214 protein-coding genes, 2 tRNA genes, 1 other RNA gene and 1 pseudogene are annotated in these 224,118 nt (G+C 67.2%); 99 read left to right on the top strand and 119 right to left on the bottom strand.

The genetic code is table 11. From position 1 onward, the window contains the following. Positions 1-36 precede the first annotated feature (36 nt). The 6 genes from N8I71_RS08115 to N8I71_RS08090 all read left to right on the top strand — a co-directional run bounded on the left by N8I71_RS08115 (position 37) and on the right by N8I71_RS08090 (position 6,802). Positions 37-1,077: an ABC transporter substrate-binding protein gene (locus tag N8I71_RS08115; protein WP_262877453.1), complete on the top strand. Its 1,041-nt coding sequence runs from the start codon at positions 37-39 to the stop codon at positions 1,075-1,077. An 85-nt stretch (positions 1,078-1,162) separates the two neighbouring features. Beyond that, positions 1,163-2,677, top strand: coding sequence for a sugar ABC transporter ATP-binding protein (locus N8I71_RS08110; protein WP_262877452.1), 1,515 nt, complete (start codon positions 1,163-1,165; stop codon positions 2,675-2,677). Further along, positions 2,674-3,615, top strand: a complete 942-nt coding sequence (locus N8I71_RS08105) for an ABC transporter permease (RefSeq protein WP_262877451.1) — start codon at positions 2,674-2,676, stop codon at positions 3,613-3,615. The genes N8I71_RS08110 and N8I71_RS08105 overlap by 4 nt, the downstream gene beginning before the upstream one ends. After that, entirely contained in the window at positions 3,612-4,601 is a 990-nt protein-coding gene (locus N8I71_RS08100; protein WP_262877450.1) for an ABC transporter permease, read from the top strand. The genes N8I71_RS08105 and N8I71_RS08100 overlap by 4 nt, the downstream gene beginning before the upstream one ends. Before the next feature lie 12 nt (positions 4,602-4,613). Continuing rightward, positions 4,614-5,690, top strand: coding sequence for a Gfo/Idh/MocA family protein (locus N8I71_RS08095; protein WP_262877449.1), 1,077 nt, complete (start codon positions 4,614-4,616; stop codon positions 5,688-5,690). Beyond that, entirely contained in the window at positions 5,687-6,802 is a 1,116-nt protein-coding gene (locus tag N8I71_RS08090; protein WP_262877448.1) for a Gfo/Idh/MocA family protein, read from the top strand. Before N8I71_RS08095 ends, N8I71_RS08090 begins: the two co-directional genes overlap by 4 nt. Positions 6,803-6,821: 19 nt before the next feature. On the opposite strand, the gene N8I71_RS08085 is transcribed toward N8I71_RS08090, so the two are convergent. After that, positions 6,822-7,850: an SIS domain-containing protein gene (locus tag N8I71_RS08085; protein WP_262877447.1), complete on the bottom strand. Its 1,029-nt coding sequence runs from the start codon at positions 7,848-7,850 to the stop codon at positions 6,822-6,824. A 64-nt stretch (positions 7,851-7,914) separates the two neighbouring features. Between N8I71_RS08085 and N8I71_RS08080 the strand changes: the two genes are divergently transcribed. Then, entirely contained in the window at positions 7,915-8,931 is a 1,017-nt protein-coding gene (locus N8I71_RS08080) for a Gfo/Idh/MocA family protein (RefSeq protein WP_262877446.1), read from the top strand. A gap of 31 nt (positions 8,932-8,962) precedes the next feature. Here N8I71_RS08080 and N8I71_RS08075 read toward each other — a convergent pair whose 3' ends face one another. Next, the gene (locus N8I71_RS08075) at positions 8,963-9,373 is read right to left on the bottom strand and encodes a RidA family protein (protein WP_262877445.1); all 411 of its coding nucleotides are present in this window, start codon (positions 9,371-9,373) and stop codon (positions 8,963-8,965) included. A 189-nt stretch (positions 9,374-9,562) separates the two neighbouring features. On the opposite strand from N8I71_RS08075, the gene N8I71_RS08070 reads away from it, so the two are divergent. Then, complete coding sequence (locus N8I71_RS08070) at positions 9,563-10,282, top strand: helix-turn-helix transcriptional regulator (protein ID WP_262877444.1); 720 nt, start codon at positions 9,563-9,565, stop codon at positions 10,280-10,282. A 6-nt stretch (positions 10,283-10,288) separates the two neighbouring features. Here N8I71_RS08070 and msrB read toward each other — a convergent pair whose 3' ends face one another. Then, on the bottom strand, positions 10,289-10,774 hold the full coding sequence (gene msrB / locus N8I71_RS08065) for a peptide-methionine (R)-S-oxide reductase MsrB (protein WP_262877443.1): 486 nt from the start codon (positions 10,772-10,774) through the stop codon (positions 10,289-10,291). A gap of 294 nt (positions 10,775-11,068) precedes the next feature. Between msrB and N8I71_RS08060 the strand changes: the two genes are divergently transcribed. Further along, complete coding sequence (locus N8I71_RS08060; RefSeq protein ID WP_262877442.1) at positions 11,069-11,509, top strand: hypothetical protein; 441 nt, start codon at positions 11,069-11,071, stop codon at positions 11,507-11,509. Positions 11,510-11,677: 168 nt separating this feature from the next. Here N8I71_RS08060 and katG read toward each other — a convergent pair whose 3' ends face one another. Then, on the bottom strand, positions 11,678-13,837 hold the full coding sequence (gene katG, locus N8I71_RS08055) for a catalase/peroxidase HPI (RefSeq protein WP_262877581.1): 2,160 nt from the start codon (positions 13,835-13,837) through the stop codon (positions 11,678-11,680). 190 nt (positions 13,838-14,027) lie between these two features. On the opposite strand from katG, the gene N8I71_RS08050 reads away from it, so the two are divergent. Then, entirely contained in the window at positions 14,028-14,930 is a 903-nt protein-coding gene (locus tag N8I71_RS08050) for a hydrogen peroxide-inducible genes activator (protein ID WP_262877441.1), read from the top strand. Here the strand turns inward: N8I71_RS08050 and N8I71_RS08045 are convergent. The 8 genes from N8I71_RS08045 to N8I71_RS08010 all read right to left on the bottom strand — a co-directional run bounded on the left by N8I71_RS08045 (position 14,924) and on the right by N8I71_RS08010 (position 23,842). After that, positions 14,924-15,733 (bottom strand): hypothetical protein, encoded by an 810-nt coding sequence (locus N8I71_RS08045; protein WP_262877440.1) that lies wholly within the window; start codon positions 15,731-15,733, stop codon positions 14,924-14,926. The genes N8I71_RS08050 and N8I71_RS08045 overlap by 7 nt on opposite strands. Further along, entirely contained in the window at positions 15,730-16,125 is a 396-nt protein-coding gene (locus tag N8I71_RS08040) for a hypothetical protein (protein ID WP_262877439.1), read from the bottom strand. Before N8I71_RS08040 ends, N8I71_RS08045 begins: the two co-directional genes overlap by 4 nt. 46 nt (positions 16,126-16,171) lie before the next feature. After that, a complete protein-coding gene (locus tag N8I71_RS08035) occupies positions 16,172-17,038 on the bottom strand; it encodes a dynamin family protein (protein ID WP_262877438.1) in 867 nt (288 codons plus the stop codon). Then, positions 17,028-19,121 (bottom strand): dynamin family protein, encoded by a 2,094-nt coding sequence (locus N8I71_RS08030; protein ID WP_262877437.1) that lies wholly within the window; start codon positions 19,119-19,121, stop codon positions 17,028-17,030. Before N8I71_RS08030 ends, N8I71_RS08035 begins: the two co-directional genes overlap by 11 nt. A 29-nt stretch (positions 19,122-19,150) precedes the next feature. After that, the gene (locus N8I71_RS08025; protein WP_262877436.1) at positions 19,151-20,479 is read right to left on the bottom strand and encodes a hypothetical protein; all 1,329 of its coding nucleotides are present in this window, start codon (positions 20,477-20,479) and stop codon (positions 19,151-19,153) included. A 3-nt stretch (positions 20,480-20,482) separates the two neighbouring features. Next, a complete protein-coding gene (locus tag N8I71_RS08020; RefSeq protein WP_262877435.1) occupies positions 20,483-21,391 on the bottom strand; it encodes a PP2C family protein-serine/threonine phosphatase in 909 nt (302 codons plus the stop codon). Next, entirely contained in the window at positions 21,384-22,193 is an 810-nt protein-coding gene (locus tag N8I71_RS08015) for an FHA domain-containing protein (RefSeq protein WP_262877434.1), read from the bottom strand. The genes N8I71_RS08020 and N8I71_RS08015 overlap by 8 nt, the downstream gene beginning before the upstream one ends. A 146-nt stretch (positions 22,194-22,339) precedes the next feature. After that, entirely contained in the window at positions 22,340-23,842 is a 1,503-nt protein-coding gene (locus N8I71_RS08010) for a serine/threonine-protein kinase (protein ID WP_262877433.1), read from the bottom strand. A gap of 315 nt (positions 23,843-24,157) precedes the next feature. Here N8I71_RS08010 and N8I71_RS08005 point away from each other — a divergent pair, with 315 nt between their 5' ends. The 5 genes from N8I71_RS08005 (at position 24,158) to N8I71_RS07985 (ending at position 27,406) form a co-directional block, all read left to right on the top strand. Continuing rightward, the gene (locus N8I71_RS08005; RefSeq protein WP_262877432.1) at positions 24,158-25,177 is read left to right on the top strand and encodes an AraC family transcriptional regulator; all 1,020 of its coding nucleotides are present in this window, start codon (positions 24,158-24,160) and stop codon (positions 25,175-25,177) included. Between the two features lie 110 nt (positions 25,178-25,287). Then, on the top strand, positions 25,288-25,650 hold the full coding sequence (locus tag N8I71_RS08000; protein WP_262877431.1) for a glycine zipper family protein: 363 nt from the start codon (positions 25,288-25,290) through the stop codon (positions 25,648-25,650). An 11-nt stretch (positions 25,651-25,661) separates the two neighbouring features. Further along, a complete protein-coding gene (locus tag N8I71_RS07995; RefSeq protein ID WP_262877430.1) occupies positions 25,662-25,862 on the top strand; it encodes a hypothetical protein in 201 nt (66 codons plus the stop codon). A 46-nt stretch (positions 25,863-25,908) separates the two neighbouring features. Next, the gene (locus N8I71_RS07990) at positions 25,909-26,757 is read left to right on the top strand and encodes an SDR family oxidoreductase (protein ID WP_262877429.1); all 849 of its coding nucleotides are present in this window, start codon (positions 25,909-25,911) and stop codon (positions 26,755-26,757) included. A gap of 4 nt (positions 26,758-26,761) precedes the next feature. Then, positions 26,762-27,406: a hypothetical protein gene (locus tag N8I71_RS07985; protein ID WP_262877428.1), complete on the top strand. Its 645-nt coding sequence runs from the start codon at positions 26,762-26,764 to the stop codon at positions 27,404-27,406. Here the strand turns inward: N8I71_RS07985 and glnT are convergent. The 6 genes from glnT to N8I71_RS07955 all read right to left on the bottom strand — a co-directional run bounded on the left by glnT (position 27,403) and on the right by N8I71_RS07955 (position 32,927). Further along, on the bottom strand, positions 27,403-28,698 hold the full coding sequence (gene glnT, locus N8I71_RS07980) for a type III glutamate--ammonia ligase (protein ID WP_262877427.1): 1,296 nt from the start codon (positions 28,696-28,698) through the stop codon (positions 27,403-27,405). The genes N8I71_RS07985 and glnT overlap by 4 nt on opposite strands. Positions 28,699-28,739: 41 nt before the next feature. After that, positions 28,740-30,068, bottom strand: a complete 1,329-nt coding sequence (locus N8I71_RS07975; RefSeq protein WP_262877426.1) for an FMN-binding glutamate synthase family protein — start codon at positions 30,066-30,068, stop codon at positions 28,740-28,742. Between the two features lie 9 nt (positions 30,069-30,077). Further along, a complete protein-coding gene (locus N8I71_RS07970) occupies positions 30,078-30,776 on the bottom strand; it encodes a GltB/FmdC/FwdC-like GXGXG domain-containing protein (protein ID WP_406676083.1) in 699 nt (232 codons plus the stop codon). Then, on the bottom strand, positions 30,773-31,681 hold the full coding sequence (locus N8I71_RS07965; protein WP_262877425.1) for a class II glutamine amidotransferase: 909 nt from the start codon (positions 31,679-31,681) through the stop codon (positions 30,773-30,775). The genes N8I71_RS07970 and N8I71_RS07965 overlap by 4 nt, the downstream gene beginning before the upstream one ends. A gap of 85 nt (positions 31,682-31,766) precedes the next feature. Further along, positions 31,767-32,372 carry a helix-turn-helix domain-containing protein gene (locus tag N8I71_RS07960; RefSeq protein WP_262877424.1) on the bottom strand — a complete coding sequence of 202 codons (606 nt, stop codon included), beginning with the start codon at positions 32,370-32,372 and terminating at the stop codon, positions 31,767-31,769. Positions 32,373-32,465: 93 nt separating this feature from the next. Continuing rightward, positions 32,466-32,927, bottom strand: a complete 462-nt coding sequence (locus N8I71_RS07955) for an Lrp/AsnC family transcriptional regulator (RefSeq protein ID WP_262877423.1) — start codon at positions 32,925-32,927, stop codon at positions 32,466-32,468. Between the two features lie 154 nt (positions 32,928-33,081). On the opposite strand from N8I71_RS07955, the gene N8I71_RS07950 reads away from it, so the two are divergent. Together N8I71_RS07950 and N8I71_RS07945 are read left to right on the top strand one after the other, a co-directional pair. Further along, entirely contained in the window at positions 33,082-34,101 is a 1,020-nt protein-coding gene (locus tag N8I71_RS07950; RefSeq protein ID WP_262877422.1) for a 1-aminocyclopropane-1-carboxylate deaminase, read from the top strand. 27 nt (positions 34,102-34,128) lie between these two features. Further along, a complete protein-coding gene (locus N8I71_RS07945) occupies positions 34,129-36,492 on the top strand; it encodes a transketolase (protein ID WP_262877421.1) in 2,364 nt (787 codons plus the stop codon). A 2-nt stretch (positions 36,493-36,494) separates the two neighbouring features. On the opposite strand, the gene N8I71_RS07940 is transcribed toward N8I71_RS07945, so the two are convergent. Next, positions 36,495-37,325, bottom strand: a complete 831-nt coding sequence (locus N8I71_RS07940) for a fructosamine kinase family protein (RefSeq protein ID WP_262877420.1) — start codon at positions 37,323-37,325, stop codon at positions 36,495-36,497. A gap of 157 nt (positions 37,326-37,482) precedes the next feature. Here N8I71_RS07940 and N8I71_RS07935 point away from each other — a divergent pair, with 157 nt between their 5' ends. Genes N8I71_RS07935 through N8I71_RS07925 form a run of 3 tightly spaced genes read left to right on the top strand, consistent with a single transcriptional unit; the run spans position 37,483 to position 40,422 of the window. Next, positions 37,483-38,538, top strand: coding sequence for a pyridoxal-phosphate dependent enzyme (locus N8I71_RS07935; RefSeq protein ID WP_262877419.1), 1,056 nt, complete (start codon positions 37,483-37,485; stop codon positions 38,536-38,538). Continuing rightward, on the top strand, positions 38,531-39,697 hold the full coding sequence (locus N8I71_RS07930; RefSeq protein WP_262877418.1) for a M24 family metallopeptidase: 1,167 nt from the start codon (positions 38,531-38,533) through the stop codon (positions 39,695-39,697). The genes N8I71_RS07935 and N8I71_RS07930 overlap by 8 nt, the downstream gene beginning before the upstream one ends. Beyond that, positions 39,694-40,422, top strand: a complete 729-nt coding sequence (locus tag N8I71_RS07925; protein WP_262877417.1) for a maleate cis-trans isomerase family protein — start codon at positions 39,694-39,696, stop codon at positions 40,420-40,422. The genes N8I71_RS07930 and N8I71_RS07925 overlap by 4 nt, the downstream gene beginning before the upstream one ends. Before the next feature lie 8 nt (positions 40,423-40,430). On the opposite strand, the gene N8I71_RS07920 is transcribed toward N8I71_RS07925, so the two are convergent. Continuing rightward, complete coding sequence (locus N8I71_RS07920) at positions 40,431-41,369, bottom strand: LysR substrate-binding domain-containing protein (RefSeq protein WP_262877416.1); 939 nt, start codon at positions 41,367-41,369, stop codon at positions 40,431-40,433. Positions 41,370-41,559: 190 nt separating this feature from the next. Between N8I71_RS07920 and N8I71_RS07915 the strand changes: the two genes are divergently transcribed. From N8I71_RS07915 to N8I71_RS07905, 3 genes are all read left to right on the top strand, one after another. Further along, the gene (locus tag N8I71_RS07915; RefSeq protein WP_262877415.1) at positions 41,560-42,549 is read left to right on the top strand and encodes a TRAP transporter substrate-binding protein; all 990 of its coding nucleotides are present in this window, start codon (positions 41,560-41,562) and stop codon (positions 42,547-42,549) included. A gap of 127 nt (positions 42,550-42,676) precedes the next feature. Next, positions 42,677-43,243 (top strand): TRAP transporter small permease, encoded by a 567-nt coding sequence (locus N8I71_RS07910; RefSeq protein WP_262877414.1) that lies wholly within the window; start codon positions 42,677-42,679, stop codon positions 43,241-43,243. Next, positions 43,240-44,499 (top strand): TRAP transporter large permease, encoded by a 1,260-nt coding sequence (locus tag N8I71_RS07905; protein ID WP_262877413.1) that lies wholly within the window; start codon positions 43,240-43,242, stop codon positions 44,497-44,499. The genes N8I71_RS07910 and N8I71_RS07905 overlap by 4 nt, the downstream gene beginning before the upstream one ends. Here N8I71_RS07905 and N8I71_RS07900 read toward each other — a convergent pair. The 4 genes from N8I71_RS07900 to N8I71_RS07885 are packed head-to-tail and all read right to left on the bottom strand — an operon-like array spanning position 44,496 to position 48,832. Beyond that, a complete protein-coding gene (locus N8I71_RS07900) occupies positions 44,496-44,822 on the bottom strand; it encodes a thioredoxin family protein (protein WP_262877412.1) in 327 nt (108 codons plus the stop codon). The two genes, N8I71_RS07905 and N8I71_RS07900, sit on opposite strands and share 4 nt — an antisense overlap. Positions 44,823-44,839: 17 nt before the next feature. After that, positions 44,840-45,649, bottom strand: a complete 810-nt coding sequence (locus N8I71_RS07895) for an aspartate dehydrogenase (RefSeq protein WP_262877411.1) — start codon at positions 45,647-45,649, stop codon at positions 44,840-44,842. Further along, complete coding sequence (locus N8I71_RS07890; RefSeq protein WP_262877410.1) at positions 45,642-46,634, bottom strand: dihydrodipicolinate synthase family protein; 993 nt, start codon at positions 46,632-46,634, stop codon at positions 45,642-45,644. The genes N8I71_RS07895 and N8I71_RS07890 overlap by 8 nt, the downstream gene beginning before the upstream one ends. Beyond that, positions 46,631-48,832, bottom strand: a complete 2,202-nt coding sequence (locus tag N8I71_RS07885; RefSeq protein WP_262877409.1) for a xanthine dehydrogenase family protein molybdopterin-binding subunit — start codon at positions 48,830-48,832, stop codon at positions 46,631-46,633. Before N8I71_RS07885 ends, N8I71_RS07890 begins: the two co-directional genes overlap by 4 nt. A gap of 91 nt (positions 48,833-48,923) precedes the next feature. On the opposite strand from N8I71_RS07885, the gene N8I71_RS07880 reads away from it, so the two are divergent. The 4 genes from N8I71_RS07880 to N8I71_RS07865 all read left to right on the top strand — a co-directional run bounded on the left by N8I71_RS07880 (position 48,924) and on the right by N8I71_RS07865 (position 51,800). Continuing rightward, the gene (locus tag N8I71_RS07880) at positions 48,924-49,835 is read left to right on the top strand and encodes a LysR family transcriptional regulator (protein ID WP_262877408.1); all 912 of its coding nucleotides are present in this window, start codon (positions 48,924-48,926) and stop codon (positions 49,833-49,835) included. A 143-nt stretch (positions 49,836-49,978) separates the two neighbouring features. Further along, positions 49,979-50,614 carry a carboxymuconolactone decarboxylase family protein gene (locus tag N8I71_RS07875; RefSeq protein ID WP_262877407.1) on the top strand — a complete coding sequence of 212 codons (636 nt, stop codon included), beginning with the start codon at positions 49,979-49,981 and terminating at the stop codon, positions 50,612-50,614. A gap of 34 nt (positions 50,615-50,648) precedes the next feature. Continuing rightward, positions 50,649-51,200 carry a 3-hydroxyanthranilate 3,4-dioxygenase gene (locus tag N8I71_RS07870; protein WP_262877406.1) on the top strand — a complete coding sequence of 184 codons (552 nt, stop codon included), beginning with the start codon at positions 50,649-50,651 and terminating at the stop codon, positions 51,198-51,200. A gap of 3 nt (positions 51,201-51,203) precedes the next feature. Beyond that, positions 51,204-51,800: a flavin reductase family protein gene (locus N8I71_RS07865; RefSeq protein ID WP_262877405.1), complete on the top strand. Its 597-nt coding sequence runs from the start codon at positions 51,204-51,206 to the stop codon at positions 51,798-51,800. A gap of 44 nt (positions 51,801-51,844) precedes the next feature. Here the strand turns inward: N8I71_RS07865 and N8I71_RS07860 are convergent, their stop codons facing one another. Further along, positions 51,845-53,320: a 4-hydroxyphenylacetate 3-hydroxylase family protein gene (locus N8I71_RS07860; RefSeq protein ID WP_262877404.1), complete on the bottom strand. Its 1,476-nt coding sequence runs from the start codon at positions 53,318-53,320 to the stop codon at positions 51,845-51,847. A 316-nt stretch (positions 53,321-53,636) separates the two neighbouring features. Here N8I71_RS07860 and N8I71_RS07855 point away from each other — a divergent pair, with 316 nt between their 5' ends. The 7 genes from N8I71_RS07855 (at position 53,637) to N8I71_RS07825 (ending at position 61,185) form a co-directional block, all read left to right on the top strand. After that, the gene (locus N8I71_RS07855) at positions 53,637-54,668 is read left to right on the top strand and encodes a LacI family DNA-binding transcriptional regulator (protein WP_262877403.1); all 1,032 of its coding nucleotides are present in this window, start codon (positions 53,637-53,639) and stop codon (positions 54,666-54,668) included. A gap of 92 nt (positions 54,669-54,760) precedes the next feature. Further along, entirely contained in the window at positions 54,761-56,074 is a 1,314-nt protein-coding gene (locus N8I71_RS07850; RefSeq protein WP_262877402.1) for an ABC transporter substrate-binding protein, read from the top strand. Positions 56,075-56,194: 120 nt separating this feature from the next. Next, on the top strand, positions 56,195-57,061 hold the full coding sequence (locus N8I71_RS07845; protein WP_262877401.1) for a carbohydrate ABC transporter permease: 867 nt from the start codon (positions 56,195-56,197) through the stop codon (positions 57,059-57,061). A 13-nt stretch (positions 57,062-57,074) separates the two neighbouring features. After that, complete coding sequence (locus N8I71_RS07840; RefSeq protein ID WP_262877400.1) at positions 57,075-57,905, top strand: carbohydrate ABC transporter permease; 831 nt, start codon at positions 57,075-57,077, stop codon at positions 57,903-57,905. 12 nt (positions 57,906-57,917) lie between these two features. Continuing rightward, the gene (locus N8I71_RS07835) at positions 57,918-58,922 is read left to right on the top strand and encodes an ABC transporter ATP-binding protein (protein WP_262877399.1); all 1,005 of its coding nucleotides are present in this window, start codon (positions 57,918-57,920) and stop codon (positions 58,920-58,922) included. Further along, positions 58,919-59,692 (top strand): L-iditol 2-dehydrogenase, encoded by a 774-nt coding sequence (locus tag N8I71_RS07830; protein WP_262877398.1) that lies wholly within the window; start codon positions 58,919-58,921, stop codon positions 59,690-59,692. The genes N8I71_RS07835 and N8I71_RS07830 overlap by 4 nt, the downstream gene beginning before the upstream one ends. After that, positions 59,692-61,185, top strand: coding sequence for a mannitol dehydrogenase family protein (locus N8I71_RS07825; RefSeq protein WP_262877397.1), 1,494 nt, complete (start codon positions 59,692-59,694; stop codon positions 61,183-61,185). Before N8I71_RS07830 ends, N8I71_RS07825 begins: the two co-directional genes overlap by 1 nt. Positions 61,186-61,213: 28 nt before the next feature. Here the strand turns inward: N8I71_RS07825 and N8I71_RS07820 are convergent, their stop codons facing one another. The 4 genes from N8I71_RS07820 to N8I71_RS07805 are packed head-to-tail and all read right to left on the bottom strand — an operon-like array spanning position 61,214 to position 63,539. Beyond that, positions 61,214-61,951, bottom strand: coding sequence for a type 1 glutamine amidotransferase domain-containing protein (locus N8I71_RS07820; RefSeq protein WP_262877396.1), 738 nt, complete (start codon positions 61,949-61,951; stop codon positions 61,214-61,216). Between the two features lie 13 nt (positions 61,952-61,964). Further along, complete coding sequence (locus N8I71_RS07815; protein WP_262877395.1) at positions 61,965-62,519, bottom strand: antibiotic biosynthesis monooxygenase; 555 nt, start codon at positions 62,517-62,519, stop codon at positions 61,965-61,967. After that, positions 62,516-62,893, bottom strand: a complete 378-nt coding sequence (locus tag N8I71_RS07810; RefSeq protein ID WP_262877394.1) for a GFA family protein — start codon at positions 62,891-62,893, stop codon at positions 62,516-62,518. Before N8I71_RS07810 ends, N8I71_RS07815 begins: the two co-directional genes overlap by 4 nt. A 19-nt stretch (positions 62,894-62,912) precedes the next feature. After that, positions 62,913-63,539: an NADPH-dependent F420 reductase gene (locus N8I71_RS07805; protein WP_262877393.1), complete on the bottom strand. Its 627-nt coding sequence runs from the start codon at positions 63,537-63,539 to the stop codon at positions 62,913-62,915. A gap of 72 nt (positions 63,540-63,611) precedes the next feature. Here N8I71_RS07805 and N8I71_RS07800 point away from each other — a divergent pair, with 72 nt between their 5' ends. Then, positions 63,612-64,532 (top strand): LysR family transcriptional regulator, encoded by a 921-nt coding sequence (locus N8I71_RS07800; protein ID WP_262877392.1) that lies wholly within the window; start codon positions 63,612-63,614, stop codon positions 64,530-64,532. Between the two features lie 12 nt (positions 64,533-64,544). Here the strand turns inward: N8I71_RS07800 and N8I71_RS07795 are convergent, their stop codons facing one another. Genes N8I71_RS07795 through N8I71_RS07785 form a run of 3 tightly spaced genes read right to left on the bottom strand, consistent with a single transcriptional unit; the run spans position 64,545 to position 66,690 of the window. Continuing rightward, positions 64,545-65,705, bottom strand: coding sequence for an MFS transporter (locus tag N8I71_RS07795; protein ID WP_262877391.1), 1,161 nt, complete (start codon positions 65,703-65,705; stop codon positions 64,545-64,547). Beyond that, positions 65,705-66,277 carry a GNAT family N-acetyltransferase gene (locus N8I71_RS07790; protein ID WP_262877390.1) on the bottom strand — a complete coding sequence of 191 codons (573 nt, stop codon included), beginning with the start codon at positions 66,275-66,277 and terminating at the stop codon, positions 65,705-65,707. Before N8I71_RS07790 ends, N8I71_RS07795 begins: the two co-directional genes overlap by 1 nt. Continuing rightward, positions 66,274-66,690 (bottom strand): nuclear transport factor 2 family protein, encoded by a 417-nt coding sequence (locus N8I71_RS07785; protein WP_262877389.1) that lies wholly within the window; start codon positions 66,688-66,690, stop codon positions 66,274-66,276. Before N8I71_RS07785 ends, N8I71_RS07790 begins: the two co-directional genes overlap by 4 nt. A 168-nt stretch (positions 66,691-66,858) precedes the next feature. Here N8I71_RS07785 and N8I71_RS07780 point away from each other — a divergent pair, with 168 nt between their 5' ends. Both N8I71_RS07780 and N8I71_RS07775 read left to right on the top strand, forming a co-directional pair. Then, positions 66,859-67,683, top strand: coding sequence for a LuxR C-terminal-related transcriptional regulator (locus N8I71_RS07780; protein ID WP_262877388.1), 825 nt, complete (start codon positions 66,859-66,861; stop codon positions 67,681-67,683). Beyond that, a complete protein-coding gene (locus N8I71_RS07775; RefSeq protein WP_262877387.1) occupies positions 67,680-69,116 on the top strand; it encodes a LuxR C-terminal-related transcriptional regulator in 1,437 nt (478 codons plus the stop codon). Before N8I71_RS07780 ends, N8I71_RS07775 begins: the two co-directional genes overlap by 4 nt. 20 nt (positions 69,117-69,136) lie before the next feature. On the opposite strand, the gene N8I71_RS07770 is transcribed toward N8I71_RS07775, so the two are convergent. From N8I71_RS07770 to N8I71_RS07760, 3 genes are read right to left on the bottom strand one after another with little or no spacing between them, the layout of a single operon-like run. Further along, the gene (locus tag N8I71_RS07770; protein WP_262877386.1) at positions 69,137-70,348 is read right to left on the bottom strand and encodes an RNA polymerase sigma factor; all 1,212 of its coding nucleotides are present in this window, start codon (positions 70,346-70,348) and stop codon (positions 69,137-69,139) included. Beyond that, the gene (locus N8I71_RS07765) at positions 70,345-70,698 is read right to left on the bottom strand and encodes a YciI family protein (protein WP_262877385.1); all 354 of its coding nucleotides are present in this window, start codon (positions 70,696-70,698) and stop codon (positions 70,345-70,347) included. Before N8I71_RS07765 ends, N8I71_RS07770 begins: the two co-directional genes overlap by 4 nt. A 24-nt stretch (positions 70,699-70,722) precedes the next feature. Further along, the gene (locus tag N8I71_RS07760; RefSeq protein ID WP_262877384.1) at positions 70,723-71,232 is read right to left on the bottom strand and encodes an SRPBCC family protein; all 510 of its coding nucleotides are present in this window, start codon (positions 71,230-71,232) and stop codon (positions 70,723-70,725) included. A 341-nt stretch (positions 71,233-71,573) separates the two neighbouring features. On the opposite strand from N8I71_RS07760, the gene N8I71_RS07755 reads away from it, so the two are divergent. The 5 genes from N8I71_RS07755 to N8I71_RS07735 all read left to right on the top strand — a co-directional run bounded on the left by N8I71_RS07755 (position 71,574) and on the right by N8I71_RS07735 (position 75,499). Further along, on the top strand, positions 71,574-71,966 hold the full coding sequence (locus N8I71_RS07755) for a hypothetical protein (RefSeq protein ID WP_262877383.1): 393 nt from the start codon (positions 71,574-71,576) through the stop codon (positions 71,964-71,966). A gap of 43 nt (positions 71,967-72,009) precedes the next feature. Beyond that, the gene (locus tag N8I71_RS07750; RefSeq protein WP_262877382.1) at positions 72,010-72,324 is read left to right on the top strand and encodes a DUF883 family protein; all 315 of its coding nucleotides are present in this window, start codon (positions 72,010-72,012) and stop codon (positions 72,322-72,324) included. Positions 72,325-72,332: 8 nt separating this feature from the next. Continuing rightward, complete coding sequence (locus N8I71_RS07745) at positions 72,333-72,752, top strand: phage holin family protein (protein ID WP_262877381.1); 420 nt, start codon at positions 72,333-72,335, stop codon at positions 72,750-72,752. A 23-nt stretch (positions 72,753-72,775) separates the two neighbouring features. Then, on the top strand, positions 72,776-73,630 hold the full coding sequence (locus N8I71_RS07740; RefSeq protein ID WP_262877380.1) for an alpha/beta fold hydrolase: 855 nt from the start codon (positions 72,776-72,778) through the stop codon (positions 73,628-73,630). A gap of 210 nt (positions 73,631-73,840) precedes the next feature. Then, entirely contained in the window at positions 73,841-75,499 is a 1,659-nt protein-coding gene (locus N8I71_RS07735; protein ID WP_406676088.1) for an ABC transporter substrate-binding protein, read from the top strand. A 48-nt stretch (positions 75,500-75,547) separates the two neighbouring features. Here N8I71_RS07735 and N8I71_RS07730 read toward each other — a convergent pair whose 3' ends face one another. From N8I71_RS07730 to N8I71_RS07710, 5 genes are all read right to left on the bottom strand, one after another. Continuing rightward, entirely contained in the window at positions 75,548-76,027 is a 480-nt protein-coding gene (locus N8I71_RS07730) for a DUF2165 domain-containing protein (RefSeq protein WP_262877378.1), read from the bottom strand. A 20-nt stretch (positions 76,028-76,047) separates the two neighbouring features. Beyond that, positions 76,048-76,941 carry a TauD/TfdA dioxygenase family protein gene (locus N8I71_RS07725; RefSeq protein ID WP_262877377.1) on the bottom strand — a complete coding sequence of 298 codons (894 nt, stop codon included), beginning with the start codon at positions 76,939-76,941 and terminating at the stop codon, positions 76,048-76,050. A gap of 13 nt (positions 76,942-76,954) precedes the next feature. Continuing rightward, positions 76,955-78,385 carry an FAD-binding oxidoreductase gene (locus N8I71_RS07720; protein ID WP_262877376.1) on the bottom strand — a complete coding sequence of 477 codons (1,431 nt, stop codon included), beginning with the start codon at positions 78,383-78,385 and terminating at the stop codon, positions 76,955-76,957. Then, entirely contained in the window at positions 78,378-79,628 is a 1,251-nt protein-coding gene (locus tag N8I71_RS07715) for an amidohydrolase family protein (RefSeq protein WP_262877375.1), read from the bottom strand. The genes N8I71_RS07720 and N8I71_RS07715 overlap by 8 nt, the downstream gene beginning before the upstream one ends. Before the next feature lie 414 nt (positions 79,629-80,042). Next, positions 80,043-81,335, bottom strand: coding sequence for an MFS transporter (locus N8I71_RS07710; RefSeq protein ID WP_262877374.1), 1,293 nt, complete (start codon positions 81,333-81,335; stop codon positions 80,043-80,045). 275 nt (positions 81,336-81,610) lie between these two features. Here N8I71_RS07710 and N8I71_RS07705 point away from each other — a divergent pair, with 275 nt between their 5' ends. From N8I71_RS07705 to N8I71_RS07680, 6 genes are read left to right on the top strand one after another with little or no spacing between them, the layout of a single operon-like run. Continuing rightward, the gene (locus N8I71_RS07705; RefSeq protein WP_262877373.1) at positions 81,611-84,475 is read left to right on the top strand and encodes a monovalent cation/H+ antiporter subunit A; all 2,865 of its coding nucleotides are present in this window, start codon (positions 81,611-81,613) and stop codon (positions 84,473-84,475) included. Position 84,476: 1 nt separating this feature from the next. Continuing rightward, positions 84,477-84,842: a Na+/H+ antiporter subunit C gene (locus N8I71_RS07700; RefSeq protein ID WP_262877372.1), complete on the top strand. Its 366-nt coding sequence runs from the start codon at positions 84,477-84,479 to the stop codon at positions 84,840-84,842. Then, complete coding sequence (locus N8I71_RS07695; protein ID WP_262877371.1) at positions 84,839-86,395, top strand: monovalent cation/H+ antiporter subunit D; 1,557 nt, start codon at positions 84,839-84,841, stop codon at positions 86,393-86,395. Before N8I71_RS07700 ends, N8I71_RS07695 begins: the two co-directional genes overlap by 4 nt. Before the next feature lie 3 nt (positions 86,396-86,398). Further along, complete coding sequence (locus N8I71_RS07690) at positions 86,399-86,890, top strand: Na+/H+ antiporter subunit E (protein ID WP_262877370.1); 492 nt, start codon at positions 86,399-86,401, stop codon at positions 86,888-86,890. After that, a complete protein-coding gene (locus N8I71_RS07685; RefSeq protein ID WP_262877369.1) occupies positions 86,887-87,156 on the top strand; it encodes a K+/H+ antiporter subunit F in 270 nt (89 codons plus the stop codon). Before N8I71_RS07690 ends, N8I71_RS07685 begins: the two co-directional genes overlap by 4 nt. 10 nt (positions 87,157-87,166) lie before the next feature. Beyond that, positions 87,167-87,559 carry a Na+/H+ antiporter subunit G gene (locus N8I71_RS07680; protein WP_262877368.1) on the top strand — a complete coding sequence of 131 codons (393 nt, stop codon included), beginning with the start codon at positions 87,167-87,169 and terminating at the stop codon, positions 87,557-87,559. Here the strand turns inward: N8I71_RS07680 and N8I71_RS07675 are convergent. The 6 genes from N8I71_RS07675 to N8I71_RS07650 form a co-directional block, all read right to left on the bottom strand. After that, positions 87,556-87,972, bottom strand: coding sequence for a DUF934 domain-containing protein (locus N8I71_RS07675; protein ID WP_262877367.1), 417 nt, complete (start codon positions 87,970-87,972; stop codon positions 87,556-87,558). The two genes, N8I71_RS07680 and N8I71_RS07675, sit on opposite strands and share 4 nt — an antisense overlap. Further along, the gene (locus tag N8I71_RS07670) at positions 87,969-88,721 is read right to left on the bottom strand and encodes a phosphoadenylyl-sulfate reductase (protein ID WP_406676082.1); all 753 of its coding nucleotides are present in this window, start codon (positions 88,719-88,721) and stop codon (positions 87,969-87,971) included. Before N8I71_RS07670 ends, N8I71_RS07675 begins: the two co-directional genes overlap by 4 nt. Before the next feature lie 5 nt (positions 88,722-88,726). Beyond that, positions 88,727-90,391 carry a nitrite/sulfite reductase gene (locus tag N8I71_RS07665; protein WP_262877366.1) on the bottom strand — a complete coding sequence of 555 codons (1,665 nt, stop codon included), beginning with the start codon at positions 90,389-90,391 and terminating at the stop codon, positions 88,727-88,729. Next, positions 90,384-90,692: a DUF2849 domain-containing protein gene (locus N8I71_RS07660; protein WP_262877365.1), complete on the bottom strand. Its 309-nt coding sequence runs from the start codon at positions 90,690-90,692 to the stop codon at positions 90,384-90,386. Before N8I71_RS07660 ends, N8I71_RS07665 begins: the two co-directional genes overlap by 8 nt. Then, a complete protein-coding gene (cysG, locus tag N8I71_RS07655; protein ID WP_262877364.1) occupies positions 90,692-92,098 on the bottom strand; it encodes a siroheme synthase CysG in 1,407 nt (468 codons plus the stop codon). The genes N8I71_RS07660 and cysG overlap by 1 nt, the downstream gene beginning before the upstream one ends. A 354-nt stretch (positions 92,099-92,452) precedes the next feature. Beyond that, positions 92,453-92,854, bottom strand: a complete 402-nt coding sequence (locus N8I71_RS07650; RefSeq protein ID WP_262877363.1) for a c-type cytochrome — start codon at positions 92,852-92,854, stop codon at positions 92,453-92,455. A gap of 329 nt (positions 92,855-93,183) precedes the next feature. Between N8I71_RS07650 and N8I71_RS07645 the strand changes: the two genes are divergently transcribed. The 3 genes from N8I71_RS07645 to N8I71_RS07635 are packed head-to-tail and all read left to right on the top strand — an operon-like array spanning position 93,184 to position 96,115. After that, positions 93,184-94,164 (top strand): Bug family tripartite tricarboxylate transporter substrate binding protein, encoded by a 981-nt coding sequence (locus tag N8I71_RS07645; RefSeq protein ID WP_262877362.1) that lies wholly within the window; start codon positions 93,184-93,186, stop codon positions 94,162-94,164. Positions 94,165-94,175: 11 nt separating this feature from the next. Beyond that, positions 94,176-94,622, top strand: coding sequence for a tripartite tricarboxylate transporter TctB family protein (locus N8I71_RS07640; RefSeq protein WP_262877361.1), 447 nt, complete (start codon positions 94,176-94,178; stop codon positions 94,620-94,622). After that, positions 94,619-96,115, top strand: coding sequence for a tripartite tricarboxylate transporter permease (locus tag N8I71_RS07635; protein WP_262877360.1), 1,497 nt, complete (start codon positions 94,619-94,621; stop codon positions 96,113-96,115). The genes N8I71_RS07640 and N8I71_RS07635 overlap by 4 nt, the downstream gene beginning before the upstream one ends. Before the next feature lie 14 nt (positions 96,116-96,129). On the opposite strand, the gene N8I71_RS07630 is transcribed toward N8I71_RS07635, so the two are convergent. Both N8I71_RS07630 and N8I71_RS07625 read right to left on the bottom strand, forming a co-directional pair. Then, positions 96,130-96,300, bottom strand: a complete 171-nt coding sequence (locus N8I71_RS07630; RefSeq protein ID WP_262877359.1) for a hypothetical protein — start codon at positions 96,298-96,300, stop codon at positions 96,130-96,132. A gap of 38 nt (positions 96,301-96,338) precedes the next feature. Continuing rightward, a complete protein-coding gene (locus N8I71_RS07625; protein WP_262877358.1) occupies positions 96,339-96,773 on the bottom strand; it encodes a universal stress protein in 435 nt (144 codons plus the stop codon). 763 nt (positions 96,774-97,536) lie between these two features. Here N8I71_RS07625 and N8I71_RS07620 point away from each other — a divergent pair. The 3 genes from N8I71_RS07620 to N8I71_RS07610 are packed head-to-tail and all read left to right on the top strand — an operon-like array spanning position 97,537 to position 99,723. Further along, positions 97,537-98,121: a hypothetical protein gene (locus tag N8I71_RS07620; RefSeq protein WP_262877357.1), complete on the top strand. Its 585-nt coding sequence runs from the start codon at positions 97,537-97,539 to the stop codon at positions 98,119-98,121. Between the two features lie 22 nt (positions 98,122-98,143). Further along, on the top strand, positions 98,144-98,497 hold the full coding sequence (locus N8I71_RS07615; RefSeq protein ID WP_262877356.1) for a YciI family protein: 354 nt from the start codon (positions 98,144-98,146) through the stop codon (positions 98,495-98,497). Then, positions 98,494-99,723, top strand: a complete 1,230-nt coding sequence (locus N8I71_RS07610) for an RNA polymerase sigma factor (protein WP_262877355.1) — start codon at positions 98,494-98,496, stop codon at positions 99,721-99,723. Before N8I71_RS07615 ends, N8I71_RS07610 begins: the two co-directional genes overlap by 4 nt. Before the next feature lie 140 nt (positions 99,724-99,863). Here N8I71_RS07610 and N8I71_RS07605 read toward each other — a convergent pair whose 3' ends face one another. Then, entirely contained in the window at positions 99,864-100,781 is a 918-nt protein-coding gene (locus N8I71_RS07605) for a LysR family transcriptional regulator (protein ID WP_262877354.1), read from the bottom strand. Positions 100,782-101,181: 400 nt separating this feature from the next. Here N8I71_RS07605 and N8I71_RS07600 point away from each other — a divergent pair, with 400 nt between their 5' ends. The 4 genes from N8I71_RS07600 (at position 101,182) to N8I71_RS07585 (ending at position 105,344) form a co-directional block, all read left to right on the top strand. Continuing rightward, positions 101,182-103,263: an FAD-dependent oxidoreductase gene (locus N8I71_RS07600; RefSeq protein ID WP_262877353.1), complete on the top strand. Its 2,082-nt coding sequence runs from the start codon at positions 101,182-101,184 to the stop codon at positions 103,261-103,263. A gap of 70 nt (positions 103,264-103,333) precedes the next feature. Then, a complete protein-coding gene (locus N8I71_RS07595) occupies positions 103,334-104,266 on the top strand; it encodes a hypothetical protein (protein WP_262877352.1) in 933 nt (310 codons plus the stop codon). After that, positions 104,257-105,015, top strand: coding sequence for a cytochrome c (locus N8I71_RS07590; protein WP_262877351.1), 759 nt, complete (start codon positions 104,257-104,259; stop codon positions 105,013-105,015). The genes N8I71_RS07595 and N8I71_RS07590 overlap by 10 nt, the downstream gene beginning before the upstream one ends. Then, the gene (locus N8I71_RS07585; RefSeq protein WP_262877350.1) at positions 105,012-105,344 is read left to right on the top strand and encodes a hypothetical protein; all 333 of its coding nucleotides are present in this window, start codon (positions 105,012-105,014) and stop codon (positions 105,342-105,344) included. The genes N8I71_RS07590 and N8I71_RS07585 overlap by 4 nt, the downstream gene beginning before the upstream one ends. A gap of 103 nt (positions 105,345-105,447) precedes the next feature. Here N8I71_RS07585 and N8I71_RS07580 read toward each other — a convergent pair whose 3' ends face one another. The 12 genes from N8I71_RS07580 to N8I71_RS07525 all read right to left on the bottom strand — a co-directional run bounded on the left by N8I71_RS07580 (position 105,448) and on the right by N8I71_RS07525 (position 118,921). Continuing rightward, a complete protein-coding gene (locus N8I71_RS07580) occupies positions 105,448-106,773 on the bottom strand; it encodes a sigma-54-dependent transcriptional regulator (RefSeq protein ID WP_262877349.1) in 1,326 nt (441 codons plus the stop codon). Beyond that, positions 106,770-108,506, bottom strand: coding sequence for a sensor histidine kinase (locus N8I71_RS07575; protein ID WP_262877348.1), 1,737 nt, complete (start codon positions 108,504-108,506; stop codon positions 106,770-106,772). The genes N8I71_RS07580 and N8I71_RS07575 overlap by 4 nt, the downstream gene beginning before the upstream one ends. Before the next feature lie 55 nt (positions 108,507-108,561). Next, positions 108,562-110,580: a TRAP transporter permease gene (locus N8I71_RS07570; protein ID WP_262877347.1), complete on the bottom strand. Its 2,019-nt coding sequence runs from the start codon at positions 110,578-110,580 to the stop codon at positions 108,562-108,564. A gap of 4 nt (positions 110,581-110,584) precedes the next feature. Further along, on the bottom strand, positions 110,585-110,986 hold the full coding sequence (locus N8I71_RS07565) for a DUF1850 domain-containing protein (RefSeq protein WP_262877346.1): 402 nt from the start codon (positions 110,984-110,986) through the stop codon (positions 110,585-110,587). 56 nt (positions 110,987-111,042) lie between these two features. Next, positions 111,043-112,029 (bottom strand): TAXI family TRAP transporter solute-binding subunit, encoded by a 987-nt coding sequence (locus tag N8I71_RS07560; RefSeq protein WP_262877345.1) that lies wholly within the window; start codon positions 112,027-112,029, stop codon positions 111,043-111,045. A 296-nt stretch (positions 112,030-112,325) separates the two neighbouring features. After that, complete coding sequence (locus N8I71_RS07555) at positions 112,326-113,645, bottom strand: MFS transporter (protein ID WP_262877344.1); 1,320 nt, start codon at positions 113,643-113,645, stop codon at positions 112,326-112,328. Positions 113,646-113,653: 8 nt separating this feature from the next. After that, a complete protein-coding gene (locus N8I71_RS07550; protein WP_262877343.1) occupies positions 113,654-113,914 on the bottom strand; it encodes a metal-sensing transcriptional repressor in 261 nt (86 codons plus the stop codon). 541 nt (positions 113,915-114,455) lie between these two features. Further along, positions 114,456-114,752 carry a hypothetical protein gene (locus N8I71_RS07545; RefSeq protein WP_262877342.1) on the bottom strand — a complete coding sequence of 99 codons (297 nt, stop codon included), beginning with the start codon at positions 114,750-114,752 and terminating at the stop codon, positions 114,456-114,458. A 35-nt stretch (positions 114,753-114,787) separates the two neighbouring features. Then, positions 114,788-115,489: a VIT1/CCC1 transporter family protein gene (locus tag N8I71_RS07540; RefSeq protein ID WP_262877341.1), complete on the bottom strand. Its 702-nt coding sequence runs from the start codon at positions 115,487-115,489 to the stop codon at positions 114,788-114,790. Then, the gene (locus tag N8I71_RS07535; RefSeq protein ID WP_262877340.1) at positions 115,486-117,393 is read right to left on the bottom strand and encodes a heavy metal translocating P-type ATPase; all 1,908 of its coding nucleotides are present in this window, start codon (positions 117,391-117,393) and stop codon (positions 115,486-115,488) included. Before N8I71_RS07535 ends, N8I71_RS07540 begins: the two co-directional genes overlap by 4 nt. Positions 117,394-117,650: 257 nt before the next feature. After that, on the bottom strand, positions 117,651-117,980 hold the full coding sequence (locus tag N8I71_RS07530; protein ID WP_262877339.1) for a chaperone modulator CbpM: 330 nt from the start codon (positions 117,978-117,980) through the stop codon (positions 117,651-117,653). Further along, the gene (locus tag N8I71_RS07525; RefSeq protein ID WP_262877338.1) at positions 117,977-118,921 is read right to left on the bottom strand and encodes a DnaJ C-terminal domain-containing protein; all 945 of its coding nucleotides are present in this window, start codon (positions 118,919-118,921) and stop codon (positions 117,977-117,979) included. The genes N8I71_RS07530 and N8I71_RS07525 overlap by 4 nt, the downstream gene beginning before the upstream one ends. Before the next feature lie 405 nt (positions 118,922-119,326). Between N8I71_RS07525 and N8I71_RS07520 the strand changes: the two genes are divergently transcribed. The 3 genes from N8I71_RS07520 to N8I71_RS07510 are packed head-to-tail and all read left to right on the top strand — an operon-like array spanning position 119,327 to position 122,180. Continuing rightward, the gene (locus N8I71_RS07520) at positions 119,327-120,301 is read left to right on the top strand and encodes an efflux RND transporter periplasmic adaptor subunit (protein WP_262877337.1); all 975 of its coding nucleotides are present in this window, start codon (positions 119,327-119,329) and stop codon (positions 120,299-120,301) included. Further along, the gene (locus N8I71_RS07515) at positions 120,301-121,506 is read left to right on the top strand and encodes an ABC transporter permease (RefSeq protein ID WP_262877336.1); all 1,206 of its coding nucleotides are present in this window, start codon (positions 120,301-120,303) and stop codon (positions 121,504-121,506) included. The genes N8I71_RS07520 and N8I71_RS07515 overlap by 1 nt, the downstream gene beginning before the upstream one ends. Continuing rightward, positions 121,503-122,180: an ABC transporter ATP-binding protein gene (locus N8I71_RS07510; RefSeq protein ID WP_262877335.1), complete on the top strand. Its 678-nt coding sequence runs from the start codon at positions 121,503-121,505 to the stop codon at positions 122,178-122,180. The genes N8I71_RS07515 and N8I71_RS07510 overlap by 4 nt, the downstream gene beginning before the upstream one ends. A 211-nt stretch (positions 122,181-122,391) precedes the next feature. Here N8I71_RS07510 and N8I71_RS07505 read toward each other — a convergent pair whose 3' ends face one another. The 5 genes from N8I71_RS07505 to N8I71_RS07485 form a co-directional block, all read right to left on the bottom strand. After that, positions 122,392-124,212: a PHA/PHB synthase family protein gene (locus tag N8I71_RS07505; RefSeq protein WP_262877334.1), complete on the bottom strand. Its 1,821-nt coding sequence runs from the start codon at positions 124,210-124,212 to the stop codon at positions 122,392-122,394. Between the two features lie 227 nt (positions 124,213-124,439). Continuing rightward, positions 124,440-125,462, bottom strand: coding sequence for an alpha/beta hydrolase (locus tag N8I71_RS07500; protein ID WP_262877578.1), 1,023 nt, complete (start codon positions 125,460-125,462; stop codon positions 124,440-124,442). Positions 125,463-125,836: 374 nt separating this feature from the next. Continuing rightward, a complete protein-coding gene (locus tag N8I71_RS07495) occupies positions 125,837-126,118 on the bottom strand; it encodes an SDR family oxidoreductase (RefSeq protein WP_262877333.1) in 282 nt (93 codons plus the stop codon). Then, the gene (locus tag N8I71_RS07490; RefSeq protein ID WP_262877332.1) at positions 126,115-126,966 is read right to left on the bottom strand and encodes a fumarylacetoacetate hydrolase family protein; all 852 of its coding nucleotides are present in this window, start codon (positions 126,964-126,966) and stop codon (positions 126,115-126,117) included. Before N8I71_RS07490 ends, N8I71_RS07495 begins: the two co-directional genes overlap by 4 nt. 76 nt (positions 126,967-127,042) lie before the next feature. Further along, the gene (locus tag N8I71_RS07485; RefSeq protein WP_262877331.1) at positions 127,043-127,933 is read right to left on the bottom strand and encodes an AraC family transcriptional regulator; all 891 of its coding nucleotides are present in this window, start codon (positions 127,931-127,933) and stop codon (positions 127,043-127,045) included. Between the two features lie 157 nt (positions 127,934-128,090). Between N8I71_RS07485 and N8I71_RS07480 the strand changes: the two genes are divergently transcribed. Further along, positions 128,091-128,960, top strand: coding sequence for an SDR family NAD(P)-dependent oxidoreductase (locus N8I71_RS07480; protein WP_262877330.1), 870 nt, complete (start codon positions 128,091-128,093; stop codon positions 128,958-128,960). A gap of 10 nt (positions 128,961-128,970) precedes the next feature. Next, entirely contained in the window at positions 128,971-129,783 is an 813-nt protein-coding gene (locus N8I71_RS07475; RefSeq protein ID WP_262877329.1) for an SDR family oxidoreductase, read from the top strand. Positions 129,784-130,136: 353 nt separating this feature from the next. On the opposite strand, the gene N8I71_RS07470 is transcribed toward N8I71_RS07475, so the two are convergent. The 8 genes from N8I71_RS07470 to N8I71_RS07435 all read right to left on the bottom strand — a co-directional run bounded on the left by N8I71_RS07470 (position 130,137) and on the right by N8I71_RS07435 (position 137,927). Then, positions 130,137-131,393 carry a TRAP transporter large permease gene (locus tag N8I71_RS07470; RefSeq protein ID WP_316249183.1) on the bottom strand — a complete coding sequence of 419 codons (1,257 nt, stop codon included), beginning with the start codon at positions 131,391-131,393 and terminating at the stop codon, positions 130,137-130,139. Then, on the bottom strand, positions 131,390-131,941 hold the full coding sequence (locus N8I71_RS07465) for a TRAP transporter small permease (protein ID WP_262877328.1): 552 nt from the start codon (positions 131,939-131,941) through the stop codon (positions 131,390-131,392). The genes N8I71_RS07470 and N8I71_RS07465 overlap by 4 nt, the downstream gene beginning before the upstream one ends. Positions 131,942-132,013: 72 nt before the next feature. Then, positions 132,014-132,988 carry a TRAP transporter substrate-binding protein gene (locus N8I71_RS07460; protein ID WP_262877327.1) on the bottom strand — a complete coding sequence of 325 codons (975 nt, stop codon included), beginning with the start codon at positions 132,986-132,988 and terminating at the stop codon, positions 132,014-132,016. A gap of 31 nt (positions 132,989-133,019) precedes the next feature. Further along, positions 133,020-133,772 (bottom strand): SDR family NAD(P)-dependent oxidoreductase, encoded by a 753-nt coding sequence (locus tag N8I71_RS07455; RefSeq protein WP_262877326.1) that lies wholly within the window; start codon positions 133,770-133,772, stop codon positions 133,020-133,022. A 30-nt stretch (positions 133,773-133,802) separates the two neighbouring features. Next, positions 133,803-135,476 (bottom strand): thiamine pyrophosphate-binding protein, encoded by a 1,674-nt coding sequence (locus tag N8I71_RS07450; protein WP_262877325.1) that lies wholly within the window; start codon positions 135,474-135,476, stop codon positions 133,803-133,805. Between the two features lie 17 nt (positions 135,477-135,493). Beyond that, a complete protein-coding gene (locus N8I71_RS07445; protein WP_262877324.1) occupies positions 135,494-136,123 on the bottom strand; it encodes a hypothetical protein in 630 nt (209 codons plus the stop codon). Between the two features lie 14 nt (positions 136,124-136,137). Beyond that, positions 136,138-136,461 carry an NIPSNAP family protein gene (locus tag N8I71_RS07440; protein WP_262877323.1) on the bottom strand — a complete coding sequence of 108 codons (324 nt, stop codon included), beginning with the start codon at positions 136,459-136,461 and terminating at the stop codon, positions 136,138-136,140. Further along, the gene (locus N8I71_RS07435; RefSeq protein ID WP_262877322.1) at positions 136,458-137,927 is read right to left on the bottom strand and encodes an NAD-dependent succinate-semialdehyde dehydrogenase; all 1,470 of its coding nucleotides are present in this window, start codon (positions 137,925-137,927) and stop codon (positions 136,458-136,460) included. The genes N8I71_RS07440 and N8I71_RS07435 overlap by 4 nt, the downstream gene beginning before the upstream one ends. A 144-nt stretch (positions 137,928-138,071) precedes the next feature. Between N8I71_RS07435 and N8I71_RS07430 the strand changes: the two genes are divergently transcribed. After that, positions 138,072-138,920: a helix-turn-helix domain-containing protein gene (locus N8I71_RS07430; RefSeq protein WP_262877321.1), complete on the top strand. Its 849-nt coding sequence runs from the start codon at positions 138,072-138,074 to the stop codon at positions 138,918-138,920. Between the two features lie 258 nt (positions 138,921-139,178). On the opposite strand, the gene N8I71_RS07425 is transcribed toward N8I71_RS07430, so the two are convergent. Beyond that, a complete protein-coding gene (locus tag N8I71_RS07425; protein WP_262877320.1) occupies positions 139,179-140,471 on the bottom strand; it encodes a phospholipase D-like domain-containing protein in 1,293 nt (430 codons plus the stop codon). A gap of 678 nt (positions 140,472-141,149) precedes the next feature. Beyond that, entirely contained in the window at positions 141,150-142,736 is a 1,587-nt protein-coding gene (locus N8I71_RS07420; RefSeq protein WP_262877576.1) for an oleate hydratase, read from the bottom strand. Positions 142,737-142,967: 231 nt separating this feature from the next. Here N8I71_RS07420 and N8I71_RS07415 point away from each other — a divergent pair, with 231 nt between their 5' ends. Then, positions 142,968-143,993 (top strand): hypothetical protein, encoded by a 1,026-nt coding sequence (locus N8I71_RS07415; protein WP_262877319.1) that lies wholly within the window; start codon positions 142,968-142,970, stop codon positions 143,991-143,993. A gap of 107 nt (positions 143,994-144,100) precedes the next feature. Here the strand turns inward: N8I71_RS07415 and N8I71_RS07410 are convergent, their stop codons facing one another. The 3 genes from N8I71_RS07410 to N8I71_RS07400 all read right to left on the bottom strand — a co-directional run bounded on the left by N8I71_RS07410 (position 144,101) and on the right by N8I71_RS07400 (position 147,702). After that, on the bottom strand, positions 144,101-144,394 hold the full coding sequence (locus N8I71_RS07410) for a hypothetical protein (protein ID WP_262877318.1): 294 nt from the start codon (positions 144,392-144,394) through the stop codon (positions 144,101-144,103). Next, complete coding sequence (locus N8I71_RS07405; RefSeq protein WP_262877317.1) at positions 144,391-146,088, bottom strand: glycoside hydrolase family 13 protein; 1,698 nt, start codon at positions 146,086-146,088, stop codon at positions 144,391-144,393. The genes N8I71_RS07410 and N8I71_RS07405 overlap by 4 nt, the downstream gene beginning before the upstream one ends. A 261-nt stretch (positions 146,089-146,349) precedes the next feature. Next, entirely contained in the window at positions 146,350-147,702 is a 1,353-nt protein-coding gene (locus N8I71_RS07400; RefSeq protein ID WP_262877316.1) for an ABC transporter substrate-binding protein, read from the bottom strand. Positions 147,703-147,827: 125 nt separating this feature from the next. On the opposite strand from N8I71_RS07400, the gene N8I71_RS07395 reads away from it, so the two are divergent. Next, entirely contained in the window at positions 147,828-148,742 is a 915-nt protein-coding gene (locus N8I71_RS07395; RefSeq protein ID WP_262877315.1) for a LysR family transcriptional regulator, read from the top strand. Positions 148,743-149,081: 339 nt separating this feature from the next. Here N8I71_RS07395 and N8I71_RS07390 read toward each other — a convergent pair whose 3' ends face one another. From N8I71_RS07390 to N8I71_RS07380, 3 genes are all read right to left on the bottom strand, one after another. Continuing rightward, positions 149,082-150,122: a quaternary amine ABC transporter ATP-binding protein gene (locus N8I71_RS07390; RefSeq protein WP_262877314.1), complete on the bottom strand. Its 1,041-nt coding sequence runs from the start codon at positions 150,120-150,122 to the stop codon at positions 149,082-149,084. A 3-nt stretch (positions 150,123-150,125) separates the two neighbouring features. Beyond that, positions 150,126-151,163: an ABC transporter permease gene (locus tag N8I71_RS07385; RefSeq protein ID WP_262877313.1), complete on the bottom strand. Its 1,038-nt coding sequence runs from the start codon at positions 151,161-151,163 to the stop codon at positions 150,126-150,128. A 69-nt stretch (positions 151,164-151,232) separates the two neighbouring features. After that, a complete protein-coding gene (locus N8I71_RS07380) occupies positions 151,233-152,192 on the bottom strand; it encodes a glycine betaine ABC transporter substrate-binding protein (RefSeq protein WP_262877312.1) in 960 nt (319 codons plus the stop codon). A 578-nt stretch (positions 152,193-152,770) separates the two neighbouring features. Between N8I71_RS07380 and N8I71_RS07375 the strand changes: the two genes are divergently transcribed. Both N8I71_RS07375 and N8I71_RS07370 read left to right on the top strand, forming a co-directional pair. Beyond that, complete coding sequence (locus N8I71_RS07375) at positions 152,771-154,825, top strand: oxidoreductase (RefSeq protein WP_262877311.1); 2,055 nt, start codon at positions 152,771-152,773, stop codon at positions 154,823-154,825. Positions 154,826-154,877: 52 nt separating this feature from the next. Continuing rightward, positions 154,878-156,122 carry a M24 family metallopeptidase gene (locus N8I71_RS07370; protein WP_262877310.1) on the top strand — a complete coding sequence of 415 codons (1,245 nt, stop codon included), beginning with the start codon at positions 154,878-154,880 and terminating at the stop codon, positions 156,120-156,122. Positions 156,123-156,144: 22 nt separating this feature from the next. Here N8I71_RS07370 and N8I71_RS07365 read toward each other — a convergent pair whose 3' ends face one another. Together N8I71_RS07365 and N8I71_RS07360 are read right to left on the bottom strand one after the other, a co-directional pair. Then, positions 156,145-157,614, bottom strand: a complete 1,470-nt coding sequence (locus N8I71_RS07365) for an aminotransferase-like domain-containing protein (RefSeq protein ID WP_262877309.1) — start codon at positions 157,612-157,614, stop codon at positions 156,145-156,147. Between the two features lie 59 nt (positions 157,615-157,673). Continuing rightward, positions 157,674-158,213, bottom strand: coding sequence for an amino acid synthesis family protein (locus N8I71_RS07360; RefSeq protein ID WP_262877308.1), 540 nt, complete (start codon positions 158,211-158,213; stop codon positions 157,674-157,676). A 345-nt stretch (positions 158,214-158,558) separates the two neighbouring features. On the opposite strand from N8I71_RS07360, the gene N8I71_RS07355 reads away from it, so the two are divergent. After that, positions 158,559-159,869 (top strand): aminotransferase family protein, encoded by a 1,311-nt coding sequence (locus N8I71_RS07355; protein ID WP_262877575.1) that lies wholly within the window; start codon positions 158,559-158,561, stop codon positions 159,867-159,869. Positions 159,870-159,926: 57 nt separating this feature from the next. Here N8I71_RS07355 and N8I71_RS07350 read toward each other — a convergent pair whose 3' ends face one another. The 6 genes from N8I71_RS07350 to N8I71_RS07325 all read right to left on the bottom strand — a co-directional run bounded on the left by N8I71_RS07350 (position 159,927) and on the right by N8I71_RS07325 (position 170,607). After that, positions 159,927-161,411: an aldehyde dehydrogenase family protein gene (locus N8I71_RS07350; RefSeq protein ID WP_262877307.1), complete on the bottom strand. Its 1,485-nt coding sequence runs from the start codon at positions 161,409-161,411 to the stop codon at positions 159,927-159,929. A 47-nt stretch (positions 161,412-161,458) separates the two neighbouring features. Then, complete coding sequence (locus N8I71_RS07345; protein ID WP_262877306.1) at positions 161,459-162,529, bottom strand: histone deacetylase family protein; 1,071 nt, start codon at positions 162,527-162,529, stop codon at positions 161,459-161,461. 709 nt (positions 162,530-163,238) lie between these two features. Next, positions 163,239-164,750 (bottom strand): hypothetical protein, encoded by a 1,512-nt coding sequence (locus N8I71_RS07340; RefSeq protein WP_262877305.1) that lies wholly within the window; start codon positions 164,748-164,750, stop codon positions 163,239-163,241. Beyond that, complete coding sequence (locus tag N8I71_RS07335) at positions 164,747-168,982, bottom strand: P-loop NTPase family protein (RefSeq protein WP_262877304.1); 4,236 nt, start codon at positions 168,980-168,982, stop codon at positions 164,747-164,749. Before N8I71_RS07335 ends, N8I71_RS07340 begins: the two co-directional genes overlap by 4 nt. Before the next feature lie 714 nt (positions 168,983-169,696). Further along, complete coding sequence (locus tag N8I71_RS07330; protein ID WP_262877303.1) at positions 169,697-170,401, bottom strand: IS6 family transposase; 705 nt, start codon at positions 170,399-170,401, stop codon at positions 169,697-169,699. Between the two features lie 116 nt (positions 170,402-170,517). After that, a tRNA-Ser gene (locus N8I71_RS07325) sits at positions 170,518-170,607 on the bottom strand. A gap of 215 nt (positions 170,608-170,822) precedes the next feature. Here N8I71_RS07325 and N8I71_RS07320 point away from each other — a divergent pair. The 7 genes from N8I71_RS07320 (at position 170,823) to N8I71_RS07290 (ending at position 177,633) form a co-directional block, all read left to right on the top strand. Then, a complete protein-coding gene (locus N8I71_RS07320) occupies positions 170,823-171,944 on the top strand; it encodes an SPOR domain-containing protein (protein WP_262877302.1) in 1,122 nt (373 codons plus the stop codon). A gap of 18 nt (positions 171,945-171,962) precedes the next feature. Further along, a complete protein-coding gene (locus N8I71_RS07315; protein ID WP_262877301.1) occupies positions 171,963-173,174 on the top strand; it encodes a D-alanyl-D-alanine carboxypeptidase family protein in 1,212 nt (403 codons plus the stop codon). Continuing rightward, on the top strand, positions 173,171-173,797 hold the full coding sequence (gene tmk, locus N8I71_RS07310) for a dTMP kinase (protein ID WP_262877300.1): 627 nt from the start codon (positions 173,171-173,173) through the stop codon (positions 173,795-173,797). The genes N8I71_RS07315 and tmk overlap by 4 nt, the downstream gene beginning before the upstream one ends. 112 nt (positions 173,798-173,909) lie before the next feature. Continuing rightward, positions 173,910-175,049: a DNA polymerase III subunit delta' gene (locus N8I71_RS07305; RefSeq protein WP_262877299.1), complete on the top strand. Its 1,140-nt coding sequence runs from the start codon at positions 173,910-173,912 to the stop codon at positions 175,047-175,049. A gap of 32 nt (positions 175,050-175,081) precedes the next feature. Then, the gene (locus N8I71_RS07300) at positions 175,082-175,891 is read left to right on the top strand and encodes a TatD family hydrolase (RefSeq protein ID WP_262877298.1); all 810 of its coding nucleotides are present in this window, start codon (positions 175,082-175,084) and stop codon (positions 175,889-175,891) included. Positions 175,892-175,893: 2 nt separating this feature from the next. Then, the gene (locus N8I71_RS07295; protein WP_262877574.1) at positions 175,894-176,691 is read left to right on the top strand and encodes an MBL fold metallo-hydrolase; all 798 of its coding nucleotides are present in this window, start codon (positions 175,894-175,896) and stop codon (positions 176,689-176,691) included. A gap of 9 nt (positions 176,692-176,700) precedes the next feature. Then, positions 176,701-177,633, top strand: a complete 933-nt coding sequence (locus N8I71_RS07290; RefSeq protein WP_262877297.1) for an AEC family transporter — start codon at positions 176,701-176,703, stop codon at positions 177,631-177,633. Positions 177,634-177,647: 14 nt separating this feature from the next. On the opposite strand, the gene N8I71_RS07285 is transcribed toward N8I71_RS07290, so the two are convergent. The 10 genes and pseudogenes from N8I71_RS07285 to N8I71_RS07240 form a co-directional block, all read right to left on the bottom strand. Beyond that, positions 177,648-178,280, bottom strand: a complete 633-nt coding sequence (locus N8I71_RS07285) for a hypothetical protein (RefSeq protein WP_262877296.1) — start codon at positions 178,278-178,280, stop codon at positions 177,648-177,650. A gap of 71 nt (positions 178,281-178,351) precedes the next feature. Beyond that, complete coding sequence (locus tag N8I71_RS07280; RefSeq protein WP_262877295.1) at positions 178,352-179,359, bottom strand: Hint domain-containing protein; 1,008 nt, start codon at positions 179,357-179,359, stop codon at positions 178,352-178,354. A gap of 106 nt (positions 179,360-179,465) precedes the next feature. Then, positions 179,466-180,290 (bottom strand): annotated as a pseudogene (locus tag N8I71_RS07275) (ABC transporter permease); the annotation flags it as partial. Between the two features lie 37 nt (positions 180,291-180,327). Then, the gene (locus N8I71_RS07270; RefSeq protein WP_406676080.1) at positions 180,328-182,028 is read right to left on the bottom strand and encodes an ABC transporter permease; all 1,701 of its coding nucleotides are present in this window, start codon (positions 182,026-182,028) and stop codon (positions 180,328-180,330) included. Then, on the bottom strand, positions 182,029-182,316 hold the full coding sequence (locus N8I71_RS07265; RefSeq protein WP_262877293.1) for a DUF1330 domain-containing protein: 288 nt from the start codon (positions 182,314-182,316) through the stop codon (positions 182,029-182,031). 122 nt (positions 182,317-182,438) lie between these two features. Beyond that, complete coding sequence (locus N8I71_RS07260) at positions 182,439-183,551, bottom strand: extracellular solute-binding protein (RefSeq protein ID WP_262877292.1); 1,113 nt, start codon at positions 183,549-183,551, stop codon at positions 182,439-182,441. Positions 183,552-183,658: 107 nt separating this feature from the next. Continuing rightward, a complete protein-coding gene (locus N8I71_RS07255; RefSeq protein WP_262877291.1) occupies positions 183,659-184,756 on the bottom strand; it encodes an ABC transporter ATP-binding protein in 1,098 nt (365 codons plus the stop codon). 347 nt (positions 184,757-185,103) lie between these two features. Further along, positions 185,104-185,190: transfer RNA gene (locus N8I71_RS07250), tRNA-Leu, on the bottom strand. Between the two features lie 148 nt (positions 185,191-185,338). After that, on the bottom strand, positions 185,339-186,670 hold the full coding sequence (locus N8I71_RS07245) for a peptidoglycan-binding domain-containing protein (RefSeq protein ID WP_262877290.1): 1,332 nt from the start codon (positions 186,668-186,670) through the stop codon (positions 185,339-185,341). A gap of 98 nt (positions 186,671-186,768) precedes the next feature. After that, a complete protein-coding gene (locus N8I71_RS07240; RefSeq protein WP_262877289.1) occupies positions 186,769-187,275 on the bottom strand; it encodes a DUF2306 domain-containing protein in 507 nt (168 codons plus the stop codon). A 139-nt stretch (positions 187,276-187,414) separates the two neighbouring features. Between N8I71_RS07240 and N8I71_RS07235 the strand changes: the two genes are divergently transcribed. The 4 genes from N8I71_RS07235 to N8I71_RS07220 all read left to right on the top strand — a co-directional run bounded on the left by N8I71_RS07235 (position 187,415) and on the right by N8I71_RS07220 (position 191,521). Continuing rightward, positions 187,415-188,179, top strand: coding sequence for a LytTR family DNA-binding domain-containing protein (locus N8I71_RS07235; protein WP_262877288.1), 765 nt, complete (start codon positions 187,415-187,417; stop codon positions 188,177-188,179). After that, positions 188,176-188,850: a lipoyl(octanoyl) transferase LipB gene (gene lipB, locus N8I71_RS07230; protein ID WP_262877572.1), complete on the top strand. Its 675-nt coding sequence runs from the start codon at positions 188,176-188,178 to the stop codon at positions 188,848-188,850. Before N8I71_RS07235 ends, lipB begins: the two co-directional genes overlap by 4 nt. A gap of 231 nt (positions 188,851-189,081) precedes the next feature. Continuing rightward, positions 189,082-190,980 carry a cytochrome c oxidase subunit I gene (locus N8I71_RS07225; protein WP_262877287.1) on the top strand — a complete coding sequence of 633 codons (1,899 nt, stop codon included), beginning with the start codon at positions 189,082-189,084 and terminating at the stop codon, positions 190,978-190,980. 7 nt (positions 190,981-190,987) lie between these two features. Then, positions 190,988-191,521 (top strand): DUF2244 domain-containing protein, encoded by a 534-nt coding sequence (locus N8I71_RS07220; protein WP_262877286.1) that lies wholly within the window; start codon positions 190,988-190,990, stop codon positions 191,519-191,521. Positions 191,522-191,538: 17 nt separating this feature from the next. On the opposite strand, the gene N8I71_RS07215 is transcribed toward N8I71_RS07220, so the two are convergent. Together N8I71_RS07215 and N8I71_RS07210 are read right to left on the bottom strand one after the other, a co-directional pair. Next, positions 191,539-191,985, bottom strand: a complete 447-nt coding sequence (locus N8I71_RS07215; RefSeq protein ID WP_262877285.1) for a c-type cytochrome — start codon at positions 191,983-191,985, stop codon at positions 191,539-191,541. A gap of 117 nt (positions 191,986-192,102) precedes the next feature. Next, a complete protein-coding gene (locus tag N8I71_RS07210) occupies positions 192,103-192,561 on the bottom strand; it encodes a GatB/YqeY domain-containing protein (protein ID WP_262877284.1) in 459 nt (152 codons plus the stop codon). Between the two features lie 231 nt (positions 192,562-192,792). Between N8I71_RS07210 and carA the strand changes: the two genes are divergently transcribed. Together carA and N8I71_RS07200 are read left to right on the top strand one after the other, a co-directional pair. After that, complete coding sequence (gene carA / locus N8I71_RS07205; RefSeq protein ID WP_262877283.1) at positions 192,793-193,953, top strand: glutamine-hydrolyzing carbamoyl-phosphate synthase small subunit; 1,161 nt, start codon at positions 192,793-192,795, stop codon at positions 193,951-193,953. 79 nt (positions 193,954-194,032) lie between these two features. Continuing rightward, positions 194,033-196,057: a glycosyltransferase family 2 protein gene (locus N8I71_RS07200; RefSeq protein ID WP_262877282.1), complete on the top strand. Its 2,025-nt coding sequence runs from the start codon at positions 194,033-194,035 to the stop codon at positions 196,055-196,057. Between the two features lie 3 nt (positions 196,058-196,060). Here N8I71_RS07200 and N8I71_RS07195 read toward each other — a convergent pair whose 3' ends face one another. Continuing rightward, positions 196,061-196,708 carry a GntR family transcriptional regulator gene (locus tag N8I71_RS07195; protein ID WP_262877281.1) on the bottom strand — a complete coding sequence of 216 codons (648 nt, stop codon included), beginning with the start codon at positions 196,706-196,708 and terminating at the stop codon, positions 196,061-196,063. A gap of 94 nt (positions 196,709-196,802) precedes the next feature. On the opposite strand from N8I71_RS07195, the gene N8I71_RS07190 reads away from it, so the two are divergent. Then, positions 196,803-197,450: a pyrimidine 5'-nucleotidase gene (locus N8I71_RS07190; protein WP_262877280.1), complete on the top strand. Its 648-nt coding sequence runs from the start codon at positions 196,803-196,805 to the stop codon at positions 197,448-197,450. 61 nt (positions 197,451-197,511) lie between these two features. Then, positions 197,512-198,732 carry a UbiH/UbiF family hydroxylase gene (locus N8I71_RS07185; protein WP_262877279.1) on the top strand — a complete coding sequence of 407 codons (1,221 nt, stop codon included), beginning with the start codon at positions 197,512-197,514 and terminating at the stop codon, positions 198,730-198,732. A 6-nt stretch (positions 198,733-198,738) separates the two neighbouring features. Here N8I71_RS07185 and N8I71_RS07180 read toward each other — a convergent pair whose 3' ends face one another. From N8I71_RS07180 to N8I71_RS07170, 3 genes are read right to left on the bottom strand one after another with little or no spacing between them, the layout of a single operon-like run. Beyond that, the gene (locus N8I71_RS07180; RefSeq protein WP_262877278.1) at positions 198,739-199,527 is read right to left on the bottom strand and encodes a hypothetical protein; all 789 of its coding nucleotides are present in this window, start codon (positions 199,525-199,527) and stop codon (positions 198,739-198,741) included. Positions 199,528-199,574: 47 nt separating this feature from the next. Then, positions 199,575-200,036 carry an Lrp/AsnC family transcriptional regulator gene (locus N8I71_RS07175; protein ID WP_262877277.1) on the bottom strand — a complete coding sequence of 154 codons (462 nt, stop codon included), beginning with the start codon at positions 200,034-200,036 and terminating at the stop codon, positions 199,575-199,577. Then, complete coding sequence (locus tag N8I71_RS07170; protein ID WP_262877276.1) at positions 200,033-200,488, bottom strand: Lrp/AsnC family transcriptional regulator; 456 nt, start codon at positions 200,486-200,488, stop codon at positions 200,033-200,035. The genes N8I71_RS07175 and N8I71_RS07170 overlap by 4 nt, the downstream gene beginning before the upstream one ends. Before the next feature lie 139 nt (positions 200,489-200,627). On the opposite strand from N8I71_RS07170, the gene ilvC reads away from it, so the two are divergent. Further along, entirely contained in the window at positions 200,628-201,650 is a 1,023-nt protein-coding gene (ilvC, locus tag N8I71_RS07165; protein ID WP_262877275.1) for a ketol-acid reductoisomerase, read from the top strand. Between the two features lie 63 nt (positions 201,651-201,713). Here the strand turns inward: ilvC and N8I71_RS07160 are convergent, their stop codons facing one another. From N8I71_RS07160 to N8I71_RS07145, 4 genes are all read right to left on the bottom strand, one after another. Continuing rightward, entirely contained in the window at positions 201,714-202,178 is a 465-nt protein-coding gene (locus tag N8I71_RS07160) for a CAP domain-containing protein (protein ID WP_262877274.1), read from the bottom strand. Between the two features lie 208 nt (positions 202,179-202,386). Then, positions 202,387-203,727, bottom strand: a complete 1,341-nt coding sequence (locus N8I71_RS07155; RefSeq protein ID WP_262877273.1) for an 8-oxoguanine deaminase — start codon at positions 203,725-203,727, stop codon at positions 202,387-202,389. Continuing rightward, entirely contained in the window at positions 203,724-204,569 is an 846-nt protein-coding gene (locus N8I71_RS07150) for an inositol monophosphatase family protein (RefSeq protein ID WP_262877272.1), read from the bottom strand. Before N8I71_RS07150 ends, N8I71_RS07155 begins: the two co-directional genes overlap by 4 nt. Positions 204,570-204,666: 97 nt before the next feature. Then, positions 204,667-205,053: a helix-turn-helix domain-containing protein gene (locus N8I71_RS07145; protein WP_262877271.1), complete on the bottom strand. Its 387-nt coding sequence runs from the start codon at positions 205,051-205,053 to the stop codon at positions 204,667-204,669. A 294-nt stretch (positions 205,054-205,347) separates the two neighbouring features. Between N8I71_RS07145 and N8I71_RS07140 the strand changes: the two genes are divergently transcribed. Then, complete coding sequence (locus tag N8I71_RS07140) at positions 205,348-206,313, top strand: NADPH:quinone oxidoreductase family protein (RefSeq protein WP_262877270.1); 966 nt, start codon at positions 205,348-205,350, stop codon at positions 206,311-206,313. A 12-nt stretch (positions 206,314-206,325) separates the two neighbouring features. On the opposite strand, the gene N8I71_RS07135 is transcribed toward N8I71_RS07140, so the two are convergent. Next, positions 206,326-207,180 carry a LysR family transcriptional regulator gene (locus N8I71_RS07135; RefSeq protein WP_262877269.1) on the bottom strand — a complete coding sequence of 285 codons (855 nt, stop codon included), beginning with the start codon at positions 207,178-207,180 and terminating at the stop codon, positions 206,326-206,328. Between the two features lie 120 nt (positions 207,181-207,300). On the opposite strand from N8I71_RS07135, the gene N8I71_RS07130 reads away from it, so the two are divergent. The 5 genes from N8I71_RS07130 (at position 207,301) to N8I71_RS07110 (ending at position 210,810) form a co-directional block, all read left to right on the top strand. Next, on the top strand, positions 207,301-207,522 hold the full coding sequence (locus N8I71_RS07130; RefSeq protein WP_262877268.1) for a DUF1127 domain-containing protein: 222 nt from the start codon (positions 207,301-207,303) through the stop codon (positions 207,520-207,522). 187 nt (positions 207,523-207,709) lie between these two features. Further along, positions 207,710-208,489: a Bax inhibitor-1/YccA family protein gene (locus N8I71_RS07125; protein WP_262877267.1), complete on the top strand. Its 780-nt coding sequence runs from the start codon at positions 207,710-207,712 to the stop codon at positions 208,487-208,489. Between the two features lie 152 nt (positions 208,490-208,641). Next, positions 208,642-209,937: a chromate efflux transporter gene (gene chrA / locus N8I71_RS07120; protein ID WP_262877266.1), complete on the top strand. Its 1,296-nt coding sequence runs from the start codon at positions 208,642-208,644 to the stop codon at positions 209,935-209,937. Between the two features lie 115 nt (positions 209,938-210,052). Next, a complete protein-coding gene (rpmG, locus tag N8I71_RS07115) occupies positions 210,053-210,220 on the top strand; it encodes a 50S ribosomal protein L33 (RefSeq protein WP_005630270.1) in 168 nt (55 codons plus the stop codon). A gap of 83 nt (positions 210,221-210,303) precedes the next feature. Then, complete coding sequence (locus N8I71_RS07110) at positions 210,304-210,810, top strand: GNAT family N-acetyltransferase (protein ID WP_262877265.1); 507 nt, start codon at positions 210,304-210,306, stop codon at positions 210,808-210,810. Between the two features lie 82 nt (positions 210,811-210,892). Here N8I71_RS07110 and N8I71_RS07105 read toward each other — a convergent pair whose 3' ends face one another. Both N8I71_RS07105 and N8I71_RS07100 read right to left on the bottom strand, forming a co-directional pair. Next, positions 210,893-211,588 carry a metal-dependent hydrolase gene (locus N8I71_RS07105; RefSeq protein ID WP_262877264.1) on the bottom strand — a complete coding sequence of 232 codons (696 nt, stop codon included), beginning with the start codon at positions 211,586-211,588 and terminating at the stop codon, positions 210,893-210,895. A 96-nt stretch (positions 211,589-211,684) separates the two neighbouring features. Beyond that, entirely contained in the window at positions 211,685-211,945 is a 261-nt protein-coding gene (locus tag N8I71_RS07100; protein ID WP_262877263.1) for a hypothetical protein, read from the bottom strand. A 73-nt stretch (positions 211,946-212,018) separates the two neighbouring features. Here N8I71_RS07100 and N8I71_RS07095 point away from each other — a divergent pair, with 73 nt between their 5' ends. From N8I71_RS07095 to rnpB, 6 genes are all read left to right on the top strand, one after another. Further along, entirely contained in the window at positions 212,019-212,699 is a 681-nt protein-coding gene (locus N8I71_RS07095; protein WP_262877262.1) for a hypothetical protein, read from the top strand. Positions 212,700-212,743: 44 nt separating this feature from the next. Next, positions 212,744-213,031, top strand: a complete 288-nt coding sequence (gene gatC / locus N8I71_RS07090; protein ID WP_262877261.1) for an Asp-tRNA(Asn)/Glu-tRNA(Gln) amidotransferase subunit GatC — start codon at positions 212,744-212,746, stop codon at positions 213,029-213,031. Between the two features lie 35 nt (positions 213,032-213,066). Beyond that, the gene (gatA, locus tag N8I71_RS07085) at positions 213,067-214,551 is read left to right on the top strand and encodes an Asp-tRNA(Asn)/Glu-tRNA(Gln) amidotransferase subunit GatA (protein ID WP_262877260.1); all 1,485 of its coding nucleotides are present in this window, start codon (positions 213,067-213,069) and stop codon (positions 214,549-214,551) included. A 34-nt stretch (positions 214,552-214,585) separates the two neighbouring features. After that, a complete protein-coding gene (locus N8I71_RS07080) occupies positions 214,586-215,308 on the top strand; it encodes a hypothetical protein (RefSeq protein ID WP_262877259.1) in 723 nt (240 codons plus the stop codon). Next, positions 215,305-215,949 (top strand): N-acetylmuramoyl-L-alanine amidase, encoded by a 645-nt coding sequence (locus N8I71_RS07075; protein WP_262877258.1) that lies wholly within the window; start codon positions 215,305-215,307, stop codon positions 215,947-215,949. Before N8I71_RS07080 ends, N8I71_RS07075 begins: the two co-directional genes overlap by 4 nt. A 33-nt stretch (positions 215,950-215,982) precedes the next feature. Next, positions 215,983-216,342: RNase P RNA component class A (rnpB, locus tag N8I71_RS07070), an RNA gene on the top strand. 360 nt (positions 216,343-216,702) lie between these two features. On the opposite strand, the gene N8I71_RS07065 is transcribed toward rnpB, so the two are convergent. After that, positions 216,703-217,155 (bottom strand): nucleoside deaminase, encoded by a 453-nt coding sequence (locus tag N8I71_RS07065; RefSeq protein WP_262877257.1) that lies wholly within the window; start codon positions 217,153-217,155, stop codon positions 216,703-216,705. 52 nt (positions 217,156-217,207) lie between these two features. Here N8I71_RS07065 and N8I71_RS07060 point away from each other — a divergent pair, with 52 nt between their 5' ends. Beyond that, a complete protein-coding gene (locus N8I71_RS07060; protein ID WP_262877256.1) occupies positions 217,208-218,080 on the top strand; it encodes a pseudouridine synthase in 873 nt (290 codons plus the stop codon). Here the strand turns inward: N8I71_RS07060 and N8I71_RS07055 are convergent. Genes N8I71_RS07055 through ftsY form a run of 3 tightly spaced genes read right to left on the bottom strand, consistent with a single transcriptional unit; the run spans position 218,037 to position 220,893 of the window. Beyond that, a complete protein-coding gene (locus N8I71_RS07055; RefSeq protein WP_262877255.1) occupies positions 218,037-218,663 on the bottom strand; it encodes an inner membrane-spanning protein YciB in 627 nt (208 codons plus the stop codon). The two genes, N8I71_RS07060 and N8I71_RS07055, sit on opposite strands and share 44 nt — an antisense overlap. Before the next feature lie 9 nt (positions 218,664-218,672). Next, the gene (locus N8I71_RS07050; protein ID WP_262877254.1) at positions 218,673-219,575 is read right to left on the bottom strand and encodes a DMT family transporter; all 903 of its coding nucleotides are present in this window, start codon (positions 219,573-219,575) and stop codon (positions 218,673-218,675) included. A gap of 25 nt (positions 219,576-219,600) precedes the next feature. Beyond that, positions 219,601-220,893, bottom strand: a complete 1,293-nt coding sequence (ftsY, locus tag N8I71_RS07045) for a signal recognition particle-docking protein FtsY (RefSeq protein ID WP_262877253.1) — start codon at positions 220,891-220,893, stop codon at positions 219,601-219,603. 157 nt (positions 220,894-221,050) lie between these two features. On the opposite strand from ftsY, the gene N8I71_RS07040 reads away from it, so the two are divergent. Beyond that, on the top strand, positions 221,051-222,277 hold the full coding sequence (locus tag N8I71_RS07040) for an alkane 1-monooxygenase (RefSeq protein WP_262877252.1): 1,227 nt from the start codon (positions 221,051-221,053) through the stop codon (positions 222,275-222,277). 55 nt (positions 222,278-222,332) lie between these two features. Here the strand turns inward: N8I71_RS07040 and N8I71_RS07035 are convergent, their stop codons facing one another. Continuing rightward, positions 222,333-223,172: an ATP-binding protein gene (locus N8I71_RS07035; RefSeq protein WP_262877251.1), complete on the bottom strand. Its 840-nt coding sequence runs from the start codon at positions 223,170-223,172 to the stop codon at positions 222,333-222,335. 8 nt (positions 223,173-223,180) lie between these two features. Beyond that, entirely contained in the window at positions 223,181-224,047 is an 867-nt protein-coding gene (gene tatC / locus N8I71_RS07030; RefSeq protein ID WP_262877250.1) for a twin-arginine translocase subunit TatC, read from the bottom strand. Positions 224,048-224,118: the final 71 nt, after the last annotated feature.

The following is a 224,118-nucleotide window of genomic DNA, read 5'->3' as shown; positions in this document are numbered from 1 at the left end:
CGACTTCATGAACCAATCCAACTGGGAGGACCAGAAATGACCAGAAGACTGATGATGGGAGCGGCCGTCGCCGCACTCTCCGTCACCGTGGCGCCCGCCGCCTTCGCCGATGCACATGGCGGCTACACGATCGGCGTCTCCAACACCGTGCAGGGCAACGGCTGGCGCGAGGAAATGATCTGCGCCATGCGGGCGCAGGCGCTGGTGGAACCGGATGTCACCGGCCTGATCGTGGCCCACCGCAACACCGACAGCGCGGGCCAGCTGGAAGACATCAACAACCTCATCGAGGCGGGCGTCGATGCCATCGTCCTCAACCCCTCGAACCCCGACGCGCTGAACTCCGCGCTCGAGGCCGCGATGGCAGCGGGCATCGTGGTCGTGGCGGTGGACGCGGGCGTGACGGCGGAAGGCGCCTACATCCTGTCCAACAACCAGGAGGAATATGCCTATCTCGGCGCGCGCTGGCTGTTCGAGCAGCTCGGCGGCGAGGGTGACGTGGTCTACATGCGCGGCATCGCCGGCGTCTCGGCCGACACCGACCGCGACAACGGCTTCCGCCGCGCGCTGGCCGAGTTCCCGGGCATCGAGGTGGTGCACGAGGTCTTCACCGGCTGGCAGCAGGACCAGGGCAAGCAGCAGATGTTCGACTTCCTGGCCACCGGCATCCCGTTCGACGGCGTCTGGACGTCGGGCATCGACAACGTGATCGTGGACGCCTTCGTGGAAAGCGGCGCGCCGCTGGTGCCGATCGTGGGCGCCGACAACGCGGGCTTCGTGCAGTACCTGACCACGGTCGAGGGGCTGCAGGGCGCGGCCGTGACGAACCCCGGCTCCGTCGGCGGCGCGGGCATCGCGCTTGCGGTGGACATCCTCAACGGCGAGGCGCCCGACAGCACCACGGTGCTGGTCGATCCCGTCCTGTGGGAGAACACCACCGACGAGGGCCGCGCCACGATCATGGCGGCGCAGAACCCCAACCTCGACCCCGAATGGCCGGTCTCCGTCTCGATCCCCGGATGGACCGACTACACGATGGAGCAGATCATCGCCTGCGAAGGCCCCGGCGAAGGCTGATCGGTATCCTCCCCGCGGCTCCCGGACCCCTGCGCGGGTTCGGGGGCCGCACCCTCGAGCAGCATAACCCACGGGCAGCGACCGCATGACCTCCCATCCCGATCCCCTGCCCGCCTCGACGGCGGACGCGCTTCTGGACGCGCGCAACGTCGCCAAGAGTTTCGGGGCCGTGCGCGCGCTGACGGACGCAAGCCTGACCGTCCGGCGTGGCGAGGTCGTCGCGCTGATGGGCGCCAACGGCGCCGGCAAGTCCACCTTCGTGAAGATCCTCACGGGCGCGATCCGGCCCGATGCCGGCCGCGTCACGATCCGGGGCGCCGAGGCCCGCGTCGGCTCGCCCGCCGAGGCGCGGCGCTCGGGCCTCGTGCCGGTCTACCAGGAACCCTCGTTGATCCCCGATCTCGATGTGTCCGACAACCTGCGTCTCGGCGATACCGATGCCGAGGCCTTCCGCCACTGGGCGGCCGAGCTTGGCCACCCGGAACTGCGGCTCGACGCGATGATCCGCGATCTGCCGCTTGCGACGCTCCGCATCATCGACCTCGCCCGAGCGCTGGCGAGCACGCCCGATGTCCTGCTGCTCGACGAACTCACCGCCGCCTTGCCCACCGACCTCGTGGAGCGCGTGCTTCGCGTCGCGAGGGCCCAGGCCGATGACGGGCGCGGCGTCATCTACATCTCCCACCGCTTCGCCGAGATCGCGGAACTCTGCGACCGCGCCACCGTCCTGCGGGACGGGCGAAGCGTCGGCGACGTGGAGATCACCGAAGGCGTCGAGGACCGTGTGGTCGAGATGATGCTGGGCACGCGGATCGACCTGGGCAAGCGCGCGGCCGAAACCGCACGGCCGAGGCCGGAGGGCCGCCCGCGCCTCCGGGTGCAGAACCTTGCCGCCGCGCCGAAGCTGACCGATGCCAGCTTCGAGCTGCACCCCGGCGAGGTGCTGGGCGTCGTCGCCCTCGAAGGCCAGGGGCAGGACGAACTCTTCGAGGTGCTGGCGGGCTTCCGCAAGCCCGCCGGGGGCACCATCGAGATCGACGGCGCGCCCGCCCGCTTCCGCCATCCCGCCGACGCCATCGCCGCGGGGCTCAGCTTCGTCCCCGGGAACCGGGCCGAGGCGCTGTTCCGCGAGCGCTCGGTCCGCGAGAACATCGCGATGCCGTTTTCCGCCCGCGCCCGCACCTGGGGTCCGCTGCGCCTCCGCCACGAGAAGACGCGCGTGGCCGAGGCGGTGGAGCGGCTCCAGATCGACACCCGCGCGCAGGGCGAGGTTCAGCGGCTTTCGGGCGGGAACCAGCAGAAGGTCACCATCGGCCGCTGGCTGGCCCATGGGGTGAAGACGCTGCTCCTGTTCGACCCGACGCGCGGGATCGACGTGAGGACCAAGCGGCAGATCTACCCCCTTGTCCGCGAACTGGCCGAACAGGGCGCGGCGATCCTCTATTTCACCTCCGAACTGGGGGAAGTGCCGCTGGCCTGCGACCGGGCGGTGGTCATCTTCAACGGCCGCGTCGTCGACCTCGTCGAGGCCACCGAGGCCACCGAGGAACGGCTGATGCGCGCGGCCTACGGGCTCGGCACGGCGGAGGGCGCGGCATGAGCTTCGTGCGCAAGAACGCCTGGACGCTCGGCCTGATCGCGCTTTTCTTCGTGCTGCTCGGCGTGACGCGGCTGATCCAGCCGAGCTTCGGGGTCTCGGGACTGGAAAGCCTCGCCCGCGCCGCGCTTCCCTTCGCCTTCGCCACGGCGGCCATGGCCGTCGTCGTCATCGTCGGGGGTATCGATCTGTCCGTGGCCTCGATGATGGCCGTGTGTTCGGTCACCGCGGCGGTCCTGATGCAGACCATGGGGGGCGTGCCCGCGATCCTCATCACGCTGGCGGTCGGCGCGCTGATGGGCCTCATCAACGGGGTGCTGATCGTGGTGACGCGGGTGCCCGACATCGTGGTGACGCTTGCCATGCTGTTCGTATGGGAAGGCACCGCGCTTCTGATCCTGAACTCGCCGGGCGGCGCGGCGGCGCCCTTCCTGCGCGAGGCGATCGTGGGATCGGTCCTGATCGACGGGCTGCCACAGGCGCTGATCGTGATGGCGGTGATCGTCGCCCTGATCTGGGTGCCGCTGAAACGCTCGAAGCTCGGGCTCGCGATCTACGCCACCGGATCGGACGAGAACGCGGCCTTCCGCTCGGGCGTCGCTGTGGGCCGCACCAAGGCCGCGGCCTACGCGTTCTGCGGCCTGTTCTCGGCTTTCGGAGGCCTGAGCCTTCTGGCGCTGACCGGCATCGGAGAGCCCGTGCCAGGCCCATACCTGCTGGCCGCCGTCGCCGCCGTCGTGCTGGGCGGCGTGACACTGGGCGGGGGGATCGGCGGACTGCTGGGGCCGATCATCGCGGTCTTCATCCTCAGGATCATCCGCACGATCCTGACGCTCGCGGCGGTGGACCCGAACGTGACGACCATCGTGGAAGGCACCATCATGGTCGGCGTCGTGATGTTCGGCGCCTTCCTGATGATGCGCGGGAGGGGACCGACATGAGCGACATCCACCCGCAGGCCGAGACGGAAACCCGCGCGCTGGTGCGGCTCGGCCGGTTCCTGAAGGACAACCCGGTCATCCCGCTGATCGGCCTCCTGTTCCTCCTGATCGGGGCGCTGGAGCTGATGCGGCCCGGCATCATCTCGCCCTTCTGGGCCGGGAACACGATCAAGTTCGCCATCCCCCTCGCCATGCTCGCTGCCTGCCAGGTGCTGACCATGCTGACGGGGGGGATCGACCTGTCCGCCGGGATCGTGGCCACCTGCGCGGCCTTCGTCGCCGCAACGCTGACGCCTCTGATCGGGCCCGTTCCGGCCATGCTGACCGCCATGGTCGTGGGCGCGATCGTGGGTCTTGTGAACGGCTTCGGGGTGGGGATCGCGCGGGTCCATCCACTGATCATGACGCTGGGGACGGGGTTGATCGCCACGGGCTGCCTGCAGGTCTACCAGCGCTACGTCATCGCCACGGGCACCGACATTCCCGACATCCTCGAATGGCTCGGCACGGGCCGCACGGCGGGGCTGCCCAATGGCCTTTTCCTCTTCGTGCCCTTCGCGGTCTTCATCCTGTGGCTCATGCGGTATACCGGCTTCGGCCGGCTCCTCTTCGCGCTCGGCTCGAACGAGAAGGCGGCGAAGCTTTCGGGCGTGCGCAGCTGGCAGGTGCTGATGGCGCTTTACGTGCTGTCGGGCCTGATCGCGGCGCTGACGGGTCTCCTCTATCTCGGCATGATCCGCGCGCCGTCCCTCAGCCTCGCCAATCCGCTGATGCTGCCTTCCGTTGCGGCCGCCGTGATCGGCGGCACCTCGATCTTCGGCGGGCGGGGCAGTTTCGCGGGCGCCATCGTCGGCGCGCTGATCCTGCGCGTGATCGAGACCATGCTGACGCTCGCGCGGATGCCCGAGGGCGCACGGATCGCGCTCTTCGGGCTCATCATCCTCGCCGTCACGGCGCTCTACGTCCGCTTCACCGAACAACGCTGAGGGAAGAAAGACATGTCGAAGTTCCGTATCGTCGGCATCAGTTTCGACCACATGCACATGGGCGACCTCCTGCGCCTCGTGCATGAGCATCCCGAGGCGGAGATCGCGGGGCTCTACGACCCCGACCTTGCGAAGATGCAAGGCGTGGCGGGCAAGTTCGGCGTGGCCGAGGACCGCTATTTCACCGATTTCGACGCCTGCATGGCGTCCGGCCCCTACGACATGGCGATCCTCTGCGCCGCCACCGCCGAGCACGCGGATTACGTCGAACGCCTCGCGCCCCATGGCGTCCACGTCTTCGTCGAGAAGCCCTTCGCCGCCTCCACCGCCGACGCGCGCCGGATGATCGCGGCGATGGAGGGCACGGGCAGGCAAATGGCCATCAACTGGCCGCTGCGCTGGGTCGAAAGCCACGTGACCGCGAAACGGCTGATCGACGAGGGGATGATCGGGGAGTTGCGCGAGGTGCATTTCTACGACGGCAACCGCGGGCCGCTGTGGCATCTCGCCGACAAGGTGGAGGTCAGCCCCGAGGAAGTGGAGCGCCAGAAGCCCGACAGCTGGTGGTACAAGAAGGCCAGCGGAGGCGGGTCGTTGCTCGACTACATGGGCTATGGGGCGACGCTGGGAACCTGGTACATGAACGGGCGCGCACCGCTCGAGGTGACCTGCACGGTGGACGAGACGCCAGGGATCGAGGTCGACCAGCACGCCGTCGCCGTCTGCCGCTATGCCACCGGGCTTTCCCGGATGGAGACGCGCTGGGGCACCTTCACCGACCCCTGGACACATCAGCCGCAGCCCACGTGCGGCTTCACCTTCGTGGGCAGCGACGGGACCATCGCCTCCCCCGATTACGCAAGCCACGTGACCGTCCAGACCCGCGCGCGGCCCGAGCGGCACGAGATCCCCGTCGACCCCCTGAAGGAGGGAGAGCGCAACGCGATCGAATACGTGCTGGGCTGTCTCGCGCGCGGCGAGAAGGTGGGCGGCCCGCTCGACCCCGCGCTCTGCCTGACGGCGCAACGCATCGTGGACACCGCCGCCCGTTCGGCCGCCGAGAAGCGCACGCTGGAGTTGATCCCATGACCGAAGACGCAGGCGATACCGACACCTACGCGCTCAAGTCTGCGGCCCTGCCCGAGATCGCGGCGCCCGACCTGCCCTACAAGCCGCCGATGCCGAAGTCCTACCGCCCCCGGATCGGGATGATCGGGACCGGCGGGATCTCGGCAAGCCATCTCGACGCCTACAGGACGGCGGGCTGGGAGGTCGCGGCGCTGTGGAACCGGACGCGGTCGAAGGCCGAGGCGAAGGCCGCCGAATACTGCCCAGCCGCGCGGATCGAGGACGATTGGCAGGCGATGCTCTCCGACAGCGAGATCGACGTGATCGACGTCACCCTCCACCCAGAGCACCGCGCGCCGATCATCGAAGCCGCGCTGAAGGCGGGCAAGCATGTGCTGAGCCAGAAGCCTTTCGTCACCGACCTCGGTGTCGGCGAGGACCTCGTGAAACTCGCCGAGGACAAGGGATGCAGGCTTGCCGTCAACCAGAACGGCCGCTGGGCGCCGCACAAGGCCTGGATGCGCGAGGCCGTGAAGGGCGGACTGATCGGCGAGGTCCTCTCGGCGCATGTCTCGCTGCACTGGAACCACGGCTGGACGGCCGGAACCCCGTTCGACGAGATCGAGGATCTCGTCCTCTACGATTTCGGCGTCCATTGGTTCGACTTCGTGGCCTCGCTTACGGGACGCCGCGCGCGCTCGGTCTTTGCGACCTCGGCCCGTGGGGCCGGACAGGCCAACAAGGTGCCGCTTCTTGCGCAGGCGCTGGTGCGGTTGGATGGCGGGCAGGCGAGCCTCGTTTTCGACGGCGGCACGCCCCACGGGCCACGCGACACGACCTATGTCGGGGGCACGGAGGGCAGCCTCGTGTCGGATGGCCCGGACCTCGGCGCGCAGACGGTCACGCTGACGACGGCGCAGGGGATCGCGCGGCCCGTGCTGGAGGGCCAGTGGTTCAACGACGGGTTCCGCGGTACGATGGGCGAGCTTCTTTGCGCGATCGAGGAGGGGCGCGAGCCCGAGAACTCGGCGCGCGAGAACCTCTTCAGCCTCGCCCTCGCCTTCGCGGCGGTCCGGAGCAGGATCACCGGGCGGGAAGTCGAGGTCGGCGCAGCCCGGCGACTGGAAAGCTAGCGCAGGGCGACATCGCCCCTCACGTCGTCTCGGTCACCTTGCGCAGATGGCGCGGCATGTCGGGGTCGAGACCGCGCGACACGGCCACCCGTTCGATCATCGCGTAGAAGCTGACGATCAGCGACAGCGGATCGGTGAGCGGATGGCCGGTGCGCACCGTCGGCAGGGCATGCGCCACGCGCACCCTGTCGGTCGTGGCGAAAACCAGGGCCCCTTTCCCGGCCAGCGCATCGGCGACCTCCGCCAGCGGCCCTTCCGCCGCATCGGCGGCCGAGAAGGCCAGCACGGGAAAGCCGCGCTCGACGATCGAGACCGGCCCATGCAGCACCTCGGCGGAGGAATAGCTTTCGGCGTGGAGTTGGCAGACCTCCTTGAACTTCAGCGCCGCCTCGTTCGAGATCGCCCAGGACGGCCCCCGGCCCAGCGTGTAGAGCGACCCCTCGCCCACGACGCCCGCCACCGCGCTCCAGTCGGCCTCGACGGCTTCGGCGAGCCGGCCGGGCAAGGCCTGGATCGCGGCGAGAAGATCGGTGTCTCCCGTCATCTCCGCCAGCACCCAGAGACAGGCGAGCGCGGAGGTCACGAAGGTCTTGGTCGCCGCCACGCTCAGTTCGGGGCCCGCGTGGATGTCGAGGGTCGCGTCCGCAGCCCCTGCCAGCGGCGAGGCCGCATCGTTCGTCACCGCAACCGTGTAGGCCCCGCCCGTCCGCGCCGCCCGCGTCAGGTCCACGATGTCGGGGCTCCGGCCCGATTGCGAGACAGACAGGCAGACCGCGCCCGCCATCTTCAGCTTCGCCCCGTAGATCGAGGCGACCGAGGGGCCGACCGAGGCCACGGGAAGGCCGGCCAGCAGCTCGGCCGCATACTTGAAATAGGTGCAGGCGTGGTCGGAGGACCCGCGCGCGACGGTGACGAAGAAGGCCGGATCGCGGTGTGCGATTTCAGCCGCCGCGGCACGCACCGCCGCCGCGCCGTCCGTCAGCAGCCGCTCGACCGCCTGCGGGATCTCGGCCACCTCGCGGCGCATCCGCGTGTCCTGCCCTGTCATGTCCTGCTGCCCTTGCCGTTGCCGCCCCTGGCGTCCATCCTGACGCAAACGGGAGGCGGCTGAAATGACGAAAACGCTGGTGGTGGGCCTTGGAAACATGGGGGTGAGCCACGCGCTCGCCCATCATCGGCTGGAAGGCTCCGAGATCGTCGGCCTCGTGAACCGATCGCCCCGCGACCTGCCCGACGCGCTCGCCCCCTATCCCCGGTTCGACAGCTTCGAGGCCGGAATGGAGACCCGTCCCGACCTCGTCGTGATCGCCACCTATTCCGACAGCCACGCCGACCTCGCCATCGCCGCGATGGAGGCGGGCGCCCATGTCTTCGTGGAAAAGCCGCTGGCCACGACCGTCGCCGATGCCGAGCGCGTGGTGGAGACGGCAACGCGGCTGAACCGCAAGCTCGTGGTGGGCTACATCCTACGCCATCACCCGTCCTGGGTGCGGATGATCGACGAGGCGCGGCGCCTGGGCGGGCCCTACGTCTTCCGCATGAACCTGAACCAGCAGTCGACAGGCGCCGAATGGGCGACGCACAAGGCGCTGATGGCGACGACCTCGCCCATCGTCGACTGCGGCGTCCACTATGTCGACGTGATGTGCCAGGTGACCGATGCCGCCCCCGTCCGCGTGCAGGGGATCGGCCTGCGCCTGTCGGACGAGATCGCGCCGGACATGTACAATTACGGCCAGTTGCAGGTCGTGTTCGAGGACGGATCGGTCGGCTGGTACGAGGCGGGATGGGGCCCGATGATGTCCGAGACGGCGTTTTTCGTGAAGGACATCATCAGCCCGAACGGCGCGGTGTCGATCACGGACGCCGACAAGGGGGCATCCTCGGACATCGACGGGCACACGAAGGTCGGCGGGCTGCTCGTGCACCGGCCGACGGGCGACGAGATGATCGCGCTTGCGGACGAGCCCGGACACCAGGACCTGTGCGACGCGGAACAGGCCTACGTGCTGCGGGCCATCGCCGAGGACATCGACCTGACCCGTCACATGGCGGACGCGGTGCGGTCGCTCGCCATCTGCCTCGCGGCGGACGAGAGCATCCGGACGGGGCGCGTGGTGGAGATGTGAGAGGGGCGGCGGGTCGCGCCGCCCCGTCCAGTCACCCGAGCAGCGCCACGGCGTCGACCTCGAAGAGCATCGGGTCGAGAGCGAGCTTCGGCACGGCCAGCAGCGTCTGCGCGGGCAGGTGATCGCCGAACATGGAGGTCACGGCCTGTGTGAGAACGCCGAGCTTCGACATGTCGTGATCGACGACGTAGACGGTGAGCTTCACGACCTGCCCGGGCCCGGCGCCGAGCGCCTCCAGCACCGCGCCGAGGTTCGCATAGGCCTGCGTGACCTGCGTCGCGAAGTCGGGCGAGAGCCCCCCCGTCGCGTCCTGCCCTCCTTGCCCGGAGATGAAGGCGAGCCGCCCGGTGGCGGGGGCGAGGACGGCGGTGCTGTAGCCGTAGGGACGCGGATCGGGCAGGTTGGGCGGGTTCACGGCCAGCGGGCGTGCGTCATGTGTCATCTTCGGTCTCCTGTGCTGAACTGACAGGGACGGGCCTAGAAGGAAAAGGTGCCACGATCTGGCACCGAAAGTGCTAGGCTGCTTCCATGGCAAACCGCCTCCCACATGACGACAACAGCGCGCCTTCGGCAGGACTCACGCCCGCGCGCCTTCGGCACGACCCATGACCGCGCGCCTTCGGCACGACCCATGACCGCGCGCCTTCGGCACGACGCAATCCTCCGCATCCTCCGCCGCAGCGGCGCCTCCACCGTGGGGGCGCTGGCGGGCGAAGTCGGGGTATCGCGGCGCACGATCCTTCGCGACATCGGTGCGCTGCGCGAGCAGGGCTTTCTCATCCATTCCGAGAGCGGGCGCGGCGGCGGGCTACAGCTCGACCCCAGCTCCATGCAGACGACCGCACGGCTGACCGTGACGGAGGTGTTCGCGCTCCTCGTCAGCGTGGCCGCCATGCGCGCGGCCCGCTCCCTGCCCTTCGCCGACCTCGCCGATGCGGGCCTCGCCAAGATCGAGCGGGCGCTTCCGCGCGAGAAGGTACAGGATCTCCGGCGGATGCTCGACTGCCTCTACGTCGGGCGGCTTTCCCCGAAGCAGGACATCTCGGACATGGGAGCGATGGACGCGGCGCTGCTGCCCGCCTTCGAGGCGGCCTTCCTCGGGCAGCGGTGCCTGCGCTTCGCCTACCGCGATGCGAAGGGTGCCGGGACACGGCGCGAAGTGGAACCTCAGGCCGTCCTGATCCTGCCGCCGCTCTGGTACCTCGTGGCCTGGGACCCGGCGCGAGAGGACTTCCGCCATTTCCGCATGGACCGGATCGCCGCGCCCGAGGTGGTGGAGGACAGGCCCTTCCGGAAACGGCACGTCCCCTTCGACGACGACGTGTGCCCCTATGGCGAACGGGTGAGTTGAGACGCGTCAGGCCGGCCGGAACACCAGCGACACGCCGTTAATGCAATGTCGCTTGCCCGTGGGCCGCGGGCCGTCGTTGAAGACGTGGCCGAGGTGGCTGCCGCAGCGGCGGCAATGGCACTCGGTCCGCACCTGAAAGAACAGCGAGCGGTCCTCCATCGTGCCGATGGCATTCGGCAACGCGTCGTAGAAGCTCGGCCAGCCCGTACCACTGTCATACTTCGTCTCGGAGGAATACAGAGCGAGGTCACAGCCCCGGCAGTGAAAGATGCCCTGCCGGTGTTCGTCGTTGAGCGGGCTCGTGAAGGCACGCTCCGTCGCGGCCTCGCGCATCACGGCGTATTGCAGGTCGCTCAGCATCGCGCGCCATTCGGCCTCGGTGCGGGTGACTTCGAAGGGGCCCTCGGCAATGGCTGCGGCGGCGCGCCGGGACAGCGCGGCCCATGCGGCGCCGAGGCTCGCGGTCCAGCCCAGGAATGATCTGCGGTTCATGGAACACCTCCAGTCCTGCGGTGAGTGTAGCGCGCCCTGCGCCATCCCGCGACCTGTCCGACCTGTTCCGCGTGTCATTCCCGGACAAATGACCGTGAAGAAAGCCCTCTGGCAGGTGCCCCCCGCACCCCCCGAGCGTCGGTTTCGCGCGAGGCGGGGTGCGCGACGTCACATCGCCCGGGCGCCTGCCCGTAGCCCCCCTGCCCGGCGGACAACCACCGTCCATTGATGCAGGTCAATTATTGCGTCCGGAGTAATGGCTACCCTGCCAGCGGGATGGACGGGGGGGCAAGGATGACCAGGACATCGCGACTGCGAACCGGCAACGGCCGGATCGCCCTGAAATACACGTCGCTCTTCCTGTTCGGCGTCATGATGACCGCGATCGTCTACAACACCGTTCTTGGGCTGGTCGCCGTCATCGTGATGGCGACGAGCGGGTCGATCGCATGGTCGGAGCTGCCGGCGCGGTATTGGAACGACTGGATAGGGGTGTTCTTCGTCGGGAGAGAAGAAGTTAACGGCTGGTATACATCCGGCTGGGAATACTTCGTCTGGATGACCACATTCATGGCATCCATGATGATGCCGGTCCTGATCTTCTCGGTCGTGGCCTGGCCTCTGATCTATTGGGCGAAGGACCCCGATCGTCGGGCCCGACGGCTCGTCATACCCTACCTTGTGCTATACGCGGCCAACGTGGCTCTGATCGCCGTCGGCATCTCCCATATCTGAAGCCGCCCCTCGTGTTCCGGAATGCGCATGGCCGGGCGAAAAGGATCTCCCAAAACCCCCGCTGGCAAGCGCCAGTACGAAACTGGCCCGGAGGTTTCCCCCCGGGCCGTGCCGTTCCACCGTTTCCTCGCCGGAGCCTCGCGGCCCCGGCGTCCTGTTCGGAAACGTTCAGAACAGGTCGTTCTCCATGACCTTCGTCCAGGCAGCCACGAAGTCGTTCACGAACTTCTCCGATGCGTCGTCCTGGGCGTAGACCTCGGCATAGGCGCGCAGGATCGAGTTGGAACCGAACACGAGGTCCGCGCGCGTCGCCGTCCACTTCGTCTCGCCGGTCTTCCGATCGGCGATCTCGTAGAGGTTCGACGCCTTCGGGAGCCACTTCCACGACATGTCCGTGAGGTTCACGAAGAAATCCGTGGTCAGCGCGCCGGGACGGTCGGTGAAGACGCCATGCGCCGCGCCGCCGTGGTTGGCGCCCATGGCCCGCATGCCGCCGACAAGGACGGTCATCTCGGGACCCGTCAGGCCCAGAAGCTGCGCACGGTCGAGCATCAGCTCCTCCGCCGCGACGGCGTAGTCCTTCTTCATCCAGTTGCGGAACCCGTCGGCCAGCGGCTCCAGCACCGAGAAGCTCTCGGCGTCGGTATGCTCGGCCGTCGCGTCGCCGCGGCCCGGGGTGAAGGGAACCGTCACGTCGATGCCCGCGGCCTTCGCCGCCTGCTCGACGCCGACGTTACCCGCCAGCACGATCGTGTCCGCGACGGAGGCGCCGTGCTTGGCCGCCAGCGGCTCCAGCACCGCCAGGACAGAGGCCAGCCGCGCCGGCTCGTTGCCTTCCCAGTCCTTCTGCGGGGCGAGACGGATGCGGGCACCGTTGGCCCCGCCGCGCAGGTCCGACTGGCGGAAGGTCCGCGCGCTGTCCCATGCGGTGGACACCATGTCGGCGACCGAAAGGCCGGAGGCCGCGATATCGGCCTTGAGCGCCGCCACGTCGTAGGCGGTCGAACCGGCCGGGATCGGGTCCTGCCAGATCAGGTCTTCCTTCGGGGCATCCGGACCGATGTAGCGGGTCCGGGGGCCGAGGTCGCGGTGGGTCAGCTTGAACCAGGCCCGGGCGAAGCAGTCGTCGAAATAGGCCGGGTCGGCCATGAACTTCTGACAGATCGCGTTGTAGGTCGGGTCCATCTTCATCGCCATGTCGGCGTCGGTCATCATCGGCATGACACGCTTGGAGGGGTCGGACGGATCGACCGGCATGTCCTCTTCCTTGATGTCGATGGGCCGCCACTGGTTCGCGCCGGCGGGCGATTTCGTGAGCTCCCACTCGTAGCCGAACAGGAGGTCGAAATAGCCCATGTCCCACTTGGTCGGATGGGTCGTCCAGGCGCCTTCCAGACCCGAGGTCACGGCATTCGACGCGACCCCGTGCATGTGCGGATTCATCCAGCCGAAACCCTGGTCCTCGATCGGCGCGCCTTCCGGCTCGGCGCCGAGTGCGGCCGCATCGCCGTTGCCGTGGGCCTTGCCGACGGTGTGGCCGCCACAGGTCAGCGCCGCGGTCTCCTCGTCGTCCATCGCCATCCGCGCGAAGGTCTCACGCACCTGTGCCGCGGTCTTGATGGGGTCCGGCTTGCCGTTCACGCCCTCGGGATTGACGTAGATGAGGCCCATGTGGACCGCCGCCAGCGGGTTCTCCAGCGTCGAGGGATCGTCGAGGTTCTCGTAGCGGTTTTCGGACGGCGCGAGCCATTCCTGCTCGGCGCCCCAGTAGACGTCCTTCTCGGGGTGCCAGATGTCCTCGCGGCCGAAGGAGAAGCCGTAGGTCTTCAGGCCCATCGACTCGTAGGCCATGTTGCCGGCGAGCAGGATGAGGTCGGCCCAGCTGAGCTTGTTGCCGTACTTCTTCTTGACCGGCCACAGCAGACGCCGCGCCTTGTCGAGGTTGCCGTTGTCGGGCCAGGAGTTCAGCGGCGCGAAGCGGATGTTGCCATGCCCGCCGCCGCCGCGGCCATCGGCCAGGCGATAGGAGCCGGCGGAATGCCACGCAAGCCGGATCATCAGGCCGCCGTAATGGCCGTAGTCGGCCGGCCACCAGTCCTGGCTCTCGGTCATCAGCGCCTTCACGTCGGCCTTCACGGCCTCGAAGTCCAGGTCCTTCACCGCCTCGCGGTAGTCGAAATCGCCAAGCGGGCTGACCTTGGTGTCGTGCTGATGCAGAATGTCGAGGTTCAGCGTCTTGGGCCACCAATGCGTGACTTCCGTCTCCGCCGTGGTGAGCGCGCCGTGCATCACCGGGCATTTGCCGGCCGGTCTGTCGTCGCCGTCCATCATCTCGTCTCTCCGATCTCCACTAAGTGCCTTGCGTTGTCCGCCCGGGCATATCGTCCGCGTCCCCTGCCCGGAGACGCCGCCCCGGATGCGGGGAACCTGATCGATTCCCTGTTTCCCGGCGCGAACGTATCACCCCATCGCAATCAGTTTAAGTTGAATTGCCTGATTGGTTTGATAATCTCAGCTTATGAATGGAGTCACGCTGAAACAGATGCGGTATTTCGATGCCTTGGCGCGCCAGGGGCATTTCGGACGCGCCGCGGATATCTGCGCGATCTCCCAGCCCGCCCTCTCGATGCAGATCCGCGAGATGGAGCGGACGCTCGGCACCGCACTTTTCGAACGCGGACCGCGTTCCGTGGCTCTGACCGGGTTCGGCGAGGACCTCCTGGTGCGCGTGCGCGAGATCCTGCGCCGGGTGGACGAGGTGGAGGACATGGCGCGTGCCGTCCGCGACCGGCTGGCTGGCCGCGTGCGGATCGGCGTGATCCCGACCGTCGCCCCCTATCTCCTGCCCCGCGTCGTGGGCGCCATCGCGGCGCAGCACCCGGGCCTCGACTTGCAACTGCGCGAAACGCTGACCTCGCGGCTGTTGGGGGAACTCTCCGACGGCGCCCTCGACACCGCCATCGTCGCGCTGCCGATCTCCGAGCCCGCCTTCGAGGAGGCGCCGCTCTTCACCGAGGATTTCGTGCTGGTGCGACCCGGCGCGGATGCGGGAAAACCGGTCCCCTCCCCCGAAAGGCTGCGCGAGATGCGGCTTCTCCTGTTGGAGGAAGGCCATTGCTTCCGCGATCAGGCCTTGTCCTTCTGCAACATGACCGCCAGCGCGCCGCGGGAGATGATGGACGGCTCGTCGCTGTCCACGCTGGTGCAGATGGTGGGCGCCGGCCTTGGCGTGACGCTCATCCCGGAGATGGCGGTCGCGGTCGAGACACGCTCGGCCGACGTCTCGATCGCGCGGTTCGAGGCGCCGGGGCCGCAGCGGACGATCGGCATGATCTGGCGCCGCTCGACGCCGCTGGCGGGCCAGTTGCGCGATCTCGGCGCGATCGTGAAGGAAGCCGCCCTCGGCGCGCCGCCTCAGTGAACGGAGATGAGGCCGTCCACCTCGCGGTCGGCCACGCCCTGCCAGGCCGAGAGCGTCGTGGCGCTGTCGGGCCCTGATACCGACGCGAGGAGGAACTGCCCGCGCAGGCCCGCCAGCAGGACATGGCAGCCGTTCTGCTGCGGCGCGAAGGTCACCGCGCCCTTGGTCTCCAGCTCGGGCGCGAGCGGAAAGCTCTCGGCGAGGAACACGTCCAGCATTTCAACCGCCCAGTCGGCCAGCGCCTCCGCCTCGTCCTTGGAGCCCTTGACCACATGCGCTTCGTCCACGTCGATCAGGACGGCGGACAAGACGTCGATCCTCTCGTGCTCGACCAGGGCCTCGATCCATGTCGAGGTCCCGGGCTTGCGGGGCTCGGGACCCGGAACCCCGGCAGCAAGACGCAACGCGGCCGTCGAAATGCCGCCCGCCGCGGCATCGGCCTCGTCGGCGGGATGGCTCGTGATCCGGACCGAGCCCGCGCGGCGGCACACATCGACGAGAAGGTCGGCCAATGCACCGGCATCGTCCGAGCCGAGCGCGCCGGGCGGAAGACCGGAGGCGGCACCGGGCGGAAGCTCGGCCGAACACAGGCGCAGGACCTGACGCTCGGCCACCTCCAGCGCGATCCGCGCGCCACCGTCGAAGCCGAGCTCGACACGCCGGGGCAGAACACAATCCTCCAGCTGCCGCAGGATCACGGAAATCCCCTGCACATGGGAGGAATAGGCCCGAGCAGCCGTGAGCGAGGCGCCCTCGGCACCGGCCCGGTACAGGATATCACGGACGGAATTTCGGTCGGTCATTTCGACATCGCCTCGCGGAAGGCCACCACGTTCGAACCGTTGTCGGGCGCGGCCTCGGCCAGCGCCTCGCGCATGGCGTCAAGCACGGCGGCAAGGTCCGTCTTGGGCCCGCAGACACACACGAGCGCCTCGCAGGGATCGCCGTAGGCGCGCATGAACACGCGGGTCGCCGTGGGCGTTCGGAACACCGCCTCGCCCGTCGTGTCGTGCGAGGCAAGCCGCGGCGCGGTCAGGAAGCCGCGCGCGCAGACGCACAGCGTGTCGAGGTTTTCCTGCGGGTAGACGAGGCGCGAATCCGATGCCAGTACCGTGCCCGACACGATGTCGGCGTAAAGCACCAGCTCGCAATCGGGGAGCCGCTTCCGCATCTGTGCCAGGGTGCCGGGGGTCATCGGGGTTCGGGTCTCGCGTCTTTCTTGCGTGTTTCGGAATAGCGGATCAAAGCGCCGAGCCGGCGCTTCCGGTGGTTCGGCGCGGGCGGCGCGCGGCGGTGACGCCGCCCATGGTCACCCGGCGCGGCACGATCGAGACGCCGCGGGCGGCCGGCGCATGATCCTCGAGCCTCAGAACGGTGGCCTCGCCCGAGCGGCGATCGTCGGATGGATCTGGCTCGTCCGCGGGCGCCGCCCCGGAAAGCCCCGTGCGCAGTGTCTCGAGCGCCGCGCGCACGGCCTCGATCCCGTTCTGCGCCTCCGTCCCGTTCTGCGCCGACAGCAGATCGACGGTGAAGATGTCGCGGAACAGGCCCGAGGTCTCGCGCCGCACCCGCTTCAGCAGGCGCGCGCGGTCGTGCTCGGACAGGACCTTGTCAATGCGCGTGACCAGCAGGATGCTGCGCGCCTGGATCTCGGGGTCGATGCCGTCCCAGATGGCGGCCTCGGACTGGCGCCAGGCCTGGGTCGCGGGCGTGCACCAGATGACGGCGTCCGCCTCGGGCAGGACGGCGTTCCAGATATCGGCGGACATGTTGGGGTCCGAGCTTCCGGGCATGTCGATCAGGTCGACGCCCGCAAGGATGTCGGCGGGCAGGAACACCCGGACATAGCGGGTGCCCGCGATCGGGACCGAGGCGATGGCCTCGGCATCAATCTCGGTTTCCTCGCCCTCGCTGTCCACGACGACCGGGTCGCTGTCGCCCTGGCAATACCAGATCGGCGGCACCTGCGTCGCGGTCACGCGGACCGGCGAGGACACGTGTCCAAGCAGCACGTTGGTCAGCGTGCTCTTGCCCGAGGAAAACTCGCCCAGGATCGCGATCCGGGGACGGCGGCCGCCATCCATGGCGGGAAAGGCGTCATGCATCATGGCGTTCTTGTTCCTTCTGCTCGGTCCGGATCAGCCCCGCAAGCAGCGCGGTGGCGTTTTCCAGGCTCTTTTCACGGGCCTCGGCGTCCTGCGCCATCTTCTCCCGCAATTCGTCCAGCCGTTCTTCCGTCTGGGCCGCCATGGCCAGAAGACTGCGGCGCTGTCCCGCGATGAAGCTCTGCAAGCCATCGTGGGCGGCCTTTCGGAAGACCTCGGCATGTTCGTCCTTGAGCGCGGCCACCATGGGGGCGATCTCGGCGTCGATCATGCCCGAGAATTCCTCGGCGAAAGCGGCGTAGCTGCGGCGGCGGCGCCACCAGCGGGTCCACCAGTTGCCCTTGATGTCGAGCGCGATGGTCTGGCCCAGCGTCACGGGCGGCGGCGCGTCGGGAACCGGGGGCGGCTCCAGCGCGAAGGCGGTATCGGACAGTTCGAACGTGCCGCGGAACAGCGCCTCGAGCGCGGTCGCGGTCTTGTCGTAGACGACGGAAGTCGCCTTGGCGGACTTGGCCGCGAAGACCTGGTAGCCCGACCGCAGCAGCACCCGAAGACCCGTGGGGTCATAGGTCCAGACCTTGTCGTCCCCGTTTTCCTCCAGGTGCTTCACGAGCGCCGCGGTGGCCCGGGTCAGGAACGTGCGCCGCGCCCCGTCGAGCCGCGCATCGAGCGCATCGACGAGCCGGCCGAGTTCGGCCTCGAGCTCTTCCTCGGCGCCGATCAGGATCTTGTCGATTTCGCTGCCCAGCGCCCCCTTGGCGACGGCCCGGGTCCCGACGCCCGCCACCCTTTCGGCCGCGAGACTGCGCGAGGCGGTAAGGCCACGGGCGATGTTGCGGGCCGCGCGGGCGGCCTGTTCGACCATGTCGCGCCCCTCGCCCTGGAGGATGCGCTCGGAAATCGCGCGGCCCAGCGCCGGCAGGCCCGACAGGTTCCAGATGACTTCCTCGGCGTTCGGCTCCGACAGGCCGCCACGCACCTCGTGCTCGGCCAGGTTGACGAGCGCGTCGGCGCTGGCCTTGCCGAGCGTGTTCAACTCTCCCGCCAGCGCGTTGGTCGCCCAATGCGCGCTGCCAAAGAGGATCGCGGCGTCCGTAGGCCCGTTCTGCGCCTTGAGCGTCGCGCGGATACTCTCGCGGATTTCGGGGATCTCACGCGCGGGATCGGCCAGTTCGTCGACGCGGTTCACGAAGATGATGACGTCGCGGGCGCGGATGTTGGCGATCATCCGGATCAGCGCCATGTCGACCGTGGACAGCGCCTGATGCGCCGAAAGAACGACGACGCAGACCCGGCTCGACCGGATCGCGTTCACGGTGATCTGTTCACGCACGAGGAAAGTATCGTTGACGCCCGGCGTGTCGCGCACGCAGATCGGCCAGACGAGGCCACGCTGACTGAGGTAGAGCTCGGCCGACTTGGTGATGTCCGCGAAACGGCCCTGCCCGCTGTCGAGGCCGTCCTCCCCCTCGCCTTCGTCACCGAGGCAGACGTAGCGCTCCACCAGTTCCGCATCGACATAGCCGTAGTCGTGTTCCTGCCCGAGGAGCATCTCGAAGCTGCGGCCAAGGCGCTGGCGCGATTTCTCGCGCATCGCCTCGAGCTGTTCGCGCACGGTCTCGAGTTCCTTGTCGGCCCCCGCGCGGCGCGCAAGCTCGCCCACCCGGCCACCGCGACTGAGCAGGTTCGACCACTCCTCCTCGCTGAAGAAACGGAACCGGGCGTGCTGGGCCGACTCGCGGATGCGCGGCGAGACATGGAGCGACGTGATGACCGAGGTCCATGGGTTGATGTCGGCGGGCAAAAGGCCCGGCCGCCCCACCATGGCGTTCACCAGCGAGGTCTTGCCCGCCTTGACCTGCCCGATCATCGTCACGCTGGGCTCGAAGGCCCGGATCTGGCGGCGCAGGTCCCTGATCGCGTGCTCGGCCTCGGCATCGCCGACCTTGAGGAGCGCCTCGAGCGCCTCGTCGACAGTCCGCAGCTCCTGCACGAGTGGCGAAAGCCCACGGTAGGCAGCCGCCATCAGGCGGTCGTTGGCCGGCATCTGTGCGGCGGGTGCTGTCAGGCTTCGATCCTGCTTCATCTCTTCTTCCTCAACGTGGCTGATGAAATTCATGCAGCCATTGCCTGCTCGAAATCGGTCCTCAACTGATAAAGAACTCGCGCCGCGTCCTCGGCCTGCCCCGGCCCGGACTCGACCTGGAGCAGGATCACGGTGTCGCACGCCTGGTCGATCGCATCCCTCAGGCGCGCGGCCAGCGGATCATCGTCTGGCCAGGCGGAGACAAGTTCGCGAAGCGCCTCGGCGGTCTCGGCGCAGTGTTCCAGCACTTCCTCGGACCAGCCGTCGGTTTCCTCGCGCCATTCCAACAGCTCGGCCAGCGCACGCGACCGGCGCTTGAGATGCAGGATCGGCCCCGACACGAGCGCGCGTGCCGCTGCCAGCGCCTTGTCGGAGGGCTTGTCGGAGGCCCTGTCGGACGCTTTGTCGGACGCCTTGTCCGACGGGCCCGGCGTGACCTGCGTTTCAGGCGCCCGCGTGGTCGGCTTCTCGTGGTCCTGACGCGCGGCGGCCCCGGGCGCTGCGCCACTCCGCGGCGGCTCTGCCGGTGTGCGTGGACCGCGCGGCGGAAGGGGGTGATCCTCGGGCTCGACCTGCGGCAGGCGATCGGCCTCGACGGCGCCGGCATCGAGCTCGGCCCGGCGGAACCGGTGCAGGAACAGTTCGGCGGCATCCACGTCCTCGGCCCGCGCCGCAGCGATATCGGCCGTCAGCCGATGCTTGAGCGCGCTCAGCGTCGCGGCGGCCTCCGACGGTGCGGGCGCGTGAATCACCGCGTCGAAAAGGCCGCGGGCCCGCGCCGAGGCCGCGTCGCGGTCGCCGGTGATGACGAGGTAGCAATGGTTTTTGAGCCGGTCCGGCGCCGCAGCCCAGACCGCGGCCTCCGCTGAATCGAAATCGGCGGCGCAATAGATCGCGATCTCGGACCGCTTCGCCGCCCAGGCGAGCGCGGGCGCACAGGCCTCGGGGCCGGCGTCGAGTTCCAGGGCGAGGAACGACATCGCGTCCAGCACGCGGATCGGAGCCTCGATCTGCACGAACAGCGGGCCATAGCTCATCAGGTCCCCGGCCGGATAGCCGTCCTGGTCGAGCGAGCTTCCGTCCTCGAAGGTCGCGACGTGGCGCGGAGCGGGCCCGAAGCTCAGTTCCACCGCAGGACCGCCCGGCACGACGCCGGCGACGGCCTCGCCCAGCATCGCGCGCAGGACGCCTGTCACGTCTTTCGCGGCCCGACCGAGGATCGCCACCCGCGCAGGCCGGCGCAGCGCGTCGGCAAGCCCGGCGCAGCTGACCGCCTCGGCCTGCGTCAGAACGCCCGACGCCAGAAGCGCCTCGAGCCGTCCGAGCGTGGCCTGGGTATCGCGGATGGTGTCCCTCATGCGTCAGCCCCGCGTCTTCGCGGCCGCGTTGGCGGCGGTTGCGGGGACCATCGGGCGGCCGATCGCATTGGCGACGGCCGACCAGAGCGAGGGTGCCGGAAGCGTTTGCGCAGCGCTTGCGGCAGGTTCGAGCACGCGGATCACGACGACCGACGTGTTGTCCTGTTCGGGATCGCCATGGGCATTGACCGCCTCGATCAGGGCTTCGGCGATCTCGCGGCTTTCGGCGAACGGCGCACCAGCTGCGATATGTGCGATCTGCGCCTCGCTCAGCGCCTGAAGCCCGTCGCTCGCCATGAGCAGTACGTCGCCGTCCCTGAGCTCCATCCGGCGCGGCGGGCAATCCACTTCCGGAATGCGCTGGCCGGTCAGTGCCGAGGTCAGGCAATTGCGCTGCGGATGGCTGCGGGCGGCTTCCTCGTCGATCATGCCGCGGGCGACCATGAGGTCGATCTCGGGCGCCATGGAGTGGTCGTCGTTGAGCCGGATCAGTCCGCCATCGCGCAGGAGGTAGAGAAGCGAGTCGCCCACCGAGACCCATTGCAGGCCGCCCTCGACGAGCGCCGCCGCGACGACAGTGCCCCCCATGCCCGCCTGTTCCGGGCAGGCCTCGATCTGCGCGCGCAGGCTGGCGTTCGCGGTCTCGACCGCATCCGACAGGAGCGCCGAAAGCTCGTCGGGCGCATCGAAGGGATCGCGGCTCCGCAAGATCAGCTCGGCGAAGATCTCGGCCACGATGATCCGGCTCGCAAGGTCGCCCGCCGCGTGCCCGCCCATTCCGTCGGAAACCACGGCAAAGCCGAAGGCCGCGCCCTGCGGGCAGGAGACGGCAAGGGCGTCCTCCTGCCGTTCGCGGCGGCCCTGCGCCTGCGCCGAGGCGACATCGAAACGGATGGCGGCGGGGTCAGTCATCGGCCAGTCCATCCTCGCCGCCATCCGGCCCCCATGTGAAACCCTCGCCGCACAGCGCGACGAAACGCAGGCTGGTCTTGCCGATGCGGATCACGTCGCCGTCGAAAAGCTCTTCGGTGGCGAGCACCGGCATCCCGTTCCTGCGGACGATGTTCGACTTGTTGCCATGACCGAGGAAAAAGCGGTTCTGCTCGGCGTCATAGGCGATGGCGGCGTGGTTCTGTCGCGAGATGCTGGGATCGCCGAAGTTGAGGCGGATCGCCTGGTCGTCGCCGCGCCCGATCGAGGACACGCTCATCGTGACCGCGAAGAAGGCGCCGCGGCCGGGGCCGTCCACGACGACGATCCAGCCTGCGGGAAACCGGACCTCCGGCGACGATCGATGCGCGACGGCCGAGATCGGGTCCATCTCCAGTTCGGGCGCATGGAACCCCAGGACCCTGGTCTTGCCGCTGTCCGGCATGGCGGGCGACGCGCCGGCATCCGGCATTCCCGCGCCCCGCTGGGCGGCCTGACGCTCTGCGGCGGCGAGCGCGCGGCGGGCGCGGCTGGCCATGTCCTCGCCCTCGGGGGGCTGGACGGCGTCGATACGCGGCTCGATCGGCGCGAAGCGGCGCGGTGGCAGGGCGTCGGACACGGGGGCCGCGGGGACATGGGGGCGCGAAGGGGCGGGCGCGGCGGCCGCGGCTTCGTCAGACGGGTCGAGATCCCAGATCTGGCGGCGCGGCTGGGAAACGGGCGGCGCCTCTGCCGCCGCGCGGCGCGGCGCTTCGCCGGAGGCAAGATCGCGCGAAGATGGCATGAAGGGTGTCCTCCCGGGTAGGGGCATGTCGGGGGTGGAGGCAGGTGCGGACGCGGCGGGCGCCTGATCTCCGGCCGTGGCCGACCCTTGTCCGGGCGACCGGGGCGCCAGCGGGCGCATGCGAACGGCGACATCGCGCAGACGTTTCATGGCTTCGATCCTTTCGCATCGAACGTGAGAGAGCGCCGGCCGCCGAACAGCGCGCGGCGGACCGGTCCGTGACGGGGCGCAGGCGACGCGCCGCCATTGGCGGCCTGCGGGGCGACCTGCACCCGGCGCGGCAGGACCGACGACACGGCCTGCGTGGCGGCGCTTTCCTTGGGGTTCGTTCCGGTTTCGGCGGCGGCCGACCTGCCGACACCGTCGATCTCGTCGAATTCCTCGAGCAGCGGCCGGGACAATGCCTTCATCGCCTCGTGGAACTGGCGCGCCTCCTCGGCCTCGATGGCGGCGCGGCGCGCGGACTGGGCGGCACGCTCGGCGGCGATGGCGGCCTGAACCTCCTCGGCCTCGCGCTGCGCCTGGGCGGCGGCATCGGCGCGGGCGCGCTCCTCCTCCTCGGCGCGCGCGCGGGCCTCGGCCTCCATGGCGGCGCGCTCCTCGTCCGTCATCTGATGCTGGGCTTCGAGCACCTCGCGCTGACGGCGCTCGCGCTCTTCCCACTCGCGCTCGAACTCGCGCACGAGCTCGGCCACGCGGCGCTCCAGCTCCTCGTCCTCGTCGGCCTGCTGCAGAAGGCGCTCCTGCCGGCGGGCCTCGTCGATCATGTCGCGCCAGGCGGCAGCGCTCTGCAGACGGTCCTTCGGAAAGACGCTCAGGCAGCGGTTGATCGCGTCGAGGAAATAGGGGTCGTAGCCGTCGATCTCACCCAGGGGATCCAGCGGGTCGCGCTTTTCCCGCGCGGTCGCGGCGAGGCGCGAATGGCTGGAGGGCGGGGCCGTGCGGCTGACGACGTGATAGAAGGTGGCGGCGAGCGCGTAGAGATCGCTCGAATAGGCGTGATCGGATCCCGCCAGGTAGAATTCCTGCGGGCTGTAGCCGTCCTTGACCGTCAGCACCTTCGACAGAACGCGCGACACGCGCGTGGCGCTTTCGCGGGCGGCGCCGAAATCGATCAGCACCGGCAGGTTGTCGGCATCGATCAGGATGTTGTCCGGCGAGATGTCGCGGTGCAGGATGTCATGCCCGTGGATGTAGCTCAGCGCCTCCAGGATCTGGATCAGGAGCGCCTTCACGTCCTCGGGCGCGAGGCGGTCGGGGTCGTTCTCGATAACGTCGAGAAGGGTTTTCCCGTCCACGAAATCCATCGCCATGTAGGCGGTGCCATTGTCGCGGAAATACTGGTGCACGCCGACGATGTAGGGATGCTGGAGCGCGGCCAGTGCGCGCGCTTCCTTCTCGAACAGTTCGAGAATCGCGCCGAACTCGGTCTCGTTCCCCGAGGACCGCAGCCGCACCGTCTCGTCCACGCGGCAGCACATGGCGGAGGGGAAGCATTCCTTGATGACGACACTGCGCCCGAGGCTGTCGCGGGCCAGGTAGGTGACGCCGAAGCCACCGGAGTTCAGGTAACGTTCGATCGTGTACTGCCCGCCGCACAGCCGTGCGCCGGGGGGTAGCTCGTCGCCATATGAACCAGAGCGTTGCATGATCAGGGCGCGTTCCGGGTTCCCACACTTCTCGACGCGCCAAGCGCGCGCCAAGCCTCTTGATAAGCTACTGAATGGACCATTTTCGCGCTCAGAAAGTGACGAAAGCGTGGCGTGGCAAAGGGACGGAAACGACCCTTCCCGAGAATGCGAAACTGTCCCCGGAGAGAGGGGACCAAACCCGCCCCGCAGCCCCATCCAGCAGGCGGTTCCGCCCCTGTGACAAAGGGATGGAACGGGGGCCGAAGCGAAAGTGGCCGGAAATCGGGCAGTGGGTTTGACCTGTGCCACAATCCGGCCCTAGGGTCCGTCTCCATGAGCACGCCGACCATGGCAGCGGGGTTCGCCGCGGCCCTCCTTGACTTCGCCGTCCTGCGCGGGGCGGATCGCGCCGGTCTTCTCGCCGCCTGCGGCCTGACCGAGGGCGCGCTGGCCGAACAGGACGGGCGCATTCCGCTCGCGGCCTACCAGGCCCTGATCGGGGCCGCGATCGCGGCCACGGGCGACAGCGCGCTCCTGCTGCGCCACACGCTCGAAAGCCGGCTCGAGACCATGTCGATCGTCGGCCAGATCGTGCATTCCTCGGGATCGATGGTGCACTCGATGGCGCAACTCAATCGCTATGCACGGCTGATGGCGGACGTCGACACGCTGAACGGGCGCGACCGGTTCGAGGTGCTCGACCGCGCGGGCGAGGTCTGGATCGTCGACCACCTGCCGGTGCCGGACAGTCAGTACATCGGGATCGAGGCCTCTTTCGCCCGCTTCATCAGCGAATTCCGCCGTTCCTTCCCCGAGCGCGTCTTCGCCATCGAGATGGAGGTGACCTACCCGCCACCGCCCCATGCCGCTGAATACCCCGAACTGTTCCGGATCCCCGTCCGTTTCGGCGCCGCGCGCAATGCGCTCCGGATCGACCGGTCGTGGCTGGATACCGAATTCGAGCCCGGCAACGCCTACGTCTTCGGCATCTTCACCCGGCACGCCGATGCGCTGCTGGAGGAGATGGAGCGCGCGGCCTCGGTGCGGGCGCGGGTCGAGGGGCGCATCCTGCCGCGGCTTCACGAGGGCACGCTGTCGATGGACGCCATCGCGCGCGACCTCGGCATGAGCCGCCAGACGCTTTACCGCCGCCTGCAGGACGAGGGCGTGACCTTCGCCCAGGTGCATGACGACCTGCGCAGCCGCATGGCGCGCGACTATCTCTCGGCGCGCAAGGTCACGGTGGGCGAGGCCGCGTATCTTCTCGGCTTCTCCGAGGCGTCGAGTTTCGTGAGGGCCTTCCGGCGCTGGACGGGCATGAGCCCGGGCGAGTTCCGCGACGGAGGCGGCTGAAACGATCATCTGGAACCGGCGGTCAATCGTTTGAAACCTCCGGTCATGGCGCGGGGCCAGGGCCTCCCGTAGCCAGCGGTCCAACGCAACCACGGACCGGAGACACTGCTGTGAAAGCCCTTCCTCCCCTTCTCGCCGCCGCCTTCGTGCTCGGCGCCTGCGCCGACAGCGGCGCGAACTATACGCCTGTTCTCGACGGCCCGCCGGGGCCTGCCTTCCAGGATGACCTCGCCGCCTGCCAGGCCCTCGCCCGCGATCAGCGGCAGTTCGACCAGGAGACGATGGGCGCCGCGGTCCTCGGGGCCGGCGCCGGCGCGCTCTTCGGTCATTTCGACGACGGCGCGGACGTGGCCGGCGGCGCGATTGCCGGGGCGCTCGCAGGCGGCACGGCGGCGGCGGTCGAGAGCTCCGAACGGCGCGAGGCCATCGTCGTCCAATGCCTGCGCGGGCGCGGCCACCGGGTCGTGGGCTGAGGGGCGCAAAGATGTCCGATCTCATCAAGACCCGCCTCTGCCGCTTCGTCGCGCTGCGCGAACTTCTGACCGGTGCAAGCAGGCCCGAGGGCCCCCGCCGCCTGCCAGGATCCCCGCGGCTCAGGCGCGACATCGGCCTGCCCGAGGACCTGCCGCCACGGCCTCCCCAGGTGTTCCACCCGCACCCGCCACTGCCTGTCGGGCGCATCTGAACACATCAACGTCGCCCCGCAATGTTTTGAAAGAAATGGAAATGTCATGAAATCCGTCTTCGTCGCAGGCGCCACCGGCTATCTTGGCCGGCACCTTTGCCGGGAATTCAGCCGCCGCGGCTGGTATGTCACCGCGCTCGTCCGGAATGCAGCCCGCGCCGGTGACCTCGACGCCGACACGCTGGTGGAGGCCGAGGCGACGCGGGCCGAAACGCTCAGGGGCGCGATGGAGGGGGCCGATCTCGTCGTCTCCGCCCTCGGGATCACGCGGCAGGCCGACGGGCTCGGCTACCGCGACGTGGACTACGGCGCGAACCTGAACCTGCTGGCCGAGGCCCGGCGCGCTGGCGTGGGCCGCTTCGCCTATGTCCATGTCCTGAACGCGAGCCGCATGCCCGGGGTGCCGCTCGTCGCGGCCAAGGCCGACTTCGTCGTGGCGCTTCAGGCCTCGGACATCGCCTCGACCATCGTCGCGCCATCTGGTTTCTTTTCCGACATGCAGGCCTTCTTCGACATGGCCCGGGCCGGGCGTGCCTGGCTTTTCGGGTCGGGAACAGCGCGGATCAACCCGATCCACGGCGCGGACCTGGCCCGGGCGCTCGTCGATGCGGTCGAAGCCGGACGCGGCTGGATCGACGTGGGCGGCCCCGAGACCTTCACCCAGTCCGAGATCGCCGCGCTTGCTTTCGCCGCCCTGGGCAAGCCGGTCCGCATCACCCGCCTGCCCGACATGGTGCGCCGAACCGCGCTTCGGCTTCTGCCATTCGTGACACCGCGCAAGGTCCACGGGCCCGCGCAGTTCTTCCTCACCGCGATGGCGATGGACATGGTGGGCGCGCCCACCGGGTCCAGAAGCCTCGCACGCCACTTCTCCGACCTTGCCGCGAAAGGATGACCAGATGACACTCCAACGCACCGGCGGTCTCGCCGCACTGACCTGCGCCGCGACCTACCTCGTGGGTTTCGCCCTTCTCGTGACGGTGCTGGCGCCGCTCGGCTATGGCACGAACGCCATCGACGCGGAGGCCGTCGTGGCCTTCATCGGCGAACGCGCGAGCCTTCTGATCGGGTGGAACAGCACGATCTACATCGTCAACGCGCTGGCGCTCGCGGTGCTGGTCGTCGCGCTTCATGACAGGCTGAAGACCGACGCGCCCGCATGGGCCGAAGTCACACGGGCCTTCGGGCTGATCTGGGCGGCGCTCGTCCTCGGCGCGGGCATGATCGCGAACGTGGCGGTGGAACGCGCGGCGACCCTCGGCGCCACCGACCCCGCGGGCGCAGCGGAGCTGTGGGAGGTGCTGCACGCGGTCGAGCTGGGCCTCGGCGGCGGCAACGAGATCGCGGGCGGCGTCTGGATCCTCTGTGTCAGCATCGCGGGCCGCACGCTCGGTCACCTCGCCCGGGGCATCGGCATCGTGGCGGGCGCCGCCGGCCTCGCGACGCTTGTGCCCGCGCTTGGCGACACTGCGGGCGCGGTCTTCGGCCTCGGCGCGATCGCGTGGTTCGTGGCGTCGGCGGTCGCGCTCCTGCGGGCGCGCTAGCAGTCCAGCGTCGTCCGGCGCTCCCACTCCGTCAGATGGCGGGCGTAGTCCGTCCACTCGGCGTGTTTGTACTTGGCGAAGGCCGCGGCGGCGCTGGTCCCGATGGCCTCGCCGAGCGCGGTGTCCGCCTCGAAGGCACGCACGGCATCGAGCAGGTTCAGGGGCAGCTTCGGCGCGTCGACGGTGTGGCCATCGACATACATGTCGATATCCAGCCGCTTGCCCGGATCGGCCTTGGTCGCGATCCCGTCGAGACCCGCGGCGAGGATCGCGGCGGGCAGGAGATAGGGGTTCGCCGCCCCGTCTGCGAGGCGGAGCTCGATCCGCCCCGGCCCCGGAATGCGCACCATGTGGGTCCGGTTGTTGCCGCCATAGCTGATCGTGTTGGGCGACCACGTCGCGCCCGAGGTCGTGACGGGCGCGTTCAGTCGTTTGTATGAATTGACCGTCGGGTTCAGCACCGCCGCCAGCGCCGGCGCATGGCCGATGAGACCGCCGAGGAAAGCATAGGCCGTCTCGGACAGCCCAAGCTCGGCCTCGCCTGCGAAAAGGTTCTCGCCCGCCTTGTTCCACATCGACAGGTGCGCGTGGCAGCCGTTGCCGGTGAGGTTGGCGAAGGGCTTGGGCATGAAGGTCGCGCGCAGCCCGTGCTTCTCGGCCACGGCGCGGGCCATGAACTTGAAGAAGGCGTGACGGTCGGCGGTGACAAGGGCGTCGTCGAAGTCCCAGTTCATCTCGAACTGGCCGTTCGCGTCCTCGTGGTCGTTCTGGTAGGGGTTCCAGCCGAGCTCCAGCATGTAGGTGCAGATTTCGGCGATCACGTCGTAGCGCCGCATCAGCGCGTCCTGGTCGTAGCAGGGTTTTTCCTGGATATCCGCGGGGTCAGAGATGGCGGTGCCGTCCGGGGTGGTGAGGAAGAATTCGCACTCCACCCCGTGCTTGAGGTACATGTCCTGCGCTGCCGCCCGCGCCATGACGTTCTTCAGCACGACGCGCGGGGCGTTTGCGAAGGGTGCGCCCTTGTAATGCACATCGGCGGCGAGCCAGCCGACCTCGGGCTTCCACGGCAGCTGGATCAGGCTGTCGGGGTCGGGAATGGCGAGGATGTCGGCATCCGCGGGCGACATGTCGAGCCAGGCGGCGAAACCCGCGAAACCCGCGCCGTCCTTCGCCATGCCGGTGATGGCCTCGGCCGGCGCGAGCTTGGCGCGCTGCACGCCCAGAAGGTCGGTGAAGGAAATCAGGAAGAACTTGATGCCCTTCTCTTTCGCGATCGCCGCAAGGTCGGTCATGTCGGTCCCCCGTTTCTTTTTCCGCGTCTCCGGGCCGGGTCTCAGCCCTGCCCCGGTATCCAGTTGGTCCCCGCCAGCGGCACGCCCGCCATCGCCGCCGATTCCACCGTCAGCGCCACGAGGTCCTCGGGTTCGAGGTTGAGCACATGGCTTTTTCCGCAGGCCCGCGCGATGGTCTGAAGCTCCAGCGTCATGACGTTGAGATAATTGGCCAATCTGCGCCCTGCCGCCACGGGGTCGAGCCGCGCGGCAAGCCTCGGGTCCTGCGTGGTGATGCCCGCGGGGTCGTTGCCCTCGTGCCAGTCGTCGTAGGCGCCGGCGGTGGTGCCGAGCTTCTGATACTCCGCCTCCAGCGCCGGGTCGTTGTCGCCCAGCGCCACCAGCGCCGCCGTCCCGATCGAAACCGCGTCGGCGCCGAGCGCCAGCGCCTTGGCCACGTCCGCGCCGTTGCGGATGCCGCCCGAGACGATCAGCTGCACCTTGCGGTGCATGTCGAGATCCTTCAGCGCCTGCACCGCGGGCCGGATCGCGGCGAGCGTGGGGATGCCCACATGCTCGATGAAGACGTGCTGCGTCGCCGCCGTGCCGCCCTGCATCCCGTCGAGGACCACGGCATCGGCCCCCGCTTTCACGGCGAGCGCCACGTCGTAGTAGGGCCGCGAGGCGCCGACCTTGATGTAGATCGGCACGCGCCAGCCGGTGATCTCGCGCAGTTCCTGGATCTTGATCTCCAGGTCGTCGGGGCCGGTCCAGTCGGGATGCCGGCAGGCCGAGCGCTGGTCGATTCCCTGCGGCAGGGTGCGCATCTCGGCCACCCGCTCGGTGATCTTCTGGCCCAGAAGCATGCCGCCCCCGCCAGGCTTCGCCCCCTGCCCCACGACGACCTCGATCGCGTCGGCCATGCGCAGGTGATCGGGGTTCATCCCGTAGCGTGACGGCAGAAGCTGGTAGACGAGCGTGTTGGAGCTTTCCCGCTCCTCCGGCGTCATGCCGCCGTCGCCCGTCGTCGTGGACGTTCCGGCAGCATTGGCCCCGCGCCCGAGCGCCTCCTTCGCCTGCGCCGAGAGCGAGCCGAAGGACATGCCGGCGATGGTGATGGGGGTCCTGAGCGTGATGGGGTTCTTCGCGTTCCGCGCGCCGATCACGACCTCGGTCCCGCATTTCTCGCGGTAGCCTTCCAGCGGATAGCGCGACATCGACGCGCCGAGGAACAGGAGGTCGTCGAAATGCGGCAGGTGCCGCTTCGCGCCGCCGCCCCGGATGTCGTAGAGGCCCGTGGCGGCCGCGCGACGGATCTCGGACAAGGTGTAGTCGTCGAAGGTCGCCGACTTCACCGGAACGGTGCGCGGGATGCGGGGTTGCTCGGTCATCGCATCACCTCAATAGGAGCCGACATTGTCGATCTTGAAGTTGTAAAGCCGCCGGGCCGAGCCGTAGCGGCGGAACTCGGACGGGTCGGCAAAAAGGCCCGCGCGGTCCAGAAGCCCCGCGACGATGGCCACATGTTCGGGACGCATCTCTTTCTCGATGCAGTCGGTGCCGAGGCGCTTCACGCTGCCGCGCACGAAGAGCCGCGCCTCGTAGATCGAGTCGCCCAGATCCTCGCCCGCGTCGCCAAGGACCACGAGATTGCCCGCCTGCGCCATGAAGGCCGACATGTGGCCGACATTGCCGCCGACGACGATATCGACGCCCTTCATGGAGATGCCGCAGCGCGCCGAGGCATTGCCCTCGATCACCACGAGGCCGCCATGTCCGGTGGCCCCCGCCGACTGGCTGGCGTCGCCCGTGACGCGGACGATCCCGGACATGATGTTCTCGGCGACGCCCGTGCCCGCATTGCCGCGGATCGTGATCTCGGCCTCCTTGTTCATGCCGCCGCAATAGTAGCCCGCGTGCCCCTCGACCGTGACCGAGACGGGGTGCATCAGCCCGCAGGCCAGCGCGTGCCGCCCGCCGGGGTTGCGCAGCGTGAAGGCCCCTTCGGTCGCTGCCTGCAGCGTGGCGTTCGCATCGCGCACCGACATCTCGGCGAGGTCGAGGACGCCCGCGTTGGTAATCGCTTCCGCCGTCATCATGCCGCCGCCCTCATGCCTTCGCCGCCCCAGCTGTAGACCACGCCCGGCTCCGGCTCCCAGATGCGGGCGTGCTCCACGCCGGGAAGCTGGGCGATGGCACGGAACTCGCTGGCCATGGCCACCCACTGGTCGGTCTCGGCCAGCACGGCGGGCTTGCAGGCGATGGGGTCGCGCAGAACGGCGAAGCCGTCGCGGGTCCCGATTGTCAGGGTATAGAAGCCGTCGAGGCGTTTCAGCGCGGCTTCAAGCGCCTCCTTCAGCGTGTCGCCCTCGCGCATCCGCCAGGACAGGAAGGCGGCCGCCACCTCGCTGTCGTTCTCGGTCTGCAGTTTCTCGCCACGGGCTTCGAGGAAACCGCGAAGAAGGAAGTGGTTGGAGAGCGATCCATTGTGGACGAGGCAGGTATCGGGACCGGTGGAGAACGGGTGCGAGCCCGCGATGGTCACCGCGCTTTCGGTGGCCATGCGGGTGTGGGCGATCCCGTGGGTGCCCGAGCGACCCTCGAGGCCGAAGACGCGCGCGACTTCCATGGGGTCGCCGACGCCCTTGAAGATTTCGATGGCCTCGCCGGTGGCCAGCACGTCGATGGCGGGGAAGGCGTCGATCAGGTGCGCCCGCGCGGCGCGCAGGTCGCCCGCGACGCGGAGAAGCGCGTGATCGGCGATGCGCTCGACATCCACCGTGGTCCCCGTGGCCGAGGCGAGCGAGGCCGCGGCCGCGTCCCAGTCGAAGCCGACGGGGCCGAGACAGGACAGCGTGGGCACAGGCGGCCCGTCGCGGTAGACGGCGAATCCCGCGCTGTCGGGCCCGCGTTCCGTCATCTCGGCGAGCATTTTCGCCATCAGCGCGCCGAGCCGCGGCTGCAGCGCCTCGTCCTTCAGGTAAAGGCCGACGATTCCGCACATGGGGATTCCCTCCGGAGTTCGGGCGAACCATGTCGCGGCCCGCCAGAACTGTCAACGGGAGTGAAATAATTTTCCTGACAGGAAACTAGTCGGGCGGCGGCGTCACGATGATGGAGAGATAGCGCGCCGGAAGGTCCGGCATTTCCTCGGGCCCGTGCGGCGCGAGCGCGTCGAAGAACAACGCGTCGCCCGGACCAAGCGGATAGCGCCGGTCGCCGTGGCGATACACGATCCGGCCCGAGAGCATGTAGATGAACTCGTGCCCCGGGTGCTGGAAGGTCGCGTGCGGCGCGCCGCCCTCGTCGATGGTGATCAGGAAGGGCTCGATCTTGGTCGCCGAGCGCAGCGAATGGCCCAGAAGCTCGTAGACATGCCCCGCCTTCGTGCCGCGCCGGTCGATCCGCACCCCCTGCCCGGCGGGGACGAAGCTGCAATCGCTGCGTTCCTCGAAGTCCTGGAAGAACATCGAGATCGGCACGTTCAGCGCCTGGGCCAGCGCCTTCAGCGTCGAGAGCGAGGGCGAGGTCTGGCCGTTCTCGATCTTCGACAGCATGCCGACCGACAATTCCGCCGAGCGCGCAAGATCGGCGAGCGTCACGTCGAGCCCCTGCCGGAGCGCGCGCACCTTCCGGCCGATCGCCGTCTCGAGGCTTTCGGGCGGAACGCCCTGGGTCTTGCCTTGCGCGGTCATCGGCGTCTCCCGTGGGAAAGGTAGAGGCAGTCTAGGGCGGTGACGGCCCCGGAAGGAAGGGGGCGAACGTCCGCGCGCTCCGTGACGCGCCGATCAGAACGGCAGGGGCGCGTTCTCCTTCACCTCCTTGAGGACGAAGAAGGTCCGGATCTGCCGCACCCCCGGCAGCGCGATCAGCATCCGCCCGTGCAACATGTTGAAGTCGCCCATGTCTCGCACGCGGATCTTCAGCAGATAGTCGAAGTCGCCCGCGACGAGGTGGCAGTCCAGAAGCTCCTTCAGGCCGCCCACCGCCTCCTCGAACTCCGCGAAGCTTTCGGGCGTCGAGCGGTCGAGCACCACGCCCACCATGACGAGCGTGCCAAGCCCCACCGAGGCCGGCGCGATCCGCGCGTGCGTGCCGGTGATGTGTCCCTCCTCGACCAGCCGCTGGATCCGCCTGTGGCAGGTCGCGGGGCTGATGTTCGCGGCCCGCGCCACATCGGCGTTCGAAAGCCGCCCGTCGCGCTGAAGGTGGCGCAGGATGCCGCGGTCGATTCGGTCGAGGGCAGCCATGGAAGATCCTTTCATCAGGTGACGAAAATATGCGCCGTATCGATCTTATTGGGTCAAATACCGGAAGAACATAGCAACCCGAGAACGAACTTCGGAAGCACCTTCATGCACCGCGCCGCTAGTCTGGATGCGTATCGTTCAAGGAGGCTTCCTGATGTCACTGCTCGACAAGTTCGACCGTTACCCCCTCACGTTCGGCCCGACCCCCATCGAGCCCCTGCCCCGCCTCTCGGAAGCCATCGGCGCCGGGGTCGAGGTCTGGGCCAAGCGCGACGACTGCAACTCGGGGCTCGCCATGGGCGGCAACAAGCTGCGCAAGCTCGAATACATCGTGCCCGACGCCATCGCCTCGGGCGCGGATACGCTCGTGTCCATCGGGGGCGTGCAGTCGAACCACACCCGCATGGTCGCCGCGACCGCCGCCAAGATCGGCATGAAATGCGTCGTGATCCAGGAAAAGTGGGTGCCGCACTACGACGCCGTCTACGACCGGGTCGGCAACATCCTGATGACCCGCCTGATGGGCGCGGACAGCCGCCTCGTGGACGCGGGTTTCGACATCGGCATCCGCGAGAGCTGGGAGGCCGCGATCGCCTCGGTCGAGGAGGCGGGCGGCAAGCCCTACCCGATCCCGGCGGGCGCCTCCGTCCACAAGTACGGCGCGCTGGGTTACGTGGGCTTCGCCGAGGAAGTGGCGCGGCAGGAGGAAGAGCTGGGCTTCCGCTTCGACTACGTGATCGTCTGCGTCGTCACGGGCTCCACCCAGGGCGGCATGATCGTGGGCTTCGCGGCGCAGGATCGCGCCGACCGCGTGATCGGCATCGACGCCTCCGGCACGCTCGACCAGACCCGCGCTCAGGTCCGCTCGATCGTCGACAACACGGCGGACCTCGTGGGCCTCGGCCGCGCGATCCGCGAGGACGAGATCGTCATCAACCCCGACTACGCCTACCCCGCCTACGGGGTGCCGTCGGAGGAAACGAACGACGCGATCCGCCTCGCCGCGCGCACGGAAGGCATGATCACGGACCCCGTCTACGAGGGGAAATCCATGCAAGGCATGATCGACCTCGCGAAAAAGGGCTTCTTCCCGAAGGGATCGCGCGTCCTTTACGCGCATCTGGGTGGCGCTCCGGCGCTGAACGGCTACAGCTACTACTACAAGGACGGCTGAGACGGCCGCAGCGGGGAGAAAAGGTGCATGTCCCATCTCAAGACGATCGAGCAGAGGCTTCTGTGGCTGTCGCACTGGATGATCCATAACGCCAACCACGTCCGGCCCAACCCCGACGGGATCAAGGTGGGTGGGCACCAGGCCTCCTCCGCCTCGATGGTCTCGATCATGACCGCGCTCTACTTCTCCGCGCTGCGCCCGGAGGACCGGGTCGCGGTCAAGCCGCACGCCTCGCCCGTGTTCCACGCGATGCAATACCTGATGGGCAACCTCCCGCGCGAGAAGATGGAGGCTTTCCGGGGGTTTGGCGGCGCGCAGAGCTATCCGTCGCGCACCAAGGACGTGGACGATGTGGATTTCTCCACGGGCTCCGTGGGCCTCGGCGTGGGGATCACCGCGCTCGCCTCGATGGTGCAGGACTTCATCGCGGCGAAGGACTGGGGAAGCGACGTGGCCACCGGGCGGATGGTGGCACTGGTGGGCGATGCCGAGATGGACGAGGGCAACGTCTACGAGGTCCTGCAGGAGGGCTGGAAGAACGGCCTGCGCAACACCTGGTGGATCATCGACTACAACCGCCAGTCGCTCGACGGGATCGTGCGCGAGGGGCTTTTCGGCCGGATCGAGAAGATTTTCGACGCCTTCGGCTGGGACGTGGTGCGGGTGAAATACGGCGCGCTGCAGCGCGCGGCCTTCGCCGAGCCCGGCGGCGACCGTCTGAGGGAATGGATCGACGCCTGCCCGAACGCGGAATACGCGGCCCTGACCTACATGGGCGGCGCGGTCTGGCGAAAGCGCCTGATGGACGATCTCGGCGACCAGGGCGATGTCACCGCGCTGATCGACCGGCGGTCGGACGCGGAACTGGCCGCGCTGATGGAGAACCTCGGTGGCAACTGCGTGGAGACGATGGCCGAAACCTTCGCGCGGATCGACCATGACCGGCCGACGTGTTTCCTGGCCTACACGATCAAGGGCTGGGGCACGCCCATCGCGGGGCACAAGGACAACCACGGCGGGCTGATGACGAAGGCGCAGATGGCCGAGTGGCAGCGCCATATGGGGGTGCCGGAGAACCAGGAATGGGAGCCCTTCGCGGGCGTCGCGGACGTGGACGGCCTGAAGGCCTTCCTCGCATCGGTCCCCTTCTTCGCCAAGGGCGCGCGGCGCTATGCCGATGCCCGCCTGCCCGTGCCGGGGATCGAGGCGCCGAAGGACCGCGAGATCTCCACGCAGACCGCCTTCGGCAAGATCCTCGACGAACTGGCGCGCGGAGACAGCTCGCTTGCCTCGCGCATCCTCACGACCTCGCCCGACGTGACCGGAACGACGTCGCTCGGCCCATGGGTGAACCGCCGCAGGCTCTTCGCCCGCGAGGCGCTGCCGGACGCCTTCATCGAGCATCGCATCCCCTCGACCGCGAAATGGAACTTCGCCCCCGAGGGCCAGCATATCGAGCTCGGCATCGCCGAGATGAACCTGTTCCTCCTGCTGGGGGCCGCCGGACTTGCCCATAGTCTGTGGGGCAAGCGCGTGATCCCCGTGGGCACCGTCTACGACCCCTTCGTCCATCGCGGCCTCGATGCACTGAACTACGCCTGCTACCAGGACGCGCGTTTCATCATCGCGGGCACGCCCTCCGGCGTGACGCTCGCGCCGGAGGGCGGCGCGCACCAGTCGATCGGCACGCCCCTGACGGGCATCGCGCAGGACGGCCTCGCCGCCTTCGAGCCGGCCTTCGCCGACGAGCTGGCGGTCATCATGGAATGGGCTTTCGACTACCTGCAGCGCGACGGCGAGGGCGACCCGGACGAGCGCACGTGGCTTCGCGACGAGACCGGCGGCTCGGTCTACCTGCGGCTCACGACGAAGCCGCTGGAACAACCCGGAAAACGCGCCGACGACGCCTTCCGTCAGGGCACCATCGATGGCGCCTACTGGCTGCGCCCGCCGGGGCCGAACTGCTCGGTCGTGATCGCCTACCAGGGCGCGGTCGCCGACGAGGCCATCGCGGCTGCCGGCATGATCGCAGAGCACAGGCGCGACATCGCGGTGCTCGCCGTGACCTCCGCCGACCGGCTGAACGCGGGCTGGACGGCCGCGCAGCGCGAGCGGGCGCGCGGCAACCGCTCCGCCCGCGCCCATGTCGAGCGCCTGCTCGACCCCCTGCCCCGGCATTGCGCGATCCTGACCGTGATCGACGGGCATCCCGCGACGCTCTCGTGGCTGGGTGCCGTGGCGGGCCACCGGACGATCCCGCACGGGGTCGAACACTTCGGCCAGACCGGAACCATCGGCGACCTCGCCCGGCATTTCGGGATCGACCGGCAGACCATCGTGAACGCGGTGAACGAGCTGACCGTGGGCGCGCCGTCGCGGATCGCAGGCTAAGGCTAGGCGGCGATCCGGTCCAGGAGCCGCTCGACCATCGCCCGGTATCCCGCGCCGAACAGGCGCAGGTGCACGAGCGCGGGCCAGAGCTGGTAGACCGCGCGGCGAAGCGCCGTTTCCGATGTGTCCGGATCGGTTCCGTATGCGTCGCGGAAAGCGGGCGGCGGGTCACCGAAAAGGCCGAGCATGGCGAGGTCCACCTCCGCATGGCCATGGTAGCTCGCCGGGTCGATCAGCCAGGCCGCGCCGGCCTCGTCGAAATGCACGTTCCCGGTCCAGAGATCGCCGTGCAGCAGACTCGGCCGGGGACGCTCCGGCAGGATCGCGGCGATCCGGGGCGACAGGGCCTCGATCCGGCCGGCGAGGTCGGGCGGCAGGTCCGAGGCATCGGCCAGCAGCCGCCGTTCGATCCAGAAGCGCGGCCAGCTTCCATGCCGGCCGTTCCGGATGACGACGGGGCCGAAGGCATAATCTCGGTCCCAGCCAAAGCCGTCGCCCGCCCCCCCGCCGTCGTGAAGGAGGCGAAGCGTCTCGCCCAGGCTCTTCCAGTGGTCCGGCCCGGGCGCCGACGCCGCCGGTCCCGCATCCTCCAGGACAAGGACCCCCGGCCCCACCGTCAGCGGTTCGGGCGCGCGCGCGCCCGTGGCCCGGATCGCGGCCAGCATCGCGCCCTCGGCCTCCGGGTCAGGCCCGGACTTGGCGACGATGTTCCGTCCCGAGGTGGTGATGAGGCGCACGACCTCGGACAGATCCCCGCCATGGAGCGGTGTCCAGGACACGGCCTCGTCGCCCAGTAGGTGGCCCGCGGCGCGCGCGAGCGGATGGAGCGTCATGTACCTGTCCCCGCGGTCGGCCGCTGCGTCTGGCGACCCTATCCCGCCTACCCCGTGGAAGGACACCCCCCGCGTGCCGCCGCCCTTTTTCGCGCGACGGCAAAGGTGGCGCCCCCGGCCAGCCCTGTTAGGATGACCGAGGGAGGGGCCGAACTGCATGGTTGAAGACTACCGAAATCCTCATCGGGGGAAGGGACTGCCCGGCCTCGCCCCGCTGCCGCTCGACGACGCCACGGCGGTGGGCGCACTTCTTTCGCTGTGCCCCGCCCATGCGGCCACGCAGCTCTTGTCGCTGCCCGGCCTCGCGCGGGAGATCGGCGTTGGCACCCTGCAACTGAAGGACGAACGCGACCGGATGGGACTGGGCAGTTTCAAGGCGCTGGGGGCCGCCCATGCCATCGCCCGCGAGGCAAACAAGGCGCGCGCGGCGCGTGGTTCGAACTGGTCCGAGGCGTTGCACGGGCGCGTCTACGCCACGGCGAGCGCCGGAAACCACGGCCTGTCCGTGGCCGCGGGCGCGCGGCTCTTCGGGGCGCGCGCGGTCGTCTTTCTCTCCGACACCGTGCCCGAGGCCTTCGCCGCGCGGCTGGCCGCCAAGGGGGCCGAGGTGCGGCGCGCAGGCGCCACCTACGAGGACAGCATGGAAGCCGCCGAGGCCGAGGCCGCGCGGCAGGGCTGGACGCTGCTGTCCGACAGTTCCTGGCCGGGCTACACGGAAATGCCCCTCCGCGTGATGGAGGGCTACCTGCAGATCGGCGCCGAGATCGTCGACCAGATCGACGCACCGCCCACCCATATCTTCCTGCAGGCGGGCGTAGGCGGCATGGCGGCGGCGCTTGCCGCGCTTTTCCGGCGGGCCTGGGGTGAGGCCCCCGTCATCGTCGTGGTCGAGCCCGAGGCGGCGCCCGCGATCCTGGAAAGCCTGCGTGCGGGCGCAATTAAGACAACAGCGGGGCCGGTTTCGTCCATGGGGCGGCTCGACTGCAAGACGCCCTCGATGATCGCGCTTGCCGGTCTCGCGCGGGATGCCGACCAGGTGGTGACGGTCACCGAGGCCGAAGCCGCTACGGCCGTCGCGAGGCTGTCGACGGAGGGATTGGAGACCACGCCCTCGGGGGCGGCCGGGATCGCAGCGATGCTGGCCGGGCGCCCTCCGCTGCCGCCCGACGCGCGCGTGCTGGCCATCCTCAGCGAAGGCCCCGAGGATGCCTGAGCGCTCGCTCGTCTTCCCGCCGGAGGAGTTCCGCGACCGCACCCGCCGGCTTCAGGCGGCGATGGCGGAATCCGGGCTCGACGCGCTTCTCCTGACGACGCCGGCGGACATCTTCTACGTCACCGGCTTCCTGACCCGGTTCTGGGAAAGCCCGACGCGGCCCTGGTTCGTGGTCGTGCCCGCCTCCGGCGACCCCATCGCCGTGATCCCCGCCATCGGCGCGGACCTGATGGGCCGGACATGGCTCGGAGATATCCGGACCTGGGTGTCGCCCGCCCCCGAGGACGACGGCGTGAGCCTTCTGGCCGGAACGCTGCGCGACACGGTGGCGGAGGGCGGACGGATCGGTCTGCCGATGGGGCGCGAGACGCACTTGCGCATGCCGCTGGCCGACCATGCCCGCGTCGCGGCGGCGATCGGCGCGCGCTGCTTCGTCGAGGGGACCGCGCCGCTCCACCGCGTGCGCGAGGTGAAGTCCGCGCGCGAGGTGGCCGCGATCCGCGAGGCCTGCGCCATCGCGGGCCGTGCCTTCGACCGCGTGCCCGAGATCGCGGCGGCGGGCGTTCCGCTCGACGCCGTATTCCGGCGGTTCCAGGCGGTTTTGCTGGAGGAAGGCGCCGACTGGGTGTCCTACCTTGCAGGGGGCGCGGGGCCCGGCGGCTACGGCGACGTGATCTCGCCCGCAGAGCCGCGAGCGCTGTCTCAGGGCGATGTCCTGATGCTCGATACCGGCGCCGTACGGCAGGGCTATTTCTGCGATTTCGACCGCAACTATTCCATCGGGCGGGCCGATGACGCGAGCCGCCGGGCTCACGCGGCGCTGTTCGAGGCGACGGAGGCCGCGCTCGACGCGCTCCGCCCGGGGATGGAGGCGCGCGAGGCCCATGACGTGATGCACCGAAGCCTTCTGTCGGCGGGTCAGACCCCGCTCGGCGGGCGGCTGGGCCACGGGCTGGGGATCGCGCTGACGGAATGGCCCTCGCTGACGGATTGGGACGCCACGCCGCTTCGAGAGGGGATGGTCCTGACGCTGGAGCCGGGCGTTGAGATCGCGCCGGGCCGGATCATGGTGCACGAGGAGAACCTCGTCCTGCGCGCCGATGGCGCCGAGCTCCTGTCACCACGCGCACCGGCCGAACTTCCGGTGGTCGGGCAATGACCGGCACCTTCCCCTACCGGCTGTGCGAGGATCCGCGCCCGCGCTTCGGGGCGGTCGTCCTGCAGGTGGACGAAACCGTGGAGGAGGACCTGCGCCACGCCTTCCCGCCGGATGCAGCGCGCCTTCATGTCAGCCGGGTGCCGTCCGGCGCGGAACTGACCGCCGGGACCATCGCGGAGATGGAGGGGCACCTGACCCGCGCCGCCGCCCTCCTGCCCGCCGTGCCTCATGACGCGGTCGCCTATGCCTGCACCTCGGGCACCAGCCTGATCGGCGCGGTCCGGGTCGCCGACCTGATCCGCGCGGGCTGCGACTGCGCCCATGTGACGAACCCGCTGACAGCCGCGCTCGCCGCCTTCTCCGAGATCGGGGCGGCACGCATCGCGCTCGTCTCGCCCTATATCGCGGAGGTCGCCGAGCCGATCCGCGCGGCCTTCGTTGCCGCGGGCCACGAGGTGCCCTCCGCCGTCTCCTTCGGCGAACGCGTGGAGGCGCGCGTGGCGCGGATCGACCCGGCCTCGATCCGGGAGGCGGCGCTCCGTGCGCTCGACGGGTCAGGGGCCGATTGCGTGTTCCTGTCCTGCACCAACCTGCGGACGCGCGAGATCCTCCCCGCGCTTTCGGCCGAGACGGGACGGCCGGTCCTAAGCAGCAACCATGTCCTCGCCTGGCACATGGCGCGGCTGGCCGGCATCGAGGCTCCACGGCTGCACGCGACCTCTTAGCCGCCCTGTCAGCCGAGCTCGGCCGCCACCTCCTCGACCGCGGCGATGAAATGGCGCGCGGCAGGGGTCAGGTCGGCTTCGGCCCGCGTGACGATGCCGATCTGGCTTTTCGGGAATTCCGGCCCGCCCTCGACCATGGCGAGCGTGCCCATCGCGGCGTAGGTCCGCGCCAGCGTGAGCGGCATCGCACTGAGGACATCCGCGCTCTGGACGAGACGCAGATTGACCATGACGGCCGAGGATTCCGCGACGACGCGGGGCGCGCCCAGGCCCGCGGCGATCAGCGTCTGCTCGGTCTCCACCCGCGTCATCGTCGTCACCGGCGGCAGGACCCAGTTCTGGTCGCTGAGACGGCGCGCGAGGTCCCCGCCACTGGAAAAGATCGGGTGGTCGGGGCGGGCCACGATGCAGAACTCCTCCCGGTAGAGCAGCCGCATCCGGAATTTCGGGTCGCGCCGCGCGGGCAGACGACCGAGCACCACGTCGAGATCCCCCACCGCCAGCGCGGGCAGGAGCACGTCCTCCGTCGTCTCGGAAATCGAGGCGGTGATCCGGGGAAACCGCTCCGCGAGCCGTCCCAGCGACAGCGGCAGAAGCGTCGTCGAGGCCGAGATGAGCGAGCCGATCTTGACCCGCCCCGTCTCGCCACCCGAGAGCGCCTTCAGCTCCTCGCCGAGCTGGCGCACCTCCGACAGGATGCGCCGCGCGGTGTTGAGCGCGATCTGCCCCGACGCGGTCGGCGCGACGTGGTAGCGCGAGCGCTCGAACAGGCGCGCGCCCACGAGGTCCTCTATCTCGCGCAGAAGTTTCGTCGCGGCGGGCTGGGAGATGGCGAAACGCTCGGCCGCGCGCGAGATGCTGCGCTCCTCGTCGACGCTGACGAGGAAGGCGAGGTAACGGAGCTTCAGCCGGTTGTTGAGCTGCGCCGCCGAGACGGGTGGTTTCATGGACAGGGCCCCGCGCGACGCCACCGAGGCAACGGCGACCATCCGCTTCCTTCCGGTAGCTTTTGCATATGTCACAGGTTATACGAATTACCGAAGATTGCCATTGGTTCCGGCGATTTTCGGGGGAAAACTCGATGCAACCGCTGGAAAAGCGGGGAAAACGTAAAACGGACCGTCAGGGAGACGAGACATGACCATCAGGACTTCCATCGCCGCCGCGGCGGTGGTCTTTGCGGGCACCGCAACCATCGCCGGCACGGCCGCGGCCGAAGACTTCCGCCTCGGCTTGCTCACGCCGCCGCAACACATGTGGACGCTGGCCGCCAACAGCTTCGCGGAGCAACTGGCCGAAGCCTCGGGCGGCGCGCATTCGGTGGAGGTCTTCCCTGCCCGCCAACTCGGCAACGAAGCCGAGATGCTGCAGCTGATGCAGACCGGCGCGCTCGACATGGCGATCATCACGGTCGCGGAAATCTCCAACCGCGCGCCCGAGTTCGGCGCCTTCTACGCGCCGTTCCTCGCCGACGACATCGCCCATGCGGGCCGCATCCTGCGCACCGACGAGACGCGCGCCCTCCTCGACAGCCTGCCGGGCACGGTGGGTGTCGTGGGCATCGGCTACGGCATGGCGGGTCTGCGCCAGATCGTCGGCCGCGGCCCGCTGGAGAGCGCGGCCGACCTCGACGGCCTGAAGGTCCGGATCACCCCGTTCGAGCCGATCCGCGACTTCTACGTGGCGCTCGGCATGGCGCCGACGCCGATGCCGCTTCCCGATGTCTACGACGCGCTGGCCAACGGACAGGTCGACGCGGTGGACATGGACGCCGAGATCATCTGGCTTCAGCGCTATTCCGACCATGCGCAGACGATGCTGGAGACCAACCACATGATGTTCCCGGCGGTGGCGCTTGTCTCGGCACGGATCTGGGCGGGCCTTTCGGAGGAGGACCGGGCGATGATCTCCGAGCTTCTGGGCGCGGCCATCGACAGCACGATCGACAGCTACGTCGCGCAGGATCCTGTCTGGCTGGCGGATATCGCGGGCACCGGGATCACCTACACGGCGGTCGATGCCGATTTCTTCGCGGATGCGACCGCGGCGTGGGATGCGATCTGGAGCGAGCGCGCCGGCGATACGCTGACCACGCTTCGCGCCGTGGCCGACGCCACCCGCGAGTGATCCTCAGCCCGGCAGCCGTGGCCCAGGCTCGCGGCTGCCGAACGACGGGGGGTGCCACGGCACCCCCGGCCGCACCGGTCCCGTGGACGGAGTTTCGCGGGGCCCGCGGTCCGAGAGAGTGCCGCCCATGTTTCTGAAACGCATCTCCCGGGCCTGGGCCCGGGCCGAGCTTGCCGCAGCGGCCGCACTGGCCGTGGCGATCACCGGCCTGATCCTGACCAATGTCGTGACCCGGGCGATGAACAACTCGATCTTCTGGATCGACGAGTTGGCCATTTACGCGATGATCTGGATGGCGTTCCTCGCCGCCTCGGCCTCGCTTGCGCATCGCGACGCGATCTCGGTCACGTTCCTGAAGGAGGTGCTGCCCGCCCCCGCGGCACGCTGGATCGATATCTTCGTGGATGTGGTCGTGCTGGGCTTCGCGCTGGCGATGGTCCATTTCTGCTGGCGCTGGTTCGATCCGATCGACTTCGCCCGCGCGGGCTTCGACGTCATCGCCTTCCAGGGCGCGACCTTCAACTTCATCTATTCCGAGCCGACGATGACCATATCCGTGTCCAAGGTCTGGGTCTGGATGGTCATGCCGCTTTTCGCACTCGGCGCGACGTTGCATGCCGTGGCCAACCTCGTCGCGCGGCTTTCGGGCGCCGAGACCGCGGAGGCCATTCCTCTTCCCGGAGACCGCCCATGACCGCCGCCGTCTTCGGCCTGCTGCTGTTCGGGGCCGTGCCCATCGCGCTTGTCCTCGTGATCAGCGCGATCTGGTACATCCAGTCGAGCGGCAACGAGGTCCTGTTCGACAGTTTCGCCCAGCAGCTTTTCGCGGGGGTCGAGAGCTACGGGCTCATGGCGATCCCGCTCTTCATGCTGACGGGCGAGCTGATGAACGAGGGCGGCCTGACCAAGCGGCTGATCAACGCCGCGCGGGTGTTCGTCGGCGGCTTCCGCGGCGGCCTCGCCTACATCAACCTGCTGGCCAACATGTTCATGGCCGCGATCATCGGCTCGGCGGCGAGCCAGATCGCGGTGATGTCGCGCGCCATGGTCCCGGAGATGGAGCGCGAGGGGTATGACCGCAGCTTTGCCGCGGCGACGACGGCGGCGGGCGGCCTGCTGTCCCCGATCATCCCGCCCTCGATGCTGTTCGTCATTTACGGCGTGCTGGCCCAGGTGCCGATCGGCGACATGTTCCTCGCGGGGATCCTGCCCGGCCTGATCCTCGGCGCCGCCTTCTGCGCGGTCATCACGGCCATCGGCCTTGCGCGCGGTTTTCCCAAGGGCGGGTGGATGTCGCGGCCCGAGGCGTTGCGCGCGCTGCGCGACTGCGCGCCCGCGGCACTGATCCCGGTGGCGATCGTGGGCGGCATCCTTCTGGGCATCGCGACGCCCACGGAATCGGCGGCGGTCGCCTCTCTCATCGCGTTTCTGATCGGCTGGCTGCTCTATGGCGAAATAAAGCTCTCCCACCTCGCCGAGGTCTTCGTGCGCACCGCGAAGAACGCGAGCCTCGTGATCTTCCTCGTCGCCGCCGCCAATGTCTTCGGCCTCGTGATCGTCTACGAGGCGATCCCGCAGCAACTGGCCGAGCGGCTGTCGGCGCTGACGTCGAACCCTTTCGTGTTCCTGCTGATCCTCAATGTCGGCCTGCTGCTGATCGGGATGGTCCTCGACGGGATCTCGGCGCTGATCCTGATCGGGCCGATCCTGCTGCCCATCGCCACGGGGATCTACGACATCGATCCATACCAGCTTGGCGTCATCATGTGCCTCAACCTCGTGCTCGGCCTGCTGACGCCGCCCGTGGGCGCGGGCCTCTACATCGCCGCCGCCATGTCGCAGGCGAAGCCCACCGACATCTTCCGCGAGCTTCTGCCCTTCATCCTCGTGGTGATGGTGGTTCTCGTGATGCTCAGCTACTGGCCCGCGATCACGACCGCTCTGATCTAGGTGCGCGCGATCGTCTCGTGCACCCATTGCGCCAGCGCCGTAGCGGGCAGGCCACCGACCCGGCGGCCGATCTCTGCTCCCCGGTGGAGCAGGAGGAAGGTCGGCGTCGCCTTCACGTTCCAGGCCTCGGCCAATGGCTCCTCGGTGGAGATATCGACCTTGAAGACGGCGAGATCCTCGCCCAGCGCCGCCTCGATCCGCGCAAGCGCGGGGTCCAGCATGCGGCAGGGCCCGCACCACGGCGCCCAGAAATCGACGAGCGCGGGCGTCTGCCCCAGCGCGGCGAGGGTCGTGGCGAAATCGGCCGTCGTGAGGTCCTTCAAGGGCGGTCTCCTTGTGCTCAGAGGCAGAGCGGCAGGACGGCGTTCTCCACCGCGCGAACGAGGCTGAGCGCCGTCAGTTCCGACGACTTGGGGTTGCTGGCCGATGGCGCGTTCTCCAGGTCCACGCGCATCCGGCCCGCCGCCCCGTCGATCTCGATGACATGGCGGTTGCGGCTCAGCGCGGGGTCCGAGACGATCTCGACTTCCGTCCGGTCGAGGCCGATCCCTGCAAGCGCCGTCGTGGCGGTGGCGTTCGCGTTCTGCGGGTAGAGCCGCGCGGCCTCGCGCGCGCTGCCCCGAAACAGCGTGACGGCACCCGGAGGGGCATCGGCGAGGATCGCCTCGCCGGGCGTCCCGGCCCAGGCGGTCGGCGGCTTGGCGATGGTGTGGCGCACGCTCTCCACCGGCAGGACGGAGGCCGCGCGCAGCGCGTCGATCCCGCCGATGGCGCCGGGCGTGATCTCGATCCGGGACCTCGCGCGGACGGCATGGGCGATGAGCGCCTCGCGGAAGGCGTCGTCGGCCAGCGCGCTGGTGGAGGCCACGACGAGGCGCGGCGCGGCGTCGAGCGCGGCTCCCGCCCATTGGCGGAGCGCCTCACGCCCCGCGGCCTCCAGCACGAGGTCGGGGGAGAGGTCGGACAGGGCGGCGGGATCGTCGATCAGGACCGCCCCCGGCGGCAGCGGCGTGCGTGGCACCGACCCATTGCGAAGGGCGACCGCGACCACCCGCGCCGGCGTGCCGCGTTCGGACAGGAGCGCGGCGACACGTGTCGCGATGGCACCCCAGCCGATCAGGACCAGCCGTAGCGGCCGCGCCTCAGCCATGGCGCATCGCCCCGCTGTCGATGCCGCCAAGCCCGCAGCCCTCGAAAGCCGACAGGATCGCGACCTTCTCGGCCTCGGTGAGGTCCAGGAGCGGGCGGCGCACCGGCCCGCCGGCCTGGCCCAGAAGCTCCTGCCAGTACTTCGCGTGCGCCTGCGGCTTCTCGGGCGGGCGCGTCGCCTCGAAGGCCTCGCGCACCGGCTCCAGCGTCTTCCAGATCGCCCGTGCGCCCGCCGCGTCGCCCGCGAAGGCACGCTCGGTGTAGTCGTTCATCCGCCGGTCGGCCGCGGTCTGGAACAGGTAGGGCGGGTTCGAGCAGAGGTAGCACTGCCACCCAAGCTCCAGCACGTTGTCGAGCCATTCGCGCTCGGACGCGGTCGAGACGATGATCCGGTCCCCGGCCAGTTCGGTCAGGCGGACATACATCTCGCGCGGGACGGAATACTTGATCGCGACGATGTTGGGGATGTCCGCGATCCGGGCGCAAAGCTCGGGCGACATCAGGTAGCCCGCGTCGGGATGGCTCCACATGGCGATGCCGATATCCACCTGCTCTGCGATGTGGCGGTAATATTCGTAGACCGTCTCGTCCTGGCTGCGGAAGAAGGACAGGACGGGGGCGTGGATGACCACGAAATCGGCGCCGATCGCCTCGGCATGGCGGGCCAGCTCGATCACCGTGTCGAGGTTCTGGTCGGAACAGGACAGGATCGTGCCGCCCCCGCCCGTGGAGGCGGACCCCAGTTCGTCCACAGCGATCTCGAAGACCGCCTTCCGCTCCTCCAGCGACATGGAGAAATATTCGCCCTGCTTGCCCCCGACGAAGATGCCGTCGATGCCGAGATCGTCGGTCCAGTGCCGGAGGTTGCGGCGGAACCCTGCCTCGTCGAGCGAGAGATCGGGCGCGAAGGGCTGCGTCGCCGCCGCCCAGATGCCGCGCAGATGCGCGCGGGCGTAGTCCTTGGCCTCGGATTTGCGGTATCTCACCTTTCGCCTCCCGTGCTGACGTCGTGGATCGCCTCCCAGATGCGGGCGGCGGTGAAGGGTGGGTCGATGCGCGTCACGCCGAGCGGGCGGAGCGCGTCGTGAATGGCGTTCGCGATGGCGGCGGGCACACCGATGTTGCCAGCCTCCCCCACCCCCTTCGCGCCCAGCGCGTTCGCGGCGGAGGGAACCGGCGCGCTTGTCAGGCGGACGGGCGGAATGTCGGAGGCACGCGGCACCTGGTAATCCATGAGCGAGCCGGTCAGAAGCTGGCCGCCCTCGTAGACGATCCGCTCCATCAGCGCCTCGCCGACGCCTTGCGCGAGGCCGCCGACGAGTTGCCCCTCGACCAGGCGGGGGTTCAGGACGCGGCCCGCATCGTCGACCCAGTGGATCGGCCCGAGCGTTGGCATTCCGGTCTCGACGTCGATCTCCACCGTCGCGGCGACGGCGCCCGAGGCCCAGGCCTCGGCCGGTGCGGTATACCGGTGGTCGATCTCCAGTGTCTCCCCGCGCTCGGTCGCGGCGGCGGCGAGGCCGGACCAGGACAAACCGGCACCGGCCGATGAAACGAAGCCACCGGGGGCGAGGCCCACCTCGTCCGGGCCGCATTGCAGCGCCTCGGCGGCGCGGGCGCGGGCAAGCCCGAGAAAGAGGTCGCAGGCCTCGGCCATCGCCGTCGCCCCGATCGCCGTGGATCGGCTGGCCAGCGCCCCGATCGCCTCGGGCAGAAGGCCGGTGTCGCCGGCGCGGACCTCGATGGCGTCCGGGGCGAGGTGCAGACGACCCGCAAGCAGCCTCGCCGTGGCCGAGAGCCGCCCCTGCCCCTGCGCCGTCGATCCGGTGACCGCGGCGATGCGTCCATCGGGCCGCAACGCGATGCGCGCCGTCTCGAAGCCCGCGCCACAGGGCTCGGCGTAGAGGGCGAGGCCAAGGCCCGCAATCCGGCCATCGGCGCGGGCGGCGTCTCGGGCGGCGCGCAAGGCCGCGAGGTCGGCCGTGGCGTCGAGCCGGTCAAGGAGCCCCGGAAAATCCGAGGCATCCAGCCATTCGCCCGTCGGCGTCCTGGCGGGCAAGGCCGCGCGCGGAATGGCGTTGCGGCGGCGCAGGTCCAGCGCATCGATGCCGGTCGCGGCGGCGACCTCCTCCACCAGCCGCTCCATCAGCATGGCGGCCTCGGGCCGTCCCGCCCCTCGATAGATGTTCATCGCGGCCCCGCCGCCCATGCGGGCCCGGGCCTTGATGTCGATGGCGGCGATGCCGTAGGGGCCCGGCAGGATGCGCGCCGCGTTGCGCGTGGGGACCGCCGCCGAGAACGGCATCCAGGAGCCGAGGGGAAAGTCGACATCGGCGCAGAGGCCGATGAAGCGCCCCTCCGCGTCGACGGCAAGCCTGCCCGAAAGCGTCCCGCCGCGCCCGTGGCTGGCCGCGAGGAAATCCTCGCTGCGGCGGGCCGTCCAGCGAACGGCGCGCCCGGTACGCAGCGCGGCCAGCGCCACGAGCACGTCCTCGGGATAGATCGAGGCCTTGCCGCCGAAGGCCCCGCCGACGTCGGGGGCGATAACGCGCAGTCGGTCGGGGGACAGGCCGAGGATGCGCGCGAGATCGTCGCGCGCCCGGTGCGGCGTCTGGGTCGAAAGCCAGACCCTCAGCTCCCCATTGGCCTGTGGCACGGCCAGCGCGGCGCGGGGTTCGAGGGTGAAAGGACTGACGCGAGGATGCGCGATCCGGGCGGAGACCACGTGCACCGCGGCGGCGAAGGCCGCGTCCACGTCACCCGCCGCATAGTCGAATGACAGCGCATCGGCGCCTTCCCCGGCCTCCTCCTCGATCTCCAGCACGATCGCCTCGGCCAGGTCGGCGGCCCGCTCTCGGTCGGGATGCAGGATCGCGGCGACGGGCTCCCCCGCCGCGGCGACCCGGCCCGCCGCCAGGATGGGCGACGGATGGGGCACCATGCCGGGAACGAGCGGGTTCACACCGGCGCGTCCCAGCCCCTCGAGATCGGCCGCCGTCAGGATCAGCGTCGCGCCCGACGCCGCCGAAACGTCGAGCGAGACGATCCGCCCCGGCCCCGCATCGGCCCTGAGCACGTGCAGAAACAGCGCCTCCGGACCGCCGAGATCGTCCACGAACCGGCCTGCGCCGCGCAGAAGCGGCGCATCCTCGCGGCGGGTCTCTGGGGCGATGGGGTCCGGCATGACGCTCGCAATCGGGGTCGTTTTCCCTTTCTAGCCGGCCATGATTGATATGATAATCACAGAAAGTCAGATCAATTCATTTGGAAAATCTATGGCCGAAACCCTCAAGCAACTGCGCAGCTTCCGCAGCGTGGCCGAAACCGGAAGCTTCACCGAGGCCGCACAGGGCCTGGGCCTGTCGCAGCCGGTGGTCTCGGGCCATGTCCGCGACCTGGAGACGACGCTCGGTCTGCCGCTCCTCACCCGGACGACGCGGAAGATCGCGCTGACGGAGGAAGGGCGCGCCTATCTCGCGGAGGTCTGCGTGGTGCTGGACCGGCTGGAGCAGGCGCGCGCGCGGGTGCGCCTGCTCGCCGAGACGCGCGCCGCGCGCCTCGTCATCGCCGCGCCACCGGTTCTGGCCGCCACGCTCCTGCCGCCGGTGATGGCGCGCTTCGCCGGGATCCGGCCGGAAGTGCGGTTGAGCCTGCTCGACGTGCCGACCGGGGCGATGCGCGAGGCGCTGGCGGCGGGCCGGGTTGATGCCGCGGTCGGCACCTTCGACCCGGGCATTCCCACAGCGACCCGGTTGCAGGTGCTCCGCGACCGGCTGATGGCCTTCGTCCCCGCCGACAATCCGCTGTCCCGCCGCGGCGCGCTCGGCTGGGCGGACCTCGCGGAGGCCGATCTGATCCTGTTGCGCCCGCCGAGCGGGATCCGCGGTCTCGTCGATGCGCAGGCGGCCCGCGAGGGGGTCACGCTCCAGCCGCGCCACGAGGTGGTCAACGTCATGACCGTGCTGGCCATGGTGGAGGCCGGCCTCGGTGCCGCGATCCTGCCGAGCTATGCCGCGACGGGCCTCGGCGCACGGGCGATCCGGGCGGTGGACCTTGCAGGCTCGCCCGCCCCGCGCGAAATCGCCTTCGTCACGCCCGCCGGACGTCCGGCACCGCCGGCCGCGACCGAGTTCGCCCGGCTTCTGCGGCGCGAGGCCCGGCGCCTGACAGCGGGCAAGGCGGAATGACACCGATCGGACCATCGCCGCCCTAGAAGGCCTCGCATAACCGAAACAACATGCGACGCGGGGCGATCCTGATTGGAAATCGCGAGTGCGATTTGCCAGTCTCGGGGGAGGAACGGGACAAGACGCCCAAGGAGGAAACGCACGTGTCACGGCTGCCAACCGCAGATCTCGACGATCTTTCCGAGGAATACCGAGCGCCGCTCGACGTGATCCGCGCCTCCAACGGCTACATTCCCAACAGTTACCGCATCCTCGCGCACCGTCCCGAGATCCTGATGGCCTTCATGGCGCTGTCCAAGGCCGTGATCCGCGACGAGGGCACGCTCGACCGCGGCTTCCGGTTCCTGGTGGCCTACATCTCCTCCTCCACCGCGGGCTGCCAGTTCTGCCAGGCGCACAACATCCAGTCGGCGGCGAGATGGGGCGTTCCGGAGGAAAAGCTCAACGCGATCTGGGACTACGAGGAAAGCCCCCTCTTCACCGAGGCCGAGCGCGCGGCCTTCGACCTCGCCCGCGGCGCCTCGCTCACGCCGAACGCCACGACCGACGCCGACATCGAGCGTCTGAAGGCGCATTTCACCACGCCGCAGATCGTCGAGATCCTGTCCGTGATTTCGCTCTTCGGATGGCTGAACCGGTTCAACGACACCCTGCGCACCGCGCTGGAAGAGCACAATCTGGACTGGGCGGAAGCCTTCGGGTTACACGAGAAATCCGCCTGGGACCCGGCCGAACACCTGCCCGAGGGGGTCGATCCCACCCGCTTCGCCAAGGCCTGAGACCCGCACCGCCCCAAAGAAGGAGGATGGCACCATGAACGATCAGTCAGGAACGCCGAAATTCGCGCCGGCGCTGCAGAGCTTCAACCTGATGAAGTGGATCGACGAGAACCGCGACAAGCTGAAGCCGCCGACCGCCGCGAAGACCATCTTCGCGCAGGACGATTTCATGGTCACGGTCGTGGGCGGCCCCAACAGCCGCACCGACTACCACATCAACCAGACCGAGGAATTCTTCTTCCAGCTCAAGGGCGAGATGACGCTGGGTCTGCAAGTGGACGGCAAGGCCGAGGCCGTGAAGATCGGCGAGGGCTGCGTCTATCTTCTGCCCGCGCACGTCCCCCACGCGCCGATGCGGGGCCCGGACACCGTGGGCATCATCGTCGAGCGCATCCGCAAGGGCGGCATGACCGACAAGCACCGCTGGTACTGCCAGAACTGCAATGCGGTCCTGTGGGAAAAGACGGCCTTCATCGAGAACCTCGAACGCGACATGCCGCCGATCTTCGAGGAATACTATTCCGACCCGCAGAACCAGGTCTGCGACAATTGCGGGCATGTGAACCCGGGCCGTCCCGGAGGCTGATCCATGGAAGACAGTCGTCCGAAGCGGAAGGCGCAGGGCGCCGGGCCGGACGAAGAGGCGCATCTGCCCTTCTCTCATTCCGTGACACGCAATGCGGCCGCTGATTGCGTGGAGGCCGACGACTTCCGCGCGGGCATGCGCCACATGGCCGGCGGGGTGAACGTACTGACCACCTGCACCGGAGGCGAGCGCTACGGGCTGACGGCGACATCGGTCTGCGCGCTCTCGGCCGAGCCGCCCCGCCTTCTGGCCTGCGTGAACCAGCGCGGGACGACCTTCGACGCACTCCGCCGGAGCCGGGCGCTCGCCATCAACGTCCTGACCGACGACCAGGCCGAGACGGCGATGCGCTTTGCCGGCATGGACGGCGGTGGGGGCGACCGGTTCGACGGCGGCGGCTGGGAGGCGGGCATCGGCGGGTTGCCCATCCTGCGCGCCGCCGCCTGCCGCTTCGAATGCGATGTCGCCGAGATCGTCGACGCCGCCAGCCACGCGATCCTGATCTGTGACGTCGTTGCCGTCTCGTTCGGGCGCGCGGGTGCGGGCGCGCTGATCTACCGGCATGGCGCCTTCTTCCGGCTGGGCGGCGCGGGCGCCTGACGCGTCTCCCGGACCTCGACCGCGCCCAGTCGGAGCGGGCGGGCCTACTCGGCGGCTTCGGGAACGCCCGCCACGGGGCCAGGCAATTCCATCCGGTCGAGGATACCGTCGACCATGGCGTGGAACCTGTCCCACGGCGCCTCGCGGAAGCTGTGGCCGCGCACGATGAAGGAGGCGCCGGGGAAGAACTTCTCGTATTGCTGGTGCCGCCCCGCGAATTCCGAGCCGACGAGGTCCCAGGCCAGCTTGAAGAGCTTCATCCGGTCGAGCGCCGAGCCGTTTGGCGAGTGCCAGTAGGTGCGGAATTTCTCGAAGAGCTCCGGGTTCTGCGCGATCGTGCCGTCGGCGGGCATCTGCAACACGCCCCCGCCGCAGAGCGTGCGCACCGTGTCGATGATCGCAGAATAGCTCTCCACGCCCCAGTTCAGCCCGGCATACATCATGCGCCGGTTGTAGGTGACGTAGCCCGGCACCGGCCATTCCTCGCAGGCCTGGATCTGCCCGGCGATCACCGCGTCGATCAGCGCCTCCATCGCGGCGAGGCGGCCCAGCGTCTCGGCCACGGCGGGCACCTTGTGGGCGCCGTTGGCCTGCGCGACCCGGCTGGCCAGCCCCACCAGAAGCTGCAGCTTGACCGCGAAGCGGACGTTGGAGTGGTGGTTGCCGTAGCTGTGCGCCGGCGTCTGGATATAGAGCCCGCGCGAACGCATGGGATCGTTGTGGACGAAGACGCGCTCCCAGGGGACGAGGACATTCTCGAACAGGACCATCGCGTCGGTCTCGTCGAAGCGCGCGGCCATCGGCGCCTCGAACTCCGAAACCGCCTCGCGCTCGTAGGATTTCCGCGACCAGAGCGACAGGCCCGGCGTCGCGACAGGCATCGAGAAGGTGATCGATTCCGCCTGGGCCTCGGGCGAGAGGGGCAGGATATTGCCGACCCAGATCTCGTCGGCCAGCACACCGCCGGTGGCCAGCATCTTCATGCCCGACACGATCACGCCCTCGTCGGTCTCGGCCACCACCCGACAGGACGGGTTCTCGTAATTCGCCTGCTGGTAGGCGCTGGCGTCGCGCGAGCCCTGCGGCGAGACGATGGCGTGGGCGGCGTACATGTCGGTCTTGCGCATGTGCTCGTAGAAGGCGGTCAGGTTCTCCGCCCGCTCCTCGAAGAAGCCGGGCAGGATCGACATGCCGGTGACGAAACTTGCGATGTAGTCCGGAGAGCGTCCGAGAAAGCCGTAGCTGAGTTCGGCCAGTTCCCGGTGGCAGCGCGTGCGCGCGGCGAGGTCCCCCGCCGATGTCGCGCGCTTGTAGTACATCGAGAAGAGCTCACCATCCTCCTCGTAGGCCATCACGTCCCGGCGGGCGGGATCTGCCTTGGCGTCGTAGAACTCGGCGATGGTGCGGGCGGCGTTGCGGAAGGCGGGATGGGTGGTCACGTCCTCGATCCGCTCGCCCCCGAGATAGACGACCCGCCCGTCCCTCAGGCTTTCCAGGTACTCCGTGCCGGTCCTCAACATGCCCTGTCCTTTCGACGCCTGCGACGCTGTTCGCAGGGGGAGGTTAGTCCGCACCGGACGGCAGAAAAACGTCCGGTAATGCGCGATCGGATAACCTCGGGATTATGCCAGGCGCGTCGCTCCCTCGCAGGGCCAGCGGCCGGGCCCGGGGCGCGTCGCAGCCCGTTTGCAGGGCGAAACGGTGTCACGGCCGCTGGCGTTTCGGACACCCCGAGCCTATTTGAACTTTACTCGCGCAATCTAATGCAGGTTTTATCGCGTGAGGGCGGAGCGGACCCCGCGCCTCGTTGGCGACGAACGATCCAGAAGCGGCACGATGAGTGAGCAGAAGATACGCAACATGGAGGAATTCGCGGCGGTAAGCGGCCTGTCCCGGCCGACCGTCTCGAAATACTTCAACGACCCCGACAGCGTCCGGTCCACAACCCGGGCGCGGATCGAGGCCGCGCTCGAACGTTACGATTTCCGGCCGAACATCTACGCCGTCAACCAGAACCGGCGCCTGACAAAGAACATCGGCATCGTGGTGCCCTACCTGGCCGACCCGGTTTTCGCCGAGCACGCCCGCAGCATCGAGAAATTGTGCAACGATGCCGGGTTCCGCTCGATCCTGCTCAGCTCCCACGGCGGCAGCGACCAGGAGCGCGAGAACCTCGACAGCCTTCGTGCTCTGAAACCGGCGGGCGTTCTGCTGGCGCCGCTCGGGCGGGCCTCGGACAGAAGCGAGATCGAGCGCTTCTGCCGGGACGTGCCGACCGTCCTTTTCGACAGCAATATCGAGGGGATGGGCGAGGCCTTCATCGGTTCGGACAATGCCAGCTTCGTCAATCAGACGGTGGATTACCTGTGCCGCAGCGGCGAGACGCCGTGCTTCTTCGAGATGCGCACGCCCGCCAACCCGAACGCCAACAAGCGCCGCATCGCCTATATCCAGGCCATGGAGCGCCACGGACAGGAGCCCGTCGTCGTCAGCGTCGAGGGCGACGGCTGGGGCTTCGAGGAAATCGGCAGACAGGGCGCGCATTCGGCCATCGCGGCCGGCGATTTCAAGACCGACACGATCCTGTGCAGCAACGATCGCCTCGCCATCGGCGTGCTGGCGGCCTGCTACGAGCGCGGCCTCCGCGTCGGGCGCGGTCCGGGCTGCGCGTTCCGGGTCGCCTCGCATGACGACCACCCGTTTTCCCGCTTCACCTGCCCCGCCCTGACCACGGCCGCACACAATTATTCCGCAGTGGCCGAGCGCAGCGTGAAGACCCTGTTCGAAGTGATCGAGAACGGCGGGCATCTGCGCAACCGGACCGAGACCCTCCTGCCTGCTCAACTCGTCGTTCGGGCTTCGGCGTGATCGCATATTTTTTACGCGAGTAAAAATTTTATTGACGCGCGCATGATTCGGGCACAGTCTGCCTCCACAACATCCAACCAGGGAGGATACGGATGTCCCCGAAGACCGTGCTTCGCGCGTCGACCGCGCTTGCGCTCTGCATTTCCACCTCTGCCGCCATGGCACAGGACACCACGATCACCATCGCCACCGTGAACAACGGCGACATGATCCGGATGCAGGGCTACACCGACCGTTTCACCGAAGAGACCGGAATCAACGTCGAATGGGTGACGCTGGAGGAGAACGTCCTGCGCCAGCGCGTGACGACGGACATCACCACCAACGGCGGCCAGTTCGACATCATGACGATCGGCATGTACGAAGCGCCGATCTGGGGTGCGAACGGCTGGCTCGTCCCGCTCGACAACCTGTCGGAAGACTACAACGTCGATGATATCCTGCCCGCAATGCGCGGCGGCCTTTCCCATGACGGCACGCTCTACGCGGCTCCGTTCTACGGCGAATCGTCGATGGTGATGTACCGCACCGACCTGATGGAAGCCGCCGGCCTCGAAATGCCCGCCGCCCCCACCTGGGACTTCATCCGTGAAGCGGCAGCGGCCATGACCGACCGTGAGAACGACATCAACGGCATCTGCCTGCGCGGCAAGCCGGGCTGGGGTGAAGGCGGCGCCTTCATCAACGCGATGGCCAACTCCTTCGGTGCACGCGTCGTCGACGAAAACTGGCAGGCACAGCTTGACAGCGAAGCTTGGGCCAACACGCTCAACTTCTTCAACGGCATGATGCAGGAAAGCGGCCCCGCCGCCTTCGCGACCAATGGCTTCAACGAGAACCTCTCGCTGTTCAACCAGGGTCTGTGCGGCATGTGGATCGACGCAACGGTGGCAGCATCGTTCGTGACCAACCCCAACGACTCGGAAGTGGCCGACAGCGTTGGCTTTGCTCTTGCTCCCGACAACGGCCTCGGCCCGCGGTCGAACTGGCTCTGGGCCTGGGCCCTGGCGATCCCCGCCGGCACGCAGCAGTCCGACGCGGCGCTTCAGTTCATCGAGTGGGCCACGTCGGCCGACTACATCGAGCTGGTCGCCGAAAACGAAGGCTGGGCCAACGTGCCCCCGGGCGCGCGTCAGTCGCTTTATGACAACCCAAACTACGCGGCTGTTCCCTTCGCTCAGATGACGCTGGACTCGATCCTGTCTGCCAACCCGAGCGAACCGACCGTTGATCCGGTTCCGTACACGGGCATCCAGTTCATGGCGATCCCCGAATTCGCTGGCTTCTGGACTGAAGTGAGCCAGGAATTCTCCAACGCCTACGCTGGTCAGCAGACCGTCGAAGAGGCGCTGGCCCGTGCCCAGGACATCGTCAACGAAGCCCTGGAAGCGGCCGGCTACCAGTAAGCCGCAGGCCAAGGCACGGAAGGCGGCGCGCGCCGCCGCCTTCCACCCCCCTCGTTTTTGCTTCAGCGTCACAGTGTCGGTTCACCGGGCCCGCGCGCCTGAACGAAGAGGAATTGCGTCATGGCAACCCAGTCTTCCCGATCAGCGGCAAGGATCATGATGGCCCCCGCGGTCTTCCTGCTTCTCGTTTGGATGCTGGTGCCGCTGTGCATGACGCTCTGGTTCTCGCTCCGCGACTACCGCCCGCTGCGCGGCGGTGACCTGGGCTTCGTGGGGCTCGAGAATTTCGTCCGCTTCGTGTCCTCCTCCTCGTTCTGGCCCGCCGTCTTCACCACGATGCTGATCGTGGGCGGGGTGCTTCTGGTCTCGATCATCTTCGGCGTGTTGCTGGCGATGCTTCTGGACCAGCCAATGTGGGGCCAGGGCGTTGTCCGCATCCTCGTGATCGCGCCCTTCTTCGTGATGCCGACCGTTTCGGCGCTCGTGTGGAAGAACATGTTCATGGACCCCACGAACGGCGTCTTCGCCCATATATGGCGCGCCTTCGGGGCTGACCCCGTGGTCTGGCTGACGGATGTTCCGATCCTGTCGCTGATCATGATCGTCTCCTGGCAGTGGCTGCCCTTCGCCACGCTCATCCTTCTGACCGCGTTCCAGTCGCTCGACAGCGAGCAGCTGGAAGCCGCCGAGATGGACGGCGCAGGCCCGCTGGCCCGCTTCTTCTTCATCGCGCTGCCGCACCTGAGCCGCGCCATCACCATCGTGATCCTGATCCAGACGATCTTCCTGCTGGCCGTCTTCGCCGAGATCTTCGTCACCACCGGCGGCGCCTTCGGGACACGGACGCTCACCTACCTGATCTACCAGCGGGTGCTGGAAAGCCAGAACGTCGGCCTCGGCTCGGCGGGCGGTGTCTACGCCATCATCCTTGCCAATATCGTCGCGCTCTTCCTGATGCGCATCGTCGGCAAGAACCTGGATCGCTGAGGAGGGACTGACCATGGCACGCGCCGTCACGACACAACGCAAGGCCCTCAACACCGCCCTCGCTTGGCTGGTCGGCCTCGTGATTTTCTTCCCGATCCTCTGGACGATCCTGACCTCCTTCAAGACCGAGGCCGAGGCGATCGCCAACCCGCCCATCATCCTGTTCTTCGACTGGACGCTGGAAAACTACGGCGTGGTGCAGGAACGCTCGAACTACGTACGCTTCTTGTGGAACTCGGTCATCATCGCGGGCGGCTCCACCCTTCTGGGCATCCTCATCGCCATTCCCGCCGCCTGGTCGATGGCCTTCGTGCCCTCCAGGCGGACCAAGGACATCCTTCTGTGGATGCTCTCGACCAAGATGCTTCCGGCCGTCGGCGTGCTTTACCCGATCTACCTGCTGTGCATCCAGCTGGGCGTCCTGGACAACCGCATCGCGCTGGTCGTGATCCTGATGCTGATCAACCTGCCGATCATCGTCTGGATGCTCTACACCTACTTCAAGGAAATCCCCGGCGAGATCCTCGAGGCCGCACGGATGGACGGTGCGGGCCTGAAGGAAGAGCTTCTCTACGTCCTGACGCCGATGGCCGTGCCCGGCATCGCCTCGACCATCCTTCTGAACTTCATCCTCGCCTGGAACGAGGCGTTCTGGACGCTGAACCTCACATCGGTCGACGCGGCCCCTCTGACGGCCTTCATCGCCAGCTACTCCAGCCCCGAGGGCCTCTTCTTCGCCAAGCTGTCGGCGGCCTCGACCATGGCCATCGCTCCGATCCTTATCCTTGGCTGGTTCAGCCAGAAACAACTCGTCCGCGGCCTGACCTTCGGCGCGGTGAAATAGGGAAGCAAGACCATGGGACGCATCACGCTCGACAAGGTTCGCAAGGCTTTCGGCGAAGTCGAAGTCATTCCGCCGCTGGACCTGACCATCGAGGACGGGGAATTCGTGGTCTTCGTCGGCCCGTCGGGCTGCGGCAAGTCCACGCTCCTGCGGCTGATCGCGGGGCTGGAGGACGTGTCGGGCGGCGAGATCCGGATCGACGGCCAGGACGCCACCATGGTGCCGCCCGCCAAGCGGGGCCTGGCGATGGTGTTCCAGTCTTACGCCCTCTACCCGCACATGTCGGTCAGGAAGAACATCGCCTTCCCGCTGCGGATGGCCGGGATGGATGCCGCCGAGCAGGAGCGCCGCGTGAAGTCGGCCGCCGATGTGCTGAACCTGACGGACTATCTCGACCGGCGGCCCGGGCAGCTTTCCGGGGGCCAGCGTCAGCGCGTCGCCATCGGGCGGGCCATCGTGCGGGAGCCCGCGGCCTTCCTCTTCGACGAGCCGCTCTCGAACCTCGACGCGGCGCTGCGCGTGGGGATGCGGCTCGAGATCTCGGAACTGCACAAGCGCCTCAACACCACGATGATCTACGTCACCCACGACCAGGTCGAGGCGATGACGATGGCCGACAAGATCGTCGTGCTGCGCGCGGGCCATATCGAGCAGGTCGGCAGCCCGCTGGAACTCTACCGCACGCCGCGCAACCTCTTCGTGGCGGGCTTCATCGGCAGCCCGAAGATGAACCTGATCGGCGGCGCGGTCGCCTCCGCCCATGATGCCGCGACCATCGGCATCCGCCCTGAACATATCCGCGTCTCGGACGAGGCCGGCGATTGGACAGGGACGGTCGGGGTGTCGGAACACCTCGGATCCGACACGTTCTTTCACGTCAACTGCGAGGGCATCCCCGATCCGCTGACGGTGCGCGTGGGCGGCGAGGTCGACCTGCATTACGGCGACAGGATCCACCTCAGCCCCGATCCCGAGCACCTGCACCGGTTCGACGCCGAGGGGCTGCGCCTTCCATGAGACGGCTCGGCGGCAAATCCGCCCTCATCACGGGCGCCGCGCGCGGGATCGGCCGCGCCTTCGCCGAGGCCTACGTGCGCGAGGGCGCGCGCGTGGCCATCGCGGACATCGACATTGCCCGGGCGCGGGAAACGGCGGCGGAGATCGGGGACGCCGCCATCGCGGTGGAGCTTGACGTGACCCGGCAGGACAGCATCGACGCCGCCGTGGCCGAGACCGTCGCCGCCCTCGGTCAGATCGACATCCTCATCAACAACGCCGCGATCTTCACCGCAGCGCCCATCGTCGAGATCGACCGCGCCGACTATGCGCGTACCTTCGACATCAACGTGGCGGGCACACTCTTCACCCTGCAGGCGGTGGCCCGCCACATGATCGAACGCGGCATCAAGGGCCGCATCATCAACATGGCCAGCCAGGCGGGGCGCCGGGGCGAGCCGCTCGTCGCGGTCTACTGCGCGACGAAGGCCGCGGTGATCAGCCTGACGCAATCGGCCGGCCTGAACCTCATCGCGCATGGCATCAACGTGAACGCGATCGCGCCGGGCGTGGTGGATGGCGAACATTGGGACGGCGTCGACGCCTTTTTCGCGAAATACGAGGGCAAGGCGCCGGGACAGAAGAAGCGCGAGGTGGGCGAGGCCGTCCCCTACGGCCGCATGGGCCGGGCCGAGGACCTGACCGGGATGGCGGTGTTCCTCGCCTCCGACGAGGCCGAGTACATCGTCGCGCAATGCTACAATGTCGATGGCGGGCAATGGATGAGCTGATGGGGAATATGTTTCAGGGCCCTGTGCCCCTGTCGAACGCCACGCTCGGCCGCCTGCCGAAGGGCGTCGCCCGGCCGATCTACGACCGCGCCGCGCTGACGCCCGGCATCGTCCATATCGGTCTTGGCAACTTCCATCGGGCGCACCAGGCCTGGTACCTGCACCGCCTGATGCAGGCGGGCCACGCGATGGACTGGGCGATCATCGGAGCCGGCGTCCGACCCTATGATGCGGCCATGCGCGAGAAACTCATCGCACAGGACTGCCTGACCACGCTGATCGAACTGGCCCCCGGGCACAGGTCGGCCGAGGTGATCGGCCCGATGATCGACTACCTGCCCATCGAGGAGGGCAACGGACCCCTGATCCGCGCGATGGCGGACCCCGCGATCCGCATCGTCGCCCTGACGGTGACGGAAGGCGGCTATTACACCGACCCCACGACCGGCGGGCTCGATACAGCGCACCCGGACATCGCCCATGACGCCGCCCATCCCGACAAGCCGAAGACGGCCTTCGGCGCGATGGTCGCGGCACTCGCGCGGCGCAAGGCCGAAGGACTCGGGCCGTTCACGGGGCTCTGCTGCGACAATCTCCGGGGCAACGGCACGATCCTGCGGCAGGCGGTGGTGGGGCTCGCCCGCCTCTCCGATCCGGCCCTGGCGGACTGGATCGACACCGAGGGCGCCTTCCCGAATTCCATGGTCGATTGCATCGTTCCGGCCACCGGGCCCGCCGAACTGGCGCTGGCGCGGGGCTTCGGCATCGCGGACCCGGCCCCCGTCAGTCACGAGGCCTTCCGCCAATGGGTGCTCGAGGACGACTTCTGCGCGGGACGCCCCGACTGGGACGAGGTCGGCGCGATCTTCACCGACGACGTGCACTCCTACGAGATGATGAAGATCCGGGTCCTGAACGCGGGCCACCAGGTGCTGGCCAATGCGGGCGAGCTGCTGTCGCTGGCCACGATCTCGGATTGTATGGCGGACCCGACCATCGCCGCCTTCTTCCGCAGGGTGCAGACCGAGGAGATCCTGCCCCACGTCCACGCAGTGCCGGGGATGACGCCCGAGGCCTACCTCGAGCTCATCGAAGGCCGCTTCGCCAATCCCGAGATCCGGGACACCACGCGGCGCGTCGCCTTCGACGGGCATTCTCGCCACCCGGGGTTCGTCCTTCCGATCGTTCGCAGCGCGCAGGCCTCCGGCACCAGCCTGTCAGGTCTCGCGCTGGTCGAGGCGCTCTGGGCCCGGATGTGCGAGGGCACGCGCGAGGACGGCACGAAGATCGAGCCGAACGACCCCGAATGGGAGGCGCTGACAAAAGTGGCGCGCGCGGCGCGCGAGCGCCCGGCCGCGTGGCTGGAGCAGGCCGCGATCTACGGCGACCTGGCCCGCGACCCCGCCTTCCGCTCGGCCTTCGAGGGCTGGCTCTCGCGGATATGGCGGGACGGGACGGCGCCCACGCTCGCGGCCTACACCGCCGGCGCGTAAGACCCGCGCACGCGCCCCGCCCTGCCCTTCAGCGGCCCAGCGTCTCCACCACCAGCTCGGCGGCGGCACCGCCGGAATATTGCTGCTGACCGGTGATGAGGTTGCCGTCGCGCACGGCGAAACGCTTGAACAGGCCCGCCACGACGAAGTTCGTGTCGGGCAGCTTGCGCGCCTCCTCCTCGATCCAGAAGGGCTGGATCTTCATGCCCGCGAAGGCATCGGCGAAGGCCTCCTCGCTGTCCGCGAACCCGGTCCAGGTCTTGCCCTTCACCAAAAGCTCGCCGTCGGACAGCCGCGTCTTCAGCAGGACGCAGGTGCCGTGGCAGACGATCGCCACGATCTTCCCGCCCTCGTAGGCGCGGGCGACGAAGGCGTGAAGGTCGGTGTCGTCGATCATCGTGGTCATGGGCGACTGTCCACCCGCAAGGAAGATCGCGTCATAGAGGTCGAGATCGACCTCGGCGATGGACGTCGTGCCCTTGAGAAGTCCGGCGTGGCTTTCGGACTTCTTGAAGCCGAGCGAGATGAGGTCGTGTGCCGAATAGCCCGAGGCATCCTCGGGGTCGGAATAGCCGTCGGCCTGCAGATCCCCACCCTTGGGGCTGACGATGTCGACCTCGTAGCCGGCCTCTTTGAAGACCCAGTAGGGATGGGTCAACTCGGCCCACCAGAAGCCCACGGGCCAGCCGGTGGTCGGTGACGTCGCCGGGTTTCCTGCGATCAGGAGAACACGTTTCTTCGAATGGATGTCGATCGAGGCGGTCATGAAATGCTCCGTTTCAGAGGGTTCGGGATGTGGGGTAGACGAAGCGCGCGATCCGGGGCGTGAGCCACGGCATGACGACGTAGGTCATCAGCGCGATCTGGATGACGACGGTGACAAGCACCCTGAGCGCCAGCGGCCAGCCCTCCATGAGCGGGCCGAGGGCAAGGTTGAGGGCCAGGACGAGGACGAAAACGACGGCCACGAGAACCAGCGCCATCCGGTGCGGCGAAGGCTGCGGCACGCGGGTGCCCGGCGGCGGGTCGAACCAGACCTCGAGACCGGTAAGCCGTTCCCATGCGGCGTCGCCGTCGAAGAACTTCGCCCCCTCCGCCAGCATCCGTGCCCGGAAGTCCGATCGCTCGAACGCGTCGAGATGCGCGAGGCTGTCGAAGCGGAAGACCGAGACATAGGCCGCGCCCGGCACACCGGGGCGGTGAAGCTCGGCGCCGAGATAGCCCGGCGCCTCGCGCGCCGCGGCACTGGTGAGGCGCCCGAGCCAAGCCTCGTAGTCGGCCTCGCGCCCTGCCCTCACGCGCCGGCGCACCACGACGGTGACGGGATCGCTCACCGCGCCACCTCGGGCAGGTCGTACCAGTCGGGTTTCGACTGTTCCCAGAGGTTCCTGACGATGCGCTTGCCCGTCGGCCCGTCGATCAGGCCCGCCGAGATCAGCCAGCGGCCCGCGTCCGTCACCTCCTTCAGCACCCGCGCGCCGCAGGTGCCGCAGAAGGCACGGCGCGCGGTCTCGGAAGACTGGTACCAGATCAGCGCATCGCCGCCGGACAACGCGATGGCGGCGACCGGTGCGGCGAGGAAGGCGTTGAAATTGCCGTGCATCTTCTGGCAGTCGCCGCAATGGCAGGCAAGAATGCCGGCCGCCTCGGCAGGCAGGTCGATATGCACGGCGCCGCAGTGGCAGGAGGCATGAAGGGTGCGCGTCATGAACGTGTTCTCCGGGTTGTCAGACGATTGCGAAGGCCCAGTCCCGGCCCTTGCCACGGGCAAGCGCCTGGTTGATCCAGACAAGGGCGAAGGGTTCGAGAAGCCGTGATTTCGTGATGTCACCGGCGTCGAGCGGGTCGAAGCCGAGATCGCGGAGCAGCTCCGCGACCGTCGCCTTCGCCGCCGGATCGTCGCCCGCCATGAGCATCGCGGGGCGACGCGCGAAGTGGGCGTTCCGCGCCATGACTTCCGCACCGACCTGGTTCAGCGTCTTGACGACGCGGGCCTGTGGCAACCGGCGCTGCACCATCTCGCCACCCGACGACGTGTGACCAACCGCGAGGCCCAGCGCCCCGTCGACCATGCCCAGCGGATTGGTGCAGTCGACGACGATCTTTCCGTCCAGGCCGCCGAGATCCTCCAACACGGCGTCGACTGCGGCCCAGGGCAGCGCAAGGATGACGAGATCGGCGGATGCGGCGGCGGCGGAGGGGCTCGTGACCGCGCTGCCGGTTTCCGCCGCCAGCGCGCTTGCCGCGTCCGAGCCGGGGTTTCTCGCGCCCAGGGTGACGGCGTGCCCCTTGCCGCTCAGTCCGCGCGCCAATGCCGCGCCGACATGTCCGGTTCCGACGATCGCGATCCGCATCCGCTTTCCCTTGCTTCGGTGTCCGCAGCCCGGATATGCCGGGCCCGACAGAAGGAAAAACGAATAAGCATCATGTCTGAGTTAAGAGATTCGGAAATCAGGCGTCTCGACCTTACGCTTTTGCTGGTGTTCCTGGGGCTGCTTCGCCATCGCAAGGCGGCCTCCGTCGCCGCCGAACTGGGCCTGACGCAATCGGCGATCAGCCAGGCGCTCAAGCGGCTGCGCGACATCTTCGGAGACGAACTGTTCCTGCGCCGCCCGCACGGGATGGAACCGACGGCGACCGCGCTTGCCCTCGAGGCGCCGATTGCCCGGGCCGTCGAGGCGTTGCGGGGCGCGCTCGGCGCCGCGCGGCGCTTCGACCCGGCGGACGCAAGCGGGATCGTGCGCATCGCCGCGCTCGACGCGGAACAGGCGGTGCTGATCCCGGGCCTCGCCGCAAGGCTGCGCGAGGCGGCGCCGGGGCTGCGCCTGTCGGTCCAGCCGCTTGGACGAGCCGAGGCCGTGGACGCCCTGGCCGCGGGACGCGCGGACCTGTCGCTTGGATTTCTCTGGGACACGCCCGACTGGATTTCGGGCGAGCGGCTGTTCGACGAGGGTTTCCTCGTCGCCGGGCGTCCGGAGGTGCTTCCGGCGGCGCCGCGGATCAGCCTCGACGCCTATTGCGCGGCCGACCACGTCCTCGTCTCACCCGGCGCGGATCTGCGCGGGATCGTCGATCGGCGGCTTGCCGAAATGGGTCTCGAACGGCGCGTCGTGCTGGGTCTGCCGGCTTTCCTTCCGGCCCTCGCCGCCGTGGCGGCCGCGCCGGCGATCGTGACACTGCCCGCCCGCGTTGCCCGCGCCTTCGCCCCCGGTTTCGGCCTCGCCCTCGCCGAGCCTCCGCTCGAGATCCGGCGCTTTCCCGTCTCGGTCTTCTGGCACCGCAGGAACGACGCCGACCCGCAGACCGAATGGCTCAGATCGCAGGCAAGGCTGGCCGCCGGCGACTGAGGGCACCGGACTTCAAGGCATGCCGAAGGCCCGTTGCCGCGTCGCCCTGAACAGGAGCGTCGCCGGAACCACCAGGACGAAGAGGACGGCACCGAACAGGATCGCGGCGCCCGGTTCGCCAGCCCGGTCGACGACCCAGCCTGCCATGGGCGGCGCCGCGGTCAGCGCGGCATAGTACACGGTGAAAAAGACGCCCATCCCGAAGGCACGCCGCTCGGGCGCCACGGCCTGGCCGGCCAGCGCCATGATGACACCGGCCGGGGCCATGCCTATGAGGCCGAAGATCAGACTGGCGGCCAGGCCCGCATCCGGAATGCGCAGGAGCAGAAGGGCCACCGCCGCGCTCGCCATGCAGATCAGAAGGACCAGGTCGCGCCGGCCGAACCGGTCCACGATCAGGCCGCAGGCCGCCCCCGACCCCATCATCACCCAGCTGCCGAGGCTGATGACCGAGGCGGCGGCGAGGCTGCCCATGCCTTGCGCCTCCAGCGTGGCGGGGCCGAAGCTGAGATAGACGATGTAGCCCGCGTTGAAGACACCCCAGGCGAAGCCCGCGAGGATCACCAGGCTCCACTCCACCGGCAGGAGGCCCTTCGCGCGGGCCGCGCCATGAGACGGCAGGTCATGCGGCGGGCGGTAGAAGGCCAGGATGACCAGTGCCGCCAGCGCGCAATAGAGCGACGCCACCATGAAGGGCGCGCGCCAGCCGATCATCTCGAGGAGGAAGGCATGGCCCACTTGGCCCATCGCGATGCCGAGCGGCCAGCTCGTAACGAAGATGCTCATCGCCGTCGCGATCTCGCGGCCGTCGAACCAGTCCACGACCATCTTCGACAGGTAGAGCATCGCCATTACCGACCCCGCGCCGGCAAGCATGCGCCCGATCCCGATGATCTCGGCCGACGGCGCGAGCGCCGAGACGAGCCCGCCGAGCGCGAGGCCGCCAAAGCCCAGCCCGGTCAGGATGCGGTCGGGGGCGAACCGCCCCAGAACGCCGGCAGGCAGCACAAGAACCAGTCCGGGCGCCATGAACAGCCCGATCATCAGGCCGATCCGGGCGTTGTCGAGACCGAAGATCCCCGAGATCTCCGCGCTGACCGATCCCATGGTCTGGAACTGGAAACCCAGCCCCACTCGGGCAAGGAAAAGAAGCGCCAGGATGCGCCAGCGCATCATCCGAGCTCGTACTGCATGTAAACGAACCAGGGGTCCACTTCGATCGGGTCCGAGCATTCCGGGTAACGCGGGACATAGCGGAAGCCGATACTCTCGTAAATCCGGGTCATGTCGGTGTTGCCACGGATCGCGTTCACCAGAAGCGTGCGCCAGCCCATGTCGCGCGCCGCCTCGATCCGGGCATCGACGATGGCGCGCCCCAGCCGGTGTCCCTTGGCCTCGGGACGGACGTAGAGCCGTTTAAGTTCGCCCGCGTCGGGACGGACCTGATGCAGGGTCCCGCACCCGACCAGCCGGTCGGCCGCATCATGCACCAGGACAAGACGCCCGGTCGGCGGCAGGAACCGGTGCAGGTTGGGCCAGAACGACGCTTTCAGATCATGCGCCGTGTAGCTGTGGGGCACTCCGGCAAAGGCGAGCTTTTTCAGGATGACCCCGTAGTATTCGAGCAGAAGATCATCGAGCGCGGCCCGGTCCGTCACCTCCGTCACGCAGGTGACCCGGTAGGCGGAGACGGTGCCCGCCGAGGGCGAGACGCGCCCTGCCGGCTGATCGTGAAGCGCGGTCATGACGCCCACCCCAGTTGACGGAGCGCCTGCCCGTCGTTCCAGATCTTCGTCATGTGCGAGATGCGGTCACCGTCGAAGACCATGACGTAGGCGTAGTCCGAGGCCACGGTCCGTCCGGTCGGATCGCCCGGCCCGCCCTGTCCGGTCTGGGTGCCGTGAAACACCGCCGCCGCGGCGACGGTTCCGCGCGGCTCGTCCGCCGCGAACGCCGTCAGCTCGTACGACCCGTCGGGGATCGGCACGAGGAGGCCCTTCATCCATTCGGCATACTCCGCCAGCGTGGTTGTCCCGGCCAGCGCGTCGGCCTGACAGGCGAAACTGGCGCCTTCGTGGCAATAGGCCTTGCAGGCGTCCCATCCACCCCCGGTTTCGCAGGCCTCGAAAAAGGCGCGTGCCGTGTGTACCATGTTCATCCGCCGGTCCTACGTGCTGCTGTGTCCCGAGAATGCGGGGGATGCCGGACGCGCGAAATCGGGCAGCTGCAGTATTCTGCTCCGGATCGTGCAGTATTCGGCTAATGCATTTGCAGGATTGCCCGATCCGCCCCGGTGCGGGAGGGTGCAAGGACCACTGCAAGGGACATGACCGGACCCGTGAAGCCCGACGAACTCCTCAGCCCGCGCGAGATCGAGATCGCAAGCGCATACGCGCAGGGAGACACGTATCAGGCAATCGCCGAACGGCTCTGCATTGCGCCGTCCACGGTGCGCACGCATCTCTCGACGATCTACCGGAAGCTGGAAGTGTCCTCCAAGCTGGACCTTCACGCGCGGCTGAGCGGTGCGTCCCCTGCGACCGAGATCGCGACGGACCACGCCGCGGTCATCTCGGAACTGGCCCTCAGCCTCGAGGAATCCCTGCGTCGCGAACAGGTCTTTGCCGAGGTCCTGCGCATCATCAGCCGGTCGCGCGGGGATATCGACGCGGTCATGTCCGCGATCCTGGGCTTCGCGCTCGAGCTGTGCGAGGCGGAGTTCGGCATACTCTTCGAACATCATGGAGGCGGCCGTTTCGCGGCAAGTCACTGCCTGGGCATCCCGCAGCGGTTCCGGCAGTGGTTCGAGGCGCAGGGTATCTTCGCGGTCGGCCCGCGCACCGGGCTCGGACGCGTCGCGGCCGGCCATGGCATCGTCAACATCTACGACGTCCGGGCGGAAGAAGTCTTTCACGGCGACGACCCGTTGCGGCAGGCGACCGCGACCCTCGGCGGCGCGCGGTCCTTCGTGGCCATCCCGATGATGTCGGGTGACGTGCTGGCCGGCGCGTTCACGATCTACCGCCAGAGCGTGCGTCCCTTCGGTGCGCAGGCGACCGCGCTGGCGCAGACCTTTGCCGACCAGAGCGTCATCGCGCTGGAAAACGCCCGCATGATTGGCGCCCTTCGCGACCGCGCGACCTCGCCATGATCGTCGATCCCGAAGCGCTGAGCCCGCGGGAGCTTCAGATCGCCGAGGCCTTCTCCGAGGGAGAGACGTATCAGCAGATCGCCGAGCGGCTGAACCTCGCGCCGTCCACGGTGCGCACGCACCTCGCGACGATCTACCGGAAGCTCGGGGTGTCCTCGAAGCTGGACCTGCGCAAACGCATCGTGGGCGCGCCGCATCCCGAACCGCCCGAGGGTCTTCCGCCGCGCCCCGACAAACCGTCCATCGCCGTGCTCGCCTTCGAGAACATGTCCGGCGATCCCGAGCAGGAGTTCTTTTCGGACGGGATCACGGACGAGATCATCACCGCGCTGTCGCGGTCGCCGTGGCTGTTCATCATCGCCCGGAACACCACCTTCACCTACAAGGGCCAGAGCGTCGACGTGCGGCGCGTCTCGGCGGAGCTGGGCGTGCGCTTCGTGCTGGAGGGCAGTGTGCGGCGGGCCGGCGACAGGGTCCGCGTGACGGCGCAGCTGATCGACGGCGTGACCGGCGGACATGTATGGTCCGACCGCTATGACGGCGAGACGCGGGACGTCTTCGACCTGCAGGACGCGATCACGCGGCAGGTCGTCGCCTCGATCCAGACCATCGTGCATCGCAGCACCATCGAGGAACCGGTCGAGCGTCTCAGCCGCCCGGACCTCACGGTGTGGGAACTGACCATGCGGGCGTGGCACCTGCTCTACGATTTCACGCCGGAGGCCTTTGCGGCGGCCAAGACGTTGCTGGAGCGGGCCCTCGCGCTCGACCCCGCAAGCGCCGAGGCCAACATGGTCCTTTCCCTGGTGAACCACCACGTCGCCATGATGGGCAATCTGTCCGATCCACGTCCGGCGATGGAAGCCGCCTACGCGCTCGGACGCCGCGCGACGCAGCTCGACGACCGGAACGAATACGCGCACTGGGCCTTCGGGATCAGTTGCTGGGGCCTGCTCCGGCACGAGGAAGGGATCGCCGCGCTGGAGCGCGCCGTCGAGCTGAACCCGAATTGCTCGGTCGCGCGCGGCAGCCTCGGCACCGCCCTCGGGCTGGTGGGCCGGACGGAGGAGGCCATCGCGAACCAGGAAATCGCGATCCGGATGAACCCCCGGGACCCCAGCATCTTCTTCCGGTTCTCGGGCCTCGCGCTGGCCAACTACATGGCCGGTCGCTTCGACACGGCGATCGAATGGTCGGAACGCGCGATCCACCGGATGCCGCGCTGGTTTCTTGCCCATTTCATCCGCGCCGCGAGCCTCGTCGCAATGGGAAGAAACGGGGAGGCGCGCGATGCGGTGGCCGCCTGCCGCGCCGTCTTTCCCGATTTCGCGGTGTCCGACACCGACCGCGTGCCGCTCAAGGACATGGCGAAGATGGAGGAGTTCCGGAGCCGCCTGAAGATGGCCGGATTTCCGGAACGTCCGGATGCGTGACACTCCGCGGCGCGCGCCAGTCAGGGCGACGACGCAAGCTCCCGCAGTCTCGCCTCGAGGTATCTGCGCAACGGCGGTTCGGTCGTGAGCGAAATCGCCTTGCCATAGGCCTCCCGCGCGGGGAGGGCCTGTCCGAGACGCGCGAGCAGACGGGCCCGCGCCGCCCAGTAGGGCTGGAAACCTCGGGTGGCCTTGCCGTCGAGACGCGACAATGCCTCGAGCCCCGTGGCCGGGCCATGCCGTTCGCCCTGCACGACCGCGCGCGCGACTGCGGCCCCGAGCGAGGGCGCGAGACGCTCCAGCGCGAAATAGAGCTGGTCCAGCGCGAGCCAGTCGATGCGCCCCGTCTTGGCGCGGTCGAGATGCAACCCGTCGATGGCGGCCTCGATCTGGAACCGGCCCGGACTGGACAGGGACTGCGCCCGCGACAGGGCACGCTGGCCGAAGTTGATGAGACGGGCATCCCAGAGCCGGGGGTCCTGCTCGTCGAGCGGCACGAGCACGCCGTCGCGCACGCGCGCGTGCCGGCGCGCCTGGCCGAAAGCGATCAGCGCGGCGAGGCCATGCGCCTCCGCGTCCCGGGGCAGGAGGTGGCACAGGAGATCCGCAAGGTAGAGCGCCTCCTGACCCAGCGCGTCGCTCGGCGCGAGCCAGTCGAGCGCGTGGGCCGCGTAGACGGCCTCGCGCAATGCGTCCAGCCTTTCGGACAGGTCGGACCCGCCCGGAAGGGTGAAGGGAATGGCCGCGTCCCGGATCTTGCGCTTGGCCCGGACCAGCCGTTGCGCCATGGCCGAGGGCGCCGTCGCGAAGGCGCGGGCGATGTCGATCGCCTCGACCCCGAGCACCGTCTGCAAGATGAGCGGCGCATGGATGTCCGAGGGCAGCGCGGGGTGCGCGCAGACCATCATCAGCGCCAGGCGGTCATCGGGGAAATCGAGATCGGCGGCGGCATCGGAAATGGGCATGTCGGGGACCGCGTCGGTTTGGGGGAACCGCGTCAGGCGGCGCTGCGCGTCCGTGACGCGATTGCGGGCCGTCGTCATCAGCCAGGCGTCGGGGTTCTTCGGCACGCCGCTGCGTGGCCAGGTTTCCAACGCCTTGGCGAAAGCCTCGGCAAGCGCGTCCTCGGCCGCGGAAATGTCGCCGGTGCGCCGGGCCAGGATCGCCAGCAGCTTGCCGTAGGAGGTCCGCGCCGCCGCTTCCGCGGCGCGGGCCGTCGTCGTCTCGGTCACATCCCGCCCATCGCCGAGGCGCGGATCTCGACCTTGCCGGTGCGTGCGGCCGGGCATTTCTCGGCCCAGGCCATCGCGGCGTCCAGGTCGGGGACGTCGATCACGAAGAAGCCGCCGAGCGTCTCCTTGGTATCGGCGAAGGGCCCGTCCTGGACCGTCTTCGTCCCGCCCTTCAGGCTGAGCGTCGTCGCGGTCCCGACGGGCTGCAGCCAGTCGGTATCGACGAAGACCCCCGCCTCCCGCAGCGCGCCGATATAGGCGCCGTAGACCTGCTGCATGGCGGCCCAGTCGTCCTGGGTCATGTCGGCGAAATCGGCGGGATCGGAGTAGAGAAGGAAGGTATAGCGCATTGATCTGTCTCCTTGGTTCGAGGGTTAGGCAGCGGCTTCGAGGTTGGCAAGGCCGCGTTCGAAGGTCGGCCCCACCCTGCGGTCCATGAAGAGACCGATGATCCGGGCGACGGGGTTGAAACCCATGTCGGCCTCCATCGACCAGGTCACGCGTGCGCCGCCGTCATGCGGTTCGGCGCGGATTGTCTGGGCGGGCGTGCCCATGGCTCCGAGGTCGATCCGGTAATGCACCGCGTCGCCGGCAAGCCCGGTCACGGTCTGAGTTCCGCGCCCCTCCCGGCCCTCGAAACGGAACCCCGAGCCGATGCCGGTTTCGGGACCGAAGAGCGTGATCGCCAGTTCGGGGTCGGTGTCACGATAGGGGTTGAAGCGCTGGTAGCCCTGTCCGGAGGCGGCAAGGCTCAGGACAAGTCCGGGATCGGCGTCGATGACCGCCGCGCGCTGGACATGCACGTGCCGCGGCAGAAGCAGCGTGCCGGCCCCCAGCACAACGAAGAAGGCGGCGCCCGCGCCGAGGAATTGGATCAGGGTCACGTCGAGGTCCTTTCTATCTGACCGAGGGCAGAAGCGCCCTCGTATCCCTGACGAACGGGCCTCTCTCCAATCGACACGCGGGCGGATTTTTCTTGAGGGGTGGCGCGGCGGGTCGGACCGCCTCCCTCGCCCTCGGATCGGGGGACCGGGCCGCGAAGGGCGCCGGACCCTGCCCCATTCCGATGGATCGGAGAGAAGATTTGCACTAACAATCTTCTTGTCGGCGTGGATCGGCGCGGGGCTCCCCGGCATCGCGAGGCGGATTTCAAACCCTCGCAGGCGGCCCGAGGCGCCGGCGGGACCAAAGGGCCGACGAGCGGCGGACGCCGCCGGAGACCGACATGCATTCGTGCGCGAAAGACATCTCGGAAAAGGCGCTGCCCGTCGGCGTGATCGTCACGGTCTTCCTGTTCAGCGCGCCCGCCCTCGGCCCCTTCGCGGCTGCCCTTCCCTGTTCAATCCTCGTCTTGGTGGCCCTGCTGACCTTCCATGCCCGTCTGGCCGAAGGTTGCGGCAGATGGCGTGGCCTCGCCACGGCGCTGACCGCGGATGGCGGGCCCGAGCGGATCGGCCTGAACCTGGCCGCGATCCTCGTCCTCCTCGGCGCGGCCGCCGGATTGCGTGTCCGGGGCCTCGCCGGCATCTGCGCGCAGGGCCTCGTCCGGACCCTTTCCTGGCCGGGTGAAGAAGGACGCCGTCACCGCGCTCTGGATGCGCCGCAACCCGATCCGTAACATTCCGACCAGAGTATCGAACCCAAGTCGAAAGGACCCCGACATGACCGACACGTCTTCTCACGGCTCCGGCAGCGAAGACCTCGAGCGCCAGTTCCAGGTCATCCGCGACGACATCACGAAACTGACCGGCCTCCTGCGGGAGATTGGCGAGGCGAAGGCCGGCGAGGCGCGGGACGCGGCGCTGGCCGAGGCTGCCGAACTCCTCGAGCGTTCGCGCGCCACCCTCGACGAGGGACGTCTCAAGGCCCGGCAGGCCACGGCTTCGGTCGAAGGCTACATCAGGGAAAAGCCGGTGCAGTCCGCCCTCATCGCGCTGGGGGTCGGCTTCTTCGTCGGCCTCATGTCGCGTCGCTGAGGTCCGGCATGCTGGAGGATCTCATCGGCGCCTTCGTCCGGTCGCAGTTCGGCGATGTCCGGCGGCGGACGACAGGGGCGATGCTCGAACTTGCCGCCTTCGGCATGATCGGGCTGGCGATCTTGTTTGTCTTCGTGGCGATGTACCTGTGGCTGTCGGCCCGGCTGGACATGTGGCTCGCCGCGCTGATCGTGGCGGCGGTTGCGCTGGCGGTCGCCGCCGTCCTGTTGCTGGTGGGCCGGTCGCTTCTGCGGCGCAAGGCCCGCAGGAGGCAGGACGACGCGCTCTCCAGCCTGCAGGCGCTGGGACTGCTGTCGCGGCAGCCGGACGCCTCGGACGAGAAGGATCGCACCGAGGAACCGGGCGCGATCATCGTCGGCGCGGCGCTTGCGGCCGGCGTCCTTCTGGGACGGTCCTTCGGGCGCTAGCGGCCTTCGCGCGGAGTGGTTGCATGGCACGGGTCGAGGCCAACGGGATCATGCTGGAGGTGGAGTGTCACGGCGACCCGCACGCCGTGCCGATCGTCCTGATCCGAGGTCTCGGTTCGCAGCTGATCCAGTGGCCGGACCGCCTGATCGGGGATCTTCTGGCCGCCGGGCTCCAGGTCGTCACCTTCGACAACCGCGACGCGGGCCTGTCGCAGAAATTCGAAGGCGCTCCCGCCTACACCCTGACGGACATGGCGGCCGACACGGTGGGCGTGATGGATGCCCTCGGCATCGGGCGGGCGCATGTGCTCGGCATGTCGATGGGGGGCACGATCCTGCAGATCATGGCGCTGGAGCATCCCGCACGTCTTCTGAGCGGCATCGCCGTGATGTCGTCAAGCCGCGCGCCCTACCTGCCGAAGGCGCGCCCCGAGGTGCAGGCGGCCCTTCTGTCCTCGGCACCAAGCGGACGGCGGGAGGACGTTGTCGCCCACGGGCTATCCACCGGCAGGCTGTGGCAAAGCCCCCGCTGGCCCTTCGACACGGCCGGGCGCGCGGCGTTGATCGGGCGGCTCTGGGACCGGTGCTACTGCCCCGAGGGCGTGTCGCGGCAATACGGCGCCATGGTGGCCTCCGAGCCCGACCTTGCGCGGATCGATGCCATCAGGACACCGCTCCTCGTCATTCACGGGACCGAGGACACCCTCCTGCCGCCCGAGCATGGCCGCGACATCGCCCGAAGGGTGCCCGGCGCCCGCCTGGTCGAGATCGAGGGAATGGGCCACGACCTTGAGGGCGATCTGCCCGGATTGGTCGCGGACCACGCGGTCCGGTTCATCGAAACGGTCTCGCGGGGCGGGAAAACGCACAACGAATAGTCATTTCGCGGCTGGCAGGGGGGCCTGCGCCCCGCCCGGCCCCCTTCCTGTTGCCAGGCGTGGCCGCACTGGACTAGCCTTTCCCTGACTCTGGCACAGTCAAAAGGGCCAAGCGGACCCCGCGATCGAGATGATCCGGGCGTTGCGCAGTTTCTTTTGACACATCGCGCCGCGACACGGCGCACATGCCAGGGAGGGCCAACCATGCCCATGACCTATCGCTCCGCCGGCGAGTTGCCGGATCATCTCCATGCCGCAGCCAGGGCCGCCCGAACGTCGGATTGCGCGATGACGCGGCGCGAATTCCTCGCCACGGCGAGCATCTACGGGGCCTCGGCGGCAACCGCCTACGGGATGCTGGGCATGGCCGCCCCCGCCTTGGCGCAAGGAACGCCGCGGATGGGCGGCACCGCGCGGATGCAGGGCGTCCTCAGGGCGATGAAGGATCCTGTGACCTTCGATTTCAACATGCTCGCGAACTTCGCGCGCGGCTGGCTAGAATATCTCGTCACCTACAATTCGGACGGCACCTTCACGCCGCAATTGCTGGAGGGTTGGGACGTCGCCGACGACGCGTCGCAGTATACCCTGCACGTCCGTCCGGGCGTGACCTGGAACAATGGCGACGCGTTCACGGCCCGGGACGTGGCCTTCAACCTGCGCCGCTTCTGCGACACCTCGATCGAGGGCAACGCCCTCGCCCCGAGGCTGGCGGCACTCATGGCCGATGGCCAGGCGCGGGAGGACGCGATCGAGGTGGTGGACGATCTGACCGTCGTCCTGACCCTGTCCGAGCCCGACATCGCGCTCATCGCCAACCTTTCCGACTACCAGGCGGCGATCGTGCACCCGAGTTTCGAAGCCTCCACGATGCTCGACGATCCCATCGGAACCGGCCCCTACATCCCCACCGCCTACGAAGTCGGTGTGCGCGCCGTGCTGGAAAAGAACACCGGCCACAGCTGGTGGAACGAGGGCAACGGCGCCTGGCTGGACCGGATCGTCTTCGCCGATTACGGCGAGGATCCGGTGACCTGGGTCGCGGCGGCCGAGGCCGACGAGATCGACCATATCTATGCGCTCGAAGGGGATTTCGTGGACGTCTTCGGCGCCTTCCCGGACTGGCGGGTCGAAGAGATCGCCACCTCGGGAACCATCGTCATCCGTCCCAACCAGCTGACGGAGGTGGACGGCATCCGCCCCTACGAGGATGCCCGTGTCCGCAGGGCGCTGGCGCTCGCCGTCGACAACCAGGTGATCCTCGATCTCGGCACGGCGGGCCAGGGCATCATGGCCGAGAACCACCACGTCGCGCCGGTCCATCCCGAGTACACGCCCATGCCCATGCCCCGGCGCGATCCCGAGGCGGCCATGGCGCTTCTGGCCGAGGCGGGCATGGCCGATTACGAACATGAACTGATCTCGCTCGATGCGGGCTTCATGAAGGACAGCGCGGATGCCTGCGCGGCACAGTTGCGCGATGCCGGTATCTCGGTCCGGCGCACGGTCATCCCGTCCTCTTCCTTCTGGAACGACTGGGACGGCTATGCCTTCTCGACCACGATCTGGAACCACCGCCCGCTCGCGGTGCAGACCTTTGCCGTCGCCTATGTCTCGGGCGCGGTCTGGAACGAAACCGGGGTCCACAACGAGGAACTGGACGGCATTGTCGCCGAGGCGCTGACGACGCCCGACGTGGAGGCACGGCGCGCGCTCATGTTCCGGGCGCAGCAGATCATGCAGGAAGAAGGCGTCACGATTCAGCCCTACTGGCGGTCGATCTTCAACGCGCAGAAGACGGGGCTTCGCGGCGGCGAGATCCACCTGTCGCAGGTCATCGATCCGCGCGCCCTCTACTGGGAGGCGTGAGACCCGCACGGACCAGGGGCCGCCATTGCGCGGCCCCGCTTCTCTGCTTCAGATCATCAGCACGATCAGAACGAAGAAGCCCCAGAACATCAGCATGAAGTGGTTGGACTGCGCCCATTGGTGGCAATACCAGTAGGCGAAGTAGTTTCCCCCGATGATGAAGCCGCCCCAGATCAGGGTGAAGAAGGCCGAGGCGACGATCGCCGTGCCCGTGGCCAACGGCGCCGGCACCGCACCACCGGCGGCAAGCACCAGCAGGATGGCGCCGGCGAAAAGCGCCACCGCGGCAAGCGTCTCGGCGGCGCGCATCGCGTGGAAGAGGCGGCGGATGCTCACCGGATCGTCGATCCGCCGATGGGCGATGAGCCGGTAGTCCTCGGGGTATTCCTGCGCCATGAGGTCGAGGCGGACGACCATGGCCACGGCCTCCTCGTTCATGCGGGGGTGACGCCAGTTGTCCGCCACCGCGACCACCATCCAGGTTCCGAGACCGGCGACGAGGGCGGCCTCGACAAGAAGCAGGATCACCTCCATCCCCCGCGTCCCCGTCAGGCCGGTTCGGCGGCGACGCGCAGGCCGGTCAGACCGTCGCTTTCGCGCGCGCTGGAACAGATGCTGGCAAGCTTCCTCGGCTGCTCGTAGGGCCAGGGCGTGCCGCGATGCATCACCGCCCGCTGATCCCAGAGCAGGACGTCGCCCACCGCCCAGCGATGCGAGTAGACATATCGGTCCTGGGTGCAGAAATCGGTCAGCTCCGCCAAGAGCGCCTCGCCCTCGGCTGCGTCGTAGCCGTCAACCGCGAAGGCGTGGCTCGCGAGATACAGCGCCTCGCGGCCGTTCACCGGATTGGTCCAGACCGCGCTCCAGTGCTGATCGGGCCACTTGTTGAACATCGGCAGGCGCGAAAGCTCCTCGGAGATCTTCTTGCGCGAGTGGCTGTAGCGGTGCCAGATGCCACGCCCCGCGATGCGCGCCCTGAGCGCTTCGGGCATCTCCGCCCAGGCGGCGCGGGTCGAGGCGAGTTCGGTGGCACCGCCCGACGTGGTGACGATCCGCGCCACGAGGATGTTGGTCAGCGCAGGCACCGGCAGGAAGGTGCTGTCGGAATGCCAGAGAAAATTCGTTTTCAGGTTCAGGGTCTTGAGGTCCATCTCGCCGCTCGTGGTGCCGTCCTCCAGCACGTTGGATACCTCCGGGATCCTGAAGACTTCGCCCGGCTTGCGCTCGTCCGCCTCGCGGTCCTCGATCGGCCCGAAGAGACCGGCCAGGTCGAGATGCTTCTCGGGGCTCAGATCCTGCCCCCGGAAGAGCAGCGCGGAATGCTCCTCGAACAGCGCGCGGATCTCAGGGAAAAGGTTGTCCGCGGTCACCGTCATCAGGTCGAGGCCCTTCACCTCGACGCCGAAGGCGGGGTTGAGCGGGATCAGTTCGAAATGTGCCATGCCGCGTGCCTCCTCAGGTTTCAGTGGCGTTGGGTCCGGACGGGCCGAGCCGTTCGATCTCGTCGGCGGAGAGGTGGCGCACCTTCTCCCATTCCAGCGACTTGCCGGGGTTCAGAAGGCCCCTGGGATCGAGCCGCTTCTTCCAGGCGAGGTGCCGGTAGTCCGGTTGCATGTGATTGCCCTCGATCACGTGGACATGGGCATCGTAGACGGTGAATCCGTCGGCCTCGTAGGTCGCGTTGATCTCGGCGAGGCGCTCGGGCGTGGAAAACCAGACGATCGGCAGGTCGGCGCAGTAGATCGTGCCGCCGCCCCGGGTGAACTCGTGATGCGGCCAGACATCCTCGCCCTGACGGGCACGCATCCGCGCGACACGGTCCGCATCGGCGGGATCGGGCACCCCGATCTGCTGATAGGTGGCGGAACGGTCGGACTTCAGCACCTGCAGCGTGGTGTGGTTGTAGGCGAACTCGAAGACGTGGGGCAGTTTCGCCGCCTGGCGTTCCGCCTCGTCCATGGCGAGGTGCAGGACACCGTCGTGCCCGCCGACCAGTGCGCGCAGCGCCTCGAGATGCTCGCGCGGGACGAGTGTTACCAACAGGTTGCGGCCCTTGGGCACATGGGCGTCGAGACGGGGAAAGAAGTCGGCGATGCGCGCGTCCACGACCGAGCAGAGCTTGCGCGCGATCTCGGCGTCCGGGACGGCGGCGAGGGCGTAGCCGGCCGAGTAGGCGTCGCGGTAGCTGTCGAAACCCGCGATGCAGCCGACCCAGTCCCGCGTCGGCACGGTGCGCAGCGTCACCTCGGTGATCGCTCCGTTCAGTCCCCAGGCGTGGTGAACGCGCAGCGCCTCTTCCCCGTCGAAGACATGCTCGACCGGCGCGGCCTCCACCGACAGGACCTTGAGCCGGATGATGTTGCCCTTCTCGCGCAGGGGGCCATTCGCGACCGACCCGATGCCGGCCGAACCGCCCGCGACGAAGCCCCCGATCGTGGCGATATCCTGGGTCGAGGGAAACATGGCCATTTCCCAACCCTTCGGGATGAGCGCGGCGTTTATGTCGGCCATCAGCGCGCCGGCCTCGACCCGCACGAAACCCTCGCCGATCTCGAGGATGCGGTTCATCGCGGTGGTCTCGACGATCAGCCCGCCTTGCAGCGGCACCGCCTGCCCGTAATTGCCGGTGCCGCCGCCCCGGAGCGTGACGGGGATGCCGTGGGCATGGGCCACGGCCAGAACGTGGGCCAATTCCTGCCGGGTTTTCGGGCGCACGACGAGATCGCCGAAGGACCGGCGCAACTCCGCGTTCAGGATCGGGGAATACCAGAAGAAGTCCCGGCTCCGCTTCTTCACGGTCACGGGATCGTCGATCACCTCGACGGGGGCGAGGGCGTCGGCGATGCGGGACCAGTCGACGTCGGTGCGTGGGGCGGTATCAGGCATGGGACGCTCCGATGGTCTGGTCCAGGGAGAGCGGCGGCGCGGCGCCGGCGATGAGGCCGGACAGGCTCGGCACCTCGAAACAGAGGAGATCGGCGACCTCCGCGCCATCCACGTGCAGCGGCGCGAGCCCCATCGCCCGGCGCGCCGTCGTCGTGATCGCGGGCAGGTGTCGCCCGAACGGCGGATCGAGATGCGCCGCCAGAACCGCGAGCGAAAGCGAGTGGAGCGGATCGTGCCGTCCGACCGGGCAGAAGGCGTCGCGGACATTGTCGGTTCCGATGACGATCCCGACACCGCGCGCAGCCAGTTCATGCAACCGCGTGATCCCGCGCCGGTCCGGCGTCCCGTCGCGGCGCCCCTGCAGGTAGAGGTTGGTCGCGGGCAAGGCCACGACCGCGATCCCGGCGGCCGCCAGCTTGTCGCCGATGCGCGCCACGTCCGCCTCCTCGCGCGAGGCGAGGCTGCAGGCATGGCCGCACAGGACCGGCCCCTCGAACCGGGTTTCGGCGGCGACGTCCGCGATCAGTTCGATCCCGTCCAGCGCCGGGTCCAGCCCCTCGTCGACATGGAAATCGAGCGCGAGCCCGTATCGGTCCGCCAGCGCGAAGAGGTTGCGGAGCCCCTCGCGTCGGTCGGAATGCTGCAGCAGGAAACTGCCCAGGACGCCGTCGGTCTGGGCGACCGTCCGCGCCACGGCTTCGGCGCGGGCGCGGTCGGCCATCTCGTCGATACCCGTCAGGGCGGCGCGCTGGAGCGTAACGCCGCGCGGGGCCACCTGCTCCGCCAACTCGCCCAGCACGTCCCACGCAAGCGGACGTTCGGGATAGCCGTGTCCCGTGGCCCAGTCGACATGCGTGCGCACCACGCCGCAGCCCGAGGCGATGAGCTCGGCAAGCCCGCGCCCCGCGCGCTGCCGCAGATCCTCCCTGGTCCAGAGGGCCTTGTCCCGCAACTGCGCCGCGATGCCGGCCGCGAGATCGCCGCCCACCTCGGTGCAGCGCTCCACGCTGTGACACTTGTCCAGATGCACATGAGCTTCGGCGAGCCGGGGGATCACGATGCGCGTGGGGCGCCCGAGGTCGGGATCGGGGTCGAGCCGCTCGACCCGCCCGGCCCGGATCACCAATGTGCCGCAGCGCAGATCGCCCTGCCCGATGCCGCCGAACACATCGGGACGCGACAGGAGGCTTGCCGGAACCCCGACACCGGGAAGGCGGATGGTCTGCGCCAGTTCGTCCATCATCTCGCCGCCCCGTGAAACCGGAAGATCGGATAGCCGGCGCCGACCGCGCGCCGCCCCGCCGACAGAAGGCGCGGGCCGCCCGATGGCGCCCGGTTCCAGTGCTCGCAATACCGAAGACGTCCTTGCACGATCAGCCGCCCTTCCCGTTCCCGGGTGGTTTCGCGGCCCTTGTTCATCCGTGCCAGAGACATGTCAGCTATGCCAGACCGCGAAGCCTGCCGCAACACCGACGATACCCACGCCGCCCGGTATCCCGGCTGGCGCCGCAAATGCGCTGATCGACGAAGGGTCGGCCCAAGCACGCGGGCGGTTCAGGACAAGCGTTTCGCGGCGTCACTGCGGGGGAATGGCCGGGACGGCCGAGATCGTAATTCCCGCTGGAGGGCGCGGCGGCTTTCGCCCCATGCCATCGCCTCAGGCCGAACCGGCACGTTCCGCGGCCAGTTCGCCCTCCCGGAATTTCCCGGTCTCGGACGAGGCCGGGATCGCGGGGAAACCCTGGATGGCGATGCGTGCGGCCCCGAGCCTGGGATGCAGCTTGCCTGCGAGAACCCAGGCCGACAGCAATCCCACTCCGCCCGCGACAAAGACCCCGGACACGGGCGCCACGAGAAGCACAAGCCAGGCCACGCCGGGCGTCAGGATGCCCGAGACATCGCGATAGCTGGCATAGATCGCGGACATTTCCGTGCGCTCGGCGGGTTTGACCGCCAGCAGGAACGGCAGCCCGGCCGAGACATCCAGCAAGATCAGGAAGAACGACCCCGCCATGAGGCAAAGAACGGCGATCTGCGGGATGCCCGGCTGAAGCCCGGCCAAAAGGAACAGCATCCCCGACAGGACGAACCCGGTCCGCACCGCCGTCCGAACGGACCTGCGCTGCATGTACCTGAGCATCAGGGGCGTCACGAAGAGAGTGGCATTCGAGATCGACAGGGCGATGCCCCCCATGTGCTCGCCCAGGCCGTTCTGGACCGAGAAGATCGGCAGGTAGACGACGTAGACCCACCAGCCGCATGACCGCAGAACGGCGAAGATCCAGCCGGCCACGAGACGCGGCTGCGCAAGGAACCGGCGGAAGTAGGCGAAGGGATTGGCCGGCGCTGCGCGGCTCTTCGTGATGAGCTTGCCGTTGCCCAGCCGCATGACGAGGAAGATGACGAGCATGGCCAAGGCCGCGAGCGCCGCGATCAGGAATGGCGCGGGCTGCCACCAGCCGTAGAGGAACACCCCGAGCGCCGGGCCGACCGTCCAGCCCAGCGCGCTGTAGAACAGGCGCGAGGTCTCCAGCCGCCCGAGGTCGACCCTGGCGATGTAGTCGAGCACATAGGCGTTGAAACACACGAAGGTGGTAACCACCGCGAAGGTCACGAGGGCCAGCCCTGCGATCGCACCCGCAGGGGTCGGCACCGTCGCCAGCAACGCCCCCACGACGAACATGATGTTGCCGGTCACGTAGACCCATCGCCGGGGCACGAACCGCACGAGGAAGGGCACCAGCAACCCGATGACGAGCGACGCGACACCGACGCCGAAATAGACCTCGGAGACGACCGCCGCATCCTGCAACGCCCGGTACATGACGAGCGGGAAGACCGAGATCAGGATGCCCCGGGCGATGGCCTCCGTTCCCGCCAGCACCGCGAATCCGCGAACGCCCGGCGCGGGTGCATGGCGAAGCCATTCAGGAATTCGGCGTTCGTGCATCTGCGCTGCTCGGCCTGGGACAGAGTTCACCAACCAGAACCGGGGGCGGCCTGCATTGCCAGTTGCGACGCGATGTCGTTTTTTTTGCGGTCCGGTTCGACCTCGAAGCGGCCGAGGTCTGCGGCGCCCGACCAGGGCCGGAAGGCCAGGCGGCAGGGGCCTGGCCGGCGCCGGGCCGCGACAACCGGACTTTCGCGCGGCAAAACGTTTCGTTGTATCGACTTTGCGCCCCCGATAGGCATTGGGCGAACAACAAGTCACGATAAGGCCAGACTATGAGCCACGGGGGACACCTCCTTCTGCTGATCGCGCTGCTGCCCTTCGTCGGGGCGCTGCTTCCGGGCCTCATGATCCGGGCCGGGCGGACCGTTTGCGCGTTCTCGACAGCCGTGCCCACGGCGCTGGCGTTGATCATGCTGCTGATCCTCGCGCCCGCGGTCCTGAGGGGCGAGGTGATCCAGGCGGAAATCGAGTGGTTGCCGCAGTTGGGGTTGTCGGCCTCGTTCTTCCTCGACGGCCTCGGCCTGCTGTTCGCCGGGATGATCCTCGGCGTCGGGCTCCTGATCACGCTCTATGCGCGGTTCTACCTGTCGGCCGAGGACCCGATGGGGCAGTTCTACACCTATCTCCTGCTGTTCCAGGGCGCGATGCTGGGCATTGTCCTGTCCGACAACATCCTGCTTCTGCTGATCTTCTGGGAGCTCACGTCGCTCAGCTCCTTCCTGCTGATCGGATACTGGAAGCACCTGCCCGAGGGACGCCAGGGCGCGCGCATGGCGCTGGCCGTCACCGGCGCTGGCGGCCTCGCCATGATCGGCGGCATGCTGATCCTCGGCAACATCGTCGGCAGCTACAACCTGACCGACATCCTGCAGGCGGGCGACCAGATCCGCGCCTCCGAGTGGTACATGCCCGCGCTGATCCTGATCCTGCTCGGTGCCTTCACCAAGTCGGCGCAGTTCCCGTTCCACTTCTGGCTGCCGCACGCGATGGCCGCGCCCACGCCTGTCTCGGCCTACCTGCACTCGGCCACGATGGTGAAGGCGGGCGTGTTCCTGATGGCGCGGATGTGGCCCGTCCTCGCGGGGACCGACGCATGGTTCTACATCGTCACCACCACGGGCCTCGTGACGATGGTGCTGGGCGCGCTCATCGCGCTCTTCAAGGATGACCTGAAGGCGCTGCTGGCGTTTTCCACGGTCAGCCACCTCGGGCTTCTGACGATGCTGCTCGGCTTCGGGACGCAGGCCGCTGCGGTCGCGGCCGTCTTCCACATCATCAACCACCTGACCTTCAAGGCCGCGCTCTTCATGACCGCGGGGATCATCGACCACGAGACGCATACCCGCGACATCAAGAGGCTCGGCGGCCTCAGGCACCTCATGCCGATCACGTTCCTGATCGGGACGGTCGCGGCCCTGTCGATGGCGGGCATCCCGCTTTTCAACGGGTTCCTGTCCAAAGAAATGATGCTGGAGGAGGCCTCGCACACCTATTGGGCGGGCAGCGAATGGGCGGTGCCGGTGCTGGCAACGCTGGGCGCGCTTCTGTCGGTCGCCTATTCGTTCCGCTTCGCGGTGCATGTCTTCCTCGGCCCGGTGCGCGACGACTACCCGCACAAGCCCCACGACCCGCCCTTCGGCATGTGGGCCGCGCCCGCGCTCCTGGCTGTCCTCGTCGTCATCATCGGCGTCGCGCCGTTCCTCGCCGAAGGCGTCGTGACGGCCGCCGCGAACGCGGTCACGGGCGCCGATCTGCACCCCCACCTGAAGATCTGGCACGGCGTCACGCCCGCGCTCTGGATGTCGGGCATCGCGGTTCTGGGCGGCGCAGTCCTGCTGATACTTCACCGCCCGCTCGACCGCGCCTGGATCGCGGCCCCCCGGCCCGAAGCCAAGGCGATCTTCGACCGGCTTGTGTCGGCTTCCGTCGCCCTGAGCCGGGGCATCACGGAATGGTCGCACAACGGGGCGATCAGCCGGTATCTCGCCATCTTCACCGTGACCGCCGTCGCGCTCGGCTGGATCGCGCATTCCGGCGGCGGCCTGTCGGCGCCCACGCGTGGGCTGCTGCCCGTGCCGCCGGTCATCGCGGTGGGCTGGATCATGCTGATCGTGGCGACGTTCCTAGTGGTGGCCCGCCATCGACAGCGCTTCCAGGCGCTGACGGTTCTGGGCATCATCGGCCTCTCGATCTCGGCGGGCTTCGCCTATCTCTCGGCGCCCGACCTGGCGCTGACGCAGATCTCGGTCGAGACGGTGACGATCATGCTCCTGCTGCTCGCGCTGCACTTCCTGCCCAAGACGACGCCGGCAGAAAGCCCGCTCGGCCTGCGGCTCCGCGACGGTGCCATCGCGCTTGTCGCGGGCGGCGGCGTCGGCGCGCTTGCCTACGCCTTCATGCTGCGCGACATCGAGACGATCTCGGACTACCACATCGCCAACAGCTACGAGGGCGGCGGCGGCACCAACGTCGTCAACGTGATCCTCGTCGACTTCCGTGGCTACGACACCTACGGCGAGATCATCGTGCTGGGGATCGCGGGCTTCTTGATCTACGCGCTGATGCATGCCCTGCTCGACGGCCCGGCGGCACGGCGGCTGAAGAACACCGACTATGCGCAGGATCGGTCGCGCGACCGCCACCCGCTGATGATGGTCGTGGTGACGCGCGTCCTGATGCCCATCGCGATCGTCGTCGGCCTCTATATCTTCCTGCGCGGCCACAACGAGCCGGGCGGCGGCTTCGTCGCCGGCCTCGTCATCGCCATCGCGCTGCTGATGCAGTACATGGCTTCGGGCTTCGCCTGGACGCAGGAACGCAAGCGGATCGAGTATCACACCATGATCGGCCTCGGCGTGGTGATCGCTGGGCTGACGGGGGCCGGCGCCTGGCTGGCCGGAATGCCCTTCCTCACCAGCGCCTACACCTATGTTCACCTCCCGCCGATCGAGGAATTCGAGCTGGCGACCGCGATGCTGTTCGACCTCGGCGTGTTCCTGACGGTGCTCGGCGCGGTCATGCTGATGCTCTACAGCCTGAGCCGCATCGCGCGCTTCGCCGGGGAAACGGTGAACGTGGACCCCATGGATTACGACCCCGGCGAACAACGCATCGCCGAAGCCGAGGCGGAGCGCTGACATGGAGATCATCGTCGCAAGCACGATCGGCGTTCTGACGGCGGGCGGTGTCTACCTGCTCCTGCGGCTCAGGACCTTCCCGGTCATCCTCGGCCTCGCGCTGCTGTCCTACGCGGTCAACGTCTTCCTGTTCGCAAGCGGGGGCCTCGCGATCGACCAGTCCCCGATCCTCGCGCGCTACGGCGAGGCGAGCTACACCGACCCGCTGCCCCAGGCGCTGGTCCTCACGGCGATCGTGATCTCCTTCGGCATGACGGCCGTCCTCGTGATGGTCGGTCTCGGCGCGTACCTGGAGGCGGACAGCGACCGTATCGACATCGATCCGGAGGATGAGGACGAAAACGCCGGAAAGGATGCCCAAGCATGATGCACTGGATCATCCTGCCCGTCGTCCTGCCGGCGCTGCTTGCGCCGCTGATCGGCTTCGTGATGCGCCACGACATCGTGCTGGCACGGACGGCGTCCGTCGTGGGCACGGCGCTGCTGCTGGCCATCGCGCTGGGGCTCACGGGCCTTGCGGCCGACGGGACCACGCATGTCTACCGCCTCGGCGACTGGCCCGCGCCCTTCGGGATCGTGCTGGTGCTCGACCGGCTCTCGGCGCTGATGGTTCTTCTGACGTCGAGCCTCGCGCTCATCGTGCTGATCCATGCCATCGCCACGGGCTGGGACGCGCGCGGGCGGCATTTCCACGCGCTCTTCCAGTTCCAGCTCATGGGCATCTGCGGCGCGTTCCTGACCGGCGACATCTTCAACCTCTTCGTCTTCTTCGAGATCCTGCTGATCGCCTCCTATGGTCTGATGATCCATTCCGGCGGCCGGGAGCGTATCCGCGCGGGATTGCAATACGTCGTCATGAACCTCGCTGGCTCGACGCTGTTCCTGTTCGCGCTCGGCACGCTCTATGCCTCGACGGGCACCCTCAACATCGCCGACCTCGCCGTGCGCATCCCCCAGATCCCTGTCGAGGAGGCGTCGCTGGTCCGCGTCGCGGCGATCCTGCTGATGATCGTCTTCGCGGTGAAGGCCGCGCTCTTCCCGGTGCAATTCTGGCTGCCGGCGACCTATGCGAATGCGCCCGCCCCTGTCGCGGCGCTTTTCGCCATCATGACCAAGGTGGGTGCCTACGCGATCCTGCGGGTCCACACGACGGCCTTCGGGCCGGGGATGCCCGGCACCGAGGGCATGGCCGGCACCTGGCTGTTCGCGGCGGCCATCGCGACCATTGCCGTCGGCGCGCTGGGTGTGCTGGGCGCGCGCCGCCTGATGCCCCTCATCGCGTTCTCGGTGGTGGGATCGATGGGCACCCTGCTCATGGCGGTGGCGGCCTTCTCGCCGACGGCGACCTCTGCCGCGCTCTACTACATGGTGCACTCCACCTTCGCGGCCGCCTGCCTGTTTCTCGTCGCCGATCTCGTCGTCACGCGTCGGAATGGCGACACGCTGAACCCGGCCCCCGCGACGGTGCAGAATGGCCTTTTCGCGGCGCTCTTCTTCGCGGCCGCCATCGGCATGGCGGGCATGCCGCCGCTCAGCGGGTTTCTCGGCAAGCTGCTGGTGCTCGACGCCCTGCGCGCGCCGGGGATGATCGGCTGGGCCTGGTCGGCGATCCTGGTGGGATCGCTCCTGACCATCGTCGGCTTCGCGCGGGCGGGCAGCGCGCTGTTCTGGAAATCGACGGCAATCGCCGGACCCGGGGCAGAGACAGCCCCCGCGGCCCTCGCCGCGCCGCCGCCCGTGCCCGCGCCCGTGCCCGCGACCGTGGCCGAGGTCGCGCCGACGATGGCCGCCATCGCGGCGCTTGCGGTCCTGTCGGTCTTCGCCGGACCCGTCTCGGCCTATCTCGACGACACCTCGGCGCAGCTGTTCGATCGCGGGGGCTACATCACCGCCGTCCTCGGCCCCGGCGAGGAGGACTGAGCCATGCTGACACGCCTGATCCCCCACCCGCTCCTGAGCCTGACGCTCGTCCTCGTCTGGCTGGGGCTCGTGAACACCTTCACGCTCGGCAACCTGATCCTCGGCACGGCCTTCGGCCTCGTCATCCCGATGCTGACCGCCGCCTACTGGCCGAACCGCCCGAGGATCGCCCGACCGCTGAAGATCGCCGAGTACATGGTCATCGTCCTGTGGGACATCGTCGTGGCGAACGTTCAGGTGGCCATGATCATCCTGTTCCGGCGCGAGCCCAATATCCGGTCGCACTGGATCCCCATCCCGCTGGAACTGACCTCGGCCGAGGCGATCACGGTCCTGGCGGGCACGATCACGATGACGCCCGGCACCGTCTCGGCGACGCTGTCTGCCGATGGCAGGTGCATCCTGGTGCATTGCCTGCACACCGACGACCCCGACGCCGTCCGCGACGAAATCAAGACCCGCTACGAACGCCGCCTTCTGGAGATCTTCCCATGATCGAACTCGCCCTTCTCTTCGCGGCCGGTTGCTACGGCGTGGCCCTGCTCATGGACCTCTGGCGCATCGCAGCCGGTCCGGATGCCGCCGACCGGATCCTTGCGCTCGACACCATGGTAATCAACGTCATCGCGCTCCTGGTGCTCTACGGCGTCTGGCGGGGCACGGCGATCTACTTCGAGGCCGCGATGCTGATCGCCATGGTCGGCTTCGTGTCGACGGTCGCCTATTGCCGCTTTCTCCTGCGCGGCGACATCATCGAATAAGGCTGACACCATGAGCATGTTTTCAGAAATCCTCATCTCCTTCGCCCTCGTCGTCAGCGGCATCTTCGGCTTCGTCGGCTCCTACGGGCTGGTCAAGCTGAAGAACACGCTTCAGCGTCTGCACGCACCGACCAAGGCCACCACGCTTGGCGTTGGCGGCGTCCTGATCGCTTCGATGATCTTCTTCTACGCCGAGACAGGGCACATTTCCGTGCATGAGCTTCTCATCACGCTTTTCCTGTTCCTGACGGCGCCGATCACGGCAAACTTCATCGCCAAGACCTACATGGCGCAGAACCTCCGCAAGACCGATCTGCCCGAGAGCGGTGGCGACTACGGATGGTCCATCTACGACAACGCCCCGGAAGAGCGCGAAATCTCCGAGGGTACGCCGCGGGCCTAGAGCGCGCGCGCGCGCAGACGGGACTGGTAGTCGTGCGCCCGCCAGGCGGCGCGGGCGAGCCAGTGTTCCTCGGGCTGCCGGCGGGCCAGGTCGTCGCCGATCTCGACCTCGTCGAAGCCGGCGCGCCGCGCCATCGCGTACTGATCGGCGATAACGTGCCCCTGCGCGCGCAACAGCCCCGCGAAGCCGAGCAGCCGCAATCGCCGCGCCAGCGTGAAGCCACGCCCGTCCGCAAAGGAGGGAAAGCCGATCCGCAAGGCCTCGGCGCGCGCGGCTATCGCGGGCAAATGCGCCGGATCGGTATCCGGGGACAGATGCAAGGCAGTGTCGCCCGCCTTCGAAAGCTCGAAGGGGACGAACACTCCGCCGGAAAGGTCGGGGCCGAACCCGCCATCGGTGACGATGACACTCATGACGGTGCTCCCGCCCGGACGGCCTTGCCATTGACGAAGTGGATGCCGCATTCCTCCTTGTCCCGGTCGCGCCAGCGCCCGGCGCGCGGCGCCTCGCCCTCGGCGACGGGTGAAGTGCAGGGGGCGCAACCGATGGACGGATACCCCTTTGCCACCAGCGGATGCCGCGGCAGGTCGTGCCCGGACATGTAGGCCTGCACGTCGCGTGACGTCCAATGCGCAAGCGGGTTCACCTTGATCCGACCCGTGCCCGGTTCGGCCTCGAATGGCTCCAGGTTCGCGCGGCTGCCGGACTGAAACCGCTTGCGCCCGGTGATCCAGGCATCGAAGGGGGCGAGCGCCCGGTCCAGTGGCCGTGCCTTGCGCAGCGCGCAGCACGCGTCGGGATCGCGCCGGTGCAGCAGCCCGTCCGGATCGCCGTCGGCGATGCCCTCGCTCCGCACCACGCGCAGGTTTCCCAGTCCGAGCCGCGCGCTCACCTCGCGCTGATAGGCAAGCGTTTCGGGAAAGAGCATCTCGGTGTCGACGAAGATCACCGGGCGCGCGGGATCGCAGACCGCCAGCATATGCAGCAGCACGACCGACTCCGCCCCGAAGCTGGAGACAAGGGCAACGCGGCCCGTGTCGCGCAGGGCGCCGCGAAGCACCTCCGTGGCCGGCTGGCCGACGTAGCGGGCGTTGAGCGCGGCGACCCGTTCGTCGAGATCCGTCACCCCCGGGGCGGGCGAGGCCGGGTTCATGTACCCCATGCGCCCTACTCCGCCGCGACCGACTGCGCCGGGTAGAGCGCTGCCCGGAACGGAGCGAGGCCCAGCCTGCGATAGGCTTCGAGGAAGGTCTCCGAAGGCCCTCGCCGGAGATCGAGATAGGCGCGCAGGATCCGCTCGATGGCCGGGACGATCTCGTCGGCGGAGAAGCCGGGGCCTGCGCGTTCGCCCAGCGCCGCATCCTCGGTGCCGTCGCCGCCCAGCGTGATCTGGTAGTTCTCGACCCCGGCCCGGTCGAGGCCGAGAATGCCGATATGGCCCACATGGTGATGGCCGCAGGCATTGATGCAGCCGGAGATCTTGATCTTCAGCGGCCCGATGTCGTGTTCCAGCTTCAGCGCATGGAAATGCGTCGCGATCTCCCGGGCGACGGGGATCGACCGCGCGGTGGCGAGCGCGCAGTAATCCATCCCCGGGCAGGCGATGATGTCCGAAATCAGGCCGATATTCGCGGTCGCAAGACCGTGCGCCAGCAACACTTCATGAACGGCCGGCAGGTCGGCCAAGTGGACATGGGGCAGGATCACGTTCTGCTCGTGGCTGATGCGCAACTCGTCATGGCCGTAGCGCTCCGCGAGATCGGCAAGCGCCCGCATCTGGTCGGAGGTGGCATCGCCCGGTGTCGCCCCGTGCGCCTTGAGCGACACCGAGACGATGGCGTAGCCCTCGGCGCGATGCGGGTAGAGGTTGGTGTCGGTCCAGCTGCGGAACACCGGATCGGAGTCACGGGCGGCATGGAACCCGTCGCTGTCGGCCTTGCGGAACGCAGGCGGCGCGATAGCGGCGCGAAGCTCCGCCAGGAGGGCCTGATCGGCGCCCGCGAAGTGCGGACGGCGGCGCGCGAATTCCTCCTCGGTCAGCGCGCGGACCCTGTCGATACCGGTCTCGTGTACGGTGATCTTGATGCGCGCCTTGTACTTGTTGTCGCGCCGCCCGAGCAGGTTGTAGACCGCCACGACGGCCTCGAGATAGGGCAGCAGGTCGGCATCGGGCAGGAAGTCGCGGATCACCTGCCCGATCATCGGCGTCCGACCGAGACCGCCCCCGACAAGCACGCGGAAGCCCGGCGCGCCATCGCGCATCACCGCCTGCAGCCCGATGTCGTGGGCACGCGTCACGGCCCGGTCGGCGACGGCCCCGGTGACCGCGATCTTGAACTTGCGGCCGAGAAACTGGAACTCGGGGTGATCGGTGGACCATTGCCGGATCAGCTCGGCATGGGGCCGCGGGTCGAACAACTCGTCGGCCGCGGCGCCGGCGAAATGGTCGGCAGTCACGTTGCGGATCGTGTTCCCGCTGGTCTGGATGGCGTGCAGCCCGACCTCGGCCAGCGCGTCGAGCATGTCGGGCACGTCGCGCAGGCGGGGCCAGTTGAACTGGATGTTCTGGCGCGTGGTGAAATGGCCATAGCCCTTGTCCCAGCGCTCGGCGATCAGGGCGAGGCGGCGCATCCGGGCGGCGTCGAGCGTGCCATAGGGGATCGCAACGCGCAGCATGTAGGCGTGCAGCTGCAGGTAAAGCCCGTTCATCAGCCTCAGCGGCTTGAACTCGTCCTCGGTCAGGGCGCCCGACAGCCGGCGCTCGACCTGCGCGCGGAACTGGGCGTTGCGCTCGGCCAGGAAGGCTTCGTCGAATTCGGAATACCTATACATGCCGGCGCTCCGCGCGTTTCCCGTGGGCGTGGTTCGAAGGTCCCGTCGCCCGGAAGGCCTCGCGAAAATGGACGGGTTCGGGCCCGTTCCGTCCCGGGTGCACGTCGGCCAGATAGGCGCCCACCACGTGCCCGGTCTGGCGGGCCGCCGAGATCAGGCGGTCCTGGGCCACCACCTTGTCGGTGAGGATCTCGGCCTCCGACAGGTCGCGGACCCAGGTGTCGTCCGCGGCGAGGTAGATCACGTCGCCGGCAAGAAGGTCCTGCGCGGTGACGACCTGGGAAAAGGCTTCGCGGGGCATCAGGCGAGCTCCTGTTTTTCGGCGTTGTCCTGGAATGCCTCGAGCGCCCGCAGTGCCGTGCGCGGCGCGAGGCCGTAGATGGTGAGGACCGGCCCGCTCATCCGTGCATCGGCGAGCTCGGCGGGAAAACGGTCGAGCGCGGTCGCGAGGATCCTCTGATCCGGGCGCGAGGCGTTCTCGACAACGCTCACCGGCGTCCCGCGGTCGGCGCCATGCATCAGAAGACGTCCCTGGATGAAGCGGGCGGCCTTGCGTCCCATGTAGATCGCGGCGACCTCGCCCGGCCGGGCCAGCGCGGCCCAGTCATGGTCGGCGAACCCCTTCATGTCGTGGCCGGTCAGGAACCGGACCGAGGCATTGCGCCCCCTGCGCGTCAGGCTCTGGCCGAGTGCGGCGACGGCGGCGGAGGCCGCGGTGATGCCGGGCAGGACCTGGAAACCGACGCCCGCCGCGTCGCAGGCGTCCATCTCCTCGTCGAGGCGTCCGAAGACCGTGGCGTCGCCCGACTTGAGGCGCACGACCTGCCCGCCCGCCCGCGCGTGTTCGACGATCAGAGCGTTGATGTCCTGCTGCGGCATGGAGGCCCCGAACCCCTCCTTGCCGGCATCGATCACGATGGCTTCGCGCCGGGCCAGTTCGAGGATCTCGGGCGCGATCAGGCGGTCGTGGATCACCACATCCGCTTCGTCCAGCACCCGGCGCGCCTTGAGCGTGAGGAGTTCGGGGTCCCCGGGGCCAGCGCCGACGAAGAACACGTAGCCGGGACGGGCCTTGCGGCCAAGGTGCCGTCCGAGAAGGTCGTGCAGCGCGGCGTGGGGTCCGCCCTCTCCGGCGGCAAGGGCGCGGGGGCCGTCCGAGAAATAGTAGTCTCGCCAGAACTCGCGCCGGGCGCGCCCCGTTGGAAGGTCCTCGGCCTTTTTCCGGAACATCTTGCCGATGCGTGCGAGCGGGCCGAGCGCGGCAGGCAGCCGCGCCTCGAGGTCGGCCTTGATCGCCCGCGCGAGGACCGGCGCCGCGCCCTCCGTGCCGATGGCCACGACGACCGGGTCACGGTCGACGATCGCCGGGGTGATGAAGGCGCTGCCTTCGAGGTTGTCGACGATATTGACCAGGGCCCCTTCGGCGCGCGCGATCGCGGCGGTGCGGGCATCCTCGGCTGCGTCCTCGTTCGCGGCATAGAACAGCGCGGCGCAGAGTACGTCGCCCGGTTCAAGCGCGCGCCGCGTCAACGTCAAACGGCCCTCGGCCGCCCAGCGCTCGATCTCGGGGGCGGGATCGGCCGCAAGGACGGTCAGGCGCGCTTCGGTCTTGAGCAGCAGCCGGAGCTTCGCGATCGCGGCGCCGCCGCCGCCCGACACCACGATCCGGCGGCCTGCGACGGCGATGAAGACTGGAAAATGCTGCATGTTCCTTAAGTCCGGATGGCGGTTCAAGTCTCCCCAATTTAGACATACGTTCTTCCAATCCGCCATATTCAGCGGGATATAAGGACGTATGTTCCGGGCAACACCTCCCGGCGTCAGATCTGTTCGCAATACACCCGACGACAAGAAAGACGACCCATGAAGACGGGCCTCGCGGAAAACCCGTCCGCCCGCGTCGTCCGGTCATTCGCAGGAAAGTACATGGATCGGGTCGGTTCATGGCGCCCGCAAAGGCCTCGCGGCGCGGGCCTCCGGGCTCCGATTCCGCGTGCCCGGGGCTTTGCGTCCCTGTCGCCTTGCGATGCGCCGGAACCCTGATCGGCGCCTCGTGCGCGCCTAGCGCTGCAGGCTTTCCACGTAGCGCGCCAAGGCGATCAGCCGTGGCGGCGTCGGGGTCATGATGCCCGGAGCGGTCTCGAACGGCACGAGTTCATCCGCGAAAAGCTGCCCGAATTCCGGCATGGCGCCCGGCGCGGCGGTGTAGCCGTCAACCCGAGCCATCACCAGGAGAACCGGGAACTCCCCTCCGTTCTCGGCGGCGAGCCGCGTCAGGTCGGCGGGGCGCGGGTCGAGGCCCGCGGCGGACGGACCATCCCCCATCCCGGAGGCGCCATGACAGCCCGAGCAGAGAGCGAGGTAGTCGGCCTGACCGGTGTCCCGGGTCGCGGCGTCGAATTCGGACGTGCGGCACCCCGCCAGCACGACGATCGCGGCGAGGAGCCCAATGGCGATGCGCATGATCCGATCCTTCTTCCTGTCCTGTCGTCCCTTTTGAGTGCGCCCGTCCCCCGGCCGCGACGCTGGGAACCGGGCCGCCACAAACACCCTAACCCGAACGGGGACGGGAATGGCAACGGGCCATCGACGGCGGGCGAAATCCCGCGGGTCCCGGCCGAGACATGGGTGCGAAGGGGATCAATCCCGCCCGCTACGGGTTTGCGCCGCGGGGAACGGGGGAACCCCGTGGTCGCGGACGGTTCCCCGGTGACCGGGCCGGGCGTCAAGACAGTTGAAACGGCAGCGCGCATGGTGTCCTGTCGCTGCAAACGAAAAGGGAGGAGAACCACATGTCCATCAACCTCATACGGTCCGTCGCGCTCGGCCTGGCCGTGGCGTCCGTCGCCATTCCGGCCAGCGCACAGGACACCTGGCCCACGGGCCCCGTGCATGTCTATGTCGGGTTCCCGGCCGGATCCTCGCCGGACACGCTGGCGCGGATCATCACCGACCCGCTCGCCCAGCGGCTCGGTCAGCCCATCGTGGTCGAGAACCGTCCCGGTGCGGGCGGCGTGATCGGCATCCAGCAAATGCTGGCCGCGGCCGGAGACGGGCACACCTTCGGCACGACGATCAACGGGCCGATGACGACCGCGCAAAGGATGATGGACGACACCGGCTACGATGTATCGACCGACATCCTGCCCGTGACGCTCATCGCCACCTCGCCGCTGGTCCTCGCCGTCTCGTCGGCATCGGAGATCACCGATGTCGCGGGCTTCATCGCAGCCGCAGGCGCAGAGCCCCAGGCCATCGCCTACGGTTCGGTCGGCCAGGGCTCGGGCGCGCACCTGACGGCGGAGCTCTTCGCCGCGGAGGCCGGCGTCGAGATGCTGCACGTTCCCTTCACGAGCTATGCCGAGGTAACGACCTCGATCATGGGCGGCGAGATCGACGCGGGCTTCATGGCGCCTTCGGCGGCCCTGCCCCATGTCCAGGGCGGCAACATGCGGATGCTCGGCATCACCTCGTCCGAGCCGTTCCCGCAGGCGCCCGACGTGCCGGTTCTGGCCGGTCAGGCCGGGCTGCCCGCAGACTTCCGGGCCGAGTTGTGGAACGCCTTCATCGCACCGGCGGGCACGGACCCCGCGGTGGTCGAGCGGCTGAACACCGAGATCAACGACATCCTGTCGGACCCGGCAGTGCAGGAGCAGCTTCTGGCCATCGGCTGGAACGCGGCACCCGGCACGCCCGGCGACCTCGCCGAGCGGATCGTCGTGGACACGGCGATGTGGGGCGCGGTGATCGACCGGGTCCAGGCGCAGCAGTAACGCGCGCGCCCGTGAACCGCGACTGGCCCGACGTCCTGGGCGGGCTGGCGCTCGCCGGCATCGGGGGCCTGGCCTTGGGCTGGGCCCTCGTCCACTACGACCTCGGCACCCTCAGGCAGATGGGGCCGGGCTTTTTCCCGGCCGTGCTCGGCGCGCTTCTCATAGGGCTCGGCCTCATCGTCGCGCTGCCGGCGCTCGCCCGGAGCGGAGATACCCCGAGATTCGAGCTGGGTTCGGCGGCGGCGGTCCTTGCCGCGATCCTGATCTTCGGCTTCGGCCTGCGCCTTCTTGGCCTCGCGGGCGCCACGGCGGCATCCGTCCTCGTGGCGAGCCTCGCCGCGCCGCATGGGGGCTGGACGTGGCGCATCCTGCTTGCGCTGACCGTCACGGCCCTGACGGTCGTCGTCTTCAGCTATGGTCTCAGGATGACCCTTCCCCTCTGGCCGCGCCTGCCGTGACGACCTGGGAAGGCCTTCTCTACGGCATCGGCTTCGCGCTCCAGCCCGAGGTCCTGGTCTACTGCCTGCTCGGCGTGGTCCTCGGCACCTTCGTGGGCGTCCTGCCGGGCATCGGCGCGATGGCGGCGATCTCGCTTCTGCTGCCGGTCACCTACTACATCACGCCCGAGGCCGCGCTCATCATGCTGGCCGGCGTCTACTATGGCGCGCAGTACGGGGGCGCGGTCGCCTCGATCCTGATGCGCCTGCCGGGCACGCCGCAATCCGCCGTCACCACGCTCGATGGCTACCCGATGGCGCAGCAGGGCCGCGCGGGCGTGGCGCTTTTTGCGGCGATGGCGTCCTCCTTCGCGGGCTCGGTCATCGGCATCGTCGTTCTCGTGGTCCTCGCGGGATGGCTGTCGCGCGCGGCGGTCGCCTTCGGCGCGGCGGACTACGCGGCGATGATGATTCTCGGCCTCGTCGCGGCCTCGACCATCGGCACGGCGCGGCCCGCGAAAGGCTTCGCCATGGTGGTGCTCGGCCTTCTCCTGGGTTGCGTGGGCACGGACGTGAACTCGGGCGTGCAGCGGTTTACCTTCGGGCAGACCGAGCTTCTGGACGGCATCAACCTCGTGGCGCTCGCCATGGGTCTTTTCGGAGTGGCGGAGGTCATCGCCAATGTCCGCGACCCCGAGCGGCAGAGCCTGTCCGAGCGTATCGGCCTCCGCCGCCTGATGCCGACGCGTGACGACCTGCGCCGCATGGGCTGGCCGACGCTTCGCGGTAGCGCGCTCGGCGCCTTCTTCGGCGCCTTGCCCGGCACCGGGTCCACGCTGTCCTCCTTCCTCAGCTACGCGATGGAGCGGCGTGTCGCACGCCAGCCCGAACGCTTCGGCAACGGCGCTATCGAGGGGATCGCCGGGCCGGAAGCGGCGAACAACTCCGCCTCGATCACCGCCTTCGTGCCCACGCTTACGCTCGGCATCCCCGGCGACCCGATCATGGCGCTGATGCTGGGCGCACTGGTTATCCACGGCATCCAGCCGGGCCCCCTGATGCTCGAGGCGCGGCCCGAGATGTTCTGGGGCCTCGTGGCGAGCTTCGGGATCGGCAACCTGATCCTGCTGGTGCTGAACCTGCCCCTCATCGGCATCTGGGTCGCGATGCTGCGCATCCCCTTCCGCTGGCTCTATCCCGCGATCCTCGTCTTCCTCTGCCTCGGCGTCTACTCGGTGCGGGGGCTCAGCTACGACATCGCCGCCGTCGCGCTGATCGGGCTTGCCGGCTACCTTCTGGCGCTCGCCCGGTTCAGTCCCGCGCTCCTGCTTCTGGGCTTCGTGCTGGGGCCGCTCATCGAGACGAACCTGCGCCGGGCGCTCCTGATCTCGCGGGGGGACCCGATGGTTTTCCTCGAACGGCCCATCGCGGCGGGCTTCGTGCTGGCGACGGCCGCGCTCCTGCTTCTGTCGCTGTGGCAGGCGTGGCATCGACGGGCGAGCAGACGCGGCTGACCCTCGTCGGTCGGTCACACGCAGGCTCGATGCGCGAACACGGTCGCGCGCGCGCGGGTCAGCTTGTCGATCAGGTCTTCGATCTGGCCATCCTCGATGATGGAGGGCGGCGCGATGAGGACGTGGCCGCCATCACGGCCGTCCACTTCGCGGACACCCGCGCCGGAGTGCCCGAGGCAGCTCATGACCGCCCCGCCCGAGCCGCCGAGTTAGGCCATGCCCCCTAGTCGCCCCGGACGACGAAGACCGACTGGTTGGCGTGTCGCACGACCCGCGCGGCGTTCGGGCCGAGCAGGTAGTCGGTCAGTTCCGGCCGGTGCGAGCCCATGACGATGGCATCGACGTTCAGCCTGTCCGCCGCCCGGATGATCTCGTCGTAGACCCGGCCCTGGGTCACGTGGCGATGCACCTCGGTGCCCTCGGGCACGTTTTCCGCCACCCACTGGCCGAGCGTTTCGCCGACCTGATTCATCGCGCGTTCCTCGAACTCGGCACCGAAGTAGGTGCCGACGACCGACATTCCGAAATCCGGCACGACCGTCATCACGTGGAGCACCCCGCCATCCTCGGGCTGGCACAGCCTCAGCGCAGCGGGCAGCGCCTTTTCCCAACTGCTGGACTCCGCCAGGTCGATGGGCAAGAGAACGGTCTTGAACATGGGATTTTCCCTCCCTTTGTGGCCTCGGAAGGCCGGTTTCGTCTGCCGGTCGCGCTGCGGCAGGACCACGATGCCCGGAAGCGGGACCGCCGGAAAGTGGAATACCCGCCCGGGCAGCGCGACCAGCGCAATCCGTACCGCGGCACGCATCGCAAGGTCGCCGGCGCAAGGGTCGAAGTCTACCGATGCCTCGGCTGTTTCGGTTCCGAACCTGCACGCGTCAAGGCGCATGACGTCGCCCTTGGGCGGAAGACGCAGACAGGTATTGGCATGCCCCCGCCCCTGCTCGCGCATCGCGCGCCCAAGACAAGCGTCGTTCCCGCCATTTCCCGGACGCCGAAGTCATGCCCGCGGATCGGCCTGCGCGGCAGGATGGAAAGGTCTTCCGCCTCTTCCTGGCGGCGTGACGCCTCATGCCCCTGTGGTGCGGGGTCCGAGCTGGTGAAGGGCACAACAGGATGATGGCGGCAAGCGATGATGGCCCCAAAGCATATCATAATTCGGATTTGAATAGGCCGTTTCTGGAGAAAATCCTATCTAGGATTACAATTTTACAATATTTCTCCACAGTTCTTCAGCATGCCACGCAATACTCGCGAATTCGCCGCCGGACCCGGGTCTGACAACCCCGGCGCGACCCCGACGCAGGATGCCGTCGTCCGAAGAGGCGCGAAAATTTCACGCCGTCATGTAGAAATGCCGGACCCGTCATTCGTCTCCCTTGTGAAGCCACCCCGGCTTCCCGAACAGTGAGGAGAAGACCATGACACTCAGAACGACCATCCTTGCCGCGACCGCGCTCCTGTGCGCGGCACCGGCGATCGCACAGGACTTCGCGCCGCGCGAAGACCTGCAATCGGTGCACGGCACCTTCCGCAGCGCGGAGGCCGAGCCATGGTACGGCGGCTTCGGCACCCGCGAATTCACCTTCGCCGACGGGCGCTGGCAGCTGATCTTCACCCATGCGCTGGATCCGGACATGATCATGCGCACCTTCCAGTTCCGCACCGGCGGCCCGTTCGAGATCGGCGCCCCCTCCGAGGCGGTCGCGGGCGCGTTCAACGGCGTCTTCCACGAGGACTGGAAGCATGTGACGCTTCTGATCGACAACCCCGAGATCGTGGCCGCCATGGGCATGGCCGAGTGCGGCCTGACCTTCAACCTGGAGACCGACGTCTCCGAGACGGGTTGTGCCGCCTGGGCTCCGGTGGCGGATTGCGGCCAGGATCACGACCTCTTCGCGATGGACGAGACAGGGGTCTATTTCGGCGTCCGCCCCGCCGACAACGACATGTGCACGCCCGACCGCACGCCCACGGCACTTCTGCCCGTGGTCGCACGCTTCTAATCTGGGACCCGGAGGATCCGACATGCAATTCATCATCATGAACTACACCCCGCCCGCCGATCACCCCGATGCCGATGCCGTGCGCGCGGCCGCGGACGGCGAGCTCTGGGGCGCCTATACCCGCGCCCTCATCGACGCCGGCATCATGGTCGGCGGCGAGGCGCTGCACCCGCCGCACACGGCAACCACGATCCGCATGGCCAACGGCGCCCGCGAGGTGCAGGACGGCCCCTATGCCGCGACGAAGGAGCAGCTCGGCGGCTTCTACGTGATCGACGTGCCCGACCTCGACACGGCACTGGAATGGGCCGCGCGGAACCCCGCGGCCACGAGCGGCGCCGTCGAGGTCCGCCCCGTCATCATGCGGACCCCATGAGCGACGCGGTCCGCGCGGTCGAACGGGTGGCCCGCCTGTCCTATGGCAGGCTGGTCGCCCGGCTGGCCGCGCGGGCCGGATCGCTGGCCGACGCCGAGGACGCCCTGTCCGACGCGCTGGCCCGCGCACTCGAGACCTGGCCGAGGACGGGCGTTCCCGACAACCCGGAGGCCTGGCTGACCAGAACCGCACGTAACCGCGCCATCGATCGCGCCCGGAGCGGCCTTTTGCCGGTCGCCTACGAACAGGACCTGACCCGCATGGCGGAAGAGCGTTCCCAGACCCCTGCCCCGACGATGGACCCGCGATTGCCGCTCATGTTCGTCTGCGCCCATCCCGCGATCGACCCGTCCTTGCGCGCGCCGCTGATGCTGCAGGCGGTCCTCGGCCTCGATGCCCGCCGCATGGCGTCGGTCTTCCTTATGCCGCCCGGCACGCTCGGCCAGCGGCTGACCCGCGTGAAAGCCAAGATCGAAAGCACGGCGATCCCGTTCGAGCTTCCCGAGGGGCGCGATTTCGAGGCCCGGATGACCGATGTCCTGAACGCGATCTACGGCGCCTATGTCGTGGGCTACAACGGAATGCCCGCGGGCGACCCCAAGGCAGCCACCCTTGCGCAGGAGGCGCTGTGGCTCGTGAGCCTGCTGGCCGATGGCTTTCCGCAGGCGGCCGAGGCGCATGGTCTGTTCGCGCTGATGCTCTTCGCCGAGGCCCGCCGCCCTGCACGCACCGACGCCTCGACCGGCGCCCTCGTCCCGCTAGAGGAGCAGGACACCACCCTCTGGGATGGCGGAATGCTTGGCGATGCGGAGACGGCGCTGCGCAACGCGGCGCGCCGGCCAAGCCTCGGGCGCTACCAGCTCGAGGCCTCGATCCAGGCGGTGCACGCCGCGCGGGCGCGGACGGGTGCGACCGATTGGGACGCGCTGGCGCTTCTCTATGCCGGGCTGGTGGAGATCGCGCCGACGGTCGGCGCCTTCACCGGGCACGCCGCGGTTCTGTGCGAAACCGAAGGTCCGGCGGCCGCGCTCACCGCGCTCGACGCGATCCCGGAAGCGGCGAGGGCCAGCTATCAGCCGTGGTGGGCGACGCGCGCCCATGTTCTAGCGCGGCACGGCGACATCGCGGCGGCGCTCGAGGCCTTTGACCGGGCCATCGGCCTTTCGGACGACCCGGCCGCGCGGATCTATCTCTCGGGACGGAAGGCGCGGCTTCTGCAAAGCTGAGGATGCCCGGTGAAAGACAGGCGGCGCATCGTGTCGGGCCGTTCAGCGCCCCCCTGCAAGGGTTGGCGTCGGCAAGGGGCGAACGCTCCTCTGGCCACGGCCCGGCCATAGCCGTGTATTCCCGGGCAGGACCCTTGGACCTAGTCCGCCAAGCCTTCCGCGATGCTGAAGGCCGGTTTGATCTTTTCCATCAGGTCCGAAATCAGGTCGACGAAGCCGATCTCGCGGCCAAGGGCGAGCGTCTCGTGGTGTGCCGCCATGCAGATGCTCCGGCAAATCGGGGCATCGACCAGTCGATGCGCGGCCAGTTCGCCGCGAAGGACCTCGTTGCGCACCGAAGCGAAGGGCGCAATCGTCGTCCCGAGGCCCCGGCACAGCAGGCCGCGCCAGACCGCGATCGACTGCACCTCCATGTATCCGGGAAGTGGTATTGCCTGGGCGGTCGTCGTGTCTTGAACCGCCCGCCAGCTCACGCTGTTCCTGCCGTAGAAGACCAGATCCGACGCCATGGCTTCCGACAGCTTCAGGGGCTGGCCGGCAGGATATCGGGCGGGATGACAGATGAACATGAACTCGTCATCGAAGAAGGTCACCACATCAATGTCGTTGTCGGGCTTCAGATCGTAGGCGATCACGAAATCGAGGGTGCGCGCGGCCAGTTGCTCCAGCAATTCGAAGCTCCATCCCTCCGAAAGCAGCAAGGTGGTGCCCTTGAGGGTCTGGGCCGCGGCGGAAATCGCTTCGATCCCCAGCATTCTGGTTACCGCTGGAACCGCGCCAACCCGCAACGTCTTCGGTGCCGCCAGTCCGCCATCGACGATCATGCGTTCGAGATCGGCAACCCGCTGAAGGATGTCTTGCGCGTGTTCGAAAAAGACCGCGCCCTTGTCCGTCGCCGTCACGCCGCGCGAATGCCGCAGGAAAAGTCGCGCGCCGACGCTGTCCTCGAGCTGCTTCATCTGCAGGCTCAGCGAGGCGGGCGTGATGTTCAGGCATTCGGCCGCACGGGTCATGCTGCCAGCGTCCACGATGGCAACAAGGTACTGCAGCTGGCGCAATGAAATACGAATCTACCAACCTCCCTTGGCAGCTTCAGATGCACCTGTCCTTTGGTTTTTCCTAAAGGAGACATTGGATCATCGCAATGGACAAGAAACTCGGCAGGCCAATAGCCTGAGAGTCGGCAGAAATGCCGCCCCACATCGAAGCCCGGGAGCAATCACGCCGATACGCATGGTGCGGAGGACCACCGTATCGCGTTTGCAGGCTCCGATCCTTGCGTTCGCAAGACCGCCCCACCGACGCGAAGCGCAGGCTTCGCGGCGCAGGCCCGCGGCTTGCGCCACGCATCAATGCGGGGCGATCGCGGTTGGCGGGTCAGTGCCTGTTCCGGGAACCGCGCGACGGAAGGAGACGGCCGAGGCGACAGCGCCAATGCCATTTTTTGGGAGGATGAACATGACCAAGCACACCAAAAGACCCGGCGAAACCGGCGTCCACGAAGACGAGGGCGGCCTGAGTCGCCGCGATTTCTTCACCGCGGCCGGTGCGGCCGGCGTAGGGGCGGCACTTGCCGGCGGGGGCGCCGCTTCCGCCCAAACCATGCCGATGGCATCGGCCTCGCAAGAGTGGGACTACGAGGCGGATGTGGTCATCGCGGGCGGCGGCTGCGCGGGCATCACCGCGGCGATCCGGGCGCGCGATGCCGGTGTCTCGGTCCTTGTGGTCGACCAGAACTTCGACCTTGGCGGGCGCATGCTGCACTCGGGCTCGTTCCTGTCGCTCGGCGGCGGCGATGAAATCCAGCGACGCGACATGGCCGGAGAGGCCGACGCAGAGGGCTTCATCACCGTTCCTCCGGTGGAGGACCCCGAAGAGCTGGATGACAATATCGACCTTCTGTTCACCGATGTGACCGACTGGTCGATCGTCGATCCCAAGGCGCAGAGCCCCTACCGCTACAACGAGCGCGAATTGATGCGGGCCTGGGCGGAGAATTGCCCCGCGACCCGCGAATTCCTGATGGCGAACTACGTGCGCTTCACCCGGATCAACGGCACCCATGGCGGCGGCGGTCTGAGCCGGGCGCGGGCGCCCTATTGCTTCCTGATGCTGGGCGACAGGACCGACATCCGGGCCGGCACCATCACGCCGGAGGATGCCGGCGTGGCGCATCCGGAACGCACCAGCGCCTTCGCGCCGGTCCAGATGCAGGACGCCACCACCTTCGTCGGCCCCGGCGCGGTGCGCAACGGCGTCGCGCTGTCCCGCCCGTTGGAGTTCTCGGCCCGTGAAAAGGGCGTGCACTTCATGCTGAACCGCCGCTTCGACGACCTGATCCGCGAGGAACCCTTCGAAGGACGGATCCTGGGCATCCGGGCCAGCTATTCGCCCCGCATCCACCCCGAGTCCGGCCAGCGGCTCGAAAGCTTCTGGCAGAACGGTAACATCGACGAGCGTCGGGAGACCATCACGATCCGGGCACGCAAGGCGGTCATCCTCGCCAGCGGCGGCCATGCCGGCAACCCGGAGGTGCGCAGCATGTTCTATCCCGCCATGCGTGAACCCGCCTTCCCGACCTCGGGGAGTGCGCTTCAGGGTCCCGGCGGCCAGGATGCCAGCGCGCTGATCGCCGGTCTACGGGTCGGGGCGAACCTGGCGGGCATGCAGCAGAACCTGTCCTACCCGACGACCTTCCACATCTCGTCCCGGCTCGGGACGCGGGACGCCTATACCGACATGATGCCGGGTCACCCGACCTTCGCGTTCCGGGGCTCGGCCGGTCTCTCGGTCGGCAATGCCGGGTTCGAGGAGTTCATCGCGGTCAACCAGGTCGGCAAACGCTTCTTCAACGAAGTGCGGCTGCCCAAGCGTCCGGGCGCGAACCGGTATCCCGGCGATGGTGGCGCACCGAACCGCGGTCTGGATCACAAGCCCCTCGATTGGCGGAATTGCCGGCATGAATGGGTCCGTGAGATGTACAGCTACGACCACGGCGTCGACGCGGCGCTCGCGATGAACGAGGGGTCGGCGGCGCCCGATTACTTCTCGGGGCCGATCTGGGCGATCTTCGATGAGGAGACGATCCAGAGAACCGGGTGGGAATTGCGCTTCCCCTTCGTGAACGAGGAAAACGGCTACTACTTCAAGGCGGACACGCTCGAAGAGCTGGCGCACAAGATGTACCGTGACCACCCGTTCCAGCGGGTTCCGCTCACCTACCTCCCGGAGACGGTCGCAACCTGGAACGGCTATGTCGCCGACGGGGCCGATCCGGACTTCGAGCGGGAAGCCGATGCGCCGATGTACGCCATCTCCCGCCCGCCGTTCTATGCCCTGTCGATCATGGTCATCTGGCACGACAGCTATGGCGGGTTGCGGGTGAACGGGCGCCAGCAGGTGATCGACATGAAGGGTCAGCCGATCCCGGGCCTCTATGCCGGAGGCGAGGCTGTCGGCGGCTTCAACAAGCACGGTCTGGGCAAGGGCCACGTTCACGGCTTCATCGCCGGAACCCACGCCGCAGCCGAGCTCGGCTGAGCCAATCACGCGAGTGCGGGCGGCGATCCAGCCGCCCGCATGAGGCAACTGCAAGAGAGCAAGACCTGACATGACTGAAGAATTTCTGGTGGAACCGACGACGAGCCTGGACATCGGCATCGATCCCCCAACGCCGGATGCCGGCGCATCGCTCGCAATCAAGATGAGCACGAAAGACGGCACGCCATTGCCCGCGGAGGGGCTGGAGGCCGTATTGCTGGATGCACGGATGCAGACGTTGGCCACTGCCACGGTCGACATCGATGAAACCGATGGAACAGGCCGCGCGTCGCTGAACGTGACCGCGCCGGCCTCGGTCGGGGAATGCCGCTGGAGCCTGGCCCTGCGCGCGGGCGAGGAGACGCTGGCACAGGCGGACGTGACGTTCGAAGTCCGTGCGCATGCGATCGCGCCGATCGTCTGGAACGTGCCCTCGGCCATATCCGCAGGCGAGATGTTTCGCTTCCACGTCGGGCTCAGATGCTCATCGGCCTGCGTTTCCGAGAACTGGGGGTTCGTCGTGGAAGACGCGGACGGACAAGAGCTTCATTCCGGCGTCATGGGGTCCACGCCAGCCCCCGGAACCGATGCGCTGCACTTTGCCGAGGTCGAACTTCGCGCGCCCGATCATGACGGAAGATACGTCTGGCGCGTCCGACCGGTCGATCCCGGACTGGATCTGCCCCATGCGCCTGCCGCGGCGGATCTGCACCTCAATGTCGTCCGCAAGCCCGATCACGTGATCCGCGTGCTGGCGCTCGACGCGCTCAGCCGTGAACCCGTGGCACGCGCCAAGGTCGTCGCGCATCCGTTTCGGACGATGACCGATGCCGAGGGCCGCGCCGAGATCGCCGTTCCGGCGGGCGCATACACCGTCTTCGTATCGGGCCATCAATACTTCGCGTTCCGGCAAACCGCAGACCTGGCGCAGCAGGGCGATGTCGAGATCGTCGCCGAGATGCATGTGGACCGCGCTTATGACGAGGTAGACGAATGGGCCTGAAATTGATGCGGCTTGCAGCCACGGCGGCCCTGTTGGGCAGCGGGGCTGCCCACGCCCAGAGCACTGAAAATGCGTCCGCGATCCTTGAAGCGGGCCAGGTCCTCTACGAAGCCAATTGCGCGATGTGCCATCAGGCGAGCGGTGCCGGACGGCCGCCGACCTTCCCGGACCTGCGCGGCAACGACCTGCTGGCCGATCCGTACCTGGTGGTCTCCAAGATATCCCAGGGGTTGGGAAACATGCCGCCCTTTCCAACCCTGTCGGCGGAAGAGATCACCGCGATCACGAACTATATCGGCACCGCCTGGGGCAACAGCTTTGGCGGACCCGGCCAGGGTGAGGTCGAGGAAATCCTCGCCGAGTTCGATCCCCCGATGGACGTGCGCACGATCTGGGACGGTGTCTACACGCAGGAGCAGGCCCAGCATGGCCAGGACGTCTACAGGGCGCCCTGTGGCTTGTGCCATGGCAGAAGGCTGAACGGGGCGCCGGACGACAGCGACATGGTGCCCGCCCCGGTGCTGGCGCGGCAGAACTTCCTGCGCAACTGGGACGGACGGTCGCTGGGGATGCTGTTCACCTACACGATGTCCACCATGCCCCAGTCCAATCCGGGCTTCATGCCGCCCGAAGACTACGCGGCGATCATCGCGCATATGCTGTCGGTCACGGGCGCTCCGCCGGGGGAGGAGGAGTTGTCGGCGGATGCCTGGGAACTTGGGCATATCGTGATCTCGCCCGAGCCATGAGGGGGGCGCGGCCACCATCCGTCGGAGCCCTCGCCCTGATCCTGTCGTCGGCGGTTCTTGCCGACGACACGGCGCCCGGCGTGATCTGCAGGGTGGAGGGATATGACGTCGCGCTGATTAACCTCGGTGAAGTGCCGCTGGCTGAGGGCACGACGATCCATTGGTCGGTGCCCTTTGCGCGGATGGAGGGCAGCCACGTCCTGTTGCGTCCCCTGGAACCGGGGCGGCTCGAGATGATCGGTGGCGCGCTGGAATCGAGCTACCTCGGCCCAGAGACGGAATGCAACGCGAGCCTTGGCGAAGCACCGCCCGAGGTGCCGGCGGACTAATCCGACGCAGTCCCGTCCCGGGCCGGGACATCGCCACAAATGCCGCGCGGCGCGCGCGCCCCCAGGGATCTGCCAACTCACGGCAACGGGCGTTCACCGGGGTTCAGGTCCGGTCCCACCTTGCCCCCGGATCCGAGGACAGGCCGTAGCGGCGCATCTTGTCGTTGAGCGTGCGGCGCGGGATCCCCAGCGTTTCGGCGGCGCGCAGGGTGTTTCCTGAATGGGCATCCAGCACCGCCGCGATCTCGCGCGCCTCGAATTCGGCGACACGATCGGCCAGCGTCACCGGGCCGGCCACCGGCGTGGTGCCGGATATCTCGAACAGTCCGAGGGCGTAGGCCTCCGCGCTGGCCTTAAGTTCGCGGACATTTCCGGGCCAGGCCAGGCGTTTGAGCCTCTGCTGCAGCGACCAGGGCAGTTCGGGGTCGGGGCGGCCGTATCTGCGCGCGGCAAGCTGGGCGTAATGCGCGAAGATCAGCGGGATGTCCTCACCGGCCTCCCGCAGGGTCGGCGTGGCAAGGTCGGTCCCTGCCAACCTGAAATAGAGGTCCGCACGGAACCCTTCGAGCAGTCGCAGCGGCGTCTTGGTGGTCGCGATCACACGGATATCGAGCGGCCTGGGCGTGGTCTCCCCGATCCGCTCGACCATGCGTTCCTGCAGGACGCGCAGGAGCTTTGGCTGGATGGAGGCGGGCATCGTCTCGACCTCGTCCAGCATCAGCGTGCCACCATCGGCGGCTTCGAGCTTGCCCGCGCGCCCCTCCGCGTCATGGGCGAAGACGCCCGCCGCGTGACCGAACAGGATGGTCTCGGCCATCGCCTCGGGCAGAGCCGCGCAATTGAGCGCGACGAAGGGCCCATCTGCACGGGCGCTGCCGGCATGGATCGCCCGCGCGGCCAGTTCCTTGCCGGTGCCGGTCTCGCCGGTGATGACGACGTCGAGATCGACGGAGGCCAAAGCGGCGATGCGGTCGCGGAAACCGCGCATGGCGCGCGATTTGCCAAGGATGCCGACCTTGTCCCGCTCGGCGAGAACCTGTTGCAGGCGCGCGACCTCGTTCCGGGCGGCCTGAGCGTCCAGCGTTCGCCGAATGACCGAGAGCAGATGCCCGGACTCGTAGGGTTTTTCCAGGAAATCCTCGGCCCCTGCCCGGATCGCCTCGACCGCATGGGCGACGTCGCCATGGCCCGTAAGCAATACGACGGGCACCGAAATCGTCCGCTCGCGGAGCGCGCCGAGCAGGCCGAAGCCATCCATGTCCGGCATGCGCAGATCGCTGATCACCATGTCGGGCCGGTCCGGAAGGGCGGCCAGCAGGTCAGCGGCCGAGCTGAAGGCGCGGGCGTCATAGCCCGCGGTCTCCACCAGGTCGCACAATGCCGACAGGTGATCCGCGTCGTCGTCCACGATGTGAATGCGGGCGGTCATCGTGCCCGATCCTCCGTCTCTGCCAGCGGCAGGGTCACGGTCACATGGGTGCCCTGCCCTGCCTCCGACCGGATATCGAGCCTTCCGCGGAAATCGGCAAGGATCGCCTTGCAGATGGCAAGGCCGAGGCCAAGGCCCTCGCCGGTCAGCTTGGTGGAGAAGAACGGCTCGGTCACGCGCGGCAGATCGCCTTCCGCGATACCGGCCCCGTTGTCGTGCACGTCGATACGAGCCTCTCCGTCGACGACCGTCAGCGTCACACCGACCCGGGCATCCGGAACCCCCTCGACCGCATCGAGAGCGTTCAGCAGGAGGTTGGCGACCACCTGTTCGATCCGCACCGCGCCGGCCATGACCTGTACCGCGGTCCCGGGCATGTCGAGAGACGGTGTCACGCCGACCACCTTCGCGCGGGGCAAAACGAGCTCGAGCGCCGACTGCAGGGATGCGCGCAGGTCGATCAGGGTCAGTTCGACCGCTTCCTTCCGCGCAAAGCTCTTCAGGTGCCTGGTCGTCCGCTGCATCCGCCGGATCATGTCACGGGCCTTGCCGATCCGGCCGGCTGTGCCGGTATCGCCGGGCTGCATCCCCAGTTCCGCCGCCGACAACGTCGCCTCCATCGCGGCGAGCGGCTGGCTGATCTCGTGGACGATGGCGGCGGACATGCGGCCCATGGCGGCCATCTTCTCGGTGTGGATCAGGGCTTCCTGCGTGGCGCGCAGATCGGCCTCGGCCTGAGCGCGGGCCTCGACCTCGCGCGCGAGGTCGGCGGTTCGGGCGATGACCATGGCTTCGAGCTTTTCGGACTGGGACAGGCGCAGGGCGACGATCTGGCGGCGCTGCTCAAATGTCTTGGCGGCGGCGGCAATGGCAAGCGTGGTCAGCGCCGCGAGCACCGCCCATCCCAGCGCCATCAGCTGCAAGCCGCGCGTCGGGCGGACGGCGATGACCTGCCCGCCGGTTGCCGGCACCGGGCCCAGCCGCGCGATCCAGCCGGCGCCCGCCGCGTCGACCCCGCTGGGCAGCCCTGACAGAAGCGGCGCGGTCCGGCCGAGGCCGACGCCCTCGTAGGCGCGGGTGGCCGCCAGGTGATCCAGCGTTTCCGGCGAAAGCTCCAAGAGCGGGCGATACTGCCAGTCGGGACGCGCGGAAAGGAACACGACCCCATGCTCGTCGGCCAGCGCGACATCCGCCTCGGCGGCGCGCCATGTATCTTGCAGCGGGCGCAGGTCCAGCTTGACCACCATGACGCCGAGCGTGTCCCCGACCGCGACACGGACCGACAGGAAATAGCCCGGCACGCCCGTGGTCACGCCGATGGCATAGAACTGGCCGCGACCCGTGGCGAGCGCATCCTGGAAATACGGGCGAAAGGCGTAGTTCTCGCCCACGAAACTCCCCGGGCTGTTCCAGTTCGACGCCGCGATGGTCTCGCCCTGCGCATCGATCAGGAACAGTTCATCCGCCCCGGCATGGGCGGCGACCGTCTCGAGATAGATGTTGGCATCCTGCAGGGGGCCGGTGCCCGCAAGCGCGGCCCGGATGCGGGCGTCTTCAGCCGCGACGGCGGGCAAGGCGCGCAGGCGGTCCACTTCGGCCTCCACCGCGCGGGTGGTCAGCAGCAGGGTCTGGTCCAGCGCGTTCCGGGCCGCGCCGAGTGCCAGTGACTGCGCAAGGAGCCAGACGAGCAGGGCCGAAAGACAAGCGAGCAGAAAGGGACGCGCGAACGTCATCGCCTCCCCCGCACAGGGCACGGGCGACAAGTGCGCGCTCCGGTGCCGAGCCGTGTCATGACGCCGTGGGCGGGCCGGGATCGAAGCGGGGTGCAGGCGCGCCCGGGCGGTCGCCATCGCGCTTGGCCTGCACCCAGTTGAGCAAGAACACGGCGACAAGCACGATCACTCCCGCGATTTCCAACCACAGGTCCGGCCAGAAGCAGGCGATGACCGCGGGCACGATCAGGGCCCGCTGCCAGAGCGACATCGGGCGGAACAGGAACCCTTCCAGCGCGGCGGCGAACCCAATCAGCGCGACGATGGCGATGGCTCCGCTCCAGAGCACCAGCGGCAGGGGGCCGCCGAGGATGATCTCCTCGTTGAAGACCATGAAAAGCGGGATCAGGTAGAGGCCCTTGGCATATTTCCATGCCTGAATGCTCGTCTCCATCGGTTTCGACCCCGCGATGGCCGCGCCCGCGAACCCCGCAAGCGCAACGGGTGGGGTCACGTTGCTGTCTTGCGAATACCAGAAGACCAGCAGGTGGGCGATCAGGATCGGGATGCCGAACTCCTCCGTCAGGGCGGGGCCGACGAGGATTATGAGCACGATGTAGGCCGCCGTCACCGGCAGGCCCATGCCCAGGATAAGGCTCGCGATCGCCACCAGAAGCAGCGCGAGGATCAGGTTGCCGCCCGAGAAGGCGATCATCATGGCCGAGAATTTCAGGCCGAGCCCGGTGAGGCCCACGACACCCACGATTATGCCCGCCACCGCGCAGGCCATGGAGACGGCGACCGCGTTGCGCGCGCCCAGTTCCAGCGCCTGGAGCGTCAGGTCGATCCCCCGGCGGCACAGCGCCGCGAAGCCCGCGGCCGTCGGGCCATTTGCGAAGAACACCCAGAGCGCGCGGGCCGAGGCCGCGGCGACGATCGACAGGATGGCATAGAAGCCCACGCGCATCGGCGAATAGCCCGCCACCAGAAGCGCCACCAGCGCCACCAGCGGCAGAAGGAAATGCCAGCCCTCGGCCAGCACGCCGCGCACGCTCGGCAGTTCGGCGGCGCTCAAACCGGTCATGCCCTGCTTTACGGCGGCGATATGGACCAGCAGGTAGACCGCGCCGAAATAGAGGATGGCCGGGAAGATCGAGACCAGCACGATGTCGACGTAGGGAACCCGGGTGAATTCGGACATGAGGAACGCGCCCGCGCCCATGAGCGGCGGCATGATCTGCCCGCCGGTCGAGGCCGCGGCCTCGATGCCCCCGGCCTGCGCGGGCCGGTAGCCCAGTTTCTTCATCAGCGGGATGGTGAAGGCCCCCGTGGTCACCACGTTGGCGATGGCCGACCCCGAGATCGAGCCCATGCCGGCCGAGGCGATGACGGCCGCCTTCGCCGGGCCGCCGCGCTGCCGGCCGGTGGCGGCATAGGCGAGATCGATGAAGAATTTCCCCGCGCCGGTTACCTCGAGGAAGGCGCCGAAGAGGACGAAGATGAAGACGAAGGTCGCCGCGACGCCCAGGGGAATGCCGAAAATGCCTTCTGCCCCCAGCGTCATCTGGCTGGCCAGCCGGTCCAGCGAATAGCCGCGATGATTGAGGATGCCGGGCATCCAGTCGGCGAGAAAGGGCAGCTCTCCCCGGCTGCCCGCGAAGGCATAGGCGATGAAGATCGCACCGATGATCGTCATGCCGAGGCCCACGGCGCGGCGTGCGCCCTCCAGCACCACGAGGATGGTCAGCACGCCCACCCAGACGTCGATCTGGCGGGGGAAGATCTGGTTGGCGATGGTGTCGATATTGACCGGCAGCCAGGCCCCCACGAGGACCGATGCCGCGATCAGCGGGCCGTCGATGGCCCAGCCCAGCGCGCCGCGCGGGCGGCTGCGGCCCCAGACCGGGTAGATCAGGAAACACAGCACGAGGATGAAGCCGAGGTGAATGGGCCGCTGGTAGAACAGGCCCAGCGGCTGAACGCCCGCCGCCCAGAGCTGGAACAGCGACAGCGCGATGCCGACAACGGCGATCACGCGCAGCACGATCCAGGGTTGCGGATGTTCCTGCCGCGGCACCTCGGTGTCCATCACCATCGCGTCACTCTCCCGTCAGTTCGATGCGCACCCGCTGGCGCGCGGCGACCGCGGAGAGGGACACGACCGTGTCACCCACCTGCAGCCGATGATCGACCGGCCCTGCCCCGGGGCGCAGCACGTAGGCATTGCCCGGCACGGGTTCGTCGATGTCGAGAATCCAGTATCCGCCCGCCCCGTCCGAGACCTGCCGCCCGCGGCCCGGGATATGCCCGAGGCCCGCGGCGAAATCGGGCTGGTGCGAGCGCACCAGTACCATTTGCCCGCCGCGGTTCTCGTAGCAATCCGTTACCGGAAAGCCCTCGACCGAGTGGTTCCAGAGCACGCACCAGCCGCTGCCTTCCGGCATGTCGAAACGCGCGATCGTCTGGTCATCCGCCCGCATGGCGACAAGCGTGTCCGCCATGACGGACGTGGAACCGGACAGGAGGAGGGCGGCAAGCCCTCCTCGCATCCAGCGGTTCACGGACGCAACGCATCCGGCACGGTCGCGCCGATTTCCTCGTAGTACCGGATTGCACCGGGGTGCAGCGGAACCGGCGTGGCATCGAGCGTGAATTCGACCGTGGTCTGGTTGGCCGCCGGGTGGACCGCCCGCAGCTCGGCGATATTCTCGAACATCGCGCTGGTGATGGCATAGGCCAGGTCGTCGGACATTTCCGAAGACACGGTCAGCACGTTGGGGATACCGAGGACCGTGATGTCTTCGTCGACGCCGTTGTAGGTCCCCGCGGGCAGGGTGGTCGTCGCGAAGGTGCTGTCGGCGGCCATGGCTGCGGCCAGTTGCTCTTCGGTGAGGGCGATGATGACGATGTCCTGCGTCGTCGCGAGGTTCAGGATCGACGACGTGGGCGCGCCCACGCTCCAGAAACCCGCATCGATGTCGCCGTTGGCCAGCGCATCCGCGGTTTCGTTGAAGTTCAGGCGCTGTTCCTCGATATCGTCATAGGTGATGCCGTTCGCCTCGAGGATGGCGGCGGTATTGACCTCGGTCCCCGAGCCGGGCGCCCCGATCGAAACGCGCATGCCGCGCAGGTCATCCAGCGAGGTGATCCCGCTGCTTTCGAGCGCCACAATATGCACCATGTTGGCATAGAGCGACGCCAGCCCGCGCACCATCGGCAACTGCTGACCTTCGAAACGGCCCGTGCCGCCATAGGCCTGCGCCACTGTGTCGGCCAGACCGATGGCAAGGTCCGCATCGCCGGTGGCGATCAGGCCCATGTTCTCGACCGATGCGCCGGTCACCTCGGCCGTGGCGGAATAGCCGTCCACGTGGGTATTGATGATCTCCGCCAGACCGCCGCCCATGGGGAAGTAGACCCCGCCGGTGCCGCCAGTGGCGATGGAAAGCTGGTCCTGTGCCAGCGCCGGAGCGCCGAGACCGAGCGCGATCAGCGCAGCCGTTCCGATCAGGCCTTTCGGCCCGCGAAGAAGAGTATCTCGCATGCTGTCCTCCCAAGACAGAACTGTCATCATGTCGTCACGCGTTCCTCCCGCGACGACCACAGGCTTTCAGACTTGCCGGTGCAGGGGGATGATTATCTGCTTTGGGAAGCGAATTCCATGGCAAGCGATCGCCATGTCGAACGCAAGACTTCGCCATGTGCCGGACCGCCGACGCCTGGACGGTGGTGCCGGACCAATTCGAACGGTCCGCGACAGACCCTTGAGGCTGTCGCATGTGCCGCCCCGAGGCCGCGCCCCTCGGGCGCGCGGCGGCACGATCGGCCCAGGGCGGCCGGTCAGAGGTGTGACGACCATCGTGGATGCTCGTCGTCCACGACGAAGGGATGCGCGTGGCGGCGCTCGCCCCTGAGGTGGGGATGGTCGAGCGGCAGGTTGTCGTGGGTGTGCTCGAGGATCTCGGGGTCTTCCCTCGGCCAGAGGCGAAGGGCGAAGAGTGCACCCGCTCCCGCCAGCGCCGCCAGTAGCCCCAGCGCGACGACCGGCCCGTGCTGCGTCATCAGCCAGCCCGACAGCGGGTAGGTCACCAGCCAACAGGCGTGACTGAGGGCAAACTGGCCCGCGAAGAGCGTGGGCCGATCCTCGGCATGGGCAGAGCGACGCAGGAGACGGCCTGCGGGCGTGAGCACGGCCGAATACCCCAAGCCCACCAGCAGCCATGCGCCGAGAAGGAAGGGCCATTCGAGGCCGAGGGTGGCGACCTCCCCGGCCAGCGCCAGCAGCGTCAGCACCATGAGCGCGGCGCCCCCGACCATCAAGTTGCGGTCCGCCACCCGGTCCAGCAGCCGCGGCAGCGCCAGCGCCGCCAGCATCGAGCCCGCGCCGAAGGCGAACATCGTCCAGGCCAGCGCGCTTTCAGGCAGGCCCAGCGTCCCGCGCACCAGCACCACCGAATTCACCAGCACCATCGCGCCTGCCGCCGCGGCGGCGAGGTTCAACGCCAGAAGCCCGCGCAGCCGCGGCGTGGCGAGGTAGATGCGGATGCCGCGCGTCGTCCGGTCGTAGATCCCGCGCGGCTGGGAGGCCTTCGGGCTGGGCAGGAGCACGGAGACCACCAGAAGCGCCGACGCGACGAAGCCCGCCACAGTGCCGAGGAACAGCGAATTGTAGCTCATGACCGCCAGCAGCAGCGCGGCGAGCGTGGGGCTCACGATGTTCTCCAGATCGTAGGCCAGCCGCGACAGCGACAGCGCGCGGGTATAGCGCGCCTCTTCGGGCAGGACGTCCGGGATCGTCGCCTGGAAGGTCGGCGTGAAGGCCGCGGACGCCGATTGCAGCAGGAAGATCAGGACGTAGACCTGCCACACCTCGGTGACGAAGGGCAGGCAGAGCGCCGCAAAGGCGCGTACCAGGTCCAGCCCCACCAGCAAGGCGCGCCGGTTCACCCTGTCCGCGAAGGCGCCCGCGATCGGTGCGATGCCGACATAGGCGACCATCTTGATGGTGAAGACCGTGCCCAGCACCATGGACGCGCCGTCCCCCGCGAGATCGTAGGCCAGCAGTCCGAGCGCCACCGTGGCAAGGCCCGTGCCGAGAAGCGCGACGACCTGTGCCGCGAACAGGTGGCGGTAGGTGCGGTCGGCAAGGATCTCCAGCATGGTCGATCTCAAAGGTAGCGGGCGATGGCCTTGAGCTCATTGCGGTCGGCGGGCGAGTGATCCGCGTCCAGGCAATGGTCCACGTGATCGTGGATCAGCGCCCGCTTGGCATTCGACACGGCCTTTTCGACCGCCTGAAGCTGCTGCGCGATCTCAAGGCAGGGCCTGCCTTCCTCGATCATGCCGATCACCGCCCGCAGATGGCCGTCGGCGCGTTTCAGCCGGGCGATCACGGCGGGGTGGGTTACGTGGACGTCGGGCTTTGCCATGGAAAGACGCTATCCTCCCCGGGGGGATAAAACAAGATGGCCCGACAACGGGCTGCAGACACGAACGGGCAGACAGGCGGCACCGATGCGAACCTAGGCGACATCCGGGAGACAAGCCTTCGCGGCGCTTCTCTGCCTGTCGTTGCTGATCTGGTCCATCATGCCCGCTGCGACCCATGCGCCTGAGATCTTCGAGACGATCCCGGGCCACATGGGGATGATGGCCGACCACGGGCATTCGCACAGGCTCAACGAGGACCTCGACCGGGCCATGCACGGACACGGCCACGACGCGGCCGACCACGATCATGGCCATGCGTTTCTGGCGCGCGGCGACCAAAGCCATCCCAAATCCGCCTACAGGGATGCCTGGCGGCTGAGGGCCTCGCCCGGCGGTCCGCACCGCGCCGCGCGACAGCCCTCATGCTCACGGTCCTGGCCCTCTACGCGTCCAGTGCCGCGCAGGCGCTCGCCCATGACGTCACGCCCGGTGACGCGGGATACGTCCAAAAATCTGTGGGGTGGACGTCATCCCCTTCATCTATCTCGGCGCCAAGCACATGGTGAACCAGCACTTCTTCCGACGCCGAGGCAATTGCGGCGCTCGACAATTGCCGGAGTGATCGGCGCGGCCTTCATCGGGGTCGGCGTCTACCTGCCGGCGGAATACGGGATCGACCCAACGGACATGGGCTCGGTGCTCGGCCTCACCGAAATGGGCGAAATCAGGCAGCTGCTCGCCCGGGAAGCGGCCGAGGACGAACTCCTCCACGGCAGACGCGACCAGTCGTCGAGCCTCGTGGACGACCTCCTCGGCCTCTTCGTCGGGGCGGCGCACGCTCCTGCGGGGTCCGCTTCCCATGCAGGTTCACCCTACCCCACGGTGACCCCGAACAGCGCCCCGACCGCCGCGGTCGCGCCCATCGCAAGCGCTCCCCAGAGGGTGACCCTCGCGGCGCCACGAACCACGCCTGCGCCCCCGGCGGACGCGCCCAGTCCACCGAGAACCGCGAGGCCAAGGATCGTCGATGCCGCCACCAGCAGAGCGATCCGCGCCTCCGGGACAAGCAGCGCCACGATCAGTGGAAGCACCGCGCCCAAGGCGAAGGTCAGCGCGGACACCAGCGCCGCCTGGATCGGACGGGCCGTCACGGTTTCCGAGATGCCGAGTTCGTCGCGCGCATGCGACCCCAGCGCGTCGCGTTCCGTCAATTGGATGGCCACCTGCTCCGCCAGATCGCGGTCCAGCCCTCGCTCCACATAGATCCCGGTCAATTCCTCGAGTTCGGCCTCGGGTGTTTCCTCCAGCTCCTTCGTCTCGCGGGCGAGGTCGGCCTGTTCGGCGTCGGTCTGGGAACTGACGGAAACGTATTCCCCCGCCGCCATGGACATCGCACCGGCCACGAGCCCGGCCAGCCCCGCGATCAGGACCTCGGGCTTGCCGGACCCCGCCGCGGCGACGCCGACCACGAGGCTCGCGGTCGAGACGAGACCGTCGTTGGCCCCGAGGACGGCGGCGCGGAGCCACCCGATGCGGTGGACCATGTGGATTTCGGAATGCGAAAGGCGGCTCATGGCGTGGCTCCTTGGGAGATGTCGGCCGGCCCCGACGTAACAGCCCGCGGGTTCGGCAATGCGGGCTCATGTGGCGCGATGCGCAGGGCGCGGAGCGCGTTCAGGATCACGGCGACGTCGATCACCTCCTGCAACAGGGCACCCTGCACCGGCGTGAGGTAGCCGAAGGCGGCGGCGATCATGCCCATTGCGGACAGGCCGATCCCTGCGACGACACTTTCGACGGCGATCCGGCGCGAGGCCCGCGCGATCTCGATACCCGGACCCAGCCGGTCGATCCGGTCGACCAGCAGCACCACGTCGGCGGCCTCGGCGGAGGCGGCCGCCCCCCGTGCGCCCATCGCGACGCCCACGTCGGCCGCGGCCAGCGCAGGCGCGTCGTTCACGCCGTCACCCACCATCATGACCGGCCCGTGCTTGCGCTCGGTCAGGACCAGCAGGACCTTCTGATCCGGCGTCAGCCCGGCCCGCAACCCGTCGAGGCCAAGCCCCTCGGTCACCCGCTCGGCCACGTCCGCGCGGTCGCCGGTGGCCAGAAGGATGCGCGCGATCCCCTCTCGCCGCAGCCCCTCCAGCATCGCGCCCGCGCCCTCGCGCAGCGGGTCGGACATGACGAGGTGCCCCGCCATGTGTCCATCGACCGCCACGGCAACGAGGACCGACCCCGCGACCGTGGCGGGATGATCGCCCGCCATCCGCCCCACCCGGGCCGCGACGAAGCCGTCGCCGCCCACGATCACGCGCCGGCCCTCGACATGCCCCACGACCCCTTCGCCCGGGATCTCGGCCACGTCCGACGGAACGGGCAGCGTGAAACCGCGCGCTTTCGCGGCCTCGACGATGGCTTGCGCCACGGGATGCTTCGAGGCCTGGTCGAGGGCCGCGGCAAGACGCAGGATGTCGTCCTCGGCCAAGTCGCCGGCGCTGTCGACCGACATGATCTGCGGGCGGCCATCCGTCAGGGTGCCGGTCTTGTCGAGGATCAGCGTGCGGATGCGCGCCATCGTCTCCAGTGGACCCGCGCCCTTGATCAGCACCCCGAAATGCGCCGCGCGCGACAGGCCCGCCACCAGCGCGACGGGCACGGCCAGGATCAGCGGACAGGGCGTGGCGACCACGAGCACCGCGACGGCCCGGATCGGATCGCCGGTGAACCACCAGGCCGCGAAGGCCAGGGCGACGGTGACGGCCAGAAAGCCCAGCGACCAGCGGTCCGCCAGCCGGGACATCGGCGCCTTGGACGCCTGCGCCGCCTCCACCAGGCGCACGATCCCGGCATAGGTGCTGTCTCTGGCCTCCCGGGTCGCGATCAGGTCGAAGGCCTCGGCCGCGTTGGTCGAGCCGCTCATGGCATCGGCCCCGGGCGACAGCCGCACCGGCAGCGACTCGCCCGTCAGCGCCGACGTGTCGAGGAAGGCCGTGCCGGAGGCGACCGTGCCGTCCACCGGCACCACGTCGCCCTGCCGGATCAGCAAGCGGTCGCCGGGCGCGATCTCGTCGAGAGGCACCTCCTCCAGCCCGCCGTCGCGGTGCCGGGTCGCGGTCCGGGGCACGCGGGACAGGAGGTCCTGCATCGAGCGCCGGGCGCGGCCCTCGGCGAAGGCTTCGAGGAAGGTGCCGCCCGAATACATCACCGCGACGACCGCCGCGGCGAGGGTCTCGCCGAAGACAAGCGCCGCCGACATGGACAGCGCTGCGACGATATCGAGACCGACCTCGCCGCGCCCGATGCTCCGAAGGATCTCGACCACGAGGGCGGCGAGCGCGGGAACGACGCCGGCGGCCCAGACGATTGACGCGATATCGGCCCGCCCCGCGAACCAGGCCGCCAGTCCGACGACCAGGCCCGTCACCGCCAACAGAAGGATCGCGGTCTTCAGGCGATCGGTTTGGGGTTTTTCCATCCCGTTCATCTTCCCCCGGCCCGGGCGCTTGTCCCGGGCGCCAGGGAATGCAGGCTAGCGACACCCGCGAACCCTGCCATCGCGTCATCATCACGCAGAAGAAACGGCGCGTCGAGACCGCGCGGCGACGCCAGCGCCGCGCCCCGACGACACCACCCGCCCGAGATCGCCAGCCCGGCATCGGGCCGCGCCGAGGTCAGGCCGGCCCTTCCCCGGCCAAGGGCCCTGTCATCAACCTGGAGACTGGAAAGGGCCATTCACTCTCGCCTTGGCTCGGCCCTGAGCCGGGCCTGCAGATCGGTCGGAAGGGCATCTATCGCCTGGGCAACGGCCGCGAGTTCCTGGCGTGCGGCGTGCAACTGGTCGATGAGCGAGATCACGACCCCAAGGGCCGTCTCGTCCAGGTCGAGGTCCTGGGACAGGTCGCACAGCAGCTCCAGCCGCGCGATGTCGACGTGGCGGAAGACATAGCGGCCGGCGTCTCGCTGCGGCCGGACGAGGTCGCTGTCGACGAACTGGTAAAGCTGGGTGCGCGTCAGCCGTGTGACCGTGGCAACGACGTCTTCCTCGGTAAACAGGTCTGTCATGTCCCGGCCCTCTTCATCAGGTCGACCCGAGGGTCGTAGGCATGCGTTTTGCGCCATTCCGCAAGAAAATCGCGCAGGTCGGAATCGGTCTCGCGCGGGGCGACGATCCGCAATTCGACCTTCTGATCGCCTTTCGTCTTGCTCCCCTTACGCGCGACGCCGCGTCCGCGCAGCCTGAGAACCTGGCCGGAACTTGCGCCCGGTGGGACCGTCAGGCTCACGGGCCCATCGATGGTGGGAACCGTCACCTTGCCGCCGAGGACGGCCTCGTCGATGGTGATCGGCAGCGTCAGGAGGATATCGTCGCCCTCGCGCCGGAACACCGGGTGAGGTCGCACGAAGACGGTGATGAGCGCATCCCCGGCAGGCCCGCCGCCGTAGCCCGGCATCCCCTTGCCACGCAATCGCAAGGTCTGCCCGTCCTCGGTGCCGTGGGGGATCTTGACCGCGAGGCCCTGTCCATCGGGCAGCGTGATCCGGGTTTCGGCACCGCGCACCGCGTCCAGAAACGGCACCTCCAGCGTGTAACGCGCATCCGGGCCCGCAGCCGAAAACCCGCCGTCGCCGAAATCGCGTCCGGACGACCGCCCCCGATTGCGGAGGATTTCCGCGAAGATATCCGCCGGGTCGGCATCGGGCCCGAAGCCACGCCCTTGCCGATACGTGTTGTCCGTCGCATCGGCGAAGTCCCGGTAATACCGGCGCTGCGGACGCTCGGCGCCGAGGCCGTCGATCTCCCCGGCATCGAAGCGTGCACGCGTCTCGGGATCTTTCAGGATGTCGTAGGCGGCGGAGATCGCCTTGAACCGTGCCTCGGCGCCCGCGTCGTCCGGATGCAGGTCGGGGTGGCTGGTCCGCACCAGCTTGCGATATGCCTTCTTTATGTCGTCTGCCGTGGCTGTCTTCTCGAGGCCGAGGACTTCGTATGGATCGTTGAGCATCCAGGCTCCTTCCCGTCCGCGCCCGCGCGCGACGGAGGAATGGCACGCAGGCGACGTCAATGTCAGGGACCTACAACGGCGGCGCGGGTTGCGTCGCTGATCCACATCAACGCGGGCATGCCGCCCGCCCATATGCTGCCCAAGCGGTGGTCCGGCCGGAGACGACGGTCCGTGCCGGTCGCGCCGCCGAATTCGAAAGGATGCCCCTTCTTGTCGATCCCTGAGCAACCGACTGCTCAAGCGAACCGTGATCGATCTCAACAAGAGACGGTCGCGGAGGATGCACGCGTTCCGGCCCTGCGACCGGTCCCGCCAACGCCCTCGCGCAAGCGGCGTTGGTGGCTGTGGGGGCTGGCCGGATTGCTTGGGCTCGCACTCGCCGCCGTTGCCTGGTCCCAATTCTGGATGCCGCGGCCGACGCCGGTTGCGGTGGAGGTCGCCACGTCCGCCCCGGTGACCCGTGTCCTCGCGGTCAACGGCCGGATCGCCGCCTTGCATTCGGTGGACGTGCGCCCGGCGGTCGGCGGCGCTCTCGTGGCACTGCCCGTGGCCGAGGGCGATCTGGTCGAGGAAGGACAGGTTCTCGCCCGGATCGACGCCGAGGCCCAGAACGCCGTCGTCCGGCAGGCGATGGCGGCGCTCGATGCCGCGCTCATCGCGCGGGACGAAGCGCGCGAGACCTATGACCGCTCGCTTGCCCTCGGCGCCAACGTCGCGCGCAGCGTGCTCGAGACCCAGGCACGCGCGGTGCAATCCGCCGAGCAGGAAGTCGCGCGCCTGACCGCCGTTCTGGAACAGGCGCAGGTCGCGTTGCGCGATCACACGATCCGTGCCCCGATGCGTGGCACCGTCCTGGTCCTGGAGAGCGAGATCGGGCAGATCGTCGACACGGCCACGCAGCTGCTGACCCTCGCCGACCTGAGCGCACTCGTGGTCGAGGCCGATGTCGACGAGGCCTATGCGACGCAGATCGCACCGGGTCAGCGCGCCGTGCTGCGGCTTGCGGGCGAGACGGACACCCGGGACGGCCATGTCAGTTTCGTTTCGCGGTTGGTGGACGTGACGACCGGCGGGCTTGCCGCCAGGATCGGCTTCGACGATCCAGTCACCGCCCCGGTGGGACTGACCGTGGCCGCCAACATCATCGTGGACGCGCGCGACGCGGCGCTGACCGTACCCCGGACCGCCCTCGATTCCGCCGGGGACGGGACCGGCGTTTTCGTCGTCCGGGAGGGCGCGGCGCGCTTCCTGCACGTGACGGTCGTCGACTGGCCTGCCGCACGCCTGATCGTCACATCGGGCCTGACCGAAGGCGACGTGGTGATCACCGATGCGGCGGGCATCGTCGAAGGACAGACCGTCACCGTGGATCGGCCCTGATGCTCTATGCGCTCAAGATCGCGACCCGCTACCTGACGACGAACAAGGCGCAGACGGCGCTTCTGATCACGGGCGTCGCGGTGGGCGTATTCATCTTCATCTTCATGTCGGCCCTGATCGGCGGGCTGGCCGAGTTCATCCTGTCGCGCACCGTGGGCGACCTCAGCCATGTCACGATCGAGGCCGAGGACCCCGATCCGCCCTTGCTGATCGCTCCTGCGGGTCACGTTCTGACGGTGACGGAACGGGGGCGCACGCGAAACGCGACACTGGCCGAAGCCGAGACTTGGCTTCCACTGATCGAGGCGGTGCCCGGCGTCCGGGCCGTGTCGCCGCAGATCGCTGGCGCGGGCTTTCTCACCCGCGGGGCGCAGGTATCGCAGGTCAGCGTCACGGGCGTCATGCCGGGGCGGGAATCCGCGATCCTCGACCTCGACGGCTACATCGTCGAAGGCTCCGCCCGGCTCGGATCCGGCCTGATCGTTCTGGGCCGCGACCTCGCCGACGACCTGTCCCTATCGCTGGGCCAGACGGTACGCCTCCAGAGCTCGGGCGGCGTCACCGCGCTTCTGACGTTGTCTGGCATCTTCGAGACCGGGAACGGCGCGATGGACGGGGCCCGCGCCTTCGTCAGCCTGCCTGTGGCCCGGACGCTCTTCGCCATGCCGCAGGGTGTCACCCGGATCGAGATCAAGCTCGACGACCTGAACGCCGCGGACGCAACGGCCCTGCGCATCCGCGCCCTGACCGGCCTCGATGCCGTGCCGTGGACAGACGGGGCGGAACAGCTGAGGGAGGCGCTGAACGCGCAGGCGCAGACAGGGTATTTCCTGAAGACTTTCGCGCTCATCACCATCGTCATCGGCGTTGCCTCGGCACTCATGCTGTCCACCTATCGGCGGCGGCCGGAGATCGGGATCATGCGGGCGATGGGCGCGGGGCGGAATTTCGTCGTTTTCGTCTTCGTCGCGCAAGGGGCGCTGATCGGGCTGATGGGGGGCGTCATGGGCGCCGCGCTGGGATACGTTGCCCTGCTGCCCTTTCCCTCCCGCGATGCCTTCGAGCCGGGCACCCTGCCGATGGACATCACACAAGGTTCCTACGGGCTTGCCATCACACTGACGGTGATCGGCGCCGTCCTCGCCTCGATCCTTCCCGCGCGCGCCGCCTCCCGGGTCGATCCGGTCACGGCGATCGGCCAATGAGCACGCTTCTGCAAGTCCGCGACCTGGTCATGACCTACGGCACGGGCGAGGCCGCGACCCGCGTGCTGCGTGGCCTTTCGCTGCGCCTCGAGGCGGGCGAGATGGCCGCCCTTCTGGGGCCTTCGGGCGCGGGGAAAAGCACGTTGCTGACGATCCTCGGCACGTTGATGAAACCCACTTCGGGCAGCTACGAGATGTTGGGCCAGGACATGATCTCGGCCGACGACCGCGCGCTCACGGACTTTCGCAACGCCCACATCGGCTTCGTGTTCCAGTTCCACAACCTCCTGCCCGATTTCACTGCGCTGGAGAACGTGATCTTTCCCACCGCCGTGCGCGAGGGGCGCGAGACGCCCGCCGCCCGCAGGCGGGGCCGCGATCTGCTGGTGCGCATGGGATTGGCGGACCGGATCGATTTCCCGACCGCCAACCTGTCCGGCGGGCAGAAACAGCGCGTCGCCGTCGCCCGCGCCCTCATGAACGGACCGGAGCTTGTGCTTGCGGATGAACCCACCGGAAACCTCGACCGCGCCTCGGCCATGCAGGTGATGGACCTGATCGGAGAGATCAACCGCGAAGAAGGCACAACGTTCCTGATCTCGACCCATGACGAAAAAATCGCGGCGGCGTGCCGGCGGCAGATCGAGGTGGGCGACGGCGTGGTGACGGGATGACCCGTTTGCCTCGCTGCGCCGGAAAGCGGTTCGGTGGCGAGGACCTCGCCGGCCACATCGGGGATTTGGTTCGGGAGGCGTGCGCGGCAAAGCTAGCGTCGCCAGACTGACCCGTGTTGCCCCGGCAAGGCCGGTCGACGCTGCGCGGTTCGCCCGGTCATCGACCGGCGCTGTCGCAGGACCGCTTCACGAGGCCCATCGGCGGCACCGATCAGGTCTGGTGAACGTAGGAGCCTGGCGCCGCCATGATCGGGGCCAGGCCCTTCTCAGGGGCACCCATGCCGGGGGGCGGCACGACGCCGGAGCTTTTTTCCTTCAGCCAGGTCGTCCAGGCGGGCCACCACGACCCTGGTTGGGGTGCATTTTTTGCAAGCCAGGCATCTGGACCGACATACAGCGCGCCGGCCGGCCGATGTGCGATCCGGTGATGACCTCGCTCCAGCCCCGGCTCGTTGACGATCCCGCTGTTGTGGCCGCCGCTTGTAAGGACAAAGGTCATATCGCCATCGGTGAACAGTTGCGTCTTGTAGACGGACTTCCACGGCGCGATGTGATCGGTTTCGGTTCCAACCGCGAAAATCGGGACTGCGATGTCCTTGAGCGCGATGACCCGGCCCGCGACGGCGAACCGGCCGGCCGACAGCCGGTTTTCAAGGAACAGGCCGCGCAGGTACTCCGAGTGCATTCGGGCAGGCATCCGGGTGGTATCCGAGACCCAGACCCCCATGTCGGTCGGCAGATCCTCCTTTCCGAGCCAGTAGCGCCGCACGCCACGGGAGTAGATCAAGTCCTCCGACCTGATGGCGGAAAAGGCGCGGGCCATCTGCGGGCGGTCAAGGTATCCCTTTTCCCACATCATGTCCTCGAGGAAGGCGACCTGGCTTTCATCCAGGAACAACAGCAACTCGCCCGCTTCCGCGAAGTCGACCTGGGCCGCCATCAGCGAGATCGACGCAAGCCGTTCGTCCTTGTCGCGCGCCATCGTGGCCGCCGCGATGGACAGGATCGTGCCGCCAAGGCAATAGCCGACCGCGTGGACCTTGCGCTCCGGCAAAATGGCGTTCACCGCATCGAGGGCCGCGATCACGCCATGTTCGCGGTAGTCCTCCAAAGACAGCTCCGCTTGCTCTGCGGTCGGGTTGCACCACGAGATCATGAACACGGTAAAGCCCTGCTCCACCAGGTACCTGACCATCGAATTGTGCGGCGAGAGGTCGAGGATATAGTATTTCATGATCCAGGCCGGAACGATCAGGACCGGCTCGGCCTGCACCTCCGCGGTCGCAGGCGCATACTGGATCAACTCGAAAAGATCGTTGCGGAACACCACCTCGCCGGGCGTGCAGGCCAGGTCCTTGCCGATCTGAAAGCCCTCCGGGGCGGGTTCGTGGATCTGGGCGAAGGTGTTGACGAAATCATGCACGAAGTTGCGCGCGCCCTCGCCCAGGTTCTTGCCCTGGCTCTTGCGCGTCGCCTCGATGATCTCCGGGTTGAGGGCGGGAAAATTGGACGGCGACCACAGATCCAGTATCTGGCGGGCCATGAACCGGGTCCTGTCGGCATCATCGGGACGCAATCCACGCAGATGGTCGGTTGCATAATCCCACCAGTCCTGCACCGCGAGGAACCCCTGTTGCAGGTTGCGGAAAGGCGGCTTCTCCCATCCCGGATGCCGGAAGCGATGATCGTAGGGTTTCGGCTCGAAGGCCGGTGCGCCTTCGGTGCTCGGCAGGAGGGACTGCGCCATCAGTTTGGCCATGTTTTCCTGTGCGCGCTCGGCCAGTTCAAGCTGACGTCCCGGCGCCCGGGCCAGGTGCAGGGCCCAATCGCTCCAGGCCTGGATGAACGCGTTTGGCGATACGCCGGCCGACAGGTAGGCGACCGCTGCCCGTGACGCGCGATCGAGGTTTTCGTGCGGATGCGCCGAGCGCGGCTCGGCCTTGGGCTGCGACGCGGCGGTGGTCCGGGCGGGAAGCCGGACATTCTGCACGTCCTTCACGGGTGTCCTGGGTTTCGGCGGGCGCTTGGTCATCTCGGCCTGTCCAATGCAGATGCGACGGTCTCTCCGATGCCGCCATCCCGACCGGTTTGAATCAGCCGGCGGGAATCGCAGCGGGATTACGCCTCGTCTGGCAAGACTTTCGGATGATCGCCTTGATCCAGGTTACCGTTGCCGCAAAAAATGGAATGACGGCATGAGCCGAAATAGATCGCTTTCCCCGGACGGGATGGCGCCGTCAGGGCGGCAGCTGTCTGCCGTCAGTCGGTACCGTCGCCTGTCCCCTGCTGCAGCCTCCAGGCATTCGGGCCGAACCGGATGAGGTTCCGCCGCGCCTCGGCGCCGAGCCCCTCGTTCAGAAGCTGGCTCAGGTCGCCCCCGACCTCCTCGCTGTAGATATGGTAGAGATGGCCCGTCGGGCTTTCGCTCGGAAGGTCGCTCAGGTCGACCACTTCGACACCCTCCAGCGCGGACACGTCGTTACCGGCCTCCCCGAGCCTCGGGTATCCGTGAAGCTGGGCCGAAAGGGCCAGCGGGCGGTCGCCCGTCGTGACGTAGACCGTGACGTTCCGCACGATCGGCAAGATGCGCGGGAGGATGCGCTGGAAGATCGCGAAGTCCATGTCGGGCGCGAGCAGCGCGACCTGGTCGAGGCGGATGTCCGGGTGACGGTTCGCAACCTCGTAGAGCGCGAGCACCACGCCGCGCGCGCCCAGGCTGTGCCCCACGACATCCACGGCGCCGCTGCCGAACCGGCGTTCGAGATCGATGATCGTGTCGGCCAGGTCGGGCACGCTCCAGTAGAGATCCGCCTCGTCCTGCACATAGGACGCGAGCGCGCCGTCGGAGGGCCAGCTGAACCACAGAAAGCGGCCGGCAAGCCCTGCGTTCTGCTGCAGAAGGGCGGCACGGCGGCAGCCTTTCTCGAAGCCGATGTAGTAGCCGTGGACGTAGATCGCCGGCGCCTGCCCGCCGGCCGTCTCCCTCAGGCCCTCGAGGACCGCATCCGGCTCCATGCGGGTGACCGCTTCGACGCGCAGGAATTCCTCGCGAATGAAGGTCGGAGCTGCGTCCGCCAACGGCGCCAGCCCACGGAAATCGAGATTTCGGACCTCGCAGCGCCCGGCGGTAAGACCGTTGCGCTCGTCTCCGTAGATCTGGCCGGGATCGTCCGAGCCGGTCAGGTTTCTCAGCGTCACGAACGGAACCTCGCCATCCGCGACGCCGGAAAGCGTATCGGCCGGAGACTGCGCCCCGGCGGGCAGCGAAGCGACCAGCGACACCGCGCTCAAGACGACGCTCGCGGCGATCCTGCGCGATGAACCTAAGGCGGATGACGGCATGGGGCGCCCCATTGAAAACTGATGCACGATCGTCGGTGAAAATGACGCCGCCGCGCAAGGCCCGCGACCGGTCATTCGAGAAGGTTACGTGACCGCCCTGCCCAGCCCAAGGCCAGGGTTGTCTGACAGTGCCGACGCCACGGCCAGGCCGATTACCTTGGCAGAGGGCAAATCACCGTAAAATCTTCTACGTCACGCGCCAACGCGAGCCAGCGACCTACTGAGCCCTACGCCGAGTTCCATGATGACTACCCGGGGACCGTGCGGCGCGGCGTGCGGCCGCCTCAAATTCGATCCGCGCCAGCGGAACCGGATCAAATCGTGATGCCTCCATCGACATTGACCGTCTGTCCGGTGATTACGGCGGCATCCTCGCCGGAGAGGTATGCGACCTCCCCGGCGGTTCCAAGGCGGCCGGTGGCCTGCCGGCTGAGAAAAACCTTTTCGGCCTCCTCGCGGCTGCCGAACGCCTCGCTCAACTCGGCAATCCGTTCACGACGCGAAGGGCAGTCGACCGTGCCGGGGCAGACGGCATTGGCCCGTATGCCATGTGACAGATAAACGGCGGTCTTTCCTTCCAGCCGACCGCCGATCATGCCCCACCCGAGGCGACGACCTGCTGCCGCTGTTCGCCCAATCCCGTCACCGACAAGACGACCTCATCGCCGATCTCGAGGTATTGCTGCGGGTTTTGCCCCATGCCGACACCAGATGGTGTTCCGGTGCAGATCAGATCACCCGGTTCCAACAGGCAGAACTGGCTCAGGTAGTGCACGATCTCGCCGACCGAGAAGATCATCGTCCGCGTCGAGCCGTCCTGATAGCGGCGCCCATTGACGCTTAGCCATATCGCCAGGTCGCCCGGATCGGCGACTTCATCGCGCGTCACCAGCAAGGGACCGGTTGGACAGAAGTTCGGATATCCCTTGCCCTTGGACCACTGGCCGCCCCGATCCAGTTGCCAGGCGCGCTCGGACACGTCGTTGACCACCGTGTAGCCGAACACGTGATCCATCGCGGCTTCTGCCCCGATCTCGAGCGCGGATGCACCGATGACCACACCCAGTTCGACCTCCCAATCCAGCCGCGTCATGGACTTGGACTTGAAGATCGGATCGTTGGGGCCGCATACTGTGCTGGAAGGCTTGGTGAACAGGATCGGCTCTTTCGGGATCGGCATTCCGGCCTCTTCGGCATGTTCGGAATAGTTGAGCCCGATGCACCAGACGTTGCGCGGCCGGGCGATGGGCGCCCCGATCCGCATCCCCTCCGTGGGCAGGACCGGGAGGGCGCCCAGATCGACGTCGGCCAATGCCGTAAGGAGCCCCTCGATGGTGCCGGGGTCAATGTCGGGCACGATATCCGAAATATCCCGCGCCGTGCCGTCCGCGGCCAGAACCGCAGGCCGCTCCGCGCCGGTCTCCCCGATCCGAATGAATTTCATGTGCTGCTGTCCTTTGTTGTTGTGGGTCTTGGTGGCCAGGTGGGGAAATCGTCGGTTTCCTCAGGGTTCCGCTCGGCTACTCCGCCGCATGGACCGATCGGTCCTGTCTTGGGGGCACACCGAATTTGCGGGCGTATTCCCGCGAAAACTGGGCCGAGCTTTCGTATCCAACCCCGAACGCAATCTCGGAGACCTTTTCGTTCGTGCTGCGCAACGCCTCGCGGGCGCGCAGGAGACGCAAATCCTTCTGGTATTGCAGCGGCGACGTCCCCGTGACCGCCTTGAAGTGCTCGAAGAAGGCCGAACTGCTCATGCCGACCCGGTCCGCAAGATCGCCGACCACGAGCGGTCGCGCCAGGTCCGACTGGATCTCTCGCGTGGCCTCGAAGATGCGGCTGCCCCGCGTCTCGTGCCAAAGCAGCTTTCGTAGCGGTTCGCCATGTGGACCCAACAGGAGCCGGGCATGGATTTCGCGCGCAGTGATCGAGGCGAGCAGGCGGCGGGAGTCTTCGTGATCGCATTGCCCGAGATATCGCAGAAGCGCACCCTCCAACTCAAGGTCGGTCTGGCAGAGCGAGATCGAGAAGGGGTCATGCTGGCTGGCGGCACGGGCGGGCGCCACGTCGGCGGCCATCGAGCGCAGCAGATCGAGGTCGATCGGGAAGACAAGCGCCACGTAAGGACGGCCCGGCGCGGCCTCGGTGATGCGCGAGACGACCGGAAGGGCGTGGCTCACCACGAGCGATTGTCCGTCGGCCACCCGCAGGGTCCTCCTGCTTGTGGCGACCTCCTTGGCGCCTTGCAGAACAAGGCAGAGAAGCGGCCGATAGACGGTCGCGTCCTGCCCGGTCGGAGCCGTGAACCGCAGGAAATGCAGACCGCTTGGCGAGTGCGCGAGCGCGCCTTGCGCAGGCCCTTCCCGGTCGAGCAACGCTGACAAATGATCCAGAAGCGCTCCGTGGGCCATGCTTTCCTCCTTGCGCCCCGTCTACCACAGGGACCTCCCGACTTTGCATGAAATTTCGCAATCGCGGAGGATCAGACAAGAAATTCAGTCAATCGGGAAAGAATAGACACCACCGCCGCACTAGGGTCGATCTGACCAGAACACGGAGAGGACGACCATGGCAAAGGTTCTGATTACCGGAATTGCGGGTGGCTTTGGCAAGCCCACGGCCCTTGCGCTGCTAGACCGCGGGCACGAGGTGGCAGGCAGCGTGCGTAGCCGCGCCGGGCGGAATGCCGCGGCGGTCGCCGAACTCGAGGCCGCCGGTGCGCGAATCGTCGAGATGGACGTGACCGACACGGCCAGCTCCGACGCCGGCGTGTCCGCCGCGATCGCCGCGCTCGGCGGACTGGACGTGCTGTTCAACAATGCCGGGATCGGCTCCTACGGCATCCAGGAACTGATGTCGCCCGAGGACATGACCCGCGTCTTCGACGTGAACGTCACGGGCGTTCAGCGGGTGATGCGCGCGTCCCTGCCCCATCTGCGCGCGCAGGGGCACGGCACCGTCCTCTACACGTCCAGTCTGATCGGCCGGATCGCCACGCCCTTCTACGGCACCTATTCGGCTTCGAAATGGGCGCTGGAAGCCATCGTGGAATGCTACCGCACGGAGCTGTCGGGCTTCGGCATCGAATCCTGCATCATCGAGCCCGGCGCGATGCCGACGGCCTTCTTCGACGGCATGGTGGCGCCCGACGATCCCGGGCGGGAGGCCGGTTACGGCGAGTTCGCGCAGGTGCCGGGGATGTCGGCGGCGGGCCTTGCCCAGATGCTCGACGCGACGCCCGCCCAGCGGCCCGAACGCATCGCCGAGGCGGTGGTCGCCCTGCTGGAGCTGCCCCACGGCCGCAAGCCGTTCCGCACCGTCGTCGACCATACCGGCGTCGGTCCCGAGATCGAGCGCTACAACGACGTGCTGCACGACGTGACCCGCACCGTCCTGACGAATTTCGGCATCGAGCGGATGCTCGACCTGAACGCCTGAGGAGCGCCCCATGAAAACAATTCTGATCACCGGCGCTTCCTCCGGAATCGGCAAGGCCACCGCGCTACGCTTTCAGTCCGAGGGATGGAACGTCATCGCCACCATGCGGGACCCGTCCGCCGGTTCAGACCTCGCCGAACTGGACAATGTCCTTGTCACCCCGCTGGACGTGACCGATGCGGGCACCGTCGCAGCCGCGGTGGCTGACGGGCTGTCCCGGTTCGGCCGGATCGACTCGCTCCTGAACAACGCAGGCTATGGCGCCTACGGCCCGCTCGAGGCCTTTTCGACGGAGCGCATCCGTCGTCAGTTCGACACCAACGTGATCGGTCTTCTGGAGGTGACGAAGGCGGTATTGCCGCATATGCGGGCGAACCGCTCGGGCACCATCGTCAACATCTCGTCCATCGGCGGGCAGATCACGTTCCCGCTCGGTACGCTCTACCACGGCACCAAGTTCGCCGTCGAAGGCCTGTCGGAGGCGCTGCATTATGAACTCGAACCGCTCGGCATCCGGGTACGCATCGTCGAGCCGGGCATGATCAAGACAGACTTCGGCGGCCGGTCCTTCGATTTCGCGATGGACGAAACGCTGTCGGACTACGCTCCGACCGCCGAGGCCATGGGGCGGTTGTTCGGCAAGCTGGCCGCGAACCCGTCGGCCCCCGAGGTCGTCGCCGAGGTCATCTGGCAGGCCGTCAACGAAACCGGGGACCGCCTCCGCTTCCGCGCCGGCCAGGATGCCCATGCCTTGCTCGAAGACCGAAAGGCAAAGGACGACGCGACGTTCATAGGCGAGATCAAGGACTTGATGCGGAGCTGACGTCAGTCTGCCGGACAATCGCCAGGCAGAACTTGCGAGCCGCAGGGATCAGAGCCGCGCCGGGAAAAGACGTCTTGGATCGCAGTCGCGACAGGTAGTGGAGAGGACGGGGCCAAGATGCAAAGGTCTCCGGTCCTCGTGGACGTCGAAGTGGCGAGAGGGCGTTGTCGGACGGATTGAAAACGCACGCAAATCATCCCTGAAAGGCGGAAGATCTCGAAGCTCGTCTCGAACCGCGTGAAAGGTTTGAGTTTCGTCGTTCTCCGGAGCCGGCCAGCCCCCCGCCCCGCCTGAAGCCAGGTTTCTCTGACAGGACCCCTGTCAGAACATCGTTCCGGGTCGTTCGAAAGGCCTCAACGGATCACCAGCCCGGGAAAGACACTGAGCAAGATGACGACCATCGCCGTGACGCCGAGAAAGGGCATGGCGGCCTTGAATATTGCCCCCGCTTTGACGTTCGAGACCGTTGCCGCGACATAGAGAGCGACGCCGACAGGCGGCGTGACCAGGCCAAGCGTCAGGTTCAGGCACAGGACGACACCCAGGTGATAGGGGTCGATGCCGTAAACCGCCGTGGCGACCGGCAGGATGATGGGCACGACCATGATGAGCGCCGGAATCCCGTCGATGATCATTCCGACCGCAAGCATGATCAGGTTGACGAGCAGCAGGAACAGGATGGGATTGTCGGACACAAGCACGACCCATTCCGCAAGATTCTGGGGCACCTGGCCATAGATCAGCACCCAGCTGAATACGTTGGCCGTGGCCACCATGAACAGGACGAGAGCGGCATTCGACCCCGCCGTCAGCAGCATCTTGGGGATGTCCCGATCCGACAACTCGCGGGTCACGAACTTGCCGATGAGATAGGCCATGACTGCGGCAATCGCCGCGGATTCGGTCGGGGTGGCAAAGCCGAGCAGGATGCTCCCGATGATGGACGCGGGGATGACCAGCGTCAGGATGCCATCGCGCAACAATCCGATACGCTCCCCCCGTGTCAGGGGCGGCGCGACCGGAAAGGGATTGAACAGGCCGATTACGAAGATCACGCCCATGAATCCTGCGGCCATCATCAACCCCGGCACGATGCCCGCGATGAAGAGATCACCGATGGAGATCTGGGCCAGAACCCCGTAGACGACGAACATCATCGAGGGTGGTATGATCGGCGACAGCAGGCCGCCCGCGGTCGTGGTCGCGACGGCAAATGTCTTTTGGTAGCCGGCACGCTCCATCTCGGGGACCATCACCTTCGACATCACCGAAATCTGGGCCGTGGCGGAACCGAGGATCGAGGCCATCATCATGTTGGCGAGGATGTTCACATAGACCAGCCCGCCCTTCATCGTGCCGACGACCGCCCGAGCCATCCCGATCAATCGGCTCGTGATGCCGCTGCCGTTCATCATCTCGCCGACCACCATGAACAGGGGGATCGCCAGCAGACCGTACTTGCCGATGCCCGACTGCAATTGCAGCGCGAATGATCCGATGAGGGCGGTATTGCCGCTGTCAATCACGAAGACGGCCGCAGCGATCGCAAGCACGATCCCGATCGGCGCACCGAGGAACAGCAGGACGGCAAAGACAATGGCGGTCATCATGGCTGTGTTCCCGGTTCCGGTATCCGGCGGATGTCGCGGAGAAGGCAGGCCGCGCTGTGCACCGTCAGCGTGAAAGCGAACCACGGCATCACCAGGAAGAACCACAGACGGCGTATCCCGATCGTGTCGGTCACTTCCTGGTAAACACTGTTGAAAGTATTCTCGAAGAACTGCCGCAGGTCGAACCCGTAGCCCGCCAGGCTCAGCGGATCGAACCAGGCCCAGCACGCATAGGCCAGGAAAAGCGCGAAACCGAGATTCACGCTTTGCACCCCGATGGACATCCAGCGGCGGGTTGCGTCGGACACGGCATCCGACACCAGCGTCACGCAGAAGTTGCGCCTTTGGGCGAACATGAGGCTGGAACCGACGAAGGCGAAGACCACCATCAGGTTCACGGCCAGCTCGTCCACCCAGTACAGGGACCAGTTGATCGCGCGCGTGATCACGTTGAGGATCAGAAGCAACGTCACCGCTGCCATCAGCGCCTTCAGAAGGACCGCTTCGATCTTCGCGATCCAGTCCGAGGCTGTCAGGATTAAGGTCATTGTGCCCGGCCCCATGGCGATGCGGAGGCCGCCCGCGGCTCTGCGCGGGCGGCTCGGTGTCTTGGGCCGGGCCTAGGCCTCGGCGCGCAGCGCGGCGATGGAGGGCGCCCGCGCGTCCCAGATCTCGTGCCACCTGTTCAGGGTCTCGCCGAAGAAATCTGGGCTTGCCTCGGTCACGGTCATGCCGGAGCCCCTGAGGTTGTCCAGCCAGGTCGGCTCGAACTCCATGTATCGCGCGAAAAGCCAGTCGATCTCGCCGGATACCGTGCTCGACAGCATCTCCTTTTCACTGTCGTCCAGCCCGGCCCAATAGCTGCCCGACACCACCGCGACCACGGGGAACATCATCTGGTTGGTGACGGTCAGGTGCGGCGCCTGGTTGTAGAGATTGAGGTTCCAGGCCAGTTCGAGGTCGATGTCCGCACCGTCGACCTGGCCATTGGCCAGCGCATCGAAGAGACCGGGCAACGGAATGGGCGTCGGTGCGACATCCATCAACTCGTAGAAATCCCGGAGCGGGGCAAACGGCGTGATGCGGTATTTCCGTCCGGCCAGATCGGCCGAGGATGTGACCGGATCGCGGGAAATCAGGTGCCGCATCCCGCCGAGGCCGAAGCCGAGGCCCTTCATGCCGAGGCTCGTGAACTGGTCCAGCATCGCCGTGGCCGTCGGCCCGGTCAGCAGTTGCGAGGCCCGAGCGACATCGGGCACGAGGTATGGCGTGAACAACGCGGCCATGTCGTCCAGTCGGTTGGAGAACTCGGCCACGGTCAGAAAACCCATGTCCAGACCGCCGGTCTGAAGCTGCTGGATCATCGCCGCCTCGTTGCCCAACTGGCCCGACGGAAAGATCTGCGTCTCGAAGGCGCCACCGCTGCGCTCGGCCAACGAGACGCCGACCCGTTCCATGGTCTGCGTCCAGAAATGGCTGGCCGGGGTGATCGTGCCGATGCGCAGCGTCCTGTCGGTCGCGGCACGGAGCAGGCCCGGCGCGGCCAGGGCGGCCGCGGCAAGGCAAGTCGTTTTCAGAAAACCACGTCGTTTCATTGTCTTCCTCCCGTTTTCAGTTCTTCTTGGGTCAGTGAAAATAGGCTCCGCCATCCACCACCAGCGTCTGGCCGGTCATGAATGCCGCGTCCTGCGATGCCAGGAAGGCCACGGCGCCAACCACATCTTCGGGAAGCTGGTCGCGTGCGATGACCCGGGCCTTTTGCGAGATGTCCCGCAGTTTCTCGAGCTGATGCGGGTTCGCCTTGACCCCGTCCGACAGGGTGAAGCCCGGCGCGACGGCGTTGACACGAATGCCGGACCCGCCGAGTTCCTTGGCGAGAGCCTTCGTCATGGCGTTGACCGCCCCCTTGCTGGCCACGTAGTGCAGCAGGTACGGCACCCCCTTGAACGGGGTTCCCGAAGACATGTTGACGATCGAGCCGCCCCCCTGGGCCCGCATCACCGGCACCACCGCCGCCGTGGCGAAGGCCTGCCCCATCACGTTGACGTTCAGGACACGCTGCCACTCTTCGGCGGTGATCTCGGAGAATTCGGTCAGGTGCAGCGTCGAATAAAGCCCGGCGTTGTTCACCAGCGTGTCGATCCGTCCGAACGCCTGAACCGCCCTGGCCGCCATGTGCTTGCAGGACTCCGGGTCCGAGATATCGCAGACCACGCCGAGGACGGCCGCCCCGGTCGCCGCGAGCATCGCGGCCGCCTCGTCGGCGCCCTGGACATCGGCGATGACAACCGCCGCGCCGTCCGCGGCAAAACGCTCGGCGATTGCGCGGCCGATACCCATCGCGCCGCCGGTAACGATAACGACTTTTTTCTCTTCCACCTTGTATATCCTCAATAGTCGCCGAGGCCCTCAATCGCGTTGCGAGACGCGACGCAGGTCTGCGATCGTTTGTGTCGGGGTGATCAGATCGGGGTCGACCTGAAGCTCGATCAGGCTGGGCCCGGCACAGGCAAGGGCACGGTCCCAGGCGGCCACGAACTGATCTGTACGGGTCACGGTTTCACCGTGGCAACCATAGGCGCGCGCCAGCATCGCGAAATCGGGATTCGTGAGATCCGTCGCGCTGACCCGCCCCGGATAGCTCCGTTCCTGGTGCATCCTGATCGTGCCGTACATGCCGTTGTTCACCACGATCACGGTCAGGTTGACCTTGTATTTCGCGGCCGTCGCCAGTTCCTGCCCATGCATCAGAAAACACCCGTCTCCCGCGAAGCAAACCACCTCGCGGTCGGGATACATGCGCGCCGCCGCCACCGCAGCCGGAAGGCCATACCCCATCGACCCCGAGATCGGAGCCAACTGGGTACGGTGACGGCGATAGGTCAGGAACCGGTGCACCCAGACGGTGTAGTTGCCCGCCCCGTTGGTCACGATCGCGTCAGCGCGCAAAGTCTTCTTCACATGGCCCATAACCTCGGCCATGGCCAATGCACCCCTGCCCTCGGGCAAGCTCGACCACGCCCGATAGTCGGCATTGCACGCCGCGACATGGGCCAGCCGCGCCTGCGGGATCTGCCGTGGCGCGTCACACCTTGCCAATGCAGCGACGGTTTCCGCAGCCGGCGCCGCGATGCCGAGATCAGGCATGTAGACCCGACCGATCTCTTCAGGGTCGGGATAGACGTGAACGAGGGTTTCTGCAGGCTTGGGGATGTCGATCAGGCTATAGCCGCTCGATTCCATCTCGCTGAACCGCGTGCCCAGCAAGACCAGCACATCGGCCGACCTGATCCGGGCCGCCAGCTTCGGGTTGATCCCGATCCCGACATCGCCCGCATAGTTGGGATGCGTGTTGTCGAAGAAATCCTGACAGCGGAACGAGGCAGCGACCGGCACCGCCCAGCGCTCGGCGACGGCCTGCAGCTCTTGCCGCGCCGCGTCCGACCACGCGCCGCCGCCCACGACGATCATCGGTGCCGTTGCGTTTGCCAGAAGGTTCTGCAGCCGCCGCAAATCGTGATCCGTCGGCCCCGCGATCGCCGGACGCGCGAGTGGCAAGGACGGCGAGACCCTGCTGCTGGCTTCCACGAGCATATCCTCGGGCAGCGCGAGAACGACGGGCCCGGGGCGTCCCGACATCGCGACGTGAAAGGCCCGCGAGACCATTTCCGGCACACGGTCCGCGCTGTCCACCTCGGCCACCCACTTGGCGACCTGCCCGAACATGCGGCGATAGTCGACTTCCTGGAAGGCTTCGCGTTCGCGCATGTGCCGCGCGACCTGTCCGACGAACAGGATCATCGGCGTCGCGTCCTGACGGGCCACGTGCAACCCGGCCGACGCGTTGGTCGCCCCCGGGCCACGCGTCACCATGCAGATGCCGGGACGGCCCGTCAGCTTGCCATAGGCGTCGGCCATCATCGCCGCGCCGCCTTCCTGTCGGCAGACCGTGACGGCGACCTCGGGCGCATCGGTCAGCGCATCCAGTACCGCGAGGTAGCTTTCGCCCGGCACCAGGAAGCAGTGGTCGACCCCCTGTTGCCTCAGGCATGCGACGAGGCTCTGCGCACCGGTCAGGGGCACGTCGTGAAAAGGCGCGTTCAAAGCGACAACCCGATCTCGCCGAAGCTGCGGTAGCTCTGGGACTTGGGCTTCGCGCGGTCCTCTTCGTTCTCGTAGTTGATCGAGGACTTGCCCCGCAGCGCGTCCGGCAGAACCATCGCTCGGATGAACCGGCTGTGCAGCACGAGATCCGCCTGGGCGAAAACAGGGATCGGACCATCTTCGAACCATGCGCCGCCGGGACCGTAGGATGTCGAATGACCGTCCGTGTCGATCCGGATGCCGCCTTCGCGCAGGCAGCGGATACCCGGCCCCTGGTGGGTGTGCAGCATCGCGGTTCCGCCGGGTGGAAAGCTGACGCTGTCAAGCCGCAGGAAACTGCCCGGACCGGCCAGATGCGCTGGCACCGGCCCCGCCAGTTTCGCAACCGTCCGTTCGGGCGGCATGGGCGGCAGATCGCCCGACAGATCCCAGCGCCATAGCGACGCGCCGGCCGCGCCCGCCCGCAGGGTCACCGGTCCGTCGGTCATGAAGCCGTCATCGGTGGAATGAACCGTGCCGTCGACCGTGACATCCCCCCCGGTGACAAAGATCGCGCGGGCGACCGTGTCGCCGAAGCGGACCTCCTGCCCATCCAGGAGAGTGTCTTCGAACAGATGCAAATTCATGGCCAGTGCCTCCGTCACCGTGATCCCTGCTCGCGCATGAAGGGCGCGGGCAGCAGCAGCTTGTTTTCCTGGTACCGGACAAGGGGCCTGATCTTCGGAACGTAGGCCTGCCATTCGGGATCGCGCAGCAGGTCTTGCCGGCGCGCTTGTCGATCGGCCAGGTCAGTGTAGGACCAAAGATGAACGACCTGGTTCTGGGGGCCGAACTCGACCTGGTAGTAACCGACAAGCCCGCCAAGGATCCGTGTCTGCACCGCGAGCCCCTCGGCCTCGTAAAGCCTCAGGTATTCGGGAACCTTTCCGATATGCAGGGTGTAGATCCGCTCTTCGACGATCATGCGACTGCCCCCAGACCGGCCAGGCAGATGTACTTCAGCTCGGTCCAGTCCTCGATTCCGTACTTCGAACCCTCGCGGCCGATACCGCTTTCCTTTACCCCGCCGAAGGGGGCGACCTCGGTGGAAATCAGTCCCGTGTTCACGCCGACGATGCCGGTCTTGAGCGCGTCGGCGACCCGGAAGATCCGCCCGACATCGCGGCTGTAGAAGTAGCCGGCGAGCCCATAGGGGGTGTCGTTGGCCATGGCGATGGCCTCCGCCTCGTCCCGGAAACTGCCGATCGCGGCGACCGGGCCAAAGACCTCCTGATGGGAGATATCCATCGCCGATGTCACGCCGGTCAGGATCGTGGGCTGGTAATAGGTGCCACCGGCCGCGTGCCTTGCGCCGCCGGTGTGGATCGTGGCCCCTTTTTCCAGGGCATCCGCGACAAGGAGCTCGACCTTCTCCAGCCCGCGGGTGTCGATCAAGGGGCCCTGGGAGACACCCGCATCCAGCCCGTGACCGACCCTGATCTGTTCCGCCTTGGCCGTCAGCGCTGCAACAAAGGAGTCGTGGATGCTTTCTTGTACAAGAATGCGGTTGGCGGCGATGCAGGTCTGACCGGCATTGCGGAACTTGCAGATCTGCACGCCTTCCAGCGCGGCGTCGAAATCGGCATCCTCGAAAACGATGAAGGCCGCATTGCCGCCGAGTTCGAGGCTCACCTTTGTCAGGTCGCCTGCACAGTCACGCATCAACTGCTTGCCCACGGCAGTCGAGCCGGTGAAGCCGATCTTGCGCACCAGCGGACTGTCGATCATGGCCTTGCCGATCACCGGGGCGTCCTCACGCCCGCCGGTGACCACGTTGAAGACCCCCGGCGGCACGCCCACCATGTCCGCGAGGGACGCAATGGCCAGCGCGGACAGGGGTGTCGCCTCGGCCGGTTTCAGAACCATGCAATTGCCCGCCGCCAGCGCCGGGGCGGCCTTGCGCGTCACCATCGCAGACGGGAAGTTCCAGGGCGTGATGCCCCCGACGACCCCCAGGGAGTTGCGCGTCACCAGAATGCGCGCATCCTGGCGGTGGGACGGGATGATGTCGCCGTAAAGCCTGCGCCCTTCCTCGGCGAACCAGCTGAAGAAACTGGCAGCGTATTCCACTTCGACCCGCGCCTCGGACAGGGGTTTTCCCTGCTCGAGCGTCATCAGTTGCGCGAGGTCCTCGGCGTGGTCGCGCATGGCCGAAGCCCAGGCGTTCAGAACGCGGGCACGGTCCCCGGCTGTCCGACCGCTCCAGTCCTCATGGGCGGCCTGTGCAGCGGCAATCGCGGCTTGCGTGTCGCTTGCGCCCATCCGCGGCACCGAGCCGAGGCTCTCCCCCGTGGCAGGGTCGACGACATCGAGACGTTCGGCCGAGCCCGCCGCGACCCAGGCGCCGCCGACATAGCAGTCCATCTTCAGAAATTCCGGCAGTTTCGCCACGGTAGGGCCTCTTCCTGATCTGCGCGTCGTCCACGCCTTGGTGTTCGGGCAGGTTCACATGGACGCGGCGCTCAGTCTTTGCCCAGACGTCTTGCTATTTACCTATTTGTCCGATTAAGTCGTGGGCGTTTGGAGAAAGGCACGATGGCCGAGGCACTTGGAATCGCCGTGGGAACCTTCGGGCGTGTCGCTCTGCTCTCGGCGACGCAACCTGTGATGGACCACGCGCATTCCAAGGTGCATGCCCTGATCAAGCTGTCCGGCCCCGACACGGTCTACGAGGTCGACGGGCGCAGTGCGAAGCTCAGCGACACCCAGATGGTGTTGGTCAATCCGTGGGTCGTGCATTCCAACGCACGTGCGGCCGGCAACGAGCCGACGGTGCTTCTGGCGCTTTACCTCGACACCCTTTGGTTCGGTGACCTGGGCTCGCAGGTCCTCATGGGCTCAAACGACCTGCCCTTTGCCGAGACCACCGCGACGGTCAGCCCGCAGCTGCGCGATCAGGCCATTCAACTCGCCGATCAGATGACGTCCATGCAAAGCGACGAAGAACATTTCGACACGTCCCTGCGCGACCTGTTCGGGATGGTTCTGCATTCGTCGAAAACCAACGCCAGGTCGCTGCAAAGTACCGAACGGTCCTTCGTCAGCGACTATCGTATTCGAAAGGCCATCAAGCTCTTCCACGAGCAACCCGCCAAGGATCTCGACCTGAACGATGTCGCCCGGACCATAGGGTTGTCCCGTTCACAATTCTACGAACGCTTCCGACTGTGCACGGGTCTATCTCCGGGCACGTATCTGGATACGTTGTGCTGTGAACGTGCCGCGCTTCTGCTCAGCGACCCGAGCGTCACGATCGCGGAGATCTCGGATCGGATCGGGTTTTCGGCCCAGGGGCATTTCACAAGGTTTTTCAAGGCGAAGACCGGGGTGCCCCCGAAAAGCTTTCGCATGGGACATATTGAAGCCGGGCGCATTCTGAAATGAAGGGTCGTCCGGATCGGGGCGAAGGCGCAGACGCGGAAGTGCTGGCAGAAACAGAAGGATCGGCAGGGCAGTGACACCGGAGCAGAGCGCGGTGCGGGACCATGCCGACCCGGCGAGCGCGGCGAAGGGCCCGCCGAACGCCGCCGCCCCCGCTTCCAGTCGTCGAGCCGGGCACAGATCTTCAGGCCAAGCGCATCGATCGACGGCTCCGACCACAAGTCGCCCCCCCTCAATCGAGGGCCCTTCAAGGCCCATGGCCTAGAACCAGCCCAGGACCCATGGCAAACGCTCGATCAGTTGCCCAAGACGCGGCGTCGGTTGGCCGGGAGGAATTGGCTCGCTCGACGCAATGAGGTCATCGGCGAGGTCCATCACTTGCCGCGCGAACCGCCGGTCGAGTACCGCCAGGACGTTCTCGCTGTCGTGGAGATAGCTTCTCTGGTTGAAGTTGGAACTGCCGAGCACGGACAGCGCGCCGTCGATGACCAGGATCTTGACGTGCAGCAACTGGGCCGGCCCCCGATACGCGAAGAACTCGAACCGGTCGCCCCAGCGCGACACCGAAAGACTGTTCAGGGGACGGACCACGACATCGGACGGCTCGGGCGAGCCCAGCTGAAACAGGATGCGCACCCGAACGCCCCGCGCCTCCGCCCTCAGGAGCGCGTCGAGAATGCGGTCGGGGGGATAGAAGAACTCCGACACGATCGTGATGTCCTGCCGCGCCGCGTCGATCATGGCCGCGACCCAGCGTTCGAGGCCCCTGCCATCCTCCCATGGCAGCGAGATCGCGTGCCGCATTTGTGCCCCGGCACCGGCAATCGACGGCTCGGGCCCGATCCGTGCCGGGCCCAGAGGCGCGAGCGACTGCGCGTCTCGGTGCCAGTATGCGACCGCTTGCGCCGCGATGGACCGCGCCATCGCGGGATCACGGATCTCGACGTCGAGGTCTTCGAAGATCGAGAAATAGCCGCGCTGCCAGAGCCTCTCCTCGATATGGTCGCGCAGGGCCGGCCATCGGGTCAGGTCGAAGGGGCGGTCGAAGAAGTATCCGTCGTGCAGGTTGCGACCGCCGAGGATGACGCGGGTCGCGCCCGGGTCCGGTGAAAGCGTCAGAAAGAATTTGGTGTGCTGGGCCCTTTGAAGCCGGTCGACCGCGCGGCCCGGCCTGTCTTGCCTCCAGACATAGAACTGCAGTTGCACGGAGGGATAGCGCGCCGCGAACTCCGTCAGGAACGCGCGGTCGCGTCCGCGCACCAGCGTTGCCGATACGAGGATGCGGACGGGCGTCCCTCGCTGCGCATGATAGGCCAGCGCCCGCGTCAGAAGCGCGCTCTGGAAATCCGCGCGGAAGTTGAGGGACGAGATCACGACGAGGTCGAGGTCGGGAGCATCGGAGAAGTCGAGCGGAAGGTTCGGATCGCCCGACAGGAGCGCGGCGCGCGGCAGGGGGCGCCCGAGCAGGGCCGCCATTCGCGCATTGAGCGCATCGACACCGTCGCTGAGGAGTCGTGGCGGCGTGGTCGCCGAAAAGGCGCACGTCGTCATCATGCCGGTTTCGGCAAGGAATACGGCGGCCAAGGGATCGCCGTCCGCACTTCGCGATGGCGGACAGGGATCGTCTCGGAGGGCGGGCGAAGACAACGACGGGGAGAGTGCGGTCTCGGAGACGAGACTTAGACTGTGGCCTGTTCCCCAGCTCAGCTCGCAATCACCGCTTTCGGGCTGCCAATCGAGGTCTGCCGCCACCTCTCGCGAGAGCAGCACCGTCCGCGGGGCCCGCGGTGCCAGGGGCACGCGCTGCTCCGGCGTCCGAACGAAGGCGCGCCCGTCGCATGCGATGCGAACCGGCCGCGGCCCGCTCCAGTCGGGCGCGATGCGAACCGCGATCCTCCGGGCCAGTGGGTCGGGCAGAATGAACCGGGCCGCGGACCGCTCGGGGCCCTCCATCGTTATCGGGATCAAGGCCTCGCCTTCACGGCCCGATGCGCCGGTCCTTCCCGGGGCCGCGCAGCCGGAAAGAAGAAGAACAGACAGGAGCAGCGGCAGGACTGCAGCCGGCACGAAACGATGGTGTCCCGCTTCGATCCCGGTTTCCCGAACGGTCTCGGGTTTCTCGATGCCCTGGCAAATGGCTGACGCTGCTGCCGGGATCGGCGCCATTGAGGGCAATGAGGCCATTCGACCTCCCCGCCGTCCGATGCGCAAACGGTGTCCCATCGCGCCCGCTCAGCCTTTGCCGCTCGACGGCGCAGGCCGAAGCGCATATCGCAACGCGCGCGCGATCAGCGCGAGGTCGCGATCCGGGTGCACAACCCCCGGCGGCTCCGGGCCGCCCTTGTTCAGGCTCGCGACGGCATGCCATGCGCTGCGAACAGAGTATTCGACCGTGAAGACGGTGTCGTCGGGGAGTTCGACGAACTGGCCGATACAGGCGTAGTTGAGCGCGCCTTCCGGGTGCACGGCCGGTCTGTCCCCGCGCCTGCGCGGAAGGAACTGGCTGGTGATCATGGGCATGCGGCAGCCGATGACGGTCGCGTCGCCAAAGACGCGACTGCGTTCGCCGCCATCGAGCCGAAGGAAACCGGCGATTTCGTCCAGGATCTGGCGGCCCGTTGCCTCGGTCATGGGCACGCCGCAGAAGCGCCCGGGGAGATCCGGACGCAAGCCATAGCCCCAGATCACCTCCGTGCCGGCAGCCTGATCGCGGAAATGGGGTTGCTCGACTTGCAGGATCGAAAGCCGCCACGGCGAGCCCGCCAGCGCGACAAGAGCACTCGGATGGGCCCCGGCCGGGCGCAAACCGGCCAGGTGGGCGCCGAGGTTGCCGTCATGAAGCGTGATCGTGAAGGACTGCCATTCCGTCCGCCGCCGGTCGGCGCGGAAAGCGTCCGGGCGTCCGAAACCGGGGGCACGGCGCGACACCTGTTCCCAGAACTCCCACGCTGGAAGCGTGCCAGGCGGAGCGGGTGGTGGCTCATTGGGCGCCCCGATCGCCGCCCCGTCGATCATCGACCCAAGCGTGAGGTATGCGCGGTCATCCCCGCCCAGTGTGAACGGCCCTGCCTCGGTCAGGATCTCGACGATGCGCCGGCCGGAACCTTCCTGCTCGAACCTGGCGTCGGTCGCACGGGAAGCGGTCCGGATTTCGACCCCTGAACGCAGCAGCCAGTCATGAAGGGGCGCGATGATCGAGTCCCTCTGGTTGTACCGGGTCGAAAACACGGGCGTTCGCACCTCGGGCGGCATGACGAAATGGAGGAAGCGGCGCATGTAACGGCGAAACTCGGCCGCTGAATGCCAGGGCTGGAAAGCGAAGACTGTCGATGCCGCCAGCCAGTGCTCGCTGTCGAAATAACTTCGTGGCAGGCACTGCGATATCTTCAGTCCATCAAGACGGCCTTCGGGCGCCACCATCATGCGGAGGAAAGCGGCCAACTGACCCGATCTGAGGCCGCCGCTGTGCCTGCCCAGGATCCGGCCGTCGACGAGCTGGTCGAAGGCATAGGGCACCCGGTGCTCCTCGTTGAAGGCGATCAGGTCGTCCCTCAGGCTGTTGCCGCTGCCGTCCGGCGAAGGAATTGCCCCCAGGAGGTCCAGCATGCAGACGTAATGCGCCTCGAACATGCGGGCGCCACGCATCAAATAGAGATCGTTGGCATAAGGCGTGGCATCGAGGCTGCCGCCGATCTGGGGCGAGGCCTCGAGAATGACGATGTCCGTCCCGCGCACACCGTGGTCCCGCAACAGCAGGGCCGCCCCGGCAAGCGACGCGATCCCGCCGCCGACGAAGACATGCCGTCCTCCCCCCAACACGTCTTTCAAATCGGACCACCCGTCTCCATGATGCTATTCATCGTCATTATTCAGCTCCGTCAAGATAATGGTGTCCCCCTTGGAGTATGCGCTGCGGATGGGCTTTCCCGGATTGACGTTTTCCGGGAACGGTCCGGGCGAATACGCCTGTCCGGCCTCGGATCCTGCGACAGAGCATGCGATTGACGCGACCAAACCCATGCCGGAGCGTGGACCGGAACGAGGGGATGCATGGACTACCTTGTTCGATGGGCGACGGGATGTGGGGACGGGACCGTGTCGAGGAAAGTTTCCCGTCAGCCGCCGAACGGGAGACGAAACTTGAAGGCATTTGTCCTCCGAAGCATCGGCAGAAATGGCAAGCATCGCCCTTTGGTCGCCGGTTTCGCGTTCATGGCAGATGTTCGAGCGCTCTTCTTGGGAGTTATTCTCGCCATGCCGCTTCTTCTGGCCGGATGCGGCGGCCTTCCCCCGCTTGTCGATCCGCCCGACCCCGAGGCGGGCCCGGCAGAGATCGTGTCGGGCTGCTGCGAAGGCGGGCTGGAGCCGCTTCCCGACTGGGCCCTCGACGTTCTCGAGGCCAACGCCGGAATCGTCCGGCCTTTCGCACTTATTCGTTTCCGCCCCGGCCGACTGACAGGGTCCCCCGAGGCGATGGCGCTTTTCACCGGTGCCTTGCAGCCATTCGACCTCGTGTTGATCAACTCCAACAACCGGGCGACCGGCCTCATGTTTGCCGGACACTTCAGCCATTCCGCGACCTATCTCGGCACCGAGGAGCAACTGCGGGCATCCGGCCTATGGGATCATCCGGCGCTGGCGCCACATCGCGCGGCAATTTCCGCGGGCTCCACGTTCCTCGAAGCCCATGATGGCGGCGTCCAGCTCAAGCGCCCGGAGATCGTGCTCGACGGCGATGCTGCCCTCATCCTGCGTCCGCAAGGCATGGACCACCGTCGTCTTCTGGCACGCAGCATGCCCTTGATCGGCACGCCATTCGACACCGCCTTCGATGCATCGGACCCCTCGCGCCTCTTCTGCGCAGAGTTGATAGACGCGATCTATCCGCATGCCCGGGTGCCCACGGTCGAGGTCTACGGCCGGCAGACGATCCTGATCGATGCGGTGGCGGCCGCGGCGCTTTCTGGCAGGATGCCTTTCTCCTTCGTCGGCTACGTGGAGGGCGGGCCCCGGGTAGGTGTTCGCGCTCTATCCGAGCGGGACTTTGCGCGCCGCCTCAGGACGGCCTGGGATTGAAGATCACCGTCGGAAGGTCCTGTTCGGGAACACGGCCTCCCACGGGTGCTGTCGCACGTGTGCGGGTCGCCAAATGACGAAAGGCGCGGTGTTGTTCCGGGCAAGGCTCACGTCATGCCAAGTCCGGATAACTGTGGGCTGAGCCAGAACGCTGTGAGACCGGCCAGCGCCAGGAGCATCACTCCCGCCTGTCCAAGGGGCAGCGGCGTCAATCGCGTTGCCGAGAGGGCTGGCACGTAAGACCAGGCCGCACCCCATGCCAGCACGCAAACGGGCAAAAGCAGAATGACGGGCGACACCGACGATCTGCCAAAGGCTCGCCGCAGGACCCACAGGATATGCCCTGCCATGAGCACCGTGAGGACATCCTGCAGCAGTATCAGGCGCGCGAGGTCATTCATGACGGCAACGCAGACTCGGCGGCCTGCCGGGTGGGGGTGGTTTTCCTCGCTGACACGTCCAGCCATACCCCGGCGAAGAAGGGCGGCAACGACGTGGGTATCGCGACATGGGCAATGTCGCCCACGTTGGTCAGCAGCAGATCCCAGTTGCCCTCGGGCAGGGCCGCGGGTGGAAGCGTCACCGGATCTGCGCTGTAGCTTCCGAGAACGAGCAATCGCGTCGGCCCAAGGGTACGGACATAGCACAGAACGGAGGGGTGCTCTGGCAGCAACATCTCGAACGTGCCCTCGACGACGACTGGAAGCGCCCTGCGAAGCCTGACAAGCTTGCGATACCACGCGAAAACCCCATCCGGGTCCGCCCTGTCGGCGGCGACGTTGATCTCACGATAGTTCGGGTTCAGGGCCATCCACGGTTCGCTGGTCGAAAACCCTGCCCATGTATCCGCGGTCCATTGAACAGGCGTGCGCGCGTGATCTCGCGCATTGGCGTTCGCGCCCGCGAGGAATTCCTCCACACTGCCGCCGGCAGCCATCACTTCCCGGAATTGTCCGAGGGTCTCGATATCCTGAAACTGGTCGAGCCGCTCGAACCGGGCGTTCGTCATGCCGATCTCTTCGCCCTGGAAAATGAAGGGCGTGCCCTTCATCAAGTAGGTGACAGCAGCGAGCATCTTTGCAGATCGGACACGATGGACCCCGTCGTCGGCGTAGTGCGAGACCGGTCGCGGCAGGTCATGGTTCGACAGGTAGAGCGAATTCCACCCATCCTCGGCGAGTGCGCTCTGCCAGTCTGCCAAGATCTTCTTGTGCGTTGGCAGATCGAACAGGTTGGGGCCGAAGCGGCCCTTGGCGGGATCCCACGCCGCCTGGATATGGTTGAAGCTGAACACCATGTTCAGTTCGCCCCGGTCGCGCCCGCAATAGTCGAGCGCCGTGCCGGGCGTGACGGACCAGCTTTCGCCGATGGTGACGATATCGCGCCCGGCGAGGCATTCGCGGTGCATTTCCTGAATGAACCGGTGCATGTCCGGGCCTTCATAGTAGTGCCGGGCGTCGATATCCTTGCCGACAAGCTCGATCACATCCATGCGGAACCCGCCGATGCCCCGGTCGAGCCACCAGTTCATCATGTTGTAGATCTCGGTGCGCAGCGCGGGATTGTGCCAGTTCAGATCCGGCTGCTGCGGGCCGAAATGGCAGTAGCAGTAACGGCCAATGGCAGGCACCCAGTGCCAGGCGGAGCCGCCGAAACAGGCACGCTGATCGTCCGGGGGGGAACCATCGGGGCGGGGATCGCGCCAGTAGAAATACTCGTGCTCGGGACAATCGCGCGACTCGCAAGCCTTGCGAAACCACGTATGATCCGAAGAGCAGTGGTTGACGACGAGGTCCATGACGATCCGGATCTGGCGCGCCGCGGCCTCGGCCACAAGCGCGTCGAAATCGTCGAGCGTCCCGAATTCCGGTGCGATCGCGTAGTAGTCCGCGATGTCATATCCGTTGTCCCGCATGGGCGAGGCATAGACCGGCGAAAGCCAGACGAACCCGATCCCGAGATCGGCAAGGTGGTCGAGCCTGGAAACGATCCCGGGAATGTCGCCGATCCCATCGCCATTGCTGTCGCAGAAACTGCGGGGGTAGATCTGATAGCCCGTCGCGGTCTTCCACCATGGGGTGTTGCTGTCTGTCATCTGGTCGTTGGTCCTGGGCTATGTGGCTGGCGTGGTCGTCGGCTGTGCCGTTGGGGATGTCGCGGCACTGACGTGCAAGCGGACTGGTCATTACGACGGGACAAGCCGCCCGCGAACGAGCGCACGCGGCATGGTAGCGGTCATCGCGAGCGGCTGGGCGAGATTGGTTCACCGGATGGCTCTACCTTCGCGCCGGCCTCAAACGACCCCGAGAAAACCTCGGCCCGGCCGGGAGGAAGGCCGGGCCGACGCCGGGCTTGCTCAGTTGAGCGCATCCCAGCTTTGCGCGATCGACCGGGCGACGGATGCGGCATCGGCGCCGCCGGTATAGTCCACCATGCCGGTCCAGAAGCTGCCCGCGCCGATCGCACCGGGCATCAGGTCGGATCCGTCGAAGCGGAAGGTGGTCGCCTCTTGCAGGATCCGGCCTTGCCGCAGAAGACTGTCATTGTGATACGCCTCGAGCGCGACACCGGTATGAGGGGTCAGAAAGCCCTGCGTCTCGATGGCCATCCAAAGCTCATGAGCCATCGGCGTCTTCAGGAACTCGATCAGGCCACGGGCTGCGGGCGTGTCATCTGTGATCGACACCAGCGTCCCCGCGCCGAGGACAGGATTGCCCAGATCGGCTTGGGCATAGGCCGGGAAGTAGAAGAAATCGACATCCTCGCCGACGACCGTACCCTCGGGGAAAAAGGCGGGAATGAAAGAGGCCTGACGGTGCATCATGCATTGCGGCGGGGCGGAAAACAGGCCGAGGGGGCTGTCGCGAAAATCGGTAGAGGAGACAGCGCTTGCGCCACCGCTGACGAAGGCGTCATTGCGGGCAAACCAACCGAATTCCTCGATCGCGGCCACGATACGCGGATCGTCGAAGGGGATCTCTCCCACGACCCACGCGTCGTATACCTCGGGCGGCTGGGTTCGCAGCAGCATGTCCTCGACCCAGTCGGTCGCAGGCCAACCTGTCGCGGCGCCCGACCCCAGCCCGATACACCAGGGCGTGACACCGTCCTCGACCATCCGCTCGGTCAAGGCGCGCAAGTCCTCCATCGAGGTTGGCACGACATAGCCCTGATCCGCGAAGTTTTCGGGGTTGTACCAGACCAGGGACTTCACGTTCACATTGTAGGAAAACCCGAAAAAACCCTCCAGGCCGGCGCAACTTCCCAGTGCGGTCCAGGAAGGTCCGGCGGCATAAGTCTCGGTCATCCAAGCCGCTGTATCTTCGCCCAGATCGGCCAACCGCCCCCGGCGTGCAAGGTCGCACATCAGGCCCGGTTGGGGGAAAACGGCGATGTTCGGCGGCGAGCCAGCCTCGACGTCGATGACGATCTGCTGCTCGAACGCGTCCGAGCCATTGACGCGCACGGTGGCGCCGGTGGCCTGCTCGAAATAGCGCAGGACGAGCACGGCGGCATCCGCATCCGGGCCAAGCCAGGGCGCGGCGATTGTGACTTGCTCGCCGGTATAGTCGTGCGCAGCAGCGAATTCGGCGAGGCTTTCCCAGGAAAACGGACCTTCGCCGGGCGTGAACGGCAGTTGGTCCTGCGCGAAAGCCGGAGCGGCCAGCGTTGCGGCGAGGATGGCGAATGTTGATGTCGTCGAAGTCATCTGGGTCTTTCCTCCCTTGATCCGGCGTCGTTGCGCCCGTCCAGGTTGGGGTATTGGATAAATTGTCATTATTGAAATACGAACTTCGGCCCGTAATATAGACGAAAGCTATGATCGGAGATCCGATGGAACGCCGCCTTCGTCAGTTCCTAGCGGTTGCGGAAACCGGGAATGTCTCACTCGCCGCCGAGGCCATGAACGTCTCGCAGCCGACGGTGTCAGTGAACCTCCGCAAGTTGGAGGAAGCCCATGGCGTCGCGTTGTTTCGGCGAAGTTCGCGCGGCGTGGTTCTGACCGATTACGGCCGGATCCTCTACGAATACGCGCGCGTCATGGCCCGCCTCGATGCCCACGCGGCGGCGGAGATCCAGGCGCGAAAACTCCTCGATCGACCGTCGTTGAAGATCGGCTGCGGCCATGCCTGGTGGCCGCTTTTCGTCCGGCAGACGGTGGGCGAGTTCCGCCGCGAGAACCCCGATACACTTCTGCATGTCGAAATCTGCAGCAGCTTCGACGGCCTTAGACATCTCATGTCGGGCGATGTGCATTGCTTCATCGGCTCGCGCGTTGGCGCGATCAGCGAAGGGCTTGCGTTTTCGTTCGAGCAGCTCTTCCAAGTCGAGGATGCATATTTCGTGAGGTCGGGGCATCCTCTCGCGGGCAAGACCGTGTTGCGGCAGGACCTCGCGGCATTCCCAAGGCTTGACGTTGCCCCTTTGGTGAACCGCCATCTCGGCATTGTTGAAGCACCGGCCGGCCTAAAGGATCCCGACTGGAGTCATCCCTCGCGTACGCCCTTGTCCAGCAACTCGGTCGCCGCGGGCCTCGATCTGCTGAAGGACTGCGACGCGTATCTCGTGTATCCCGTTTCAGTGAAACCGGAATTCGAGCGAGCCGGCGTCACGGTGCTCGATGTGAAAGACCGCCCAAGGGAAAAAGTCGAGATTGGCGTCTACACACTCGACGACGTCAAGGAGAGGGAGACCGTGCGAGCGTTTCTCAACGTTCTCTCGGTTATCCGAGAGACGGTGTCGAAGTAGAATTGACGGATAGTGAGCGATCTGTCCGTCGTCAGATGATTTGGAACATGCGGGCCGTTTGATGAGCGGAGGCTCTGGCTCGTTGCTGTTGCAGTTCATGCCGCTGTCTGGCGATGCAGCAAGCGGCGCCTCGCGATGGTCTGTTCTTTAATCTCCTTTCGCTTTCTGATCCCGGTCCCGTCCCCTCCATCAAATGGCCGCTCTACCGTGGCGAGCCGTCAAAGGACCCACGCAATTCCATGGCTGTAAAGTCCGCATGTGATACGTCAGGCGGGTGCGCAGCGAACGGCCTGTTCCGATTTGGTTTATCCAGCATGGTTCGAACGACCGCTTTGCTTATCACTTCTCGCCCTTTTCGGTCCGTACGCTCGGCACCAAAGCCTTGACGAGGTCTTTCATGTCCACTTGGCCAATGATCTCGCCGTTGTCTCTCACCCTGTAGATACGCGCCGTGTCGCCATCTGACGTAGCGATCAGGCTCTCGAGATTAGCATCAGCCTCGACCTCGCCATCGAACCGCGCGGCCTGCACGGGCGTGGCGATGGAGCGCACACGCAACACACGCGCCCGATTGATGTCGCTCACGAAGTCCTCGATGTAGGGATCGGCGGGGTTGAGCAGGATATGTTGCGGGTCGCCCTGCTGCACAACTGCGCCGTCGTTCAGTATCACCAGATGATCGGCGAGTTTCAGCGCCTCGTCGAGGTCGTGGGTGATGAAGACGATGGTCTTGTGTAGTTCTCGCTGCAACTCCAGCAGTAGGTCCTGCATGTCCGTGCGAATGAGCGGGTCGAGCGCTGAGAACGCCTCGTCCATCAGCATGATATCGGTATTGGCCGCGAGCGCCCTCGCGATGCCAACCCGTTGCTGCATCCCGCCGGACAATTGCGACGGATAGCGGTCGCCATAGCCGCCAAGGCCGACCCGTTGCAGCCATTTCTCGGCTTCCCGGACCCGCATGCCCTCCGGCGCCCCCTGCACAAAAAGCGGCATCGCAGCATTCTGTGCGACCGTGCGGTGCGGCAACAGTGCGAACTTCTGGAAGACCATAGACATCGTCTTCCGGCGCAGTTTCTGGAGTTCGGCCGGCCCCAGTTTCAGAACGTCTTGCCCATCGACCAGAACCTCGCCCGCGCTCGGTTCGATGAGGCGATTGAGATGTCGAATGAGCGTCGACTTCCCCGAGCCAGACAGCCCCATGATGACGGTTATTTCGCCCGGCTGCATGTCGACGTTGATGTCCTGCAGACCCAGCACGTGGGCATGGTTTTCAAGCAGGTCGCGCTTGCCCGTTCCGCCTTTAACGCGGGCTACCATCTCCCGATCGCGAGGGCCGAAGATTTTGTAGAGGTTTCGAATTGCGATCTTGGCACCGGGCATCGGTCAGCGTGCCTTGCCCTGCTTGTCGACGCGGCTCAGCGCGGCCTTCGAGACACGGTCGAGGATCACGGCAAGCAACACGATGCCGATCCCCGCGACGATGCCCACACCAAGCTCAAGATTGCGAATCCCGCGCAGCACAAGCACGCCGAGGCCAGGCGCCGACACGAGCGAGGCGATCACGACCATCGCAAGGCTCATCATGATCGTCTGATTGACGCCCGCCATGATATTGGGAAGTGCCAGCGGCAACTGCACCTGCCACAGCTTCTGCCGTTTTGTCATGCCAAAGGCGTCGGCGGCTTCGATGACATCGCGATCGACAAGCCGGATGCCGAGATCGGTCAGGCGGATCACCGGCACGATTGCATAGAGAATGATGGCAATTCCGTAGAGCTTCGACTCGGTGACCGAGAACAGAAAGATCAGTGGGATCAGATAGACGAAAGTCGGCAGTGTCTGAAGCAGATCCAGGATGGGAACGATGAGCCGCTGCGCGAGGTCCGACCGCGACATGCCGATCCCGATCGGCACGCCGATTGCAACCGACAGGCTGGTGCAGACAAACACGATAGCTAAGGTTTGCATCGCCACATCGTAGTGATCGATGGCCGCGAAGAAGATCAGGACTGCCGCTACGAATGCAGTCACCGGGCGGGACCGGCTCGCGAACCAAGCGGCGAAAAGCAGGATCGGAATCATGAGCCACCAAGGCGTGGCCTGAAACAGGGCCAACGCGCCATCGAGCATCCAGCTCAGCGGCTGCGTGATCGGGTCCAACACGATCCTCAGCTCGTCTCGGGCGGCGAGAAAACCCTCCTCCAGAAAGGCAGTCAGATCACGGGTCTGGCCGATGGCAGGACATGCACCGTGCAAGACGTCCAAAGAGGGAAAGAGGAAGCCGCCCTCTTCGGCATTGGCGGCATCGCCGCCCCGGGTTGTTGCCAGCAACTCCGCCATCGACATTGGCGTATCGACTGCGTCTGCGTCGCACCAGGCGCGCAGGCCAACGGCATCGAAGAACCAGTCATAAGCCGCCATGCAAAGATCCCCCGGGGCCGTCCTGCCCCGCCCCGGCCTCTTCGCCGGCACGGGGCAGTCGGACAGTCCTTACTGAAGAAGCGCCGAGAGATTCTCACGCGCGCTGTCATTCAGCCAGCCGCCCCAAACATCCGGAAAGTTCGTCAGGAAGTAAACAGCAGCTTCTTCGGCCGATGCGCCATTGGCTTCCTGCCAAGCCAATACAGCACCGAGTTCCTGATTTGTGAAGGCCATCCGCGAGAGCATTGCCGTCGCTTCCGGTTCGCGCTCGGTCAGCGCCGTTGTGACGATGGTCCAGACCTCGTCCCGAGGATAAGACGTTGGGCCAGGCGTTTGGCAGTCTTCCGATGCGTTGCAGGAAAACGCCTCTGGATCGTAGGGGCCCAGATCCACCAGAACCATAGGATTTTCGCCGAGCAGTGGTGAGGGCGCCCAGTAGTAGCCTAGCCACGGTTGGCGGTCAGCATAGGCCGACGCCAACGACGTGGCGAGGACTTCGCCACTGCCAGGTACGAAAACCTCGATACCCGCGCCCTCGAGATCATAGGCCTCCGCTATGTGTCCGTTGGTGAAGTTGCAGGTCCAGCCATCCGGACAGGAATAGAAACGACCGCCGACCAGATCGGGATTTGCCAGAATGCCCTCAATCGTCGCCAGCTCGGGATGTTCGTCAACAAGGTACTGCGGCACCCACCAGCCTTGTTGGCCGCCTTCACTCAACACATTCTGGAGGAAGGTTACCTCGCCGTTACCCTGCATCTCTCGCAGGACGCCCGCGGCATTTTCCCAAATCTCCGTTAGGACGTCCGGACTTCCGGTGGCGGAGATCGACGCGATCGCAGATGTCGTGCTGGACGGTACCAAAGCGACGTCGCAGCCGTAACCCTGTTCCAGAATGAACTTCGCGATCTCCGCATTCACTTGCGCGGACGAGAAATCGAATTCGGTAATCTCGATCTCGCCGCAATCGGCGAACGCCGCAGTGCCGGTAAGACCAACGAGGACCGTGCATACAGAAAGAGCCTTCATCTTTTCTCCTTTCTAGGTCGACTACGTCGCTTTGAGACTTTGGCCCGACCGCGTCTTTCGCGCCGTACCGGCGAACTGTTTCGCAGCGGCGGACGCCTTGAAACGTGCAGTTTACCCAATCGATGCATACAGCCATCATGTCGACGGGCGTTCCTATATTGCCGATCCGCGGCCGCCCAATTCTTAGGCGTTGCTGTTGCACGGGAAGGCCGGACGCACTCGGGCACTAATCCTGCGCGCCCGCGGGCACCCTCCCCACGCACTGTCTCGACGGTTTCCGTCCGGCCGCCTCGGGCGGTGCGAGAAGCTGGCCGTCTTCACCTGTACAGATCACTTATGGGCGCTGTGCGTATTCCAGAGCCTGTCCCGGCGGATAGTCTTCCGGAGCAGGCTTTTCAGGTCAGATGCCGAAGGGAATTGGCATGCGAGGCGAATTGACAGGAACCGGTTCCCGGCCGGGAACACCCCGTAAGCCATCTGGGACGGCCGGGCGATGCGCTTCAAGGACTCAACAGAAATTCATCCAGTCAGAACGCGCCCACGCCACTCCATTCGCCCGCAAGGCCCGGTAACGACCGATGGTACGGGACGCGAGGTACGACATCCTGTTCGAGCCGATCAGAATTGGCCCGCATGTCGCAAAGAACCGGTTCTACCAGGTGCCGCACTGCAACGGCATGGGCGTGCGCTACCCCGAAAGCATGGCGGCGATGCGCGCGATGAAGGCCAAGGGCGGCTGGGCGGTGGTGAGCACCGAGGAAACCGAGATCCACCGCAACTCGGACTTTCGCCCCTTGAACGAAGGGAGTATCTGGACGGACGGCGACCGCCGCGCGTTCGAACGGATGACGGACGCCGTGCATGCCGAAGGCGCGCTAGCCGCAGTCCAACTGTCGCATTCCGGGCATCGCGATGCCGGGCTTTACAGCCGCGAAGCGCCGTTTTCGGTCACGTCCCATCCAGTCAACGCTTTCAACTATCCGCTTCAGTCCCGGCAAATGGACAAGCAGGACATACGGGACTACCGCCGGTGGCACCGCGAGGCCGCGCTGCGGGCCGCTGATGCCGGGTTCGACATCGTCTATGTCTATTGCCGCGCGCATTCCAACCTGAACGGGATGTTCCTGTCGCGGCAGTTGAACGACAGAAGCGACGAGTACGGCGGGGCCCTCGAGAACCGCGTGCGGCTGCTGCGCGAAGTACTGGAGGATACGAAATCAGCCGTGGGGGACCGCTGCGCCATCGCTGTCCGCTTCACCGCGGACGATGCGCGCGATCGCGAAGGCAACCATGATCTCGCCGAAAGCGAAGATACAGTCGGCCTCCTGTCGCATGTGCCGGACCTCTGGGATGTGAACGTCCGCGAGTGGAGGCTCGACTCGCTCACCTCCCGCTTCGGACCCGAAGGGCACCAGGAGGATCGGATCGGTTATGTGAAACGACTCGTGGAGGTTCCCGTCGTCGGGGTCGGGCGGTTCACATCACCCGACATGATGGCCTCGCAGATCCGGCGGGGCGTGCTTGATCTGATTGGCGCCGCACGACCCTCGATCGCCGACCCCTTCCTTCCCAAGAAGGTCGAAGCGGGCGCGATCGACAGCATTCGCGAGTGCATCGGCTGCAACATCTGCGCGTCCGCCGACGAAACTATGGTGCCTCTGCGGTGCACGCAAAACCCGACGATGGGCGAGGAATTCCGCAAGGGCTGGCATCCCGAGATCGTTCCGGACAAGGGCGCCAGCGCATCCGTACTTGTCATTGGAAGCGGTCCGGCCGGCCTCGAATGCGCTACGACGCTCATGAAGCGAGGATATGATGTCATACTGAGTGAGCGAGCGTCGGAATTCGGCGGCCGCGTAGCACGCGAGTCGAGGCTGCCGGGGCTGGCTACATGGAAACGCGTCCTCGATTACAGGCTTTACCAACTGCAACAGAGCGGCTCGGTTTCGCTCTTCGAGCAAAGCGAGCTTTCGGCGGATGAGACGCTGGTGGTCGGGTGCGATCATATCGTCATCGCAACCGGTTCGGCCTGGCGCGCTGACGGACTGGGCCGGACCCATCGAACCCACCTGCCCGTTGACAACAGCATCTCCATCCTGACACCCGATGACATCATGGGCGGCGGGCGGCCCGACGGCCCTGTCGTGATCTTCGACGACGACCATTACTACATGGGTTCGGTGATTGCCGAAAAGCTGGCCTTGGACGGCCTTGAGGTGACGCTCGTGACGCCGGAAAGCGTCGTGAGCGCTTTCTCGGAACTCACCCTGGACCGGTCCCTGATCGAAACACGGCTTCTCGAGTGCGGCGTGAGCCTGATCGAGCGCCATGCCTGTGTGCGAGGCGAGGACGGCGCGGTGCACCTTGCACATGTCCTCGACAGGTCGCGATCTCCGAGGATTCCATGCCGGAGCTTCGTGCCGGTAACCTCGCGCGCGCCGCGCACCGCCCTTTTCGACGCGATCGTCGCGATGCAATCGCGATGGGCTGACCACGGCATCCGGTCAGTGTCTCGCATCGGTGACTGCGTGGCGCCGTCGACAATCGCTGCGGCCGTGTACGAGGGGCACAGATGGGCGCGTGAACTCGACGTGCCGGCTGCCGATCTGATCTTTCGAACCGAAGCGTCTTAGAGGCCCCGGACCAAGTTGGTATTGCTGTGTATAGAGATCGAGGAACGCCCTGATGATGAATAACGCCGACATCGCCCTGGACATCGCTCGGCAGCACAACCATCCACCCTTCCCGCCCGAGGAGTATGCCCGCCGCCTTTCAGCTCTTCGGACAGCGATGGAAGCGGCCGGCGTACCGCTGGTGTTCTTTAGTTCACCCGAGATGATCTGCTACATTACCGGGTTTTCCTGCGAATACTACCAAGGTCAGAGTCCCGCCCACTCGCCACCGGCCAGCGGCGTGGCGGTCCACGTCGACCATGACAGGTTTATCTTCTTCGAAACCCCGCGCGAGGCGATCCTAGCCACTCTGGAATGCGTTCCGGGGGCCGACATGCGCTTCTACCCGAACGCAGCTGTCCGCGACGGGCAGAGTTTCATCCTGTCCGAATTGCAGGCAGAGGGCTGGCTCGCGGGGCCTGTGGGGCTGGAATTGCGCAACTACCGGCCAAATCCAGTCGTATCAGCGCAATTTCAGGCCAAGATAGCGGCGCACGGCCTGGAAGTCGTGGATATCACCGACCGGATGGCGGCCGTTCGGCGGAAAAAGTCGCCGGCCGAACTCGAGGCACACAGACAAGCCGGCATTCTCGCTGATATTGGGCTCAATGCCGCGCGCGAGGCCATATCGCCGGGGGTTACCGAACTCGAGGTCTTCGGCGCCATGATCCATGCAATGGCGCTTGCCGGAGGCGAGTTCCCCGGCATCCTGCCGCCCGTGGCATCCGGCATTCGGAGCAACTGCCTCCACCCTCTCTCAAGCCGGAAGGAAATCCGCAAGGGCGAGCGGGTCTGGGTAGATTGCAGCGGTGTATTCAAGCGATACCACACCAACACAGCGCGAACGTTCTGGGTCGGCGATCCACCTGACGATGTCACGGAATTTCACAACAAGACAATTGGCGCCTTCGAAATCATAGCCGAGATGCTCAGGCCTGGCATGGAAATCCGCCCGATGCTCGAAGCCATCGACGACTACTACAAGTCCGTAGGGGTCAAGCAGGATATCTACTGGTCCGGAGGATACGAGACGGGCATCGCGTTTCCGCCTGACTGGGTCGGATCGCTCCTATATGATCTACATTTCACGAAACCCGGCGATGTTTTCGAGCCGATGACCGTCATCAATCACGAGTGCAATTTCTACGGACCAAGGGGAACGGGACAGTCCTCCACGATCGAGGCAATCATCTTCGACACGGAAGCGGCCGAATTCTGTAGCCGCATCGGACGCGAAATCCAGGTCATCAGATGTTGAGTACTAGACCGGACGCAGTGACTCACATCATCTCTCGAAGCGTCCTTGCGATCTTCTCGATGCCGGGCCGTATCTTGTTGACCTCGATCGCCGTGAAGCCAAGCCGTATGAAGTTGTCGCGGCTCGATTCTTCGAGGAAGCAATCCGCGCCGGTTTCGACGTAGATCCCCTGGGCAAGCAACCTCTGCTGCAAGCCAAAAGAGGAGACAGCCTCCGGCAAGCGAAGCCACAGCGACGTTCCTCCCGTGGCAGGGGCTTCCGGAAGGCTTGGAAAGAAGTCTTCGAGCGCCTCGAGCGCGATATCGGACCGTAGACGGAACGCCTTGTTGAGCGTGACCTGCAGGCGGGAAAGGTATCCTCGCTGGATGAAGAGCGCGAGGCTGCGTTGGTTCGCCACGGGTGGGTGGCGCAGGATGAACTGCCGAAGTCCACGCGCACGCCTGATGATCTCGCGATCTGCTACCATGTAACCGATCCTCAGCCCAGCAACGAGCATGTCGCTCGGAGACCCGAGATAGACCACGTTTCCTGACGGTCCGAGACTACGGATCGCCTGTGGCAAGGGGGCGCGGAAGGCGACATCCCAGCCGTAGTCATCTTCTATGAGGAACTGACCGTGCTCGGCGGCGGCGGCCACCAACGCCTTCCGGGCGTCCAAAGACAAGGTCCGGTTTGTCGGGACCTGATGGCTCGGGGTCACGTAAAGGCAGTTGCAGGTCGCGATACGCTCGTCGTAGGCGAAGCTCTCCTTTCCGTATCTTAAAGCCACCAGATCGACGCCCTCGATCCGCGCCATGTTCATCGCATCGGTGTAACCGGGATCCTCGATCGCAAGCCGGTCTCCCGGCTGGAGAAGCAGCTTGATCGAGAGATAGGCCGCGTTCTGGCTGCCTGCGGTGACGAGTATCTGATCGGGGCGCGCGAAGATTCCCCGATCGGGCAGCACTACCTGGATCAACTGCTCGATCAGCAGCGGGTCATCGTGAAGCGTGAAATCACCCGTCCAGCTCTGCAGCTCCAAGGTGCTGGCCGCATCGAGCGCGCATTCGCGCCATTGCGCTGTCGGAAACAGCTTGGGATCCATCGCCCCTGGGACAAAGGGATACTCGTACCGCCCAAGGCTTCCGGGCGGATCGACCCTTACCGAGATGTCGAACCGCTTGTTACTGAATACCTTCGTGAAATCGATCCGCGATGGCTCCTCCGCGAGGGGCGTTTCGTCGCTGTTAAGAAGTGCGGGCGTTGCGTCAGGGTCGACATAAAATCCGGATCTGTTGCGGCTCGTGATGAAGCCGTCCATCTGCAACAGTTCGTAGGCCAGAACGACCGTCGTCGTGCTGACGCCGAGGCCTCGCGCGAGCGCCCTTATGGACGGCAACCTTTGATTGGGAGCGATACGGCGACTGACCACTGCGTAGGCGATCTGACGCCGGATCTGTTTCTGCAGGCTCTCCGGCGCGTCTCGGTCGATCGTTATCTGATCAGCCAGCATGGCGGACTAGCCCCTGAGACCGCAGCGTCCGTGATCGGCGTCCGATGGGCATCGTGCCGCTACGATGGTCCCGACCCGGAACGGGCGCGCGGCCGACCTCCGTTGGCGAGACCGAGGTACACGGCGATCTCGTTGGATCTGGGCGCATCCGGCAAACCGATGGTTATGGTGTCAATGTAATCAAACAACCACGGATCGTCCTTGTGTCCAATCGGCAAATCCAGGACCGCTCCGATGCCGCCGACCTTCACGTTCGATGGCATGAGCGCCTTGCCGCCGCCGATGGCAGCGCGAACGGGTTTTCCAAGACGCGGATGAAGTATCGCGGCGCCATGCTCGGCGCTTCCGTCGCTACCGACGATTGCGCCTTTTCCATAGCTGGTCGGGGCGCCGTCGAGACGCTTGAGCGCGAAGTCGGCGAGCATAGCCCCAAGTTCCGCCCCGTAGTCGAACAGCACCGACAGATCGTCGTCGGCGCTGCCCGCAAGGGGGTTCTCCACGACCGCCACGGCGGTCACACGACTGAGCCGTCCATCCTCGACTCCTCTTTCATCGCGGAAGACGAGTTCCTCGATGGCAAATATCTTCCTGATTTTCATAGCGCGCTCTCCCCGATCCATTGCAAAGCGCGGTCAAATCTGGTCCCGGGGACCAACCGCGTGAAAATTCCAACAGTATTGTGTTGTACCGTGCGGAATGCCTGAAACTCACAGTTTCCCATTTGGATGCATACAGATTGCAACGGCTTGAGGATGCACCGTGCGGCTTCGCCACCGCGCTGTATGGATCGGTCGTGCGCATGTGACCCTTTGGGTTCTCACGGGCGCGCATACTCTGCGCAGCGACACGTCCGATCATGATGGAGCCGTAACTTGACCTTCGAACGTTTCAACGGAGATCCCGGCCCGGTGCTCGGCGCCGACCGCGCCCATGTCTGGCATCACATGCTGCAGCACAGGTCGCTGGCGAAAGCCGATCCCAGGATCTTCGTCGAGGCCCAGGGACTGAGGCTGTGGGACATCCACGGCAAGGAGTATCTCGACGCGAACTCGGGCAATTGCTGGGTCGTGAACGTCGGATACGGACGGAAGCGGATCGTCGACGCCGTGTCGGAACAAATGCAGCGGATGCACTATTTCGTAAGTTCGTCAGGCTCTGTGCCCGCCGCCCTGTTCTCCGAAGCGCTGATCGACGTGATGCCGGGCATGAGCCGCGTTTACCATTGCAGCTCGGGTTCGGAGGCGATCGAGAAAGCGTTCAAGATGGTCCGCCAGATCTCGCACAAGCAGCACGGCGGGCGCAAATACAAGATCCTCTTTCGAGACCGCGACTATCACGGCTCCACGATCAGCGCGCTATCGGCAAGTGGCCAGCCAGAGCGACACCTGCAATACGGCCCTCTGACGCCAGGTTTCGTGCAGGTTCCGCATTGTTTCGAATATCGCGCACAAGTCGAGACCGACGCTTACGGCGAGTGGGCGGCCGAGCAGATCGAGAAGGTCATCCTGCGCGAGGGGCCGGACACCGTCGGCGCCCTGTGCCTCGAGCCGATTACCGCGGGCGGCGGCGTGATACCCCCGCCTTCAGGATACTGGGAAAGCGTAGGCGATATCTGCCGAAAACACGAGATTCTGTTGATCATTGACGAGGTCGTTTGCGGCGCCGGTCGAACCGGCCAGTGGTTCGGCTATCAGCATTACGGTGTCGAGCCGGACTTCGTGACGATGGCAAAGGGTCTGGCCTCGGGATACGCTGCTATTGCGTGCCTGGTAACGAGCGAGAAGGTTTTCGACATGTTCAGGTCCGACCCGAACGATCCACTCGACCATTTTCGCGACATCTCGAGCTACGGTGGCTGCGCCGCAGGCCCTGTCGCGGCGCTGGAAAACCTCGGCATCATTCGGGACGAAGCGCTTCTAGAAAATTGCACAGCGATGGGCGAACGGCTGTTGGCGGGCCTTGCCGCGCTGAAAGACCGGCACCGGGTGATCGGCGACGTTCGAGGCAAGGGGCTTTTCACCGGAATCGAACTGGTGTCTGACCGCTCCACCAAGGAGCCCGCGCCAGAATCCATGGTGCGACACGTCGTCAATCGCTGCGCAGAGATGGGTGTCATCATAGGCGTGATGAACCGATCCATGCCGGGCGCGAACAACGTCCTGGTCACCGCGCCGGCCCTGACCGCAACCGAAAGCGACATCGACGCCATAGTGGCGACGGTCGATACGGCTTTGGGAACGGTCTTCCCGTCCTGACAACCGGCAGCGGCGCGGCCGCCGTGCCCGACCTTCAGGATTGGGCGCGTGCAGGGTTCAGGCGTCGTCCTTAAGATACCACCCCCATGGCTTCGACCGGTCATAGGCCGTGATCTGCTTGACTTCGAGGTAGTTGTTCAGACCCCATTCGCCCAGTTCACGGCCGATGCCCGAACGCTTGTACCCGCCCCACGGCGCTTCGGTGAACGTGGGTTGCGAGCAATTGACCCACAAGATACCGGCCCTCAGGGCGCGGGCGACGCGCTCGGCGCGCACCGTATCCGCAGACATGACCGCGGCGGCCAAACCGAACGGGGAGTCGTTGGCGAGTGCAACCGCCTCAGCCTCGGTCTCGAACGGTCGAACGCAGACCACCGGGCCAAAGATTTCCTCCGTCCAGACCCAGCTGTCCAGCGGCGCATCCGCGAGGATCGTCGGCTCGACGAAGCAACCTTTCTCTAGTCCCGCGGGAACGCCGCCGCCTGTGACGACGCGCGCGCCCTCGTCGCGACCCCGCGCGATGGCGGCAAGAACCTTCTCTTGCTGCGCGGAGCTGACGAGCGGTCCGAGCAATACCCCGTCGGCAAGACCATGCCCGACGGGAATTTTCTGGGCTTCCTCGGCGAGTCGGCCGACGACGGCGTCATAGATCGGCTTTTCGATGAGTACCCGGGATGTCGCCGAGCAAACTTCGCCCTGGTTCCAGAAGATGCCGAACATGATCCATTCGACCACTTCCTCGATCGGAGTATCGGCGAAGACGATCATGGGGGATTTGCCGCCAAGCTCCAGGCTGACGGCCTTGATGTCCCGCGCTGCCGCGGCCATGAGCTTCGCGCCAGTCGGCATGGAACCAGTGAAAGCCAGCTTGTCGACCAGGGGATGCTCGACGAGGGCCTGGCCCGCCTCCGGACCAAACCCCGAGACGATGTTGAGGACACCGCGTGGCAGGCCCGCCGCCTCGGCCACCGCACCCAGTTCGAGCGCCGTCAGCGGAGTCAGTTCCGAGGGTTTCAGCACCATCGTGCAACCAGCTGCAAGTGCAGGCGCAACCTTCCAGGCGGCCATAAGCATGGGGAAGTTCCAAGGGATGATGGCACCCGCCACGCCGACCGGCTCGCGCACCGCCTTGCATGAAAACGAGTCGTGCGTGAGCGCGATCTCCTGCTCGCCGTCAACGTCCAATCGCTCCGCGAGATCAGCGTAGAAATGGAAACACCCCGCAGTGTCCTCGATATCCCAGATGGCTTCGGGCAGGGGTTTTCCATTGTCGCGCACCTCGAGCCGAGCCAAGCGGTCGGTATCCGCAGCGATCAGGTCAGCCATCTTGCGCAGAATACCCGCCCTCTCCAGCCCGCTCATCCGGCGCCAGGGGCCGGTATCGAACGCCCTGCGTGCCGCTCTTACGGCCGCATCGACATCATCGGGAGATCCGCGAGCGACCCTGTGGAAGACCTCGCGGTTCCAGGGGTCGGTCACGTCGAACGAATCTGCGCCTGTCGAAGCCACCCATTTTCCGTCGATGAATAGCGTGTCCCGCATATCGGTGGCCCCTATCGTTGGCACATGATCGCCCCGCTTGAGGCGGTTCAGGCGCGATCGCGGACGTCAAGTCCGTGCGCCGTCATTTCGGCCGCAGACTCAAACCCGGTCAGGACGTTAACTACGTTGACGCCGATGTCCGCGACCGCGTAGCCGCCCTCTAGTACGAAAACAGTGGGCAATCCGGCCCATGCGATGACCCGGCCCATATCGGTGAAATCCTCCGAATGAAGTCGGAAGAAGCTGATCGGATCTTGTTCGAAGGTATCGACGCCAAGCGATACGATCAGCAGATCCGCACCAAAGTCGCGAACGCGGGAAAGCCCTGCGACAAGCGCGTCCCGCCAGGGACCATAGGCTGTGTCCCGTGGGAACACGTAATTGCGGTTGAAGCCGACACCTGCCCCTTCCCCGATCTCGTCCTCGTGCCCGATAAAATAAGGGAACACCAGCTTGGGATCGCCATGGATAGACAGAAACAGTACGTCGTCACGGGCATAAAAGATGTCTTGGGTGCCGTTCCCATGGTGAAAGTCGACATCGAATATCGCCACCTTCCCGACCCCTTGGTCGCGTGCATACTGTGCGGCGATGGCAGCATTGTTCAAGAAGCAGTATCCGCCGAACTGATCTCTGGCCGCGTGATGACCCGGAGGACGACATAAGCCAAACGCGGCCCTTTCACCCCCGAGAACGGCACGCAGTGCCGAAAGCGCCGCGTCCTTGCTGGAGAGCGCGGCTTCCCAGGTCCCCTGATCGATGCTGGTATCGATGGCAATGCCGTAGTACCCCATCTTGCCACCGATATCCGTTGGTGCCTTGTCACTGCTCCGTCGGGCTGGCCAGCAAACGGGCACCGCGTCGCCCGTGCGGCCGGACGCCTGCCAGTCATCCCAGCAGGTACGAAGAAAGTCGAGATAGGCCGGGTCATGAACCGCCTCGACAGGCGCCATGCCGAAATCGTCGGGCTCGCTGACCGTTCCCGGGTATAGCTGACCCATCCGGTCGAGGATCATGTCAATGCGGCCGGGGTGTTCGAAGGCAGGCACCAACTGCCCCCGAAAATACTCCAACGGTGGTCGTCGAAGTGCGTGCTTCTTCGAATGGAACGTCTTCATGTCATGCGGATGCCGAAATGAGCCTGCGCCCCTAGAGAACACATCAACGCAAACTGAGAGAATACATACAGTTGGAAGTATGTATCAGTACTGTCAGCCCGAAATCCGTCCGAGAGAGCCGTTTACCCACCGCAGCAACCGCGCGTTCGATCACGGTTCCATTCGCCAAGTGGGAGCCCAATCGAAGTGTTCAGGTCGTCGCAGAGGAAAAACTATGTCTACCAATATCTTATCGAGCCATTCACCAAAGCCGCGCGGTCATGAGGTCCGGAGAGCATCGGCCCTGTGAGACCGTTTCCGGGCCTCTGGTCGCTGGGGCCAGTTTTCAGCCCGTCCCGCATAACCCTCGAATAAAACGGGAAAATCCGACCGCGGCCGGATCGGGAGAACACTTTCGCGGGGGCAAGTGGCGGAGGAGGTGCCCGCCATGATCCGGGTATTTCCGTTTGCCACCATATGCATATCGGTTCGAAATCTCCTAAGAAATCCGGCTTTATCCCATATCTAGCCTTTGCCAGCTTGTGCGATCCGATTCATCCGCTTACTTTCCCTATTTGGGGTAAGATGTAGGATGGCATTCTGCAGGATCTGCGCTTTTTAGACGGAGCGCCTGACCCATTCAGGCGGCAAGCGGAACATTCTGCTCTCTGCTGGCGGCGCGCCCGGCCCTTAACGTCCTAACGATCTTGCGGGTGAATGCCGATGTTGGTTAGGGAGTTCCTGTCGGATCATCTCGAACCAGTGCCGCCACCTCCCTAAACACATTCGCGTTTTCCGTCATCTGGCTGGACATTTCAGGATTCTGACCCGCGATAGACGTGAAGAACTCGGCTGCATCCAGCAACAACGAGGCCGCCAGGTCCGCATGGGTAGGATAAGGCTCTTCACCGATCTTCCCCAGAGGATCGGACTCGACGAGATCTGCAACCTGAAGGAACACGTTCTCGTTCTCGCTCATTTGTGGCGCAAGCTCTGAGTTCTCTCGCGCGATGTGACTGAAGAAAATTGCGGCGTCTCGCATCAGCTTGGCTGCGAGAGCGTGGTTTGCAGGAACGGCGGGCTCATGATCGATGACCGCGCTGGTTCTGTCATCACCTCTGGAACGCTTCTCGGGCCGCACTGCGACGCGCCCCCCATCTTCGTAGCGTTCAGCGAGGACCGGCATCTCCTCAGCCGCCAGAGGATCGTCGTCGGTCATTTCAATCATGCCACCGCGCTGGATGCAAAAGCTGGACCGGAACAAGACGCGGGCGTAGAGCACGCAGGTCTCGACACGCCAGATCACGGCGCCGACTGCTTCCTCACTGCTGGAGGTAGGCGCCAGTTCGACCTTCTCAATCTCGAGTGGTGCGATGATGTCCGACACACTCTGAGGGACTGCGTCCTCCAACCAGAAGCGTTCTAGCTCGGTCGCCGAGCCCAAAACATGGAACGGCCCCCCTTCTCCCGCGACCATTGCGCAGAAGAAGCGCATATAGTTTTCCGCCTTAGTGGCATCGGAAATGTCGAGGCACGAGGCTTGCGAGACACTCTCGTCATCGCTTCCCGTTGTACCCTTGTTCAACGCGTGTATCCCGGGCGAGGTGCCGGTCAACCAAAGAGCGATCTCCTCGCCCAAGAGGAATAGTAAACCCTCCGCCTCGCCATCAGGGCGCACCCAAAGTAATTCCACCAACTCGAAGCCCGGATAACACGGCACGGCGGTGCAACGACCAGCCGTGAGATTCAGGAATATCTTGATATTAATGATCGAGCCGTACGCAGCCTCAGCCCTCACAATCATCCGAACCAGCGCTTCTTGGTCAAGATCTCGCCAATCGCCGGGAAATGGCGGCGGCAGCGGCCAGTCGCGTTCGGGGTCGATGCGGATCTCGTTGAGGTGCTCCAGCGTTAAGCGGCTCTCGTCATAGGGGCGAGGCAGCTGATAGGTCTGATTGTTATGCCCCTTGCGCCGTTCTTCCTGTGCCCTCTCCAGTCTTTCCGCCTCCTTTTCCAAGGCCTCGCGCTCTGGGTCACCTTCGGGCAAGTGCTTGGCCAGACGACGATGTCCCTCGGCCAACACTTCATCCGCGTCACTTGGTCGGCCCCGCGCACGCTCGATTAGGATCTGCATCCGCCGCAGGTCGTCGCGTAGGGCGTCCGGCTCCTCGGCAGTCCGCATCCGTGTCAGAAGAGCCATAGTCAACCTGCGGTCCAACCGTTCAGCATCGTCGCGGTTCATGCCATAGATCCTCCGTACTGCTGGGCGTACTGACCCGTCACGCTCCATCCCATCGGATCACCACCAAGTCGGATCACCAGTTCCGCGAATGAAGCAAGCGCCTCCACTCTCGCCTCGTCGAGCATCCGTTCCAGGTTGCGCTCCTCGGACATTGCACTGCCGACCGTCCCCATACCGAGATCGGACGATGTCAGGCGAATCCGCAGCCGTTCAAGGTCGGGCGGGAGAACATTGGCCATCGCGCCGACAAGGGCATAGCCGCGCATGGCGAGGGCGCGAGAACGCATGCCTTCAGCGTCAGAACCTTCGGACCAAAAGGCCTCGATGTCGTCGAGGACGGCTTCCGTTTCGCCGTCGAAGAGCTGCCTCGCCCAAAGCGAGAGGAATGCCGCTCCCAGCCTACCCTCGCCACTAAGCCCGACATCATCACGGATCTTCCGCAGCGCGGCGCGCAGGATTACTGGCGAGCGAGACTGTAGATCACTACCAACCCAATCTACTGCATTCGCGATGGCGCGCAGCGTTGCGCCGCGTGCCTCCGCACCGAGCCACTCCACGAGGCGCTGAGCCGTCTCGCCGGTCAAGACCGCGGGTCTTTTACTGGTTCCAACAACAAGCCAGACGAGAGCACCATCAATGTCCACGCTGGGCGGGCGGAAGCTCTCAACGTCAATCGCGCCGTTGTCCATCCAGTCGATGAACTGGCGCTCGACGAGATCGTGTACCGGCGCTATTGGGTGCTCAGCCAAGGAAATCGCGTGAAGCAGTCCATTCAACACTGTTGGGGTTAGATCCATCTGGTTGCCGAAACGCTTGACTATCTGGAGAATTTCTCCAGGCGGGTTCGCGCACGGCCGGAGTGCGCGTAACTCGTCACTCGTGCGAATAGCATGAAGGTCTATGAGCGCCGACGCCCAATTTTTTATCTCGTCGCGCGATATATCGGCAGCCCCCACTACATGTTCCGCACCGAAGACGAGCAGCCTATCAGCGGCTTCGAGGTCGGCAAGCATGCTCGAACGCTCGGTTTTTGAAAGTGTCTCAGACGCGCGCTGGCTCACCACCTTCGCAACAGAAATCAACTGATTCCTTGCGAACTTCAAAACGGCTGTGGCACCACGCACAGACACCTGCGTGCTATCGATTGAGTTAACGACGCGAACCAGGGCGTCACGATACGCTGAAACATTAGAACCCAATTCAGCATAGATCAGCGCGTGGAGCAGGACTGCAATCGTCGCAACTTCGTTGAAGTGTGGATGGGCATTTAGGCGCGCCAGCACTTTCTTGCGAGCATCCATTCGGGCAGCAAGTTCCACCTCGGATAGGGGACGACCAACACGCCCGCCCTCTCGCAGGTCATCGCGGCGTTCCCAAAACACTCCAGTATAGTACCGTGATAGGGCTGTGACAAAGCGTTCCCGTTCGGAGTAGGGTCGATCCTCGACATCGTTGCCCGTTTCAGTTGGAGGGCGGTCATTCCAGACGAACAACTCGGCACGCTCGGCCAATTTGGGGAAGCGATCGAGAACGACCTCGATAAGATCCTCCGAAGCAGGCGTCGCAGTCTCGTCGATGATCGACCGTTTTGGGTTTCCATAGGTGGCGTTTGAACCATTTCCCAATGACGAAATCGTCTGCGTATCCCGCTCGCGATCGAACGCGCGGCTTAAACCGGTTCGGCGGGCCTCCTTGTCCTTCGCGGTCTCGATCTCCCCAACGACGGTGATCGCGTCGGCCAGAGGCGTGTTGCTGTTGAGCACGAACCCGGCAATCTGGGACACTTGGAATAGCGTGTCGCCGTAGTATTCGTGCACCCGTTCGTCGCGCCAAGCCCATTCTACCAAGCTGCCGTCGAAGGCCTGCACGATGTCGAACAGGCGCATCATCTGGGCCACGCTCGGCAGTCGCGGCAGGACATCGGCAGCAATGTCGGCACAGATATTGCGGAGGGCACGTGCACCAGCGCGTGCAGCCTCCTTGTCATTGTAGGTTGCGGGTAGGCACCGGGTATTTTGCACTGTCATCGGGAAATCCTGAGCTGCCAAGCGAACAAAAGCCGCTGAGTGCAAAGGATCGACGTGCCATGCTAGTTCGATCGCCTTTTGCGGCGACAGCCAGAGATTGGTATGGTCACCCTGCTCGCCTGGCTGCGTGAAGGAGCCGTGTGACTTTCCGTCCGCGAGCAGCAGGCATTCCGCGAGCAGGTCCGGCTGAACCGGACCGATTTCGTCGTCGTCAGCAACTGGAACGATCGCGCGCAGCAACCGCCGGTGTATGTTGGTTCCACCGTCTTTGCGACCCAAGCCGGGAAGCGCCTCTTCCGTGTCACTATCAAGCTTGCCGTTTAGGCTTTTCTGAAGGTCGTCGCGCCTCGCGCCGCCCGCACAGGTTACCACGCGTACAAGGTTGACGTGGCGCACCACGCATGCGTCGGCCTCGATCCTTGCTAAATGCTGGGCACGCTTATGCCAAACCCTGAGCGACTCCTCTTTCATGTAAGCTGTGAAAAGCGTCTTGCGTGCTTCTTCTTGGCTCCCATCCTTGTCGGTCTCCGGCAACTGCCCGCGCTGAAGGGCATCTGCGACAACGCCTGCAAAAAGCGGGCGCATGCGCTCGTCGAAGCGGCGAAGGGTTGCGAGCAGGTATTTCGGATCGTCGAACTCCGCACGAACCGCTGCACCGGCAGCGGCTGAGAGCATCCTCTCGCGCATTATTGCGACAGTTTCGTCTTGACCCAAAGGCTCGAGCGTCAGGCGCGAGCGTACTAGGCCGGACGTCTTGGCCCCGCTGACCGTAGGGGTCACCTCCAATTGTTTGAGATCGAGGTCATCTCCGCCACGTGGTGGCTCCACTATGTCCAACAGAACACGATCGTCAGAACGGCGCACCACGACAAGGACGCGCAGGGGCTGGCGCAACAACCTGGTGTCCCTTGCCACCCTTCGCATGAAGGCTGGTAGGTCCGCTGCGGCTGCGAAGGCGTAATCGACGACAATCAGCGTCGCCGCAGGGAGACAGTGACCATGCTGCGCGATAAAATCTTTACGGTTCAACAATTCCGGGGTTGCGAAACCCGCAAAAGAGAACGTTCCGTATGCGCGCTGGCGGTCGACGAGGCATTGCGCCAGCCGACTCTTGCCCGTGCCACCCGAACCGCACAGCGCCATCCAGCGGAACCGTCCCGCCTCATCGCAGGCATCGACCGGAGCGAGGAAGTCACGCTCTATGGCTTCGATCTCTTCGGTGCGGCCTTGAAACGTGAAGCCTTCGGCGCGGAAATGAAATCGGTCAAAGGCACCATCGCGTTTTGGCGCGTTCTCACCGATGAACATACCTTGCTCGATAAACTGACGCCGCACTTCGTCGCGACGAGTTTGTTCGGCCACGAGCAAGTCGATGCCACTTCGCAGTTGCTGTACGGCTTGAGCTATTGGTCCGACGTGGCCTGCCACTTCCGCCAGCGTCTCTTGGGCCTGCCGATCACGCTCCGCCGTCTCGTCGGCAATGACGTCCAGTTTGGAATCGATCCAAGCGAGGCGCAGGTGTAGGAGGAATGTGCTTAGGGCCGAGTCTTCCTTCAGCTCCTGCGCGAAATGAAGCGCGAATGCCTTCGCCCAATCGCTCGATTTGTTCTCCGTGCTCTTGAAGAATGGAGTCAGATGCTCGTGAACTTGTACACGCGCAGGCTCTACATCCCACTCACGCGGGTCGCAAATTCGGTCCAGGACCGCAATCTCAAGCGGGTCACCTCCAGTGCCGCCGTTGCCCGCCAAACGCGCGATGGCTTTTTGGACCGCTTGATGGACGTCTACGTCCTTCAACGCCGGGTCCTCAAGGGTCATGCGCCCGTCTTTTTTGTTGGCTCTGTCGAACCGGAGCGACTTGGCTTCAAACTCGAAGCTGGCGACAGCTTTAGCAAGCTTGTTTCGTGCGCCCTGCGGTCCCTTGTCGGCTGCGGCGACTGCTTTTTCACAACGATCGGGTGTTAGGACGTTCAAGGCCGCCAGCACCGCCGCCCGATGTACTGCGCGCTCGACAGTGTGGTTGAAAGGGAGTTTGCCATTGAGAAGGGCCTGCTCGATCCGCCTGCGCACGAACTCGTCCCGCGCGCTGCGGCCGCAAACCTGGACCACCTTGACCGAAGCATCAGCAACGATCGAGCACGCGATGGCGGCCGCCGCCGTGTTCGGCTCCACCATCAAAGCAGTCGTGAGCCAGCTCATCGGCATGGCGCCTCTCCTTCGACCCCAGTCAACTTTATCCTCGGCGCAAGGCTCGCTCTACGTCAACCATGCAGCCTTGATTCATTAGTTTGCGCTGTCGCCTGTGGGACGTGAAGAAGCACTTTCCAGCGGAACTGGCGGGCGCCCCGCTTTTGGCGCCTGACTTGGACTTGCTCTACTGGGTTGGGCGCGGATACGCATTGGCGGTTGAGAACGGTGTTAACTGGAAAAAGGATGGGGGGGGGAGGCGAACTACGGGCTGCAGGGTTGGAAGCGAGGGCGCATATACCCCGACTTCATCTTTGCTGCGACTAGCCAAGCTGGCAGCGGGCGAATCGTGGTTCTAGAAACTAAAGGAGACCACCTTCAAAACCCCGACACCGATTGCAAACGCGATCTGCTGGATTTCCTGACACAGAACTTTTCCTGGGATCAAGCGGTGCCAGCTGGCCAGCTTCAGCTGACGGCGACAGGCGAGACGGTAGAATGTGCCTTGATCCTGATGCAGGACATGGGAGCGCGCCTGTCGAACCTAATAGCAGGCAGGAAGTAGATACCGCATGGCCTCAAGGAAGCGCCCCAACAAGCATTTTTTGGGATGTTGGGCCTTATGTTGGGTAATTCAAAAAGGATTGTATTATTTCCTTTAAAAACAAAGTCACTTGGCGGTGCTGGCATACTAATTCGAGCCAGTCTCAGCTAGGACAGTGACGCTGTACCTTATGCCGTGCAGAGACCGCGCCACTCAGCGAGAGGGGCGGCGCGGTTGGCCTTGAAGAGGGGTCGACTTGAGAGGCTGCGATCCAGATTGAAGTGGTTGCTGACGCAGGCATGGACGGAGGCGAACTTCTGCAGACTTCGCATGCGCCGGAAGCGGAGCATCGCCCGCTCCCGTCGTCGGAACGGCAGGTGGGAATTCTCCGCGCGGTTGTTCAGCCAGCGACCGGTCTCCTGCCGATGCTCGACACAGAGATCCTTCAGAGCCGCGCCGTAGGAGCGCAGCTTGTCCGTCACGAACACCCCTGCCCGACCATGCTTCTTCATGGCTTTCTTCAGGAATTTCAGAGCCGCCTTCTTGTCCCGCGTCTTCGTGACGAAGCTCTCCAGCACCTCGCCCTCGTGATCAACGGCACGCAAGAGGTAGTGCCGCTCGCCGTTGATCTTCACGAACATCTCGTCGAGATGCCACCGCCAACGACTTGATCGCATACCCTCGATCCGGCGCTTCCGGATCTCGGAAGCGAAGGTCGGCCCAAAGCGATACCACCAGAACCGCACCGTCTCGTGGCTGATCTCGACGCCGCGCTCGTGCAGCAGGTCCTCGACATTCCGAAGCGAGAGCGGGAAGCGGACATACATCATCACTGCCAGGCGGATGATCTCGGGGCTCGTCTTGAACCACTTGAAGGGGCTGGGTCGGGTCATGCGCCGACGCTACCGAGCCCCCTGCCTCGCCTCAAGCCAAGTTCCTCTGACAGAGCCAGACTCTCCCCTAGGTCACCTCTAAATGCCTCAAATAAATATATAATATATATATGCAGTGGCGGAGGAGGTGGGATTCGAACCCACGGTACGCTTTCACGCACGCCGGTTTTCAAGACCGGTGCATTCGACCACTCTGCCACTCCTCCGGGCCGCGGACCGGGATAGGCCGGGCCGTGCGATTCTGAAAGACGTGTCGCTTTGGCATCCCGTCACGGGTCCGCTTCGCGCGGCGGGTTTTCAGACGGTTCGGAACCGGGTAGTGTATGGAAAAATGGTGTGGTTCGGCGAACCACGACGACGACCAAAAGACGACATGCACCGGGACAACCCGGGCGATTATTGAGCGCGGAAAGAGCAGCAGATGACCCAAACCTCCCCTTCGCGGACAGAGGTCCGCCGCCGCAACGGTTCCGTCGCCCTTGCCCTGGGCGCTCTTCTGACCGTCACGGCCTGCACCGACACCGGCGAATTCGCCTTCGGTTCGCGAAACGCTGCCGCCGACGGGCCGGCCCCCATCGGGGCCACGCGCCTCGTGGAACGCGATGTCGAGGCGCCCGAGGTCTTCGACGTCACCGCCGAAGGGCTCTGGGACGGGCGGCCCTCGCTCGGCGGTGTCTGGGTGGCGCATTCCGATGCGACCGACCCCGAGCGCGTCATCATCCGCAACACCGAGACCGGCCGTTTCGTGATCGGCGCGCTCTTCCGGCGCGAACGCGAGAATCCCGGGCCGCCGATCCAGGTTTCCTCGGAGGCCGCGGCAGCCCTGGACATCCTCGCCGGCGCCCCGGCCGTGGTCCAGATCACGGCGCTGCGGCGCGAGGAAGTGTCCGCGGAAGAGGATATGCCCCTGAGCGAGGAGCTTGCGGCGGCGCCGGCCCCGGCCGACACGGAAGATCTTCCCGAGGTCGAGACTGCGGCACTGCCCGCGGTGGACGGCGCCGAGTTGCCAACTGCAGAGCCCGCCGCCGCCCCTGCGCCGGAGCGACGGTCCTTCTTCGGGCGGCTCTTCGGCGCGCCGCGCCGGGCCACGGCGCCTGCCGCTGAACCCGTCGCCACGATGGACATGAGCGCCGAAGAGATCGCCGCCGGCATCCGGCCAGGCGAGATCGTGTCGGAGCGTCTTGACCCGATCGCCGCCGTGGCAAGCGCCGCCATTGCCGAAAGCGAAGCGGTGGCGGTTGCCGCGCCTGCGCCTATTCCCGTCTCGGCCCCGGCGCCCCGGCGCGCGGCGGCGCCCGCCGGGACCCCCATGGACCAGCCTTTCGTCCAGATCGGCATCTTCTCCGTGCAGGAAAACGCCAACAACACCGGGCAGGCCTTGCGCAACGCGGGACTTGTGCCCACGATCTACGACCAGACCAGCAATGGCCGCCAGTTCTGGCGTGTGGTCGTGGGCCCTGCCCCTACCGCCGAGGACCGGGCGGCCGTCCTCGAGACGGTACGCGGGCTCGGCTTCGAGGATGCCTATTTCGTGACCCGCTAGGAGCACGGGCTTCTCCTTATGAAAACCGGGACATTCGACATTTTGCGGCGCACCGCCGCAGCCTTCGCCGTTGCGGTCCTTGCCCTTGCCGCGCCGGGTGCGCGCGCCTTCGAGACCGCGGCCGGATCGGCCTGGGTGATCGACCACAACACCGGACAGATCCTCCTGTCGCACAATGCCGACGTGCCGCTGCCGCCGGCCTCGATGTCGAAGCTCATGACGCTTCTGATGGCGTTCGAGGCGCTCGACGACGGGCGGCTTACGCTCGACACGCGCCTGCCCGTCAGCGCGCACGCAATGAGCTTCGGCGGCTCCACGATGTTCCTGACGACGGCCGACCGCCCGACGGTCGAGGATCTGATCCGCGGCGTCATCGTCGTCTCCGGCAACGACGCCTCCGTCGTGCTCGCCGAAGCGCTCAGCCCGGACGGAACCGAGGAAGGGTTCGCCCGCATCGCCACGGAACGCGCCCGCCAACTCGGGATGGCGCAGACGACGCTGCGCAATGCCAGCGGCTGGCCGGCCGAGGGGCACGTGATGTCGATGCACGACCTCGGCATCCTGGCCGAGCGCATCATCACCGAACACCCGGAATACTATACCTATTTCGCCCAGACCGAGTTCGATTACGAGAACCGCGCGCCCGCCAACCGCTTCAACCGCAACCCGATCCTCGGGCTCGGCATCGGCGCGGACGGCCTGAAGACAGGCCACACGCAGGAGGCGGGATACGGCCTCGTCGGCTCGGCGGTGCAGGGTGACCGGCGCGTGACCTTCGTGATCTCCGGCCTCGACAGCGCCGAGGCGCGCGCACGCGAATCCGAGCGCATCGTCACCTGGGCCTTCCGCCAGTTCGTGATGGAGGAGGTCGTGCGCGGGGGTGTCGAGATCGCCCGCGCACCCGTCTTCATGGGAACGGGGGAGACCGTCGGCCTCGCCGCGGCCGAGAGTGTCGAGATGCTGGTTCCCGCGCTGCTCGATCCCGAGATCACGGCCGAGATCACCTACCAGAGTCCCCTGCCCGCCCCCATCGCCGCGGGCGACGTGGTGGGCGAGCTCGTGATCCGCCAGGGCGTCCGCGACGTCACCCAGAGCGTACCGCTCGTCGCCACCGAGGACATGGCACGCGGCGGGCTGATGGTTCGGCTCCGGACGGCGACCGGCATGATCCTCGGCGAGGTGCTGGGCGAGGACGACGCCGCCGCGGAACCCGTGGCGGCGGACGGATGACGGCGGGCCGCGCGCTCTTCATCAGTCTCGAAGGGATCGACGGGTCGGGCAAGTCCACGCAGGCGCGCCGGCTGGCCGAGCACATGCGTGCGCGCGGCCGCGACCCGGTCCTGACGCGCGAACCCGGCGGCGCGCCCGGCGCCGAGGAGATCCGCCGCCTGCTGGTCGAGGGCGATCCCGCGCGCTGGTCGCCGGAAACGGAGATCCTGCTTTTCACCGCCGCGCGGCGCGATCACCTCGAGCGCACGATCCGGCCGGCGCTGGCGGCCGGGCGCGACGTGGTGACCGACCGGTTCGCGGACTCCACGCGCGTCTACCAGGGCGCGACGCGGGGCGACCTGCGCGGGCTGGTCGACGAGATCCACGCCGCCGCCATCGGGGTGGAGCCGGACCTGACCCTGATCCTCGACATGGACCCCGAAGTGGCGCTGGAGCGCGGGCTTGCGCGGGCCTCGGGCGAGGACCGGTTCGAGGAATTCGGCCTGCCCTTCCAGGAAAAACTGCGCGCGGGGTTCCTGGCGCTGGCGCGCGGGGCGCCGGAGCGATGCGTCGTGATCGACGCGTCGGAGGACCCCGACACCGTGGCGCGCCACGTCTGCGAAGCGGTGAACGCGCGCCTCTGACGGGCGAGTCTTCCACGCGGAAAACAGGCCGGAAACGCGGGCCTTTCCATGCCCTGGGACGCGCGGGTCCACGCCCCTCGCCCGCCCTCCGCGCCCGTGCTACATCTCGGCCATGAGCGACGACACCCTCCCCGAACCGGACCGCGTTCCCGGCGCGCCGCACCCGCGCGAGACCCTGCGGCTCTTCGGTCAGGCCACCGCCGAGGCGACCTTTCTCGACGCGTTGAACTCGGGCCGCCTGCCCCATGGCTGGCTGCTGACCGGACCGAAGGGCGTGGGCAAGGCGAGCTTCGCCTGGCGGGCCGCGCGGTATCTCGTGGCCACTCCGCTCGAGACCGCGGGCGCGCTCTTCGCGCCGCCCCCCGCCAACAGCCTCGACGTGGACCCCGCGCACCCCGTGGCGCGACGGATCCAGGCCCTCTCCGAGCCGTCGATCTGCCTCATCCGGCGGAGCGCCCGCGACGACGGCAAGGCGCTTTCCGACGTGATCCGTATCGATGACGTGCGGCGCGTGAAACGCTTCTTCTCCATGGCCCCCGAGGCCGGGCAGCGCCGGGTCGTGATCGTGGACGCCGCCGACGAGATGAACCCGAGCGCGGCGAACGCGCTGCTGAAGGAGCTGGAGGAACCGCCCGCGAATACCGTTCTGTTCCTCGTCGCGCACCAACCCTCGGCGCTCCTGCCGACGATCCGCTCGCGCTGCCGGACGCTGCGGTTCGACGCGCTTTCGCCCCCCGATCTCGCCGCGGCGCTGGAAGGCGCGGGCCAGAGCCCGGGCGACGGGGCGGAGGCGAAGGCGGTCGCGGCCCTGTCGGGCGGATCGGTCGGGGCGGCCGTGCGTCTCCTCTCGGGGGACGGGGCCGGTCTCTATGGCGCGCTCGTGGCGCTTCTGGCGGGGCTGCCGGAAATGGACCGTCAGGCGGCGCTCAAGCTTTCGGACGCCGCCGGGGCGCGCGGCGCCGACGAGCGCTTCGAGCTGACGCTCGCGCTTCTGGATACGGCGCTGGCGCGGATCGCACGGACCGGGGCCACGGGCGCACCGCCCGAGCCCATCGTGCCGGGCGAAGACCGGATGCTTACGCGTCTCGCGCCGGACGCAAGGGCCGCGCGGGACTGGGCCGAGCTTGCCGCGACGCTGACCGCGCGGGCGCGGCGCGGGCGGGCGGTCAACCTTGACCCTGCCGCGCTCATCTTCGATATGTTCCTCGATCTCGACCGGACCGCCGCGCGGCTGGCCGTGCCCGCCTCCTGACCCCAAGCCCGAGCCACCGCCGTTCCGGACCCATGCCCGATCTGCCGCCACACATCGTCGACAGCCATTGCCACCTCGACTTTCCCGACTTCGAGGGGGAGCGCGCGGCGCTTGTCGAGCGCGCCGTGGCCGCGGGCGTCACGCGCATGGTCACGATCTGCACGAGGCTGCGGAACGCGCCGCAGGTTCGCGCCATCGCCGAAGCGCACGATCCCGTCTTCTGGGCCGCAGGCACCCATCCCATGAGCGCCGCCGAGGAACCGATGGCGACGGTCGAGGACCTCGTGGCCCTCGCGCGGCACCCGAAGTTCGTGGGCATCGGCGAGAGCGGCCTTGACTACCACTACACCGCCGAGAGCAAGTCGGTGCAGCAGGAAAGCCTGCGCATCCACATCGCGGCGGCGCGGCAGACAGGCCTGCCTCTCATCATCCATTCCCGCGACGCCGACGAGGACATGGCCCGCATCCTGACCGAGGAGCATCGCGCCGGTGCCTATACCTGCGTCATGCACTGCTTCTCGTCCGGGGCGGCACTGGCCAGGGCCGCGCTCGATCTGGGCTTCTACCTTTCGATGTCGGGGATCGCGGCCTTCCCCAAGAGCGGCGAATTGCGCGACATCTTCGCCGCCGCGCCGGTCGACCGCATCCTGCTGGAGACCGACAGCCCCTATCTCGCCCCCCCGCCCTTCCGCGGCAAGCGCAACGAACCGGCCCATACCGTGCACACCGCGCGCGTCGGCGCCGAGGTCTTCGGACTGTCCGAGGCGGAGTTCGCGGCGACGACGACGGCCAATTTCGACCGGCTCTTCTGGAAGGCCGCCGCATGGACGAAGGCGGCCTGAGCATGGGAGAGATGCGCTTCACCATCCTGGGATGCGGCTCCTCCGGCGGTGTTCCGCGCCTCGGCGGTCATTGGGGCGATTGCGACCCGGACGAGCCGAAGAACACGCGGCGGCGCTGCTCGCTCCTCGTGCAGCGTTTCGGGGAGGACGGCGTGACGTCTGTCCTGATCGACACATCGCCGGACCTCCGCCAACAGCTTCTCGACGCAGGCATCGGACGGCTCGACGCGGTGATCTACACCCATGCCCATGCCGACCACGTGCACGGGCTCGACGACCTGCGCATGGTCGTCTTCAACATGCGCCGCCGCCTGCCGGTCTGGGCCGACGGCCCGACGCAGAACGACCTTCTGAACCGGTTCGGCTATGCCTTCGTCCAGCCCAAGGGCAGCGCCTATCCCCCGATCCTGACGCTTCACGCGATCGAGGGCGACGTGACGATCGAGGGCGACGGCGGGCCGATCACCCTCCGGCCCTTCGAGGTCGAGCACGGCAATATCGACGCGCTCGGCTTCCGGGTGGGCGACCTCGCCTACCTGCCGGACGTCTCCGACATCCCCGAAGCGGCGTGGGCTGCGCTGGACGGCCTGGATTGCTGGGTGCTGGACGCGCTGCGCCGGACGCCGCATCCGAGCCATGCCCATCTCGAGAAGTCGCTCGAATGGATCGAACGCGCCGCGCCGCGACGGGCGGTCCTGACGAACATGCATATCGACCTCGACTACCGCACCGTTCTCGAGGAGACGCCCGCAAACGTGGTTCCCGCCCATGACGGGATGGTGATCTCCTACGATGTCTGACCGCATCCGATGATCGGCATCCTAAGCGTCGTCCTGCCGGTCTTCCTCTTGATCGGGGCCGGTTACCTCGCGGTCTGGCGCAGGCTCTTCCCCGACACGGCGGTCGACGGGCTGATGGTCTTCACGCAGAAGTTCGCCATTCCCTGTCTCCTGTTCTCGGGCGTCGCCAGCCTGGACCTCGGCGAGGAGTTCGATTTCGCGCTGATGGGCGCCTTCTATGCCGGCTCGGCCGTGAATTTCATTCTCGGAATGCTGGGCGCGCGGTTCCTTTTCGGACGGCCCTGGCCCGACTGCGTGGCCATCGGATTCGTGCCGATGTTCGCCAACAGCGTGCTGCTGGGCCTGCCCATCACCGAACGCGCCTATGGCGCCGATGCGCTGGCGGCGAACTTCGCCATCGTCTCGGTGCATGCGCCGTTCTGCTATCTCGTGGGCATCACCACGATGGAGATCGTGAAATCGGGCGGGGTCCGTGGGCTCGCCACGCTGCGTCTCGTGGTGCGCGCGATGTTCCGCAACGCACTGATGATCGGGGTGGGCCTCGGGTTCATCGTGAACCTCTCCGGCCTCGTGGTTCCCGGCGTCATGCAGGACGCGCTCGACCTCATGATCCGCGCGGCTCTGCCCGCCGCCCTCTTCGGGCTCGGCGGCATCCTCTACCGCTACAAGCCCGAGGGAGACGCCCTGATCGTCGCCTTCGTCTGCGCGCTGGCGCTGCTTCTGCACCCCGCAGTCGCCTACACGCTGGGCAGCACCGTCGCCGGGCTGAGCGAGGCGCAACTGCGCTCGGCCGTTGTGACGGCGGCCATGGCGCCGGGGATAAACTCCTACCTCTTCGCGGACATGTACGGCGTGGCCCGGCGCGTGGCGGCGACGACGGTTCTGGCCGGGACGGCCCTGTCGGTGCTGACGGCCTCCGCGTGGATCGCGCTCCTGCCCTGAGGGGGCCGGCACAGTCAGAACTGGAACATGATCGGCCAGAACCACGGCTCCCACAAGGGCAGCGTGGCGAAGGGAAGGAGCGTGAGAGGCCAGCGTAGCCACGCAGCCCGTCCCAGTGCCGCCTTCGCGATATCGGGCCGTGCACCGCAAAGCCCCGACCATACGAGCACGGACGCGGGAATGCCGAACACGATGGCGCCGTGTCCCGCGGCTATGCCCACCAAGGCGGCGCGATCCGGGGAGAAGCCGCCGAGCATGAAGCCAAACACACCTCCGAGAAGGGCACCGACGAGGCCACCGGCGAGCACGGCCGCGCCATACCCCAGGAAACCGTGTCGAAGGGACTGAGCGATGCGGGAAGGGAGCAGGTTGATGCCAAGCCCCATGGCGAGAAACAGTGCCACCAGTTCGAAGATGGCGAGGAAGGCGGAAATGGGTTGGCCGGGGACCCCAGCCGTCGGATCCGCCCGCACCTTGTAAACGATATCGCTGACGAAACCCACAAGGAAAGCGATGGCGAGGGAGCGGCTCAGGATCCTATCCAACTGATCGGGCGGAACCTCGCCGACGTCCGAAACCTGAAGCCTGAAGACTCGCATGGCGTCAGACTTGCCGAGCAGCGGGCGCGCGGGAATGACTGAGATCAAACGAGCGCGGCCGGCAACTGCAGCCCCCCCACTCCCGGACGCAGGTCCGCCGGCGGAAAGCGCGCTGCGGCTCAGGAAGCCAGAAGCGCGCGTGCCTCGCGGCGCCCGACGGCGGGATGCGCGAGGGACCCGGCCGCTCCGCGCGCCAGGTCGGGCCGGATCGACAGAAGGCTCGCCCGCGCGGCAGGTCCGATGCGGGCGAGGTTCTCGGCCGTGGGCAGGAAGCTTTCGGCCTCGGCGCCATCGGCGAAGACGATCGAGTGCCGGTCCAGCATGAGGTGGAAGTAGGTGACGAAGCCGCCCTCGATCACGCGCACGTTCCGCCCGTCGACGAAATGGGCCGCCGGGATCAGCACCGCTTCCTCTCCAAACAGAAGCTCGGCGCGCCAGCCGGAATAGCGCAGCCGATGCTGCCGCGACAACCGCAACGTCCGGGTATTGCCGACCGCGCCCGGGGCGAACTCGACCGGGGCGAAGGCACCCTGTGCGGGGACGGTGGTCGACGCGATCCAGAGAACCGGAAGCGGCCCGCCCGCCCGCGTCAGGACGAGGTCGCCGGGGGCCAGCGTCTCGACAGCCGCCTCTCCGCCCGGAACCGCAATGCGCGTCCCGGCGGCGAAACAGATCGGACTGGCGTATTCCGGCGCGGCGAAGGAGGGGAACTCCTGTGACGCGGTCACGTTGAGGGGGACGCCAATGGGCGGGAACCCCCCGGTAGGACCGATGAAGGCCAACCCCTCGATGGTGGCGTAGGCCGGGCTTGTCGTGGCGAAGTTGAACGCGACCAGCGTATAGCTGTTGGTCCCGTCGCTCACGGTCAGCGAATATTCGGCCTCCACGCGCGAACCGGCCGAATAGGTGACGCCATCCACGGTAACCGAGGTGCCGAGACGCTGGTTCCCATCGTTGTCATCGAAATCGGGGTCGTTGTCGGTGACGTCGATCGCCATCCAGTCGTTCGAGTTGAGCGTGATGCTCGCCCCCAAAAGGTGACTGCCGTCGCCCTGCGTGACGCCATCGAGCACCCCGCCCGAGATGGTCATCTGCCCTTCCGGGAGCATGTAGATCGTGTAGGCCATTACACCGTTCGCCGCTTTCCACGGGTCCGGCTGTAAGGGCCGATCTTGGCCGCCACAGGGACGAATTGGGTCGCCGTCGTGACGCCCGGTTCGGATTTTTAAGGGATCAGCCCGGCGACATGCCCCGAAGGCGCTCGGACCGCCGGCGGAGAAGTTCGACCGCCGTCAGGAGCATGATCGACACCACCACGAGGATCGTCGCGACCGCGAGGATCGTGGGGCTGATCTGTTCGCGCAGGCCGGTGAACATCTGCCACGGCAGCGTCTGCTGGCTGGCCGAGCCCACGAAGATCACCACCACCACCTCGTCGAAGGAGGTGATGAAGGCAAACAGCCCGCCCGAGATCACGCCCGGCAGGATCAACGGCATCTGGATGCGGAAGAAGGTCGTCACCGGGTTCGCCCCGAGCGAGGCCGCGGCCCGCGTCAGCGAGCGGTCGAAGCCCACAAGGGTCGCCGTCACGGTAATGATGACGAAGGGGATGCCCAGCGCCGCATGGGCCAGCACGACGCCCCAGTAGGTCCCCTGAAGCCCGACGCGCGAGTAGAAGAAGTACATCCCCGACGCCGAGATGATCAGCGGCACGATCATCGGCGAGATCAGGATGGCCATGATCGCGCCCTTGAAGGGCACGTGCGACTGGCTGAGCCCGATGGCCGCCAACGTTCCCAGCGTCACCGAGATGACCGTGGCCACCGGCGCGATCCGCACCGAGTTCCACAGCGCCTGCTGCCAGTCGGGGTTGGTAAAGAAATCCTGGTAGTGGCGCAGCGAATAGGCGTCCGGGTCGAAGGCCAGCATCCCGGGCGTGAAGGTGAAGAAGTTCTCGGCGTTGAAGCTCAGCGGGATGATGATCAGGATCGGGGCGATCAGGAAGAAGAAGATCAGCCCGCAGAGAACGCGGAACCCGTAGAACCACAGCTTGTGGCCGGTCGAGGCGTAGGGGGGAAGCTTGTGATCCATGTCTCTACCCCAGCTTCACGTTGTCGATGCCCACAAGCCGGTCGTAGAGCCAGTAGAGCACGAGGACGAGCGCGAGCAGGATCGAGCCCAGCGCCGCCGCGAGACCCCAGTTGAGGCTGTCGGAGATATGGAAGGCGATCCGGTTGGAGATGAACGTGCCGGTGCGTCCGCCCACCAGTTCCGGCGTGATGTAGTAGCCGATGGCGAGGATGAACACGAGGATGCAGCCCGCCCCGATACCAGGCACCGACTGCGGGAAGTAGACCCGCCAGAAGGCCGTCCAGTTGTTGGCGCCGAGCGACTTGGCCGCGCGCACGTAGGACGGCGGAATGGTCTTCATCACCGAGTAGAGCGGCAGGATCATGAACGGCAGCAGGATATGCGTCATCGCGATGATCGTGCCGGTCTGATTGTTGATCAGGGCAAGCCGGGCGTCGTCCGCGATCAACCCGGACCAGACCAGGAGATCGTTGATCACGCCCTCGTTCTGCAAGAGCACCTTCCACGCTGAGGTGCGCACAAGGAGCGAGGTCCAGAACGGCAGCAGGACGAGGATCAGCAGCAGGTTCGACGCCCGCATCGGCAGGTTCGAGAGAAGGTAGGCGATCGGATAACCAAGCAGGACGCAACTGATCGTGATCATCAGCGACATGAAGATCGTGCGCTGGAAGAGCAGAATGTAGATCCGCTGTTCCTCGGGCTGCACCTCGATGCCCTGAGGCGTCAGCTGAAGGTCGACGGCCGCAAGGAAATAACCGGCGGTGTAGGGGTCCGAGAAGGCTTCGATCGTCTCCCAGACGGGCAGCTCCACCCAGCCGTCATCGAGATCGGCGAAGGCGCCGCGGAGATCGAGCGTCTCGAAACCCGCGACGGCGGCCGAGGCCTCGCTCAGGAGGTCGGCGCCGGGTCCGGTATAGCCGGACACGTCCGCCCCCATCGACAGGTCGCGGTAAAGCGCGAGGTAGACCGTGTTCCACGGCTCTTCCGCGGTCGGACTGTCCTCGTCCTCGCTCTGGATCGTCAGGGCGAAGCCGCGATAGGCGCTGGCGGTCTCGGGCAGCAGGTCTGCAACGCCGGGGGCCAGGCGGAACCGGGGCTCGGCCGCGTCGCGGTCATCCTCGGCCGCCCACTCCGCCTGTGCCTCGATCCATTCCGGATCGGCCATGAGCGAGACCCATGTGGCGGGCTCTTCCCAGGCCGCGTCGAGGTCGATGAACTGCTCGGCATAGGTCTCGCCGACGTCGTCGATCCCGCGGCCCGAGCGGCGGAAGATCGAGGAAAGTCCCGTCGTCTCGTAGTTCAGGCGGCTGCCGAGACGGGTGTGGTTGCGCTTTTCGGCGGCTTCCATGAAGTCGTAGGCGAGGGCCGCGAAGGCGTTTTCGGGCGGCAACTCGGAATGGTCTTCCCACTCCTCCAGCGCCACGACCGTGCGCGGCAGCGTCTCGCTGACGATCTGGTTCTCGACCGAGCGGAACAGCATGTCGACGATGGGCGCCACGAAGGTCACGAGGATGAACAGAAGAAGTGGCGCGATGAGCGCCAGCGCCCGAAGCTTCTGGGCCCGCAGCGCGCGGTTCAGGCTTACCTTCAGCGGTCGGCCGTCGGCGGCGAGCATAGGGCCGGTGGCCTCCGCCTCCGCCCGGCGCGCCTGTGCGGCGGCCTGTCCGATGCTGCCGGTGCCGGTCCCTGCGGCCGCGTCACTCATTCAGACACCCTCGACGATGATTATGGTGCTCTCGGCGCAGCGGCGGCGGATCTCGGCGACCTCCTGGTAATCGGGGTCGTCGTAGGCGGCCAGGGCTGCCTCGTAGCTGGGGAACTCGATGACGACGTGGCGATCGCCGGCCTTGCCTTCCTTCACCACCGAGCGTCCGCCCCGGATCACGAACTTCGCGCCGTGGCTCTCGAGGATCGGCGTGTCGCGCCGGACGTACTCGGGATAGCCCTCGGGGTCCGTTACGGTGATCTGTCCGATGATGTAGCCTTTTGGCATCCGGGGCCTCGTCCTGTTGCGTGGCGGGTGTCGGGTGGCGGTGGGCGGATTGCCCCCTGCAGTGCGGTTTGCTTGGGGTGGGCGCGTCCGCCCACCCCGCTTTTCAAGTCACCTTGCGGCGATCACTGAGCCAGCCACGCCTGGAAGCGGGAATCGAGATCGTCCCGGTAATCCGCCCACCAGTTGTAGTTGTTGACGAAGGTGTTCTCGGCGTTCGCCGGATCGGTCGGCATGTGCGGCGCCATCGGGATGCCCAGCGTGGCGTGGTTGCCGACGAGCGGCGCCGAGGACGCCCGAGCGGGGCCGTACGAGATGTAGGCCGCCTGGTCGGCGAGACGCTGCGTGTCCGTGGCGAAGTAGAGGAAGTCCAGCACGCGTGCGAGACGGTCCTCCGGCAGATCCTCGGGGATCACCCAGCCGTCGAGGTCGAGCATCTGCCATTCCCAGGCCATCGCGATGGGCTGGCCCTGCTCGGCGATGGCCGAGAACCAACGGCCGTTGTAGGAGGTGCCCATCACCACCTCGCCGTCGGCGAGCAGCTGCACCGCCTCGGCGGCGGAGGTCCACCAGATGGTCTCGTCCTTGATCGCGTCGAGCATCTCGAAGGCGCGGGCGATGCCCTCTTCGGTCTCGAGCATGTCGTAGACATCCTCGTAGGCGACGCCGTCGCACAGAAGCGCCCATTCCATGTTCGCGATCGGGTTGCGGTTGAGCGCACGGCGACCCGGATAGGTCTCGAGATCGAACAGATCGCAGGCGCCGGTCGGCGCGGCAACGCCCTCGGGCATGAGGTCGGTGCGGTAGGCGACGGCGGTCGAGAACACGATCTGCGGGATGAAGCAGTCCGACACGATCATGTCGCCGAAATCGTCGCTGGCAGAGGTGCCGTCGGGCGCGGGGGCCAGAATCTCGTCGTGATCGACTTCCATCGCCAGGCCTTCGTCGCAAAGACGGATGGCGTCTGCTGCCTCGACGTCGACGAGGTCCCAGGTCACGTTGCCGGCCTCGTTCATGGCGCGCAGGCGGGCCACTGCTTCGGACGAGCTTTCGTCCCAGATGACCTCGAGGCCTTCATTCGCCTCCTGGTAGGGGTTGGAATAGGCGTTGATCTGGCTCGACTGGTATGCGCCGCCCCAGCTGACCAGGGTCATGCTGTCGGCCATGTCCTGGGCCATCGCGCCGGGTGCCGCGAGCGCCGCACCGGTGGTCAAAAGCATAAGGCTCTTGAGTTTCATTACAGTACCTCTTTTTGTTGCACTTTGTTGGGTCCCCCGAATTCGGGATCGTTCTTGTTGGTCTTGGGCTGGCCGCGACGCAGTTTTTCGACGCGGCCGAACCAGGCTCATGCGTCGAGCGCCCGGCAATCCTGCGGGCGCCAGCCGATCTCGATCCTCTCACCGGGTTGCAGCCGGCGCTGATCGGGGGCGTTGCGCGTCTTGATGATGAAATCGTCCCGGCCCGCCACCTTCAGGCGGGTGCGGTAGATGTCGCCCATGTAGATGAACTCCGCCACCTCGGCCTGGATCGTGTGCGCATCCGGGCTCAGGCGGTCGCGGTTGTATTCCACCCGCTCCGGCCGGATCGAGATGAGCGTGCGCTCTCCCACGGAACCCACGTTCACCGGCACTGCGTCGATCACCTCGCCATCGTCGAGCGTCACCTCGGCGCGGCCGTTCTCGATCTTCGAGACGGTGCCGTGCAGCGTGTTGTTCTCGCCGATGAACTGCGCGACGAAACTGTTCTGCGGCTGTTCGTAAAGGATGTCTGGCGGGTCGAGCTGCTGGATGCGGCCGTCATCGAACACCGCGACGCGGTCGGACATCGTCAGCGCCTCGGTCTGGTCGTGGGTCACGTAGACAACGGTGATCCCCAGCCGGTGGGCAAGGTTGGTGATCTCGAACTGCATATGCTCGCGCAACTGCTTGTCGAGCGCGCCGAGCGGTTCATCCATCAAGACGAGTTCCGGCTCGAAGACGAGCGCTCGTGCAAGCGCGATGCGCTGCTGCTGCCCGCCCGAAAGCTGCGCAGGACGGCGGCCCGCGAACTGACCCATCTGCACCATGTCGAGCGCGCGGGTGATCTTCTCCTCGCGATCGGACTTGCCCATGCCGCGCACTTCGAGCGGGAAGGCGAGGTTCTCGGCCACCGTCATGTGCGGGAACAGCGCGTAGTTCTGGAACACCATCCCGATGCCGCGCTTGTGCGGCGGGATGTTGTTGATGGGCTTTCCGTCGAGCGTGATCTCGCCGTGGGTCGCTGTCTCGAACCCGGCCAGCATCATCAGACAGGTCGTCTTGCCGGAACCCGAGGGCCCCAGCATCGTCAGGAACTCGCCCTTGCCGATCGAAAGGTTCAGGTCCTTCACGACCAGCGTTTCGCCGTCGTAGCTCTTCTGCACGCGGTCGAATTGAACGAACGCGTCGTTGGATTGGGAGGTCAAGCCTCACTCCCCCTGTTGTGGTGCCGAATGTGTCCTTCGGCTGCGCTTAGTAAAACAAGCATGGGGTTCCTGTGCAACCGTCCTTCTCGGACAGGGTCGCGAAGACGCCGTGACCGGCGACAAGTGTCTGTTCAGGATGAATAAAGTGGCGAGGGAGCGGCGGCTTTCCATGCGATCGACCGGCCTTGCCGCCGGTTTGCGACGCCTGGCGATCATCGAGGATGCGCCCGATCCGGGACGCGCGCGCCGCCTCCCGCTCGTGGCGCCACAGGACATCCATGGCGGGCGAGGACGGGGGATCGCCACCCGTTCGACAGGTGGCCGTGTCACTGGCTCTGCGAGAAGAATGGTGCGGTCGAGAAGACTCGAACTTCCACGGGAGTTACCCCACAGCGACCTCAACGCTGCGCGTCTACCAATTCCGCCACGACCGCACGTGATCAGGTAGTCGGGCGGTCTTTAGCCGAGGCGAATGGCCTTGTGAAGGGGGTCGGAACAAAAATCGCAGGGCACCGGAATCCGCGCGAAAAAGAAGGGGCGGGTCGCATCGGACCCGCCCCTCCATGGCACTTCGAAAGGGCCTTACTGGTTGACGCGGAACGTCGGCAGCGCCGCGGCGGGCTGCTGCGCCTGAACCGGCTGAGGCATCGCCGCTCCCTGGCCAAGCTGCATGGTGGCCGCCCGCAGGAGCGCGGGACGCTCGGGCTGACCCGGCATGAAGGCGGGCTCCGCCCCCTGCTCCAGCGCCGAGATCGAGGCCTCGTACCACTGCATGGCGAGATCGCGGCGGCTGTTGGTGCCGAAGCCCTCGCGCAGGTGGTGGCCCAGCAGCTCGCCGTAGGCCGGCTCGCCCAGCGCGACCAGCATCAGGGCGGAGCCCACGGCCATCCGCATGTCGTCCTGGGCGTAGCCCACGGCCAGACAGACGCGGCTCGTCGCGGCCAGATCGCCCGGCGCGATTCCGGTGCCCACCGCGAATTCCTGCATCTCGGCCGTCAGCGCCGCCTGCTCGATCAGCGAGACACGGTCGACTTCGCCGGAGAGCATCGACGAGAAGGCGCCGCACTGTTCGGCGATCTGGGCCTGGGTGAGGCCGGTGATCTGGCCCATGAGCTCTTCCCCGCGCGCCATGGCGTAGGTCCGCGCGACGCAGAACTGCTCGCCCAGCGCCTGGCCGGGATCGTTCATCGTGGCCAGCGTGACGTAGCCGCCGTTCGACGACGTCTGCAGCATGACCGCGTTGCAAGCATTGGCCAGCGACATGCGCGGCTGGCTGTTGGCGAAGAGGTTGGGCAACTGGCCACCGGTCGCCCCGGCGGAGGGCGCAGCCGGCGCGGCGACGACGGTCGTACCGGGCTGCACCGGCGTCTGCGGACCGGGGTTCACGATCACGGTCGTGCCGGGCTGTTGCACCTGAGGCGCGGGCGATACGCTCTGGACCGGGCCGCCCTGCAGGCTGTTGCGGTAGGCGAACAGGAGCGACTGGCCGCTGAGGCCGGTCTGCTGCGCGCCGCCCTGCTGGGTCGCCCAGTAGTAGGCGTCCATCAGGAAGTCGAACTGGTAGCTCGCGAATTCGCGCCCGTTCACCGGGTAGCCCATCGAGGCCTGGTAGCGCTCGATCGCGGAGCGCGTGCCGGGGCCGACTTGGCCGTCGACGGTTCCGGCATTGTAACCGAAGTAGTTCAGCGCGGCCTGCGTCTCGCGGCCCTGCTGGGTCGCGGGGATGCCCGGACGCACGACGCGGGTGCCGGTGGTGCGGGTGCGCTGCCCCTGGTTCTGGCCGGCGGCATAGCCGATGATGCCACCGATGATGGCGCCGCCGATGAATTCGCCGGCATCGGCCTCGGCTCTCTCGGCCGGCACGAGCGCGAGCGCGGCAACGAGGCTCGCGGATGTCAGGAATTTGCCGATCATGTTTCCCTCCAGGTAAACTCGGTCAACTTCAATACTGCTCAAAGTCTATCACAGGCTCCGGTCAGGCCGAGAAAAAAATGGCCGGGATCAGGAAAACCCTACCCCGCGGAAGGCCTGCGCCGCAGCCGCCTGGCAAGCGAGGGCCCGGCAAGAAGGGCCGCCACGCCGAGCGCGGCGATCCAGACGCCGGCATCGGGCCGGTCGGGCAGGAAGACCTCGTTCAGGGTCCGCCCGGGCAGGATCGTCAGGACACCGGCAAGGCCGAGCCCCTGCCAGTAGAGGCCGTGCATCCGCGCCCGGTGCGCGGCGATCCGGCCGGCCCGCGCGTCGCAAACGCCATGCAAGAGGTTCAACAGGACCCAGACCGAAAGCAGGTGGATCGCGCCGAACCCGCCCGCGATCGGCAGGACGAACGCGTCGATCAGGAAAGATGACACCGCCGTGCCCGCCATCGCGAGGACCCAGGCGTATCCGGCGATGCGGTGCAACCGGTCGCGCCGCTGCCGGTAGATGCTGATGGGACCGATAAGGAGTGCGGCCATGGCGCCCCCCAGATGCAGGGCAATGGCGGGCGGCAGCCCAGCGAGCGGTGCGGGATCGAACATGGCGCGTCTCCTTTCCTGATACTGTCCTGTCGGTCCTGTCCCGGCGGCGCGGTTGTGCGTTGCGCCGGGGGATGCCACTCTCCTCGTCGACGGCGGCGCCCGGGCGCCAGTGTCCATGCGCAACCAACGGAGAGACTTCGTGAACGGACGCCAACCGCAGACCGCGCTTCGCGAGTTGCGGCGCCATTTCGCCAGTCCCGTGACCCTGGGCACGCTTCTCGCCATCTCGGCGATGCTGACGCTCGTCGCCCCTTTCGGCACCGATGCCAGTCTCCCGCTCGGCGGGCGCGCGCTCTACTGGAGCGCGCTGGTGCTGGCGACATACGCCACCGGCTACGCGGTCGATGTCGCGCTGCGCCCGCGTCTTGCGCACCGCGTCGCGCAGGCCGTCCTTCCGCTGGCCATCGCGCTTGCCGTGACCCTGATCGTGATCGGCGTGAACCGGTTCGCCTTCGGCAGCTTTCCGGACGGCGACGGCCGGATCGGCGATGTGCTGACGATCTTCGCCGTCGCCGCACTCGCGGCAGGCGCGGTCCAGATGGTCTCGGGCGTCATGGACCGCAGCCGCTCTGCGCCCGAGACGGCAGCGCCCGCCATCCTCGACCGCCTGCCGCTGGACAAGCGCGGCGCGCTCGTGGCTCTGTCGGTGGAGGATCACTATGTCCGCGTCAGGACCGTGAAGGGCGAGGACATGCTGCTCATGCGCCTGTCCGACGCCATCCGGGAGACCGCGCCTGAGCCGGGCCTTCGGGTCCACCGCTCGCACTGGGTGGCAACGGCTGCGGTGCGGGCGGCCAGGCGCGAGGGCGACCGCGCGATCCTTTCGATGAGCGCCGGGGGTGACATTCCCGTCAGCCGGTCGCATATGCCCGCCGTGAAGGACGCGGGCCTGCTGCCCCGCTGAGGCCAGAGGACGCCCGCATGGTGGAATGGATCACCTCAGACACGCCCGTGCCCTACGCCGAGGCGGTGGCGTTCATGGAGGCGCGCGCCGAGGCCATCGCGCGGGGCGAGGCCGGCGAGGCGATCTGGCTGCTGGAGCATCCGCCACTTTATACCGCGGGCACCTCCGCCGACCCCGCCGATCTGCGCGACCCCGACCGCTTCCCCGTCTTCGAGACCCGGCGCGGCGGTCAGTATACCTATCACGGCCCGGGGCAGCGGGTGGCCTACGTGATGCTGGACCTGAACACACGCGGCCGCGACGTGCGCGCCTTCGTCCAGCGGCTCGAAGCCTGGGTCATAGCGGCCCTGGCGGAGTTCAACCTGCGGGGCGAGGTGCGGCCGGGGCGCGTCGGGGTCTGGGTCGCCCGCCCCGACAAGCCACCCCTGCCCGACGGCACACCGCGCGAGGACAAGATCGCGGCCATCGGCGTGCGCATCCGGCGGTGGGTCACCTTCCACGGGATCTCGGTCAACGTGGAACCGGACCTGAACCATTTCGAGGGAATCGTTCCTTGCGGAATCGAGGGGCACGGGGTGACAAGTCTGGTCGATCTCGGACTGCCGGTGACGATGGCAGACCTCGATGTGGCGCTGAAACGGGGCTTCAACGAAGTGTTCGGGCCCGACTGATCGCGAACAGCGCTTCGCCGGACCTCGTGCGACCCTGCGCCGCACGGACCACCCGAAGCCCCAAAAACCCCGCCTTCACATTGATCTGGGACAATTTTTCCCACCTTGTGTCGCGGCTTTCCGACGCGGACCGCGTTGCCATGTCAACCACCGCCTTCTAATAACTATCCAAGAACGCGAGGGAGGAGTCCGTCAAGGCTCCCCTGCTCAACAGCAGAACAGGAGACGACCATGGCAGACGCCACGCTGTCGGGACATGATCACGAGCGGCCGGGGTTCTTCACCCGGTGGTTCATGTCCACGAACCACAAGGACATCGGCATCCTCTACCTCTTCACGGCCGGCCTCGTGGGCCTCATCTCGGTCGCCTTCACGGTGTACATGCGGATGGAGCTGATGGAGCCGGGGGTGCAGTACATGTACCTCGCCTTCGAAAGCTCGCCGGCCGCGCTTGAAAACCTCTTCACCCGCGTGGGCGAGGCACTCGCCACCGCGGGCGGCGGAACCAACGCCTTCGCCGACCAGCTCTCGGCCTTGCAGGGCACGCTCATGGCGGCCGTGTCGGGCGCCGGCGAGGAGGCGCGTCTCGTGGTGGACGGCGCACTTCGTGCCGACGTGATCCAGACCCTCGACACCTTGGCAGCCAGCGCGAACCCGGGCGAAGCCTCGGCGCTGCTGGGGCTCAAGGACCAGCTCGACGGTCAGGCGGACGGGCACCTCTGGAACGTGCTGATCACCGGCCACGGCGTCCTGATGATGTTCTTCGTCGTCATCCCCGCCCTCTTCGGCGGCTTCGGCAACTACTTCATGCCGCTGATGATCGGCGCGCCGGACATGGCCTTCCCGCGGCTGAACAACCTGTCGTACTGGATGTATGTCGCCGGCACCGCGCTCGCCTTCTGCGCGGTCTTCATCGACGGCGGCGCGGGTCCGGGCTGGACGTTCTACCCGCCGCTTTCCTGGCAGGACGCACCGACCAGCCGCGCCGTGGACTTCGCGATCTTCGCCGTCCACGTCTCGGGCGCCTCGTCGATCCTCGGGTCGATCAACTTCATCACGACCTTCCTCAACATGCGTGCGCCGGGCATGACGCTGCACAAGGTGCCGCTCTTCGCATGGTCGATCTTCGTCACCGCGTGGCTTCTGCTCCTGTCACTGCCGGTTCTGGCGGGCGCGATCACCATGCTGCTCACGGACCGCAACTTCGGGACGACGTTCTTCGACGTCTCGGGCGGCGGCGACCCGGTCCTGTTCCAGCACATCTTCTGGTTCTTCGGGCACCCCGAGGTCTACATCGTGATCCTGCCGGCCTTCGGCGTGATCAGCCACGTGGTCTCGACCTTCTCGAAGAAGCCGATCTTCGGCTACCTGCCGATGGTCTACGCGCTGGTGGCGATCGGCGGCCTCGGCTTCGTCGTGTGGGCGCACCACATGTACACGGTGGGCATGACCCTGACCCAGCAGGCCTACTTCATGGTCGCCACGATGGTGATCGCGGTGCCGACGGGCATCAAGATCTTCTCGTGGATCGCCACGATGTGGCAGGGCTCCATCAGCTTCAAGACGCCGATGCTGTTCGCCATCGGGTTCATCTTCCTCTTCACGCTGGGTGGCGTGACCGGGATCATCCTGTCCCAGGCGGGCGTGGACCGGGCCTATCACGACACCTACTACGTCGTGGCGCACTTCCACTACGTGATGAGCCTCGGCGCCGTCTTCGGCATCTTCGCGGCGGTCTACTACTGGTTCACCAAGATGAGCGGGCGGGCCTATCCCGAATGGGCGGGCAAGCTGCACTTCTGGACGTTCTTCATCGGTGCGAACCTGACGTTCTTCCCGCAGCACTTCCTCGGCCGCCAGGGCATGCCGCGCCGCTACATCGACTATCCGGACGCCTTCGCGCTCTGGAACTACGTCTCGTCGATCGGCGCATTCATCTCCTTCGCCTCGTTCATCTTCTTCATCGGCGTCGTCTTCTATGCCCTGAAGTACGGCCGCCGCGTGGAAGAGCCGGCCTACTGGGGCGAGCATGCCGACACGCTGGAATGGACGCTGCCCAACCCGCCGCCGGAGCACACCTTCGAAGAGCTTCCGACGCGCGAGATGTGGGACAGGCAACCGCACCACTGATGGGCCCATGCCGATCCTGACCGAAACGACAGAGGCCCCGGCATCGCCCGGGGCCTCTTCGCCTGAGGCGGACGGGCGCGGCGCGCCGCGGCTGCGGCTCAGGCTGACTCCGCACAAGTCGCTCACGCCCGAGGGCTTCGTCTGGTTCATCGGCGTGACGGCGGCGCTGATTTCCGTGCCGCTCTTCTCGATCCTCGGAACCGCGGTATTCTGGGCGCTTCTCCCCTTCATCGTCGCCGCGGTCTGGGCCATCTGGGTGGCGCTGAAACGGTCGTGGCGCGACCGGGAGCTCTACGAGGAAGTCACGCTGTGGGACGACCTCATCCGGATCGAGCGGCACGAGCCGCGGAGGCGCACGCCGCTGGACTGGGAAGCGAACCCCTACTGGGTGCGCGTCGCGCTCCACTCCAAGGGTGGGCCGGTCCCGAACTACCTGACGCTGTCGGGCGGCGGCCGCGAGGTGGAACTCGGGGCCTTCCTGACACCGGTGGAACGGGTCGAGCTGAAGGACCGTCTCGAACGCGTTCTCCGGAGCGCCTGACCCGGCGTCCGGCCTGCTCAGTTCTCCAGCCGGTAGATCTCGTGGCAGCCCGAGCAGCTCTCGCCGATCCGGGCCACGACGGGGCTGAGTGCGGCGCGCGTGTCGGGCAGGCCCACCGCCTCGGCACGGGCCAGCGCCGCGAGCTCCAGCGCACGCCCCTCGAAATCGTCGAAATTCTCCCAGATCTCGGGGCGCGCCTCAGTCCGGGGATCTGTCTCGGGGGCTCGGAAAAGGTCGACCGAGGCCTCGGAAAGGGCCGCAAGCTCGTTCAGCGCGGCGCGCGCCCGTTCCACATCGAAGGAGGAGGTTCCGCGCACCATCGGCACGAGAACCTCCATCTGCCGCGCCATCGCCGTCATGTTGTCCATGCGCGCGAGAACCGCTGTATTCCGGACACCGGTGTGGGCCGCGGCCATCGCGGCCAGACCGACACCGAACGCCGCTGCGAGTGCCGTGCATTTCATTCGGGCCTCCCGTGTTCGTCCCCGGAGACGACACCGAAACCCGACAAGACCCGATCGGTCACCCCCCTGCCGGGCCAGCTCTCCGAAGACGTGGCCGACGGGCAACGCGGCCGGGGTCTACCCCAGCCGCGCCTTCACAGCGGGACCGACAGCGCCGAAATCCATCTGGCCCGTGTATTTCGACTTGAGAACGCCCATGACCCGGCCCATGTCGCGCAGGCCCTCGGCGCCGGTTTCCGCGATCGCGGCCTCGATCGCGGCCGTAACCTCGGACGCGCCCAGTCGCCGGGGCAGATATTCCTCGATCACCGAAATTTCCGCGAGTTCCTTCTCGGCCAGTTCAAGTCGCCCGCCTTCCTCGTAGGCGCGCGCGCTCTCCTGGCGCTGCTTGACCATCTTGCCCAGGATCGCCAGCACCTCGGCCTCGCCGACGCCCTCGGTCTCGCCTTTGCCGCGGGCGGCGATATCCTGGTCCTTCACGGCGGCACTGATCAGCCGCAACGTCGACAGCCGCGTGGCGTCCTTGTCGCGCATCGCCTCCTTGAGGCCATTGCCGATCCGTTCTCTCAGTCCCATTCCCATGGCGCATGTCCCCGATGCTGACCCGAAGGCCGTTGCCGGCCCATCCCGGTTCCGGATGGCCCTAGATAAGGTAGCTTGGGCGCAACGACAACGGTTCCGCCGCGTTGCAGCGAAACCGCGCGGGGCGCCGCCGCTTGACCGCGCCCGGCGCGCTCCGTAAACCCCGGCGGGATCGGGCGCGCGCGGGCGCGCCACCGCGCCCCCAAGCTGCCCCGGGAGAGCACCATGCCGAAGACACCCACCGCCTGCCTCGCCCTTGCCGACGGAACCCTTTTCTTCGGCCAAGGCTTCGGCGCCACGGGCACGCGCGTGGCGGAACTCTGCTTCAACACCGCGATGACGGGCTACCAGGAGATCATGACCGACCCCTCCTATGCCGGGCAGGTCGTGACCTTCACCTTTCCCCATATCGGCAATACCGGCGTCACGCCGGAAGATGACGAGACGGGGGAACCGGTCGCCGAGGGCATGGTCGTGAAATGGGATCCGACGGAGCCCTCGAACTGGCGCGCGACCGGAGATCTGGTGAGCTGGCTCGAACGGACCGGACGGATCGGGATCGGCGGGCTCGACACCCGCCGGCTGACGCGCGCGATCCGCCAGCAGGGTGCGCCCCACGTCGCCATCGCCCACGACCCCGAGGGCCGCTTCGACATCGAGGCGCTGGTGGCGGCCGCGCGCGGGTTCCGCGGTCTTGTCGGCCTCGACCTCGCCCGCGACGTCACCTGCGCGCAATCCTACCGCTGGGACGAGATGCGGTGGGCCTGGCCCGAGGGATACCTGCGCCGCGATCCCGCCATCCCCGCGCCGAAGGTCGTCGCCCTCGACTACGGGGCAAAGCGGAACATTCTGCGTTGCCTCGCCTCGGCGGGCTGCGACGTGACCGTGATGCCCGCCACGACGACCGCGGAGGAGGTTCTGGCCCAAAACCCCGATGGCGTGTTCCTCTCCAATGGCCCCGGCGATCCGGCGGCGACCGGCGCCTATGCCGTGCCGATGATCCGCGGCATCCTCGACCGGGAGCTGCCGGTGTTCGGCATCTGCCTTGGCCACCAGATGCTGGCGCTGGCGCTCGGCGCGAAGACGATCAAAATGAACCACGGACATCACGGCGCGAACCACCCCGTGAAGGATCTCGAGACCGGCAAGGTCGAGATCACCTCGATGAACCACGGCTTCACCGTCGACAGCCAGACGCTTCCCGACGGCGTGCTGGAGACGCATGTCAGCCTTTTCGACGGCTCCAACTGCGGCATCCGGCTGAAGGATCGCCCGGTCTTCTCGGTGCAGTACCACCCCGAGGCCAGCCCGGGTCCGCAGGACAGCTTCTATCTCTTCCGGCGCTTCACCGAGGCGATGCAGGCCCGCGCCACGGCCGAGGCCTGAGGCCCACACGCCAACCGTTAACCGACCGTTAACAGCTTTCGTTCAAGTTGCGCCAAACGCCTAGAGGTTGTGGCGCAAGATGGACGGTGAGCCCACGGACGGCCTGGTCGGCGATGCCGACACGGGTTCGTTGCGTCTCTCGACGGGAGAGACCGGTCCCGATGTCGTGCCGCTTGGGCGACCGCCGGCGGCACGCGCGGCAAGGAAACTCCGTGTCGTGGTGCGACAGGAGGATCCGTTCGACGACCGGATGTCGTCGGACGCGCGCCTGGCCCGTGTCCTCGTGCGGCGCGGCCTCGTTGAGGTGGCGCAGGCACGTGCGGCCCTGGGCACCGCCCGGGAACTCGATCTGCCGCTCGGCCACGTCCTTCACGCCCGGGGCGCGATCGGGGAAGAAGCGCTGTTGTCCGCGCTGGCGGAGGTCCATCACACGGGCTGCGCAGATCTTTCGTCCCGCCCGCCCGACCCGGCCCTCGCCGCCCTCCTGCCCCGCGACATCGCGCTGGCCGCCGAGGCGGTGCCGTGGCACGACGCGGGCGGCGCGGTGGTGGTGGCAACGGCCCGGCCCGACCTCGCCTCGATCCTGGCCGAGGCCGCGCCCGAGGGGACCCGGATCATCCCGGCCCTCGCCCGGCGGGACGAGATCCTGGCGGCGCAGACGCTGCTCTGGGGCCCGGAGATGGCGCGGGAGGCCGAGACCCGCGCGCCGGAGCACCTGTCGTGCCGGACCTGGAAACCCGCGCGGGTCCTGGCCATCGCCGTCCTGACCCTGATGGCGTTCGCCGTGGCCGAGGTTCTCGCACCGCTCGAGGTCTCCATCGTCGTCTTCGCCGTGGCGATCCTCGCCTTCTTCGCCAACATCACGCTGAAGGCAGCGGCCTTCGCGACCATGCTCCTGTCCGGCGGACGGCCGCGACAGGTCGCACGCCCCGACATCGCCCCCCGTCTGCTGCGCCCGCCCGTCGTCAGCCTTCTCGTGCCGCTCTACCGCGAGGCGGAGATCGCCGGCCGCCTCGTGCGGCTGCTCGCGCGCCTGCGGTATCCGCCCGAACGGCTGGACGTGATCCTGCTTCTGGAGGCCGACGACGACGTGACGGCCGAGGCGCTGCGCGACGCCGATCTGCCGCCCTGGATGCGCGCGATCACGGTGCCGCCCGGCCATCCGAGGACCAAGCCCCGGGCGCTGAACTACGCATTGAATTTCGCGCGCGGCGAGATCGTGGGCATCTACGACGCCGAAGATCACCCAGACCCCAACCAGGTCGCTGACGTGGTGCGCCGTTTCGACGAGGTGCCGCGCGACGTTGCCTGCCTGCAGGGACGGCTCGACTACTACAATGCCGACCACAACCTGATGGCCCGCCTCTTCACCATCGAATACGCCTCGTGGTTCCGCGTCCTCCTGCCCGGCGTTCAGCGCCTCGGGCTGGTCGTGCCCCTGGGCGGAACGACCGTTTTCCTGCGCCGCGACGCCCTGGAGGAGGTAGGTGGCTGGGACGCCCACAACGTGACCGAGGATGCCGAGCTGGGTCTGCGGCTCGCAAGGGCGGGCTACCGGACGGAACTCATCGACACCACGACCTTCGAGGAGGCGAATGCAGCGGTCCTGCCCTGGGTGCGGCAGCGTTCGCGCTGGCTGAAGGGGTACCTCATCACCTGGGCGACGGCGATGCGCCGGCCGCGCGCGCTCTGGCGCGACCTCGGGGCCTGGCGGTTCTTCGGGCTGCAGGCGCAGTTCCTGACCGCGGTTCTCGGTTTCTTCCTCGCCCCGCTTCTGTGGAGCCTCGCGTTCGTGCCGTTCGGGATGCCCCACCCGCTCGACGCGGTGCTGGCACCGGAGCAGTACCTTTGGCTCGGCGTCCTGATGATCTTGTCCTTCGTGCTGTCGGTCGCCGTCTCCGTCCATGCCTGCGCCGCGCCGCACCTGCGCCATTTGCGCAAGCTCGCGCCGCTGGTGGAGGTCTACTACACGCTCGGAACATTCGCAGCCTGGCTCGGCGCGCTGGAGCTGACGGCGCGGCCATTCTTCTGGGCCAAGACGCAGCACGGTGTCTACGGGGCGCCGCCCGTGGATACACACGGAGAACCGCCGGAAGACACCTGAGCCTCAGCCGCCGGTGGTGCCCGCCTCTTCCTTCAGCCGGACGACGAAAGCGATCGACAGATGGTCCTTCAGCGCCTGCGCCGCGCGCGCCCCGTCGCGCTCGCCGATGGCGTCCACGATCGCCGCATGTTCCTGCAGCGCCTTCTCACCCCGCCCCGCGGCGGCAAGCGACGTGCGCGCCATCAGCGCCATGGAGCGGTAGACGAGGTCGAGCTGCTGCACGAGGAAGCGGTTGTGCGAGGCGAGATGGATCTGGTGATGGAACCGCCGGTTGGCGCGTGCCAGCGCCTCGGGATCGCCGAGAAGCGCGTGGTCGGCCTCAACCATGTCGCGCAGGACCTGGACCTCCTCTTCCGCGGCGTGCTGGGCGGCGAGGCGCGCGGCCAGCCCCTCCAGCTCCTGCCGGACGGCATAAAGCTCGGCCATCTGCGCGTGGTCGAGCGAGGCCACGATCAGCGAGCGGCCATCGCGGGTCAGAAGGCTCTGGGTCTCCAGACGCTGCAACGCCTCGCGGATCGGCGTGCGGCTCACGCCGAAGCGGTCGGCCAGTTCGCTTTCCACCAGCCGGTCGCCGGGGCGGTAGATCCCCTGGTCGATCGCATCGAGGATCAGGTCGTAGGCGTCGCGGTGCGGCAGGGCCTTTGGCTTCATATCTCGGTATCCCTTTGCATTCCGTCACGCTATGGAGCGCGCACCCCCTTGTCCAGACTGGACAAAGGGCGACACAAGGCCCTAGGTCGTGACCATGCCCGCAGAACGCTTTTCCCATGTCGAGACCTGGGTCTTCGACCTCGACAACACGCTCTACCCGCCCGAGACGGCGTTGTTCGAGCAGATCAATGCCCGGATGACGGCCTATGTCATGCGCGTGGCCGGCGTCGGCGCGGAGGAGGCCGACCGGCTGCGCCACGACTACTGGCGCATCCACGGCACGACGCTGGCAGGCCTGATCGAGCATCACGGCGTCGATCCCGAGCCTTACCTGGAGGAAGTGCACGAGATCGACTTCAGCGTGCTGAGCCCCGACGAAGTGCTGGCGGATCGCATCGCCGCCCTGCCGGGGCGCCGGATCGTCTACACCAACGGCAGCGCGCCCTATGCCGCGCGGGTGCTGGCGGCGCGCGGTTTCTCGGGCCTGTTCGACGCGGTCTACGGGGTGGAGCACGCGGGATACCGGCCCAAGCCGCGGCGCGACGCCTTCGAGACGGTCTTCGCCCGCGACGGGCTGAACCCCGCGCGCGCCGCGATGTTCGAGGACGATCCCCGCAACCTCGCCGCGCCCCACGCCATGGGGATGCGCACGGTCCATGTCGCGCCGGAACCGGAACCGGCCGAGCATATCCACCACCACACGGACGACCTCGCGGCGTTCCTCGGGCTTCTAAGGCCCTGAGCCCCCGGCAGGACAGAGTGCCGCGTCGAAGCGCATGGGCCCCCGCCCTATCTTCCCGCCCATGAACGAGATCGTGGATATCGACGTCTTCGTGTCCGGTGGCGGTGTCGCCGGGTTGACCGCGGCCATCGCCTTCGCACAGGCGGGCTTCCGCACGCTTTGCGCCGACCCGGCCCCGCCCGTGACCAACCGCGAGGCCAAGGGTGCCGACCTGCGCACCACGGCCTTCCTGCAGCCCAGCCAGGCCTTCCTCGACCGGATCGGCCTGTGGGATCGTCTGGCGCCCCACGCCATGCCTCTGCAGGTCATGCGCATCGTGGACGCGGGCGGCGAAGTGCCGGAGCCGCGCGTGGCGCACGACTTCGACGCCGCGGACATCTCGGACAAACCCTTTGGCTGGAACCTTCCCAACTGGCTGCTCCGGCGCGAGATGGTGGCGCACCTCGCCACGCTCCCGCTCGCCGAGTTCCGCCCCGGCACGGGGACCGCGCATGTCCTGACCCGCGCCGAGGAGGCGCGCGTGACGCTCAGCGATGGAACGCGCCTGCGCGCGAAGCTGATCGTGGGGGCGGACGGACGCACATCGCCCGTGCGGGAGGCCGCGGGGATCGGGGTGCGGACGCTGCGTTACGGGCAGAAGGCGCTGGCCTTCGCCGTCACCCACCCGATCCCGCATGAAAATGTCTCGACCGAGATCCACCGCTCGGGCGGCCCCTTCACGCTGGTGCCGCTGCCGGACTGGACCGGCGAGGACGGGATCGCGCGCCCCTCCTCCGCCATCGTCTGGATGGAGCGCGGGCCAGAGATCAAGCGCCTGTTGGCGCTGGATATTCCCGAATTCGAGGCGGCGATGACGGAACGCTCCGCGCATCTCTTCGGTCCGCTGAAACTGGTGTCGCAACGCACCGTCTGGCCGATCATCAGCCAGATCGCCGACCGGATGGAGGGCGAGCGGACCGCACTTATCGCCGAGGCGGCACATGTACTGCCACCCATCGGCGCACAGGGCCTGAACATGAGCCTCGCCGACCTGCGGACGCTTCTGGATCTCGCGGAGGCGCATCGGGACGACCCGGGCGCCCGCCCGCTCCTGCAGCGCTACGCCCGCGCGCGGCATGCCGAGGTCGTCGCCCGCGTGACCGGGATCGACGCGCTGAACCGCGCCTCGATGGTCGAGGCGCAAGGATTGAGGGACATGCGGATGCGCGCGCTCGACGCGATCTATCGCGTGGCGCCCGTCCGTCGGGTCCTGATGCAGACCGGGCTCGGCGCCCGGGGCTGATTTCCGTCAGAGACCGCGCAGCAGACGGTCGGCCGCCCGCATCGCGGCATCGTATTCGTCAGCCGTCGTGCCGTCAGCCATGGCGAAGTTCATGATCCGCTCGACCATCAGCGGCGAAACGAAAGTCTCGCACAGCATCCGCCCCGCACCGGTGGACCAGGTGCCGGGGAACAGCGTGTCACGGCGCCCCGCACGCCCCCACAGACGCGACAGCGCGGCGGGAAGCTCGGGATCGGCCATCGCCTGCCGCAGCAAACGCTGAAGCGGCCAGCCGCCATCGGACAATAGCTGCATCGTCTCGAAAAGACCGAGCGGCCAGTCCTCGTCGATGATAGCCCGGTCGAGCATCTGGCCCGCAAACCGCTGCAGGAAGGCCCACTCGGCCTCGGGCCAGCTGTCGGCACGACCCGGGGCGAACTGCGCCATGGCCCGGCCAAGGTCCTCACCCTGTGGAAGGTGGCCCGCGGCCAGCATCTCGAGGATGCGCGGCAGAAGGAAACGGAAGACCGCACGATCGGTCCGCGAGACGACCTGGATACCGGAGCGTCCGCGCTCTTCTCCCGCGGCACGGGCCAGCCAGGCGGTCACGTCCTCGGATGTCCAGTCGCGCGCGGCACGCCCAGAAAGCAGCCGGGCCTGCGCCCGATCTGCGCAGAGCGCACAGGAACATCCCGGCGCATGACGCGGCGCGGGTCGGTCGAAACGGCGGTAGGCCTCTTCGACAAGGCGATGGAACGGGCCACCGGACGCGACGCGGACGGGGCGCTGGGGCGGAATGTTCTGCTCGTGTTTCATGAGGTGAGTCTGAGCAGATGATGTTGGCGGCTGTATGGCCGAAATGCTTAGCCAATTGGGCCGGGCCGCCTTTCTTCGGACAAAAGTACGTTCGCCTCGACACCGCCCACGCCCGGCAATGTCATGATCCGCCGCCTCAGCACGCGCTCGAAATCCGGCAGGTCGCGCGCCACGACGCGTAGCCGGTAGTCATATAGGCCGAGGACATGCTCGACGGTCTGGACCTCGGGAATAGCCGAGACTGCGCGCTCGAAATCCTCGAGGCTGACGCGCCCCTTCGCGGCGAGCTTCACGCCCAGGAACACGGTCACACCGAAGCCCAGCGCCTCGAGGTCGAGGTCGAGTCGCCGCGGGCCGAGGATACCCGCCTCCGTCAGTCGCCGGACCCGCCGCCAGGCCGCCGACTGGCTGAGTCCCACGCGCCGCCCAAGCGCGCTCGCCTTCAGCGTCGCATCCTCGCTCAGCGCGCGCAGGATCGCGCGGTCGGTGGCGTCGAGATCCAGGCTCATAGCGGCAGGGTCTGCTCGTTCTTGATCGGGGCGACGTGCATCAGCGCCTCGATGTCGGCGATGTGCGGCAGGGTCAGGATGCGCTCGCGGTAGATCTCCTGGTAATGCCCCATCGTGCGGGCAATCACGGCGAGACGCGTGTCCACCCGGCCGAGGAAGGTCTGGATCTCGGTCACCTCCGGGATCTCGCGCGCGGCGGCGATGAACTCGTCGAAGGACCGCGGCGCCGTCTTGTCGAGCGTGATACGCAGGGAGACCAGCACCGAGTAGCCGAGCGCGGGCCAGTCGATCTCCATCCGCTGCCCCTTGAGCACGCCCTGCGCCTGCAACCGCTCAAGCCGCGCGTAACAGGTGGCCAGCGGCAGCCGCACCGCCTCGGCCAGCTCCGCGATGGGTTGGGCGGGATCCGCCTGAAGTCGCCGCAGGATGCGCCGGTCGCGGTCGTCGAGCATGATTTTTCTCGATTTTGGTCTAATGGTGAGTGATTTTCTAGAGCAGGCGGCAAAAAGCTGCAACATCCGTGCAGCCATCCCCGCCCGGATCCGCCATGGTGCGCCCGGAATGACCGGCAGTTGCCAGGAGGAGAGAGACATGCGCGTCTATTATGATCGCGATTGCGACGTGAACCTGATCAAGGACAAGAAAGTGGCGATCCTGGGCTACGGCTCCCAGGGGCATGCCCATGCGCTGAACCTGCGGGATTCGGGCGCGAAGAACGTGGTCGTCGCGCTGCGCGAAGGCTCGCCCAGCGCCGCCAAGGCCACGGCCGAGGGCCTGCAGGTCATGGGGATCGCCGAGGCCGCCGCGTGGTGCGACCTCATCATGTTCACCATGCCCGACGAACTTCAGGCCGAGACCTACCGCAAGTACGTGCACGACAACCTGCGCGAGGGTGCCGCCATTGCCTTCGCTCACGGCCTGAACGTGCATTTCGGCCTGATCGAGCCGAAGGCAGGCGTCGACGTCCTGATGATGGCGCCCAAGGGCCCCGGCCACACGGTGCGCGGCGAATACACCAAGGGCGGCGGCGTGCCCTGCCTCGTGGCCGTGCACAACGACGCCACCGGCAAGGCGCTGGAAATCGGCCTGTCCTATTGCTCGGCCATCGGCGGCGGGCGCTCGGGCATCATCGAGACGAACTTCAAGGAAGAGTGCGAAACCGACCTTTTCGGTGAGCAGGCGGTGCTGTGCGGCGGCCTCGTCGAACTGATCCGCATGGGCTTTGAGACGCTGGTCGAGGCGGGTTATGCCCCCGAGATGGCCTATTTCGAGTGCCTCCACGAAGTGAAGCTGATCGTGGACCTGATCTACGAAGGCGGCATCGCCAACATGAACTACTCGATCTCGAACACGGCCGAGTACGGCGAATACGTCTCGGGCCCGCGCATCCTGCCCTACGACGAGACCAAGGCGCGGATGAAGGCGGTGCTCGACGACATCCAGCAGGGCCGCTTCGTGCGCGACTGGATGGCGGAATGCAGTGTCGGTCAGCCGAGCTTCAAGGCGATCCGGCGCAACAACGACGCCCACCAGATCGAGGCCGTGGGCGAGAAACTGCGTGGCATGATGCCCTGGATCACCGCCGGCAAGATGGTGGACAAGTCCAAGAACTGAGACCGCGCCGAGGCGTGGAATGGAAGGTCCCGGGAGGAGGAGCCCGGGGCCTTTTTTCTTGTTTCAGCAGGGCCTTGCGAGCACGAGGACCCAGACCGATCCCGCCCGCGCGAAGCCGTATTGCGTCACCTGCGCGTTCAGGATGTTCGCTCGGTGGCCGGGGCTGTTCATCCATTCGGCGACTACGCTGCGGATGTCCGGCTGACCGCGCGCGATGTTCTCCGCCGTCAGGCAGGAGCGGTATCCGGCGCGCGCCGCGCGGCTGCGCGGGGTCGATCCCCCGGGGCCCGCATGGCTGAAGTTGCCGGTGCGGCTGAGGTACTCGGCATGCGTCTCGGCCGCGGCCTGAAGCGCCGGCGAATAGCCGAGCGGCCGGACGATCCCGTTTTGCGCCCGCTGCAGCGACAGTTGCGTGCCCGCCGAAGCGATATCTACGGTCTCACCCGCCGAGACGCGCTCGGTCCCGGGCGCGGGCGTGCAGGCCGCAAGGGCGGCCGCGAACAGAAAGGGGAGCGTGAAGCGGCGCATGTCGGGGCTCCTTGCCGTGAAACTGCCTCGGCCGCAGGATGCGCGACGCCGCCCCTGACGGCAAGGGCAGGGTGACTCGAATGCCACCGATCACCGGGGCCTCGCCGACGGTCGCTTGTGGATCGAATTGAATGAATGCGGGAAAGTGGAAAACTATTGGCCGATTTTTCCGCACTTCACAGCCGCAAACATTGCAATTACACAAGCCTCAACCCGCAGCCAAGGCCTCGGCAAGGGCCCGCTGACGATGCAGGATCGTGTCGAGATCGGTCGTGACGAGTTGGCCGCCCCGCACGACAGGACGTCCCTCGACGAAGAGGTCGCGCACCCGGCTCGGCCCCGCCAGCAGGAGCGCGGCAGGGTCCCAGGAGCCAGCGGCCTCTACCCCGGTCATGTCCCAGATCGCCAGATCGGCGCGGAACCCCTGCACGATCTGCCCACATTCCGTCCCCCGCCCAAGGATTTCGGCGCCGCCACGTGTGGCAAGCCGCAGTGCGGCGCGGGGCGAGAATGCCCCGGCACCCGAGGCGACGCGCTGAAGCAGCATCGCCTGCCGGGCCTCGGCCACGAGATTGCCGCTGTCGTTGGAAGCGGAACCATCGACGCCGAGCCCCACGCGCACACCTGCGCGCCGCATCGCGGCCACGGGCGCGATACCCGAGGCGAGGCGGCAGTTGGAACAGGGGCAATGGGCGACTCCGGTGGAGGTTCTGGCAAAAAGATCAATCTCTTGCGCGTCGAGCTTCACGCAATGGGCATGCCAGACATCAGGACCGGTCCAACCGAGATCCTCGGCGTATTGCCCGGGCCGGCAGCCGAATTTCTCGAGCGAATAGGCCACGTCCTCGTCGTTCTCGGCGAGATGAGTATGCAGCATCACGCCCTTGTCCCGCGCCAGAAGCGCGGCGTCGCGCATCAACTCGCGGCTGACCGAGAAGGGCGAACAGGGCGCGACGCCGACCCGCACCATCGCGCCGGGCGCGGGATCGTGGAATGCATCGATCACGCGGACGCAGTCCCTCAGGATCGCCGCCTCGTCCTCGACCAGCGCGTCGGGCGGCAGCCCCCCGGCCGACTGCCCGATCGACATCGCGCCACGGGTGGCATGGAACCGCAGGCCGATCTCGCCCGCCGCCGCGATCGTGTCGTCGAGCCGCGCCCCGTTGGGAAAGAGGTACATGTGATCCGACGTCATCGTGCAGCCCGACAAGGCGAGCTCGGCCAGCCCCGACAGGGCGGAGACATGGAAATGCTCGGGCGTGAAGCGCGCCCAGATCGGGTAGAGCGCCTGCAGCCAGCCGAACAACTCCGCGTCCTGTGCCGCGGGCACGGCACGCGTCAGCGTCTGGAACAGGTGGTGATGGGTGTTCACAAGGCCCGGCGTCACCAGGCAACCGCGTGCGTCGACGACACGTGCACCGCCCTCAAGCCCTTGGCCGACCTCGATTATCTGTCCGTTCCGGACCAGGATATCGGCGTCCCGCAGCTCCGTCCCGGCATCGTCCATGGTGACGATGCAGGCCGCACCGCGGATCAGGACCTCGCTCACTGCGGCACCTGCCGCAGGATCTCCAGCGCCTCGGCGTGAACCGCCGGGCCCGAGGCCGCCAGGACCCGGCCGCCGCCATGGGCCGGCCCGCCCTGCCAGTCGGTGACGATGCCGCCCGCCGCCTCGATCACCGCGATCGGCGCGCAGATGTCGTAAGGGTGCAGTCCCGCCTCGATCACGAGATCGACCTGCCCCGCCGCGATCAGAGCATAGGCGTAGCAGTCCATGCCGTAGCGCGTGAGCTTCACCGCATCGCGCACGGCCTCGAAGCCCGCGCGCTCGGCGGCGGATCCGACCTCGGGGAAGGTGGAAAAGAGCGTTGCGGCATCGAGCGCCGCGGCAGGACGGGCGCCAAGCCCGCGCCCACCCCGAGGGCCGGTCAGGCGCGCCCGCCCAAGGCCGCCCTCGAACCGCTCGCCGATATAGGGCTGGTCGATGATGCCATAAAGCGGCCCCACGGCATCGCATAGCGCGATCAGGACACCCCAGGTCGGCGTGCCGGTGATGAAGCCCCGCGTCCCGTCGATCGGGTCGAGCACCCAGGTCAGACCCGAGGTGCCGGGAACGTCCTCCGCCTCTTCGCCGAGGATGCCGTCCGCTGGGCGGCGTTCGGCGAGAATCGCGCGCATCGCGGCCTCGGCTGCGCGGTCTGCCTCGGTCACGGGATCGAAACGGCCTGCTCCGAGAAGGCTCTTGTCCCGGGTTTCGAGCCCCTCGGCGCGGAAATGGCGCAAGGTCTCGCGCCGCGCGGCTTCGGCAAGGGCGTGGGCGGTGGCGATGACGGAGGGGATGTCGCGATCGGGCAGGCGAAAGGCGCCGGTGTCACGGGATTGGGATGACATGAACGGGCCCTTGACGTCCTTCGGCGGGGCCGCCGGTCTGGAGGCGGCACCGGTCGAAGTTGCATGACCCCGGCGCGGGGTCAAGCCGGGGGCTGCCTCAGGCGGCGGCCTCGGACAGGACGCGCGCCAGTTCGAACAGGCGGCGGCGCTGGTTTTCGGGGATCGCGTAGTAGGAGCGGATAAGCTCGAGCGCTTCCTTGTCGGCGAGGATGTCGCCGGGGAGTGCCGCGTCGGCGCCGTCCTGAGCGGGTTCCGCCGCCTCGCCCTTCTCCATGCCTTCGAAGAAGTAGCTGACCGGCACCGAGAGCGCCTCGGAGATATCCCACAGCCTGGACGCGCTCACGCGGTTCATGCCCGTCTCGTATTTCTGGATCTGCTGGAACTTGATCCCGACCTTTTCGGCCAATTGCTGCTGGGTCATGCCAACCATCCAACGGCGATGGCGAACCCGCTTGCCGACGTGAACGTCCACTGGGTGCTTCACGAAGCTCTCCTCATGTGATGTCAAACCTTGTCATGCCGTCCTGGTCCCTGGAGCAATACCCTGTGGCGAGTACCGCTCAACTCACGCGACAGTTGGGGAGGTAGCGCGGCGCGTCCCGGGATCAATCCCAAGTGGAACGCTTTCCCCGACAAGTCAGTCTCGATACATCTGAACGTGCGTACCCCGTCACCTTACTCGCCCAAAGCGTGCATTGCAACGCAGCAGCGCGGCATCTGGCCCGGCGGGGTGGCGCGCGCTAGGGTCGGGCGAACTCGATAGGGGAGGAAACGGAGGATGAAGGCGTTCCGTGTCACGGCATTTTCGCAGGCGCCGGCGCTTGCCGAGGTCGAGCAGCCCGAGGCCGGGCCGGGCGAAGTGCTCGTTCGGATCGCCGCCTGCGGTCTCAATTTCGCCGACCTCCTCATGATGCAGGGAAAGTACCAGGACACGCCTCCGCCCCCGTTCACGATGGGCATGGAAATCGCGGGCACCGTCGAGGCGACGGGTCCGGGCGTGACCGCGCCCGCGCCGGGCACGCGCGTCGCGGTGTTCGCCGGCGCGGGCGGGCTGGCCGAGTTCGGGGTCTTCCCGGCGGCGCGCTGCGTGCCCATCCCCGACACCATGCCCTTCGAGGAGGCGGCGGGTTTTCTCGTGGCCTACGGCACGAGCCACCTTGCGCTGACCCGCCGCGCACGATTGCGCGAGGGCGAGCGCCTTCTCGTTCTGGGCGCGGCGGGTGGGGTCGGCCTGACGGCGGTCGAGCTTGGCGCGGCCATGGGCGCCGAGGTGATCGCGGTGGCGCGCGGACCGGACAAGCTTCAGGCGGCGCAGGCGGCGGGCGCCCGTCACCTGATCGACGCGCGCACGGCCGACATAAGGTCAGAGGTCAAGGCGCTCGGCGGGGCCGACGTGGTCTACGACGCGGTCGGCGGGGGCATGTTCAACGAGGCGCTCCGGGCCACCAACCCCGAGGGGCGCATTCTGGCGATCGGCTTTGCCAGCGGTGAGGTGCCGCAGATCCCGGCGAATCACCTGCTGGTCAAGAACGTCGACGTCATCGGCTTCTACTGGGGCGGCTACATGCGGTTCGCGCCGGATGTCCTGACCGGCAGCCTCGCCGAGCTCATGGCGATGTACGCCGAGGGGCGGCTTCGCCCGCATGTCGGGGCAACGCGGCCGCTGGCCCTGGCGGACGAGGCGCTGGCCCTTCTGAAGGACCGCGGCGTGGCCGGGAAGGTCGTGGTGACCATCCCCGGATAGGCCGCTTGCGCCTCACATGTTGCGAAAGGCATGTCGGATCGCGTCGGTCAGCGCGTCGATCGGCGTGCCGCGCGCCAGTTCCGCACGATAGAGGTTCACCTTCACCCGCGGCAGGTCGGGCAAGGCGCCGTTGTGGGCGATACGCTCCACGTAGGGCGGTTCGGTCCCCTCGATGCAGGAATGGACCGCGAGATCGGCCGAGACCGAGGCCTCCACGGTGCGGATCGAGTCGCTTTCGACCGCCATCTCCCAGGAGATCGCGGCCCGGTCGAGCGCGTCCTGGACGCCACGACGGAAAATGCAGGCATGTTCGAAGGCGAGCCGAAGGGGCCGCTGCTTCCAGACCTGCCCGTTCTCCGCACCGACCCAGACGAGCCCCCGCTCGATCAGGGTTTCGCCGCCGTGGTCGACGTCGTCCTCGGTCGTCAGGATGACGTCGATCTCCCCCCGGTCAAAAAGCTCCTTCAGGCGCGAAGTGTACGAGGAGACGAGCTGCACGCGCATACGCGGAAAATCCGTGGCGAAGCGCTGCAACACCTGCGGGATGGCGGGATAGACGATGTCGTGCGGCACCCCGAGCGTGATCTGCCCCGTGTAGTCGGGTGCGGTCAGCCGGCCGAGCACCTCGTCGTTGAGATCCAGCATGCGCCGCGCGTAACCCAGCATCTGCTCGCCCGCCCCGGTCAGCAGCAGCCGCCGCGTCGACCGGTCGAAAAGCGAGACGCCCAGCATCTCTTCCAGCCGCTTGAGCTGCATGGAAACGGCCGATTGCGTGAGGTTCAGAAACCCCGAGGCCTTGGTCACGCCACCGGCATCCACGACGGCCACGAAGGCGCGGATGGCGGTCAGATCGAGATTGCGCGGCATATCAGATTCCGTGATTCAGTTTATCAAAAGCATTCGTTTTCAACATGAGCTGCAGCGCAGCATATATCAAGTATCGAAATCATGTACCGAGTTGCGTTCAAGAAAATGAAAGGAAACGCCATGGCAGGTTACATCGCAGTGCGTAGAGCGGCCGAAACCCGCCGCGCATCGTCCACTTCTCTTGCGGCCCGTGTCGCATCGGCGCTCGCCATCTGGCGCCAGCGCCGCAACCTCGCCGAACTTCCGGCCTATCTGCGCGAGGACCTGGGCCTGACGCAGTCGCAAGTGCTCCGCGAGAGCCGGCGCCCCATCTGGGACGCGCCCGAACTCTGGCGCAGCTGACGCCGCTGGAAGGGCCAGACGTGCCCCGTCGCGGGCTTCAATAGTAAAAAACTATCGCGCCGGAGACCTCTCCCCGGCGTGTCTTTCTTGAAAATGCCGATATCCCTGCCAATATCCCGCGGGAGGCGGGCTCAGCGGCACCAACGCCGCGATGTCCGAGCCGACGTGTTTTCACTGGAGGAATCCCATGGCTGACTATCAGACGATGCAGGCCCGCGCCGGCGCCGTCACGGCCCAGATCGACGAGGGCCTGCGCGCCCACATGAACAAGGTCTATGCCACCATGTCGGGTGGCATGCTGATCACGGCGGCCGCCGCCTGGGCGATCGCAAACCTTGCCGTCACCAGCGATCCGACCGGCGCGACGATCGCGCTCCGCGAAGGCCAGTACCTGACCGGGCTGGGCGAGGCGCTTTATGCCACGCCGCTGCGCTGGGTCGTGATGTTCGCGCCCCTCGCGTTCATCCTGTTCGGCTGGGGCGCCCTGATGCGTCGCGGATCGGCCGCGGCGGTCAGCTTCGGCTTCTTCGCGTTCGCCGCCGTCATGGGCGTGTCGATGAGCTCGATCTTCCTCGTCTTCACGTCCTACTCGATCGTGCAGACCTTCCTCGTGACCGCCATCGCCTTCGCGGCCCTCAGCCTCTGGGGCTACACCACGAAGCGCAACCTCAGCGGCATGGGCACGTTCCTCATCATGGGCGTGATCGGCCTGCTCGTGGCGATGGTGATCAACATCTTCCTGCAGTCGCCGGCGATGATGTTCGCGATCTCCGCGATCGGCATCCTGATCTTCGCGGGCCTGACGGCCTTCTACACGCAGGAGATCAAGTCGACCTACGTGGCCCACGCCGCACATGGCGACCAGGAATGGCTGGAGAAGGCCGCCATCGACGGCGCGCTCAGCCTCTACATCAGCTTCCTGAACCTGTTCCAGTTCCTGCTGATGTTCATGGGGCAACAGGAATAACGCCGCCAGACCGAGTGGCATTGTAGGAGAGGGCCGGGATCATCCCGGCCCTTTTCTTTTGGGGATGCGCCGCCGCGCTGTCATGCAGTCTTCACGTGCGCAGCGCCGGTCCCTGCGCCATAGAGCGGCAGATACCGGAGGCATGACACCCCATGACCGACACCGACGCAGCCACGGGCCCCCGGGCCGCGCCCGAGACGGGCGAGGTGTTCCGCGTCTTCGGTCGCATCGGCCTTCTGTCCTTCGGAGGACCTGCGGCGCAGATCGCGCTCATGCACCGGGAACTCGTTGAAGCGCGGCCCTGGCTGACGGAGAAACAGTTCCTGCAGGCACTGTCGTTCTGCATGCTCCTGCCCGGCCCGGAGGCGATGCAGCTGGCCACCTATGCCGGATGGCGCGTCGCCGGCGTCAAGGGCGGATTGATCGGCGGGCTGCTCTTCGTGATCCCGGGCGCGCTGGTGATCCTCGCCCTCGCCTCCCTCTATGCCGCCTATGGCAGCGTGCCGCTGGCGCAGGCGCTCTTTCTGGGCATCAAGGCGACCGTCATCGTGATCGTGGCGCAGGCGCTCCTCCGGGTCAGCCGCAGGGCGCTCAACAGGCCGCTGGCCTGGGCACTTGCCGCCGGGGCCTTCCTCGGGCTTTTCGTCTTCGGCCTTCCCTTCCCGCTGATCGTGCTTGCCGCCGCCCTCGTCGGAGCCGTGGCCGCGGCGGGGGGCGCGGCCGACATCGCCCCCGCCCCCCGCGTCGCCACGAGGGACACGGCCCGCACCGTGGCTCTCTGGGGGGCGATCTGGCTCCTGCCGCTGGCCGCGCTCTGGCTCGCGGCCCCCGGCGGGCTGCTGGCAGAGGTCGGCCTGTTCTTTTCCAAGCTCGCGGTGGTCACCTTCGGGGGGGCCTACGCCGTCCTCGCCTGGATGGTGCAGGAGGTCGTGCAGGACTTCGGCTGGCTCACCACGGCGCAGATGATGGACGCCCTCGGGCTTGCCGAGACGACACCCGGTCCTCTCATCCTCGTCACCGAGTTCGTGGGCTTTCTCGCAGGCGCGCAGGCAGGCGGCTTCTGGCTGGGCCTCGCCGCCGCTGCCGTCACTCTCTGGGTCACCTTCGCCCCCTGCTTTCTCTGGATCTTCGCGGGCGCCCCTTACGTCGAGTGGATCGCGACGCGCCCGCGCCTGCAGGGCGCGCTCGACGCGATCACGGCGGCGGTCGTGGGCGTCATCGCCAACCTGTCGCTCTGGTTCGCGCTCCATGTCCTTTTCGGGGAGGTCGTGCGCATGGGAGAGGCCGGCCTGTGGCTGCCCGTCCCCGCGACCGTCGATCCGGGCGCCCTCCTGCTCACGATCCTCGCCGGTGGCCTGATCTTCTGGCGGCGCCTCGACCTCCTCCTCGTGCTGCCGCTCATGGCGCTTGCGGGGCTGGCGTGGAGTTACGCGGCCGGACTTCCATGAGGGCGCGTTTTGACGGTTGACTCGGGGCATCGGTCGGGTAGAAGGCGCAGTCTCAAGGAATTGAAGCGCGCGACGCAGGACGTCCGCACGCCCCGAAATTCGCAGGAGCCCGGACATGGCAAAGCCGACCACCATCAAGATCCGCCTGAACTCGACCGCGGGGACCGGGCATTTCTACGTCACCAAGAAGAACGCCCGCACGATGACCGAGAAGATGACCGTACGAAAGTACGATCCGGTCGCGCGCAAGCACGTCGAATACAAGGAAGGCAAGATCAAGTAATCTGCTTTTCACATTCCGACTGGCGAGGCCGCGCAAGAGATTGCGCGGCCTTTTTCGTTTCCGAGGCGCCGGAGGGCCCCAAAATGACGTCCCAGATCACGATCCGTCCCACCACGTCGCGCGACCTGCCCCAGGTCGATGCACTGCTCCGCGAGAGCTACCCGAAACTCCTGAAGGCGGACTACCCGCCCTCGGTGCTGGTGACGGCCCTGCCGCTGATCGCACGGGCGAACCCTGCGCTCCTGCGCTCGGGCAGCTACTACATGGCCGAGGACGGCGACGACCGCGTGCTGGCCGCCGGCGGCTGGAGCCATTCGGGACCGCAGGGAGGCGTCGGCCCGCGCGATCTGGGTCATGTCCGGCACGTCGTCACCCACCCCTCGGCCACGCGGAGGGGCCTGGCCGGCGCGATACTCGAGCGCTGCTTTTCCGAGGCGCGGGCGGCGGGCATCACCTGGATGATGGCGCAATCCACGCGTACGGCGGTGCCGTTCTACCGGGCGATGGGCTTCGAGGAACGCGCGGAGATCGAGGTCATGCTCCGCCCCGGCATCGGCTTTCCCGCGGTGGAGATGGCGCGCGGGCTCTGAGGCGGCGGCGCGAGATCCTTCGAAGGATCTCGCGAGAGCCTTGCAAGGCTCTGCCCAGGGTCTTGCAAGACCCTGGGCGGGTTCAGAGCTCGACCGTTTCGCCCGGCGCGGGATCGAGGACGCGCACCCCCGGCAGGGCCGCCCTGAGCGGGTCGGCAGACTGCTCCAGAAGCGGGAAGGTCTTGTAGTGGACCGGGATCACCGTCGAGAAGCGGAAGAGCTTCGAGGCCGCGTAGGCAGCGCGGGCCATGTCCATGGTGAAATGGCCGCCGGCGCAGAGGATGCCGATTTCGGGCGCATGCAGGTCCTGCCAGACGCCCATGTCGGCCATCACGTCCGTGTCGCCGGACACGTAGACCGTCCGCCCCTCGCCCGCGATCATGAATCCGGCTTCAGCGCCGGTATAGACCGGGCCGGCCTCCGTCATGACCGAGGAGGAATGGGTGGCGTTCACCATGGTCACGGCGACGTCGCCGATCCGGACCGTGCCGCCCTTGTTGAAACCGACGGTCTCGACGCCCTGCTCGGAGGCACCCCACCAGCCCATCAGATCGGCGATGCCGTAGATCGGCACGCCAAGCTCGCGCGCCAGCTCGGGCACGCCGCTGATATGGTCGAAATGTCCGTGGGTGACGAGGATCGCCGTGGCGCCGCCGAGGACCGCATCGCGGCGGTCCGCCGGGAACATCGGGTTGCCCTCGATCCATGGGTCGATCAGCAGGACCTCGCCCGCGATCTCGAGCCGGATGCCGGCATGGCCGAGCCAGGTGTATTTCATCGCAGTGTCCCCTTCCCTGTCATGACGGGACGGAGCATACCGCAGGCCGTCCGCGCAACGCAAAGGGCGAAGCGCGGGCGGCGATGGGTGGCGACGTTACTCCGCCGGGACGGCGAAGGGGGAGTTCTTGGACGTGGCCGCCTTCGGCTCTTCCGCGATGTCGTCGTCGAGGTGGCGAGACAGCAGCCGCGAGAACAACACCGAGAAAAGACCGGCGAAGAACACGCCCGCGACCACGTCCCAGGGGGCGCCAAGGCCGCGCATGGTCAGTTGCGGGAGAATCACGAGGCAGGACGCCACGAAACCGAGGAGCCCCGGGAAAATGATCGAGAGCCAAATCTTGATCGAACGTTCCATGTCACTTCCTTGCATTCTGGTTAATCAATGCTCTGAGGGCAGATTTGTCGGGCAAAGGGGACCGAAATAAGGCATGGACAGGACGTTTTTCGACCCGCTGGACGCCTATTGCGAACGGCTCGGACCGGGCCTCTGGGCGGAGCCGGTGAACGCCGCGACGAACCTCGCCTTCCTTGTCGCGGCGGCACTCGCGTGGGTCCGCATGGGCCGACCCGCCCCGCCCCTGGTCCCGGCGCTCGCTCTCATCCTCGGCTCGATCGGGATCGGCTCGGGCCTGTTCCACACCTTCGCGAACGGCCTCACGGCACTGCTCGACGTCGTATCGATCGCGGCCTTCGTGCTTGTCTATCTCTACGCCGTGAACCGCCACGTGCTGGGCTGTGGCCGGGTTGCGGCACTTGCCGGGGTCGCGGCCTTCTTTCCCTATGCGGCGCTCGCCGGCGCGGGCTTTGCCCGTCTGCCAGGCTTCGCTGTCTCGGCCGGCTACTGGCCCATCGCGCTCCTCATCGCGCTCTACGGCGCCGCGCTCCTGCGGCGTCGCCCGGCCTTCGCACGCGGGCTTCTGATCGGCGCAGCCCTCCTGGGCCTGTCGCTGGTGGCGCGGTCCGCAGACATGGCGGCCTGCGCGGCCCTACCGCTCGGCACGCACTTCCTGTGGCATATCCTCAACGCGGCGATGCTGTTCTGGATGATCGAGACCTACCGGCGCGCCTGCACGTCCGAGCCGCTTGCAGCCACACCGCCACAGGGCTAAACCGCGCCGGGATCGGAACGGCCGGCCAGCGACGGAGAGCGCCCATGTCCATCGACATCACCACCGCGGCCAAGGTGGCCAAGCTCGCGCGGATCCGCGTCGAGGAAGAGGACCTCGCGGCCCTCGCGCAGGACTTCAACGCCATCCTCGGCTTCATCGAGCAGCTGAACGAGCTCGACGTCGACGACGTCGAGCCGATGACCAGCGTCACACCCATGCGGCTGAAGCGGCGAGAGGACGTGGTGACGGACGGAAATCAGCAGGCGAAGGTTCTGGCGAACGCGCCTGACGCGCGCGAGGGCTTCTTCGCGGTGCCGAAGGTGGTCGAGTGACGTGCGTGCGGGCGTAGCCCTGAAAGGCCGATGAGATGAGCGAACTGAACCGGATGACCATCGCCGAGGCGCGCGACGCGCTGCGCAAGGGCGATGTGACGAGCGTCGAGCTGACCGAGGCCTGCCTGTCGGCCATCGCGGGCGCCGGCGCGCTCGGCGCCTTCGTGCACCACACCCCCGACCTTGCGATGGAGCGCGCGCGCGCCGCCGATGCCCGTCTGAAGGACGGAAACGCGCCCGCGATGTGCGGCATCCCCGTGGGCATCAAGGACCTCTTCTGCACCGAGGGCGTGCCGAGCCAGGCCGCCTCGCGCATTCTCGAAGGTTTCCGCCCGGAATACGAATCGACCGTCTCGGGCCAGCTTCGCGATGCGGGCGCGGTGATGCTGGGCAAGCTCAACATGGACGAATTCGCCATGGGAAGCTCCAACGAGACCAGCGTCTACGGACCCGCCGTGAACCCGTGGCGCGCGGAAGGATCGGACGCGGCGCTCACCCCCGGCGGCTCCTCGGGGGGCTCGGCCTCGGCGGTGGCGGCCGACCTCTGCCTCGCCGCGACCGGCACCGACACCGGCGGCTCGATCCGCCAGCCCGCCGCCTTCACCGGAACCGTGGGCCTGAAGCCCACCTATGGCCGCTGCTCGCGCTGGGGCATCGTCGCCTTCGCCTCCTCGCTCGACCAGGCGGGGCCGATGACGAAGACCGTGCGTGACGCTGCGATAATGGGCGCCGCGATGATGGGGCACGACCCGAAGGACTCGACTTCGGCCGACCTCGCCGTCCCCGACTTCGAGGCGATGCTGACCGGCGACATTCGCGGCAAGGTCATCGGCATCCCGCGCGAATACCGCATGGACGGCATGCCGGCCGAGATCGAGAAGCTCTGGACCGACGGCGCCGCGATGCTGAAGGACGCGGGCGCGGAATTGCGCGACATCTCGCTGCCGCACACGAAATACGCGCTGCCCGCCTACTACGTGATCGCGCCCGCCGAGGCGTCGTCGAACCTCGCGCGCTACGACGGGGTGCGTTTCGGCTACCGCGCGAAGCTCGAACAGGGCGATGGCGTGACCGAGATGTACGAGAAGACCCGCGCCGAGGGCTTCGGCGCCGAGGTGAAACGCCGCGTGATGATCGGGACCTATGTCCTGTCCGCCGGTTTCTACGACGCCTACTACAACCGCGCGCGAAAGGTCCGGGCGCTGATCAAACGCGACTTCGACGAGGTCTTCGCCGCCGGGATCGACGGGATCCTGACGCCCGCCACGCCCTCGGCCGCCTTCGAGCTGGGCAAGGAACACACCGACCCCGTGGAGATGTATCTCAACGACGTCTTCACGGTGACGGTGAACCTCGCCGGCCTGCCTGGCGTCGCGGTTCCCACCGGCCTCGATGGACGCGGCCTGCCGCTCGGGCTGCAGCTCATCGGGCGGCCCTGGGAAGAGGGCGATCTGCTGAACACCGCCTATGCGCTGGAACAGGCTGCAGGCTTTGTGGCGAAGCCCGGGAAATGGTGGTAGAAGGTCCGTCAACAAACGAAAACGGGGCCGAGCGATGAACTGGACGGGCCGGGTGCGCCTTCTTGGTTGCGCCACTACACTTCTGGTACTGGCCGCTTGCGGGACGACGTCCTCTCCCAACGACGTCTCCGAAGGCGTGGGCTTCCAGGACTACCAGCAATACCAGGCGCGCCGCGCCGCACTGCGCAACGCGACGCCGCAGACGGTCCTGCCTCCGGCGGATGTCACCGCCGACCCGTTGGCACCGCCCCTTCCCGGAGCCGTCGCACGCGGACCCGGTCCGGCGCAGGCGACGGGACCCACGGATGTGGCGAGCATCGCGGCAGCGGCCATCGCCGAGGCCGAGCGCGTGCCCCCCACCGGCCCCGCGCAACCCGCCATCGCCGCGAGCGGCGACGATTTCGTCGCGCCGCCCCTGCCCGAGGGAATGGTGGTGCTCGGTGCCAACGTGGTGGCCTTCGCCCTGTCCACGTCGCACCCGGTCGGACAACGCGTCTATCCCCGGTTCAACCTGCGCCTCGGCCGGCCCGAGGTTCGCTGCGGCGACTTCCGGACGACAGACCTCGCGCAGGACTGGTTCCTCGAGAACGAAGGCCCCGAGCGCGACCGCGCGGGCCTCGACCCTGATGGAGACGGTTTTGCCTGCAACTGGGACCCCGAGCGCTACCGGGCCCAGGCGCGGGCCGCGGCGATCCCCGATCCGCTGGACTTTCCACCCGGCCAGGCGCCCGGCGGCTTCCCGGCCACCGACGGGTGAACCTCTCGCCCAACCACGGGCCGCGCAGGGATGGACTGCGGCCCGAACTCGTGGTCCTGCACTACACGGCCATGCCCGACGCCGCTTCGGCAAAACGGGCGCTGTGCGATCCGGCGCGCGAGGTCTCGGCCCATTGGCTGATCGCCCGCGACGGACAAGTGGTCCAACTCGTCGATGAAGAGTTGCGCGCCTGGCACGCGGGGGCCGGGCAATGGCGCGGCCGGGGCGACGTGAACTCGCGCTCGATCGGGATCGAGCTCGACAATGACGGGGCCTCACCATTCGCGGCAGCTCTCATGGACGCGCTGGAAGGACTCCTCGCCGGCATTCTCGCGCGCTGGTCGATCCCGCCCTCCGGCGTCATCGCCCATTCCGACATGGCGCCGGGACGCAAGCGCGATCCGGGCCCCCGCTTCGACTGGTTGCGCCTCGCGCGGCAGGGGATGGCGGTCTGGCCGGAATGCGAAGCCCCCACCTGTCCCGACGCCGATGCCTTCCGGCGCCATGCGCGGGCCTTCGGCTACCCCGAGGTGGAGGATGCACTTCTCCTCGAGACGTTCCGCCTGCGCTTCCGCCCCGGTGCGAAGGGCCCCCTGGACGGCATCGACTGCGCGCTCGCTGCGGCTCTGCTCCGCGATTGACGCGGCACCCCGCAGACCCTATGTCGCGGTGGCGCGGAGGGCCGGATGGCCGCGGGCCGAAAGGTCCGAGGAAAGTCCGGACTCCCTGAAGCAACGGTGCCGGGTAACGCCCGGGCGGAGCGATCCGACGGAAAGCGCCACAGAGAAGAGACCGCCCTGCATGCAGGGCGACGGTGAAACGGTGGGGTAAGAGCCCACCGCGCGACTGGCAACAGGAGCGGCACGGCAAGCCCCACCGGGAGCAATGCCGAATAGGGACCGCGCTATGGGGCGCTTCACCCCTGCGGTCCGGGTTGGCAGCTCGAGGCGCCCGGCAACGGGACGTCCAGAGGAATGGCCATCCAGAGGGGGAAACCCCTTGGACAGAATCCGGCTTACAGGCCCTCCGCGCATATCTGTTTCAGGCGAACGCCTGCGGCGTGTTCCGTTTACCTCGCCAGCGCCTGGAGGCGCGGGCTCAGACATTCCTCCGGCGGGAGTTTTCGGCCAGGATGAACGCAACGCGGGGCTCACCCCCCGCTGCGGCCGTATCCTCGTCGCGGACCGCAACCGCAGCAGGGGGCTTCACCCTGGACGCCGGATCGCTCTCCAGCTTCCGGCGCAGAAACAGACTCGCAGATCGTGGTTAAGAAAACCCTACGCTCTCCTTCATCCTGGCCAGAAACTCCGGGGGAGCGCCGCCACGCGGCGCCGGGGGCAGAGCCCCCGAAGCGCGTGGCCGGGCGGTCCCCGGAGGGGGCCCCCGGACGCGCGCTACCCCCGCCGCCCCGAAAAGAAGTCTCGCATGAGGGACGCCGAAGCCTCCTCCCCGATCCCGCCATAGACCTCCGGGGACCAATGGGCCTGAGGGTGGTCGAAGACGCGGGGCCCGTGGGCGACACCGCCCGACTTCGGATCACCCGCACCGTAATAGAGCCGCGAGAGGCGCGCCGCGGCTATGGCCCCCGCGCAGGCCGGGCAGGGCTCCAACGTGACCCAGAGATCGCAGCCCGTCAGCCGTTCCGTGCCAAGCGCCGCGCAGGCCGCGCGGATCGCCAGCATTTCGGCATGCGCCGTCGGATCGGTCAGCTCGCGCATCCGGTTGCCGGCGCGTGCGATCACCGTGCCGTCCTTCACCACGACCGCGCCGACCGGAACCTCGCCGCGGGATGCGGCGGCCCGCGCCTCGGCAAGCGCTGCGTCCATGAAGCTCACAAATCCGCTCATGCGCCTCCACTTGCCGCTTTTCCCGGCGCTGTCAAACCGCTAGGGCAGGCCCATGACCGACGGAGACCGCATCGCCAAGGTTCTGAGCCGCGCCGGGATCGCCTCGCGCCGGGAGGCGGAGCGCATGATCGAGGCGGGCCGCGTCACGGTGAACGGCAAGGTGATCGCAAGTCCCGCGCTGAACGTGACGGCCTCGGACAAGGTCACCGTCGACGGCAAGGCGCTCGCCGCACCCGACCGTCCGCGCCTGTGGCTCTACCACAAGCCCGCGGGGCTGGTGACGACGACCTCCGACGAGAAGGGGCGCAAGACGGTGTTCGACGCGCTGCCCGAAGGGATGCCGCGGGTGATGAGCATCGGTCGCCTCGACCTCACGTCCGAGGGTCTCCTCCTCCTGACCAATGACGGGGAGATCAAGCGGCGGCTGGAACTGCCCAGCACAGGCTGGCTGCGCAAGTACCGGGTGCGGATCAAGGGCACGCCGGACGATGCCGCTCTCGAACCGCTGCGGCGGGGGATCGAGGTCGAGGGCGTGCGCTACCAGCCGATGCAGGTGACGATGGACCGCCAGCAGGGGGCGAATGCCTGGCTGACGATCGGATTGCGCGAGGGCAAGAACCGCGAGATCCGCCGCGCGCTCGGCGAGCTTGGCTTCGAGGTGAGCCGGCTTCTGCGCGTTTCCTACGGGCCTTTCCGGCTGGGCGAGCTGAAGGCCGGCGAGGTGGAGGAGGTCCGCCCCCGCGTCATGGCCGACCAGTTGGGGATGCCCGAGCTTGTGGAGGGCCACGCCGGAGCGCGGGCACCGGGGTCGAGGCAAGGCCAGAAACCGAGCCAGAAACCGGGCCAGAAGACCGGCGGGAAACCGGCGGCAAGGGGCGCGTCTAGGTCGTCCCCGGGCCGTCCTGCCCCCCGTCGCCCGAAGTGAGGGCGTAGCGCTCGATCAGCTTGGCCTGGCTCATGAAGACGGCGAAGAGGAAGGCGGGCAGCCCGAAGGTCTCGAAGGTCACCCAGAACTCCGTCGATTGCGTGCGCCAGACGACCTCGTTGGCGGTGGCCATGAACGCGAAGGCCCCGGCGATCCGCCTGGTCAGGATCATCCACCCCTCGTGGCGCATCGGCAGAAGCTCTCCCATCAGGAACTTCAGCCACGATTGTCCGCGCAAGAGCCCGATCCCGAGCATGACCGCGAAGAAGCCGTAGACCAGCGTCGTCTTCATCTTGAAGAAGCGCTCGTCGTTCAGCCAGACGGTCAGGCCGCCGAAGACGACGACCATGATGGCGGTGAAGACCTGGATGCGGCTGATCTGGCCGGTGAGCTTCCACAGCACGGCGATGGAGGCCAGCAGGATCGGCACGAAAGCGGCCGTGACGATGATGAAGCCGTCGTATTCGGTCCCCCCGATCGTCAGCGTCGTGTCCTGCAGCCGCATGTAGGCGATGAAGAACAGGATCGGCGGTCCGAGTTCGAGCCCGGTCTTCAGCCACGGATTGAGCGGTTTGTCGGACATGTGGACCCCTTATCCCCCTGCCTCAACTATCACCGCACCCGCCGCGATCAACCCCATGAGCACGAGGCGGACCGGTCCGATGCTCTCCTTCAGGAACAACCAGCCGATGCCGGCGGCGAAAACCGTCGAGGTCTCGCGCAGGACGGCGGCCTCGCCCACCTGGTCGAGACGGGTGGCCAGCATGACCGAGCCGAAGGAGGCGAAGGCCACGAGGCCACCGAAGACGCCACGCAGGGCCAGCGGCCCCAATGGCGGCTTCTCCGGCAGGCGCCGCCAGAAAGCCCAGGCGAGGAACGGGTAGAGCATCCCGTCGATGAAGAAGAACCATGCGAGGAACGTGAACGGGTCGGCGGTGGCCCGGATGCCGTAGGCGTCGTAGGTCGTGTAGAGCGCCACGAAGAGGCCCGTCAGTACCGCGAACCACAAGGCGGGCACCAGCGTCTCTCGCGCGACCGTGATGCGCGCCATGTTGTAGAGTGCAAGGCCATAGAGCCCCGCGAGCAGAACCGCGACCCCCAGCCATTGGACGCCGGCGAAGGTCTCGCCGAAGACGAGCCAGGCGCCGATCACGGTGAAAAGCGGTCCCGTCCCGCGCATCACGGGATAGACCACGGTGTAGGCGCCGCGCCGATAGGCGGCCAGCGTCGTCCACTTGTAGAACGCATGGATCACGAAGGCGCCGGCGAAGATGGGCCACATGTGCGGCTCGGGCCAGGGCACCACGAACAGGGCGAAGGGAGCGGCCATAAGGCCATAGGACGCGTCGATCACGCCGCGCGCAAGCAGCGGGTCATGCCGCCCCTTCTGCAACGCGCCGAAGACCGCGTGAAGCACGGCCGCGAGAAGCGCGAGGACGAGCGCCAGGCGCGCGCCAGCCTCGGTCCCCTCGATGGAGACGATCCAGTCACCCAATAGCGTCTACCCCGCCCGCGCCGCCTCAGTCCTCGAGGCCCACCAGCGCGGCGGCGAATTCCTCGGGGTCGAAGGGGGCGAGGTCGTCGATCTGCTCGCCCACGCCGATGGCATGGATCGGCAGGCCGAAGCGGTCGGCGAGCGCCACGAGCACGCCGCCCTTCGCCGTGCCGTCGAGCTTTGTCATCACGAGGCCCGTGACATCTGCCATCTCCTGGAAGGTCTTGACCTGGCTCAGCGCGTTCTGACCCGTCGTGGCGTCAAGCACGAGGAGCGTGTTGTGCGGCGCGTCGGGGTCCTTCTTGCGGATCACGCGCACGATCTTGGCCAGTTCCTCCATCAGGTCGGCCCGGTTCTGCAGCCGCCCGGCGGTGTCGATCATCAGCAGGTCGGCGCCGTCCGCCTCGGCCTTGCCCATCGCGTCGAAGGCGAGCGCGGCGGGGTCCGAACCTTCGGGCGCGGTCAGGACGGGCACGCCCGCGCGCTCGCCCCACACCTGGAGCTGCTCGACGGCGGCGGCACGGAAGGTGTCGCCCGCGGCGATCACGACCGTCTTGCCCGCGGCGCGGAACTGGCTGGCGAGCTTACCGATGGTGGTGGTCTTGCCCGAGCCGTTCACGCCCACGACCAGCACGACCTGCGGTTTCTTGGGGTAGAGCGGCATGGGCCGGGCCACCGGCTCCATCACGCGGGCGACCTCGCGGGCGAGAAGCTCCTTGATGTCGCGCGCGCTCATCAGGCGGCCATAACGGCCTTCGGCCATGTTCGCGGTGACGCGCATGGCCGTCTCAACGCCCATGTCGGCGGCGATGAGCAACTCCTCGAGCTGCTCCAGCATATCGTCGTCGAGCGCCCGGCGCGGCGCGGCGGGGGCGCTTCGCCCCATCAGGCGGCCGAGGAGACCCGGACGCGGGGTTTCCGCGGCGGGCGCTTCCTGTGGCTCCAGGCGCAGGTCCTCGGGCACGAGGTCGGGCGCGGCGAGCGGGGGTCTTGCATCGGCGGCGGTCGGCTCGGGCTCCGGCTGCGGGGCGGGTTCGGCCTCGACGCCTGGCTCGGTCCGGGACGGTGCCGGCGGCGCAGGCTCGGCGGGCGGCGGCGGCGCGGCGGATGCGGGAGGCTCCTCCGACGCGGTCGGGGTCTCGGCGGCTGGGGCGCTGTCCTCGGTCCTCTCCGGCGGCATCGCAGGCTGGGCCACGGGCGGCGCTTCGGGCGCATCTCCCTCCTCGACAGCGCCTTCCTCGATGATCGCGTCGAGCCCCTCGTCGAGTTTCGAGGAGGACCTGAACATGCGATCCTTGAGCTTGCGGAAGAAGGACATGCGCGGAGGACCCTTTCGATCTCGGATGGACCTGACCTAATACGCCGCGCCCGGCGATGGAAGTGCAGGCATTCGCCCGTCGATCAAACGGTTGCCGCCACGCTTTCGCCGGATTGCCGGTGCAGCTATCCTCTCGCCTTGAAGGGAGCCCGCGCGAATGCCCTTGATCGCCCGCTATGCCATCGTGACGCTGACGCCGCTTGCGCTCCTGTTGCTGGGGGCGACGGCCTGGGGCGGTTTCGCCGTGATGGCGCTGGTCTGGCTGACGCTGGTGGCGGCGCTGCTCGACGGGCTGCTGGCCCCGCCCGCGCCGGACGATGCCGATCATGCGCCCTGGCCGAACCGCCTGTCCGTCACGCTCGCGGCCGGGCACCTTCTGCTTTTGCCGCTGGTTCTCGTCGCGCTGGCCGCGCCCGGTCTCGGCATCGGGCAGAAGATCGCCCTCTTCTTCGCGACGGCCTCCTTCATGGGCCAGGTCAGCCACCCCAACGCGCACGAACTCATCCACCGGCGCGAGCCCTGGCTCCGGCGACTTGGAGCCGCGGTCTACGTCTCGGTGGGGTTCGGTCACCATGTCTCGGCCCACCGCCTCGTCCACCACCGCCATGTCGGGACACCGGACGACCCCAACACGCCCCTGCCCGGCGAGAGCTTCTGGGGCTACCTGCCCCGCGCCTGGCGCGAAGGCTTCCACGCCGGCCTAGACTGCGAGGAGGATCGGCTGGAGGCGCGGGGCCTCCCGCCGCGACACTGGCGCAACCCGTACTGGGCCTGGGTCGGCGGGACGGTCCTCGCCCTGATCCTCGCCGCGCTGATCGCGGGGCCCGTGGGTCTGCTGGCATATCTTGGTCTCGTGGTTCTGTCCGGCGGGCAGATCCTCATGTCCGACTATGTCCAGCACTACGGCCTGCAGCGGCTGGAACTTCCGTCCGGGCGCCGCGAGCCGGTCGGCCCGCACCACAGCTGGAACGCGCCGCGCGGGTTTTCCAGCTACCTCATGATGAACGCGCCCGCCCATTCCGAGCATCACCTGCATCCGGACCGGCCCTACGACCGGCTGACGGCGCGCGCCGAGGGCCCCATCCTGCCCTGGTCGCTGCCCGTCATGGCGATGCTGGCGACGATCCCGCCGGTCTGGCACCGGGTCATGGACCGCCGTGCGCTGAAGGTGATGGAGGCCGTGGAGGCACGCATCGCTGCGGGCGAGATCGGGCAGACGCCGGAGCCGGCGGCACCGGCCGTGGCACCTTCCGTGCCGGAGGAGATCGAAACCCAGGCGTCACCGACGCCGCCCCCTCGGGCCGGAGCAGCCCCCCTGCCCCCCGTTGAGACAGCCTCGGACGATGCCGCGCTGATCGCGCGGGTCCAGGGGATGCTTCAATAGCCGAGCCGAAGGCGAGGCAAGGGGAATGCGGCCCCGGAGGGGCTGCGCGATTCCGCTAGATCCGCACCCCGTGCCGGCCGGCCAGATCGGTGAAGAACTGCCAGGCCACGCGCCCCGAACGGGCGCCCCGTGTCGCCTGCCATTCGATCGCCTCGGCGCGCATCGTCTCGTCGTCCACGTCCACCCCGTAGGCCTCGCAATAGCCCCGGATCATGTCGAGGTATTCGTCCTGGCTGCAGGGGTGGAACCCCAGCCAGAGGCCGAACCGATCCGAAAGCGAGACCTTTTCCTCCACCGCCTCCGAGGGATTGATCGCCGAGGAACGCTCGTTCTCGATCATGTCGCGCGGCATCAGGTGGCGCCGGTTCGAGGTTGCGTAGAACACCACGTTCTCGGGCCGCCCCTCCACGCCGCCGTCAAGAACGGCCTTCAGCGACTTGTAGTGCTGGTCGTCGTGGCTGAACGAGAGATCGTCGCAGAAAAGGATCACCCGCGCCGGTGCGGCGCGCAGGAGCGTCAGCAGCCGCGCGATCGACGGCAGATCCTCGCGCTGCATTTCCACCAGCACGAGGCCGGGCGTCTCGGCGGCGACCGCCGCGTGCACGGCCTTCACGAGCGAGGATTTTCCCATCCCGCGCGCGCCCCAGAGAAGCGCGTTGTTCGCGGGCAGGCCGGCGGCGAACTGGCGGGTGTTCTGCAGCAGCGTGTCGCGCGACCGGTCGATCCCCAGAAGCAGCGGCAGCTCTACCCGGTTCACCCGGGGCACGGGGTCCAGCCGGTCGGGGTCCGCGTGCCAGACGAAGGCCTCCGCGTCCGCCCATTCGGGCGTGCGGGCGGGCGGCGGGCGCAGGCGCTCCAGCGCCTCGGCGATGCGGGTCAGCGCGTCCTCGGTCATGGGCTGGCTCAGAACTCCTCGCCCTCTTCGAGGATGCCTTCTTCGCGCAGGCGGCGGTTGCGGCTGCGTTCGACCATGCGCACAAGCTGGATCGACACCTCGTAGAGCGCGTAGACGACCGTGAAGAGGATGATCTGCGTGATGACGTCGGGCGGCGTCACGAGCGCGGCGAGCACGAGAATGCCGACGACCGCGTATTTGCGCACGTTCCCCAGCCCCTCGGCCGAAACCAGCCCCGCCTTGCCGAGCAGCGTCAGCAGGACAGGAAGCTGGAAGCAGAGCCCGAAGGCGAAGATGAACTTGAGCGCGAGATCGAGCGATTCCCGGATCGACCCGAGGAAGACCGTCTGCAGCTCATTGGCGCCGGCATCGGGATTGCTGAAGGTCCCGTCACCCGCCACGAGGTTGGCGAGCGCGGGGATCGCATCGGAGAAGCCGATGAAGAAGTTCATCGCCAGCGGCGTCACGACGTAGTGGGCGAAGGCCGCACCCATCATGAACAGCAAGGGCGAGGCGACGAGAAAGGGCAGGATCGCCGATTTCTCGGACCGGTAGAGACCGGGTGCCACGAAGCGCCAGAGCTGGTGCGCGATGATCGGGAAGGACACCGCGAAGCCCGCCACGATCGAGATCCGGATCAGGACGAAGAACTTCTCCTGCGGCGCGGTGAAGATCAGGCGCGCATCCTCGCCACGGGCGCGCAGGACATCGGCGAGCGGCTGGGAGATGAAGTTGAGGATCGGCTCGGCCACGGTGAAGCAGGCGACCATGGCGATCACGAAGGCCAGCACCGACCGGATCAGCCGGGTCCGAAGCTCGGCCAGGTGCTCGATCAGCGGGGCGGAGCTGTCCTCGATGGGGTCTTCGGCGCTCATGTCCCCTCGGTCCCCGTTCGGGGCGCTGCGGCGCCACTGGCCTCTGCCGGGGCGGCGGCGGCGGCCGGTTC

The sequence above is a fragment of the Roseicyclus sediminis genome (assembly GCF_025515305.1).
GTDB classification, from domain to species: Bacteria; Pseudomonadota; Alphaproteobacteria; order Rhodobacterales; family Rhodobacteraceae; genus Roseibacterium; species Roseibacterium sediminis.
The sequence above is the reverse complement of the archived record's forward strand: the minus strand, read 5'-3'. Positions and strand labels throughout refer to the sequence as shown.

Coding starts and splice junctions, on each gene's coding strand:
- N8I71_RS08115 (WP_262877453.1), top strand. CDS start 37: ATGACCAGAAGACTGATGATGGGAGCGGCCGTCGCCGCACTCTCCGTC.
- N8I71_RS08110 (WP_262877452.1), top strand. CDS start 1,163: ATGACCTCCCATCCCGATCCCCTGCCCGCCTCGACGGCGGACGCGCTT.
- N8I71_RS08105 (WP_262877451.1), top strand. CDS start 2,674: ATGAGCTTCGTGCGCAAGAACGCCTGGACGCTCGGCCTGATCGCGCTT.
- N8I71_RS08100 (WP_262877450.1), top strand. CDS start 3,612: ATGAGCGACATCCACCCGCAGGCCGAGACGGAAACCCGCGCGCTGGTG.
- N8I71_RS08095 (WP_262877449.1), top strand. CDS start 4,614: ATGTCGAAGTTCCGTATCGTCGGCATCAGTTTCGACCACATGCACATG.
- N8I71_RS08090 (WP_262877448.1), top strand. CDS start 5,687: ATGACCGAAGACGCAGGCGATACCGACACCTACGCGCTCAAGTCTGCG.
- N8I71_RS08085 (WP_262877447.1), bottom strand. CDS start 7,850: ATGACAGGGCAGGACACGCGGATGCGCCGCGAGGTGGCCGAGATCCCG.
- N8I71_RS08080 (WP_262877446.1), top strand. CDS start 7,915: ATGACGAAAACGCTGGTGGTGGGCCTTGGAAACATGGGGGTGAGCCAC.
- N8I71_RS08075 (WP_262877445.1), bottom strand. CDS start 9,373: ATGACACATGACGCACGCCCGCTGGCCGTGAACCCGCCCAACCTGCCC.
- N8I71_RS08070 (WP_262877444.1), top strand. CDS start 9,563: ATGACCGCGCGCCTTCGGCACGACGCAATCCTCCGCATCCTCCGCCGC.
- msrB (WP_262877443.1), bottom strand. CDS start 10,774: ATGAACCGCAGATCATTCCTGGGCTGGACCGCGAGCCTCGGCGCCGCA.
- N8I71_RS08060 (WP_262877442.1), top strand. CDS start 11,069: ATGACCAGGACATCGCGACTGCGAACCGGCAACGGCCGGATCGCCCTG.
- katG (WP_262877581.1), bottom strand. CDS start 13,837: ATGGACGGCGACGACAGACCGGCCGGCAAATGCCCGGTGATGCACGGC.
- N8I71_RS08050 (WP_262877441.1), top strand. CDS start 14,028: ATGAATGGAGTCACGCTGAAACAGATGCGGTATTTCGATGCCTTGGCG.
- N8I71_RS08045 (WP_262877440.1), bottom strand. CDS start 15,733: ATGACCGACCGAAATTCCGTCCGTGATATCCTGTACCGGGCCGGTGCC.
- N8I71_RS08040 (WP_262877439.1), bottom strand. CDS start 16,125: ATGACCCCCGGCACCCTGGCACAGATGCGGAAGCGGCTCCCCGATTGC.
- N8I71_RS08035 (WP_262877438.1), bottom strand. CDS start 17,038: ATGATGCATGACGCCTTTCCCGCCATGGATGGCGGCCGCCGTCCCCGG.
- N8I71_RS08030 (WP_262877437.1), bottom strand. CDS start 19,121: ATGAAGCAGGATCGAAGCCTGACAGCACCCGCCGCACAGATGCCGGCC.
- N8I71_RS08025 (WP_262877436.1), bottom strand. CDS start 20,479: ATGAGGGACACCATCCGCGATACCCAGGCCACGCTCGGACGGCTCGAG.
- N8I71_RS08020 (WP_262877435.1), bottom strand. CDS start 21,391: ATGACTGACCCCGCCGCCATCCGTTTCGATGTCGCCTCGGCGCAGGCG.
- N8I71_RS08015 (WP_262877434.1), bottom strand. CDS start 22,193: ATGCCATCTTCGCGCGATCTTGCCTCCGGCGAAGCGCCGCGCCGCGCG.
- N8I71_RS08010 (WP_262877433.1), bottom strand. CDS start 23,842: ATGCAACGCTCTGGTTCATATGGCGACGAGCTACCCCCCGGCGCACGG.
- N8I71_RS08005 (WP_262877432.1), top strand. CDS start 24,158: ATGAGCACGCCGACCATGGCAGCGGGGTTCGCCGCGGCCCTCCTTGAC.
- N8I71_RS07995 (WP_262877430.1), top strand. CDS start 25,662: ATGTCCGATCTCATCAAGACCCGCCTCTGCCGCTTCGTCGCGCTGCGC.
- N8I71_RS07990 (WP_262877429.1), top strand. CDS start 25,909: ATGAAATCCGTCTTCGTCGCAGGCGCCACCGGCTATCTTGGCCGGCAC.
- N8I71_RS07985 (WP_262877428.1), top strand. CDS start 26,762: ATGACACTCCAACGCACCGGCGGTCTCGCCGCACTGACCTGCGCCGCG.
- glnT (WP_262877427.1), bottom strand. CDS start 28,698: ATGACCGACCTTGCGGCGATCGCGAAAGAGAAGGGCATCAAGTTCTTC.
- N8I71_RS07975 (WP_262877426.1), bottom strand. CDS start 30,068: ATGACCGAGCAACCCCGCATCCCGCGCACCGTTCCGGTGAAGTCGGCG.
- N8I71_RS07970 (WP_406676083.1), bottom strand. CDS start 30,776: ATGATGACGGCGGAAGCGATTACCAACGCGGGCGTCCTCGACCTCGCC.
- N8I71_RS07965 (WP_262877425.1), bottom strand. CDS start 31,681: ATGTGCGGAATCGTCGGCCTTTACCTGAAGGACGAGGCGCTGCAGCCG.
- N8I71_RS07960 (WP_262877424.1), bottom strand. CDS start 32,372: ATGACCGCGCAAGGCAAGACCCAGGGCGTTCCGCCCGAAAGCCTCGAG.
- N8I71_RS07955 (WP_262877423.1), bottom strand. CDS start 32,927: ATGGCTGCCCTCGACCGAATCGACCGCGGCATCCTGCGCCACCTTCAG.
- N8I71_RS07950 (WP_262877422.1), top strand. CDS start 33,082: ATGTCACTGCTCGACAAGTTCGACCGTTACCCCCTCACGTTCGGCCCG.
- N8I71_RS07945 (WP_262877421.1), top strand. CDS start 34,129: ATGTCCCATCTCAAGACGATCGAGCAGAGGCTTCTGTGGCTGTCGCAC.
- N8I71_RS07940 (WP_262877420.1), bottom strand. CDS start 37,325: ATGACGCTCCATCCGCTCGCGCGCGCCGCGGGCCACCTACTGGGCGAC.
- N8I71_RS07935 (WP_262877419.1), top strand. CDS start 37,483: ATGGTTGAAGACTACCGAAATCCTCATCGGGGGAAGGGACTGCCCGGC.
- N8I71_RS07930 (WP_262877418.1), top strand. CDS start 38,531: ATGCCTGAGCGCTCGCTCGTCTTCCCGCCGGAGGAGTTCCGCGACCGC.
- N8I71_RS07925 (WP_262877417.1), top strand. CDS start 39,694: ATGACCGGCACCTTCCCCTACCGGCTGTGCGAGGATCCGCGCCCGCGC.
- N8I71_RS07920 (WP_262877416.1), bottom strand. CDS start 41,369: ATGAAACCACCCGTCTCGGCGGCGCAGCTCAACAACCGGCTGAAGCTC.
- N8I71_RS07915 (WP_262877415.1), top strand. CDS start 41,560: ATGACCATCAGGACTTCCATCGCCGCCGCGGCGGTGGTCTTTGCGGGC.
- N8I71_RS07910 (WP_262877414.1), top strand. CDS start 42,677: ATGTTTCTGAAACGCATCTCCCGGGCCTGGGCCCGGGCCGAGCTTGCC.
- N8I71_RS07905 (WP_262877413.1), top strand. CDS start 43,240: ATGACCGCCGCCGTCTTCGGCCTGCTGCTGTTCGGGGCCGTGCCCATC.
- N8I71_RS07895 (WP_262877411.1), bottom strand. CDS start 45,649: ATGGCTGAGGCGCGGCCGCTACGGCTGGTCCTGATCGGCTGGGGTGCC.
- N8I71_RS07885 (WP_262877409.1), bottom strand. CDS start 48,832: ATGCCGGACCCCATCGCCCCAGAGACCCGCCGCGAGGATGCGCCGCTT.
- N8I71_RS07880 (WP_262877408.1), top strand. CDS start 48,924: ATGGCCGAAACCCTCAAGCAACTGCGCAGCTTCCGCAGCGTGGCCGAA.
- N8I71_RS07870 (WP_262877406.1), top strand. CDS start 50,649: ATGAACGATCAGTCAGGAACGCCGAAATTCGCGCCGGCGCTGCAGAGC.
- N8I71_RS07865 (WP_262877405.1), top strand. CDS start 51,204: ATGGAAGACAGTCGTCCGAAGCGGAAGGCGCAGGGCGCCGGGCCGGAC.
- N8I71_RS07860 (WP_262877404.1), bottom strand. CDS start 53,320: ATGTTGAGGACCGGCACGGAGTACCTGGAAAGCCTGAGGGACGGGCGG.
- N8I71_RS07855 (WP_262877403.1), top strand. CDS start 53,637: ATGAGTGAGCAGAAGATACGCAACATGGAGGAATTCGCGGCGGTAAGC.
- N8I71_RS07850 (WP_262877402.1), top strand. CDS start 54,761: ATGTCCCCGAAGACCGTGCTTCGCGCGTCGACCGCGCTTGCGCTCTGC.
- N8I71_RS07845 (WP_262877401.1), top strand. CDS start 56,195: ATGGCAACCCAGTCTTCCCGATCAGCGGCAAGGATCATGATGGCCCCC.
- N8I71_RS07840 (WP_262877400.1), top strand. CDS start 57,075: ATGGCACGCGCCGTCACGACACAACGCAAGGCCCTCAACACCGCCCTC.
- N8I71_RS07835 (WP_262877399.1), top strand. CDS start 57,918: ATGGGACGCATCACGCTCGACAAGGTTCGCAAGGCTTTCGGCGAAGTC.
- N8I71_RS07830 (WP_262877398.1), top strand. CDS start 58,919: ATGAGACGGCTCGGCGGCAAATCCGCCCTCATCACGGGCGCCGCGCGC.
- N8I71_RS07825 (WP_262877397.1), top strand. CDS start 59,692: ATGGGGAATATGTTTCAGGGCCCTGTGCCCCTGTCGAACGCCACGCTC.
- N8I71_RS07820 (WP_262877396.1), bottom strand. CDS start 61,951: ATGACCGCCTCGATCGACATCCATTCGAAGAAACGTGTTCTCCTGATC.
- N8I71_RS07810 (WP_262877394.1), bottom strand. CDS start 62,893: ATGACGCGCACCCTTCATGCCTCCTGCCACTGCGGCGCCGTGCATATC.
- N8I71_RS07805 (WP_262877393.1), bottom strand. CDS start 63,539: ATGCGGATCGCGATCGTCGGAACCGGACATGTCGGCGCGGCATTGGCG.
- N8I71_RS07800 (WP_262877392.1), top strand. CDS start 63,612: ATGTCTGAGTTAAGAGATTCGGAAATCAGGCGTCTCGACCTTACGCTT.
- N8I71_RS07795 (WP_262877391.1), bottom strand. CDS start 65,705: ATGCGCTGGCGCATCCTGGCGCTTCTTTTCCTTGCCCGAGTGGGGCTG.
- N8I71_RS07790 (WP_262877390.1), bottom strand. CDS start 66,277: ATGACCGCGCTTCACGATCAGCCGGCAGGGCGCGTCTCGCCCTCGGCG.
- N8I71_RS07785 (WP_262877389.1), bottom strand. CDS start 66,690: ATGAACATGGTACACACGGCACGCGCCTTTTTCGAGGCCTGCGAAACC.
- N8I71_RS07780 (WP_262877388.1), top strand. CDS start 66,859: ATGACCGGACCCGTGAAGCCCGACGAACTCCTCAGCCCGCGCGAGATC.
- N8I71_RS07775 (WP_262877387.1), top strand. CDS start 67,680: ATGATCGTCGATCCCGAAGCGCTGAGCCCGCGGGAGCTTCAGATCGCC.
- N8I71_RS07765 (WP_262877385.1), bottom strand. CDS start 70,698: ATGCGCTATACCTTCCTTCTCTACTCCGATCCCGCCGATTTCGCCGAC.
- N8I71_RS07755 (WP_262877383.1), top strand. CDS start 71,574: ATGCATTCGTGCGCGAAAGACATCTCGGAAAAGGCGCTGCCCGTCGGC.
- N8I71_RS07750 (WP_262877382.1), top strand. CDS start 72,010: ATGACCGACACGTCTTCTCACGGCTCCGGCAGCGAAGACCTCGAGCGC.
- N8I71_RS07745 (WP_262877381.1), top strand. CDS start 72,333: ATGCTGGAGGATCTCATCGGCGCCTTCGTCCGGTCGCAGTTCGGCGAT.
- N8I71_RS07740 (WP_262877380.1), top strand. CDS start 72,776: ATGGCACGGGTCGAGGCCAACGGGATCATGCTGGAGGTGGAGTGTCAC.
- N8I71_RS07735 (WP_406676088.1), top strand. CDS start 73,841: ATGACCTATCGCTCCGCCGGCGAGTTGCCGGATCATCTCCATGCCGCA.
- N8I71_RS07725 (WP_262877377.1), bottom strand. CDS start 76,941: ATGGCACATTTCGAACTGATCCCGCTCAACCCCGCCTTCGGCGTCGAG.
- N8I71_RS07720 (WP_262877376.1), bottom strand. CDS start 78,385: ATGCCTGATACCGCCCCACGCACCGACGTCGACTGGTCCCGCATCGCC.
- N8I71_RS07715 (WP_262877375.1), bottom strand. CDS start 79,628: ATGATGGACGAACTGGCGCAGACCATCCGCCTTCCCGGTGTCGGGGTT.
- N8I71_RS07710 (WP_262877374.1), bottom strand. CDS start 81,335: ATGCACGAACGCCGAATTCCTGAATGGCTTCGCCATGCACCCGCGCCG.
- N8I71_RS07705 (WP_262877373.1), top strand. CDS start 81,611: ATGAGCCACGGGGGACACCTCCTTCTGCTGATCGCGCTGCTGCCCTTC.
- N8I71_RS07700 (WP_262877372.1), top strand. CDS start 84,477: ATGGAGATCATCGTCGCAAGCACGATCGGCGTTCTGACGGCGGGCGGT.
- N8I71_RS07695 (WP_262877371.1), top strand. CDS start 84,839: ATGATGCACTGGATCATCCTGCCCGTCGTCCTGCCGGCGCTGCTTGCG.
- N8I71_RS07690 (WP_262877370.1), top strand. CDS start 86,399: ATGCTGACACGCCTGATCCCCCACCCGCTCCTGAGCCTGACGCTCGTC.
- N8I71_RS07685 (WP_262877369.1), top strand. CDS start 86,887: ATGATCGAACTCGCCCTTCTCTTCGCGGCCGGTTGCTACGGCGTGGCC.
- N8I71_RS07680 (WP_262877368.1), top strand. CDS start 87,167: ATGAGCATGTTTTCAGAAATCCTCATCTCCTTCGCCCTCGTCGTCAGC.
- N8I71_RS07675 (WP_262877367.1), bottom strand. CDS start 87,972: ATGAGTGTCATCGTCACCGATGGCGGGTTCGGCCCCGACCTTTCCGGC.
- N8I71_RS07670 (WP_406676082.1), bottom strand. CDS start 88,721: ATGGGGTACATGAACCCGGCCTCGCCCGCCCCGGGGGTGACGGATCTC.
- N8I71_RS07665 (WP_262877366.1), bottom strand. CDS start 90,391: ATGTATAGGTATTCCGAATTCGACGAAGCCTTCCTGGCCGAGCGCAAC.
- N8I71_RS07660 (WP_262877365.1), bottom strand. CDS start 90,692: ATGCCCCGCGAAGCCTTTTCCCAGGTCGTCACCGCGCAGGACCTTCTT.
- cysG (WP_262877364.1), bottom strand. CDS start 92,098: ATGCAGCATTTTCCAGTCTTCATCGCCGTCGCAGGCCGCCGGATCGTG.
- N8I71_RS07650 (WP_262877363.1), bottom strand. CDS start 92,854: ATGCGCATCGCCATTGGGCTCCTCGCCGCGATCGTCGTGCTGGCGGGG.
- N8I71_RS07645 (WP_262877362.1), top strand. CDS start 93,184: ATGTCCATCAACCTCATACGGTCCGTCGCGCTCGGCCTGGCCGTGGCG.
- N8I71_RS07630 (WP_262877359.1), bottom strand. CDS start 96,300: ATGAGCTGCCTCGGGCACTCCGGCGCGGGTGTCCGCGAAGTGGACGGC.
- N8I71_RS07625 (WP_262877358.1), bottom strand. CDS start 96,773: ATGTTCAAGACCGTTCTCTTGCCCATCGACCTGGCGGAGTCCAGCAGT.
- N8I71_RS07620 (WP_262877357.1), top strand. CDS start 97,537: ATGACACTCAGAACGACCATCCTTGCCGCGACCGCGCTCCTGTGCGCG.
- N8I71_RS07615 (WP_262877356.1), top strand. CDS start 98,144: ATGCAATTCATCATCATGAACTACACCCCGCCCGCCGATCACCCCGAT.
- N8I71_RS07610 (WP_262877355.1), top strand. CDS start 98,494: ATGAGCGACGCGGTCCGCGCGGTCGAACGGGTGGCCCGCCTGTCCTAT.
- N8I71_RS07600 (WP_262877353.1), top strand. CDS start 101,182: ATGACCAAGCACACCAAAAGACCCGGCGAAACCGGCGTCCACGAAGAC.
- N8I71_RS07595 (WP_262877352.1), top strand. CDS start 103,334: ATGACTGAAGAATTTCTGGTGGAACCGACGACGAGCCTGGACATCGGC.
- N8I71_RS07590 (WP_262877351.1), top strand. CDS start 104,257: ATGGGCCTGAAATTGATGCGGCTTGCAGCCACGGCGGCCCTGTTGGGC.
- N8I71_RS07585 (WP_262877350.1), top strand. CDS start 105,012: ATGAGGGGGGCGCGGCCACCATCCGTCGGAGCCCTCGCCCTGATCCTG.
- N8I71_RS07580 (WP_262877349.1), bottom strand. CDS start 106,773: ATGACCGCCCGCATTCACATCGTGGACGACGACGCGGATCACCTGTCG.
- N8I71_RS07575 (WP_262877348.1), bottom strand. CDS start 108,506: ATGACGTTCGCGCGTCCCTTTCTGCTCGCTTGTCTTTCGGCCCTGCTC.
- N8I71_RS07570 (WP_262877347.1), bottom strand. CDS start 110,580: ATGGTGATGGACACCGAGGTGCCGCGGCAGGAACATCCGCAACCCTGG.
- N8I71_RS07565 (WP_262877346.1), bottom strand. CDS start 110,986: ATGGCGGACACGCTTGTCGCCATGCGGGCGGATGACCAGACGATCGCG.
- N8I71_RS07560 (WP_262877345.1), bottom strand. CDS start 112,029: ATGCGAGATACTCTTCTTCGCGGGCCGAAAGGCCTGATCGGAACGGCT.
- N8I71_RS07555 (WP_262877344.1), bottom strand. CDS start 113,645: ATGCTGGAGATCCTTGCCGACCGCACCTACCGCCACCTGTTCGCGGCA.
- N8I71_RS07550 (WP_262877343.1), bottom strand. CDS start 113,914: ATGGCAAAGCCCGACGTCCACGTAACCCACCCCGCCGTGATCGCCCGG.
- N8I71_RS07540 (WP_262877341.1), bottom strand. CDS start 115,489: ATGAGCCGCCTTTCGCATTCCGAAATCCACATGGTCCACCGCATCGGG.
- N8I71_RS07535 (WP_262877340.1), bottom strand. CDS start 117,393: ATGGAAAAACCCCAAACCGATCGCCTGAAGACCGCGATCCTTCTGTTG.
- N8I71_RS07530 (WP_262877339.1), bottom strand. CDS start 117,980: ATGACAGACCTGTTTACCGAGGAAGACGTCGTTGCCACGGTCACACGG.
- N8I71_RS07525 (WP_262877338.1), bottom strand. CDS start 118,921: ATGCTCAACGATCCATACGAAGTCCTCGGCCTCGAGAAGACAGCCACG.
- N8I71_RS07520 (WP_262877337.1), top strand. CDS start 119,327: ATGCCGCGGCCGACGCCGGTTGCGGTGGAGGTCGCCACGTCCGCCCCG.
- N8I71_RS07515 (WP_262877336.1), top strand. CDS start 120,301: ATGCTCTATGCGCTCAAGATCGCGACCCGCTACCTGACGACGAACAAG.
- N8I71_RS07510 (WP_262877335.1), top strand. CDS start 121,503: ATGAGCACGCTTCTGCAAGTCCGCGACCTGGTCATGACCTACGGCACG.
- N8I71_RS07505 (WP_262877334.1), bottom strand. CDS start 124,212: ATGACCAAGCGCCCGCCGAAACCCAGGACACCCGTGAAGGACGTGCAG.
- N8I71_RS07495 (WP_262877333.1), bottom strand. CDS start 126,118: ATGATCGGCGGTCGGCTGGAAGGAAAGACCGCCGTTTATCTGTCACAT.
- N8I71_RS07490 (WP_262877332.1), bottom strand. CDS start 126,966: ATGAAATTCATTCGGATCGGGGAGACCGGCGCGGAGCGGCCTGCGGTT.
- N8I71_RS07485 (WP_262877331.1), bottom strand. CDS start 127,933: ATGGCCCACGGAGCGCTTCTGGATCATTTGTCAGCGTTGCTCGACCGG.
- N8I71_RS07480 (WP_262877330.1), top strand. CDS start 128,091: ATGGCAAAGGTTCTGATTACCGGAATTGCGGGTGGCTTTGGCAAGCCC.
- N8I71_RS07475 (WP_262877329.1), top strand. CDS start 128,971: ATGAAAACAATTCTGATCACCGGCGCTTCCTCCGGAATCGGCAAGGCC.
- N8I71_RS07470 (WP_316249183.1), bottom strand. CDS start 131,393: ATGATGACCGCCATTGTCTTTGCCGTCCTGCTGTTCCTCGGTGCGCCG.
- N8I71_RS07465 (WP_262877328.1), bottom strand. CDS start 131,941: ATGACCTTAATCCTGACAGCCTCGGACTGGATCGCGAAGATCGAAGCG.
- N8I71_RS07460 (WP_262877327.1), bottom strand. CDS start 132,988: ATGAAACGACGTGGTTTTCTGAAAACGACTTGCCTTGCCGCGGCCGCC.
- N8I71_RS07445 (WP_262877324.1), bottom strand. CDS start 136,123: ATGAATTTGCATCTGTTCGAAGACACTCTCCTGGATGGGCAGGAGGTC.
- N8I71_RS07440 (WP_262877323.1), bottom strand. CDS start 136,461: ATGATCGTCGAAGAGCGGATCTACACCCTGCATATCGGAAAGGTTCCC.
- N8I71_RS07430 (WP_262877321.1), top strand. CDS start 138,072: ATGGCCGAGGCACTTGGAATCGCCGTGGGAACCTTCGGGCGTGTCGCT.
- N8I71_RS07425 (WP_262877320.1), bottom strand. CDS start 140,471: ATGATGACGACGTGCGCCTTTTCGGCGACCACGCCGCCACGACTCCTC.
- N8I71_RS07415 (WP_262877319.1), top strand. CDS start 142,968: ATGGACTACCTTGTTCGATGGGCGACGGGATGTGGGGACGGGACCGTG.
- N8I71_RS07410 (WP_262877318.1), bottom strand. CDS start 144,394: ATGAATGACCTCGCGCGCCTGATACTGCTGCAGGATGTCCTCACGGTG.
- N8I71_RS07405 (WP_262877317.1), bottom strand. CDS start 146,088: ATGACAGACAGCAACACCCCATGGTGGAAGACCGCGACGGGCTATCAG.
- N8I71_RS07400 (WP_262877316.1), bottom strand. CDS start 147,702: ATGACTTCGACGACATCAACATTCGCCATCCTCGCCGCAACGCTGGCC.
- N8I71_RS07395 (WP_262877315.1), top strand. CDS start 147,828: ATGGAACGCCGCCTTCGTCAGTTCCTAGCGGTTGCGGAAACCGGGAAT.
- N8I71_RS07390 (WP_262877314.1), bottom strand. CDS start 150,122: ATGCCCGGTGCCAAGATCGCAATTCGAAACCTCTACAAAATCTTCGGC.
- N8I71_RS07385 (WP_262877313.1), bottom strand. CDS start 151,163: ATGGCGGCTTATGACTGGTTCTTCGATGCCGTTGGCCTGCGCGCCTGG.
- N8I71_RS07380 (WP_262877312.1), bottom strand. CDS start 152,192: ATGAAGGCTCTTTCTGTATGCACGGTCCTCGTTGGTCTTACCGGCACT.
- N8I71_RS07375 (WP_262877311.1), top strand. CDS start 152,771: ATGGTACGGGACGCGAGGTACGACATCCTGTTCGAGCCGATCAGAATT.
- N8I71_RS07370 (WP_262877310.1), top strand. CDS start 154,878: ATGATGAATAACGCCGACATCGCCCTGGACATCGCTCGGCAGCACAAC.
- N8I71_RS07365 (WP_262877309.1), bottom strand. CDS start 157,614: ATGCTGGCTGATCAGATAACGATCGACCGAGACGCGCCGGAGAGCCTG.
- N8I71_RS07360 (WP_262877308.1), bottom strand. CDS start 158,213: ATGAAAATCAGGAAGATATTTGCCATCGAGGAACTCGTCTTCCGCGAT.
- N8I71_RS07355 (WP_262877575.1), top strand. CDS start 158,559: ATGCTGCAGCACAGGTCGCTGGCGAAAGCCGATCCCAGGATCTTCGTC.
- N8I71_RS07350 (WP_262877307.1), bottom strand. CDS start 161,411: ATGCGGGACACGCTATTCATCGACGGAAAATGGGTGGCTTCGACAGGC.
- N8I71_RS07345 (WP_262877306.1), bottom strand. CDS start 162,529: ATGAAGACGTTCCATTCGAAGAAGCACGCACTTCGACGACCACCGTTG.
- N8I71_RS07340 (WP_262877305.1), bottom strand. CDS start 164,750: ATGAACCGCGACGATGCTGAACGGTTGGACCGCAGGTTGACTATGGCT.
- N8I71_RS07335 (WP_262877304.1), bottom strand. CDS start 168,982: ATGCCGATGAGCTGGCTCACGACTGCTTTGATGGTGGAGCCGAACACG.
- N8I71_RS07330 (WP_262877303.1), bottom strand. CDS start 170,401: ATGACCCGACCCAGCCCCTTCAAGTGGTTCAAGACGAGCCCCGAGATC.
- N8I71_RS07320 (WP_262877302.1), top strand. CDS start 170,823: ATGACCCAAACCTCCCCTTCGCGGACAGAGGTCCGCCGCCGCAACGGT.
- N8I71_RS07315 (WP_262877301.1), top strand. CDS start 171,963: ATGAAAACCGGGACATTCGACATTTTGCGGCGCACCGCCGCAGCCTTC.
- tmk (WP_262877300.1), top strand. CDS start 173,171: ATGACGGCGGGCCGCGCGCTCTTCATCAGTCTCGAAGGGATCGACGGG.
- N8I71_RS07305 (WP_262877299.1), top strand. CDS start 173,910: ATGAGCGACGACACCCTCCCCGAACCGGACCGCGTTCCCGGCGCGCCG.
- N8I71_RS07300 (WP_262877298.1), top strand. CDS start 175,082: ATGCCCGATCTGCCGCCACACATCGTCGACAGCCATTGCCACCTCGAC.
- N8I71_RS07295 (WP_262877574.1), top strand. CDS start 175,894: ATGGGAGAGATGCGCTTCACCATCCTGGGATGCGGCTCCTCCGGCGGT.
- N8I71_RS07290 (WP_262877297.1), top strand. CDS start 176,701: ATGATCGGCATCCTAAGCGTCGTCCTGCCGGTCTTCCTCTTGATCGGG.
- N8I71_RS07280 (WP_262877295.1), bottom strand. CDS start 179,359: ATGGCCTACACGATCTACATGCTCCCGGAAGGGCAGATGACCATCTCG.
- N8I71_RS07270 (WP_406676080.1), bottom strand. CDS start 182,028: ATGAGTGACGCGGCCGCAGGGACCGGCACCGGCAGCATCGGACAGGCC.
- N8I71_RS07265 (WP_262877293.1), bottom strand. CDS start 182,316: ATGCCAAAAGGCTACATCATCGGACAGATCACCGTAACGGACCCCGAG.
- N8I71_RS07260 (WP_262877292.1), bottom strand. CDS start 183,551: ATGAAACTCAAGAGCCTTATGCTTTTGACCACCGGTGCGGCGCTCGCG.
- N8I71_RS07245 (WP_262877290.1), bottom strand. CDS start 186,670: ATGATCGGCAAATTCCTGACATCCGCGAGCCTCGTTGCCGCGCTCGCG.
- N8I71_RS07240 (WP_262877289.1), bottom strand. CDS start 187,275: ATGTTCGATCCCGCACCGCTCGCTGGGCTGCCGCCCGCCATTGCCCTG.
- N8I71_RS07225 (WP_262877287.1), top strand. CDS start 189,082: ATGGCAGACGCCACGCTGTCGGGACATGATCACGAGCGGCCGGGGTTC.
- N8I71_RS07220 (WP_262877286.1), top strand. CDS start 190,988: ATGCCGATCCTGACCGAAACGACAGAGGCCCCGGCATCGCCCGGGGCC.
- N8I71_RS07215 (WP_262877285.1), bottom strand. CDS start 191,985: ATGAAATGCACGGCACTCGCAGCGGCGTTCGGTGTCGGTCTGGCCGCG.
- N8I71_RS07210 (WP_262877284.1), bottom strand. CDS start 192,561: ATGGGACTGAGAGAACGGATCGGCAATGGCCTCAAGGAGGCGATGCGC.
- carA (WP_262877283.1), top strand. CDS start 192,793: ATGCCGAAGACACCCACCGCCTGCCTCGCCCTTGCCGACGGAACCCTT.
- N8I71_RS07200 (WP_262877282.1), top strand. CDS start 194,033: ATGGACGGTGAGCCCACGGACGGCCTGGTCGGCGATGCCGACACGGGT.
- N8I71_RS07195 (WP_262877281.1), bottom strand. CDS start 196,708: ATGAAGCCAAAGGCCCTGCCGCACCGCGACGCCTACGACCTGATCCTC.
- N8I71_RS07190 (WP_262877280.1), top strand. CDS start 196,803: ATGCCCGCAGAACGCTTTTCCCATGTCGAGACCTGGGTCTTCGACCTC.
- N8I71_RS07185 (WP_262877279.1), top strand. CDS start 197,512: ATGAACGAGATCGTGGATATCGACGTCTTCGTGTCCGGTGGCGGTGTC.
- N8I71_RS07180 (WP_262877278.1), bottom strand. CDS start 199,527: ATGAAACACGAGCAGAACATTCCGCCCCAGCGCCCCGTCCGCGTCGCG.
- N8I71_RS07175 (WP_262877277.1), bottom strand. CDS start 200,036: ATGAGCCTGGATCTCGACGCCACCGACCGCGCGATCCTGCGCGCGCTG.
- N8I71_RS07170 (WP_262877276.1), bottom strand. CDS start 200,488: ATGCTCGACGACCGCGACCGGCGCATCCTGCGGCGACTTCAGGCGGAT.
- ilvC (WP_262877275.1), top strand. CDS start 200,628: ATGCGCGTCTATTATGATCGCGATTGCGACGTGAACCTGATCAAGGAC.
- N8I71_RS07160 (WP_262877274.1), bottom strand. CDS start 202,178: ATGCGCCGCTTCACGCTCCCCTTTCTGTTCGCGGCCGCCCTTGCGGCC.
- N8I71_RS07150 (WP_262877272.1), bottom strand. CDS start 204,569: ATGTCATCCCAATCCCGTGACACCGGCGCCTTTCGCCTGCCCGATCGC.
- N8I71_RS07140 (WP_262877270.1), top strand. CDS start 205,348: ATGAAGGCGTTCCGTGTCACGGCATTTTCGCAGGCGCCGGCGCTTGCC.
- N8I71_RS07135 (WP_262877269.1), bottom strand. CDS start 207,180: ATGCCGCGCAATCTCGATCTGACCGCCATCCGCGCCTTCGTGGCCGTC.
- N8I71_RS07130 (WP_262877268.1), top strand. CDS start 207,301: ATGGCAGGTTACATCGCAGTGCGTAGAGCGGCCGAAACCCGCCGCGCA.
- N8I71_RS07125 (WP_262877267.1), top strand. CDS start 207,710: ATGGCTGACTATCAGACGATGCAGGCCCGCGCCGGCGCCGTCACGGCC.
- chrA (WP_262877266.1), top strand. CDS start 208,642: ATGACCGACACCGACGCAGCCACGGGCCCCCGGGCCGCGCCCGAGACG.
- rpmG (WP_005630270.1), top strand. CDS start 210,053: ATGGCAAAGCCGACCACCATCAAGATCCGCCTGAACTCGACCGCGGGG.
- N8I71_RS07110 (WP_262877265.1), top strand. CDS start 210,304: ATGACGTCCCAGATCACGATCCGTCCCACCACGTCGCGCGACCTGCCC.
- N8I71_RS07105 (WP_262877264.1), bottom strand. CDS start 211,588: ATGAAATACACCTGGCTCGGCCATGCCGGCATCCGGCTCGAGATCGCG.
- N8I71_RS07100 (WP_262877263.1), bottom strand. CDS start 211,945: ATGGAACGTTCGATCAAGATTTGGCTCTCGATCATTTTCCCGGGGCTC.
- N8I71_RS07095 (WP_262877262.1), top strand. CDS start 212,019: ATGGACAGGACGTTTTTCGACCCGCTGGACGCCTATTGCGAACGGCTC.
- gatC (WP_262877261.1), top strand. CDS start 212,744: ATGTCCATCGACATCACCACCGCGGCCAAGGTGGCCAAGCTCGCGCGG.
- gatA (WP_262877260.1), top strand. CDS start 213,067: ATGAGCGAACTGAACCGGATGACCATCGCCGAGGCGCGCGACGCGCTG.
- N8I71_RS07080 (WP_262877259.1), top strand. CDS start 214,586: ATGAACTGGACGGGCCGGGTGCGCCTTCTTGGTTGCGCCACTACACTT.
- N8I71_RS07065 (WP_262877257.1), bottom strand. CDS start 217,155: ATGAGCGGATTTGTGAGCTTCATGGACGCAGCGCTTGCCGAGGCGCGG.
- N8I71_RS07060 (WP_262877256.1), top strand. CDS start 217,208: ATGACCGACGGAGACCGCATCGCCAAGGTTCTGAGCCGCGCCGGGATC.
- N8I71_RS07055 (WP_262877255.1), bottom strand. CDS start 218,663: ATGTCCGACAAACCGCTCAATCCGTGGCTGAAGACCGGGCTCGAACTC.
- ftsY (WP_262877253.1), bottom strand. CDS start 220,893: ATGTCCTTCTTCCGCAAGCTCAAGGATCGCATGTTCAGGTCCTCCTCG.
- N8I71_RS07040 (WP_262877252.1), top strand. CDS start 221,051: ATGCCCTTGATCGCCCGCTATGCCATCGTGACGCTGACGCCGCTTGCG.
- N8I71_RS07035 (WP_262877251.1), bottom strand. CDS start 223,172: ATGACCGAGGACGCGCTGACCCGCATCGCCGAGGCGCTGGAGCGCCTG.
- tatC (WP_262877250.1), bottom strand. CDS start 224,047: ATGAGCGCCGAAGACCCCATCGAGGACAGCTCCGCCCCGCTGATCGAG.